The sequence below is a fragment of the Paenibacillus sp. FSL K6-2859 genome (assembly GCF_038008265.1).
Taxonomy (GTDB): Bacteria; Bacillota; Bacilli; order Paenibacillales; family Paenibacillaceae; genus Paenibacillus_AQ; species Paenibacillus_AQ nitricinens.
This window is the reverse complement of sequence record NZ_JBBOYU010000001.1, coordinates 57,672-288,357: the sequence shown is the minus strand read 5'-3', so window position 1 is coordinate 288,357 and position 230,686 is coordinate 57,672. Positions and strand designations below refer to the sequence as shown.

Annotated in this window: 201 protein-coding genes, 13 tRNA genes, 6 rRNA genes, 2 other RNA genes and 2 riboswitches (2 of these 224 only partly in view); of the genes, 50 read left to right on the top strand and 172 right to left on the bottom strand. The window is 44.1% G+C overall.

The window, feature by feature from the left end; translation table 11 throughout:
• Positions 1-155 carry the final stretch of a bifunctional folylpolyglutamate synthase/dihydrofolate synthase gene (locus MHB64_RS01365; protein WP_341133553.1) on the top strand. It extends 1,195 nt beyond the left edge of the window, so the window shows 155 of its 1,350 coding nt (coding positions 1,196-1,350); its start codon lies off the left edge, out of view; its stop codon occupies positions 153-155.
• Here the strand turns inward: MHB64_RS01365 and MHB64_RS01360 are convergent.
• The gene (locus MHB64_RS01360) at positions 150-947 is read right to left on the bottom strand and encodes an ATP-grasp domain-containing protein (protein WP_341133552.1); all 798 of its coding nucleotides are present in this window, start codon (positions 945-947) and stop codon (positions 150-152) included. The two genes, MHB64_RS01365 and MHB64_RS01360, sit on opposite strands and share 6 nt — an antisense overlap.
• Before the next feature lie 361 nt (positions 948-1,308).
• Here MHB64_RS01360 and MHB64_RS01355 point away from each other — a divergent pair, with 361 nt between their 5' ends.
• The 8 genes from MHB64_RS01355 to MHB64_RS01320 all read left to right on the top strand — a co-directional run bounded on the left by MHB64_RS01355 (position 1,309) and on the right by MHB64_RS01320 (position 10,233).
• Complete coding sequence (locus MHB64_RS01355) at positions 1,309-2,202, top strand: carbohydrate ABC transporter permease (RefSeq protein WP_036687229.1); 894 nt, start codon at positions 1,309-1,311, stop codon at positions 2,200-2,202.
• Entirely contained in the window at positions 2,199-3,077 is an 879-nt protein-coding gene (locus tag MHB64_RS01350; protein WP_341133551.1) for a carbohydrate ABC transporter permease, read from the top strand. The genes MHB64_RS01355 and MHB64_RS01350 overlap by 4 nt, the downstream gene beginning before the upstream one ends.
• A gap of 53 nt (positions 3,078-3,130) precedes the next feature.
• A complete protein-coding gene (locus MHB64_RS01345; RefSeq protein ID WP_341133550.1) occupies positions 3,131-4,516 on the top strand; it encodes an ABC transporter substrate-binding protein in 1,386 nt (461 codons plus the stop codon).
• A gap of 133 nt (positions 4,517-4,649) precedes the next feature.
• Positions 4,650-5,639, top strand: coding sequence for a LacI family DNA-binding transcriptional regulator (locus MHB64_RS01340; protein ID WP_094869206.1), 990 nt, complete (start codon positions 4,650-4,652; stop codon positions 5,637-5,639).
• A gap of 30 nt (positions 5,640-5,669) precedes the next feature.
• Complete coding sequence (locus MHB64_RS01335; RefSeq protein ID WP_341133549.1) at positions 5,670-6,683, top strand: N-acetylglucosamine kinase; 1,014 nt, start codon at positions 5,670-5,672, stop codon at positions 6,681-6,683.
• On the top strand, positions 6,631-7,983 hold the full coding sequence (locus MHB64_RS01330) for a 6-phospho-beta-glucosidase (protein ID WP_094869208.1): 1,353 nt from the start codon (positions 6,631-6,633) through the stop codon (positions 7,981-7,983). Before MHB64_RS01335 ends, MHB64_RS01330 begins: the two co-directional genes overlap by 53 nt.
• 15 nt (positions 7,984-7,998) lie before the next feature.
• Positions 7,999-9,096 (top strand): polysaccharide deacetylase family protein, encoded by a 1,098-nt coding sequence (locus MHB64_RS01325; RefSeq protein WP_341133548.1) that lies wholly within the window; start codon positions 7,999-8,001, stop codon positions 9,094-9,096.
• 162 nt (positions 9,097-9,258) lie between these two features.
• Entirely contained in the window at positions 9,259-10,233 is a 975-nt protein-coding gene (locus MHB64_RS01320) for a MerR family transcriptional regulator (protein ID WP_341133547.1), read from the top strand.
• Here the strand turns inward: MHB64_RS01320 and MHB64_RS01315 are convergent.
• Positions 10,215-11,693 carry an alpha/beta hydrolase family protein gene (locus MHB64_RS01315; protein ID WP_341133546.1) on the bottom strand — a complete coding sequence of 493 codons (1,479 nt, stop codon included), beginning with the start codon at positions 11,691-11,693 and terminating at the stop codon, positions 10,215-10,217. The two genes, MHB64_RS01320 and MHB64_RS01315, sit on opposite strands and share 19 nt — an antisense overlap.
• A gap of 171 nt (positions 11,694-11,864) precedes the next feature.
• Positions 11,865-13,208 carry an aminotransferase-like domain-containing protein gene (locus MHB64_RS01310; RefSeq protein WP_341133545.1) on the bottom strand — a complete coding sequence of 448 codons (1,344 nt, stop codon included), beginning with the start codon at positions 13,206-13,208 and terminating at the stop codon, positions 11,865-11,867.
• Positions 13,209-13,348: 140 nt separating this feature from the next.
• On the opposite strand from MHB64_RS01310, the gene MHB64_RS01305 reads away from it, so the two are divergent.
• The gene (locus MHB64_RS01305) at positions 13,349-14,287 is read left to right on the top strand and encodes a DMT family transporter (protein WP_341133544.1); all 939 of its coding nucleotides are present in this window, start codon (positions 13,349-13,351) and stop codon (positions 14,285-14,287) included.
• 135 nt (positions 14,288-14,422) lie between these two features.
• Here the strand turns inward: MHB64_RS01305 and MHB64_RS01300 are convergent, their stop codons facing one another.
• Positions 14,423-15,070: a hypothetical protein gene (locus tag MHB64_RS01300; RefSeq protein ID WP_341133543.1), complete on the bottom strand. Its 648-nt coding sequence runs from the start codon at positions 15,068-15,070 to the stop codon at positions 14,423-14,425.
• A 158-nt stretch (positions 15,071-15,228) separates the two neighbouring features.
• Here MHB64_RS01300 and MHB64_RS01295 point away from each other — a divergent pair, with 158 nt between their 5' ends.
• The 4 genes from MHB64_RS01295 (at position 15,229) to MHB64_RS01280 (ending at position 19,740) form a co-directional block, all read left to right on the top strand.
• Entirely contained in the window at positions 15,229-15,969 is a 741-nt protein-coding gene (locus MHB64_RS01295; protein WP_341133542.1) for a response regulator transcription factor, read from the top strand.
• On the top strand, positions 15,947-17,314 hold the full coding sequence (locus MHB64_RS01290; protein WP_341133541.1) for a sensor histidine kinase: 1,368 nt from the start codon (positions 15,947-15,949) through the stop codon (positions 17,312-17,314). The genes MHB64_RS01295 and MHB64_RS01290 overlap by 23 nt, the downstream gene beginning before the upstream one ends.
• 153 nt (positions 17,315-17,467) lie before the next feature.
• Complete coding sequence (locus tag MHB64_RS01285; RefSeq protein ID WP_094869217.1) at positions 17,468-18,223, top strand: SDR family NAD(P)-dependent oxidoreductase; 756 nt, start codon at positions 17,468-17,470, stop codon at positions 18,221-18,223.
• A 176-nt stretch (positions 18,224-18,399) separates the two neighbouring features.
• A complete protein-coding gene (locus MHB64_RS01280; protein ID WP_341133540.1) occupies positions 18,400-19,740 on the top strand; it encodes an FAD-dependent oxidoreductase in 1,341 nt (446 codons plus the stop codon).
• Between the two features lie 54 nt (positions 19,741-19,794).
• On the opposite strand, the gene MHB64_RS01275 is transcribed toward MHB64_RS01280, so the two are convergent.
• From MHB64_RS01275 to MHB64_RS01260, 4 genes are all read right to left on the bottom strand, one after another.
• The gene (locus MHB64_RS01275; protein ID WP_094869219.1) at positions 19,795-21,189 is read right to left on the bottom strand and encodes an MATE family efflux transporter; all 1,395 of its coding nucleotides are present in this window, start codon (positions 21,187-21,189) and stop codon (positions 19,795-19,797) included.
• 120 nt (positions 21,190-21,309) lie between these two features.
• Positions 21,310-21,393 (bottom strand) — tRNA-Leu (locus tag MHB64_RS01270).
• Between the two features lie 137 nt (positions 21,394-21,530).
• Positions 21,531-25,823 (bottom strand): bifunctional 2',3'-cyclic-nucleotide 2'-phosphodiesterase/3'-nucleotidase, encoded by a 4,293-nt coding sequence (locus MHB64_RS01265; protein WP_341133539.1) that lies wholly within the window; start codon positions 25,821-25,823, stop codon positions 21,531-21,533.
• A 261-nt stretch (positions 25,824-26,084) separates the two neighbouring features.
• A complete protein-coding gene (locus tag MHB64_RS01260) occupies positions 26,085-26,462 on the bottom strand; it encodes a hypothetical protein (RefSeq protein WP_341133538.1) in 378 nt (125 codons plus the stop codon).
• A gap of 153 nt (positions 26,463-26,615) precedes the next feature.
• On the opposite strand from MHB64_RS01260, the gene MHB64_RS01255 reads away from it, so the two are divergent.
• Positions 26,616-27,035, top strand: coding sequence for a hypothetical protein (locus tag MHB64_RS01255; protein WP_094874437.1), 420 nt, complete (start codon positions 26,616-26,618; stop codon positions 27,033-27,035).
• A gap of 37 nt (positions 27,036-27,072) precedes the next feature.
• Here MHB64_RS01255 and MHB64_RS01250 read toward each other — a convergent pair whose 3' ends face one another.
• The 5 genes from MHB64_RS01250 to MHB64_RS01230 all read right to left on the bottom strand — a co-directional run bounded on the left by MHB64_RS01250 (position 27,073) and on the right by MHB64_RS01230 (position 32,653).
• Positions 27,073-27,987, bottom strand: coding sequence for a polysaccharide deacetylase family protein (locus MHB64_RS01250; RefSeq protein WP_341133537.1), 915 nt, complete (start codon positions 27,985-27,987; stop codon positions 27,073-27,075).
• A complete protein-coding gene (locus tag MHB64_RS01245) occupies positions 27,959-29,281 on the bottom strand; it encodes an MFS transporter (RefSeq protein WP_094874439.1) in 1,323 nt (440 codons plus the stop codon). The genes MHB64_RS01250 and MHB64_RS01245 overlap by 29 nt, the downstream gene beginning before the upstream one ends.
• 186 nt (positions 29,282-29,467) lie before the next feature.
• Entirely contained in the window at positions 29,468-30,007 is a 540-nt protein-coding gene (locus MHB64_RS01240; RefSeq protein ID WP_094877755.1) for a DUF1854 domain-containing protein, read from the bottom strand.
• Positions 30,000-32,195: an ABC transporter ATP-binding protein gene (locus MHB64_RS01235; RefSeq protein ID WP_341133536.1), complete on the bottom strand. Its 2,196-nt coding sequence runs from the start codon at positions 32,193-32,195 to the stop codon at positions 30,000-30,002. The genes MHB64_RS01240 and MHB64_RS01235 overlap by 8 nt, the downstream gene beginning before the upstream one ends.
• Positions 32,196-32,464: 269 nt before the next feature.
• Positions 32,465-32,653: a hypothetical protein gene (locus MHB64_RS01230; protein ID WP_094877757.1), complete on the bottom strand. Its 189-nt coding sequence runs from the start codon at positions 32,651-32,653 to the stop codon at positions 32,465-32,467.
• A gap of 302 nt (positions 32,654-32,955) precedes the next feature.
• Here MHB64_RS01230 and guaD point away from each other — a divergent pair, with 302 nt between their 5' ends.
• Positions 32,956-34,320 carry a guanine deaminase gene (gene guaD / locus MHB64_RS01225; RefSeq protein WP_094874442.1) on the top strand — a complete coding sequence of 455 codons (1,365 nt, stop codon included), beginning with the start codon at positions 32,956-32,958 and terminating at the stop codon, positions 34,318-34,320.
• Positions 34,321-34,358: 38 nt separating this feature from the next.
• A complete protein-coding gene (locus MHB64_RS01220) occupies positions 34,359-35,711 on the top strand; it encodes a uracil-xanthine permease family protein (protein ID WP_341133535.1) in 1,353 nt (450 codons plus the stop codon).
• Positions 35,712-35,765: 54 nt separating this feature from the next.
• Here the strand turns inward: MHB64_RS01220 and MHB64_RS01215 are convergent, their stop codons facing one another.
• Positions 35,766-36,107, bottom strand: a complete 342-nt coding sequence (locus MHB64_RS01215) for a nitrous oxide-stimulated promoter family protein (protein ID WP_094874444.1) — start codon at positions 36,105-36,107, stop codon at positions 35,766-35,768.
• 196 nt (positions 36,108-36,303) lie between these two features.
• Between MHB64_RS01215 and MHB64_RS01210 the strand changes: the two genes are divergently transcribed.
• Entirely contained in the window at positions 36,304-36,786 is a 483-nt protein-coding gene (locus MHB64_RS01210; protein WP_094874445.1) for an RNA polymerase sigma factor, read from the top strand.
• The gene (locus MHB64_RS01205) at positions 36,783-37,391 is read left to right on the top strand and encodes a zf-HC2 domain-containing protein (RefSeq protein ID WP_094874446.1); all 609 of its coding nucleotides are present in this window, start codon (positions 36,783-36,785) and stop codon (positions 37,389-37,391) included. Before MHB64_RS01210 ends, MHB64_RS01205 begins: the two co-directional genes overlap by 4 nt.
• A gap of 85 nt (positions 37,392-37,476) precedes the next feature.
• Here MHB64_RS01205 and MHB64_RS01200 read toward each other — a convergent pair whose 3' ends face one another.
• Positions 37,477-38,124: a 2OG-Fe(II) oxygenase gene (locus tag MHB64_RS01200; protein ID WP_094877762.1), complete on the bottom strand. Its 648-nt coding sequence runs from the start codon at positions 38,122-38,124 to the stop codon at positions 37,477-37,479.
• 136 nt (positions 38,125-38,260) lie between these two features.
• Positions 38,261-39,649: an MFS transporter gene (locus MHB64_RS01195; RefSeq protein ID WP_341133534.1), complete on the bottom strand. Its 1,389-nt coding sequence runs from the start codon at positions 39,647-39,649 to the stop codon at positions 38,261-38,263.
• A gap of 161 nt (positions 39,650-39,810) precedes the next feature.
• Between MHB64_RS01195 and MHB64_RS01190 the strand changes: the two genes are divergently transcribed.
• Positions 39,811-40,236 (top strand): MarR family winged helix-turn-helix transcriptional regulator, encoded by a 426-nt coding sequence (locus MHB64_RS01190; protein WP_341133533.1) that lies wholly within the window; start codon positions 39,811-39,813, stop codon positions 40,234-40,236.
• Between the two features lie 122 nt (positions 40,237-40,358).
• Positions 40,359-40,727, top strand: a complete 369-nt coding sequence (locus MHB64_RS01185) for a collagen-like protein (RefSeq protein ID WP_341133532.1) — start codon at positions 40,359-40,361, stop codon at positions 40,725-40,727.
• A gap of 66 nt (positions 40,728-40,793) precedes the next feature.
• Here MHB64_RS01185 and MHB64_RS01180 read toward each other — a convergent pair whose 3' ends face one another.
• From MHB64_RS01180 to MHB64_RS01150, 7 genes are all read right to left on the bottom strand, one after another.
• Positions 40,794-42,614 carry a PrsW family glutamic-type intramembrane protease gene (locus tag MHB64_RS01180; RefSeq protein ID WP_341133531.1) on the bottom strand — a complete coding sequence of 607 codons (1,821 nt, stop codon included), beginning with the start codon at positions 42,612-42,614 and terminating at the stop codon, positions 40,794-40,796.
• A 12-nt stretch (positions 42,615-42,626) separates the two neighbouring features.
• On the bottom strand, positions 42,627-43,253 hold the full coding sequence (locus MHB64_RS01175; protein ID WP_341133530.1) for a hypothetical protein: 627 nt from the start codon (positions 43,251-43,253) through the stop codon (positions 42,627-42,629).
• 144 nt (positions 43,254-43,397) lie between these two features.
• Entirely contained in the window at positions 43,398-44,081 is a 684-nt protein-coding gene (locus tag MHB64_RS01170) for a Crp/Fnr family transcriptional regulator (RefSeq protein ID WP_341133529.1), read from the bottom strand.
• 217 nt (positions 44,082-44,298) lie between these two features.
• Entirely contained in the window at positions 44,299-45,225 is a 927-nt protein-coding gene (locus tag MHB64_RS01165) for an alpha/beta hydrolase (RefSeq protein ID WP_341133528.1), read from the bottom strand.
• Between the two features lie 232 nt (positions 45,226-45,457).
• Positions 45,458-48,043, bottom strand: a complete 2,586-nt coding sequence (locus tag MHB64_RS01160; RefSeq protein ID WP_341133527.1) for a metallophosphoesterase — start codon at positions 48,041-48,043, stop codon at positions 45,458-45,460.
• Positions 48,044-48,046: 3 nt separating this feature from the next.
• Positions 48,047-49,312 carry a class I SAM-dependent methyltransferase gene (locus MHB64_RS01155; protein ID WP_341133526.1) on the bottom strand — a complete coding sequence of 422 codons (1,266 nt, stop codon included), beginning with the start codon at positions 49,310-49,312 and terminating at the stop codon, positions 48,047-48,049.
• Between the two features lie 24 nt (positions 49,313-49,336).
• Entirely contained in the window at positions 49,337-50,128 is a 792-nt protein-coding gene (locus MHB64_RS01150; RefSeq protein ID WP_341133525.1) for a nucleotidyltransferase domain-containing protein, read from the bottom strand.
• A 229-nt stretch (positions 50,129-50,357) separates the two neighbouring features.
• Here MHB64_RS01150 and MHB64_RS01145 point away from each other — a divergent pair, with 229 nt between their 5' ends.
• Both MHB64_RS01145 and MHB64_RS01140 read left to right on the top strand, forming a co-directional pair.
• Positions 50,358-51,671, top strand: a complete 1,314-nt coding sequence (locus tag MHB64_RS01145; protein WP_341133524.1) for a helix-turn-helix transcriptional regulator — start codon at positions 50,358-50,360, stop codon at positions 51,669-51,671.
• A complete protein-coding gene (locus tag MHB64_RS01140; RefSeq protein WP_341133523.1) occupies positions 51,658-52,461 on the top strand; it encodes a WYL domain-containing protein in 804 nt (267 codons plus the stop codon). The genes MHB64_RS01145 and MHB64_RS01140 overlap by 14 nt, the downstream gene beginning before the upstream one ends.
• Before the next feature lie 218 nt (positions 52,462-52,679).
• Here the strand turns inward: MHB64_RS01140 and MHB64_RS01135 are convergent, their stop codons facing one another.
• The 4 genes from MHB64_RS01135 to MHB64_RS01120 form a co-directional block, all read right to left on the bottom strand.
• Positions 52,680-52,853, bottom strand: coding sequence for a hypothetical protein (locus tag MHB64_RS01135; RefSeq protein ID WP_341133522.1), 174 nt, complete (start codon positions 52,851-52,853; stop codon positions 52,680-52,682).
• 9 nt (positions 52,854-52,862) lie between these two features.
• Positions 52,863-53,282, bottom strand: a complete 420-nt coding sequence (locus MHB64_RS01130) for an IS3 family transposase (protein WP_341133521.1) — start codon at positions 53,280-53,282, stop codon at positions 52,863-52,865.
• Positions 53,276-53,449, bottom strand: coding sequence for a hypothetical protein (locus MHB64_RS01125; protein WP_341133520.1), 174 nt, complete (start codon positions 53,447-53,449; stop codon positions 53,276-53,278). The genes MHB64_RS01130 and MHB64_RS01125 overlap by 7 nt, the downstream gene beginning before the upstream one ends.
• A gap of 108 nt (positions 53,450-53,557) precedes the next feature.
• Complete coding sequence (locus MHB64_RS01120; protein ID WP_341133519.1) at positions 53,558-55,687, bottom strand: pectate lyase family protein; 2,130 nt, start codon at positions 55,685-55,687, stop codon at positions 53,558-53,560.
• Between the two features lie 266 nt (positions 55,688-55,953).
• On the opposite strand from MHB64_RS01120, the gene MHB64_RS01115 reads away from it, so the two are divergent.
• Positions 55,954-56,130 carry a hypothetical protein gene (locus MHB64_RS01115; RefSeq protein WP_179085866.1) on the top strand — a complete coding sequence of 59 codons (177 nt, stop codon included), beginning with the start codon at positions 55,954-55,956 and terminating at the stop codon, positions 56,128-56,130.
• Positions 56,131-56,271: 141 nt separating this feature from the next.
• Here the strand turns inward: MHB64_RS01115 and MHB64_RS01110 are convergent, their stop codons facing one another.
• Positions 56,272-57,525 carry a mechanosensitive ion channel family protein gene (locus MHB64_RS01110; protein WP_094874404.1) on the bottom strand — a complete coding sequence of 418 codons (1,254 nt, stop codon included), beginning with the start codon at positions 57,523-57,525 and terminating at the stop codon, positions 56,272-56,274.
• A gap of 95 nt (positions 57,526-57,620) precedes the next feature.
• A complete protein-coding gene (locus MHB64_RS01105; RefSeq protein WP_094874403.1) occupies positions 57,621-58,478 on the bottom strand; it encodes a LysR family transcriptional regulator in 858 nt (285 codons plus the stop codon).
• A gap of 128 nt (positions 58,479-58,606) precedes the next feature.
• On the opposite strand from MHB64_RS01105, the gene MHB64_RS01100 reads away from it, so the two are divergent.
• Entirely contained in the window at positions 58,607-59,596 is a 990-nt protein-coding gene (locus tag MHB64_RS01100; protein ID WP_341133518.1) for a zinc-binding dehydrogenase, read from the top strand.
• Between the two features lie 139 nt (positions 59,597-59,735).
• Here MHB64_RS01100 and MHB64_RS01095 read toward each other — a convergent pair whose 3' ends face one another.
• From MHB64_RS01095 to MHB64_RS01080, 4 genes are all read right to left on the bottom strand, one after another.
• On the bottom strand, positions 59,736-61,052 hold the full coding sequence (locus MHB64_RS01095) for a BaiN/RdsA family NAD(P)/FAD-dependent oxidoreductase (RefSeq protein ID WP_341133517.1): 1,317 nt from the start codon (positions 61,050-61,052) through the stop codon (positions 59,736-59,738).
• 31 nt (positions 61,053-61,083) lie between these two features.
• Entirely contained in the window at positions 61,084-62,400 is a 1,317-nt protein-coding gene (locus MHB64_RS01090) for an aminoacetone oxidase family FAD-binding enzyme (RefSeq protein WP_094874400.1), read from the bottom strand.
• A 438-nt stretch (positions 62,401-62,838) separates the two neighbouring features.
• Positions 62,839-63,204 (bottom strand): hypothetical protein, encoded by a 366-nt coding sequence (locus MHB64_RS01085; protein ID WP_094874399.1) that lies wholly within the window; start codon positions 63,202-63,204, stop codon positions 62,839-62,841.
• 610 nt (positions 63,205-63,814) lie between these two features.
• Positions 63,815-66,070 (bottom strand): hypothetical protein, encoded by a 2,256-nt coding sequence (locus tag MHB64_RS01080; protein ID WP_341133516.1) that lies wholly within the window; start codon positions 66,068-66,070, stop codon positions 63,815-63,817.
• A gap of 241 nt (positions 66,071-66,311) precedes the next feature.
• On the opposite strand from MHB64_RS01080, the gene MHB64_RS01075 reads away from it, so the two are divergent.
• The gene (locus MHB64_RS01075) at positions 66,312-67,193 is read left to right on the top strand and encodes a 5'-methylthioadenosine/S-adenosylhomocysteine nucleosidase family protein (RefSeq protein ID WP_341133515.1); all 882 of its coding nucleotides are present in this window, start codon (positions 66,312-66,314) and stop codon (positions 67,191-67,193) included.
• A 308-nt stretch (positions 67,194-67,501) separates the two neighbouring features.
• Here the strand turns inward: MHB64_RS01075 and MHB64_RS01070 are convergent, their stop codons facing one another.
• From MHB64_RS01070 to MHB64_RS01040, 7 genes are all read right to left on the bottom strand, one after another.
• Positions 67,502-68,125 carry a recombinase family protein gene (locus tag MHB64_RS01070; protein ID WP_341133514.1) on the bottom strand — a complete coding sequence of 208 codons (624 nt, stop codon included), beginning with the start codon at positions 68,123-68,125 and terminating at the stop codon, positions 67,502-67,504.
• Positions 68,126-68,316: 191 nt separating this feature from the next.
• A complete protein-coding gene (locus tag MHB64_RS01065) occupies positions 68,317-69,435 on the bottom strand; it encodes a site-specific integrase (RefSeq protein ID WP_341133513.1) in 1,119 nt (372 codons plus the stop codon).
• 131 nt (positions 69,436-69,566) lie between these two features.
• The gene (locus MHB64_RS01060) at positions 69,567-69,752 is read right to left on the bottom strand and encodes a helix-turn-helix domain-containing protein (protein WP_341133512.1); all 186 of its coding nucleotides are present in this window, start codon (positions 69,750-69,752) and stop codon (positions 69,567-69,569) included.
• Positions 69,736-70,305, bottom strand: a complete 570-nt coding sequence (locus MHB64_RS01055; RefSeq protein ID WP_341133511.1) for a hypothetical protein — start codon at positions 70,303-70,305, stop codon at positions 69,736-69,738. Before MHB64_RS01055 ends, MHB64_RS01060 begins: the two co-directional genes overlap by 17 nt.
• 81 nt (positions 70,306-70,386) lie before the next feature.
• A complete protein-coding gene (locus tag MHB64_RS01050; protein ID WP_341133510.1) occupies positions 70,387-72,294 on the bottom strand; it encodes a hypothetical protein in 1,908 nt (635 codons plus the stop codon).
• A gap of 287 nt (positions 72,295-72,581) precedes the next feature.
• Complete coding sequence (locus tag MHB64_RS01045; protein WP_341133509.1) at positions 72,582-73,895, bottom strand: hypothetical protein; 1,314 nt, start codon at positions 73,893-73,895, stop codon at positions 72,582-72,584.
• Between the two features lie 61 nt (positions 73,896-73,956).
• Positions 73,957-74,157, bottom strand: a complete 201-nt coding sequence (locus tag MHB64_RS01040) for a helix-turn-helix domain-containing protein (RefSeq protein WP_341133508.1) — start codon at positions 74,155-74,157, stop codon at positions 73,957-73,959.
• Between the two features lie 337 nt (positions 74,158-74,494).
• On the opposite strand from MHB64_RS01040, the gene MHB64_RS01035 reads away from it, so the two are divergent.
• Positions 74,495-75,652, top strand: coding sequence for a hypothetical protein (locus MHB64_RS01035; protein ID WP_341133507.1), 1,158 nt, complete (start codon positions 74,495-74,497; stop codon positions 75,650-75,652).
• A gap of 40 nt (positions 75,653-75,692) precedes the next feature.
• Here the strand turns inward: MHB64_RS01035 and MHB64_RS01030 are convergent, their stop codons facing one another.
• The 3 genes from MHB64_RS01030 to MHB64_RS01020 all read right to left on the bottom strand — a co-directional run bounded on the left by MHB64_RS01030 (position 75,693) and on the right by MHB64_RS01020 (position 77,785).
• Positions 75,693-77,051: a copper amine oxidase N-terminal domain-containing protein gene (locus MHB64_RS01030; protein ID WP_341133506.1), complete on the bottom strand. Its 1,359-nt coding sequence runs from the start codon at positions 77,049-77,051 to the stop codon at positions 75,693-75,695.
• A 75-nt stretch (positions 77,052-77,126) separates the two neighbouring features.
• The gene (locus tag MHB64_RS01025) at positions 77,127-77,471 is read right to left on the bottom strand and encodes a hypothetical protein (RefSeq protein ID WP_341133505.1); all 345 of its coding nucleotides are present in this window, start codon (positions 77,469-77,471) and stop codon (positions 77,127-77,129) included.
• 14 nt (positions 77,472-77,485) lie between these two features.
• The gene (locus MHB64_RS01020) at positions 77,486-77,785 is read right to left on the bottom strand and encodes a hypothetical protein (protein ID WP_341133504.1); all 300 of its coding nucleotides are present in this window, start codon (positions 77,783-77,785) and stop codon (positions 77,486-77,488) included.
• Between the two features lie 385 nt (positions 77,786-78,170).
• Between MHB64_RS01020 and MHB64_RS01015 the strand changes: the two genes are divergently transcribed.
• Positions 78,171-78,515 (top strand): helix-turn-helix domain-containing protein, encoded by a 345-nt coding sequence (locus MHB64_RS01015; RefSeq protein ID WP_341133503.1) that lies wholly within the window; start codon positions 78,171-78,173, stop codon positions 78,513-78,515.
• A gap of 7 nt (positions 78,516-78,522) precedes the next feature.
• Here the strand turns inward: MHB64_RS01015 and MHB64_RS01010 are convergent, their stop codons facing one another.
• The 4 genes from MHB64_RS01010 to MHB64_RS00995 all read right to left on the bottom strand — a co-directional run bounded on the left by MHB64_RS01010 (position 78,523) and on the right by MHB64_RS00995 (position 81,950).
• Entirely contained in the window at positions 78,523-78,825 is a 303-nt protein-coding gene (locus MHB64_RS01010; protein ID WP_445671595.1) for a JAB domain-containing protein, read from the bottom strand.
• Between the two features lie 2 nt (positions 78,826-78,827).
• Entirely contained in the window at positions 78,828-79,136 is a 309-nt protein-coding gene (locus tag MHB64_RS01005; RefSeq protein ID WP_341133502.1) for a hypothetical protein, read from the bottom strand.
• Between the two features lie 217 nt (positions 79,137-79,353).
• A complete protein-coding gene (locus MHB64_RS01000; RefSeq protein ID WP_341133501.1) occupies positions 79,354-81,519 on the bottom strand; it encodes a type II restriction endonuclease in 2,166 nt (721 codons plus the stop codon).
• Positions 81,520-81,593: 74 nt separating this feature from the next.
• A complete protein-coding gene (locus MHB64_RS00995) occupies positions 81,594-81,950 on the bottom strand; it encodes a hypothetical protein (protein ID WP_341133500.1) in 357 nt (118 codons plus the stop codon).
• Between MHB64_RS00995 and MHB64_RS33840 the strand changes: the two genes are divergently transcribed.
• The 5 genes from MHB64_RS33840 to MHB64_RS00975 all read left to right on the top strand — a co-directional run bounded on the left by MHB64_RS33840 (position 81,939) and on the right by MHB64_RS00975 (position 87,187).
• Complete coding sequence (locus tag MHB64_RS33840; protein ID WP_445671594.1) at positions 81,939-82,160, top strand: hypothetical protein; 222 nt, start codon at positions 81,939-81,941, stop codon at positions 82,158-82,160. The genes MHB64_RS00995 and MHB64_RS33840 overlap by 12 nt on opposite strands.
• 240 nt (positions 82,161-82,400) lie before the next feature.
• Positions 82,401-84,326, top strand: a complete 1,926-nt coding sequence (locus MHB64_RS00990) for a DEAD/DEAH box helicase (protein ID WP_341133499.1) — start codon at positions 82,401-82,403, stop codon at positions 84,324-84,326.
• Between the two features lie 2 nt (positions 84,327-84,328).
• Positions 84,329-84,760 (top strand): EcoRII N-terminal effector-binding domain-containing protein, encoded by a 432-nt coding sequence (locus MHB64_RS00985; protein WP_341133498.1) that lies wholly within the window; start codon positions 84,329-84,331, stop codon positions 84,758-84,760.
• Positions 84,757-86,358 carry an ATP-binding protein gene (locus MHB64_RS00980; protein ID WP_341133497.1) on the top strand — a complete coding sequence of 534 codons (1,602 nt, stop codon included), beginning with the start codon at positions 84,757-84,759 and terminating at the stop codon, positions 86,356-86,358. Before MHB64_RS00985 ends, MHB64_RS00980 begins: the two co-directional genes overlap by 4 nt.
• Complete coding sequence (locus MHB64_RS00975; protein ID WP_341133496.1) at positions 86,351-87,187, top strand: HNH endonuclease; 837 nt, start codon at positions 86,351-86,353, stop codon at positions 87,185-87,187. The genes MHB64_RS00980 and MHB64_RS00975 overlap by 8 nt, the downstream gene beginning before the upstream one ends.
• 254 nt (positions 87,188-87,441) lie before the next feature.
• Here MHB64_RS00975 and MHB64_RS00970 read toward each other — a convergent pair whose 3' ends face one another.
• The 3 genes from MHB64_RS00970 to smpB all read right to left on the bottom strand — a co-directional run bounded on the left by MHB64_RS00970 (position 87,442) and on the right by smpB (position 89,602).
• Complete coding sequence (locus MHB64_RS00970; protein WP_341133495.1) at positions 87,442-88,269, bottom strand: hypothetical protein; 828 nt, start codon at positions 88,267-88,269, stop codon at positions 87,442-87,444.
• Positions 88,270-88,559: 290 nt separating this feature from the next.
• Positions 88,560-88,924, bottom strand: a transfer-messenger RNA (tmRNA) gene (gene ssrA / locus MHB64_RS00965).
• A 198-nt stretch (positions 88,925-89,122) separates the two neighbouring features.
• Positions 89,123-89,602 (bottom strand): SsrA-binding protein SmpB, encoded by a 480-nt coding sequence (gene smpB, locus MHB64_RS00960; protein ID WP_042123338.1) that lies wholly within the window; start codon positions 89,600-89,602, stop codon positions 89,123-89,125.
• Positions 89,603-89,991: 389 nt separating this feature from the next.
• Between smpB and MHB64_RS00955 the strand changes: the two genes are divergently transcribed.
• Positions 89,992-91,188: an IS256 family transposase gene (locus MHB64_RS00955; RefSeq protein ID WP_341133494.1), complete on the top strand. Its 1,197-nt coding sequence runs from the start codon at positions 89,992-89,994 to the stop codon at positions 91,186-91,188.
• 541 nt (positions 91,189-91,729) lie between these two features.
• On the opposite strand, the gene rnr is transcribed toward MHB64_RS00955, so the two are convergent.
• The 8 genes from rnr to MHB64_RS00915 all read right to left on the bottom strand — a co-directional run bounded on the left by rnr (position 91,730) and on the right by MHB64_RS00915 (position 102,538).
• Entirely contained in the window at positions 91,730-94,603 is a 2,874-nt protein-coding gene (gene rnr / locus MHB64_RS00950; RefSeq protein WP_341136036.1) for a ribonuclease R, read from the bottom strand.
• Positions 94,604-94,946: 343 nt separating this feature from the next.
• Positions 94,947-95,180: a preprotein translocase subunit SecG gene (secG, locus tag MHB64_RS00945; protein ID WP_042123332.1), complete on the bottom strand. Its 234-nt coding sequence runs from the start codon at positions 95,178-95,180 to the stop codon at positions 94,947-94,949.
• 212 nt (positions 95,181-95,392) lie between these two features.
• Positions 95,393-96,679: a phosphopyruvate hydratase gene (gene eno / locus MHB64_RS00940; protein ID WP_042123330.1), complete on the bottom strand. Its 1,287-nt coding sequence runs from the start codon at positions 96,677-96,679 to the stop codon at positions 95,393-95,395.
• A gap of 70 nt (positions 96,680-96,749) precedes the next feature.
• Complete coding sequence (gene gpmI, locus MHB64_RS00935) at positions 96,750-98,294, bottom strand: 2,3-bisphosphoglycerate-independent phosphoglycerate mutase (RefSeq protein WP_094877730.1); 1,545 nt, start codon at positions 98,292-98,294, stop codon at positions 96,750-96,752.
• Position 98,295: 1 nt separating this feature from the next.
• Positions 98,296-99,048 carry a triose-phosphate isomerase gene (gene tpiA, locus MHB64_RS00930; protein WP_060626476.1) on the bottom strand — a complete coding sequence of 251 codons (753 nt, stop codon included), beginning with the start codon at positions 99,046-99,048 and terminating at the stop codon, positions 98,296-98,298.
• A 26-nt stretch (positions 99,049-99,074) separates the two neighbouring features.
• Positions 99,075-100,256 (bottom strand): phosphoglycerate kinase, encoded by a 1,182-nt coding sequence (locus MHB64_RS00925; RefSeq protein ID WP_094873189.1) that lies wholly within the window; start codon positions 100,254-100,256, stop codon positions 99,075-99,077.
• 116 nt (positions 100,257-100,372) lie between these two features.
• Entirely contained in the window at positions 100,373-101,383 is a 1,011-nt protein-coding gene (gap, locus tag MHB64_RS00920; protein WP_036687120.1) for a type I glyceraldehyde-3-phosphate dehydrogenase, read from the bottom strand.
• A 102-nt stretch (positions 101,384-101,485) separates the two neighbouring features.
• Positions 101,486-102,538, bottom strand: a complete 1,053-nt coding sequence (locus MHB64_RS00915; protein ID WP_042123320.1) for a sugar-binding transcriptional regulator — start codon at positions 102,536-102,538, stop codon at positions 101,486-101,488.
• Positions 102,539-102,872: 334 nt separating this feature from the next.
• Here MHB64_RS00915 and MHB64_RS00910 point away from each other — a divergent pair.
• Together MHB64_RS00910 and clpP are read left to right on the top strand one after the other, a co-directional pair.
• Positions 102,873-102,947 (top strand) — tRNA-Arg (locus tag MHB64_RS00910).
• A gap of 193 nt (positions 102,948-103,140) precedes the next feature.
• Positions 103,141-103,737: an ATP-dependent Clp endopeptidase proteolytic subunit ClpP gene (gene clpP, locus MHB64_RS00905; RefSeq protein WP_042184034.1), complete on the top strand. Its 597-nt coding sequence runs from the start codon at positions 103,141-103,143 to the stop codon at positions 103,735-103,737.
• 95 nt (positions 103,738-103,832) lie between these two features.
• Here the strand turns inward: clpP and MHB64_RS00900 are convergent, their stop codons facing one another.
• The 26 genes from MHB64_RS00900 to MHB64_RS00775 form a co-directional block, all read right to left on the bottom strand.
• Positions 103,833-104,471 (bottom strand): GDSL-type esterase/lipase family protein, encoded by a 639-nt coding sequence (locus MHB64_RS00900; protein WP_280787072.1) that lies wholly within the window; start codon positions 104,469-104,471, stop codon positions 103,833-103,835.
• A gap of 109 nt (positions 104,472-104,580) precedes the next feature.
• Positions 104,581-105,681: a PdaC/SigV domain-containing protein gene (locus MHB64_RS00895; protein WP_280787071.1), complete on the bottom strand. Its 1,101-nt coding sequence runs from the start codon at positions 105,679-105,681 to the stop codon at positions 104,581-104,583.
• 122 nt (positions 105,682-105,803) lie between these two features.
• Positions 105,804-106,559: an SIMPL domain-containing protein gene (locus MHB64_RS00890; RefSeq protein ID WP_094873184.1), complete on the bottom strand. Its 756-nt coding sequence runs from the start codon at positions 106,557-106,559 to the stop codon at positions 105,804-105,806.
• Positions 106,560-106,709: 150 nt separating this feature from the next.
• Positions 106,710-106,979 (bottom strand): HPr family phosphocarrier protein, encoded by a 270-nt coding sequence (locus MHB64_RS00885; RefSeq protein ID WP_036687106.1) that lies wholly within the window; start codon positions 106,977-106,979, stop codon positions 106,710-106,712.
• Positions 106,980-107,076: 97 nt separating this feature from the next.
• Complete coding sequence (gene whiA / locus MHB64_RS00880; protein ID WP_042123310.1) at positions 107,077-108,006, bottom strand: DNA-binding protein WhiA; 930 nt, start codon at positions 108,004-108,006, stop codon at positions 107,077-107,079.
• Positions 108,007-108,153: 147 nt separating this feature from the next.
• Positions 108,154-109,101 (bottom strand): gluconeogenesis factor YvcK family protein, encoded by a 948-nt coding sequence (locus MHB64_RS00875; RefSeq protein ID WP_179085868.1) that lies wholly within the window; start codon positions 109,099-109,101, stop codon positions 108,154-108,156.
• Positions 109,102-109,158: 57 nt separating this feature from the next.
• Positions 109,159-110,058: an RNase adapter RapZ gene (gene rapZ, locus MHB64_RS00870; RefSeq protein ID WP_042123306.1), complete on the bottom strand. Its 900-nt coding sequence runs from the start codon at positions 110,056-110,058 to the stop codon at positions 109,159-109,161.
• A 45-nt stretch (positions 110,059-110,103) separates the two neighbouring features.
• On the bottom strand, positions 110,104-111,054 hold the full coding sequence (locus tag MHB64_RS00865; RefSeq protein ID WP_042184026.1) for an ROK family glucokinase: 951 nt from the start codon (positions 111,052-111,054) through the stop codon (positions 110,104-110,106).
• Positions 111,055-111,263: 209 nt separating this feature from the next.
• Complete coding sequence (locus MHB64_RS00860) at positions 111,264-112,526, bottom strand: DUF438 domain-containing protein (RefSeq protein ID WP_341133493.1); 1,263 nt, start codon at positions 112,524-112,526, stop codon at positions 111,264-111,266.
• A gap of 40 nt (positions 112,527-112,566) precedes the next feature.
• The gene (locus tag MHB64_RS00855; RefSeq protein ID WP_341133492.1) at positions 112,567-112,794 is read right to left on the bottom strand and encodes a DUF1858 domain-containing protein; all 228 of its coding nucleotides are present in this window, start codon (positions 112,792-112,794) and stop codon (positions 112,567-112,569) included.
• Between the two features lie 202 nt (positions 112,795-112,996).
• Positions 112,997-114,487, bottom strand: coding sequence for a UxaA family hydrolase (locus MHB64_RS00850; RefSeq protein WP_094877732.1), 1,491 nt, complete (start codon positions 114,485-114,487; stop codon positions 112,997-112,999).
• Positions 114,488-114,521: 34 nt separating this feature from the next.
• Entirely contained in the window at positions 114,522-115,991 is a 1,470-nt protein-coding gene (locus tag MHB64_RS00845; RefSeq protein WP_341133491.1) for a tagaturonate reductase, read from the bottom strand.
• A gap of 163 nt (positions 115,992-116,154) precedes the next feature.
• Positions 116,155-117,159, bottom strand: a complete 1,005-nt coding sequence (locus MHB64_RS00840; protein WP_341133490.1) for a LacI family DNA-binding transcriptional regulator — start codon at positions 117,157-117,159, stop codon at positions 116,155-116,157.
• 57 nt (positions 117,160-117,216) lie between these two features.
• On the bottom strand, positions 117,217-118,644 hold the full coding sequence (uxaC, locus tag MHB64_RS00835; protein ID WP_341133489.1) for a glucuronate isomerase: 1,428 nt from the start codon (positions 118,642-118,644) through the stop codon (positions 117,217-117,219).
• Positions 118,645-118,953: 309 nt separating this feature from the next.
• Complete coding sequence (gene trxB, locus MHB64_RS00830; RefSeq protein WP_094873176.1) at positions 118,954-119,907, bottom strand: thioredoxin-disulfide reductase; 954 nt, start codon at positions 119,905-119,907, stop codon at positions 118,954-118,956.
• 40 nt (positions 119,908-119,947) lie between these two features.
• The gene (locus tag MHB64_RS00825; RefSeq protein WP_280787067.1) at positions 119,948-121,684 is read right to left on the bottom strand and encodes a tetratricopeptide repeat protein; all 1,737 of its coding nucleotides are present in this window, start codon (positions 121,682-121,684) and stop codon (positions 119,948-119,950) included.
• Between the two features lie 234 nt (positions 121,685-121,918).
• Positions 121,919-122,869 (bottom strand): ribose-phosphate diphosphokinase, encoded by a 951-nt coding sequence (locus MHB64_RS00820; protein ID WP_094873173.1) that lies wholly within the window; start codon positions 122,867-122,869, stop codon positions 121,919-121,921.
• A gap of 23 nt (positions 122,870-122,892) precedes the next feature.
• Positions 122,893-123,720 (bottom strand): histidinol-phosphatase HisJ, encoded by an 828-nt coding sequence (gene hisJ, locus MHB64_RS00815; protein WP_094877720.1) that lies wholly within the window; start codon positions 123,718-123,720, stop codon positions 122,893-122,895.
• A gap of 14 nt (positions 123,721-123,734) precedes the next feature.
• A complete protein-coding gene (hisIE, locus tag MHB64_RS00810) occupies positions 123,735-124,448 on the bottom strand; it encodes a bifunctional phosphoribosyl-AMP cyclohydrolase/phosphoribosyl-ATP diphosphatase HisIE (RefSeq protein WP_094877719.1) in 714 nt (237 codons plus the stop codon).
• Entirely contained in the window at positions 124,445-125,203 is a 759-nt protein-coding gene (gene hisF, locus MHB64_RS00805) for an imidazole glycerol phosphate synthase subunit HisF (protein WP_341133488.1), read from the bottom strand. The genes hisIE and hisF overlap by 4 nt, the downstream gene beginning before the upstream one ends.
• Positions 125,204-126,064: 861 nt before the next feature.
• Complete coding sequence (gene hisA, locus MHB64_RS00800) at positions 126,065-126,802, bottom strand: 1-(5-phosphoribosyl)-5-[(5-phosphoribosylamino)methylideneamino]imidazole-4-carboxamide isomerase (protein ID WP_094873169.1); 738 nt, start codon at positions 126,800-126,802, stop codon at positions 126,065-126,067.
• A gap of 42 nt (positions 126,803-126,844) precedes the next feature.
• Positions 126,845-127,468, bottom strand: coding sequence for an imidazole glycerol phosphate synthase subunit HisH (gene hisH, locus MHB64_RS00795; RefSeq protein WP_341133487.1), 624 nt, complete (start codon positions 127,466-127,468; stop codon positions 126,845-126,847).
• A gap of 1 nt (position 127,469) precedes the next feature.
• Entirely contained in the window at positions 127,470-128,078 is a 609-nt protein-coding gene (hisB, locus tag MHB64_RS00790; RefSeq protein WP_094873166.1) for an imidazoleglycerol-phosphate dehydratase HisB, read from the bottom strand.
• Positions 128,065-129,375: a histidinol dehydrogenase gene (gene hisD, locus MHB64_RS00785; protein WP_341133486.1), complete on the bottom strand. Its 1,311-nt coding sequence runs from the start codon at positions 129,373-129,375 to the stop codon at positions 128,065-128,067. Before hisD ends, hisB begins: the two co-directional genes overlap by 14 nt.
• Positions 129,376-129,410: 35 nt before the next feature.
• Positions 129,411-130,049, bottom strand: a complete 639-nt coding sequence (hisG, locus tag MHB64_RS00780; protein WP_094873163.1) for an ATP phosphoribosyltransferase — start codon at positions 130,047-130,049, stop codon at positions 129,411-129,413.
• A 70-nt stretch (positions 130,050-130,119) separates the two neighbouring features.
• On the bottom strand, positions 130,120-131,337 hold the full coding sequence (locus MHB64_RS00775) for an ATP phosphoribosyltransferase regulatory subunit (RefSeq protein ID WP_094873192.1): 1,218 nt from the start codon (positions 131,335-131,337) through the stop codon (positions 130,120-130,122).
• 368 nt (positions 131,338-131,705) lie between these two features.
• Between MHB64_RS00775 and gntK the strand changes: the two genes are divergently transcribed.
• On the top strand, positions 131,706-133,241 hold the full coding sequence (gene gntK, locus MHB64_RS00770; RefSeq protein WP_341133485.1) for a gluconokinase: 1,536 nt from the start codon (positions 131,706-131,708) through the stop codon (positions 133,239-133,241).
• Between the two features lie 77 nt (positions 133,242-133,318).
• Here the strand turns inward: gntK and MHB64_RS00765 are convergent, their stop codons facing one another.
• The 35 genes from MHB64_RS00765 to rpoE form a co-directional block, all read right to left on the bottom strand.
• Complete coding sequence (locus MHB64_RS00765) at positions 133,319-134,473, bottom strand: acyltransferase (protein WP_341133484.1); 1,155 nt, start codon at positions 134,471-134,473, stop codon at positions 133,319-133,321.
• A gap of 43 nt (positions 134,474-134,516) precedes the next feature.
• Positions 134,517-135,713: an acyltransferase gene (locus tag MHB64_RS00760; RefSeq protein WP_341133483.1), complete on the bottom strand. Its 1,197-nt coding sequence runs from the start codon at positions 135,711-135,713 to the stop codon at positions 134,517-134,519.
• 293 nt (positions 135,714-136,006) lie between these two features.
• Entirely contained in the window at positions 136,007-136,516 is a 510-nt protein-coding gene (locus MHB64_RS00755; RefSeq protein ID WP_179281711.1) for an acyltransferase, read from the bottom strand.
• Positions 136,513-137,169: a pyrophosphatase PpaX gene (ppaX, locus tag MHB64_RS00750; RefSeq protein WP_094873155.1), complete on the bottom strand. Its 657-nt coding sequence runs from the start codon at positions 137,167-137,169 to the stop codon at positions 136,513-136,515. The genes MHB64_RS00755 and ppaX overlap by 4 nt, the downstream gene beginning before the upstream one ends.
• 5 nt (positions 137,170-137,174) lie before the next feature.
• Positions 137,175-138,206: a prolipoprotein diacylglyceryl transferase gene (lgt, locus tag MHB64_RS00745; protein ID WP_341133482.1), complete on the bottom strand. Its 1,032-nt coding sequence runs from the start codon at positions 138,204-138,206 to the stop codon at positions 137,175-137,177.
• Positions 138,207-138,218: 12 nt separating this feature from the next.
• Positions 138,219-139,157: an HPr(Ser) kinase/phosphatase gene (hprK, locus tag MHB64_RS00740; RefSeq protein WP_042123257.1), complete on the bottom strand. Its 939-nt coding sequence runs from the start codon at positions 139,155-139,157 to the stop codon at positions 138,219-138,221.
• 210 nt (positions 139,158-139,367) lie between these two features.
• The gene (locus MHB64_RS00735; protein WP_094873152.1) at positions 139,368-140,489 is read right to left on the bottom strand and encodes an ABC transporter ATP-binding protein; all 1,122 of its coding nucleotides are present in this window, start codon (positions 140,487-140,489) and stop codon (positions 139,368-139,370) included.
• A 114-nt stretch (positions 140,490-140,603) separates the two neighbouring features.
• Positions 140,604-141,707: a PucR family transcriptional regulator gene (locus MHB64_RS00730; protein WP_256989977.1), complete on the bottom strand. Its 1,104-nt coding sequence runs from the start codon at positions 141,705-141,707 to the stop codon at positions 140,604-140,606.
• A gap of 140 nt (positions 141,708-141,847) precedes the next feature.
• A tRNA-Lys gene (locus MHB64_RS00725) sits at positions 141,848-141,920 on the bottom strand.
• 5 nt (positions 141,921-141,925) lie between these two features.
• Positions 141,926-142,011: transfer RNA gene (locus MHB64_RS00720), tRNA-Tyr, on the bottom strand.
• Positions 142,012-142,020: 9 nt separating this feature from the next.
• A tRNA-Phe gene (locus MHB64_RS00715) sits at positions 142,021-142,093 on the bottom strand.
• A 66-nt stretch (positions 142,094-142,159) separates the two neighbouring features.
• Positions 142,160-142,237: transfer RNA gene (locus MHB64_RS00710), tRNA-Asp, on the bottom strand.
• A gap of 13 nt (positions 142,238-142,250) precedes the next feature.
• Positions 142,251-142,326 (bottom strand) — tRNA-Thr (locus MHB64_RS00705).
• A 32-nt stretch (positions 142,327-142,358) separates the two neighbouring features.
• Positions 142,359-142,434 (bottom strand) — tRNA-Val (locus tag MHB64_RS00700).
• Positions 142,435-142,442: 8 nt separating this feature from the next.
• A tRNA-Met gene (locus tag MHB64_RS00695) sits at positions 142,443-142,519 on the bottom strand.
• Between the two features lie 30 nt (positions 142,520-142,549).
• Positions 142,550-142,641: transfer RNA gene (locus MHB64_RS00690), tRNA-Ser, on the bottom strand.
• 82 nt (positions 142,642-142,723) lie between these two features.
• Positions 142,724-145,652 (bottom strand): 23S ribosomal RNA (locus MHB64_RS00685).
• Between the two features lie 168 nt (positions 145,653-145,820).
• Positions 145,821-145,896: transfer RNA gene (locus MHB64_RS00680), tRNA-Ala, on the bottom strand.
• An 85-nt stretch (positions 145,897-145,981) separates the two neighbouring features.
• Positions 145,982-146,058, bottom strand: a tRNA-Ile gene (locus tag MHB64_RS00675).
• Positions 146,059-146,103: 45 nt separating this feature from the next.
• A 5S ribosomal RNA gene (rrf, locus tag MHB64_RS00670) occupies positions 146,104-146,220 on the bottom strand.
• Between the two features lie 124 nt (positions 146,221-146,344).
• Positions 146,345-147,902: ribosomal RNA gene (locus MHB64_RS00665) — 16S ribosomal RNA — on the bottom strand.
• Together the 16S, 23S and 5S rRNA genes with 10 tRNA genes alongside form the textbook arrangement of a ribosomal RNA operon.
• Positions 147,903-148,204: 302 nt before the next feature.
• Positions 148,205-148,462, bottom strand: coding sequence for a pro-sigmaK processing inhibitor BofA family protein (locus MHB64_RS00660; protein WP_371915754.1), 258 nt, complete (start codon positions 148,460-148,462; stop codon positions 148,205-148,207).
• A gap of 43 nt (positions 148,463-148,505) precedes the next feature.
• Positions 148,506-148,757 (bottom strand): DUF2508 family protein, encoded by a 252-nt coding sequence (locus MHB64_RS00655; protein ID WP_094873241.1) that lies wholly within the window; start codon positions 148,755-148,757, stop codon positions 148,506-148,508.
• Between the two features lie 136 nt (positions 148,758-148,893).
• Complete coding sequence (gene recR, locus MHB64_RS00650) at positions 148,894-149,493, bottom strand: recombination mediator RecR (RefSeq protein ID WP_042123249.1); 600 nt, start codon at positions 149,491-149,493, stop codon at positions 148,894-148,896.
• A 39-nt stretch (positions 149,494-149,532) separates the two neighbouring features.
• Positions 149,533-149,844 carry a YbaB/EbfC family nucleoid-associated protein gene (locus MHB64_RS00645; protein WP_094873243.1) on the bottom strand — a complete coding sequence of 104 codons (312 nt, stop codon included), beginning with the start codon at positions 149,842-149,844 and terminating at the stop codon, positions 149,533-149,535.
• A 47-nt stretch (positions 149,845-149,891) separates the two neighbouring features.
• Positions 149,892-151,667, bottom strand: coding sequence for a DNA polymerase III subunit gamma/tau (gene dnaX / locus MHB64_RS00640; protein ID WP_341133481.1), 1,776 nt, complete (start codon positions 151,665-151,667; stop codon positions 149,892-149,894).
• 137 nt (positions 151,668-151,804) lie between these two features.
• An RNA gene (gene ffs / locus MHB64_RS00635) (signal recognition particle sRNA large type) lies at positions 151,805-152,073 on the bottom strand.
• Positions 152,074-152,189: 116 nt separating this feature from the next.
• Entirely contained in the window at positions 152,190-152,387 is a 198-nt protein-coding gene (rpmE, locus tag MHB64_RS00630) for a 50S ribosomal protein L31 (protein WP_042123239.1), read from the bottom strand.
• 131 nt (positions 152,388-152,518) lie between these two features.
• Positions 152,519-153,796, bottom strand: a complete 1,278-nt coding sequence (locus MHB64_RS00625) for a radical SAM protein (RefSeq protein WP_280789051.1) — start codon at positions 153,794-153,796, stop codon at positions 152,519-152,521.
• A gap of 25 nt (positions 153,797-153,821) precedes the next feature.
• The gene (gene rho / locus MHB64_RS00620; protein WP_042123234.1) at positions 153,822-155,174 is read right to left on the bottom strand and encodes a transcription termination factor Rho; all 1,353 of its coding nucleotides are present in this window, start codon (positions 155,172-155,174) and stop codon (positions 153,822-153,824) included.
• Between the two features lie 165 nt (positions 155,175-155,339).
• Positions 155,340-156,593 carry a UDP-N-acetylglucosamine 1-carboxyvinyltransferase gene (locus tag MHB64_RS00615; protein WP_060623903.1) on the bottom strand — a complete coding sequence of 418 codons (1,254 nt, stop codon included), beginning with the start codon at positions 156,591-156,593 and terminating at the stop codon, positions 155,340-155,342.
• A gap of 187 nt (positions 156,594-156,780) precedes the next feature.
• The gene (fba, locus tag MHB64_RS00610; protein WP_036679934.1) at positions 156,781-157,635 is read right to left on the bottom strand and encodes a class II fructose-1,6-bisphosphate aldolase; all 855 of its coding nucleotides are present in this window, start codon (positions 157,633-157,635) and stop codon (positions 156,781-156,783) included.
• A 208-nt stretch (positions 157,636-157,843) separates the two neighbouring features.
• Entirely contained in the window at positions 157,844-158,230 is a 387-nt protein-coding gene (locus MHB64_RS00605; protein ID WP_042123230.1) for a response regulator, read from the bottom strand.
• Between the two features lie 370 nt (positions 158,231-158,600).
• On the bottom strand, positions 158,601-160,208 hold the full coding sequence (locus tag MHB64_RS00600) for a CTP synthase (protein WP_094877825.1): 1,608 nt from the start codon (positions 160,206-160,208) through the stop codon (positions 158,601-158,603).
• A gap of 326 nt (positions 160,209-160,534) precedes the next feature.
• On the bottom strand, positions 160,535-161,083 hold the full coding sequence (gene rpoE, locus MHB64_RS00595; protein ID WP_094873249.1) for a DNA-directed RNA polymerase subunit delta: 549 nt from the start codon (positions 161,081-161,083) through the stop codon (positions 160,535-160,537).
• 458 nt (positions 161,084-161,541) lie between these two features.
• On the opposite strand from rpoE, the gene MHB64_RS00590 reads away from it, so the two are divergent.
• Positions 161,542-162,711, top strand: coding sequence for a S8 family peptidase (locus MHB64_RS00590; protein ID WP_341136035.1), 1,170 nt, complete (start codon positions 161,542-161,544; stop codon positions 162,709-162,711).
• Between the two features lie 126 nt (positions 162,712-162,837).
• Here the strand turns inward: MHB64_RS00590 and argS are convergent, their stop codons facing one another.
• From argS to MHB64_RS00575, 3 genes are all read right to left on the bottom strand, one after another.
• On the bottom strand, positions 162,838-164,523 hold the full coding sequence (gene argS, locus MHB64_RS00585; protein WP_076121339.1) for an arginine--tRNA ligase: 1,686 nt from the start codon (positions 164,521-164,523) through the stop codon (positions 162,838-162,840).
• Positions 164,520-164,963 (bottom strand): DUF1934 domain-containing protein, encoded by a 444-nt coding sequence (locus MHB64_RS00580; RefSeq protein ID WP_094873252.1) that lies wholly within the window; start codon positions 164,961-164,963, stop codon positions 164,520-164,522. Before MHB64_RS00580 ends, argS begins: the two co-directional genes overlap by 4 nt.
• Before the next feature lie 325 nt (positions 164,964-165,288).
• Positions 165,289-166,473 carry a WD40/YVTN/BNR-like repeat-containing protein gene (locus MHB64_RS00575; protein WP_341133480.1) on the bottom strand — a complete coding sequence of 395 codons (1,185 nt, stop codon included), beginning with the start codon at positions 166,471-166,473 and terminating at the stop codon, positions 165,289-165,291.
• Positions 166,474-166,684: 211 nt separating this feature from the next.
• On the opposite strand from MHB64_RS00575, the gene MHB64_RS00570 reads away from it, so the two are divergent.
• Positions 166,685-168,745, top strand: coding sequence for a transglycosylase domain-containing protein (locus MHB64_RS00570; RefSeq protein WP_341133479.1), 2,061 nt, complete (start codon positions 166,685-166,687; stop codon positions 168,743-168,745).
• A gap of 203 nt (positions 168,746-168,948) precedes the next feature.
• Positions 168,949-169,422 (top strand): AbrB/MazE/SpoVT family DNA-binding domain-containing protein, encoded by a 474-nt coding sequence (locus MHB64_RS00565; RefSeq protein WP_094873257.1) that lies wholly within the window; start codon positions 168,949-168,951, stop codon positions 169,420-169,422.
• Positions 169,423-169,523: 101 nt separating this feature from the next.
• Here the strand turns inward: MHB64_RS00565 and MHB64_RS00560 are convergent, their stop codons facing one another.
• Positions 169,524-170,030, bottom strand: coding sequence for a YwhD family protein (locus MHB64_RS00560; RefSeq protein WP_094873258.1), 507 nt, complete (start codon positions 170,028-170,030; stop codon positions 169,524-169,526).
• Positions 170,031-170,133: 103 nt separating this feature from the next.
• Between MHB64_RS00560 and MHB64_RS00555 the strand changes: the two genes are divergently transcribed.
• The 6 genes from MHB64_RS00555 (at position 170,134) to MHB64_RS00530 (ending at position 175,985) form a co-directional block, all read left to right on the top strand.
• The gene (locus MHB64_RS00555; RefSeq protein ID WP_341133478.1) at positions 170,134-172,140 is read left to right on the top strand and encodes a M1 family metallopeptidase; all 2,007 of its coding nucleotides are present in this window, start codon (positions 170,134-170,136) and stop codon (positions 172,138-172,140) included.
• An 11-nt stretch (positions 172,141-172,151) separates the two neighbouring features.
• Entirely contained in the window at positions 172,152-172,982 is an 831-nt protein-coding gene (locus tag MHB64_RS00550) for a hypothetical protein (RefSeq protein WP_143812435.1), read from the top strand.
• 213 nt (positions 172,983-173,195) lie between these two features.
• Positions 173,196-173,333, top strand: a riboswitch (cyclic di-AMP (ydaO/yuaA leader).
• Positions 173,334-173,386: 53 nt separating this feature from the next.
• Positions 173,387-173,815, top strand: coding sequence for a C40 family peptidase (locus MHB64_RS00545; RefSeq protein ID WP_042131746.1), 429 nt, complete (start codon positions 173,387-173,389; stop codon positions 173,813-173,815).
• Positions 173,816-174,174: 359 nt separating this feature from the next.
• Positions 174,175-174,316: riboswitch (cyclic di-AMP (ydaO/yuaA leader) on the top strand.
• Between the two features lie 5 nt (positions 174,317-174,321).
• Positions 174,322-174,813, top strand: a complete 492-nt coding sequence (locus MHB64_RS00540) for a C40 family peptidase (RefSeq protein WP_094873263.1) — start codon at positions 174,322-174,324, stop codon at positions 174,811-174,813.
• Between the two features lie 202 nt (positions 174,814-175,015).
• Entirely contained in the window at positions 175,016-175,501 is a 486-nt protein-coding gene (locus tag MHB64_RS00535) for a GNAT family N-acetyltransferase (RefSeq protein WP_094873265.1), read from the top strand.
• A gap of 127 nt (positions 175,502-175,628) precedes the next feature.
• A complete protein-coding gene (locus tag MHB64_RS00530; RefSeq protein ID WP_094873267.1) occupies positions 175,629-175,985 on the top strand; it encodes a c-type cytochrome in 357 nt (118 codons plus the stop codon).
• An 82-nt stretch (positions 175,986-176,067) separates the two neighbouring features.
• Here the strand turns inward: MHB64_RS00530 and MHB64_RS00525 are convergent, their stop codons facing one another.
• Both MHB64_RS00525 and MHB64_RS00520 read right to left on the bottom strand, forming a co-directional pair.
• Positions 176,068-176,355 carry a 4a-hydroxytetrahydrobiopterin dehydratase gene (locus MHB64_RS00525; RefSeq protein WP_042123209.1) on the bottom strand — a complete coding sequence of 96 codons (288 nt, stop codon included), beginning with the start codon at positions 176,353-176,355 and terminating at the stop codon, positions 176,068-176,070.
• Between the two features lie 228 nt (positions 176,356-176,583).
• Positions 176,584-176,877: a hypothetical protein gene (locus MHB64_RS00520; protein ID WP_042131745.1), complete on the bottom strand. Its 294-nt coding sequence runs from the start codon at positions 176,875-176,877 to the stop codon at positions 176,584-176,586.
• Between the two features lie 206 nt (positions 176,878-177,083).
• Here MHB64_RS00520 and motA point away from each other — a divergent pair, with 206 nt between their 5' ends.
• Complete coding sequence (motA, locus tag MHB64_RS00515) at positions 177,084-177,887, top strand: flagellar motor stator protein MotA (RefSeq protein WP_094873268.1); 804 nt, start codon at positions 177,084-177,086, stop codon at positions 177,885-177,887.
• Positions 177,871-178,689, top strand: coding sequence for a flagellar motor protein MotB (gene motB, locus MHB64_RS00510; protein WP_094873270.1), 819 nt, complete (start codon positions 177,871-177,873; stop codon positions 178,687-178,689). The genes motA and motB overlap by 17 nt, the downstream gene beginning before the upstream one ends.
• A 101-nt stretch (positions 178,690-178,790) precedes the next feature.
• Here motB and rluF read toward each other — a convergent pair whose 3' ends face one another.
• Together rluF and MHB64_RS00500 are read right to left on the bottom strand one after the other, a co-directional pair.
• Positions 178,791-179,492 (bottom strand): 23S rRNA pseudouridine(2604) synthase RluF, encoded by a 702-nt coding sequence (gene rluF / locus MHB64_RS00505; RefSeq protein WP_094873285.1) that lies wholly within the window; start codon positions 179,490-179,492, stop codon positions 178,791-178,793.
• Positions 179,482-181,809, bottom strand: a complete 2,328-nt coding sequence (locus MHB64_RS00500) for a sensor histidine kinase (RefSeq protein ID WP_094873271.1) — start codon at positions 181,807-181,809, stop codon at positions 179,482-179,484. The genes rluF and MHB64_RS00500 overlap by 11 nt, the downstream gene beginning before the upstream one ends.
• 387 nt (positions 181,810-182,196) lie before the next feature.
• On the opposite strand from MHB64_RS00500, the gene tadA reads away from it, so the two are divergent.
• The gene (gene tadA, locus MHB64_RS00495) at positions 182,197-182,682 is read left to right on the top strand and encodes a tRNA adenosine(34) deaminase TadA (protein WP_256989982.1); all 486 of its coding nucleotides are present in this window, start codon (positions 182,197-182,199) and stop codon (positions 182,680-182,682) included.
• Position 182,683: 1 nt separating this feature from the next.
• The gene (locus MHB64_RS00490; protein WP_094873274.1) at positions 182,684-183,253 is read left to right on the top strand and encodes a GNAT family N-acetyltransferase; all 570 of its coding nucleotides are present in this window, start codon (positions 182,684-182,686) and stop codon (positions 183,251-183,253) included.
• A gap of 110 nt (positions 183,254-183,363) precedes the next feature.
• On the opposite strand, the gene MHB64_RS00485 is transcribed toward MHB64_RS00490, so the two are convergent.
• From MHB64_RS00485 to MHB64_RS00265, 45 genes are all read right to left on the bottom strand, one after another.
• A complete protein-coding gene (locus MHB64_RS00485; RefSeq protein WP_341133477.1) occupies positions 183,364-184,455 on the bottom strand; it encodes a hypothetical protein in 1,092 nt (363 codons plus the stop codon).
• A gap of 102 nt (positions 184,456-184,557) precedes the next feature.
• Positions 184,558-184,710, bottom strand: coding sequence for a small acid-soluble spore protein P (locus tag MHB64_RS00480; RefSeq protein ID WP_060623882.1), 153 nt, complete (start codon positions 184,708-184,710; stop codon positions 184,558-184,560).
• A gap of 12 nt (positions 184,711-184,722) precedes the next feature.
• Positions 184,723-185,064 (bottom strand): hypothetical protein, encoded by a 342-nt coding sequence (locus tag MHB64_RS00475; protein WP_094873278.1) that lies wholly within the window; start codon positions 185,062-185,064, stop codon positions 184,723-184,725.
• 174 nt (positions 185,065-185,238) lie between these two features.
• Positions 185,239-185,327, bottom strand: a tRNA-Ser gene (locus tag MHB64_RS00470).
• 67 nt (positions 185,328-185,394) lie between these two features.
• Positions 185,395-186,681, bottom strand: coding sequence for a serine--tRNA ligase (serS, locus tag MHB64_RS00465; protein WP_094877834.1), 1,287 nt, complete (start codon positions 186,679-186,681; stop codon positions 185,395-185,397).
• A gap of 73 nt (positions 186,682-186,754) precedes the next feature.
• Positions 186,755-187,351, bottom strand: a complete 597-nt coding sequence (gene pdxT, locus MHB64_RS00460) for a pyridoxal 5'-phosphate synthase glutaminase subunit PdxT (protein WP_341133476.1) — start codon at positions 187,349-187,351, stop codon at positions 186,755-186,757.
• 18 nt (positions 187,352-187,369) lie between these two features.
• The gene (pdxS, locus tag MHB64_RS00455; protein ID WP_280789058.1) at positions 187,370-188,251 is read right to left on the bottom strand and encodes a pyridoxal 5'-phosphate synthase lyase subunit PdxS; all 882 of its coding nucleotides are present in this window, start codon (positions 188,249-188,251) and stop codon (positions 187,370-187,372) included.
• Positions 188,252-188,361: 110 nt separating this feature from the next.
• Positions 188,362-189,708, bottom strand: a complete 1,347-nt coding sequence (locus MHB64_RS00450) for a D-alanyl-D-alanine carboxypeptidase family protein (RefSeq protein ID WP_094873287.1) — start codon at positions 189,706-189,708, stop codon at positions 188,362-188,364.
• Positions 189,709-189,870: 162 nt separating this feature from the next.
• On the bottom strand, positions 189,871-191,328 hold the full coding sequence (gene guaB, locus MHB64_RS00445) for an IMP dehydrogenase (RefSeq protein WP_094873282.1): 1,458 nt from the start codon (positions 191,326-191,328) through the stop codon (positions 189,871-189,873).
• A gap of 430 nt (positions 191,329-191,758) precedes the next feature.
• Positions 191,759-191,875, bottom strand: a 5S ribosomal RNA gene (gene rrf / locus MHB64_RS00440).
• 127 nt (positions 191,876-192,002) lie between these two features.
• Positions 192,003-194,931, bottom strand: a 23S ribosomal RNA gene (locus MHB64_RS00435).
• Between the two features lie 262 nt (positions 194,932-195,193).
• Positions 195,194-196,751: ribosomal RNA gene (locus MHB64_RS00430) — 16S ribosomal RNA — on the bottom strand.
• 410 nt (positions 196,752-197,161) lie between these two features.
• Positions 197,162-198,682: a lysine--tRNA ligase gene (gene lysS / locus MHB64_RS00425; protein ID WP_179085871.1), complete on the bottom strand. Its 1,521-nt coding sequence runs from the start codon at positions 198,680-198,682 to the stop codon at positions 197,162-197,164.
• A gap of 156 nt (positions 198,683-198,838) precedes the next feature.
• Positions 198,839-199,318 carry a transcription elongation factor GreA gene (gene greA, locus MHB64_RS00420; RefSeq protein WP_042183910.1) on the bottom strand — a complete coding sequence of 160 codons (480 nt, stop codon included), beginning with the start codon at positions 199,316-199,318 and terminating at the stop codon, positions 198,839-198,841.
• Between the two features lie 201 nt (positions 199,319-199,519).
• Positions 199,520-200,536, bottom strand: coding sequence for a tRNA dihydrouridine synthase DusB (gene dusB, locus MHB64_RS00415; protein WP_094871973.1), 1,017 nt, complete (start codon positions 200,534-200,536; stop codon positions 199,520-199,522).
• Between the two features lie 40 nt (positions 200,537-200,576).
• Complete coding sequence (locus MHB64_RS00410) at positions 200,577-200,771, bottom strand: helix-turn-helix domain-containing protein (RefSeq protein WP_234540301.1); 195 nt, start codon at positions 200,769-200,771, stop codon at positions 200,577-200,579.
• Positions 200,738-201,289, bottom strand: coding sequence for a 2-amino-4-hydroxy-6-hydroxymethyldihydropteridine diphosphokinase (gene folK / locus MHB64_RS00405; protein ID WP_094871974.1), 552 nt, complete (start codon positions 201,287-201,289; stop codon positions 200,738-200,740). Before folK ends, MHB64_RS00410 begins: the two co-directional genes overlap by 34 nt.
• A gap of 11 nt (positions 201,290-201,300) precedes the next feature.
• Positions 201,301-201,663, bottom strand: a complete 363-nt coding sequence (gene folB, locus MHB64_RS00400) for a dihydroneopterin aldolase (protein WP_042183904.1) — start codon at positions 201,661-201,663, stop codon at positions 201,301-201,303.
• A gap of 30 nt (positions 201,664-201,693) precedes the next feature.
• Complete coding sequence (folP, locus tag MHB64_RS00395) at positions 201,694-202,551, bottom strand: dihydropteroate synthase (protein ID WP_094871976.1); 858 nt, start codon at positions 202,549-202,551, stop codon at positions 201,694-201,696.
• On the bottom strand, positions 202,548-203,429 hold the full coding sequence (locus MHB64_RS00390; protein ID WP_341133475.1) for an aminotransferase class IV: 882 nt from the start codon (positions 203,427-203,429) through the stop codon (positions 202,548-202,550). Before MHB64_RS00390 ends, folP begins: the two co-directional genes overlap by 4 nt.
• Positions 203,426-204,007 carry an aminodeoxychorismate/anthranilate synthase component II gene (gene pabA / locus MHB64_RS00385; protein WP_042123170.1) on the bottom strand — a complete coding sequence of 194 codons (582 nt, stop codon included), beginning with the start codon at positions 204,005-204,007 and terminating at the stop codon, positions 203,426-203,428. Before pabA ends, MHB64_RS00390 begins: the two co-directional genes overlap by 4 nt.
• A complete protein-coding gene (locus tag MHB64_RS00380; RefSeq protein ID WP_341136034.1) occupies positions 204,004-205,548 on the bottom strand; it encodes an anthranilate synthase component I family protein in 1,545 nt (514 codons plus the stop codon). Before MHB64_RS00380 ends, pabA begins: the two co-directional genes overlap by 4 nt.
• A 386-nt stretch (positions 205,549-205,934) precedes the next feature.
• Positions 205,935-206,873, bottom strand: coding sequence for a cysteine synthase A (gene cysK / locus MHB64_RS00375; RefSeq protein WP_042123166.1), 939 nt, complete (start codon positions 206,871-206,873; stop codon positions 205,935-205,937).
• A 173-nt stretch (positions 206,874-207,046) separates the two neighbouring features.
• Positions 207,047-207,991: a peptidylprolyl isomerase gene (locus MHB64_RS00370; RefSeq protein ID WP_094871982.1), complete on the bottom strand. Its 945-nt coding sequence runs from the start codon at positions 207,989-207,991 to the stop codon at positions 207,047-207,049.
• An 8-nt stretch (positions 207,992-207,999) separates the two neighbouring features.
• Positions 208,000-208,884, bottom strand: coding sequence for an Hsp33 family molecular chaperone HslO (gene hslO, locus MHB64_RS00365; RefSeq protein WP_094871984.1), 885 nt, complete (start codon positions 208,882-208,884; stop codon positions 208,000-208,002).
• Positions 208,885-208,931: 47 nt separating this feature from the next.
• Positions 208,932-209,699, bottom strand: coding sequence for a type III pantothenate kinase (locus MHB64_RS00360; RefSeq protein ID WP_094871986.1), 768 nt, complete (start codon positions 209,697-209,699; stop codon positions 208,932-208,934).
• Positions 209,696-210,571, bottom strand: a complete 876-nt coding sequence (nadC, locus tag MHB64_RS00355; RefSeq protein WP_341133474.1) for a carboxylating nicotinate-nucleotide diphosphorylase — start codon at positions 210,569-210,571, stop codon at positions 209,696-209,698. Before nadC ends, MHB64_RS00360 begins: the two co-directional genes overlap by 4 nt.
• On the bottom strand, positions 210,561-212,177 hold the full coding sequence (nadB, locus tag MHB64_RS00350) for an L-aspartate oxidase (protein ID WP_094871989.1): 1,617 nt from the start codon (positions 212,175-212,177) through the stop codon (positions 210,561-210,563). Before nadB ends, nadC begins: the two co-directional genes overlap by 11 nt.
• Positions 212,178-212,216: 39 nt before the next feature.
• Positions 212,217-213,155 carry a quinolinate synthase NadA gene (gene nadA / locus MHB64_RS00345; protein ID WP_042183878.1) on the bottom strand — a complete coding sequence of 313 codons (939 nt, stop codon included), beginning with the start codon at positions 213,153-213,155 and terminating at the stop codon, positions 212,217-212,219.
• Between the two features lie 259 nt (positions 213,156-213,414).
• On the bottom strand, positions 213,415-215,469 hold the full coding sequence (ftsH, locus tag MHB64_RS00340) for an ATP-dependent zinc metalloprotease FtsH (protein WP_280789015.1): 2,055 nt from the start codon (positions 215,467-215,469) through the stop codon (positions 213,415-213,417).
• 108 nt (positions 215,470-215,577) lie between these two features.
• Positions 215,578-216,117, bottom strand: coding sequence for a hypoxanthine phosphoribosyltransferase (hpt, locus tag MHB64_RS00335; protein ID WP_094871993.1), 540 nt, complete (start codon positions 216,115-216,117; stop codon positions 215,578-215,580).
• A 46-nt stretch (positions 216,118-216,163) separates the two neighbouring features.
• A complete protein-coding gene (gene tilS / locus MHB64_RS00330) occupies positions 216,164-217,606 on the bottom strand; it encodes a tRNA lysidine(34) synthetase TilS (protein ID WP_341133473.1) in 1,443 nt (480 codons plus the stop codon).
• A 35-nt stretch (positions 217,607-217,641) separates the two neighbouring features.
• On the bottom strand, positions 217,642-218,580 hold the full coding sequence (locus tag MHB64_RS00325; protein WP_179283689.1) for a serine/threonine protein kinase: 939 nt from the start codon (positions 218,578-218,580) through the stop codon (positions 217,642-217,644).
• The gene (locus MHB64_RS00320; protein ID WP_042183866.1) at positions 218,570-219,316 is read right to left on the bottom strand and encodes a VWA domain-containing protein; all 747 of its coding nucleotides are present in this window, start codon (positions 219,314-219,316) and stop codon (positions 218,570-218,572) included. Before MHB64_RS00320 ends, MHB64_RS00325 begins: the two co-directional genes overlap by 11 nt.
• A 542-nt stretch (positions 219,317-219,858) precedes the next feature.
• On the bottom strand, positions 219,859-222,366 hold the full coding sequence (spoIIE, locus tag MHB64_RS00315) for a stage II sporulation protein E (protein ID WP_094871997.1): 2,508 nt from the start codon (positions 222,364-222,366) through the stop codon (positions 219,859-219,861).
• Between the two features lie 343 nt (positions 222,367-222,709).
• Positions 222,710-223,210 carry a S1 domain-containing RNA-binding protein gene (locus MHB64_RS00310; protein ID WP_036678766.1) on the bottom strand — a complete coding sequence of 167 codons (501 nt, stop codon included), beginning with the start codon at positions 223,208-223,210 and terminating at the stop codon, positions 222,710-222,712.
• 124 nt (positions 223,211-223,334) lie between these two features.
• Entirely contained in the window at positions 223,335-223,670 is a 336-nt protein-coding gene (locus MHB64_RS00305; protein ID WP_094872000.1) for an FtsB family cell division protein, read from the bottom strand.
• A gap of 23 nt (positions 223,671-223,693) precedes the next feature.
• Positions 223,694-224,257: a spore cortex biosynthesis protein YabQ gene (yabQ, locus tag MHB64_RS00300; RefSeq protein ID WP_094877225.1), complete on the bottom strand. Its 564-nt coding sequence runs from the start codon at positions 224,255-224,257 to the stop codon at positions 223,694-223,696.
• Entirely contained in the window at positions 224,254-224,538 is a 285-nt protein-coding gene (yabP, locus tag MHB64_RS00295; RefSeq protein ID WP_042123140.1) for a sporulation protein YabP, read from the bottom strand. Before yabP ends, yabQ begins: the two co-directional genes overlap by 4 nt.
• Positions 224,539-224,674: 136 nt before the next feature.
• The gene (locus tag MHB64_RS00290; protein WP_042183857.1) at positions 224,675-224,953 is read right to left on the bottom strand and encodes an RNA-binding S4 domain-containing protein; all 279 of its coding nucleotides are present in this window, start codon (positions 224,951-224,953) and stop codon (positions 224,675-224,677) included.
• Positions 224,953-225,225, bottom strand: coding sequence for an HU family DNA-binding protein (locus tag MHB64_RS00285; RefSeq protein ID WP_036678778.1), 273 nt, complete (start codon positions 225,223-225,225; stop codon positions 224,953-224,955). Before MHB64_RS00285 ends, MHB64_RS00290 begins: the two co-directional genes overlap by 1 nt.
• A 287-nt stretch (positions 225,226-225,512) precedes the next feature.
• Positions 225,513-227,012, bottom strand: coding sequence for a nucleoside triphosphate pyrophosphohydrolase (mazG, locus tag MHB64_RS00280; protein ID WP_341133472.1), 1,500 nt, complete (start codon positions 227,010-227,012; stop codon positions 225,513-225,515).
• 66 nt (positions 227,013-227,078) lie between these two features.
• Complete coding sequence (locus MHB64_RS00275) at positions 227,079-228,761, bottom strand: putative polysaccharide biosynthesis protein (RefSeq protein ID WP_341133471.1); 1,683 nt, start codon at positions 228,759-228,761, stop codon at positions 227,079-227,081.
• Positions 228,762-228,909: 148 nt separating this feature from the next.
• Positions 228,910-229,452, bottom strand: coding sequence for a stage V sporulation protein T (gene spoVT, locus MHB64_RS00270; protein ID WP_094872006.1), 543 nt, complete (start codon positions 229,450-229,452; stop codon positions 228,910-228,912).
• A 354-nt stretch (positions 229,453-229,806) separates the two neighbouring features.
• Positions 229,807-230,686: the 3' portion of a peptidylprolyl isomerase gene (locus MHB64_RS00265; protein WP_094872010.1), read on the bottom strand. It continues 164 nt past the right edge of the window; only the last 880 of its 1,044 coding nucleotides appear in the window; its start codon lies off the right edge, out of view; its stop codon occupies positions 229,807-229,809.

Genomic DNA, 230,686 nt, shown 5'->3' with positions numbered 1-230,686 from the left:
TCGAAAAAAGCTATGAGTTCCCTTATTTGGAGGATGCTCTCTCACACCTAAAAGCAAGCTCTTCCTCCGAAATTATTGTTATTGTCGGCACGCAAACCTTTATCGGAAACGCCAAACGATTATTCGGGCAATCGCTGCTCGATATCGGATTATAACTGATCCAAGCGCTGGAGAATTACTTCCCTATAAAGATCAGATAGAGCTGGCACCTCACTTGGATTCTGCTTACAATACTCATCTAACATCACCTTATGATTGACTTCAATAACCATGAGGCCTTGATTTGTCTCTAAAATATCTACGGAGCAGAAATCAAGGCCTAGTGCTTTAGAAGCCCGGGAAGCAAGCTCCGCTAGCGCCACTCGTTTGGCATGATCGTTAACTTCAATCGCAAGAGCCCCATTAATCAAATTATGCTTCCAGGAATGCACTCTTTTTTTGCCAAGGAATACACGCGCTTGATGATTAAAAGTTACGATTCTATACTCAATCTCCGCTTCATAATAAGGACCTATCGCCCCATTAAGCTGCAAAGAAAATAATAAATCCAGCTTTTCATGCAGATCGGCTATCTCATTAATTTTATAAACATGATTTCCCTGCGCCCCGTTATCCTGCTTCACAACTACCTGCTTATTGAACTTATAAAAAGAACGCTCGGCTAATTCATAAGGATCTGAATGATTGAATTTTGCGTCGGGATGTGCTAAATAGGTATGTTCTACAGCCGCAACATCCCCTTTGTGCAGAACGTCATAAGTTAGAGATTTACTCATAGCAATAATTGTAGAGGCACTACTATTCAGACCTATTTCAGCGTCTACCATCACAAAGGATTTCAATCCATCCGACGCTCTATATACGAAATTCGGTGTAACTTCCTCAAAGGTAATCCCTGAGGTTGTAACAGAATGCTGGATCATTTTTAAGTAAGGCCTAGTCGTCATTCAGTTTCCTCATTTCCAACAAAATAATACCAAACCTAATCATAGCATGAGAAATATCAATCGAAAACATATTTATATGTTAGCAAAGTTAACAAACATACACTCAAAACCTTGATAAATAGGCTGTTTCTCAGAAAATAAATAGAGTTTATGTTATGTTTTATGACTGATAACGCTTTTACAGAAAAAATAAGTGTTGATTATTTATTAATCATCCTCTATGATAAGCTTATCAAGCGAACCAAAAAGTTAAAGCGATTAAACTTTTGATTTTGAGTTTCTAGTATTATTGCTATTAAATAGTGTTGTCATGATCAAAAGTTAAAGCGCTTATACTTTAAAACTGAAAGGTTGATGTGTCATGATCAATCGCGAGAACAGGCGGCAGACGTTTTATATGTATCTGTTCATTTCTCCTTGGATTATCGGCTTCCTTGTATTCGCCCTTTATCCTATTTTGTCATCGCTTTACTTCAGCTTCACTGATTATGACATCATTCACCCACCTAAGTTCATCGGGCTCGCTAACTACACAGAGATGTTTCACAATGACCTGTTCTGGAAATCAGTGGTTGTCACGCTGAGATATACCTTCATCGGTGTTCCCATCCAGCTTGCACTTGGTCTTGGTTTTGCGCTATTGCTCCACCAGACCATTCCTCTCCGCGGCTTTTTCCGAACAGCAATGTATTTTCCAAGTATGGTATCCGGCGTGGCTATGTCCCTGCTATGGTACTGGATCTTCAACCCGCAAATCGGGCTCTTCAATTACATTCTTTCCTGGTTCGGCATTCATGGACCGGCTTGGCTGATGAACCCCGACACTGCGCTATACGCCTTAATCATCATGACTTTCTGGACAGCAGGCTCAGGAATGATTTTATTCCTCGCAGGACTACAAGGCGTACCGGCCAGTTTGATCGAAGCAGCCAATCTTGACGGTGCTGGACGCTTCAGAATTTTCTTGAACATTACCTTACCAATGATCTCTCCTGTCCTGCTCTTTCAACTAATTATGGGGCTGATTGATTCTTTCCAAGTCTTTACCCAAGCTTTTGTCATGACTCAAGGGGGTCCAAATTACTCAACCTGGTTCTATGTCTATAATCTCTACACCAGTGCTTTCAAAGAATATCGTGCCGGTTATTCCTCAGCCTTGGCCTGGGTACTCCTCATCGTAGTTATGCTGTGCACCGCACTAATTATGAAATTATCTAACCGTTATGTTCACTACGAAGGAGGCGGACGCAAATGAGTACAGTAAGAGCGCTAAGCCCCCAGACTAAAGGAACAAGACGCCGCCGGAAAGTGGAACCTGTTAAGCTTTTCAGCTTTATCACTTTAGTAGTTACAACCTTTCTGATGCTGCTTCCTTTGTTCTTCATGGTCTCCACTTCACTTAAGTCCAAACGCGAGATGCTGAAGTTCCCGCCCACCTTTCTACCGGAGAGCTGGCAGTGGAGCAATTACACAGAAATTTTTGATACCCTGCAGTTCGGTACGCTTTACAAAAACAGTTTAATTATCGCCGGTCTCAGCGTTGTAGGTACATTAATTTCTTCGGCGCTGGTCGCCTATGGATTCGCCAGATTTAGAGGTAAAGGGAATCAGATATGGTTCATTCTATTATTGAGCACAATGATGTTGCCTTATCCAGCCATTATGATTCCGCAATTCGTACTCTTTTCACAAATGAACTGGATCGACACCTTTCTACCCTTGATTGTGCCTGCTTTCTTCGGCTCAGCTTATAACATTTTCCTGCTGCGCCAATTCTTCTCCACGTTGCCTGAAGAGCTGTTTGATGCCGGACGCATTGATGGCTGCGGCGAAATACGGATGTGGGCTACTATAGCACTCCCACTCTCCAAGCCTGCCCTAGCCACTGTAGCTATCTTTGCTTTTATCTACAACTGGAACGATCTGCTTACACCGGTGCTATACCTAAGCTCTTCAGAGAAGTTCACGCTACCCGTCGGGATGGCTTCTCTCACCTCATCGAGATTCCGCATTCCACCATGGCATCTGCTGATGGTCGCTTCAGTTCTGGCTATGGTTCCAATCGTTACGCTGTTCGCTGTAGCACAGAAACAGTTCGTCGAAGGGATTGTACTTACAGGGATTAAGTAATAATCCGCCAACAGGGCGGCCAAATATACTTGAAATCATGGAGGGTTTAGCTAATGAACAAGAACAGGAAAAGTAGTGCGCTTTTACTTGCAACAACCATGCTAGTTGTTCTGGCATTGTCAGGCTGTAGCGGAGGTAAATCGGCTGGTAACACTCTATCCGAAGGAAATGGCGGCTCGACCAATTCAGGAGGCAAGGCAGAAACGGTAACCATCACCCATTACACAATAGATTCAGAGGACCGGACATTTGTTGAGAAATTAATTCCTGATTTCGAAAAGCAGCACCCTAACATTAAAGTGAAAGTGGAAAAAGCACCTTATGAGCAGTTCGACAGCAAGCTGCAAACGCTAATTGCCGGTGGCAAATCACCAGATGTGACAAGTCACTGGGGTTATGGAGGTTTCGCAGAATACTACAACAAGGATATGCTGCTCGATTTGACCGACCTAATTAAAGAGGATGGTTTCAAGCCAGCGGATTACAACATCCCAGAGAACCTCATGAATATCTATAAGGTTAAAGATCACACATATGGTATCCCAGTTAATATGTATGTCACCTTAATGCTCTATAACAAAGACATGTTTGATGCTGCCAAGCTGACTTCCCCAACAAGCGATTATGAAGATAAGAGCTGGACGTTTGAAAAGATGGTCGACCAAGCTAAACAAATGACTCTCGTCTCCGATGATATTGCCAAAACACAATATGGCGTAGACTTTACCTGGTCTGAACGCGATATGCGGCCATTATATTTTGGAGCGCAGCCTTATTCAGAGGATACATGGACTAATGGCGGTGTGCCTTCTGAGACTTATTTTGATTCCCCTGAAGTGATTGCCGCCTATAACAAGCTCTTTGATCTCGTCTTCAAGGATAAGGTCTCCCCTTCCTCTGAGTGGAGCAAAAGCGTAGCCGGACAGAACGGCGATCCCTTCGTTGCAGGTAAAATCGGGATGTCTATCGGTGGCTCATGGAACCTTGCAGGTGCGAATGACTTTCCCTTCAAAATCGGCGTAGCCGCTGTACCATGGGGAGGAAACGATAAGGTGCGCAGCACACTTTACGTCGATCCGCTGCTGATCTTGAAGGACTCCAAACATCCGAAGGAAGCTTTGGAATGGATCAAATATTTGATCACTACCGAAGTGCAGGAGAAATCCATTGAGCTTAGTGGCGGTAACCCACCCGTCAACACCGAAGCTGCTGAAGCTTACTATAAACATTTTGACGGCATCGATCCACAAGATATCAAAAATGTCTACGAGGGTGCTGTGAACTATGGCTTCGAATCCTACAACCATTTGATCACCAACTACTCGCAAATTAATGACATGTTCATTAATGAATTGCAGCCAGTAGAAACTGGACATAAGACGGTGGAAGAGGTGATGACGACGATTCAGAAAAAAGTTACGGAGATCATTCATCGTTAATATTTGGCAAGTATGCCGTCCCTTTAGGGACGGTATGCCTGTTTGAAATCATACGTTCAGCGGACAGTCTGCCAACCCTGTATACTGAAGGTAGAAAACAGGATCGGAAAATCTGCCGCGAGGAGAGCTTGAGATGAAAGTGAGTATTTTTGATGTAGCCAAAAAGTCGGGATTATCCGTTGTAACCGTATCCCGGGTCTTAAACGGGGCCGAATCGGTACGCGAGAATAATCGCCAGAAGGTGCTGGAGGCCATTAAAGAGCTGGATTATCGCCCTAATGCAGCGGCACGCAGTCTGGCAAGCGGTAAGACGGGAATTATCGGTATTATTGTCACCACGCTGCAGGATTCCTTTTTTGACGCAGTGGTCAAAGAGCTGAATGAAGTATTAGCGATGCATGGTTATTTTTCAGCCATATCCATCTCAACAGGCATCGAATCGGATGATAGCCATTATTTGATCCAAGAAGATCGTGTAGATGGTTTGATTCTGCTCTCTCCGATAGAAGAGGACAATTATATTGTGGAAATGAAACGACGAGGCATCCCTTATGTACTAATCGATAACCAAAAGCCTGAGAATGACACCTACTCTATTACGATCGACAACTTCAAAGGCGGATATATGGCTACCCGTCATCTGTTAGCGCTCGGCCATACATCAATCGCTCATCTCTGTGGACAGGAAATGTTCCGTAGCACACGGGAGCGGCGTGCCGGATTCCTACAAGCGCTTGAGGAAAAAGATCTTACCCCATTTGAAATTGTACATGGCGAATTCGAAATTGAAATGGGATACGATACCTGTAAGCGTTGGCTGAACGAAGGACAGTTACCTACTGCAGTATTCGCTGGCGATGACAATATCGCCCTTGGCGTTATCAACGCGCTGATGGAAGCTGGCATTCGGGTACCCGAACAGGTAGCTGTGATTGGCTATGATGATCATTATATCGCTTCACAGCTTCATCCATATTTAACAACGATCCGTCAGCCCTCGGACAAAATTGGATTAGCTGCTGCCGAAATGCTCTTAAAGCGCATCTCCGGAAAGATGAAGCGCGGAGCTGGTGTAAAGATTGACCCAGAGTTAATAGTACGGGAATCTACTACTTCCAAGTAATTAAATAATATAAACAAGGAGTGACAACCATTGACTTACTACTTGGGAATCGATGGTGGAGGCACCAAAACCTATGCTCTGCTATGCGATGAACATGGCAATGTTCTCGGTAAGGGCAGGAGCGGTAACGGCAACCACCAGACAGGCGCCCTTAAGGCAGCCAACAGTATTCGAGAGGCCACATTCGGGGCACTAAATGAGGCCGGACTCCGATTGGAGGACATCCAACATACTTATCTTGGGCTTGCCGGCGCTGACCGCGAGGCCGATTATGCTATTCTCCATCCAATGATTCGCGAGATCGGATTTATCAATTACACCATTAACTGTGACACCATGATCGGATTACGTGCAGGGACGACTCGCCCTTATGGAGTTGCACTAATCTGCGGCACAGGCACCAATTCGGCTGGCAGAAACACGCAAGGAGAGCACTATCAGTGTGGTGGTTTTGACTACATGTATGGTGACTTCGGCGGTGGCGGTGCACTCAACATTGAAGTCTTTCGTTCTGTCATAAGAGCTTGGGATGGACGGGAACAACCTACCCTCTTAACCGGACTTCTACTCAACTTGCTAGGTTATGAGGAAGTTGCAGATATGTTTAATGATTTCCTCAATCATTGGAAAAGGGTCCCTGTTCATGCTGCACGCTTGCTCTTCGAAGCAGCAGCTGAAGGAGATGCTGTAGCCTTAGAGATTCTAAATCGGCAAGGCGTTGAGTTAGGGAAGTCCGCTGCTGCAGTCATCCACAGGCTTGGGATGGAGCAGGATACTTTCGATGTGGTTCTGGCGGGAAGTCTGCTAACCCGTGGGGATCGCGGCTGGATTCGCGGACCTATTGAGAAAGCTGTACAAGCCGCAGCCCCACATGCAACTGTGGTGACTCTTGCCACAGAGCCTGTAGTAGGTGCCGTATGGTCCGCGATGGATCAAGATGGTTTGACCCTTAGTAGTGAAGTGTATGAGAGTATGCGGCAATTTCAAGATTATGAATCGATCCAACAAACAAAAAAGACAGGAGTGGTTGATCTTGGCAACTAATCAAGGATTAAAGATCGCAGTTATCGGTGGCGGTTCTTCGTATACACCCGAATTGGTAGAGGGATTTATTCTTCATTACAAGGAGCTTCCTGTTCGTGAACTATGGCTCGTAGACATCGAACCTGGACTTCGCAAGCTGAACATTGTTGGAAATCTCGCTAAACGTATGGTTGAGAAATCCGGGCTACCGATTGAAGTTCATCTTACAACAGACCGCCGCAAGGCTATCGAAGGCGCAGACTTCGTCAGCACACAGATGCGTGTCGGTATGCTTGATGCCCGCGCACGTGATGAATCGATTCCTCTTAAATATGGTGTCATTGGTCAAGAAACGACAGGTCCTGGCGGAATGATGAAGGCACTGCGTACGATCCCTGTCATTCTGGATGTATGCCGGGATATTGAAGAGCTGGCTCCTAACGCATGGCTGCTCAATTTCACCAATCCTGCAGGAATGGTCACTGAGGCTGTTCTGAAATACTCCAAAGTAAAGAGTATCGGTCTCTGTAATGCACCTATCGGCCTGATCAAGCAAGTATCTTCCAAATATAACGTAGCTGCCGACCGTGTATATGCTGAGTTTGTGGGTCTGAATCACTTGCACTGGATTACTCGAATCGACGTTGATGGTGAAGATAAACTGGATGACATGCTCACAGAGGGCTACAGTGCCAAGAACGTGCCCGCCCGAGAGTGGAATCCAGAATTCCTACAATCTCTTCGCGCCGTGCCTTCCTACTATTTGAAATATTTCTATATGACAGATGCCATGCTCGAAGAGCAGATGGAATCGTTTAAGCAAGGTATCAACCGTGCTGAAGTCGTCAAACGCGTAGAAGAAGAGCTATTTGAGCTATACGCCAACTTAGAGCTGAGCGAGAAACCGAAACAGCTAGAACAACGCGGTGGTGCTTTCTATTCAGAAGCAGCAGTTAATCTCATGAGATCGCTCCATAACGGTTCAAACGATATCCAGACCTTAAATGTTGCTAACCGTGGCATACTGGACTTCTTGCCAGATGATGCAAGTATTGAAGTTAACTGTGTTGTCACCAAGAACGGACCACTACCTTTACCGTTGACTAAGATTCCACCGATGGCCAAAGGGCTTATTCATGCTGTCAAAACCTACGAGCAGCTAGCCATTGATGCCGCTGTAACAGGGGATCGTGCGCTTGCCCTTCAGGCAATGGTACATCATCCACTCGTTCCATCTGTAGATGTGGCGGTTCGGATGCTGGATGAAATGCTGGAAGCCAATAAAGAGTTCTTGCCGAACTTTTTTGGCAAACAATCATAGAAAAGAGGCGTCAATATGTCAGCTAAAGCGGTTTGGAAAGGCGATGTCAACCAAGCATTATGCGCGTTTACATTTGATGATGGGCCTTCCCAGCTTCCCGTTGAATTATGGCTGGATGTTCTAGAGGAGGAAGGGGCGGTTGGTACCTTCTTCTTCACTGGAGAATGGATGGATCAGCATCCAGAGAAGGCGAGATTAATTCTCTCCCGGGGTCATGTGCTTGCTCCGCATACGTATCATCATCGGCGAATGGCCCAAGTACCAAAGACGGTATTCTTAGAGCAATTGAAGCTGACTGAGCTGGCATATCAAGACGCAACAGGTCTTCCGTCTCCCAATTTCATGCGTTTTCCATACTGCTCCTACCGGGATGAGAATCTCGATTGGCTGACAGAATGGGGCGATTATCTGGATATTGAGGGCGTTGATTGCGGAGACTGGGCAGGTATTTCTGCAGAAGAAATCGTTGCCAACGTTGAACCTAAGCTAGAGAATGGAACCATTGTGGTTATGCATAGCAATGATGTTGCAAAGGGTTCACCGGATGCATTAAGAGCACTTATTCGGATCGCCAAGCAAAGAGGCTTGGAGAGTGTCGGCGTACCTGAGATCCTAGGGTCCATTGGCGCAGAAGTAAACTATAGACCTTGGAAAATAGCCGTAGAAGTTCCGGCGGAGTTAGATCATTCCGCGGAAAATTGGGTCCCTTTAGAAAATTGTAAGCAGCTTGCCGATCTCGCGGCCCAGACAACTGAGTGGAACATTCCGCAATATACACTGCATTTCACTTCTGAAAAGGAGTGGCTGGAGCATCTGGAGAGTCCACTAGTAGAGGTTGGAGTGACAGAGGATCGCGAGTTGTTTACCCTACGGCAATTTGACGGCAGCTATTGGGGATATGTACGCGCCGGTGTCGTAGACAATACCCTCATATTATTAGATTATGCGGCTAAAGAAGCGCAAGCCGATACCTTAGTGTACTTACTTCGCTGGGCTGCTGATACTTCGATCAGACTGGGCTTAACCCGGATTGAGGCAAGGCTGAATATCCGCAAGATGAGCGAAATGTGCAGACAGATAGGCTGGCAGTCAGAGATTCTAGAAGATCAATAAGAGACATCATCCATACTGATAAATAGTTGCGCTAAAAAACAGCGGTCCCCCATTATTGGTGGATCGCTGTTTTGCGTTGTGGGAATGGCAAATTGTAAGTTGTCGTTCCTTTCGGTACAATCAATTTTAACATCGTATGATTCCATCAGAAGGGGTGATTTCTTGCGTAAAGACACCAAAACCATCGGCGAGGCGGCTAAGCTGCTGGGCACAACCATTAAAACCATCCGTTATTATGACGACATTGATCTTTTGAAGCCATCGAGTCATAGCGAAGGTGGACATCGGTTATATACGCCCGAAGATATTTCCCGCCTGCGGCTGATCACAACACTGCGTTATTTGAGCTTCGGCATTGACGAGATTCGCCAAGTCATCGCTGGAGAGATTCAGCTCAATACAGCACTCAACTGGCAAATCGAAGCACTGGAGACGCAGGTTAGTACACTGACTAATATGATTTCGATTCTACGCCAAGCTCAAGAGCATCATTCATCAGGCAATTCCATGGATTACATGAATGAGCTGGCTGACTCCTTGTCCATGAATGCTGCTAAACGAAACAAGTTCATCTCCAGCAAAATAGAAGAAATACAGCCGCTCGGTCAATTGCCGTCCGAATGGCAGAATACTTTTTTGTATTTGTTCAATAAATATATTATCAATGAAGTCAAAGTGACGGCCGGGCAAACCGTAGCTTGGAATGAGCTGCAAGCGCTAATGAATGATGCGCAGTACATGGAGGAGCTCGTCCGATTCGAACTACCCTTCTTAAATATGGTCAAGCACCCTCGTGTTCCCGCTGCATCCTGGATCAGAACGCTGGAGAGTATCCGAATCCGGGTGGAAGCAGCCCTGCAACACAAATTATCAGCAGACAGCGCTGTTGTACAGGCAATTGTTGAAGATTTTGTGATGATGTATGCAGGTCCAGAGCAGTTCCGCGATAAGGCTACCTTTTTCCGCCAATATGCTCAATGCATGCAAACTGCTCCTTCCAAACGGATAGAACGCTTTAATAAACTGTGCCTGCTCCTCAACCCCAAATGGGATGTTATTGTAAAAGGAAATGCCTTGCTGATGCAAGGATTACAATGGAAACTCGAGCAGGACAACGCTCATTCGGCGCCTTGTTGAAGTGTGAACTTCGGATGGTCTCCCAGGTTGATGTTCAAATATTGCAAGGGCTGCCCTTTCAAATAATGGTCAAAAAAATCGAGCGTGTACTCATTAATCAGCTCATGCGTTCCACGCACATCCACGCCCTCCATCCATTTAAACAACGGGGTGAGCAGATATAGATCGGAGAAGCTCATATGTGTGCTGTTTTTGAATGTCATCCAATAGTTTCCGCCAACGGTTACCGGCTCATAACGGGCAAACATCTCATTATAGTAGGCTGTAATTTCGTCTCTGTTCGCTCCCAATGCGGCGATTGCTTCATCAGTGGTTTGGTCTACTCCTTTTAACGTTTCATCGGCACTCATGAGCAAAAAAGGCTTCTTTAGGCCGTCTGCAGGAATCCGCTTTTCACCGTAAAGTACCCCATCCATATCGATGCCTGCTTGTATTCTCTGATCATCCAGCAGCATTTGCACCGTCGTAGCTCCCCCAAAGGAATGTCCGAACATGCCCATATGTTCAAGATCGATCCGGTCAGTAAACAGACCGCTAGGGTCGTTCGCAGACAAGGCCTCCATTCGATCAAGCACAAACTTCGCATCTTCTACCCAAACTTCATTACGCCGATCCATAAAAGAATACTTCATTTGCTCATAGCCCATTTTCCCCTCTGAATCAAACTTCACCACAGGCTTATCTGGAAATGCTGAAGCTACACTGCTATAAGCATGTTCAATCCCAACGACAATATAGCCGTGACTTGCCAATTGCTCGACTTGAAACGTGTTCTGATTCTTGTAGCCCATAAATCCATGCGAGAAGAGCAGCACAGGATATTTAGATTCTGTATCGGCTAATCCGGCATTCGCAATAGCATGGGTATTGACTAGCTTAAATCCTGAGAATACCAACTCCGGCAAGTGCAAAAATTCATGCAGTCCTTCTATATACGGAGCAGGATCAGATAAATATGGCGCCTTTTTTCCAGTAGCCTCCGAACCTGCCGGATACCAGATTTGTACCATTAATTCGCGGGAATCACCGGATGTTTTCGTAAATTTCTCTTCTCTTGCAGAATCGGTCCAATGGTAGGTGACGGTCCCTATCGCGTAAGGACCTGTGGGCTCCGCAAAAGAAAATACAGGGAATAGGATCGGCAGCGCAATGGACACAGCAGCATAAACCACTCCAACTCCTCCGAGAATTAGCGCCCTCCAGCGCTGTCGCGGCTTTCTTTCTGCCCTTGCTGTGGATCGGAAGAAAGGCCTTACCCCTCCTACAATCGCCCATAGTGTGACCAGATACATTGGGATCATCGGCCACCGCAAGCCTTCCACGAAAGCGTGGACAAGCAGTAAAGCAGCAGAAATCCCGCCGCCTATCAGCCACCCGCGTTGTGATTTGGGGCATCCTAGCATTAACCCACTCAAAATCAATACATTAAATAAGACAAGCATGATTTCAATCCATCTCATAATCTATAATCCTCCTTGGATTTCTCTACTGGCTGTCGACCTGAACCAAGTATAAAACCTCCTGTTAGAGGAGAATCAAAAAAATTAATTCGAATGGAGGATTGGGGCAGGACTGAGGGAAAGATTGTCCCTGATGATATTGAAGGCTTATAGCATCCATAAGATGCTACTTCAGCGTATTTCTCGAATGACCTGGGCAATGCCAGAAGAAATATCAGGCTCTTTTACACTAGATACATTGAGCTTTAGAATCCTCTCTTTTTTTGCAAAATAGGGAAGGTAACCGCTATCCGCCAATTCCACTCGAATGGACTTTTTTTGCAGCCGTTTGATCATCTGCTCTGCTCTAAGGTTATCCTCCAATTTCAGATAAGTATGAACACCTAGCTGACTGGCTGGAACATAGGAATAATGCTCTTCAGACGCTGCATTTGCCTCCCTCATAATCGAATCGTGGAGGAGCGTTGATCTTTTTCCGTAGCAGGAACGCATTTTTTTTCGGTGGCGCTCGAACATCCCGCTTTTCAAATACAACTCCAGCGCCGCTTGCGACAACATAGAGCTATCTATATCCATCAGTCTTTTGAATCGGTTAAAGGACTCACAGAGCACCTCGGGAAGTACGGCCACACCAACGCGCAGACCTGGGAATATAATCTTGGAGAAGCTTTTTAAATAAATAACATGTGATGTATTATCATAGGCATAGATCGGATCTTGCTTCGCATCCTGCTCCAAATCTGCCATGTAGTCATCCTCTACGATATACACATCGTATTTAGCTGCAAGCTGGGCAATCGCCTTCTTCTGATTTCGTGTAAAGGAAACGCCCAGCGGATTATGGAACCGTGGAACGGTATAAAAGAACTTAAATTCACCAATTTTAAATAACCGCTCTAATTCATCCAAATCCACCCCATCATCCGAACGCCGTATCCCCTCTGCCTCGATTTCATATGTCTTCAAATACTCCATAAACAAAGGATAACTCGGCTGTTCAATCAATACTCGCTCCTTACCATTCGGAAAAGGAATACGGGTCAAGAGTCCAAGGGCCTGCTGCACACCAGAGGTGATAAAAATCTGCTTTGGATCAGCGAATACCTGATAAGAAGCCAGTTGTCGCTGCATTTCACGGATAAGAGACGGCAGCCCCTGCGGTGTTCCATAGATAAACAGATCCTTACGGTACATATCAATCGCTTTATTGATGCAATGTTGAAAATCCAGATATGGAAAAATATCAGGGTCTGGTGCAGATGCCGTAAAATCGATCCAGTGCGAACCTTCCTCTTTCCGCTGTCCACTGCGTTTCATGACATAATATCCGCTCTTTGAAGCTGCGTAGATTAGATGTTTATCTTGAAGGTCCTGGAGTGCACGAATCACCGTGCTCTTATTGCAATCATAACGAAGTGCTAGTTCCCGAATAGAGGGTAGCTTGTCGCCTTCTCGATACGTGTCTTCAACGATTTGTAATTCTAGATCATTGATTATTTCCGAATACTTATACATCCTCTTCACCTTCCTCCGAATCTAATTTGTACCGGTACAGATGAACAATAATTACATTGTAGCATAGCTATTCTAGCCTTAGAATAAAGAGCATAACAGGACCGGTCCTAAATGCGCGCAACACTTTGGAGGTCATACTGATGAATAAATCTTCTACTCAAAAAGCGATCATAGCTGCGGTCTTGAATGCTGTTATTGTCGGATTTTCTTTTATATTTGTAAAAATGGCCTTAACCGTCTCTGACCCATTCGATACATTAGCTCACCGCTTCACATTATCTTTCCTTGCCGCTTCGTTATTTGCATTTCCAGGGTGGCGGCGGGTGAAGTTCGGAATATCCAAGGCAGCAGTGGTAATCCCACTTGCTCTACTATACCCTTCGTTGTATTTTACGCTTCAAGCCTTCGGGCTTCTGCACACAACCTCATCTGTAGCAGGCATTATTCAGGCGACCATGCCTATCTTCACCATCATTTTGGCGACGTTGTTCTTGAAGGAAACTACGAGCGGCTTTCAGAAGATCTCTACACTAATCTCGGTTGCGGGCATTATTCTTATCTTTGCCATTCCGGGTGTCAGTATATCTTCCTCTAGTCTTTGGGGAGTTTTACTCATACTGATCTCAGCATTATCCCTTGCCGGTTATAACGTCGCAGCCCGAAAGCTAACACGTACCTGGAGTCCCAAGGAACTTACCTATATGATCACTTTATTCGGGTTTATATTCTTCAATGGACTTTCCATCATTAAGCATGGTTCGGCAGGAACCTTGAATCAATATTTCACACCTTTTCAGGAGCCTAAATTCATATTCTCCATGATCTATCTTGGGGTACTCTCCTCCCTCGTGACCTCCTTCCTTTCCAACTACGCATTATCTCGAATGGAAGCATCCCGCGTGAGTATCTTCGGCAGTCTTTCGACGGTTGTCTCTATTCTCGGCGGTGTGCTTCTGCTGAATGAACAACTGGAATGGTACCATTGGACCGGCACCGTGATGATTATCGCCGGGGTAATCGGAGTGAATTGGCGCAAAAAGACTAGGCTTCAAGTAAAGAGTGGAATTGAGTTGGATTAGAGGGAACCTGCAGATTTGCAGGAATTATTGCTTAGCCATTCTTCGTATCATGAAAAAAAGACACCCCTCGAGGTGTCTTTTTATACTTTTACCTTTTCTATATCTCAACTTTGTACCCAGCCGCGTTAATTGCTGTTACTTAGCTGTTTCTAGATCCTTGATCTTCTCTTTATAATGGTCCAACAGATTAGCCAGAGCTTCCTTAATTACGGTGGCATCCTTGGATTTAGCTGCACTATTCAGATCTTCTTGAGCTTTGAAAAAGGCTCTATCAGCTTCACTAAGGTCTGCCATGGAAATTGCTATCGAAGTCGCTGCTACAGCTTTAATTGAAGTAGTAGTGAATTCGGTATCCCGCTCCATATCATCAGGCAATACTAATTGAGCACTGTGGCCCGCTTCAATATAACTCACTGGCAGGGTATCGTCGGATAAAATTTCTTTTGTGAATTGAACTCCCTCCACCGGTTGCGCAGGCACAAGCCCGGTAGCTCCGGTCACACTGAATCCAGCATTCTTATAATATTCGTCCAAAGTTTTCTTCCAATCTTCTAGGGTATTAGGTGCATAGGTCTTAGCTAGCTCCAAAGGATCTACCCAATCCATCTTAGTTAAGGTTACAGAAAGTGCTCCACTCGTTGCTGGAGTAACCACCGCTGCTTTTGTTGATTTCGCGCTTTGATCCTTAGCTTCACTAGCTGCGTTCACTGCAGTCGGTGCGGCAACTGCGGACACTAGTAGGGCGGACAACGCTAACTTTTTAAATAACATCTGTTGATTCATAAATACAACACTCCTCGTCGATTTGAATGATCTTACAAGTCCAAGCATACAAAAGGGGTGTGGCATAACATTGGTTAATTTGTGGAAAAACGATGGCAGACCCCTATACCCACCTGCAGATTGATATACTTGTAGAAGAATAATCTGGAGGTAACGAAATGAATACCAACTATCTCATTGCCGTAGTAGACGATGATCAACATATACGTAATCTTGTAGAAGCTTATTTACAAAAAGAAAATTACCGCACGATTGGCCTTGGCAGCGCTGAGGAAGCATGGACCTTATGGCAGACAAGCCCCCCGAATATGTGGGTGCTCGACGTTATGCTGCCCGGCATGGACGGGTACGAATTTTGCCGGCGAATTCGCAATGAAGCCGAAGTACCCATTATTATGATCTCCGCAAGGGATAATGAAGTGGATAAAATATTAGGCTTAGAGCTTGGCAGTGATGATTATCTGGTCAAGCCATTCAGCCCTCGGGAGCTAGTTGCTCGCATTAAACGCCAGTTACAACGGTGGTATAAAATGAGTAATCCAATGGAATCCGCAAGTAGTAGTCCACACACACCGACGCATATTGAAGTTAGCCACCTACAGTTATTATTGGATGAAAGACGAGTGTTCTGGCATGGAAAGGAGATTGAACTCACTAGCAAAGAATTCACCCTTCTAAAAGTGTTCGCAGCTTCTCCGAATCGCGCATTTACAAGAGATGAGCTACTAACCCATGTATGGGGCGATGACTATTTCGGGAGCGACCGTGCCGTAGACCATTTAATTAAACGAATGCGAAAAAAGCTGGATCTGCTGCCGATTGAAGCCGTGTGGGGACATGGCTATCGCATGCGTATTGAGGAAGGAGTGGAAATCAATGAAGCTAGCTCATCAGATTAATTTTGCTTTTAGCATTGTATTGGTGTTACTCCTGTCTATTACCGCTTTCGTGATCCACTTCGTGCTGCTCAATCATTTCGTAGGAACACAAAAGGCGGAATTACGAACCCTTGGTACAGCCATGTCAGCCACTATGATTCAAGAGAGTGCACAAAGGGCCGATATAGAGACTGAAATCCGTACATTGCCAGCGTTCATGTCCTCCTCTGTAGGCGCAGCAAACGTCGAAGCCATTCTTAGCGATGAGACAGGAAAAGTATTGTCCACCTCATCGAATATGAGTTCGATCACGCTAGACTCCACTTCGCAGTTTGTCGCAGGTCAGACCTCTGATCTCCAGAGCATTTGGAATGGAACAGATACCAGATATATAACAGAAGTGAAAGCCACGCCAATAGGCACGCTAACTCTGCTTACACCCATGAGTGCAGTTACAACGATTGAACAAGCGCTGCTCAAAAGACTACTGATCGTTTTCGGTGCAGCAGGTGCATTTATGTTCCTATTTGCTCTATTTATCACAAAAAAACTAATCCAACCTCTAATGAAGCTACAGCAAGAGCTGAAAAAGGTAAAAGAACGCCACTTCTCTGAAGTTAAGCTGATTAAAGCTGGTGGAGAGATTGGCTCTGTTGCTAAATCTGTATATGACATGGCTGGCGAATTGAATCGTTTTAACCACGTGCAGAAGCAATTTTTCCAGAATGCCTCCCATGAATTAAAAACCCCGTTGATGTCTATTTCTGGTTATGCTGAAGGGATCAAGGATGGCATCTTTGAAGGGGAAGGCATCGATAAAGGTCTGGATATTATTATGAGTGAGAGTAGTCGTCTGAAGAAACTCGTTACGGAGATGACCCTACTTGCCAAGCTGGATAGTGAAGAGGATATATTTAGATCTAGCGAGATCTCTCTGGATGATTTAGTCGTAGAAACGATTGAACGTATGAACCCTCTTTTAATAAAAAAAGGGCTGACCCTACATGTAGCCTACGATGATTGTAAGCCACTTACGATCCGGGCTGATAGAGATAAGCTGCTGCAAGCCCTTCTGAATGTAGTTTCCAATGCCACTCGTTATGCCAACAAACATATCTACATTCATGCTTTTATTAAAGATGAACAAGTTCAACTATCCGTTAGTGATGATGGTCCTGGCATTTCAGAAGACCTGCTTCCATACCTGTTCCACCGATTTGTTAAAGGAAAAGATGGTGAATCAGGATTAGGCCTAGCCATATCCCGTGCGATCGTCGAGCGCTCCGGAGGTCTGATCACGGCGGGGAACCGTAGAGATGGTGGAGCGATAATTTCCATAGGCTTCCCTTTATTTATCCATAATTAATTTTAAACTCATGAGGTGGGAATGATATAAATTTCACTTCATAGTAAAGTTAGTTACTAATTTGGGTAAAGTATGGAGAAGAACAATTATCCCTTAATACAGATAAGGGTTTGGACATGCGGCAACATTTTTTTCAAATAAGGAGATGTCAACATGAATAGACTCGAAGGGAAAGTTGCAATCATTACAGGTGGAGCTGGCGGTATCGGTAAAGGAATGGCCATGGCATTTGTTAAAGAAGGCGCCAAGGTAGTTATTATCGATCTCAACGAAGAAGCTGGTAACCAAACCATTAAGCAATTACAAGCATATCAACCTGAATCAATCTTCATTCAAGCCAATCTAATGGAGCACGATAAACTTTCAGGTATTACACAGCAGGTGGCTGAGAAGTTTGGAAAAATAGATGTTTTGGTCAACAATGCACATGCATCTAGAATGAGTTCGATCGAAGAAATGACACAGGAGGATTTGGATTTATCTTTTAACACCGGATTCTATCCTACCTTCTATTTCATGCAAGCCGCACTACCTTATTTAAAAGAAACTAAAGGAAAGATTATAAACTTTTCATCGGGCGCTGGGATTAATGGCGATGTCAATCAAGGTTCCTATGCGGCCGCAAAAGAAGCCATCCGCGGAATTACTCGTGTAGCCGCCAATGAATTTGGCCCATTCGGGATCAATGTAAACCTCATCTCTCCTATCGCTAATTCACCTGGCATGATGGAGTGGGCAGAAGCGAACCCAGAGTACTACCAAAGCATGATTTCGAAGATCCCTTTGAGAAGACTGGGCGAGCTGGAAAGTGATATCGGCCGTGTTGCAGTATTCCTAGCTAGCGAAGATTCCGACTATATTACGGGTCAAACGATCATGGTCGATGGGGGATCGATTAAATTACGATAAATTATACTCTATCCTATGAATGACTAAGAGATTTCCTTTTTTGGAGATCTCTTTTTTGCCTTCAATTCTCCTTATTATTCGTTTAATGACCTTCGGATTTAGGGTAATAATAAAGTAACATGCTATTTATGCATATGCATAATCTAAAACATCCTGTGTGACCCGGAGGTATTAAAATGAACAAGTTTGACGCTATTATTATTGGTTTCGGTAAAGGTGGAAAGACCCTTGCCACAGAACTAGCTAATCGAAAATGGAAAGTAGCCGTGATTGAACGCTCTAAGAAAATGTACGGTGGAACTTGCATTAACATCGCCTGTATCCCTACGAAATCCTTAGCTTATCAAGCCCATCAAGGGGAAGATTATATAGAAGCGGTCCATAATAAAGATCAGCTTATTTCAAGTCTACGCCAAAAAAATTACGATAATCTAAATCAGAACGAGAATATAGAAGTTATCAATGGTGAAGCTTCCTTCTTATCGGATCACGAAGTCCAAGTAAAGGATGCAGGTGAGACGAAAATCTTAACCGCCGATAAAATCTTCATTAATACGGGCGCTGAAACCATTATTCCTACTATTGATGGGATACAAGATAGTAAGTTCGTATATACCAGCACATCTATTATGGATCTTAAGGAGCTCCCAACTAAACTAGCCATCATTGGTGGTGGTTATATTGGATTGGAATTCGCTTCGATCTACAGTCAATTCGGCTCACAGGTTACGGTGCTGGAGGGTTCCTCGAAATTCATTCCTAAAGAAGACCGCGATGTCGCGGACGCCGTCCTCCAAACCTTTACCAAGAAGAACATTGAGGTCAAACTGAATGCAAAGATTATAGGACTGAAGGATGTTAATGACGGAACCATCATCTCCTATACTATAGACGGTACTATTCAAGAGTTGGAAGTCGATGCTGTGTTAGTTGCAACGGGGAGAAAACCAAACATTGAGGGTTTAAATTTAGAAGCCGCCGGTGTTGAAGTGACCGATCGGGGGGCCATTAAGGTAGACCCTTCTCTAAAAACCACTGTTCCCCATATTTGGGCCCTCGGCGATGTCAAAGGCGGTTTACAGTTTACCTACATCTCACTAGATGATTATAGAATTGTAAGAAATGATCTCTTCGGGGATCATTCCCATACCACAAATGACCGTGACGTTGTTCCATATAGCGTATTTATTGATCCCCCACTATCCAGAGTAGGAATAAGTGAAGAAGCCGCCGTGGAACAAGGACTTGAAATCAAAGTCGCTAAGTTACCTTCAGCAGCTATCCCCCGTGCCCGCTTAATCAATGAAACCGAGGGCTTCCTAAAAGCAATTGTAGATGCAAAAACCAATAAAATCCTAGGAGCTACATTGTTCTGTGCGGAATCCAGCGAAGTGATTAATATCGTGAGCATGGCAATACAAACAGGGCAAGATTTTACCTTTCTGAGAGATCATATCTTTACTCACCCTACAATGAGTGAAGCTTTGAATGATTTGTTCTCACAGATCAAAGAATAATACTACATGCATGGCAAATAAAAAGACACCCACACGGGGTGTCTTTTACTTTTACTATATCACACGATGCTGAACCCACTTCTTACCCATGAAGCGCCGTAGAAATATGAATCCTCTAATTCCCCACTCACAGTTCATAGCTAACCAAACCCCAAGTAGACCGAAATCGAGAACAATCCCTAAGAGGTATCCGAGTACTACACGGAACAACCACATACTCAACATAGACACCATAGATGTGAACTTGGAATCCCCCGCTGCTCTAAGCGCTGACGGTGTTATGAAGCTAACAGACCACAGCGGTATTTGTACGATTGTATTAATAAGTACAATTATGAAGATATCCCTCACAATCTCTGCAGGTGGATGGAACATCGACACTAGCGGATGGAAGAAAGGCATAACTAACAATCCCATCACCACAAAGGAAAGGGAAGATGCTACGAGAAACGATTTAATAAATTTCCGGGCATCCTTAACATTATTGCTTCCCATACATTGTCCGACCACTGTAATAATCGTCAAAGACAGCGCATTACCCGGAATTTGCATAATCCCCGCAAAGGAAGAGGCAATAGCGTTTGTAGCAAGCGCGTAAGTACCGAGACTGACGATAAAGACTTGCGTCAGAATCTTACCACCATTAAAGAACATCTGCTCTGCCGCAAAAGGCATACCGATGAACATTATTTTTTTGAGCATAGAGAATTGAACAACCAATAAGTCACGAATTCGAATATGCAATTCATTGTCCATCCGGAACAAATAATAAAGAGCGCATATCGCACCCAAATATCGGGCTATATTTATAGAAATGGTCATCCCAAGAACGCCCATATGCAAAAGGTTAATAAATACGAGATTCAAGAGGACGTAAACTAAATTCATAATGAGCGATAGCGCAAGCGAGGCTCTCGTCCTTCCGATTCCTCGAAGAGCACCACAAACTGCCTCTACCACAGCTATTCCAAGATAGGAGATGCAGCTCCCAATTAAATAGATTCGGGCGTTGTGCATTACCTCTGGCGAGGCCGCTCCAAATAGTAAGTTGAGCAGCGGATTGTGAAAAAGAATGCCAAACATACCAATAACAAAAGCCATAAGGGAAACCGATGAAGTGGCGCCTGCGGTAGCTTTTGATACCATAAGACTATTGCCGCTTCCTTTATACTGCGCTACGACAACCGTACCACCTGTTGATACCGCGATAAACACACTAATGAGAAAAAGATTAAGGGAATCAATCATGTTCACCGCACTGATAGCCGCCACACCGGACGAACTGATCATGGCCGTATTCACTAGATTCAGCCCCACTATAAAGGCCTGATCTACCAAAATAGGGATAAATAAAGCAATCATATGGCGATAATCTAACGATTCTCCTGAAAAATATTTTTCAAGAAACCGCACACTTCGCTTCGTATTGACATTTACAATAGGTTCCATCTTCGCTTCACTTCTTTTACATTAGAGTTATCCAAATTTGAAATATCCTTATAAATAGAAAAAGGCTCTTCAGGTTGAAGAGCAATTCAAAAGTACAGCTAATTTATAAGCACTTAGGTATGCGGTCGAGAGGACTCGAACCTCCACGGGGATTAACCCACACGGACCTGAACCGTGCGCGTCTGCCAATTCCGCCACGACCGCACAAAATATAAAAGAACCATGCAGTGCAGAACTAAATTATCATATATTAGCGCAAAGGGCAATACCTAATGTGAAAAGAAAAAGTGTACCGAGTCCCTATTAGGGATCATCGATACACTTTTAGAAGAACTATCGGATTATGAAGCTTGTTCAAGCATACGGTAGATAATGACTGCCGCTTGAGCGCGGTTAGCTATGCCCTTAGGTGCAAATTTACCACCCTCAACACCGTTAACAATTCCCATTTGGGTCAGTTGTGCTATAGCGTCCTGTGCGTAAGGAGCAATATTGGACTTGTCTGCAAACTTGCCCAGCGCTGCATTCTTATCAATCGGCTGTAGTTTATCCTTCAATGCATTAGCAATCATAATCGCCATCTCTTCACGAGTCACTTCACGACCCGGTTCAAATTTACCATTTCCAGAGCCTTTTACAAGTCCGGCTTTCACCGCAAGGGCGATAGAATCCGTGTACCAAACTCCTTGTTTAACATCGCTGAATGAACTGGTTGTTGCCGAACCCGTCAGATTCAATGCGCGAACCAGCATCGTAATAAACTCTGCTCTAGTCACTGTTTTGGTCGGTGCAAAACTATTTGCATCCAATCCTTTTATAATGCCCTTAGCAGCCAATGCTTGAATAGCTTCCTGTGCCCAAGCTACCTTACCCAGATCTTTGAAGTTTGCTGCTGGAGCAGTAGTTGGCGCTGGTGTTGCTGTTGGTGCTGGTGTTGCTGTTGGTTTCACGGTTGGAGTAGGTGTTGGAGTTACAACATTAGAACTTCCATCGCCACTACCCGATCCCGTATCAGCCTTCTCTTTGTTCGTAATACGACCTTCAATAGCTGCCTTGATCTCTTTGCGATCAAACGTATTCACAATGTAATCGTAGAATACATCCAAATCAATAGGACCAGCCAGTGAATTCTTACCTTCAGTCAGAACCTTGTAATTATCCCCACCCGCAGCCATAAAGTTATTGACTACTGCCGTATATTTCTGCGTAGGATTAATTGGTGTTCCATTAGTTAACGTAAGACTCGTAATACGATCTGCCACTGGCAGATTCATAATTGCTGTATATTTCAGTCCCGAAATTTGTAGCGTCTTGATATCTGGTTTTCCGTCAGCTGTCACATTCCATTGCTGCTGAAGTAACGTTTTGATCTGTGCTCCAGTTAGCGTCAGCTTCACTAGTGTATTACCGAATGGCTGGATTTTAGCGAGATCGCCAAAGGTTACAGGGCCTTTCGGAAGATCTGCACGGATACCACCTGGATTCATAAAGGCAAAATCAGCAGCACCTGCTTTGTCATCGAAGTCAGCAGTACGCATAGCGTCAGCGATCAAATTACCAAGTGCGCTTTCTTTGGTGTAAGCATCGGTACGAGTTATAGTTCCGTCTGTTGTACCGACTGGTTGGGTAAGTTCGGGATGTTTCTTAAGGTAAGCATCAACCAGTGCCACACTTCTCGGATCTGGCGTTACACCATCGTGATTGGTGTACGTTACTACAGCAGACTTGTCCTTCACATCACCTGTTTTAGGATCAATGGTCAGCTTAATATCTTCAAATGCCATACCGTAAGAATACGCTTGTACAATTAGCTTACCGTTTACAGTTCCGTTTGCCAGACCATGGTTGTCACCAGCAACGATAACGTCAACCGGAGAATCAGCAGGAAGTGCTTTGGCCAGATCAGCAGCTTCACCTGTAGTAACTCCATTTTTAGTAGTGGCAGGATCATGTGCAAGCACAACAATCGTCTCTACGCCCTCAGTTTGGAGCTCCTTCGCATATTTTTCAACAGCCGCTACTTCCTCATCAGGTGTGAGGAAATATACACCTTCTGTGCCGGAAGGTGAAACTTTGCTTGGTGTAGCCTTCGTCACAAGTCCAATAAAGCCGATCTTTACACCACCTACTTCTTTGATTACATAAGGTGCAATAATCGGTTCGCGGGTTTCCGCTTTCACTGCATTTGCATTTACATAATCAAAATTCGTACCTTTATGGGTAACGTTCTCGTTCTTAGGGTCCACACCGCCTTTCAATTGTGTCATTAATGCATCGACACCTTGGTCAAATTCATGGTTCCCCAATGATCCAACATCAAATCTCATCATGTTCATCCACTCAATCGTTGGCTCATCACGCTCAAGTGAAGATACTGGAGCTGACGCACCAACAGAATCCCCATTATGAAAGAGCAAGGAGTTGTCATATCTAGCCTGTGCTTCATTCAGATAAGTTGCAAGAATTGCAGCTGTTCCCACATTTTTGTCATTCACAACAGAAACTGTATCCAGTTGACCGTGGAAATCATTGATTCCCAGAAGGTGAACTTCTACATCTTTAAATGGGAGAGCCAGTTTATAAATACTAAATCCCTTAATATCTTTTGCACCAGTGTCCTTAATGTTGGATGGCATAACCGCTGCTGCATCCGGTGACGATGTAAACGTAATATTCACTTCATCTGAAATAGGAGCCAAAGACCAGTTGCCATCTGCAGAAGGGTCTATAGTACCTACTTCTTTAATGTAGTCCATGAGGATCTGGCGATTCTCATCCTGAGAATCGACTACCATCTCTGAACCTTTCACACCCGGGAAGTTCCCACCACCACTTGCGCGGTAATTGTTAGTCACAACAATAAAATCTTGGTTCGGATCCAACGTTTTACCGTTATACGTAATTTGCTTCACACGACTCGATGATGCATCGTTAATTGTTCCGGTAGGGGTATATTTTGCAGGTTTAGTTACATCAATTGTGTATTTAATGCCATCAATGACATCGAAGTTATAAACCGCAAAATCTCCATTGAGCAAACTTTGTGAAGCTATGCTTTTCACATCGATGGTATTAAATGCGCCCGCACTCATTTCAACCCATTCCTTAACAACAGAGCCTTTGACTTTAATAGCTTTCAGCGTGTTGTCATACAGGTACAAGTCACTCGCACTGCGAATAGTCAGCGGACCTTTCTCAATACTCGTATACTCAGAAGGACCGTTGCGTCCAGCCTTGAAAGGAGCACCTACGCTGAGAATTGGAAGATCCTTATACTGTGGAAGGTTAGTATTAATATACTTCTCCACATACCACTTCTGGGCATTGGTAACAATTTGCACGGTTGGATCATCCTGAACCATTGCGAAATAGCTGTTCATCGGAGCGGTAGTAACGCCGAGCTCTTGACCTGTATAGTCAATAGTAGCTTGGTGGTCTGCTGCAACAGCAGCATCAACAGCAGCATCCGGTTTAGCATTGGCTATGGAGCGGGTCGAAGCTTTAGAGTTCTTTTTGTCGACTTTCCATTTGCCGCCTTCCTGCACCAGATTAAGATCAATTAGACCCAAGTAACCCCCACCATAACCTGCTTGTACAGCCGGAGTACTATTAATGTGGCCGTAAACATTATCAACAACGGATTGAGCGTTATTATATGGTAGTTTTGTTAATGGATCTTTAAAAGAAGCATCAAGCGTTGCATTGTCACCTGTTGGGAACACTTTGTGGGTGTGTGAGAAGGTAATCGCATCAATGCCTTCAACTTTGCTTAAAAGATTGATAGCATTTTCTGCATCAGTACCCGCAACTGCAGTTGCATCGAAGCCGGTATGTGCCATTGCTACGATTACATCGGCACCCTCACTCTCCATGATAGGAACAAATTCGGCTGCAGTTTCTGCAATGTCCTTGGCGATGACACGGCCTTCCAGATTAACCTTGTCCCATTCCATAATCTGAGGGGTTACAAGGCCAAGTACGCCGACCTTAATTTCCTGAGGTTGGTTATCGCTATCCATTATCGTCTTGTCGATAATTACATAAGGTTTAAAAGCATTTACGTCATTATCTGGATTACCATCTTTGTCATCAATATATATATTGGCATTTACATATGGGAAATCGGCACCGCTCAATGGATTATTATCATAGCCTTTAATAGTACGATTTAAGAATTCCAGTCCGTAATTAAATTCATGATTACCAAATGTGGCCACATCATATTGCATAATATTCATAGCCGCAATCATAGGGTGTAGCTTGGTCTCTGATTCCATCAGGTTACTTTCGTTCGCAATATAAGTCCCCAGTGGAGTACCTTGAATCAGATCCCCGTTGTCGAGCAAAAGATTATTAACAGGATATTCGCTTCTAGCATAAGTAACCAACGTAGCCGTTCGATCGAGCCCTACTGTTGTAGAGGCTGCATTCTTAAAATAGTCCCAGCCGTAGACATTCGTGTGTACGTCCGTGGTGCTCATCAACCGTAGTTTGGCTGTGGTATCGGATGCGGCTTCGGCTTTGTCCGGACTCCAAACCGTACCCAAAACGACTCCACCTAGTACCTGTGCTGAAAGCACTGCAGTTGCTAGTACAGAAGCGAGAGGCTTGTTCCATCGTGTCTTCCATCCCATAAAGATTTATTCCCCCTAGTATTTTTACATAATTTCGGTGATATTATATCACACAAACATGACGAAAAAGTATAGGATTGTAAAATTAATATAAATTCGTGTCAAATATAATAACGTGTGAAGAAAGACCTAGGTCACATTGTGTTTTTATTAGATCAAGAGTCTCTAGACATACAAAAAACACACCTTATACAGATGCACCCTAAGAAAGCGCATACATAAGGTCTAAAAGCGTCGAATCTTTATCTGACAATAACTCTCTCAAGACCCACTCATGATGGCAGTAAACCCAAAGCAAATTGCCGTGATTAAAGACAAAGGTGTCATCACAAGTCTTTCTTTTTTACTCTTCGATAATATATTCATTACGGTATTGAGAATTAGATAGACTGCGAAAAAATAACATACGCTTCTATCAAAAGGTAATCCTATAGAAATCACGTTTCCTGCCTGCAACAAGTACAAGATTGCAATCGATTGTATAACAACTGAGATCACACACGCAATCCTCATCTGTGAGGGCATGATTCTATGTTTGCCACCCATTGCAAATTCACCATAAGGTAATCCTAAAGACAGTAATATGTAAAGAATCGCCGCTCCCGCAAAAGTAATACTCCCAATCCATGCAGATAACACCCTTCCACCCCCTTCACTAATTGTTATTCAAATCTTATAACCTCTCCTCATCAATTTTTGGACTTTATTTTCATATTAATGATGAACTCGCACAAGCAACACCGGAATATCTGAGTAATATATAATTAAATAGACCAATGAGGTGATCCACAAATGTCAAACAGAGCAAAAATTCGCAAGCGAGCTGAACAGCTCAAGGGTAGACCTGTGTGCGTTACGCTTCATGATGGACGTACGTATGTAGGATGGATAACTGGCCTCGATAAGGATGGATTGACCCTTTCCAAACCACGTAAAAATAAAAATAAAAACAAAAAATCAAAAAAACACACTTCTTCCCGCTCCCGGAAAGCGAACGTATCCGGACTCATGCCATTATTCGGCTCACTCTTCGGAATGGGAGGAGGGGCTGCTGGCGCTGCCGAGGGTGCAAGTTCAGGCGCTTCAGGATTCGGTGGAATTATGGGCTTCGTAGGGATGATCCAAAGAACAATGCCGGTTGTGAAAATGGGCTACAATATGATTAGATCTATTTCCCCATTCTTGAATGGGCTGAAGGGTTTAATGGGATAGTCAAAAGACACCCCGCAAGGTGTCTTTTTATTTTTCCTCATGAACTTATCAGTTTCTTCAAAAGTATCCCCGCAGATCTTACCCGTGGGCGCTTTAGATGCTCCTGTACGTAGCGATAGTCCGTCAATTCAACACTAGCATCACGAATCGCATAGGTAAAATCATCATCAAAGGGTAGACGGTATTCCCAGACTCGCTTCTCCCAATGTGGTATATTTGCAAGCATCCATGGATCGTCGATTCCGGGATGAATATAGGTTTCACTAACACCATCAGGTAGCGAATATAGCTTATCAATAATAGATTTTTTGAAACGATCGTACGTCTCACCCTCCTCTACACCAAAAGGATGCGACAACAAGTAATCAGGAATCGGAACTCCAAGTGTATCGGCCAGCCCGGATCCAAGTGCAACAGGACGTTCAATATTTTTCAGCGATCCTAACAGAGGATCCTCAGGATGGATGTATCGAAAGAACCGTGATGGCAATCCCCAGCGCGAAATTCTCCACAACGTCTGCGGAAGCAAGCTGCGTCCCGTTTCCATGCCATATAAACTTCCCATATGGTTGTCTACATGACTAATCACGATGCCGGATTGTTTCACTCTCTCATACTGCGCAACAATCTCCTTTAGCACAGCTTTTGTCTGCGCCCCCTGTTCAAACTCTTTTACCGTCTTATATTGATACCCGCCATCGTCATGTAGTGAAGAGTCCCCCGTCAGGCTGCTCCAGCGTAAAGCCTCAAACTCACTAGTCATTGTCAAATGAAGGCCCACATTTCGTTGTTGCCTACGGCTACACCATCTAGCTGCCTCCTCGAATCCAGGGGCCACCGCCATTATCGTCGCTGAAGATACTTTTCCTTCTTCTAACAGATGCATAATCGCCTGATTCATGGCAGGGCTTTGCCCAAAATCATCACAATTGATGATTAATCTTTTGCTCATAGTCAGCATCACCTCTCAATTGCCCCGTAAATGTGAATTTAATCGTAAAAGATATGACAACAGATATGGCTAGCAGACATAACGGCACCACGCTTATTAAATACCGGAACGTTGCTTCTGGATCAGACCCTGGATCATCACCACCCTTATAACCAAAGATCATCCCTACAATGAAAAAGGCGAGCGCCGAGATTAATCCGCTCGAACGAGTGATAAATCCACTTACCGCGGTATAGATGCCTTCTCTTCTCAGACCTGTCTTCTCCGCATCCTCATCAATAATTTTGCCACCTACGATTGCCGGGGTTACTAGAAATCCTGCTAGTCCGAAACCGACAACAATACCAGCGGCTACACCACTTACAAGATCATAACCGAACCATAGCGGAATGACAGATAAAGCATATAGGATAAGCGATAGCCGCCATGCCTTGACCCCGTCCATCTTACGAATAATCCAATACCACACGAACACTAATGGAATAACCGAGACAAAGACAGCTGCGAGCATAATAGACACCTGTGTTTCTGAAATATGTAGAACATATTTTGCATAAAAGGGAATCATCGAGCTTACAAGTCCATTCACCGTTTGGGCAAAAGAGTTCGAAATATTAAACACCCAGAACTTCTTATTCCGAATCGTCTCCCGAAACGCCGGAATGAGCTTCAATGGTTCGGTCTTAGTAGTCTCTTTCTTCTCTTGAACGTTCATCATGCATAAGAACATAAACACGCCGAAGACACAGGCATACACAATAGCCATATTAGAGAAGTTAATCGCTGCGAAAAGGATTGGCGTTAGAGCCGTACCGATTAACAGAGCGACCACTTGATACCCTTGCTGAATCGCCGAGGCTTTTGCCCGAATACGATCTCCACGGAAGAGCTCCGGAAGCAGCGCGCCATAGTTCACCCACAAGACCGTAGCCACAGCCTCATAGAAAATAAGCGTCACTAGAAACCAAGTGAAGAGTCCATTCTCGGATAAACCGCCGGGGGGAGAGAACACCAGCACAAACGCCAGCATAAACAAAGGGATCGATCCGAACACCCAGGGTCTACGCCGACCATAGCGGGTATTTGTCCGGTCTGACCAATATCCAAACAACGGATTATTCACCGCATCCCAGATCAGAAAGATTGTTCTGGCCAGTGTAGCAAGTCCAATGCCCAAGCCCAATTTCTCCACATAAAAATAACTGTAAAAAGAACTAAAAGCCTGACTGGGAACCATCATCGCAAACATTCCAAAAGCAAAGGTGTACGGCGAGTTCATCCATTTATGCTTCACTCACATACCTCCATATAGTAAATCATCTAGTTGTAATATATTACCACATATACTGGAAGTTTAGTGACAAATTTGCTCCAATCTAATGCGTTTCCTCCTCATAAATGGAGGGATAACCGCGCATGCTTACACAGATCAAAAAAAAGTGCTCAGTAGTATAAACTACCAAGCACTTTGCTTCTGCCACTATAAAACGTCTTTCAGCTTATTCCGACTCTGAATATCCAAAGTGGAATAATCACGAATTTCGCATCTTTTTCCATTGACGTCAGTCAGAATGATGCGGTTAAGACTCGGGTATTGCATATGCTCATGCAGGTTACGCATAACGATACGAGTCTGCCCCAGATTCGTTTGCAGCTCCCAAATCCACATATCTGCCTTCTGTTTAATGGAATCAATTCGGGTCACAACGGGAAGAAAGTAGCGCAGCTGCAATTCTTTGTCCACTTCCCCCCGACTTTCCTCATCCAGCTGATCAATGTCACGAATGACACCAATCTCCTCACTCTTAGAATTCCTCACAGAAATATACTGGGTGTTGTATTGAAAAGGAAATATACGAAAAAGGATTAGCTCTTCATAAACCTTACCTTCTACTACCCCTTGAAATACCCCACCTTGACTACGGTTAAAGGAAATCAGACCCGGTTCAAAAATGTTAATTTCATAGGGATCTTTATCTTGAGCTTTCAATTCATCACTGACACTGATTGGATCACTCATGCACTTCTACCCCCTTGATCTGGGACATTTCTTTCTGTGCCTCGACCAGTTTGAAGTAAGCCCCTTCTACTGCTAGCAATTCTTCATGCGTACCCACCTCAATAATCTTACCGCGTTCCAGCACGACGAGCCGATTGGCATTTCTTAAAGTGGACAATCGATGAGCAATGGCGAATGTCGTTCTACCTTTGACCAGACGCGAGATGGCTTCTTGGATTTGCCGCTCAGTCACTGTATCCACAGAAGCCGTTGCTTCGTCCAGAATTAGAATCCGCGGATCGTGAATTATTGCTCGGGCAATAGACACTCGCTGCTTCTCCCCTCCGGATAACTTATGCCCACGTTCTCCTACCCTTGTGTCATAGCCATCAGGTAGCTGAACGATGAAGTCATGTGCATTGGCAATTTTAGCAGCACGCATAATTTCTAGCTCTGTAGCATCCGGTTTAGAATAAGCGATATTCTCAGCAATCGTGCCGTCGAACAGGAATGTCTCCTGCAGCACTACACCGATCTGACTCCGGAGGTCAGACTGGCTAATATTTCGGATATCCACTCCGTCGATGGTGATGGTGCCCTCATCTGTGTCATAGAATCGGCAAATCATATTGATGAAGGTCGACTTCCCAGCACCTGAATGTCCGACCAGACCAATCATCTCTCCTGCGCCTACTTTTAAATCCACGTTCTTGAGCACAGGGTGATGCTTTTCGTATCCATAAGTGACCTGTTTAAACTCTACCTCACCATTAACACGACCAATATCAGCTGGGTTCGTCGTATCAGGCACATCCGATGGTGTATCCATTATTTCAAAGACCCGATCTGCTGCTGAAATCGCATGGCTGGCCCAATTGATCATTTGACTTACCCACTGCAAAGGTCCGAGGAGCATCCCCAGGTAAGTAACCAAAGCGATTAGCGTACCAATAGATAATTGTCCGTCAAGCACCGTTCTGCCGCCATAATACCAAATTAAAAGCGTACCAACGCCAGCAACTAACGCAAAAGCGGGAAACATTCCCTGCCACAAGCCTTCAATCCGGATATTGTGCCGCACCAATTCCTTATTAGCGACAGTATAACGGGACAATTCCGTAGTTTCCTGACCAAATGCTTTAACCACACGAATTCCCTGCAAAGAATCGCCCACCAAAGCGTTTAGTCTAAAAATAGATCTCCACTGCTGGTACCACCGTCTGCCAATCATCGGCCATAACACAGTCGATAGAACGACCATAAGCGGCATAGGCAGCATGGCTAGCAGCGTTAGCTTCCAATCCATACTAAACATAATGGCGAAGATTGCGATCACCCTTAATGATTCACCCGAGACCCATATTACGCCATCTGTCATGAATTGCCGCATCGCCTCAGAGTCATTATTTACCCGTCCAATGAATTGCGAAGACTGTCTTCGATCGAAGAAAGATAGCGACAATTTCATCAAGGAATGATATACATCATGACGCAGATCACCCATAATTTTCGAGCCAATCCATACCCCGATAAGTCCACGTACAGTCTGCATTAGAGTAACAACCAGAGAGGTGGCTGCAAGCCCAATTACAATCCATAGTAACGTTGAACCCATGTCCTTTTTTGTTAGCACGTTATCTACAATCATTTTCGTCAAAAAAGGTGGAACAAGCTCTATCAATGTAGTGAAAATCAGCATAATTGCTGCTGCGATCATTTGGATTTTATACGGCTTCGCGTAACCTAACATCCGAAAGAGAACCTTACCGTTACTTTTACACACCGGACAGGTCTGAGAATCGTCTGGTAGCGGATTGCGGCATTTCGGACAATGTCTTGGAAATTCTTTTTCAGAAGCCGTTGGCCGCTCCTCCCCTTTAGCTACAGCAGCAATTAATTTAGACGCATATCCAAATATAGAGGTAAGCGATGCGGTATAACGTATAAGGATAATTGGACCCTCTTTAGTATCGACAAGTAACGAACCGCCACCAATCCCACCTACTACTCGAGCATCGGCTATACTCGAAACAAAAAACTTCGAAACCATTTCCCCGTCCGTTCCCCAAACGGACACTTCCTTCTCTGTCAATACAAGCCATTGCTCACCGAATTGTCCATCATTCATTAAATCAGTTCCAAAGTGGAATAACGGCTGTTCCGTAAGCTGCATTTCTATAGACTTGGGAAGTTTATCAACATATGGCATTCTTTTTCTCCCCTTTCTTTACCCACCTATTTACTCACATATATTTACAGCGGTAAAGATGAAAGAATGACTATAACTGTTTTGTATAGTCACTTGGACAACCCAAAAAAGACACCCTTAAGGGTGTCTTTTTCATTATTTTGTATGATACTGGCCATGTCTTAAAAACAAATCCAGATCGATTCATTTTTATGTATAACGGGTCAACAAATGCTCCTGCGCTAATTTCATATCTTAACCAAATCGATCGGATTCCAGAAATTCTATCGTTATTTTCGACGGCGAATATTCATGCGATTATACATCACTAAACCGGCGACGACCATGCCCAGTGTACCTATACTACTCGCTACTTCAGTCTGCATACCAAACAAAATACATACGTTAGTCACCAGGCTTCTCGTAAGCAACGCGACAATAATTAGCATGATCGGACGCCAAAAGTTATATCTTCTCATTTCAGTAACACTCCTAACCCAATTTTCTTAAGCGCTTAACCTAAATTATCTATGTGTATTATAGCATAAGTAAGTAACCGCATACATTTTACGTAATGCTAATAGCCGAAAAGGACATTATCTTCAAAGTATCTCCGAAGGAGATTGCCGAAGAGCGTATGTAAATTCATACATTTCGATCTAGTTAGAGCATAAATCAGTAACTAACATTCGTTTTCGTTCGACTTTTGGTGTAGACTTATCAGTTTTTACGGATTATAATAACAAACATACACCAAAAGACGAACATTAAGGCGGATAATATGAATAAATATATGCAAATATTCCTAGGGACTTCATTTTCAAGTAAATCACCTAAGGAAATTCAAATTTTAAAAGATCACCTCTTCTGTATAAATAGAGATGGAATGATAGAAAGGATCGTTTCTCCAGAAGCGCCGGACTATCAACCATTACTAGATACTTACCAAGACCAAGGCAACTTCCATCGATTAGGGGACGGTCAGTTTTTCTTGCCCGGCTTTATCGACTTGCATGTTCACGCGCCCCAATGGGCTCAATCTGGAACGGCATTAGATATTCCACTCTATGACTGGTTAAATACTTACACCTTCCCATTGGAATCTAAATTTTCGGACCTGGATTTTGCAAAAAAGGTCTACGATGATGTGGTTGACACTTTACTCGCGAACGGAACGACTACAGCTCTTTATTTTGCAACGGTGCATAAAGAAGCCAGTTTACTGTTAGCCCAAATCTGTGCGGATAAAGGGCAACGCGGACTCGTTGGAAAAGTGGTAATGGATGATCCACAAGGAAATCCAGAAAGCTATCGCGATGCTGACACCCAAACGGCACTAAAAGATACGGAAGAATTTATTTTAGCTGTAAAAGAACTAGCCAAATCGACTAAGCAAGGCGTTTACCCTGTAGTGACACCTAGGTTCATTCCAAGCTGTACAGATAAGGCATTGCAAGGTTTAGGTGAATTAGCCGCTAAATACGATACTTATATTCAATCGCACTGTAGTGAAAGTGATTGGGCGCACGGTTATGTAAAAGAACGATTCCAGAAAAACGATGCTTTTGCCTTGCATGATTTCGGTCTGCTCAGTGATAAATCAGTCATGGCACATTGCAATTTTTTGGATGAGGATGATGTGGATTTATTTGCGGAGACAGGAACGGCTATTGCACATTGTCCGATCTCGAACGCTTATTTTGCCAATAGTGTCATTCCGATCGCACATTTCCATTCCAAGGGTGTGGAGATTGGTTTGGGGTCTGATATTTCCGGAGGTTTCTCACCTAGTCTATTCGATAACATAAGACAAGCTGTAATGTCTTCAAGAATGCTTGAGGATGGCGTTAATCCCTCCCTTCCTGCACAAGAGCGTGGATTACTAGGATCACGAATTACGATTGATGAATCCTTCTATCTTGCTACTGCTGGTGGCGGAGAAAGCTTAAGTTTACCTATCGGCCGGATATTAGAAGGCTATACGTGGGATGTTCAAATCATCGATACAAAAGTACCATCGGCTAGACTGCCTCTCTTTGATGGGAATGAAGATTTATACGACGTGTTTCAAAAAATGATGTATCTAGCTCGACCTGAGAATATCCGCGAGGTCTGGGTACAGGGTGAAAAGGTTTATTCACGTTAAGGACCGAAAAAACTAGAAAAGTTAAGGTGGGTATCTGAGTGGAAACACAAGCAAACGTACAAGATCAAGCACCATTAAAGTCACAACTATTAACCGTTCTACCCGATGAAAAAGTTTCATTCAGTAAATCCATCATCTTAGGCTTTCAACATATATTGGCCATGGACGTTTATGTGGTTCCGTTCCTGATTGCAATGTTAATCGGCTTACAGCCGAATCAGTCAAGCGCGTTAATTCAATCTACCTTTATTGCTGCTGGACTTGCAACGATTGTGCAGACTTATTTCTGTATGAAGCTTCCTATCGCTCAAGGTCCTTCCTATGTTCCGCTTGGTGCGATCGTCAGTATTTATGCCGCTAGTGGCGGCGGCGAGCTGGGCTGGAGTTCCGTGTTAGGTGCCAGCTTAATCGGTGCGATTCTAGTTATTATTTTAGGCTATGTCGGGATCTTTAATAAAATCGTTAAGAACTTTATCCCACCCATTGTAGGTGGTACGATCATATTCATAGTTGGTCTTTCTTTATTACCTGTTGCTATAAGAGACAATATCTATGGAGCTTCAGGCGCTTCAATCAATCAGAACGTTTTGTTAGCCCTTATTTCAGCGGGCACACTCCTTTTATTCGTGATTCTCGGTTCTATGTTCCGTAATAAAGGATCGATCTTCCGAATTATTTCCGTCATGATGGCATTAGTAGTTGGATGTATCTCTGCTAACTTGATGGGTGTGTTAGATTTCTCAGCGATTAGCAAAGCGAACTGGTTTAGCATGCCGCGTATCGCTTTTGTAGATTTCGGATTCTCGTTCAACTTTTCGGCTATTATCACCATGGTTATTATTTATCTCGTACTGCTAGCTGAAACAACAGGTACCTGGTTTGCTGTCAGCAACGTAATCAATAAACCTTTAACAGACGAACATATTAATAAAGGGGTTATCGGTGAGGGGATTGGCTGTCTTATTGCTTCTGCACTCGGTTCAACACCTGTTACAGGCTATTCTACCAATGCGGGCATTATCTCCATCACAGGTGTTGCCTCCCGCCGGGTTTTCCTCGCTGTTGGAGGATGGTTTGTCCTCTTCGGTTGTTCTGGTAAATTAGCTGCTCTGATTTCTTCCATTCCATCCGCTGTAATCGGCGGCGTCTTCGCTATCGTCTGCGGGATCATTGCAATTAATGGTGTGCAGGTGATGAAGAACGTAACGATTGGCGAGAAAGAAATGTACATTATCGCAATACCGATGATTATCACGTTAGCTTTGGTGCTTATTCCTGGCGACTACTTGCATTCCTTACCTTCATTCGTGCAATATTTATTGGGCTCACCTATACTAGCGGCTTCATTAGCAGCGATCTTACTGAATAAACTACTGCCAAGTGGCAAATAGAACGTAAAAATGCTAGATCATAAAACGGACATCCAATGATGTCCGTTTTTTTTCTTATTTTCTCAGCTTATTGGGTAATGGAATATGCCTAATTGACTCAATGGGATGATATAGTAACATCCATGGACCTGAAAAACGCATAACCCCTTTTATTCTTTGACGATACTCCGGTTTATAACAATGAATAGGGCATTTAGCACAAGCCGTTTTCACTTCCCCGAACTTACAATAAGCTAACCTCTTCAGAGCATAATCGTTTAGATCCTGACATTCGTTGCAAAGCCCCTTATGGTGATGTTTTTTCTTACAATATATACGAATCATTTTCGTGACAATATCTTGTTCTTTTTGAATTTTAGGACCTTCGTTTAATTGTCGGGTTACCTTTATTGTCATTTATGAGCCTCCTTGTAACTTGTACAATAAGATCTCATCTAATTATAGAGGAAAAGCAGTCCTTCTTTTTTTACATTTCTAAGGATTTTTATCATACTACACACCCAAGGCGTTATTTCGTTATACTCATAATATTTTTAGAAAGGCTGTAACGTTTATAGCTTTTTACGGATATATAACCTGAGGAGGTGAACGAATGCAGGACAACGAGGAATTATACAGGGAATATTCAACCCAAGTATATAAATTCGTATTTAGTTTTTGTCATAATCATTTACTGGCAGAAGAAATCACCCAAGAAACTTTTTATAGAGCTGTAAAGTCCATACACAAATATGATGGAACCTGCAAAGTATATGTATGGCTTTGTCAGATTGCTAAGCATGTATGGTATCAGGAGCTGGACAAGCAACATAAAAGGAAGTCTTATGAACTAGATGATCCTCCTGTTTCTAGCGCAAATTCAACTGAATCTCAATTCATTCTTGCACAAGACAAAATGGAATTGTTTAAACAGCTTCATTTACTTGATCCCAATACCAAGGAAGTACTGTATCTGCGTTTGACTGGAGAATTCAGCTTTCGGGAAATTGGCGAGATTCTTGGAAGAGATGAGACCTGGGCGAGAGTTACCTTTTACCGTGGAAAACAAAAACTGATGAAAGGAAGATCTACATGAAATGCGAAATCATTCAGGATTTATTACCTTCCTATATTGAAAAGCTCACCTCTTTACATAGTAACGAAGAGATTGAAAAACATCTGCAATCCTGTGAAAAATGCCTTCAATCTTATAATGAAATGACCGCAACAGCAAATCTAAGTCTGCCTATTGTTGATCAAGAGGAGGTTAAGAAACTTAATTATTTTAAAAAGGTAAAAACAAAAAATATAAAGACGCTCGTCTTTTCCCTCTTAACAGTGATCATACTGGCTACAGCCCTTGTTGGACTTTTCGTTATTGGTTTCCCTGTATCCACTAAAGATGTGGCCATTGATTATCAGAAGACAAAAACTCGTCTGGAGGTTCACCTAACTTTGGAAAACGGCAAGGACTTGGTGTTCTCAGGGAAAACTACATTTATCCGTGATGAGAATAATAATGTGATTGGTTCCGAAACTAGGTATAAGCCTAGAGGTTTGCTTCATAACCCCTTTGATAATGTTGGAACAGAGGTGATGTTGGGGACGGAGATTCATAGCGATCTGGATTTTTCGAATACATTTATCCTTGAATTTAAAGACAAAACTATGACGTTCATTAATGGTATTTTGGTGGAATAGACATTGCCGTTAAATTCGAAAAAAGACACCTATTTAGGTGTCTTTGCTGATAATCCATATGGAATCATATTGGAAGATATAGTGTTTAAGAGGAACGAAGGGCTTGCCTTCTCATCCACATCGTTGCAACCCATTTTTCACCTTTGATCACTGGTGTACCTGCATGCAGGGTAGACTCATTTAATTCATGATTATCATAAAAATATTCGAAGTAGACCGCCATACCTTTGTTAGGACTTACGGATAAATTAAGCATAGGGAACGCTGTTTCTCCGCCTTCCTCCACATCATTTAAATACATCACTAGCGTACTAATTCGATTATTGCTACTTGCTCGACTCGTTTCTGCGAAGAAATCATAATGGGGTAGATACTCTTGGCCAGGGATATACAGCAGGACTTGCAAGCCATCACCATGCTCGACAGGAATATTCATAATTTGAGAGAAACGTTTCTCGATTCTAGTAACCGTCTCATTCTCCTCACAGAACACACCACTGCTCGTTCTAATTGGATTGACCACATGGTCTTCGCCTATTTTTGAACGTTGCAATCGTTCCCTAGAATATTCAATTAGCTCATGGCATTCCTCATCGCTAAGCACATTTCCTAGTAAGACAACTAGTGGCTCCTCATACTTGGCAATAATTCGAATCTCTCGATCTTCTGTCTTGATCGTATTTCCAGCATGATCAAATATCGTCCGTTCTTTGTCTGTACTATTCCCTATCATCCTTATGCAGCTCCTAGGTTATAACATCCATCACAAAAAAACATACCATAAAATGGTTTTATTTGCTTGATTACTTCGTGACATCCAGTATCCAGCTTTATAATGTTTTTCTTTGATCCGTAGATGGCATAACCTCTTAAATCTCCATTCCTTTTTTATTCTTCCTCGACCCGGAAGCACCCGTACCAAACTGATAACGGTACAGCACAACTACAGCAATAGTCACCAGGGACATAACGAGAAAAATATTACTATACACATGGGCAGTAACATTAGTATTCAGAGGATTGAACTGCACAGCGGCACTGACCTTGTCTAGCATTTTCCCAACCACGCTCATAGCCATCGCGCCAGAAATGAAATTGATCATGGAGAGTAATCCCATGCCAACTCCTGTCTCCTCTTTTGGCAGCGTCCGCGAAATCGTATTGGACATTGAGATTTGCATGAAGGTCTGACCTACGTTTCCTAATATTAAAATAATGGCAATAAAATATGCCGATACCCCAATAAAAGTAGATAGTAGGGAGAACGCTAGAAATAACAATACCGAAGCCACGAACACAAGTGCCAAATTGCCGCGATCATCAGCCAATCTGCCACCCTTACGTCCCATGATCGCTGAAGCAATTGCTGCTGGCACTAACACAAAACCAATGGTCGAAGGAGTCAAGCCATTCACTGCCGCTAGAAATTGTGGGGTCATGAACGTCATACTAAAGCTCATCGCTGTCGTTGTAAAAGCAAGCAGCAACCCGATCGAATAGGTTTTGTTACGGAACAATACTGGTTTAATAAAAGGCTCCACAGCTTTCCGAATCCGAATGATGAATAAGGCCAGCAAAACAAGCCCTCCAAGGAACAACCACACTTGCATCTGAGTGATGGCAAGTAAGAGGATTGCGACTGCTGCAGCTAATAACCCGCCGCCAAGAACATCAATACTTCCTGTCTTCCCTTTCACATTATCTAAATACTTCCGAAAAAAAGGGAGTGTCAGTAGCGGAAGTAAGGAAAGAACAAACATAAGCCTCCAGCTTCCAAAGCTGGTGATGAGGCCTGCAGCGACCGGTCCCAAAGCATTACCAAGCGCTAACCCAACCGCAGAAGTTCCAAGTGCCCGCCCCCTCTTCTCGGGAACAAAATAACGAATTGGAATGATCATTGCTGTTGCAGGAAGAACGGAAGCACCGGCAGCTTGAATTACACGGCCCAGAATAATAATCCAAAACTCACTAGCAAGCAGACCTATTAATGAACCGAGAGCGAAGATAAGCAGTCCATACGTTAATAAATCCTTCAACCGATATTTATCTGCTAATTTCCCCATGACGATGGAACCTACCGCGTATACCACCATATAACTAGTCATCATCCAACTAACCTGAGAAGGAACAAGATTGAACTCTTTGCCGATCTCAGGAAGAGCTACATTGAACATCGTACCGTTCATAACTGAGAATATTAAGGTAACTACAAGTATTTTTAGCAGCTTATCTGCATTTTCTGTGGATGTATCTGACATAATCTAAACCTCTTTTCTGATTCAGAATGAATTATAAGTAAAAAGATAAATAGTGCACGCTTCACCAAACTACAAACATTCTGTTTCACCGAACTATAGTTGAATACACCTTATAAGAGTATAATTTAAAGAGCACACTCATTAAGAGTATCCACATATTAATGAGATCAACCAACTACATTAAAACAGAGTTTCAATCCCAGTTATTAGCGCTTAATACGCCTTATCATCTCTCCGGCCCTAGATTGCGTCTGCTCTCAGTCGTCGCGGAAGCAGGCAGTATCCGCATGAATGAGTTAGCCGTTAAATTAGGGATCAAAGCACGTACCGTTACCGATTTTATTGATGCGCTTGAGCAGGATAAACTCCTTGTTCGAATTCCTGATCCAACCGACCGACGCGCTACACTGATCCAGCTTACGGAGCTTGCGCAATCCACTATTGAGCAAGTTCTGGCTTTCCAAGATACAGTCGCTGACAACATGCTGGACAATCTCTCGCTAGAGCAAAGAAAGCAATTCTATGACCTTCTATTACAGCTAACCAAAAACAAAGCAATTACTGAGCTATGTGAAGAAGCTAAGTAAGTTAGAGCCACGTCAAGGAACTTCCTCGCTAAATTTATCAATAAAATATCGGATACGCCCATTCACTTATCTCCGCTCCTACATACAATGTTTTAGCCCATTCATTAAGGAGTGACAAGATCATGTCATTTTTCCCATCTCCAAGTTTCCCAGGATTCCCAGGACAGCCTGGGCAACCCGGACCACCAGGAATACCAGGACAACCAGGAATACCAGGGTCACCAGGACAACCGGGACTCACGGCACCCAGCTCACCTCCCCCGCAACTCATCCCTCAACAACCTGCCATTTCGTCTTTTGCTGTCGACCCGGGAGCAATTGCTGGTTGTTTGTTTCGGAATACGTACGTATGGCTCGTAAATAGAAATCAATTCTGGTTTTTCCCGGTTTTCGTAGGACGCACCTCGGTTGCGGGTTTTCAGTGGAACGGAAGGTTTTGGATGTATACAGGCTTGAGCCTGCAGTCCATCCAATCCTTCACCTGTTTCTAAATGAACACACAGAAAAGCTCCGTTCCACGAGGAATGGAGCTTTTGGCTTTACGTTAGAATTGACCATTATTTAATCCGTAATGCCTGGCTACAGCGTGCGCAGTAGCGGGTACCTTGGGGAGACATTGACCCGCAGCCTTCACAGTAAAGCTCCTGTGTCATTGTCTTCACTTGATCGTCATGCAGAATTGCCTCATGCGTGGTTGGATTTAACATATTCAATACGTGGAATTCTTCTCTTCTTCCCCTGCGAAGGAGTGAGAACAATAAATAGAGGCCCATGAACCCGACTAAAGTCATAGCACCCGCCTTTATCAGACCCGATTCAAAGCGATAATTCCAAAGTGCATGCATCACCACTGCTGCCAAGAACATCTCCATTGCATGTCGCCATCTTGTCCATGGCTTGCCATTCCCCAAGTTCGAGTTCTTATGCATGCTGCTTGCATACCATATCCCCACAGTTGCAATTGCAGTCCATGTTCCATGGCCGAAGGGTGATAATAATGCTCTCATCCATAGGACCGCGAGCATCCCAAGTGAAGATGCTTCGTCTAAATGTACCCATCCATAAATAATACTTTCCACTGCTGCAAATCCCATTCCTGCTGCGGCACCAAACACCACTGCATCCATCAGAAATTGGATTTTTCGCGTTCGAACGAGTATCACACAGATTAACAATTTAGCAGTTTCTTCTATTAAAGCCACAGACAAAGGTACATAAAGCTGCGAAAAGTCAAAGGAATTTGCTTTTACTTCAAAAAGCCAAATCCGCTCTAAATACCAAGCCAGAGGGATGGCGACAATCGCGGTAGACACAAAAACTAAACCAACCCTCATCTGACGAAAGCCTACTAACTGCTGACTTCTTACAAAGGCTACGAATGCTACGGGACCCACTACACCTCCAACAATTAAGGCGGCGATCTTCCACCATTGACTATGTAAGAACAATGCCAAGAGGGATAAGACAAGAAATCCGCCTCCCAGCCACAGCAACTGGTCCATCCACTTGTCTTTGGCCTTAGGTAGCGATTCATTATCCTCGACAATAAATTCCTCACCGAAGGCAATTGTAACTTTCTCCATCAGATGGGGTGTTCGTATGTTTAGAACCTTAATGAGTTGTTGACGAACCGGAGCGTAATAATCGAGTATAGTTAAGAACTCTAACTTGCCCATAATCAGTATTTCACTATCTTCTACCGCGATCAACGTATGTGAGGAGACCGTGTCTGTTAGTAACTCTGTCTCTCCATAAAAATCCCCTTCTCGAAGGACAATCTTGCGCCGCTTTCGGCCGCGAAGCTCGATACTCCCGCTGCTAATCATGAGAAATTGATCAATTACTGCACCTTCCGCGATAATTTCTTCGCCCTTCATCACTTTCTTGATCATTGTAATCTCCGCAAGACCCCGAAGTTCAGCATCAGGTATGACCGACCAGATGGTCGCTTTTCGAAGCATACTATGAATCATTCGGATTCGTATGTTCACAAGCACACTTTCATAAAATAACGGACTCAGGTTCGCCAAATATTCGAACGATGGACGGTCTAGACGCAGCGCCCTTACTTGACCGATTGCCGTAACACTAGCCGATCTTTGTAGGTTCCGAATAAGACCGATTTCTCCTACTAATTCTCCCGGTCCAAGTTCAGCCAAGAGCAGTGCCTTCCCAACTAAGTTAACCGAGGTGACCTGCACCTTCCCTTGCCATATAATGAAACAGTCCTTAGAGGTGGACGCTTCCATAAGAAGTCGTTGTCCATCCTCTAAAGACACAAGTTTTATAGCATCAATTACATTTCGTAGCTCATCATCAGGAATGCCTCGCAATAATGGATGATCACGTAGAAAATCAACTGCAGTATTAGGTATCATAGCTTTAACTCATCACCGCATATTTCCTATAATACTACTTCTGGAATCTTGCATTTTTTTAACAAAATTCGTCATTACATCAAAAGCTTCGTTACGTTTATTCGATAAACTTTGCAGGCGCAGCATATCCATTTGCTGACTATTACTTGCACTATCAATCTTTGACTTGATTTGTCCCAACAGATTCTCAAGCTCTCCTTTGGTTTGCGGTATAGCCATACCCATAGCAGTAAACATGGCCCCCTTGTCATCTGCCAGCTTTACAGCAGAGCCGGCCTCAGCACCTGAAGGAAGCTTCCCCAGCTCTTCATTGATCACTCCTAGCAATTGATTCAGTTGTGAGATTGTTTCATTCTTGGCTTGTACAGCTGCGATTTGATCTTTCAGCTGCTCGTCTAACATACTTGCACGACTCGATTGTACAGCCATCATTGCTGTTTCAAGATCCATGTCCTGAATGTTAACCTGTGTCATACCACCCACTCCATTCACACTGCCTACCGAATTTTGCGTGGCATTTCCATTCAGGGCATCTTTAACGGAGTTATAAACCAAATTGTTATATAACAAAGCCCCTCCTACAATGATCCCCAGCACAAAAGTACCGGACATAGATAAAACCAATTTTTTCACACTCATTCCATTTCCTCTTTTCGTTTATGGATGGTCATTGTGTCATCACGATTCATAAAGCCAAACGAACGCGTTCTTTGTTAATAATGTTATATCATTTAGGGTGATTTACAGTCTGTAACCCCAATTACAATTCCCATATATTCAAGCTCAAATAACGTCGAGTATATTTCTAAGTCTATCTGTGTTACACACGAGTATTTTCCTCTGATCAATCCGTATCAACTGCTCATCCTGCAATCCAAGCAATGATTTCGTCACTGTCTCACGTGCCGTTCCTGTCATATCCGCCAGATGTTGATGCGTCAGTTTCAAATCGATAAGAACACCATCATCAGAGGACACTCCATGCTGTTCCGTTAGACGCAACAACACGCGAGCAATGCGCGTACGCACATCGATAACGGTTAAGTCTGTGATTAATTTATTGGCATCACGCAGACGATCTAACGCTGTTTCCAAAATGCCGATTAGTATTTCCGGATTACTTTTTAATAAGGGAATGAAATCGCGTTTTTTCAGAATACATAAGGTGGATTTCTCGATGGTCCTTGCAGAAGCAGAGCGTGCTCTTTCATTTTGTAACAAAGCCATCTCTCCAAAGAAATCACCTTCTCTAAAAATAGAAAGGATTACATCCCTAGAGTGGTTATCTTGATAAATTTGAACAACTCCAGAGATAATAAGATAGAACTCCTCTCCCTCTTCCCCTTCAAAAAAGATGGATTCTCCTTTTATATATGTACGCTCGCTACATAGCTTGGAAATTTCAGCTAAATATTCATCATCCAGATGTTCAAAGAACGGGAAATCGCGCAACAGTTGTGGGTTCACCTTCAAGAGAGACCTCCAGTGTGAGTGACTAATTCTTTTTAGGATAAAAGTTAAAAATTCAGGACTATCCTTTATTGTAATTGTTTTAATTTAAGATAAATAGTGACAGCAGTCATCAAATTATCATGTGACATTTTTACATTTTATGGATATAAAAACAAAAAAGAATCAACCGCGCGGATCATCGAAAAGATACTCACGGCTTGATTCTCCTTTTCTACTTAAAAGCTCCTCGTAAAGCTTCAATTCTTCTCGCTACACTCTGCTGCACAATTTCGCTTTTTTCCGCTATATCGTATCCATGAATGGTTCCTTTGGTGTGATACAATTCAACCTGAACTCCACATTCTTGTAAGGCTTCTGCGTAATGAATTCCTTCGTCTCGCAAACAATCAAACTCCGTAATTTCAACATAAGCATTAGGCAAACCTTTTAATGAAGTTGCTTCCATAGGAGACGCATATTCTCTCTTGCCAGCTGCTACTCCATTCTTGAGATATAGCTTCCACATCTTCTCATTAAGCTTAGAGTTCCACAGAGGTGTGTCTGTAAACTCTTTAATGGATTCCGTAGTCTGTCTTGCATCTGTCACTGGATAGAGTAACATTTGAAAACAAATTGGAGGCGCCTGCCTATCGCGAGCCATTAGAGTCACTGCAGCAGCAAGCGCCCCACCTGCACTATCCCCACCTATAGCAATTCTACTCCTATCAATGCCTAAGGCATCCGCATGATCACTGGCCCATTCAAATGCTGCATAGCAATCTTCAACGCCATATGGGAAAGCGTACTTCGGGGCTAATCTATAATCCACAAATATTACTTTGCAAGGTGTCTTTGAAGCATACTCACAGGCCCAATGGATATGGGAAGGTGCTGCCTTTAGGACAAAGGCTCCTCCATGAATGTAAATAAGGCAGGGAGCGTTTTGGGATATACCCTCAGGTTCAATTATTGTCAGCTGAACGCTTCCGTCTTTATAGCCTGAAATAACTTTTTTCGTTACCTTCACACCTTCAGCAGAGTTGAATTTTTTCAAACTTCTCGCTATGAGATTATTTAAAATTGGCAATAACAATGGATTTAAGGGAAGTGTTCTCTTTTCATAGGGTTCAAAGTCGCTATGGATTTTATATTTACTCATTAGATTCCTCCTATAATCAACTCATTAAGTAAGTACATCTTATCAAATCGTACTAATATGTCCACGTATTCATAACAGAAGCTGCATATAAAAAGACATCTCTATAGGTGAGTCCGCTTCAAATATATTTTCCTTGTTGTGCTTCTCCCCAGACAAAAAAAGACTCCCGGGACCTTCCCGACAGCCTGAACTCATAATTGGCAACCCAAGTTTCTTCACCCAAAACAATCCTCTACAACCTCGGGTCGATCGCTTTCTCTTTCGTTACCTCGAATAACAAGTTTGCCGCAATTTGCTTGTAGACCTCGTTGGCAGACGAAATCTCACCCAGCTTCACTTCTAGCATTTGTCTGCCCAGCCGGTGCTCAATTAAGGACGTACGAAGCTTAGGAGCGATATTCTTCTGCTTCATCAGCTTGGCATACTTATGTGGAAACTTGTAGTCGTACCCGTAGATGATCGACAAGTAGCCCGGATTGCGGACCTTCATATATGGGACTACCCCCTGCTGTTCTTGCTCCGGTTTGATTACAATTCCCTCCATATGTTTCTCTACCGTTATCTTTGTGAAATACGCCTCTGCCCTGATGTAAGCATCGGGCTCATTCATGTCCAGAATCAGAAATTCATCATCATTTAAGAACCGGTATAGTTCGGAGGTTTTGCCGTCAGGTACCCGTTCATCGCCATTCTCCAGCACTTCCTTCAGGATTGCAAAAGGTTTGTATGCTAATTCCGCATCACCCGCATATAGCTCCAGCTGCTGCTTATATACCCGGTAGGCTTCGTCACGCTGGTCAAGATCTACATACGATTCTCTTATGTCACGGACATGCTTAAAAGTCTGGTAAACATGAGACCCATAGTTATTGTTAAGCGCCTCTTTCGACATATGGTGCTGGTCTTGTTCAAACCCGCTTACTTCAAAATCCTGTATCAGTTTACCCAGTGACTCCTCAAATCCATATTGTCTTAGGAAATCCAGCTCTGTCTCCAGCGCCTTGCCAATCGGCTGGAACTGACGCTCAATTAACCCATCCCCAAGCGCTTTCCAAGGTAGCAGCTCGCCATCCAGTAAAAGCACACCAATCCCCTGCTCAGCCATATAGGTTCCGAATTTATGAAGCAGCTGTTCGTAGATGGGCGTTAGATCGACCGCCTGAACCTTATAGCCGTTCCGGCTAATTGCGTAGCACTGCTCTATATCCCGATAAAGGTACACACTACAGCGTGATCCCATATATTTAGGCTGCAGGACGACTTCAGATATACGACGCTCGGCAAAATAATCCAACCCTTTTCGCAGAGACTCAAGCTCACCGGCAGCCACATCCTTATCCGCAGGTGACATCGTCCCGGAGATGAAGTTGACCCGGTTCTGCGAGGAATACTGCAGTCTACGCACAGACTCATAATCAAGCTCTAACAAGGATACGGTTTGCTCAGCCCGGAACAGGATAGGTAGCTCTTCGTGCACCGTAGTCACATGCGATTTTTGACTTTTATAGAAAGGTTTAAACGACATGCGAACAGAAGTTAGTTCATTACCCTGCGCACTCCCTGTGTCGAGGTGGAGTTTGTTTTTGATCCGAAAAGTCTGCTTGGCTGCAATATGTCCGAAGAGATGAAAGGGGTGATTACTAACAGCCTCTTGCTTTAGGAAATCAAGCTGTTCCTCAAAGGAAACCTCACGATCCAGCCGAAAGTTACGCTGATGGCGTAGTGAATTCGTATCCAGCTTACCAATGTACTTATTACGGCAAGGAGCATGGGTAACATAAAAAGAAGGACCTTGCATACCGATATAGCGGTAAAAGGGCTGGGATTGCTCTACTAAAGCCGAAAATTTACTAAAAAGCGCAGCATCCTCCTTAAGCACTTGGGTGGAATCAAAGTACGTTCTTAGCAGTTCGGGATCGGTACCTTGAATCTCACCCTTTACGTACTTGTAAACAAAGTTCTCGTGATTACCCATAACAAATAGGAAATGCTCGCGGTTATCAAATAAGAACTCAATCGTCTCCCGCGTCTGCTTGCCCTTATCAATCCAGTCACCAGCAAGAATAACTCGGGTGTTACTCAGCTTATCTGTAGCGCTTAACTTCCCTTCGTGCACCCGGTAGCCGTAATTAAGTAATAGTCCCCGAAGCTCTTCGACACACTCATGAACATCCCCAACCACAATATACTCTTGTGCTTGTAGAAGTACCGTAGATGCGTAAGTATCCCAATCCTGTATAATCACCCGGTAGTCCGGGTTAGGTATATCTTCGTCCTCGAGAATAAAATCTTTAGCACGCACCTTATGAATCTTGTTGTAGCCTTCCCGTGACAGAACAGGCAGGACTTCTTTTCTCAGCCGGTTTAAATGATTGGAGATCAGCTTCTTCGAGCGCTCCGAGACGTAGTAATCCTCCCGTTTGCGGTAATCAAACAGAATAACCTCCAGATTGTAATTATTTTGCCCGGCGATCTCACGGACTTTACTACGATAATCTTCGGATAGCCCAATGGTATCCATCACCACAAACTCCGCATTAATCGGAAAAGAAGTGACTAACTTCAATCTCTCAAATAATAATTGAAAGGTATGCGAACTCGCCTCCAGCATAACCTGATCATACTTATCATAGTCGTATCCCAATATCTCCTGGCGGATACTATCCGAGGATAAATACTGCACATTCGTACGTAAATCTTTGGAGGCATCCTCTAGTTTTAACTGCGGGATCAGAACTTCTTTAGCAAAAGTCGATTTCCCGCATTCCGTTGCTCCTACAAGCAGAAATATGGTGTGTACACGCGTTTGAATTTCCACTGTCTATTCCTCCTTTCTTCGCACAATAGCGCATTGCGTCGTACGGATCTCGCCAACCCGGTCACCAACCATCAAATATTCGACCTCGACTGCTAAACCTTGAACCGTATCCAAAACCCATTGCCCGAACGCTTGCTGTCCCATTTCCCATTTATGATCTTCATGCCGGAACCCTTCCAGCTCATAATAACGATTGAAATCAGCATTCGGTGTGGTCACAATAAGTTGTTCGAAATTCACATTACCGACAATTTGCTGAATAAGCTCTGCGGCTTCACCTTCACTCATGTGCTCTACAACTTCTGTTAGAATCACATCAACCTGCTCCCCGTTGTACGACTCTAGAAAATGGTCCAGCGAGCCAAAGGTTGCAATGTTATCAATGTCCTTAGCTTTCGCTTTCCGATTCACAACCTCCAGCAACGCCTCGGCTATATCTACCGCATAATAGGTACTCTCTATTTTTCCGGCAAACGGTATCGCATAGAAACCTTCTCCGCAGCCGATGTCCAGAATCGACTTATTGAATGGAAGCACACTTGAAATAAACGTACGCCGCTGCATCGCAGTACCGCCATACTCCAGCCCAATAGAATACTGGTCCGTTTGTTCGATGGAGGCTTTATATCGCTTGAACCGTTCCTTAGAGGTAAGGAAATTCCTTGCAAATAGACTTCTTATATAAAAAGGTGCATCAATGACGTTAAGGCTGCGGATATATTTATCCAAAATAGCATCCGAAATATCTATGTACTCTTCCCCAAATATGGATAAGAACAAGGACAACACACTAACAACATGCAAGAGATGATACAAGCTTTTATGTGTGGTAATTGTCAGTGAATAGCTCTTATGCGCCTGATGCTGCAAGGAGAAGGTATAGCCCTTTAAATGCTTTTGGAAAAATTCAATATAGTGTATCCGCTCAACCTGAACCATATTGATGAAAAAAGAATGCTCATATCCTTTCACATCGCGTTCATCCTGCGCTTTGAAGGGTGTAGAGAAAAACTCATTGACCGCATTAAGCGGAAATAGAGGTGTATTAAACCGGGAGACATTTAAATACTCAAAGCTCTCACTTTCGTTCTGCTTGTAGGATATATCGTTATCTGCATCCTTAAAATAAACGTTATAAGTTCCATCGTCAGAATACCATCCATAAGCCAATCCCTGACGAACCGGACGAAGCTGCATACCTGTCACTGGATTCTTTTTAATTAAAAAAGTGAATTTTGGATTCGTTGATTTCAGTTGTACAATAGCCATACCATCTTCCTCCTATCAATCTTTCTATAAGACCCGTCCCCATACTTCCTGTAAAGCTTCTCGAAATAGAGCATCCAGCTGATGATCTCTTTTGTCCTCCTTAGCATTTAAGGACGCCGCCACCTTATCCAACACTTGGAACTGTTCTTCTAAATAATCGTTAATTGCGGTTAGCTGCGGTTCATAGTCTAGTTCCTCACCAGATTTTTTCCGGGCCAGCAATTGCTGAATCACCTGCCACAGCTCTTCATCCTTCGGAATAAGCCGCTCTACCAGTATATCGAACTCCATCGGCGGCATCTCTCCATATCGGTGAGTCCATTCACAGGCTAGAACGGGACGAAGTACATAAAAGTACTTTTTGATCTTGACCTGCTCGCCTTGCAGATAATCCCGGTAGTTGCCTCTTGCCATGTTTAAGTAATGGTACATACAAGACTTCGGCGAAAAGGTGTACGGGGAGATGCTTCTAAGCTTCTCTGCTATACTGTACTTTTCTGCATATTGAATGGGTGATTGCAGCCACTCCAGCAGGGATGGATTAGACTTCCGAAATAAATTCAGTGCTTTCCGCAAATCCCAGCCATTGATATCAAGCCTATTGTTAATAGGACGCTCGATCACATCCCGCTTATCAAAAATAGATAGGTACCATTCCGGTTTATGCAGATAAATAAACCTCACATCATAATCACTGTCCTGCGATGGGAATCCCCACGCCCGGCTGCCTGATTCACAGGCATACAATATTGTAACTTGCTCCTCCTGTTCAATCTGTTCCAGCTGCTCACGGATAATCTTGTTTATAGGATCCATCTTCACCCCTCCAGATCGGTTACTTCCCTATTCTCTACCCTTGTTACTATTCGAACGCCTCATCAGAATTGCTTCGGCTTCATGGAACTATCTTCGCTCATCTTCCCTGTAACGAACAGGGCGGAAGTATGGCGGTGGCCAAAAACACTTCCATTTTATTCAACTCTGGTGCTTAATATAATGAGTACTACTATTTCTAATGGATTCGCTACAGGCTGGAGGAATATAAATGGCCCGGGAAAGTTTTGACAAGGAGATTCAATTTCTTCGCATGCTCTCTTTAGCAGGGGGAGCTTACAGCAGACAACAATTCGCCGATCGTCTCGGCATTTCTGTACATACCTATGACAAAACGCTGCGCAACCTGAAGGGCATGGTAACCGTCTTACAACAAGACCTGCCTACAGAACAAGGAACAGAACTCTCTGAGTGGCTCCGCTATAACTACTATGAATCTGCCGACCCGCTGCTCCTGTTCTTGTTCCGGGCGAAGTCGCTTAAGGAAACGGAGAGCATCCGGCTTACTCTATTATTAACTGCGCTCCAGACTCAGGAGCTAACGGCTAAAGATCTACAGGATGTCTGCAGTGAGAAAATGCCAACCCATTATCCAATGCCCGATGAGAAGACCATCCGTGGAGATCTGAAATACCTTGAGGAAGTTGGCGTTATTCTTCGTGTAAACGAAGGGCGCCCTTATCGATACAAGGCTGCTAACGATCTGATTGATCAATTATCCGACGATCAGCTCTTGGATCTTTACGACTATGTTGATGTCATCGCCAACACGCAGACTCCGTCTGTGCAAGGTTACCTGCTGCGCGACACCCTAAAAAAGGTCCTGCGGATGCGGGGTTATAACCTCGAAGCTACGGAAACCCATAGATACAAATATAATTATCATTCACGTATTCTTGATGAGGCACACCTATATACGATATTTGCAGCGATTCAGCAGCGAAAAAAAATAAAATTTCTATATTTATCCCCTAAAAAGGGAAAAAACTACGCCTCTCAGAATACCAATCCTCTCTTTGAGCGGGAAACAAGGGGCGTCACAGAAACCGTTCTTCCGCTCCGCGTCATCTATGACCTTCAATATGGGCGCTGGTATTTAATCGGACATAATTCACGTATGGGCATCATGAAATTCCGAATGGAGGGCCTTACTCAGATTGAAGAGGGCGACACTGTGGAAGAAGCAGAGTTTGCTCAGAAACTCAGCAATCTGGAAGAGCAGATGACAAACAGCTGGGTTATAGATACCACCCGTGCGATTAAAGTGGTGGCGAGATTTTATAACCCCAATCGTCCAGGTGTTAATTTCATTCGGGAGCGGGTTGAAGCACAGGGACAGTGGGGAGTAATTACGGAAGAGTCCGATTCTACATTCCTTTATGAGATCACAGTGAATGGTATTTATGAAATTAAGCCGTGGTTACGAAGCTTTGGTTCGAGCTGCGAGGTATTAGAACCCCCTTGGCTGCGTAAGCAATTCATCGCGGAGTGGAAGGAGATTCACAGCTATTATGAATCCATTTGAGAAAATATTTAACTTTCAAATTAATTCCCGCCTCGACGAAGTGGGTTCATTAGCGCTGACCTCCCAGGAACGTTCTTGGCTAAAAACCATGTTAAAGCACCCGGCCTCAGAAGCAGCTTTTACACTAGACACCTTAAGTAAATTGAACTCCATATTGGAGACAGAACCGTCCACAGAAGTGAAGGAAATTATTATGGAGAAAGCCAAAAGCAAAGAGCTGCAGGTCTATCATCCAATGCTACGTACACTCCGCCGTATAATCATGCAGAATCAAGCGATCCTTATTACTTTCCGTATTAAGCATGGAGGGCAACGAACTGACCAAGCCGGGTTCCCTCACAAGCTGGAATATAATTTGTATAAGCGGGAGTGGTATCTGCAATGGTACAGTACCCGGCAGCGTTCTCTTATGTCCACCAAACTAAAAAACATTGTTTCTGTCGAAGCAGCCCCCTTCCCCGCCAAACGGATTGAAGGCTTGAAAGCAAGGATAGCGGGCTTATTAGAGGATCAAAAAGAATGTGCATGTATTCAAGTCATACCAACCTTTAATACTGAGCTGTCACGAATTCTATATGCCTTTTCCTGTTTTGATAAATCCGTGTCCTTTGAAGAAAACTCGGGTATCTATCGCGTCAAAGTCATCTACATGAGAGACGACAGCGAATTTCTGTTGTCCAAAATCCGTTTTCTTGGCCTGCGCGTAAAAATCGTCGAGGGTGAGTATCTTAAACGGCGCATGCTGAAATCCGCAGCTATGGCGATTGATCGGTATGGGGAAGGAAGATGAAGTTAATATTGAATGAACGCTTTGATTATCAATTTCGATAGATTTTGACAATTTTTCTTAATTACTTAAGTCTTATAAAAAACATTCTATCGAACAAATGGAGTTTAAGTCGAATGGTTAGACCTTTTATCGAATAAGCAGACAGAAGACAGACATCCCGCCTTGTTGGAGAGATTGTCGTTCACCACCAATATATCAATATAAAGGGGATTCTCCGTTCATAGGATAAAGCTTGCGCCAGGATGCTTCGCGTAAGCCCTTTTCAACGTATCCATCACGAGGTTATTGTTGTTGGAATGGCTTAATACCCATGAGACAATAGAATTATCATATACATCAATAATGGCACTCCAATAGGCTTTGCGCCCATTCCCGTACTTCAGTTCTGTCACATCTGTACACTATTTTGAATTAGGGGAATTTGCATTAAAGTTACGGTTCATTACATTTTCGGCTACATGGATCTCCGCAGCTTTCACATAACTTGCTCGTTTTCTTCGAATGACCGCTTTGAGCCCAAGTGCGCACATGATTCGGTAATAACGCTTTTTGTTGTACTTCTTTTTGAGCTTTCGGTTCAATTGCGTGCGCATTTGACGATAGCCAAGTATCCCTTTTCGCTTGTCATAACGAAGCTTTATTTCTTTGGCTAACGCATGAATTTCAAGTTCCATGCTAGAGGGTTTCCATTTTAACCACTTGTAATAGGCAGATCGAGCAACTCCAGCTAATGCACACAATTTCGTAATTGCGTGATCTTTTTCTTTGTTCAGTTCTTGAATCGCTTGATACAAGTTCACTTGCCGAACGAGCGTTAGCATGTATTTCGTCGCTTGATTTCCGCCAACTTTTTTGCGAAGTCATTCTCCATCTCTAGGTATTCATTTCGCGCTTCTAGCTCTTTAATCCGTAGCTTCAGACGTTCATGCTCATCTAGTTCTTCTTCAGGCTTTTTGCGACGCGATTGTCCTGAAGATCTTTTAGACATTAGAAAAACTCCCATCATTGTAGCAGTAGAAGTTTTTGTTTTTTCTACTGTCTACTATGATGGGAGCATATCACAATATCGTTAGCAGCTTTTATTTTATAAAACTATCTATTCCAACTTCATATAATACAGATTCGCCGTACTATCCTTCGTTATGATATGTGCGCCCGCCGTAATGGAGACAGTGGCAATGCCATTCGTTATAGGATAACTCGTTCCATCCACTTTGATTTTGGTTCCTTCTGTGTTGAACACTAGGGTTAGGGTTGAAGCTTTAGCAGCTGTGAACTGAATACTGGTTGCACTCTCAATTTTTAGACATTGGGTTAGGGTTGAACCCTGATATGTCACATTTCCCTTACTGGTTGAGAGATTCCCCTGAATATTAAAGAAGCTGCTCGTTGTTCCATCAGTGGTAAAGTTATGCAAGGTTGCTTCCGCTGAAGGCACTGGCGTGCCCGCTGGTGTCGTTGTAGGTACAGGTGTTGGTGTTATTGTTGGAGATGGTGTTGCTGTTTGCACAGGAGTAGCTGTTGGAGTCGGACTTGTTGGGTTTGAATTGCCCCCTACAGAGACAAGCCCCGTTGTGTAGCTTCTGATTGCAGACATCAGCGCTGTATTCAGCGCATACGATGCATCATCCACGGAATCATTAAATGCCCATGTGAAGTCTCCGCCATTCAGACGTCCGGCTTTTGCCGTAACAACCTGTTCTACATTGCTTACGTTATCAATATTCGATACGTTCACTCCGGTTTGGACGCTCGTATCGAAGTTATTATATGCTGTTCCGCCTTTTAATGCTTTGTATGAGCCTGGGACGGATTCATTTCTCGACGAGGCTAAGTAGGCATCAAATGAGGCTGCATTAGCAGGAGCTGTCCCTGTATTGGAGTTAGCGTAGATAAGACTTGAAGCATCAACAATTAGATTGTTATAAGCTTTAATCACACCTCCATTTTCACCCGAGAACGTACCCTCACCTAAAGCATCTGTACCCTGTAAAGAACTAAGCATTGGGTCTTTAGTATTTCTAAAAACATTGGATTCCACAAAAGCCGAAGCTCCGGTTGTAACGCCGACACCATATTTCGAGACTCCATCATAGAAGTTATTATAGATGTGAACAGAGGCCACTCTGATCCGCGGATGACGGGAGTCCGAATGATCGAACCAGTTATGGTGGAAGGTAACAAAGAATTCTGCAGACTCACTAAGTCCGACTAGAGCAGCCTTTCCGGAATCAAAGTAGTGATTATTCGAGATGGTAATGTACGTCGATCCTTTTTTGAGGTCCGTAGATCCGTCACCCTTGGCTTGGTCTGCATCGCTCCCTGCGGATCCATAGAAAATATCATTATTATGCACCCATACATTCGCATTGCCTGTGTCCATTGAAATGCCATCGTCAGGAAATAACATCACACCCAGATTTCTTACTTCCAAATTACCAACATATCTAAGCAGCAACCCCCAACTGTATGCATAAGCATCTTTTCCGATACCTTCGATTGTAATATTCATTTCCGAATAATTATTTTTACCTTTGACTTCAAGATATCCACTGCTGTTAAGTTGTCCGCTCAGGTCAGCAGCTGTAACTTTACCGATAATTCGGATGGCAAGTGGGGTTGTATCATAACCCTTTTGTCTCAGAGCCAAGATACTACCAAGACCAACGCCAGTTTGTACAGCACCTGAGCTGTTGATTTTCACATCAAGTGTTACGGTTTTCGCATTCTGAGATGTTATATAAAGCACTTGAGCACCATTCCTGAGGGTTCCATTCTCATTATAAGCACCCGAACCCGTAGCAAATGGCGAGCTTGCCGAAAAAGAAAATCCAGATCGATCATATGACGTTACGGATAACGTATTTGATACTGCACTTGCCGCTCCTCCCCCCGACAGGGTAGCTTCAACCTTCATTACATAACTTCCAGCTGCAAGCCCTACAGCATCCGCTCTCCAATAGGAAGAATATTTGCGGATCAATTCATTATCAATCTGTTGGTACCCCGAATCTGACGCGCTTGCCTGTTTAACATATACGTTATATCCTGTCGCATTACTTACAGGTGACCATTCCACATATGCCGCTTCATTCCAGCCTCCACTGCCTGTTATCGAAAGACCAGCAGCATGCACTACTGTATTTGTCCATCCACCTGCTATCAAAGAAAGTGCAAGAGAAAACAACACACCAATACTGATTACCTTGGCAATACTTTTTTTCATTTTATTCCCTCCTGAAATATTACATTTTATAGAACTGAAACATCCCCAACATATCAGAACAGAAATCAGTTCCGATACAATCATTTCCTCATATTTTTCACATCTAACAGTATTCTGAGTTAATGATTATAGGACAGAGCATTGATACATCCGTACTCTCGGCAATGTATCCTGGGCTCTTGTGAAAATACAACACGAATAGCCACACAGTAGCCAGCACATAATAAAAATCACAACCATTAGATAATCAAGGGAGGAGCTTTCAATTGAGTGCAAATCAACCAGATAAGAATCTAATCAACACAGTAAAAGAACTGGAAGCCACGCCCGTAAACAGCCTGGAAGCCCAACAGCAGCAGCAAGCCCGTAATGATCGCCGCAAACAAGCTCTGCATGACAGCGATGGCAAATTCTCAGAAAATGAATCTGGGAACTTCCATTAGAGTCTTCAGCTATGCCCGAACCCCAATAAACCGCACGTTTTATGATTCTTTCCAAAATGAAAAAAGCGTAAAAAAGCGACCACGATGGTCGCTTTTTTACTGATATTAAGAAATGCCTTCTCCTGCAAATCATTTTTATCTTCAGTATCCGGATGAATACTCTTTGCTTTCTTTTAAGCGAGCAATATCATGGCCCGTCGGGTTTTGGAAGACACGAAGCCCAAATATCGGTACAACTGCAAAAATGTGATCAAAGATATCAGCTTGAACCGATTCATACACCACCCAGTTAGTATCATTGCTAAACGCGTAGATTTCTAAGGGCAGTCCATTATCCTCTGGCGCTAGCTGTCTGACGATCAGTGTCATATCCTTATGAATTTTAGGATGATTCCTCAGATATTCATGGATATATTCTCTGAATACACCAACATTAGTGAGATGTCTTCCATTTACTTTACTCTCCGTATTGATTTGATGTTCGATATTATAAATGCTAATTTCATTTAATCTTGCCTTTATAAAATCGGAAAGGTAGTGAATCTTCTGGAATTCCTCCATCATTTCTTTTGTACAAAAGCATATGCTGCTTGTATCGATATGAACACTTCGTTTAATCCTTCTGCCGCCAGATACTTGCATGCCCCTCCAGTTTTTGAACGAGTCTGAAATAAGGGCGTAGCTAGGAATCATGGTGATTGTTTTATCGAAATTCATAACCTTTACCGTATTCAATGTAATGTCAATTACATCACCATCCGCATTATATTTTGGCATTTCGATCCAGTCACCTACACGCACCATATCATTCGATGATAATTGAACACCTGCCACCAAGCCCAATATAGAATCTTTGAAAATTAGCATAAAAACAGCTGATAATGCACCTAACCCACTAAGTATAATCAGTGGATTCTGACCAACGAGGTTAGAGATCACCACAATAACACCAATGATAAATAGAATAATCTTTGCAACCTGAATGTACCCTTTAATCGGTCTAATCTTGGAGATCTCAAACGAGCGATAAATAGCATCGATTGCATTAAGTAGTGCATTAAACACTGTGATAGTTACGATAATCATATAAGTTAAGGCGGATTTTTCAATAAAAGCCTGATATAGCGGAAAGATAGACGCAGAATAATAGATGATGAAGGCTGGCGCGAGATGCGACAGCTTGTGAAACACTTTTTTCTCCAAAACGATATTATCCCACGAATACCGATCCTTACTAATGAAATGAATAATTATCTTCAGCACAATCTTTTTGGCTATTAAATTGGCCAATATAGAGAGTAGTGCTATAAATAAGACCATGATTATATTCGAAAGATAAACTGTCATTTGTTCGCTTACACCGTATTCTGCTAGTTGATCTTTAATAAAGTTCATCATTTTCCTCCTGCTGCGTGTTCTTAGATTGTTGTTTGATGAAATAGTCTAGTACTAAACTAACATTCAACACTTCGGTCGTTGCGGGTTAACTATTATTGCCTAGTTTTAACTAGTTGGATTAACCTTGTCAACGCGCTTGAGTAAATCGAGTCATGCCTATGCACAAACCATACCTGCAAATCTCGATACTCTTCAGGCAAACGGTGGGAAGTAATTATGCCCTGTTCTTCAGCCTTGGCTATCGATGACTGTGGCAGCATAGACACACCGAGTCCAGAGGAAACGCCATCTAGAATAACTGCTAATGTTCCAAATTCCATTATCTGATAAGTGGTCAGGCCAGTGCCTCTCAGAAAACTCTCTGCTTTTGCCCGATGCGTACATCCAACGTCAAAGAACAACATCGGTTTCATGAGTAGATCATACATTTCGTTTTGTCCCGGCTCAGAGATCAACACCAACTCCTCTTCAAAGGCCGCAATATGTTCTATATCTGGATCATCAACAGGACCATAGACGAACGCTCCATCAAGCTCGTAATCCAGCACCTTTTGTAAGAGCGTATGTGTCACACCCGTAGTGAGCGATAAATTAACATCCGGATATCGTGATTGATACTCGGCCAATAGCGGAGTCAGATGAATGACTGCTGTCGCTTCAATGGAGCCTATCCGAAGAGGCCCTGCAGGATGGTCCGAATATTGTGTAGTTTTCACAGCCTCATCCATCAGAGCCAGTATCTTATCCGCATATTCCAGTAAATTTTCGCCAGCCAAAGTTAGCGTCATTCCTCGATTGGACCTCCGAAAAAGAGGGGTTTTCAACTGCGCCTCAAGATACTGAATTCGAGTCGTCACATTAGATTGTACATAATTTAACATTTGCGCAGCCTTGGTTATACTACCCTCTTGAGCTACAGCTTGAAATATTCTTAAATCTCCGCTTTCCATTTCTATGTCACCTGCTTGGTATGATCATTTATGATACTCACATTCGGTTTTGTTCATTTTACTGTATGATTCCCACTCTGTACAATTCAGAATAGATTCATTGAAATACGAATTACTGGAGGATTAGGATGAAAGCAATCGTACATGCTGGGATGAACGGCTTGAAGAGCCTGACATATGAAGACGTTGTTGACAAACAGCCGGGCTTCGGCGAAGTAAAAGTAAGGCTTAAAACCGCAGGGTTAAATCATCGAGACTTATTTCTCATGGCGGATCGAACAAATGAGGATTCTCCCCTGATTATGGGCTCTGATGGGGCGGGTATAATTGAAGCGGTAGGTGAAGGCGTAACATCACTTACAGTAGGTACCGATGTAATCATTAATCCGTGTATCGGATGGGAAATCACCCACGATGTCCCGAATGTTCCGGCCATAGTGGGCGGCCCTTCAGATGGTACATTTGCCGAGTCTATCATCATCCCTGTGCAAAATGCCATCAGTAAGCCGGCTTATTTGTCTTGGGAAGAAGCGGGCGTGTTGCCCTTATCTGCCTTGACAGCCTATCGGGCTTTGTTTACGAGAGGCCGCTTACAGCAAGGTGAACATATCCTTATTCCAGGTATTGGTGGCGGTGTGGCTACTTATGCCATGCTTATGGCTTCAGCAGCGGGTGCACGAGTCAGTGTCACATCACGAAGGGAAACAAAAAGACAAGTTGCTCTTGCACATGGAGCAGATCATGCCTTTGACAGTTATAGTGATTGGAAGGAAAGTATGAACGGAGAAACAGTAGATCTCATCCTGGATAGTATCGGGCCAGCGACGTTCCAACAGTACTTTGATATCATTAAGCCAAATGGCCGGATCGTCACGTTTGGGGCAAGCTCAGGAGATCGAATGGAATTAGCAGTACGATCCATATTTTTTCCCCAAATCAGTGTCATCGGAACCTCAATGGGAAGCAGTGAAGAGTTTGTTGCGATGCTTCAATTTATGGAACTCCACTCGATACGTCCTATCATTGATAGTGTGTATCCTTTACAAGATACCTTTCAAGCCTTTCAGCGAATGCAACAGGGCGAGCAGTTTGGGAATATTGGAATAAGAATTGATTGAAAAAAGACACCTCTCAAGGTGTCTTTTACTTACTCCAAACGGAGCAGAGCCGTGGCATGGCAAATCTATTAGCCGCCGTGTGTTCAATGCATGCAAGTATTCCACCGCAACGTTTCAAGAGTCTGCAACCTCTAGCCTCTTATGTGGTGCCGGCACGTCGTTTAGCAAGCGCCATCGCAGCGACATGGCCTGAGCTCCAGGCCCATTGCAGGTTATAGCCGCCGCAATCACCATCGACATCCATCACCTCACCTGCCAAATAAAGCCCAGGTACAATCTTAGATTCCAACGTTCCTTCAACTAGGTCAGTCGTATCGATCCCACCAGCTGTTGTTTGTGCATTCGTGAAGCTATTGGTATCGGCCACTTTAAATTCCCAACGCTTCATGAGTCGATAAAATATTTTCTTAGTTTTCCACGATAAATCCTCACAGAGCAGGTGAACCTGTTGATCAATTCCCGCTTCCTTCAGCAGAACCGGAATCAACTTCTTGCTGATGATGCCGATAAAGGCGTCCGCAACTGTCCGGTGCCCGAAGATCGCCCAGTGTGTTTCCAGAAAATCAATTACCTCTTCTTCCGTACGTTCCGGCATCATATCAACCGACAATGTCACGGACTCTCCTCTTCCGAGATTATACGCAGCCTTCCTGCTTAGCTGAAGTATTGGCGGGCCCGAGATGCCATAGTCCGTGAAAAGAATTTCACCATATTCACTGCGGATGACTTCATTGTTTACGATAATATGACCTAATCCCTCGAATTTGATGCCAGATAGTTCCTTTAAATACGGATAATCTAACTTCAATTGCACAATGCCTGCCACAGGATGAATCATAGTATGTCCCAGCCGTTCGACAAGCGTATAACCGGATCCATCTGTTCCCGTTTTCGGAGCAGTAAGACCCCCCGTACATAGAAAGAGGTATTCGCTGGTATACTCGATTAGCTCCTCTGTCTCCGTTTGGCATTTAATCGTAAAGCGCGGATGTTCCTCCGAAACGATAATATCCAACACTTTATGTTTATAATATACGGGAACATTCCGATCCTCCAGCGCCAGCTTAAATACACCCGGCACCGAAGCCGCCTGCAGCGACATCGGATACATCCGGCCATTCTCCAAGCTTACAAAAGGAAGCCCGAGCGAGGAGAAAAATTCGATCGTTTGGCGGACACCGAATTGCCGCAATACATGTATTGGGAATCCTTCCTGATTACTGTGATACTTGTGTGATAAAGCGGCCGCTTCATCCGTACCGGTGGCGGTGGATTGGTTCGTAATGTTGCAACGCCCGTTACCCGTCGTTATTATTTTCTTCCCAAGCCGGTCATTGCTTTCAATAATTGCTGTATCAATACCTTGATCCCTCGCTGTAACTGCAGCCATTAGACCTGCAGCACCCCCACCGATAATGAACAGCTCGTGGTGCTTAGAAGTCTGATCCTTATACATGTTAATTGATGCATCCCTTTTCCTAATAAATTTATTGAATTGACTTAGCTAGCGCCATGGCGGCCACATATCCGGAACTCCAGGCCCATTGCAGGTTATAGCCGCCGAAATCTCCGTCCACATCCATCACTTCGCCAGCCAAATACAGCCCAGGCACCAGCTTGGATTCCAGCGTTCCCTCGATTAGTTCAGTCGTATCGATGCCACCAGCTGTCACTTGCGCATTCGTAAAGCCATTGGTATCCGTCACTTTAAATTCCCAACGCTTCAAGATTCGATAAAATGTCCTCTTGGTTTTCATCGATAGATCCTGGCAAAGTAGCTGTGGCTGCTGGTCGATGCCTGCCTCCTTCAGCAGGACAGAAACCAACTTCTTGTTGAAGATACCCACAAGAGAATCTGAAACAGTCCGGTGTCCAAAGGTCTCCCAGAGCATTTCCAAAAAATTAACTAGCTCTTCCTCCGTGCGGTCCGGCATCAGATCAACCGATACTGTCACATTCTCTCCTCTTGCGAGATAATAAGAAGCTACCCTGCTTAGCTGGAGAGCTGCCGGACCAGAAATGCCATAATCCGTGAAAGCAATCTCACCAGATGCACTGAGAATGTTTTTACCATTTACAAAGATATGGGCTTGTCCCTGAAATTTGATACTGGTAAGCGCCCTCATATTCGGATACTTTAGCTTCAATTGCACAATGGCTGGCAAAGGCTCGACCAGGGAGTGCCCCAGACGTTCGGCAAGGATATAACCAGGAGGTTCTTTTCCCGCATTTGGACCGGTAAGGCCACCCGCACAGAGAAATAGATATTCACTGGTATAAACAACCTCTTGCACCTCCCCCTCCTCTGTTTCCGTTTGGCATTTTATCGTGAAGCGCGGATGATTCGTCGAAACAGTAACATCCAACACTTTGTTCTTGAGGTATACCGGAACATTCCGATCCTCCAGCGCAAGCTGAAAAATATCCTGCACCGCTGCAGCTTGCAGCGACATCGGATACATCAAGCCCTCCTTCAATCTTGTAAGCGGAAGCCCGAGCAAGGAGAAAAAATCAATGGTTTGACGAATGCCAAATTGCTGTAATACCGCCAATGGAAATCCAGCCTGATTACTGTGGTACTTACGCGACAAAGCGACCGCTTCATCCGTACCCGTCGCAGTGGAATCATTCGTAATGTTGCAGCGGCCATCACCTGTCATTAATATCTTCTTTCCAATCCGGTCGTTGCTCTCCAGAATGGCAGTATCGATACCCATATCACGCGCAGTAACAGCGGCCATTAGTCCGGCAGCACCCGCGCCGATAATTAACAGCTTATGGTGGGTACTTTGAAATTGATTCATGATGATCTCACCCTATTTCTTATTCTAAATAAATATTATAGCATTAAGTAACTATTAAATCCTTTATCTATAGGTATACCGTTCGCGAGGCAATGCTCTATATCCCTATTTTTCCACTATTGTATATACCTTAAACTCAATAATTAATTATATCAAAATAAAAAGACAACGCAGCATATAAAGAAAGAGAGCATGCGTTTAAACAATTCTTTCAGATTCACGTATGAGAATATATTAGTATTAATAATCACCGTACCTTCACCCGTCGTCTTCATACCCCCTAGTAAGTGAGTCATGCTGATATTGCTACTGTATCCACTAACAGCAAGCCCCAGAACAGTCTAAGGATAAGCCGTTTAACCGCCACGTATTGTCCGAAACTTCCGTTAGAATGAAAAAAGACACCCTTCAAGGTGTCTTTCGCTGATACTCCATATACTAATTCCCTGCAGAATTAAGATACGTTTCAGCTTCTTCTATCGATTCATACAAGTTTGCAATATCTTTAAACATACGATACATTTGCGCTTTGTAGAACGAGGTAGGCGCAACATACACCCATTTGTGTTTTGTAGAGATTCCAGCTTTGACAGCTTCTTCACTAGTTGGAGCAAGAATTGCCAACACTTCTTGCTTAAATACCAGGCCACCAGTAATTACAGTCATACCTGTAAACCCTCGCTTAGTTTTCTTCAGTACTTTCGGAAATTGTTCCGCATACGCAAGGGCATCCTCAACATCCATACCGTCCGATGTTACAATAATTCTGTTTTTGTTTTTAACATAATCAATAGTAAAGCTCATGATAGTAATTCCTCCGAATGTTTTTCTTTTTGGATGCTTAATACCATAATTTTATATCAATTCGAGTTCTTATAGATGTAGTTTCGGAAAATGTGCCATTAATTATTAACTTCAAAGTGAATGATCTTATTCAAGATGTAGACAATAGGTCTGCAATAATGAACACATTTAGTTCCCCATAACTCCTTGTCTAGATTCGGTGTACAATCCAAGCACTAAACAGCAAAAAACCCGCTAATTCAGCGGGTTTTTCTTATGGAGCCGAGGGGAGTCGAACTGCTGTCCTTAATACACCATAACACTTTAATGCTTGTTATCTAATCCCACAAAGCCTTATACATTAAGGATTTGTGGAGATTCATTTGGTATATTGTACCCCAATGAATTATCTTGATTTATGCCGCGTTACAACGTTAGTCTATACTCTGTCTACAAAAATCGGACAGGATCTTAGAATAAAATCCGATATTTATTAATTAAGATTGTAGTATATCATTGTGTACACAAGAAATGCTTGACCTAATAGTTTTGAAACACTTTATATTGTGCGTTACGCAGTAACCTAAAATTCTTTATTACTAACTGATGTTCAGAATAGATACATTACTGTCTATTCCAAAACAACGTTAGAACTATATTTATCATTCATGTTTGCAATAACTACTTTAATAACTGATGTAATAAATGATTCAACTAAAACTTTAAATTCTTTATTGTTGCTATTCTTATTAAAAAGAGGCATAGCATTATCGATTATTTCAGAAATATCTTGAGCTCTCAGTGAAGTTGATCCTGGACCACGTCTAATGTAATAAGCCCTCTTCCATCTTTTTAATTGCTCATTATCATCCAGCAATCTTTCCTTACTAAATATAGTTATTAACTCCTCCGCATTCTCCATCGCCTTGGTTCGAAACTGAGCTACCTTTTTTTCATCAATTCTATCATCCCTCATGAAATAATTTGGAATAGAGAAATATTGATATAGACACCCCTTTAAATATTGTACCATATCACCCGCAGGGCTAATATTATTATAAGACAGTCTGTTAAGTTCAGCATATCTTCTGGAAAGCGCTTTAATAGTAGGCCAAGATAGTGAAACGATTTCATCAACTGTTTTTGTACCTAATTGAGCTTTCCATCTATTATTAAACTGCTCTGAAACTTCCAATAAATCTACTGGAAGCACCTGTTTATAGTATACAAAATTAAGATTTTTGAGCTGCAATTCAACCTCTGTCATGTTAAGTGTATCAATAAACTGATGGAGTTCATTTAGGGTTATATCGTCTGCGAGGTTCTCATTAAGATTTTTATCAAGTCCCCCTAAAAAGAACATCTTATTATTAATGCTATCTTGAATATTATTTTTTTTATCATGATCAAGTAAATTAAGCACTTGCTCCATATTTCCAATTACATGATTAGCTTTGTCAGATGCTGTAACTAAGTTATTTCCTTCAACTTCATCAAAGTGAGTAAAAACTAAATGCATTTTTGGAGTATAACCTGATAATTCTAAATTCTCAAAAAACACTTTAGAATTATGTGACATGGTTTCTGATCCATTCTGAACATATATTATTTTATTAGCTCTTCTTAGTTTGTAGTTAACTTCAAGCGGAACGCTGAATGCTTCTTTAAGTACGTGGTCTAATCCTCGACCATCCACAAATGTAAATTTATATTTTTCTTTTTCGACTACCCAATCTGGAAAAAACGGCCCTTGAACTCTTATTGACTCAACTATTGGTGTGAGAATCTCGCCAAATAGTTTTTTCTTGTTGGTAGCGAGTTTTTCAATCAAATTGAGACAATCACTTTTATTAAGTTGCTTGGCATGAATATAACTTATCCAATCATATCTAGTCTTTTCTATAAAAAGGCCTTCAATTGTCAACACTTTATTTATTGTCGTTTCAATTTCTTTCATAATTTGATCAACATAATCTAGAAATATATCTTCTTTGATAAACCCCTCTAAAAAATCAATTTCCGCTTGGTATTTCTCTAGTTCAGTTAAACTAGATAAATCTAAATTGTTATTAACAATATAATTTTTCCATTTTTCTTTTGAAAGATAAATAATATCATCCAATAATGATGACATCAGTTCGTTATAATGTGAATCTTGCTCATTATTCCCTTGGTACTTTGCAAATCTATTAGTTAAAGAATTAGTATCTGAAACTTTAGGTTTGATAGTACCTACAATGTACTGGAGTCTAAATTCTTTATCCGCAGTTTCAGTGAATTTCCTAGTAATGGAGTCATGTTCATTATTACCTATGGCTTCATGACTAGCACGTTGTATTAATTCTCTCACATAGTCTTCAATCTTTTGTTTTTCTTTAAAGGTACATACTAGACTAAAATCATCTGTATTTTTAATAATGAACTCTATATCAGAAACAGTAGTTTTATTGCTAGAGGTTGCTAAGACATTTTCTTTTTTTACGTCAAGACCGAGCAACTGACTTAATAATGAAGTCTTCCCCGCTCCACTGAATCCTTCAATATCAATAATTTGATTATCTTTCTCCATTGGTATCTTTTCGTCACGAAGGTCTTCATGATCTTTTTCCGATTTTATTTGTATATCGTTATAAAAAAGCTCGACTGCTGTTTTATTAAACAAGGTTAGAGCATAAGGTTTTTTGACGATATTATGATATTCTTCGTTATTAATAAGGGTTTCTAAATCATTAACGATTATTGCTAGTTCTTCTTCACAATCAGTAAATGTGCTACGTCTGATTCTAACCTCTTCTCCAGTTTTTTCATTTAAAATAAGTGGATGATAGAAATTCACGTTCCAAGTCTCTCTACCTTTATTCTTACTTTTTGATACTTTGCGATCCATTTTTAGAGCCTCCTTGTTATTTTATATGGTGCTCATATATTTACAATCAATTATATGTTATTGCAACTCAGTTTTCAATGTTGATGCACAAATAAATGTACACGGGTATATTTTCGCTTTTACCCGCTCTTATATTGATGCACAATAAATTGAACACTTGGGTTGACTTTCTAATTCATATGAGTTACATTAACGGTGCACACCAAATTGTACATCTAATTATAGTATTAGGAGGGTTTATATGGGCCACGATTGGAGAAGCAAAGACACAGCATCTAATACATACAATGTCATATCAGATCTTAGCATTATTAAAAACACACCAAAAAGGGATATCATTTCTTCGGAAAAAGCGGCTACATTGACGGAGGATATTTCTTTACTAGTAGTAACAGCTACTGAAATTGAAACCAAGACTTTGTTCCATCATATGAAGCCATTACCAGGTCAAAAATCTCTATTACTAATTTACGATAATCGCCAAACTTATACAGTTGGATTGTTTGGTCTTTACGGTGTAGTCCACGTACAATCTGCTATTGGATCATCACGAAGGGATGGGGCCATCAATACCCTTCGTGATTCTATTAGCTTCTGGAAGCCAAAAGCAGTTCTTGTCGTCGGGATTGGATTTGGAATTGATGACTCTAAACAAAAACTTGGTGATATTTTGATTTCAGAAACTATAGCAAATTATGAGTATGCACGTATCGAGGAAAATCGATCATCTCAGAGGGGAGCTATAGTCGAAAGCGGGGTTACTCTTCTTAACCGAGCAAAAAATCATTGGGATTGGTTTTATACTTTTCCAGATATGACAACACCTAAGGTACAAATAGGACAATTTTTGTCCGGTGAAAAGCTTATTGACTCTCGAAATTTTAAGAACGATTTATTAGATAAATATCCTAGTGCCATTGGCGGCGATATGGAGGGGTATGGAGTGGCGTCTGCTGCAAATGTTGAGAAATTAGAGTGGCTCGTAGTTAAAGCTATTTCTGATTGGGCTAACCAAAAAAGCAACGGATTTCAAGAGCACGCCTCTGATGCAGCAGTATCTTTCTGCCATAGTTTATTTTCTATCCCCTACGCTTTTGACTGCCTACAATTTAAAATTTTATAAACATAGGTTTGTAGTCCCGCCAAGTAGTACGACAAACTAATCATTGTCTATGGGACGTCTACATCACCAATAGAATCATGCTGTATTGCTTTGTATTTTAAACAATTGGAATCGTAAATAAATACCCCGTACTGTCATTTTGCATCCGGTGATTCTATTGTCCCGCATGAATATATTCTGTGCTATTCTTCAGAAATGAGATCATCTACTGATCTGAAATATAAATTGACGATAGATACTATCGACTACGGATTTAGTAGAAGCCTTCCCTTCATCCTATAGGACAGGCTTCTACTTTGAGTAAGCATTTAGTTACTCCCCTTTTTTCCTAGATACTTTTCGTACTCATTTACCCTCCTATAAAACGTTCGATGCTTCATATTTAACTGATTCATGGCGCTTTTCGCTGTTAGCGCCCCAGACTTCCATTCTTTATATACATGAGCGAACACCTCATCAATCTCCTTTTTCGGCCGACCGAACCTAACACCTTTAGCCTTAGCAACCTCAATCCCCTCTGCCTGCCGTTGCCTGTTTTTCTTTCTCTCCTGCTCAGCCACATATGCCAACAAGCTTAAAAACTGATCTTCCATTACCTTTCCGAAATCGCCCATTGTTCTGAACTTTCTCGAATCAAATAACGTTTCATTATCTAAGCAAATAATATCTGCTTTTAACTCACGGGTAATATACTTCCATTCGGCCATAATTCCATCATAGTCACGACCCAGCCGATCCAACGCATCAATGTATATCAAATCACCTTCCCGAATCATTAGACGCATAGCTTGATAACGCGGTCGATTAAAATCCTTTCCGCTTAGTTTATCAACAAATATATATCTTTCATCAATTCCAATCTCCCTAAACTTCACAAGCTGCCTCTCAGGATTTTGATCCTTAGCTGATACTCTCCCATATCCCAATTCCACTTATATTCCTCCTAGTATTCATGCCAAAATGTCCACAGTTTTAATGGCACATGCCAAAAGCTATTTACCGGTGTTTTGGCACACAAAAAAAAGCCCCTTAGAATGGTGTCAAAAAGCATGCTTTATGGCACAGAAAAAAGAAGCAGCTTTAAGAGCCTGCTTCTTCATTTTTAACTTACTCTTATTCCAAGTTAATTTCTGTTCAAGGCCTCACTCATCGCATTAACTGTGTCCTTGTGGGTCTTATCAAATAGATGCGTATATATCTTGTTTGTCGTTCCTATATCCGAATGACCTAAGGCTTCAGATATTGCCTTTAAATCGACACCATATTCATATAATATACTGCTGAATGTATGCCTAAGATCATGCAGTCTCAATTTTGGCAATTGATACTTTACTAAAAAGGCCCCAAACATTTCAGTTACCGAATTAACTCGATAGGGCTTTCCATTGTCATGAGCAAAAACATAATCTGAACTATCATAATTCCCTTCCAATATCACCTTTAATTCATCCTGCCTATCCCTACACTTTTGCAAGACAGCTAATAATTCGTCCGGAATGAAAAGGGTCCTCTCGCTTTTTTCAGATTTAGGTTTCTTAGTTACGACATTTGCTCCTGCACTAGTACGAACTTCTTTTATTTGTAGCAAACGCTTGTCCAGGTCCACGTATTTCCATCTCAATCCAACTATTTCTTCTCTTCTTAATCCTAAATAACCCGCCAAAAACACCGGAACTTCAAGCCTGGTATCGTTAACACAATCGAATAATTTGCGTAATTGTTCGATTGTATAATAGTTTGCTTCAAACTTTACTTTTTTAGGTAAAGATACAGCATCAGCAATATTTCTATACACAAACTGCTGTTTCAATGCGTAGTCTAACGCCTTTCGGATATTTGCGTGATGCTTGTGAACAGAATTTGGAGATAGCTTTTTATCTTCCAATAAGTGTTTATAGTATGATTGCAAATGTTGTGGTAAGAGCTTCTGAAGTTGGACGTTACCCATATAGGGAATTATGTGCTTTGATATGATATTTCTGTACCCATATTGTGTAGTAACCTCACAGTTGTATTTCACATAATTATCCATCCGATGATTTAAAAATTCTCCAAATGTCATCTCCGTATCCTGAAGCGTTAGGTTACGACGTTGATTATACTCGAATTCATTTAATAGTTTTTTTGCTTCTGATTCGGTCATTGCCGTAATATACTTTCTCAGCCGCTTTCCATGACTATCCGTACCCAACTCTAAAGTAACCCTAAACTTACTACCTACCTTACTTATACTTCCTGCCATGATAGACATCCTTTCCAGAAAAATGATGAGGATCATAAAAGACCCTCTCCGGTACTCATGGATATAATGTATAGAAACAATCTTGTACTATACGCTTGGAAATTGAAACAAACGTTCTCTATGAAAATCTACTAATTGATTTGTAATTGCTTCTCTACCCAGGTAATCAGCGCGTTATGAGGTATACGAATTTGCTTCTGCAACTTAATCACGGGAAACCCCGCTTGTTTAGTCAGGGAATACATTGTATTACGTCCCACCCTTAATATCGCTCTAGCCTCATCAATTGTAAGTAATCGATTAATAGTAGTATCCATTTTTATTCCTCACGCTTTCGTTATAAGATTTGACCAAGTCATGTAGATTGTCTCCCTTGCAATGTAAAAAACTTTCTTTATCTTTATAAGCTTTATCTTTTGCAATGGGTTCTATCGCGCCCCAGCGTTTTCCTAGCTCAGCAAAACATACTGCTTCTTCAGGATCTTTTTCTTCTAATAATTCTGACAACATTATAGCCGCCTCAGGAATTTGTGCTTTTACGCATTCCCTTAACAGATTGATTACCTTTTTCTTTTTACTTCTGGAAAAATAATATCTTGCCAGCTTGTACTGAGCAAAGGCGAATCCACGTTCGGCTAACTCCTTCAGCATCTCAACAGCACGTAAAACCTGTGGCTCATGATCCTCTATTGCAGGTATTAGTTCATTTATATAGCACTCTGCAAGTTTTACTATGGCCCACACATTATCTTCTTTAGCTTCAGCTCTTAGTTTCCCTAGGGCCAAAGAATCGTTCGGGTCCAAAATAAGTCTCTGAAAATAAGCTTCTGCTATAATGAATCGTTCGTAAGACGATTGGGTATTTTTCATCCAAAACACTCCTTTATAACAATGATAAGCTGTGTAACTTGGTTAATCCCGTGCTTTAACTCGCCAGGACAAAAGCGCGTTCTAGCTGTATTTAAGCCTTCCTGGCAAGCTGCCAAGCAATTCCTGTGAATCAATTGAATATAACTCTTCACCCCATGCTTCAAATAGTTCACGGTCAATCCTAATAACTGATATTCGATTACCGTTGACCGAAACTCTAATAGTACGAGTCCCATCCTGACTTTTTCCAGGTACAAGAAGCTTGGAGTCACATAAGTACCCCCAGAGTGTTTTATCCTTTACAGGAAAAAGCATCTGACGCTTACTGTAATAAGAACAAATGCTGTTATAAATGGAGTCCGGAAGCAAGTAGAGGTAATTGTTATCTCGATAACCGATAGGCTTCATATCTTTGTTAAACACGGGAACTACTTTTCTTTTATCCTTGAGCTCTATGTCCAGCAAGAATATTGATTTTGTTGCCAATAGTTCTTTCAAAGCAGTTACGAACATTTCAACTTCATTATTTGACTCTGCATCTCGAACCATTTCTTGAATTCTCTCAGACAAAATAGCTTTATTCTCATCTTTCATTAAATTAAACTGATCTTCTTCTATAGCCTGGTTTCTCTTTGCATACCTAAGAAACATATGAAATGATGTTTGTAGCCAAGCTGCACTATGAATCTGTCTCCCGTGAGCTTTTGGATGAGCCTGCATGAAGATTCGTTCATATTTACGAAATAAATGCTCAACTCGCTCTATGAATTGCACACTATCTTGTGATATATACTCGATATAATGATATATGGCTGCTGAATACTTCTCATGATTCCGTTGAGCCAATGTCAGCTTTTCTAAATTGATTGTCTTTTCGTTAATGGGTAGAAGAAACCCTCGGGCTTTAGATGAAACACTCTGTATCACATCTTCTTCCGCTGTAATCACCGCCATTCCTTGCGGTCGTATCTCTATTTTTCTTGTGTTAGAATACATTTTCTGTCGTCCTACTGAGTCACCTGTCGAACGGAAAATCCCCTCTACCTTCATTAGAAGGTTACGTCTTTCTTGTGCATTAAAAGTAGGTGGAACATCATCTATTAACGTAACTGTATCTCGTCTTTCCATCCTTGTTAATTCCATTGCCGGACCCGTACTAGTAAAATTTGTAGGAATGCCTTCCCATTCGTCAAATATGTTAAATATAACCTTAGAAACACTTGTTTTGCGGCTACCCGTCTTGCCATGAATGTATAAAACAAATTCAGGTTTATGTGGAGTTTCATCCAACAAGGATTTATAGCAACTTAATAAGGCGAATGAAATTGCCGGATAGCTAAATTTATGATCACTGATTTCAAGGAATAATTCCATCATTGCATGTATTGAAGAAGCCCTATCAATTCCAGGCTGCTTCAATGCGTAATGGGATAAGCTTTCATGGGGTTGAATGTTATTCCTCTTACTGTTTCCGATTACTCCTGAACCAGTGATGTATACACCAGCATGTTCCTTCGACCAACCGATATAACCCATTTGGTGGACTGTAGTTATATTGGGACATAGTATATCAATATATTTAACAAGCTTATCATAGTTACAACAGTAGTTTGCTCTAAAACCTAAAGAGTTCCTGAGCCAGTCCGGGTTTTTACGCAATGACTTAGGAGTTATAAGAATCTTATGCCATTTCTCGTTATGATAAGCGGCTATCTGTAATAGCCTCTCGCTCCTGTCCAAATAGTGAACAACCATATCCATAACAGGAATAAAGAAGACATTACAGAAATCACTCATAGTATCTCCCGATACTTGCGATATTCCATTTTCTTTATCTACGTAGAACCTGCATGAGTCAGCACCGGAGTGATTCTTTAAATAATCATTTTGCATTTTGAAGAACTCATCGTCGAATACCTCGTAGTCTCCTGATCCACTAAAACTTTTGATTCTTCCTTGGAGTGTATCCATTTGATCTTTAATATACATGAGTATCCCTACCCTTCGTTTAAGTATTAGTGATTAAGTTTTCAAGGAACATTGAAATTTATTTTCTAACTCTATGGCTCAGTATCAAAGGTGCTTTTATTCACTGTTATCACATCCCATTTGCTCTTGTTTCTTCTTGCTTAGAGCTTAACAAATTTAAAAAAACTGGGATGAAATGCTCCATTTCAACATTTTTTTTGAAAATATGATATAATAAAAAGTCAGGGCTGATGAATCGCATTTAAGCGTTCATCAGCCCTGACCTTTTATTACCTATTCCTTCTATGTTATATGCCTAATTTTTCTTTTATAAGCTCGAATCCATAATCTTTATTAGATATCTTTAAAGCTATCTTACTGTATTTATCATCTACTTCCTCTACTAAACCCATCTGCTCTATTAATACTGACTGAATCGAATATTCTGATACGGTTCTTTTTACCGACTGGAAAAGGGTATTCACTTCTTTAAAAAGTCCTATGTCAAATGGTTCTTCAAATACTGAATTAAAAATAATGTCAGTAGTACCTACTCGTATAGAATCGCGGTACAAGAGATAGCAAAAGTATTGTTCCATTACTGGTATTGTAACCAAAGACATATGTAGAAATATATCTTGTAACTCTGATAATTTAAAATCAATATCAGAAGCATTATTATCTTTGTTACAAAAGTCAAAAAAGCTCAAGAATTTCGTTCTACTAATAGCATTGGGCAGAATAGACAGGAGACTAATTGTTTTATTGATCTTAACTCGTAGGATCTCCGCACTAATTTGATTGAAAATTGCCTCCCTACGCTTTAATGTAGAACCGATTAGAAGAATGTTATACTCCCTTTCAAACAAAAAGCTATTAAATAAATAAAACTCATCAAATTTCTCAGTGCTATAATGAACCAGTTTATTGGGCTCCTTCAATATCCAAGTATTTTTAGGATTGTTAAGACTTAAATATTTATCAAATATGAGTTCGAATGATTCATAACCGCTATTGATCTTTGATTGATCCCTTATTGTATTCTCACGCATTGCCTTAGTAAAATCCCAATAACAAACCATATGAAAGATAAATGGAAAAAATTCAAAAGGAACTTTTGGCTCTGAAAAACTTTTACCACTCTCAATTGATATCAAGTCTCTCTCTAACTTTAGGTGTTCAGAAGTATTTTTAAATCCATTTTTATAGGTTTTACTATCTTTATATCCTTTGACTTCTTTCTCTTCTTTCTTTTCTTTCTCTTCTTGTTCTTCTTGTTCTTCCTCTTTTTGCTCTGACCTTTTTTCTACCTTATCTTCATGAAATGAAAAACTATGTAAAAAATCATCACAAAACTTAATATTGTCATCAATTAAATGAGCAGGATTATTATACTCCTGAGAAATTAGTGCATTAAGGATTAGATGCTGCTTTAAATCTTCCTCAAACTCCAATTTACTATATCCATTTCCCCAGTATTCATCAATACTCTCCGGCAAAATATCCTGGCAAGTGTTTATTACATAACCCGCAATTTCGTAGAGAATGCTCTCTTCTAGGGTATTGGTTTGTATTCCCCCTAGATCCTCTTTTTTTAAAGGCAAATTGAATTTTTCTGCCAACCTATTTATTTCATCTCCATCCGGAACTTTGGTAATATACCTCAACCTTGATCAACATCCTTTATAAATTATTTGAAATGTACTTTCGTTTACTCTTTCTAATAATATACTCCATAACTTCGCTACGCTGAATTCGATAGCAGTTCCCAATACGAAATGAACTAATTTCCTCTTTTTTTAAAAGTCGATACACAGTGCTATACCCCACCTGTAATAAATCTGCCAGTTGCTCCACATTAAGAATTTCATTGTCGTTATACATTCAACCATCTCCAATTTTATATTTAGTTATTTGTTTGTTCAATCACATTAAATTACATTATTCTACATTCAGCTTCGTTATCTCTCTCCAAAAATTAAACTTGTAAAAATACATAACTAGGTAAATCGACCTTAAATACCTTTTTATTTGTTCTTATACATTTAGTTAGAACCATTACCCTTACGACATCCAAAAGAATTGGGAGATGATATATATGTATATATCTAATGATTAATCTATTTATAATATCTACGCTCTACAATCCAAATCCCTCTACCTTACAGTCACTTTTAAAAAAACAAAACCTATTTCTAACTGTTAAAGGAGAATGATGATTATGTTTCATACAACTCTATTATTTCAGTCTTTAAAGTCAGTAGACTTCCCCATTGTTTCATCCCATTTAGCTTCTTTATCCAAAGAACATTCTGCCAGACATTATACTGATCCGGATTTCAATGATCTGCACATATATGAACTATACAAAGAGCAGGGAATCATCATTATGCTTAGAAGGACTAGGATTAGCAGAGGTGATAACACTCAGAATATAACGACTGGTGATAGTTCTGAAGGAATCTATTATCACGCAATAGAAATTCGTTTGAATCCTAAGGTGCTTATAAAGAAAAACGAATATGTACAAGTTGCGAAACATAGCGACTATAAAGCCATCTGCCAGAGATTTAAAGCCGTTTCACAGCCGCTTCAGGAAAATTACGAGATTCGCCCTGGTCTATGTTGCTACTGGTTTAACTCAATTAATAGCTACCAAATAAAAAGAATTGATTACTGTGTAAACATTACGACTGAAATGCATGCTACCTACATTGAACTTATAAGGAGAGCCGATGTTCCTCCACATTTCCATTTTGTAAAAGTAATCGACAAGAAGACTGATAAAGAAATACTTTGTAAAAACAGCTTCTACGTGCAGACCAAAAATCATTCTGTCGGGATTAACTTTTATAACAAGGAGTACCAGATGCACAAAGAGTTCCCGCAATATGAAAACTTAAATGATGCAAAGAATATCATTAGGCTTGAAATCCAATGCATGACAGGAAAAACGAACAGTTTAAAGCAAAAATACGGATGGAGGTACAGGGACTTAATTAATTTTATTGATGACGATCTTGCAAGAAAGACGATTTACAGCTACTATGAAAAATCGGTAGGATTTGAAGATTATTATACGCTTGAAGAGGCGAAACACCGTATCCAGCTTTGCAATTATAAAAAAAAGACCATTGAAGATATGACTGAGGTTTTAGAACTTGTAAACAGAAAACGTTCTATTCACCAAGCCCGCTTGGCCTATAATGAAGATCTTCAAGATCCGAAAGAGCTTAAGAAGTTCAACTCTATTGTGAAAAAAATAAGAAAAAGCGACATAAACCCCGTAACCATTCCTGTAAATTGGGGATACAAACATATCCCGAATTTAGTAGTTGAAATGGATAAAGAGCTTATGCCGAAAAGTGAATTTGCTTAATTAGTTGTTCCATCTTTACTATAAAATATAGAGATCACAGTTACTTATTTATTGTTACCTTCTTCGCCTCTATCCATTGCTCATCTAGCCAGTTAATACCAAACATCCGTGCCGTTTCTTCTTCTTTTCCTTTATCAACCAGGAAACTTGCTTGGTTCAAATAGACAAGCACCTTGGTCCCTTTAATTTCTTTCACAACTCCATCAAAGGTTCCTACTCCCACTACATCACCTACATGTATTAAGCGTCCGCTATAATCCAGTGGATCAGTATTGTTATATTGAATTTTTTCGTGCTCTTTCTGAATGTTATCTACCGCATCGGCAAGTGATACATGATTATCCTCACTTTTCTTATAAATATCTAGCATTGCTATCTTATAATCAAAAGTGAACAGATCCGCCTCTTGTTCTTTAGCCCCTCCGTAATAGACCATAACAATTTTCGACTCTCGATTCCAACGTACTATAGCACCGAGGTTCTCTGTAACAAAACGAACTGGCAGCATAGTTCTTCCTTTTACGACTGTCGGAGCAACCGTAAGTGACTTCTCCTTACTATTTACTAAAGCCTTCTTCTGATCTAACCAAAGTTCTATCGTTTGAGTTTCAAGCTTTATCGTAATTTTGCGTTCATTCCCACTCCATTCCACTGTCCCGCCTAATCTCTCGACTATAGGAGCAATCGGAAGTAAAGTAGCTCCTTTAGATACTATAGGAGTCACACTGCCATCATTACTATCAAAAGTCCCACCATCATCTAACGTTAACAACCAAGGGCTATTGATCTTCATTGCCAAGACTATGCCTGGATTGATCTTATCAGATATGTTTCCTTCCTGTAATTTCTTTAAATCCTCTTGAGATCCAAAAACATGACTTTGGTTTCTTTTATTGTCGAAACGGGCAATCGTTATCTGACTTGATGAAATCTCAATATCTTTATCCAGGGTCTCAAGAATGATTTTTTCAAGAAAGGATAACGGAGCAAAAGCACCTTCTGAAGCGTAAGGAAAGATGGAAGGTTTTTCAAGCTGATATGTCTGACCTGTCAGTTCAAAACAGGCACCAGATTCATCAACAACATATTCAGTTACATTAGTATCTCCTTCAGTAAACTTATAGCAAGTACCCCTAAAAGTTACGAAGGATTGAGTTGGTGTTGCGCTTCTGGAAACAGTCTCTCCACCTGAAGTATCAGTAATTTTCAAAATCGGCCCAATAGGGAGCATCTGGACATTATCCGTTACAATAGGTGCCGCCACATCCCCTTCGTTAATCCCCCCTACCAGGACATGAATAGTGTTAGATTCGGCACTTACTAAATGTGCTGATGTGAGAGCAGCAATAATTAAAACGATGGTAAAACAAAACACCTGTATTTTACTTGATAGTCTCATATATGAGATCCTCCCTCATTTAAGCTTACTAACCCTTTTGAAACAAACATATTTAACTACGAATGGCTTTCTATATTAGAAAAAATGGCTACCCTTCTGTATGACTTTAAAAGCCTCCTTGATATCCTCTAGTAACGTTGTATCAGTTGTGAGTTCCTTTGCTGTAGCTAAGGCCTGAAGAGCCTCAGTGTCTCTTCGCATACGTGATAAGTGGATTGCCTTCTGATAGTACTGCCAGTTATATGTAGGCTCTAAAACGATCATATTATCTATAAGCCTTAAAGCAGCTTCGTAGACAGGTATTGCTGCAGTTATTTCTGTAAGATTTTCAATCAACTTTCCTTTTTCTATCAACAAACTCGATTTGGCATCTTGGACGGTAATAAAAGTATTATCACCTTCTTTTAAAGTCCTCTCCATCTCTTTGAGCTTTTTCAGGAATCATCATATAAGTCTATTAGTTGTTGGCAATCGTTTGTCGTCCATAGCTTATTTGCTCTAAAGAGCATTTGTAATAGTTTAAGCTTGTTTATACAAGCTACTTTAAACTCAGGAACACGAAATTGTCTTGTGGATATAGCAATAACCGAATCATAATTAAGTAATGCACCTTGATATTTGCCCTCTTTCCACAAAAGATTAGCTTGATGCAGTTCAGGTTCCCTATACTCATCAAAGGCATCAATGCCTTCAAATCTGATTTTCCCCACACCATAATTGATACCGTCGAACATCTAACCCCATCTCCTATCTCCTCAACGAAATTTCATTTCTAATGCTTATCACATTTCTTGCAAAATTGATTATTGCCACAGCCATAACAATAAAAATGATCACAACGCACACATAGATTTCCTTCAGAGATGGATTTTTGCTTAAAACACACACTACATTTAAACTGACCTTTTTCATTTAACTGATATGAATTCGCCATACTCTACCTCCTTTTTTTGGAATAGACATACTATTTTAGGCTTTCAGACCTATTACATTATTATTTTAGATTATAAGGGAGAGTATGGAAGGTATCAATCACTATAGTCATTAATAAAATTAGTTACTATAACCGTTTGCTGGGTTTTGAGCTAACCTCTATCTTGAGCATAGAGGTGAGTCAAGTTGAGTAAAATTGCTGACGCTGTAGGTTCTCAAATTAGAAACTTACGGCAAGAACGGGGAATTAGCCAGGAGAAGCTTGCTTTAATAGCAGGAATAAACACTTCATACGTCGGACAGATCGAGCGTGGAATAAGAAGCCCCACTATTGATATGCTGGATAAGATTGCTCAGGCACTTGAAGTTGGTGTAGTGGATTTTTTTGGTTCGGAGATTAATCGTGAAATTAATTCAAATCCGGAAACATTAAACAGACTCATGTTTGAGCTTCGAACTCGTTCAGAAGACGAACAAAATGCTATTTATGATATTGTAAAACGCCTTTTAATTTTTAAAGATACCAAATAAAAACTTTTTAATCACGAACCATTAACCCTTGCTCCTTCAAGCTCACATATTTTTGCCCAGCAATAATCAAATGATCCAGCACATCAATGCCAATAATCTGCCCTGCTTCAATTAAGCGGTGAGTAATAATTATATCTTCATTTGATGGAGTAGGGTCACCGCTAGGATGGGAGTGAGAGCAAATGATTGAAGCACAGGAGCGTTTGATGGCAACCTTGAATACTTCAAGTGGATGAACAATAGAAGCGTTAAGAGAGCCGATAGAGATCGTCTCCTTGTGTATTACACGATTCTTGGTGTTGAGGTACAAACCTATAAAATGCTCTTTGGTGTATTTCGATGCTCTGGCTCCAGTAGATGAAATGCATCTTCAGGCTTACAGATAACAGGATGCTCTAAATCGGGTATGATTAGGGTTCGGGCCAGTTTCAGTATTGCAGTGATTTGCCGAGCCTTATGAGTGCCAACACCGCTGATTGAAACCAGCTCCTGTTCTGTAACCTCTATAAGGTCAGAGACAGAAGGAAAGCGATTCATTATTTCTTCAATTAAATAGCTACCTTGTTTTTCGCGTAAAGATTCGGTTAGAAGTGATTTTAGTTCATTTTGTCGTTGTGTCACAGTAAATAAAGCCTCCCTTGTTATTTTTCTTGAAATTTAATTACTATTAAATTAAAGATACCGCCACTCTTGCTTAAAAGAAAAAACGAAAGCCACACAATCAAAAATGTGTGGCCTTCATTTTTTTAGGACTACCTATCGACTAGGTATCCGAATAATAATATATAATTATTTTATAGAAGAATGCTCATTTGGGAGCATCGCACGAATATTGGTCTTAAAACAATACACGTGATGGTTTTTCATTGATTAATCTTTGTCTTACCAGCATACAGAATGCTTCAATGGTAAGAATTCTATCTCTGTACTCTTTTGGATAAAACTCGTGATACCTCTTCGGCACAACTAATGTAACATTTAACCTTTCCATTTCATCCATCTGATCCATACTTATACCTTTTTCCATTGTGGCAAGATATTTAATTTGAGCTCTCTCAGCCTCATGAATTATTTGTCTCCATCTATCCTTGCAAGTTGTTTTGGCTGCAAGAAACATAAGCCGCTCTTCTGGGAATTGAGGATCTGCGTATTCACTGTTTCCTGGAAAAATGAAATCAGGTTTACTGTTATACTCGCTTTTTCCCGGATGAGAAAACGGTAAATTCCATTGTTTAAAGATGAACTCCAAATGATCCTCAAAGGATTGCCCTGCTCTCTTTTTCCGACGATTAAGAGCAGAGTTAGCAAATGCAAGTAAATCATCAACATTCTCAAACGCATTCTTTATTTGTTCTTTGTATATAAATTCTTCCAATGATTTAAATATACTGTATTCAATATCTATCCAATTCAGTAACATTTCATCCGACTCTTCATTCATAAATTTCCCCAACGGTTTTTTCGAGTATTTAAAGTAAATATCTCTAGCTACTTTGGCCATTTGTACCATACTCGGGAAGTTTATCTTACCCTTGGTATACTCCTCAATAAGATCCCCCAGTGTTGCATCATAACCATTACTTTCAATTCCGTAGGTAGCTACGTTGTTCACTGGTGAAATAGCAAAGGTCGCTAAAAATGCTTCTGAGTCATCTCCAGAGAGTACATATCCTAAATATTCATCTGGATTAATCGGAATTAGGATAAACAAATCTCCAACATATTCCTTTGTAAAGAAGGGGAATCCCTTGCCAAATCGTGTAATTCTGTATTCACTTTTGGTCTTACCGTACCACTTAAACATATTGTCAGTATATGCATCCAGTTGCTCCCAGAAAATGCGCACAGGCCTGTCTTTATTTTCACCCTTTTGCCCTGGCTCATCAAACATGAGTGGCCACGCACTTTTGGAAACATAAAAACCGCTCTGGTGTGCTCCATTAGAGCCGGTATCATTTGTAGAAATAAATTTGCAAAAGAATTTCTGATTCTGAGAAGCACGCGCAATAACCTCATCACGTATATTCTCGAAATTAAATTCCCCCCTATAATATTCTTCAGATAGTTTATTTTCGATTAAGGAATCAATCAGACTCGCTGCTATTCTCTCCACTACCGGAACGGAAACAGAATTACCAAACTGTTTATATGCCGCAGTATCAGATACCACAATTCTATAATTTTCCGGAAACCCCTGTATACGCGCACACTCCCTTGGAGTCAACCTTCTGGGATTCTTGCCTTCCTGTGGTATCAGAATTTCAGAGCCATCCTTGTAATATCTAGCTGAAAGCGTCCTTGAAAAACTATCCAGATCAACTAATCCGAACCCAAAGCCATTTCCTGCTGCACGATGTTTATTTGCATAGTTTTGAAGATATTCCCATAGTTTGTCTGACAGGGTATACTTATCGGGGACAGAATCCTCCAAAATTGTTCCTATTCCCGGTCCTTTCCAAGGAAATTCGGGAAATTCGAATTCTAACGGCTCACGAAATCCGACCATATAGATGCGTTCCCTATGTTGGGGGACCAATCCTTTTGCATCGATAATAGAGGCATATAACTTATAGCCAAGTTCCTTTTCCAAAACTCTTCGTATTACCCTGAAAGTTTTCCCTTTATCATGAGATACTAAATTTTTTACATTTTCAAGAAGAAAAGCCTTTGGTTTTTTTTCCTTTATAATTCTGGCCAGTTCAAAAAAGAGCGTGCCTTGTGTCTCATCTTCAAAACCATGTTCACGACCCAAAGAAATTTTTTTGCTAACTCCCGCAAGGCTAAAGGGTTGACAAGGGAAACCCGCCAACAGAATATCATGGTCCGGAATCTCATCTGCAGAAACATTTCTTATATCACCAACAGGTTTCTCCCCAAAATTCTCTTGGTAGGTTATTTGCGCTTTAGGGTCCCACTCACATGAAAAGACACATTCACAACCATGTTTCTCAAATGCAAGACGAAGCCCCCCTATTCCCGCAAAAAGATCTATAAATTTATACATATTTTAAATACCTCTTTCTTTATATATCCGCATCGAAGCTGGGAAGTAATAAAATTATAACATAATATCGCTTACTAGAACTTATGTTCTTTTTTGAAATTTGTTATAATTGTAGGATATGGAAATACTTTTTTTGCAATTATGTTGTTAGATGTATCAAGTAAAAATATTTGAATTGGCTTCCCAAAGATTTCGTTTATTATGATAGCATTTCCTTCAGAATGTAATTCAAAACTTTCCACCCATACATTCGTTTCAGGTCCTTTAATATCAATATATACATTTAGAAAATATCGGGATTTTCCGTCTTTTATTATTTTAAATACTCCAGATATTCTTTTTTGCTGCACAATTCTTTCTGTGATATCTTGACGATACTTTAAATATAAATCAATTTTATCTCCTAAGTAACTATTTTCATGAATTTTCATTGTCTCTCTCCTAGCCTTTTAATTGAGGTGAACAAAATAGCTGATATAGTGGATAAAGAAAGCAGCAGCAAAATTATGAAGAATATAAAATCGATCACGAAACTGGAGGATCGCGTTGCCAAGTCACTTTGGAACCAAGGGATCAGGTTTAGAAGAAATGTGAAAGATTTATATGGCCAAACTGATATATCCATAAAGAAATATAATTAGTTATTTTTTATTGATTCTTGCTTTTGGCACAAATGTGATTAGCATTTACTCTTCAAAAAGCAATATGGAATTTAAGTTTGAAAAGTTAGAAGGGAACCATTAAAGATCTTTTGTGTGAAATTATTACTATAAGAAGAAAAACTGGAAGTATATTGAGAATTTGAGAGCATGAATTTCGCAACAATTTCGAAGACACAGTCAACATAATCGCCCCATTCATTAAGAATACAAAAATGACCCATGATGTTAAAAGGAAAGGTTGATGCAGCAATGGAAAAAGGGCAGTGGACCTTAAGTGAGGATGGAACTGTCTTGATTATTTTAGAGGATGGGACAAATTACACACCCAATTCAATGGAAATTTTTCTTTGTGAGTTCAAAGCTGTCTCGCCTGTCAAAAATGTATATGTCGATAGCCCCTCATCTGATATTCCCATGTTAAGTTTTTCGAAATTCCCAGTACCAGTAAGACTTCTACTAAAGTCTAATAATCAAAATGGTTCTTTCTCTCTTGATTCCAGCTTGGTATGCCAAGTTAAGGGAACAGCAATTCCTCTGAATCAAAAAACCACACATGAATATATAATTTCAGAAAATAAATGGTTTCCATTTGAGCAAGGAGCATTAGAAGAAATTTCACTGTTTCTTAAAGAGACAGGAATCACCTCTTTTGGTAAAGTCACTCTGAAGCAGTATCTTGCAATTAGTAAGTCCAAGCCTCCATTTTTATTGGATGAAACTAACCATTTGTCAGCCAGAACCCCCTTGGTTTTGATAAACAATGAAGAAATACCGCATTTTATTGGAACTTTGTTCCCATATCAACTCCAGGGTTACAATTGGTTAAAAATGATTTCCGAAGAAGATGCCGGTTGTATTTTGGCTGATGAAATGGGACTGGGAAAGACGGCCCAGATAATTGCTCTGTTGGCTAATGAAAAATTTGTCCGTAATAAGCCCTCTATGGTAATCGCCCCTGTAACTCTCATGGAAAATTGGAGGAGAGAAGTCTTAAAGTTTGCGCCTGAGCTAAAAACAATAATCCATCAGGGACAACAAAGGACCGGATATTATAAAAACCTTCTTGAATATGATGTAACAATTACTACCTATGAGACAATTGTTAGGGATCTTTCAATGTTTCAAATGATCGAATGGAATATTGTCATTCTTGACGAGGCCCAAGCAATAAAAAACCCTAGTGCCCAAAGAACCTTGGCCGTCAAGTTACTAAAAACGAGGGTATCAATAGCCGTTACTGGTACTCCTATCGAGAATCGTCTTACAGATATTTGGTCAATTATTGATTTTGCATTTCCAAATTATTTAGGAAGTCTCAAAGAATTCGAGAGTAATTACCAAGGTGATACCTATAGCGCAGGACAAATTGAGCCTTTGATCTCCCCGTTAATTTTGCGAAGACGTGTTTCAGAAGTTGCCAAGGATTTACCAGAAAGATTGGATATCCCCCAAATTCTTAACGTTACTGAACATGAAGCACAAATTTATGAAAAGCTACGCCAAGATGTTATTAATGAATATGGGAAAAATAGTAGCTTAGTCGCCCTAATAAAATTAAGGAAACTCTGTTGTCATCCTCTTTTATACGACAATAATGGTGATAATCCAGCAAAATTTTCGAAGTATCAAAGATTATTGGAAATTATAGAGGAGATTTATTACAGTAAAGAGAAGTTAATTATATTCACTACTTTTTCAGGAATGATAGACTTAATGATAAGGGATCTTCCGAAAAGATTTAATGTTTTCTGTGATTTTATTGATGGAAGAGTAGAGGTATCTGAAAGACAGAGTAAAATAGACGTTTTTAGCAATCAAACTGGATCAGCATTCCTAATATTGAACCCTAGGGCTGCAGGATCAGGCCTCAATATTACCGCAGCCAACCATGTCATCCATTATAATTTGGAATGGAACCCTGCAGTAGAAGACCAAGCCTCTGCTCGTTCGTACAGAAGAGGCCAAACACGCCCTGTTACTATACACAGGTTATACTTAGCCAATACGGTGGAAGAGACAATCAATGACCGAATTGAAATAAAACGTCAGTTGTCAGAAGCCGCAATAATTGGAACGGATGGCCAAACAGATCAACAGGATATACTACAGGCCCTAATGAAATCACCAATGGAAAGGAACAAATAAAGATGCAGAACAAGGAAACTGGAAGTCCCGTCGGGATTGAAAAAACATTAAGCTTAAATGACACAGGTCAAACCGGAGGACATCAAGCCGGAATACTTGTCCCTAAAACAATGCTGTTTTTCTTTCCGGAACTGGGCATTGATACTAAGAATCCCCGAGTTATCTTAAGATTTTCAGATTTAGAAGGGCAGTCATGGAAATTTAACTTTATATATTACAACAACCGTTATTTCGGAGGAACAAGGAATGAGTATCGACTCACTGGAATGACTTCATATATAAGACAAAACAATCTCATCGCAAATGACAAAATAACTCTCGAGAAAACATTTGATAATCGTCGTTTCATAAAATATGAAAGAATAAATGCGCTTGATCAAGTCCCCAACGATATTTTAGTACTAGGATCAGCATGGAAGGTGATAAAACTATGAAAACTAAACATATTCCCCCACGAGCAACAAGAATGATTGAAGGTTTGAGAGACACTGGATACGATTTTAATACAGCGATGGCAGATATAATCGATAATTCCATAGCCGCTGCTGCAACCAATATTGAAATATATATAAACATGGATTTTTCCGGAGATGTAAGCATATATATTGCCGATAACGGATGCGGCATGGACGAAGCACAGTTGGAGAATGCAATGACGTATGGTTCATTAGAGAGACCGAGTCCTGCAAGCCTAGGAAAGTTCGGAATGGGTTTAAAGACAGCCTCTACTGCTTTCTGTAGACAACTTTCTGTTTCAAGCAGACCTGCAGGTGACCGTGGCATTCTCAAGGCTCGTTGGGATTTGGATTATATAGCAGATGATGCAAAAGACTGGATGCTTCAGTATCCTGATTTGGATGAATTCGAACTAGAGTTGTTTGATAAAGTGGCTAAGCGAAGTTCTGGAACTGTTGTTACTTGGCAAGCTGTAGACAGATTAATTAAAGAGTATGCCGATAAAAGGGGAGCTGCTGCACAGCGAGCCCTCCGTAAAACTATAGACAGTCTTCAGGAACATATATCAATGGTATTTCAACGATTTCTTGATTCTAATTATATTGATACTCCCAATGTTTCAATCAGTATTAATGAAGTTTCTGTAGAGGCTTGGGATCCGTTCTATAAAAATAATAGCAAAACCATAGTAGCTGCTGAATTAACACAAGCAGTTCAAGTAAATGACGAAACCTCTACCTCTTTCAAAATCGGGGCTTATATCCTTCCGCGCAAGGAAGAATTTGATTCAGATGAGGATTGGAGAGCCGCCAAGTTAAATAATGATCTTCAAGGTTTTTATATTTATAGAGAAAATAGACTTATTCATTATGGGGGATGGCTTGGTATGTATACAACTGAACCCCATTCCACTTTATTGCGAATAGAATTTTCATTTGATCATACACTCGATGAGGCATTTAATGTCGATATAAAGAAGTCAAGAATTCTTCTTAGTGGCGAATTGTTTAACTGGCTAAAAACAACTTTCCTTCCTGCGCCTAGAAGAGCTGCAAATGAAAGATACAGAAAAGGCATAAATACCAGTATTACCAAAGCTGCCAAAGGGGCACATGATGGCTCTAATGCCGGTCTAAAATCTCATGAGAATGATGTGAAATTGGCCAGTTTTGAAGTTACAAACCCTTTAACAGGTGAAGTAGAAGTCACTAATAGGAAAGGCAGATTTACAATTAAGATTCCTATTGTACAATCCACTAAAGAGGGAGAATTGTTTGTTCAACCAGTAGACTCGATCGATGATGGCGCTCTTTGGGAACCCTGCTTAATCGACCAACATCACGCCATTCGAATTAACACCAAACATCCCTATTATCAGAAAATTTATATTCCAAATATTAATTCCGGTGTAACAATCCAAGGTATGGATTCTCTTCTTTGGGCTTTAGGAGAGGCTGAAAATGGTATAATTAATGATAAAACCAAATTCCACATCAAAGAACTAAGATATGAGGTTTCCAGAATTCTTAGATACCTAATGGAGGATTTACCTGACCCGGAGATAGAAAATGAATAGAATAAATCTAATTAACGTAATAACAAGAATTGAAAATAGATATGGTTTACCTGTAATACTAAATATTATTGACAAAGAAAGTTTAGAAATACGTCCGTTAGATTTGGATAAGGGTACCGGTTTTTGTATTAAAGTTACCTTGGGATGGAGAAATATAGTTGCAGAATTTATACCTGATAATTATTCCAAAAATTTAATCAGTATTATGGGATTGGCTGACGAGAAGCAAAAATTACTTTTTAAAATAATGCTTCTGAGTATTTTGCATAGTGGTAAAGAAATCGAAATGATCATTAATAATGAATCATTCTCTCCTTCAAGACCAGACTCTTGGCCATCGGAGTGGAAAAGCTTATACTTGAAATCCGTAAATTATCCCGTAATTAGTGAACGGCTGTCTTCTATTGATCTTCAAAATAATGTCGTAGATATTGCTTGCAGTATTCTGGCGTTATTGATACCCTTGCTACCGCTGGAAGAAACGGCCACCGGTGATGAAACAACTATAGGCCTACCGGAAGGTGCTTTGACTCGTGTAGAAGTCAATAAATATGAGAGAAGCTCATTAAATCGGGAAGCATGTATTATGGTTCATGGATGTAAGTGTGCTGTATGCAAATTAGAATTTGAAAGTTTTTACGGTCCAATAGGGAGAGACTTTATACATGTGCATCATATCCTCCCCGTCTCAACTGTCGGTTCTGGATATATTATAAACCCATCAACTGACTTGGTCCCGGTTTGTCCAAATTGTCATTCTATGTTGCATAAAAGAAATCCGCCATATATGGTAGAAGAGTTGAAAAGTATAATTGCCAAGAAATCTTAACAAATTAATATAATTGTATTGATTTTAATACTTTTGAGCTAATTATAAATTTTGCAATGCTTTAGAATAAAGAACCCGATACAAAATCGGGTTCTTTATCATTTTCTTTCTATGAGGATTCCGAGTAAATCTAGCAAAGGTTTTTTTCGATAAAGGATTTGCTTAATATACACCTAGGACAATACAACAAAGGTTAGTTAACGAGTTTGATCACAATTCGTCATCTCAATTGCATAACAGCAACTGCTGTTTGACTAACCAAAATTTCCAACAATTTCCCACATTGTAGATTGATGGTCTTCGAATCTCCCACCTATTTCAAGCTTAGCTTTTGTTGCAGCTGCTTTAAGGCCCATATTAACTCCTAAGTCATCCTCATATCTAACAGAAAGCGAAAAATCTTTCATACCGTACTTAAGCCGTCCCTCCGCGATTTGTTGCCATGTTGGTTCATGATAAAACCAAACTAAATTATCCGGTAATGCACTACTGGCATTGCCAATAAAATTGGCGGTAAAAAGTATCTCCGAACCAGACTTGTTTGCTGAAGAAGCCTCAAACCCTCCTCCAACATTTACATGCGGAATAGAAATATCCATTTTTGATGAAAATTCTTTTGACCATCCGTTTATGTGGTGCACTTCAAGAAAATCTGCCCCTAATGACATTAATAAAATAACAGCTTCTGAAAACTTATGTTCAAATGTAAGACGATGAAATTGTGCAAAAGGAAAATAAACATTAGGCGCTGCGGGGTGAGCTATGTAAAGCACACCAAACCTAGGGTGTCCCGGAGGAAACTTAATTCTACTAGCTTCACTCTGTGAAATGGATAAGGTCTTTATTCCTTGTTCTCGCAAATTCAATATCCCTTTATAAATTTCTAATGTTGCTTCAGCTAATGCAATTGGCGAAGGAGCAATAATTGTCGAAATTGTTCTTAATGCTTTAACAAACTTTGATTCCACCTGTTCTTCTGTATATCTTTGTTGTGCTTTTATTTGATCATCGCTTAACACAACAATCAGCTGTCTTTCAGCATATGGGCGTGATAATAACTCTTTTTTCTCAGTACTTTTCATATCAAACCGACATCTAATTATCTAATAAAATTATGAAGTAACATTAAATAAAATTCTATGAATTTTGTTAAAATCCTCTAATTAATGAAACTGAATCTTTATTTTTGTACAGAAGAGAAGTTAATACGTTTATAGAGATATACTAAAAATAAGAGCTAATTTAAGTCATCCTTGTAGTCACGTTGTCTACAAGGATGACCTAGATTAGCACCTTAATAATCTCAAGTCTTCATTCGGTCTACAATCCAACCCATAGACAGCAAAAAAACCGCTATTTCAGCGGGTTTTTTAGATGGAGCCGAGGGGAGTCGAACCCCTGTCCGAAGATAACGGCACATAAGCTTCTACGAGTGTAGTCACAGTTTTGATGTCACCCGAGTATCGCCCCGTAACCGGCTATACGTTGGGTCAGCCTGATTATCTTCTTCCGTTGACCCCAGGCGGAGACCAGACGGCGTATCCCACTACTTGTTAGCCCCTATCCCTGTCACATGGGCGATGCAGGGTAGAAGCACGCGCGCAGTTTCTTAGGCTGCGAAAGCGTAGTTGTTTTGTTGTTTGCCGTTTAATAGGCTTTAGCGTTGATGAAGCGGACGCGTCCCCACTACTCGCTACTCATGCTCGAACTACCCCCGTCGAATCCAAGAACGGCCCCTCATTAAAAAGGGCACTTCGGATCAAGCGGATCTTCCAAGCAAGAGAGATCCAATCCACAGCTTCTTCTTGAAGAAGTCTGTAACGAAGCAATAATCTTACTTACTCAGTATATCACATTTATCAATACTTTAACACGTGGGTTAAAGGAATTGAAGGTGGAAACTGGTACTCATTTGAATCGTCCATTCTTCCTAGATTATCTGGCGATCTTTTGCTTCTCACGCAATACACGCTGGATATCACGCTGAGCATCACGCTTAGCAGCAGAGTCACGTTTATCGTACTCTTTCTTACCTTTACCAAGACCGATTAACAGCTTCGCATAGCCATTTCGCACATAAACCTTGAGTGGCACAATCGTAAATCCATCTCGCTTGGACAAGCCCAGCAGTTTATGAATTTGCTCCTTATGCATCAGCAATTTTCGAGTACGCGTCGGGTCCGTAGGGTTAGCACGATTACCTTGTTCAAACGGGCTGATATGCATGTTGTGAATGTGAATCTCACCGTTACGGATCGTAGCAAAAGCATCTCCAATATTAGCGCGGCCATTACGCAGCGACTTGATCTCTGTACCTGTCAGCACCAAGCCAGCTTCATAAGTATCCTCGATAAAATAATCATGGGAAGCTTTTTTGTTCTGGGCAAGTACTTTCCCGTCTGCTTTTTTACCCATGAGAATCACTCCTTGAATCATATTCATAAGTTAAAGTAACCATGTCTCTCTAATCTTAAACGACATAGTCATCGAACGTCTGATCTATATTGTAACAAATGGAATCGATTGTGCGCAAGGAAGGATCAGGTAATCCTTTCTCGGCCATTTTGACAACTAGTTGTCAGTAAGTTTGCCCAATAGTTAACTTTAATTACATTTGTTTGTAAAAATACGTTTGTGTTTCTTTATTCACACATCCCAGTCAACTCATACCCTTTTCTATTCACTCTTTCCCTCCGACGATGGCGTAAAATAAGTTGTGTACCAAGATTTGGAGCCTAGTCAGGCAACAAAAAAGTAGGGTATTCTCGGGATTGCGAAGTCCACCAAGAAAGGAACCCTACTCGATGACTATTTTACCCGAAAACCAACTTAATAATCTATTTGAAAATCTTGTCACTCAGTTTGTAAAAGATAACATGGAATCCATTATGCGCGCAGAAATCCAAACGTTCATGTCGAGAGATGAAGCAGGTGCACGCAACAGCCGCAACGGATATTACACACGAAAACTGCATACGAAATACGGCAATGTGGAGGATTTAGAGGTTCCCCGAGACCGCCAAGGTCTGTTCCAGACTCAGTTGTTTGAGCCGTACCAGAGACGGGACGGCTGGCTGGAAGAGGCGGTAATTCAGATGTATAAGTCGGGCATGGGCACCCGGGATGTAGCCCGTTTTATTGAAAGTATGTTTGGCAGCCACTACTCCCCCACAACGGTCAGTAATATAACAGCTACGGTACTTGACGACATCCACCAGTGGCAAAAACGTTCGTTAAACAAGCGCTATTCCGTGATCTATCTGGACGGCTTGTACGTCAAGCTTAAACGCGGGACCGTCAAGGGAGAAGTCGTTTATTTCGCGATGGGGATCGACGAAGATGGGCACCGGCAAATTCTTGGCTTCTATGTAGGTGGCCAAGAGAGCGCAAACGGCTGGCGTGAAGTGTTGAAAGACCTCTACAACCGAGGCGCACAGGAAGTACTGCTCGGTATATTTGACGGGCTACCAGGACTCGATGCTGCATTTAAAGAAACCTACCCAAAAGCCGATGTGCAGCACTGTATTGTCCACAAGGTTCGCTCTACCTTCCCTAAAATCCGGATCCAGCACAAAACGGAAGTGATTGAGGATCTAAAGACCATCTACACGGCGCAGGACCACGATCTGGCGCTAGCTGCGTTTGATACGGTAAAGGCAAAATGGGGCAAGCTGTACCCCAAAGAGATGCGGTCTTGGGAGGAGCAACTCTCTACCTTGCTAACGTTTTACAAGTATCCGGCACTCGTGAAAGAAGCAATCTACACCTCCAATCCGATTGAACGAATGAACAAGGAAATCCGAAAGCGCCTAAAGCCGATGAACAGTCTCACGAATATGGATGCGGCAGAGAAAATTGTCTACCTCGACGTGATGGACTACAATGAACGTTTTAGCGAACGAGTGATTCGCGGCTTCGGTGATCTGGAGGTTAAGAAGAAACTGAACAACATGTTTGAAGCGCGGTACCCGGTGCAGGAAGGGCAGGAAGAACCTGCCTAATTTCCCCGCCCCAAAGAACATCCACACCCACTAACAGATACCCGAGAAGCTACTTTCTGTTCTCTTACACAAACTTCTTGACGCTACCCCTCCGACGCTACGCTAAAGCTACATAAATGCACTTTATACATCTATTTAATATATTTAGACGCTCGATGGTTGTTTAGTTGTACTTTCTGCAGTTAAAAACTCGAAAACATGCGGTTTTGAAGATACTGATCAGATTTAGTTGTACAAAGTGCAATTAACTCAATCTCTACTGAAACACCGGAATTTTAACTGCACATTATGCAATCAAAAAATAAGCATCGTTATAACACTGGTTACTTCGCTCCAATCCAAGTGTCAAAGTCACAAAATGACGCTGTCTCATAGCTTCTTCAGGCTATTACTCAACAACTTGTGGAAACCAATAGTCTCGTTCAGAAACGAGACTTTCACACTTGAGCAGCGAAAAAAAATTAAAAAAGCACTGCCCATCAAAGGAGACAGTGCTTAATCTTGCGTCATAGAGCTACGTAACGCAGTCCAATAACGTTATTTATTTCTTCTTTCTCTTACGAGGAGCTCCGTCTGGAGCGCTGCCTGTAGTATCGCTACGTTTAGAAGCGGCTTGTTCCGACGTCTGAACGTTGCCCGGTGTCACGGATTGACCGATGAACACACCGCTTTTGTTCTTCTTTTTCCGGCGACCTTTACCTGTTGGAGCACCGCCACGGCCTTCTCCACCGCCAAAGTTACCACCGCGGTCCTCACGGCTACGGAACTTCGTGCTGCCGTCCAGACCGCGGACTTCGCCGCCGGAAGAGTCAGACGCAGGAGCGCCATATCCGCCTTTGCCGGAGCCAAAGCCGAAGCTAATGCCGCGTCCACCACCGGCACCGCCGTTGTCACCGCCGCGGCCTCGCCCGCCGCTGCGCTCACGCGGCGCGCCTGCGTTGCCGGCTTCGCCTCCGCGCTCTGCACCGGTGCTTCCGCCCGGCGCCGCCACTACCCGGCTCGCATCCTCGCCGGTATCACGCCCGCGCTTCCGCTTTCCGCGTCCGCCCGGTGCAACACCGGCCGCTTCGCGCGGCCCTTCGCCGGCGCGCACACCAGCGCCCGGCTTGCTCTTGCCCGCGCCTACAACAGCGCCGGGCTTGCCTTTACCGCCGCGGCCCTTGCCGCCGCCGGCCTTACCCCCAGCGGCTGGCTTGCCGAAGCCGCCAGCCCCACGGCCGCCCTTGCCACCGCGGCCGCCTCCAAAGCCACCGCCGCGATGTTCACCTGGCGCGCGTGGCTTCATGTCGACCAACTCGAAATCGATCGTGTGGTCATCCATATTTACCTTGGCGACTCGAATCTTCACCTCGTCACCAATGCGGAACACCCGCGATGTGCGCTCGCCAATGAGCGCCATATGCGCTTCGTCGAAGTGATAATAATCGTCGCTCATAGCGCTGAGACGAATAAGGCCTTCGACAGTATTGTCCAGCTCGATGAACATCCCGAAGCTGGTCACACTGCTGACCATTGCCTCGAATTCCTCGCCTACTTTATCCTGCATATATTCAGCTTTCTTCAGCTGCTCTGTATCGCGTTCTGCTTCTACTGCTACACGCTCACGCTCCGAGGACTGCTGAGCAATATCAGGCATCCGGCCGGCCAAATAATCATGCCGTTTCTGGCTCAGCGCCCCTCCATTCTCAATCACTTCACGCATTACACGGTGAATGACCAGATCGGGGTAACGGCGAATCGGCGAAGTGAAGTGGGAATAGTATTCCGCAGCCAGTCCGAAATGGCCTGTGCTCTCCGCATCATATTTCGCCTGCTTCATGGAACGCAACATCATTGTGCTAATAACGGTCTGTTCTTTAGTCCCTTGGATTTGCTCCAACAGATCCTGCAAAGCACGTGGATGAACCGAATTGCCACGTCCCTTCACGTGATATCCGAAATTAGCTGCAAAAGCCATAAAATTCTGCAGCTTCTCTGGATCCGGATCTTCGTGAATCCGGTAAAGGAACGGAACCTTCAACCAGTGAAAATGCTCCGCGACTGTTTCATTCGCCGCGAGCATAAATTCCTCGATAATTTGCTCAGCTACAGAACGCTCACGCTTCACAATATCTACAGCCTTGCCGTTCTCATCTACGATGATTTTGCTCTCTTCAAAGTCAAAATCAACCGCGCCCCGCCGCATCCGCGCATCACGCAGCTTCATCGCCAATTCTTTCATGAGACGGAAATCATCAATTAATGGACTATAGCGCTCCAGCAATTCTGGATCTTCATCCTCTAAAATTTTGCGGACATTGGAATAAGTCATTCTTTCCTTGGTGCGAATCACACTTGTAAAGACATCGTGCTTCACGACCTTCATGTGTTCGTTAAATTCCATCTCACAGGACATCGTTAAGCGGTCTACCTGTGGATTCAAACTGCAAATCCCGTTAGACAAACGATGAGGCAGCATCGGAATGACCCGATCCACCAAGTACACACTACAGCCCCGATCATAGGCTTCTTTATCGAGCTCAGAGCTCTCACGCACGTAATAACCTACATCCGCAATATGCACGCCTAGCTTGTAGTGTCCGTTCTCCAGCCGCTGAACATTAACCGCATCATCCAGGTCCTTAGCATCCTCACCATCAATCGTGACAATGTTTAGTCCGCGCAAGTCGCGACGTCCCTGCTCAGCAATTTCCTCTTCTGTGATGGAGTCCGGAGCGTTGTCCGCTTCGTTCATCACTTCAGCGGGAAAGGCCTCTGGCAGCTGATGTTTACGGATGATAGATAGAATATCAACTCCCGGATCATCCTTATGTCCGAGGATCTCAATAATTTCACCCTCTGCCGCTGATCGGCCTTCTGGATAATTAACAATGCGCACAACGACCTTTTGGCCGTCTACCGCTCCCATGAAGGATTGCTTTGGAATAAAAATATCACGGTTAATCCGTTTATCATCAGGCAGCACAAAACCATAGGTCTCCAAGTTTTGAAATACGCCAACTGTCTGCAATACGCCTCGTTTTACAATACGTTCAACTTCACCTTCCATACGTCCGCCGGACGGACTTTTAGAAGTAATACGGATTAGGACGATATCTCCATTCATAGCTCCCTTAAGATCATTCGCATGGATATATACGTCAGGATGATCACGATCATCCGGGATAAGAAAAGCGAAGCCTTTCGCATGAGCCTGTAACCGGCCTCGCAGTAAATCCATTCGTTCCGGCACGCCATAACGTGCATTTCGAGTTAATACAATTCTTCCGTCCTGCTCTAATTCAATTAGTAGTTCCTCGAACTTTTTAAACCCTGTGCTATCTTCTAGAGCAAAATGGCTCACCAGCTCTTCATAAGTCATTGGTTTATATGCAGTTTCCCGCATGAAATCGAGTAATATTTCTTGTGTTATCATGTTCGTCACCCCAACCCTCCGCGGCTCCAAGCCGCTGGCAAATATGTATGTCTTGTCCTGCTCTGTAGTAATGCCAAGTAAATTTTACCTTTACCTACTTCATACCCTAGTATACACGAAATCAATCCTGCGCATCCCTGTTACTGTCATCCAAAGGTAAACGCAGTACAAAATTTCACTCCACCGAAAAAGAAAGTCTTCTTTATGATGCTTTTCGTACCGAATTCTTTATTCTTACTACTATGAAAAGAAAAGCACCAACAGGTGCTTCTCCTTTTAATTATAACAAAAAAGCCTTCACTCCATTCCATTCAGAACAGAGCGAGGGCTTACTGTAGGTACTTTAGTCAATAAAAACAGCAGCTAGAATTGCCATAATGAAGAATCCTGCAGCAAGTCCAACAGTTACACGTTGTAGTACAAGTTCCATACCACGAGCTTTTGTTTTACCAAAGAGATGCTCAGCACCGCCGGAGATGGCACCGGAAAGACCCGCGCTTTTCCCCTTTTGCAGAAGAACGACCGCAATAAGACCGACGGAAAAAATCAGGAGCACAACTTTCAAAAAGATATCCATTCACTTCCACCTCCTACGCCTAAGCATCACTATCTATGGTAATTGAGGTTATCACGATACATAAACAGTATTCTTATTTTATCATAGCAATGCCGTTAATACAACAGCCTAGGCTGTTAAGTCGTAGCTTTTCTTGAAAGATTAGGATAAACAGCTATTCAAAAAAAGACCCACCATAATGGCGGGTCTTCGTACTCTGCTATAAAAGCAGATTATCTTTTAAGGTTGTAGAAGGATTTCAGGCCGTTGTATTGAGCCAATTCACCCAACTCGTCTTCAATGCGAAGCAATTGGTTGTATTTAGCAACACGGTCTGTACGGGAAGGAGCACCCGTTTTGATTTGACCAGCGTTAGTCGCAACAGCGATGTCAGCGATTGTGCTATCTTCGGATTCGCCGGAACGGTGAGAGATAACAGCTGTGTAACCAGCACGTTTAGCCATTTCGATAGCATCGAAAGTTTCAGTCAATGTACCAATTTGGTTAACTTTAACCAAGATGGAGTTACCGATACCTTTTTCGATACCTGTTGCAAGACGCTCAGTGTTTGTAACGAACAAGTCGTCACCAACCAATTGAACTTTGTCTCCCAATTTTTCAGTAAGCAATTTCCAACCATCCCAGTCGTCTTCGGACATACCGTCTTCGATTGTGATGATTGGGTATTTCTCAACCCATGAAGCAAGAAGGTCAACATACTCAGCGGAAGTGTAAGATTTACCTTCGCCAGCAAGTGTGTATTTACCGTCTTTGTAGAACTCAGTGGAAGCAACGTCCATACCCAAGAATACGTCAACGCCTGGTTTGTAACCAGCTTTTTCGATAGCTTCGATAATTGTAGTGATTGCTTCTTCATTCGAACCAAGGTTTGGTGCGAAACCACCTTCGTCACCCACAGCAGTGTTCAGGCCTTTGGATTGAAGTACGGATTTCAAGTTGTGGAAAATTTCAGCACCTGTACGAAGAGCTTCTTTGAAGCTTGGAGCTCCTACAGGAAGAACCATGAACTCTTGAACATCGATGTTGTTATCCGCATGCTCACCACCATTGATGATGTTCATCATTGGTACTGGAAGAGTTTTAGCGTTGAATCCGCCCAGGTATACATACAAAGGAATATCCAATGCTGCTGCAGCTGCGCGAGCTACGGCCATGGATACTGCTAGGATTGCGTTAGCGCCCAATTTACCTTTGTTATGTGTTCCGTCCAAAGTAATCATCAATTTGTCGATGCCCACTTGATCAAGAGCGTCCATACCGATAACTTCTGGAGCAATGATTTCATTTACGTTCTCAACAGCTTTAAGAACGCCTTTACCCATGTAACGGGATTTATCGCCATCACGAAGCTCTACAGCTTCATGAGCACCAGTGGAAGCGCCGGAAGGAACGATAGCGCGGCCTTTAGCACCGGATTCAAGATAAACGTCAACCTCTACAGTTGGGTTACCGCGGGAGTCAAGGACTTCGCGAGCATATACATCAGAAATAATAGTCATTTTAGTTAATCTCCTTTAAACAATGTTTTGGTTTTTAATTGTTAAAGCTTGAATCTTAGGTATTGTTTCCTTATTTGCGACTAGCAATCATGGATTGACCGGTCATTTCCGCAGGTTGCGGAAGTCCCATCAGATCCAGAATGGTTGGTGCTACATCGGCAAGGATACCGCGATCGCGCAATACAACATTTTCATCCGTAAGGATGAACGGAACCGGGTTAGTGGTATGAGCTGTGAACGGACGACCGTTCTCATCAAACACCATGTCTGCATTACCGTGATCGGCAATAATGATCGCAACGCCACCCTTGGCAACTACTGCGTCCACTACTTTACCTACACACTCATCAGTTACCTCTACAGCCTTGATTGTTGGCTCCAGCATTCCGGAGTGTCCAACCATATCAGGGTTTGCAAAGTTAAGGATAATAGCATCCTGTCTTTCCGCTTCAATTTCTGCTACGCAGGCTGCAGCCACTTCGTAAGCACTCATCTCAGGTTGAAGATCATAGGTTGCTACTTTAGGAGAGTTGATCAAGATACGAGTTTCTCCTGGAAGCTCCTCATCACGTCCACCACTGAAGAAGAACGTTACGTGCGGATATTTCTCAGTTTCCGCGATGCGCAGTTGCTTCTTGTTTTGTTGCACAAGTACTTCACCCAATGTGTTATCCAGGTTCTTCGGTGAATAGGCTACATAACCTTGTACCGTTTCACTGAAAGTAGTCAGGCATACGAAGTGCAAGTCTTGCGGGAACAAAGGACCCCGTTCGAAACCGCGGAAATCTTGATTCGTGAACACTTGTGACAACTGAATAGCACGGTCAGGGCGGAAGTTGAGGAACACGACGGAATCGCCGCTCTCTACTGCCGTTACCGGCTTGCCTTCACTGTCTACAATTACGCTAGGTTCAACGAATTCGTCGAACACGGAATTTGAATAAGATGCAGTGATAGCTTGCAGAGCATCCGTGTATTTCGGTCCTTCGCCATAAACCATAGCACGATAGGCTTTTTCTACACGATCCCAACGTTTGTCACGGTCCATTGCGTAATAACGCCCGGATACCGTAGCAATTGTACCTACTCCAACCTCTTCAATCTTAGCAACCAGATCTTGAACAAACTTCTTACCACTATCTGGAGGTACGTCCCGGCCATCCATGAAAGCGTGGATATACACTTCGTGCATATCTTCTTTCTTAGCCAGGTCAAGCATAGCAAACAGGTGATTAATATGGCTATGTACCCCTCCGTCGGATACAAGCGCGTAAAGATGAAGCTTTTTACCTGTGTTCTTAGCATTTCTAACTGCGGCTACCAGTGTTTCATTATCGAAGAATTCGCCCTCACGGATCGATTTATCGATACGAGTCAAATCCTGGTATACAATCCGTCCTGCACCAATATTTAAGTGCCCTACTTCAGAGTTGCCCATTTGGCCTTCTGGAAGACCAACAGCTTCACCACAAGCAGTAAGGGTAGTATTAGGATATTGTTTCAAGTAACGGTCATAGTTAGGTTTGTTAGCTTGAGCAACGGCGTTACCTTCAGAGGTTCCACGCAAACCGAAACCATCCATGATGATCAAAGCTACAGGTCTTGGAGCTGACATCTTACTTCGCCCCCTCAACCAATTGAACGAAGGAAGCAGGCTGCAAGCTGGCACCGCCAACAAGCGCACCATCGATGTCGCTTTGGCCCATGTACTCAGTTACATTCTCAGGCTTCACGCTGCCGCCGTATTGAATACGAACAGCTTCAGCGGTTGCTGCATCATACAAATCTTTTACAAGACTGCGGATGTAAGCAATAACTTCGTTAGCATCTTGGGAAGTGGAAGATTTACCTGTGCCAATAGCCCAGATAGGTTCGTATGCAATGACAACTTTTGCTGCTTGCTCGGCACTAAGTCCTTGGAATGCAGCTTCAGTTTGTACTTTACATACTGCTTTAGTTTGATCAGCTTCACGCTCTTCGAGCTTTTCGCCAACACATACGATTGGAGTGATACCGTGGCGGAATGCAGCATGCATTTTCTTATTCACGATTTCATCTGTTTCGCCAAAATAAGCACGACGCTCTGAGTGACCAATGATTACATAGTCTACGCCGAGATCGCTAAGCATTACACCACTGATTTCTCCTGTGTAAGCACCGTTATCTTCAAAGTGCAGGTTCTGTGCGCCAATCTTGATGTCTGTACCCTTTGCAGCTGCTACAAGTGCAGGCAGGTTAGTAAATGGGGCGCAGATAACAGTCTCAACGCCTTCTACTTCTGCTTTGCCTTTGATGTCAGCAATAAAGCTTTCTGCTTCAGGAACTGTTTTGAACATCTTCCAGTTTCCTGCGATAATTGGTGTTCTCATGACTTAAGTTGCCTCCTTCTTGGGTCTTACTTATCGTTCAGTGCTTCTACGCCAGGAAGCGCCTTGCCTTCCATGAACTCAAGGGATGCACCGCCACCAGTTGAAATATGATCCATTTGATCAGCCAGGTGGAATTTCTCTGCTGCTGCTGCGGAATCTCCGCCACCAATAACAGTATAACCTTCAGTAGTTGCACAAGCTTTTGCTACTGCAATTGTACCTTCAGCGAATTTATCAATTTCAAATACACCCATAGGTCCATTCCAGACAACTAGCTTGGAGTTTTTGATCACATCTGCATAAAGCTCACGGGTTTTCGGTCCGATATCAAGACCTTCCCAGCCTTCTGGGATTTCATTGAAAGGAACGATTTGCGTGTTGGCATCCGCACCGAATTTATCGGCTACCACGACGTCAACTGGAAGCAAGAAGTTCTTACCAAGCGATTTGGCTTTCTCAATGAATTCAAGAGCAGTTCCCAATTTATCGTTGTCCACTAGGGAAATACCGATTTCAAATCCCAATGCTTTGGTAAAGGTGTAGGACAGACCGCCACCGATCAAGACATTGTCTGCCAAATTCAGCAGGTTGTCGATCACGTCAATTTTGTCCTTCACTTTCGAACCACCGATGATTGCAGTGAAAGGACGCTCAGGGTTAGAAAGAGCTTTACCCAGAACAGACAATTCTTTCTCCATCAAAAGACCGGATACAGCTGGTAGGAAATGAGCGATACCTTCTGTCGATGCATGAGCACGGTGAGCCGCACCAAACGCATCGTTAACGAACAAATCAGCCAGTTCAGCAAATTGTTTAGCCAGTTCAGGATCGTTTTTCTCTTCGCCTGGGTAGAAACGAACATTCTCAAGTACAAGTACGTCGCCTTCTCCTAGCTCAGCAATTTTTGCTTTTACAGCTTCACCAACAGCTTCGTCAGCTTTAGCTACTGGTTTGCCAAGAAGCTCGGACAGACGTTCAGCAGCAGTAGTCAAACGCATGGAATCTACGAATTGGCCTTTAGGACGACCCATGTGACTTGCAAGAATGATCTTTGCACCGTTCTCAATCAAATATTTAATAGTTGGAAGTGTTTCGCGGATACGAGTATCATCAGTAATTTTACCGTCTTCTACAGGCACGTTGAAATCCACGCGTACAAATACGCGTTTACCCTTTACTTCTACATCACGGACGCTCTTTTTGTTCATGATTAATTCCTCCACACCCCATATTGTTTCTAGCAGGAAACAAGAAATACATTTAGAAAGAGCGGAAACAAGGAACTTCTGTTTCCGCTCTATAGATGTTGCTTATATCAAGTCAATTACTTAGCGATTTTAGCGAATTTCTCCAAAGTACGAACCAATTGTGCAGTGTAGGACATTTCATTGTCATACCAAGCAACCGTTTTAACCAGTTGTTTGTCGCCAACAGTCAATACTTTAGTTTGTGTAGCATCGAACAGGGATCCGAAAGTCATACCTTTGATGTCGGAAGATACGATTTCATCTTCAGTGTAACCATAAGTGTCTGGATCGGAAGCTGCTTTCATAGCTGCGTTGATTTCTTCAACAGTAACGCTCTTATCAAGAACAGTTACAAGCTCAGTCAGGGAACCAGTTGCAACTGGAACACGTTGAGCTGCACCATCCAATTTACCTTTAAGTTCTGGAATAACCAGACCGATTGCTTTAGCAGCACCAGTAGTGTTAGGGATGATGTTCTCAGCTGCTGCACGAGCACGTCTGAAGTCACCTTTAGCATGTGGAGCATCCAAAGTGTTTTGGTCGCCAGTGTAAGCGTGAATTGTAGTCATCAAGCCTTCAACGATACCGAACTTGTCGTTCAATACTTTTGCCATTGGAGCTAGGCAGTTAGTAGTGCAAGATGCGCCGGAAATAACAGTCTCAGTACCATCAAGAATGTCATCGTTAACGTTGTAAACGACAGTTTTCATGTCGCCAGTAGCTGGAGCGGAGATAACTACTTTCTTAGCTCCACCTTTCAAGTGTTTTTCAGCTGCTTCTTTAGTTGTGAAGAAACCTGTGCACTCAAGTACGATATCAACGCCTAGGTCGCCCCATGGCAATTCTTCAGGGTTACGGTTAGCAAGAACCTTAACTTCTTTGCCATTGACTTTGAAGAAGCCGTCATGCACTTCAACATCACCTTGGAATTTACCTTGAGTTGTATCATATTTAAGCAAATGAGCAAGCATCTTAGCGTCAGTCAAGTCGTTGATTGCTACCACTTCGATACCTTCTACATTTTGAATACGGCGGAAAGCAAGGCGTCCAATACGTCCAAATCCGTTAATTCCAACTTTTACACTCATTGAATAGTTCCTCCTAGAATTCGTTTTATTTATTCAAAACAGACCGTGAAGCCTGTCATGACAACAATGTTAAGTATAATGCAAGATATATGTTCTAGTAAGTTACGACGATATCTGTAACTGATTGTCAATCTCCTTGCCTATTTCCACAGCAGCAGCCTCGTCCGTGACGAGAATATTCTCCTGCCCGAAACGCAGCATGGCATGAATAGCTTTGGCCTTTGGCTTGCCTCCGGCAATACCGATGACAGTTTCCGTCCGAACAATATCTTCTAGACGTAATCCCATCGTAAGCATCGTATGCACAACCTGACCATCTTCATTAAAATAATATCCAAAGGATTCTGCCACTGCTCCCTCACCCTGGATTTCTGAGACAGTAGCCTCATCCAGCTTGCGGCGGCGAGTCATTTCAATGGCATCCCCAATCCCATGTACAATAATACGCGAACTGCGGATGATTTGTACAATCTCTCCAATATTAGAATCAAGTGCTAATGACTGATAGGCATCCCCACTAAGTAAATCAGGGACATGCAGCAACCGGTAATTCGCTCCAACCCGTTTTGCCATTGTAGAGGCAATCGTATTGGCTTGAATCTCCATACTCTCTCCTAATCCGCCACGCGCTGGAACAAACCAGGCGTTCTTATAGGAAAGGGATAACGGCGGTGTCAGTTGATCAGCCATATCGGCAAGCGTTGATCCACCTGTGACAGCAACAATATCATCTGTACGGAGGACACTGAGCAGCGCTTTTGCACCTGCGCGGCCAAGCTCACGTTTGGTGAATGGTGATGACTCACAATCACCCGGCACCACAATGACTTTATCCAGACCGTATGTTGCCCGAATTTTCTCTTCCAGCTCATCCAGACCAAACAGGCTCTTAACGACCGGCTCTAGCAAATCAAGCAGTCTGCGCCCAGCAGCGCTAATGCGCATACCAACGCTCTCGATCTCAATGAGCCCTTGCGATTTCAGAAGATCCGTCTCGGCACGCAGTACCCGCTCAGTCATATCAAGCGAAGCGGCAAGCGTTCTGCGTCCAATGATATCGGACAGCATGATCTGATGAAGAATCGTGTACCGTCTCTTAAGGGTTTCCATGAGATCAGGCAGAAGCTGCTTTTGGATATCTAATAAATTACGCATGCTTTCACTCCTGCAACTTCGTCTTCCTCTATTCCCTTGTTCATGGTCTCAAAATGTCCCGGGTAAACTTTTTAAGTCCCACTCATATTCTAACCAAATATTGCTCGAAGTGCAAGTCTTCCGAGAGTAGAATTCTCAAGCGCTTGTCTTCTTATACATTTATAAGATTGGGAAAGAGTTAAAGCACCTAAAACCTGTCATTAACTATCCAGATTCTATCTCTGAGTGAAAACGAATATAAGCTTGTCTACCTTTAAGAAAAAGGATAGTGTCCTGCTCTGTATTATTAAATTCATTGCAATTGCTCAGGAATTATATTATAATCATTTTTGTTGCGCCCGTGGTCCAATGGATATGACGTAGGCCTCCGAAGCCTGAGATCCAAGTTCGATTCTTGGCGGGCGCGCCATTAATTTCACTTTTGTACATAATTTAGTAGTGCCTATACTACTACTTAACCAAAGAGCCGCATGTCGGCTCTTTTTTTTGAATATAAGTTTGACTTTCTTTGACTTTTTGTTTGAATTTGTTTATCATGTGGGTAATACGGCAAGAGTAAAAATGAATACATTTGAAGAACCAATATCAAGGAGGTTTTCCACGTGAGTTATATTCCTATGGTAGTAGAACAGAGCAACCGCGGTGAGCGCGCTTATGACATCTATTCCCGCCTGCTGAAGGACCGCATCATTTTCCTTGGAACGGAGGTTAATGACGTGGTAGCCAATTCTATCATCGCACAAATGCTGTTCTTGGCTGCCGAAGATCCTGAGAAGGACATTCACCTTTATGTGAATAGCCCTGGTGGTTCCATCACTGCAGGTATGGCTATTTTTGATACAATGCAGTACATTAAGCCAGACGTTTCCACCATCTGTGTCGGTATGGCAGCTTCCATGGGAGCTTTCCTGCTTAACGCTGGTGCTAAAGGCAAACGCTTCGCACTTCCTAACAGTGAGATCATGATTCACCAACCTCTGGGTGGTGCTCAAGGTCAAGCAACGGATATCGAAATCCGCGCTCGCCGTATCCTCAAATTGCGCGATAAGCTGAATCGCATTCTTGCAGAACGTACGGGTCAACCCCTGGAACGTATTGAGAAGGATACAGATCGTGATTACTTCATGACTGCTGCAGACGCGGCAGCTTACGGTATCGTTGATAAAGTCATCGAGAAAACACTGCCTAGCGGTGTGTAAGCTATAAAACAACACAAAGAGGCTGTACACTATCCACTTGATGGTTAGTGCACAGCCTCTTTGCTTTTCAGCCCCCCATTACAAATGAATCTCAATTAAATCAAACCACCATAACCAAGCGCATTGAGTTTCTCAGCAATCACACGGTAGCCTCGGCCATTAGGATGTAAGTGGTCAAACGATAAAAGGCCTCTCTCATTTCCTGCAAACTCACCATAAATAGAAGCAAATCCAACTACTCGGCTACTATACTGCGATGCATAGCGGTTAAACTGCTTCACCCACTCTGTAGCGCCTACTACCTGAGGATAGGGATTATACAATCCCACAATTCGAATGATATAAGGTCTACGTGCCCCCGCTTTCAATTGGAAAAGAATACTCATAATGACAGCGAAATTTTGTTTGCATTCCTGCAGTGATCTTCCCAGCTCTTTAGATAAATTCCCAGGTTGTCTAGCTGCAGCCTTTGCAGCATGAATTAAATCGTTGCCACCGATGGATAGCGTGATAATGTCGGCTGCTCGAATGGCTTCGCGAGTCATTGCACTCCCCCGTAGCCGCTGTTCCAGTTCAGAAGTAGTCAATCCATTCACGCCCAAATTCGTAGAGGCCACATTAGAACGCAGTCTCCCTTCCGCCATTCTACGGTACACCGGTACAAAACCGTTACCTGGCAGAGCGCCAAATCCAGTCGTCAAGGAATCGCCAATTGCAGTGTATTGATAGCTCATAGCTCTCCCCCGTTCATAAACTAGTTACTCCATTTAGCATATGAATTCGAGGTGATTCTGGTAAGGGGGAGATGTCCAGTGCTGACACCCGCGTTTACGACTTTACTATTTATTTTACAGCAGCAAATGGGCTACCGCCTTCCGGCAACAGTTCTTTGAAAGTAAAGGGGTATTCGGGGAACCCCGCAGCATATGCTGTGTATTCGTACAATTGGAAGAACAGAACGACCTGATCATCCTTCAGATAAAAATACTTTTCCGTATTCAATCCGTTGAATCCTCCCAAATAACTTTCCTCCGCTTTTACCAGCTTGTTCAACTTAGCATTTAACGTTTTTTTGTAGTTTGGGTTAGCACCAAAAAGATCGCCCAGCAATAGACGTTTGCCATCCTTGAGCGAGAAGGTAAACGCCTCCCGGTTGGTCATGCCATGAGCCCCGCCCGTATCGCTATACTGTGACATCAGCAAACTAATCACACCATTCTGATTGTAGGTCACTACATAATCTATATCATAAGTATACTTGGGCTCTGACCCAGAACGATTGGAGATATCCTGCTCTGCCCCTGCGGCGAATCTCATGGCACTTTCTTTCAAGGTATCGTTCATGGCCTTTTGCGCAGCGGATTGACTCAGTCCACTAATTTTCGGATAATCAAGCTGGATTAAAGCCTCTTTTCGATCTTTAGCATAGGTCTCAGTGGTTACTGTCAATGCGTTCTGTGGTCTGTTCATCACGTTCAGCTTACTAGAGCCTAGAGTCCAATCCACTTTATAGCCCAAATAATCATTTAAGAGACCGGATGGAACATAGAGACGATTGTTTATTAGCTTTCCTTCATATTCCCGAATGTAATAGTTGTTCACCCAGATAGAAGTACCAAAACTAGATAGCGTTAACTTGGCTTTAGCCGTCCCTTTTCCAATCGTGTATGCATTTTCTTCTTTATCATAAGTGAGAGGTAATCCCAGCACATCACGCATAAAGGTAATTGGGATCCAGACCTTCCCTTCCTGCACAATACCTGTCTGCTGCGAAATCACCCCGTTCGCCTTTAATACTATACTTGAAGCATTAGCCTTGCTCTTCGCCTGATCAGACGCTGCATAACCCGTATCACTAGGCAGTAATCCTCCACCAAGCAATAACCCCGCCGACATCAAACCTATGCCCCATTTGCGTACGATTTCTTTTGAGATATTCATCATCTTGTTTTCCCTCTCCTTTCCAATTAATTAAACATAATCCCAGAGAGCTTACACAAAAAAGAGGCATCCCCCACTATTAAGCGGAAGATTACCTCTTCTCTCTGTATTCATCTTGTAGGCTACTATTTCAATTCATACATAACGCTTAGTTGTGTTGTAACTTTAACTACTCCCGGTTGTACGGATGTGCTTGCACCAGCATCTGCTGCAGCCATATCCATTTTTAGATTTTGTTCAAAATATACTGGAGTAATATCGCCATCATTTTGACTAACCGTGAGCACTTGGCCTAAGCTACGTTTAGCTGCCTTAGCAATAGCTCCTGCCTTAACATCTGCGTTCGCCATCGCCTTTTCAATCACCTGAGCTTCAAAGGCAGAAGTATCTTCCACAGAAAAACGTGCATTTCCGAGATTGTTTGCCCCTGCTGCAGATGCAGCGTCAAGCAATTCACCAACCTTAGTCAGATCTCTATAAGACACTAACAGCGTATGATTCGCGTTGTATCCTTTTACTTGCTGTCCTTCTTTTTCGCTATAACTATAGTTGGGTTGCACATAGAATTGGGTGCTTTGAATATCTTTATCTGCGATTTTCCAAGTCCCTTTCAATAGGGTAGTGATCTTTTGGATTTTAGCAGCATTTGTTTTTTGTGCTTCTTGCGCAGTTGACGCCGTAGTATCTACTCCGATGGACAAGTATACAATATCCGGCTTGATGGACAATTCGCCTTTACCTACTACACTAACAACATTTTTCTGCACTTCATCTGCGTAAGCCTTTGTAGGACCCTGGGAGACACCACTCATACCAATTCCTCCAATTAACAAACTCCCTACAATCAACACTGAACCAATCTTCTTTACCAAACCTTTCATATTTGCCAGCCCCTTTCATCTTTTGTGATTTGTTATTATCCTCTAGACGAGTCATTCTGGTAAATGTTGCACATCTTAAATCTATTTTTTGGTATTAAAAAAAGCCCCTAGGGGCTTTTTAGTCATGCAATAAAAAGTCATGTCAAAAGATTATTGGTTCTCAAGCTCTTCTTTGCTGACGAGACTCGTCAAAGCGTTTACAGCTTGATCGGCGTCTGCACCATCCGCGCTGATATAGATCTCCGTGCCGGAACTGATCGCTAGGCTCATAATACCCATAATACTTTTGGCGTTTACTTTTTTATCGTCTTTTTCCACGAAAATCTCCGACGAAAACTTGTTAGCTTCTTGCACAAACAATGCTGCCGGTCGAGCGTGTAGCCCTGTCTTCAACCGAACAACTACCGGGTGCTTTGTCATGAAACGCTTACCCCCTAATTGAGTTCTCCCCAAAAATTTCACATTAATTTTATATTATTATATCATTATAACGTAAACCACACTAGAAAAAAAGTGACTAGCCGCCTCGAACCTTGTCCGCCAGTTCATCAATCTTACGAAGTCGATGATTTACTCCGGACTTACTAACCGTACCTTTCAGCATTTCACCAACCTCTTTAAGGTTGATATCTGGATGTGCCATTCGGATTTCTGCAACTTCCCGCAGTTTATCCGGCAAGCTCTCCAGCCCCACTTCTCGCTGCAGCAATTTGATATTCTCAATCTGCCGCACCGCGGCACTTATCGTTTTATTGAGATTCGCGGTCTCGCAGTTCACGATCCGATTCACGGAATTACGCATATCACGCATAATTCTTACATCCTCAAATTTGAACAACGCTTGATGCGCGCCGATCAGACTTAAGAATTCGATAATCTTCTCGCCTTCTTTAATGTATAGAATGAACCCTTTTTTACGTTCAATGCAGCGTGCGTTTAGGTGAAATTCACCAGCCAGATCAACTAGCGCTTTACAGTGCTCCTCATACATCGAGGAAATCTCCAAATGGTAAGAGGAACCCTCCGGATTATTAACCGATCCGCCCGCCAAAAAAGCACCCCGCAAATAAGCACGCTTACAGCAGTTATTCCCAACAATCTCTTTATCAATACCGTCGGTAAAAATAAATCCTTCGGACACAATTCTGAGATCATTTAAGATCTCCTGTACGCGGCTGGGGATTCTAACGATATACACGTTATTTTTCTTCAAACGCATTTTTTTACGCACGAGTAGCTCAATATGGACCTGGTAATATTTCTTAAGCAAAGAATATACCCGCCTTGCAATCGCGGCGTTCTCCGTCGAAATGTCGAGAATCACCTTTTTGCTTGAAAGCTGCACAGATCCATTCATACGGATAAGTGCTGACATTTCCGCCTTCTCACAACAGGGCTCACTCTCCACCATCGTCAGCTCTTTTTTGGTAAGGGCCGCAAAAGACAAGGGTCTCACCTCTTTCTGAAATAAGTACGTCATTCATATATACAAGCATAAAAGCCTTCGGTGTCCTTGTAAGGACGGTAAGCGTTTAAGCGAGAAATATAAACCATAAAGTATAGGTGTAAAACTTATACTCTCTTATATTTTAAGTTATACCCTAGGGTTTCTGTTTATCCAATCTTGCACAAGCTGATAGATATGATGACTAAGCTTATCGGTATCATGCCTTAAATAAGTTCGGAATAACACTAGCTTATCCGCTATAACTTTATATGCACTACCTTCTAGTACATCCTTATCGAGCTGTACCGGACGCGCACCCTTCTCAGCGTACTTCGACTGCACCTGCTCTGGAATTTCACCGTCATTCACAATAATATAATCAAATAAATGAATTCCAATATGATCATAAACAGCTTGTAGATGGTCATTTACAGTATAATTATCCGTTTCGCCAGGCTGAGTCATTACATTGCAGACAAAAATTTTGATTGCATCAGAAGATACAACAGCTTCTGCTAGCTTCGGAACAAGTAGGTTCGGAAGAATGCTCGTATATAGACTCCCTGGACCCAAAAGAATCGCATCTGCATTTCGAATCGCTTCAAGCGCTTCAGGCAACGGTTCCACATCAGCAGGCTCCAAAGAAACCCGTTTAATGATCCCGCCTGCTTCCGGTATTTTAGATTCCCCCGTGATAATCGTGCCGTCCGACATTTCCGCACGCAATACTACGGCATCTCCCGCAGCGGGTAATACCCGTCCGCGAACAGCAAATAATCGGCTAAGCTCACGAACAGCTGTGACAAAATCACCAGATATATCTGTAAGCGCGGCAAGAATTAAATTACCAAGACTATGGCCCGCCAATCCTTCGCCCGTGTTAAAACGATATCTCATAATATCCGCCATGAGCGGCTCTACATCAGCCATAGCTGTTAATACGTTGCGGATGTCCCCAGGAGGCGGCATTTGCAGTTCACTACGCAAAATGCCCGAGCTTCCTCCGTCATCTGCTACGGTAACTATAGCTGTAATATCTAGCGGCTTTTCTTTTAAGCCGCGAAGCATGACAGATAGTCCCGTGCCACCGCCCATAACGACGATACGTGGACGCTGTCTTTGTTCTTCAGCCACTATGGACCCCTTCTCTCATTAGTGCCGATCACGCTCGGAATCCCGATGACTAACAGCTACGGATTCCGTTTCGCTGACGCCCAGCATTTTGCCCAAATATTCAGAAATGGCTACTGAACGGTGTTTCCCGCCGGTACAGCCAATGCCGATAATAATCTGGGATTTACCTTCCCTACGATATTGCGGAATTAAGAAATGAAGCATATCGAGCAGTTTGGTCAGGAACACCTGTGTTTCAGGCCACTTCATTACATAGTCATAGACATCGCTGTCCTGACCTGTTTTGGGCCGCAGGTGATCCACATAATGTGGGTTAGGCAAAAAGCGAACATCGAATACGAGGTCTGCATCAATAGGAATACCATACTTAAATCCGAACGATGTAATGTTGACGGAGAGTGTACTTTTTCCTAAATGCGAGAACCGAGAAACGATCTTCTCCTTGAGCTGCACTGGTTTCATACTGCTAGTATCCAGACATAATGTGGCTGAATTCTTTAATTCCTCAAGCATCTTACGTTCCAGCTTGATACCATCAAGCGGAAGTCCCTTAGGCGCTAGCGGATGATGACGCCGGCTTTCCTTGTAACGCTGCACAAGCACCGAATCCGTAGCATCCAAGAACAAGATTTCACAGCCAATGGTTGACTCATCTTTGATATAGGCTAGAGACTCGGACAAAGCAGTGAAGAATTCCCTACCGCGCAGGTCAATCACAAGCGCTACCTTGGCGATCTTACCCTTCGACTGCTCAATCAGTTCTGCAAACTTAGGGATCAGCACCGGCGGCAAATTATCGACACAGAAGAACCCTAGGTCTTCCAGACTCTGAACAGCAATTGTCTTACCCGCACCTGACATTCCGGTAATAATGATCAGGGTGGCTCCAGCCGTTGGAGTATTGTCCAATTCGGTCATTAAAGCGTCCCCTCCCTAAATTAGTATATGAATACTCCCTATCTTTTAAGAACGAAGCAGAAGACCTGCCGCACCCACAATACCTGCATCATTACCAAGCTCCGCAGGGATAATCGAAACACCAGTCTGAAGCGGAGCCGGTGCGAGCTTAGCAAACACACGACGAACTTCATCAAATAGAATATCTCCAGCCTTAGATACACCACCACCAATGATGAAGACCTCAGGGTTAAGCACGGCTGCAACAGAAGCCATAGATTTACCCAGGTAGTATGCTGCACGGTTTACTATGCGAATCGCTACTTCATCGCCAGCCTTAGCCGCATCAAAGACTTCCTTCGCAGCAATCTTCTCTACCATTGAGAGCGAAGTACGATCACCACGAGCTACTGCATCGTTAGCCATACGAATAATTCCTGTAGCGGAGGAAACGGTTTCCAGACATCCCATATTACCGCAACCACATTGAATGGCTTCCAAATCCGGCACTACAGTGATATGGCCAAGCTCACCTGCTAGACCTGCAAAACCTTGATAAATCTTTCCGTTAATAATAATTCCGCCACCAACACCTGTTCCTAGCGTATAGCAAACACAATTTTCAATCCCGCGTCCTGCACCACTCCAGGCTTCACCCAGTGCAGCCACGTTCGCATCATTGTCTATTTTGACAGGCTTGTTCCAGCGATCTTCCAAAATGGAGCGAATCGGCACATCTTTAAATCCTATGTTAGGCGCAAGTATAATGATTCCTTCACGAATATTTGTGAACCCTGCTACGCCCGCTCCTACACCTGCAAGCTGATCCCAAGAGTACGGGGAATCCTCCACAATTTGGCGAACATACTTCTCGATATTATCGATAACAGTATCGACACCTTCTGCAGTTCCTGTAGGTCCCTCATAAGTATGCAATAGAGTTCCCTCAGCATTGCAGATTCCAACCTTAATTGCAGTTCCACCCAAATCCACGCCAACGTAGATATTCTCAGACATGTAACAAGCCACCTTTTTTTATACTAAAATAGTTAATCCTAAGTACCAACTATAATAGAAGCCCCCTCTGTGGTCAAGGAAAGACAACACACCCGGGAATTCCTTATTTTAATACTATACTCTATTATATTCTAAAAAGACCCCCTTACGACTAAGTAAGAGAGTCTTCTGACTATATTATTATCTGGAAAATAACCTAAATCACCCATTTATTCTGACAAAATACGCTTTTGCCCCTCCAGTGCACGGATAGGTGCGATATTCTGTGTAAACTCCAGCGTACCCATATACCGACCAGTCTCGTCGCGGACAGCGAAATAACGGATATAGATAAATTTATCCTTGATGTTGATCCAGAAGTCCTCAGCATCCTTACGACCTGCCTTAAAGTCTTCCAGAAGCTTCTCTACCACATGAACACTTTGAGGCGGATGACAGTTCTGTACCGTGCGGCCGATAACCGCCTTAGTTCGGGCAAAGATACGTTCCTTCCCGTGTGAAAAATATCGAACGACATCATCCTCATCAATGAATGTCAGATCTACTGGCAGATGATTGAGTACTGTTTCAAGCTGATGCAATGACAACAGCCCTGTCTCAAAACGGATGAACCCTTCTTGCGGAGCGGCTCCCACTGCTTCACCCTGCAATGCTGCACCTTCCGGCTCTGCGGCACGTTCGGGTATCCACTCCTGCTCCGGCGCCGTCAGGCAGAATCCAATCTCATCGCTCTCCCGAGCGATTTTGACCCATTCGTCTTCCGTCAATTTATCCAGCGACATAGGCAATAAAATATTTTCTTCCTTAAAAATCATTTCATTAACTTCCTTGATGATCTCCTTAAGTTGAACACCAATATCTACTGCATTTCCGCTGTAGCTGCTGAGCGCTGCTTTTGCCTCTTTAATCATACGGCGGATATGATCATCCACCCCCCACATTACCTTGGTTGGTCCATAAATGCCGTATTTTTCAAGGTAAGGGAACAACAGATTTTCTTTTCGACTGTAGTGTTTATCTAGATCCAACAGTAAGCTAAGATCCTCCAGTAGCTTAAAGATCAGCTCCTCGCTGTCATTCTTCTGGAATTTAGTAGCATGCAAATCTAACCGGAAGTTCACAAGTCTTTCAATCTCACGGTTTTCTAGCTTGAAGGTGTGGACTGGGTGGCCGGGTTGTTCTTCAGGCTTCGAGGAGCGGTGAATTTGCTCAATAGAGCCTTTGAAAATGGCTGTATGCACCGAACAAAGCCGCTGTACCTCGGATACCGGAATTCCCTCTTCAGTCATTAACGAATGCTCCATTGCAGAGATTTCCGCAACAGTAACATCACCTACAGCTTCCTCGAAGCGTGCCTTAACCTCTTCAACGCTTTTGCCTGCATGCAGTTCTTTAATAATCTCCTTGAGCAGGGCTTGGCGACGAGTTTGCTCCGGTACATCAACCTCGCGGTTATTTATCAATTCACTCATTATTGATCTCTCCTTAATGAAATTTTGATGATAGATTCCTTTATTTCACAATCCCGAAGCCATGTCGTTCAAATGCTAACTTCACAGTGTCGAGATCTATTTTCTTCAACTTGGTTCCTTTGGATAAGGTCATGAAACGTCCAGCGGTCTGCAGCATGCCCGGCTTGGCGATATCCTTAAAGCCCAGATCCACCATAATCTCGATGACCTCTGGATGCCGTGATACAATGTCGAAGATAGACTCATCCATTCGCAGGACTTTTTCCATGCAACTCTTCTCCTTTTTGTGAGAACTATTCTCAACAACAGATTAGCACAGGCTGAATGGGGCCATTGTGATTGCAATCACTAAATTTAGAAGAAAGCAATGACCGTTCTTTTAAAGATGGATTATGTATAATGTGAAATTAAAAAAACTGCCCCTATGCTAAATAGCATAAGGGACAGTCTAATTCGTAATAAATCATTTATTATAGCGTTACGCCTGTTTTGAAGATGGAAATCTCGCGGAAATTATTTTTCTCATTATTTACCCATTCCCCACTAACCACGCTGATAATGTAGTTAATGAAGTCACGCAGAACCTCATCTGGAGAACCATCTTCAACCAACACACCCGCATTAAAATCGATCCAGTGACGTTTGCCTTCATATAATGGGGTATTGGTGGATACCTTCATCGTAGGCACGAATGTTCCAAAAGGCGTTCCCCGCCCGGTCGTAAAGATCACCAATTGGCAGCCAGCAGCAGCCAGAGCCGACGAAGCCACTAGGTCATTGCCCGGCGCGTTAAGAAGATTTAAGCCTTTGTTAGTGATAAGCTCTCCGTACTTGAGTACATCCATTACCGTAGAATTACCGGATTTTTGAGTGCAGCCCAGAGATTTATCCTCAAGCGTAGTAATTCCTCCGGCTTTATTTCCTGGTGAAGGATTTTCATATACCGGCTGTTTATAGTCCATAAAATACTGCTTAAAGTCATTGATGAGATCAACAATTTTGTGGAAAATAGCTTCATCTGCCGCACGTTCCATCAGAATTTTTTCGGCGCCAAACATTTCTGGTACTTCAGTGAGTACAGTTGTGCCGCCTTGGGCAGCCATATAGTCAGACAGACGTCCAAGAAGCGGATTCGCAGTAATCCCGGACAGGCCATCCGAGCCTCCACACTTCAGACCAATCTTCAGCTCAGAGAGTGAGACTTCTTCCCGATGATCACCCTGTACATTATTGTAGAGTTCCTTCAGCAGCTTTACGCCTTCTTCAATCTCGTTTCCAACCTCTTGGGAGACAAGAAAACGCACTCGATCCTCATCGTAACTACCCAGCATGTCTTTAAAAATATGCAAATTGTTATTCTCACAACCTAGTCCGAGCACAAGTACGGCGCCCGCATTTGGATGCTTAACCGCGTTAGCAAGTATTGTACGAGTATTATCATGGTCATCGCCTAGCTGAGAACAACCATAGTTATGTTTAAGCACGAGTACATTATCAAATGGAGCGATATCCCCAACCTCTGCCTTGAAAATATTAATGATCTGCTCCGCCACTCCATTTACACAACCAACCGTAGGGACGATCCATAGCTCATTACGAATACCTACTGATCCGTCAAAACGACGATACCCCTTAAAGGTCAAATTTTCTGTTTTAAAAGGATTGGGTGTCAGCTTCTGCTCAAAAGTATATTCCTCAACCCCTGTTAGGTTTGTCTTCGTATTATGGGTATGCACCCACTGGCCCGGCACGATAGGCGCTTTAGCATGACCGATGGGATAGCCATACTTCAATACATACTCACCTTCGCTAATGCTGGTTAGTGCAATTTTATGACCTCTAGCAATATCTTCCGTAATTTTAATCTCTTTTGAACCTATCACAATGGTGTCGCCTGCTTGATAGTCTTTAAGTGCAACTGCCACGTTATCAGCCTCGTTAATCTGCAGTACCTCTTTCATAGTCTTAATCATGTCGTCATCCACCTCCTGTGTATTAGTTGTGCGCAGGTCTCTTCACGTACGCTTGCAGCGCTTGCTTCATACCTGTTCTCTCAATCGCAATGAGCCCTTCTGTCACCTTATCCGTAAGTCCGGCCACTTCGTTCAGGTCACAGCCCCAGCGATTTGTCGCCGCTAATACCTCGACAGCCAGTGCGCGTAACCCAGTATCTGTGCCATCCCATCCTCCCCATAAGGAAGCGAACCATTCCACAATATCTGCATCATCCGCCAACTGAATCTCTTCTTCCCCTCTGCGTCCTTTATAGAAGGCAATTAATGCACTTAATGAGAAGACAAGCTTCTCAGGCAATTGTCCTTTGGACTCTACATATTGCAGCAACGAAGGTAGATCTCTTGTCTTAAATTTCGAAATAGAATTCAGAGAGATGCTCATCAAGTAATGCTGCACATACGGGTTCAGGAACCTTTCTAATACCGCGTCTGCAAAAGAATTCAATTCCTCTACCGGCAGATCCAGCGTCGGGATGATCTCATCATAGATCAAGGACTTCACGTACGCCCCAACCTCTTCGTGCTCAATCGCCTCAGCCACCGTATCAATTCCGTACAAATACGCTACGGGTGTCATCGCGGTATGCGCTCCGTTTAGAATTCTCACTTTACGAGTCCGGTAAGGGGTCATATCATCTACCACGAGCACATTAAGACCTGCTAGTTCAGCCGGGAACTCCTCTTTCATCCACTGCGGCCCTTCAATTACCCAAAGATGGAACTGCTCGCCGACAACAACCATCTTATCCTCATACCCCAGTTCTTCAGTAATCTCAGCGATGCTGTCTCTTGGATATCCGGGAACAATGCGGTCTACCAGACTGCAGCAGAAGGTATTGGCTTCATTCAGCCATTCAATAAAGCCGTCTCCAAGATTCCACAGTTCAGCATATTTCAAAATAACCTTCTTAAGCTCATCCCCATTTCGGTCAATCAGCTCACACGGAATGATAATAAAACCTTTGGAAGCATCCCCATTAAAAAATTCGAAACGTTTATACAATAAGGCCGTCAGTTTGCCTGGAAAACTGCTTTGCGGAGCATCCGTTAATTTGTCGTCCCCTTCAAAAGCAATTCCCGCCTCCGTGGTATTAGACACGATAAAGCGCAGCTCTGGATTCTCGGCAAGCTTCATATACTCCTCATGCTGGGCAAAAGGATTAAGCGTTCGTGTAATACAATTGATAACCTCATGTTCTTTTACCGCTGCCCCATCTTTGAGCCCTTGGAGATAAAGCGTATACAACCCATCCTGAGCATTTAGCATTTCTGCAAGTCCGTTGCCCAGCGGTTGTACCACAACTACTCCGCCATTAAAATCCGTTTTTTGATTCATGGTATGAATCTGCCAATCTACAAAAGCGCGCATGAAATTCCCTTCACCAAATTGCAGAACCTTCTCGGGATATTGCTTATAAGCTTTCCAGCTATCACTATTTAATCTGTTCATACAAATGCCTCCTAATTTATAATGCACACGATAAACAAAGTTAAATTACCATATAAAACAATATTTATATTATGTTATGTTAAATAATATGCACACGTGAAAATTTTAATTGAAAACCCCTCACAAATTGTAAAGGATTACGTCGCTGGTATGTGCATCATTACTATCTTTGCAGGTTCTTAACCGATTCTCTCGCAATAAACTCCGTGTCGATCGAGATTAGCCCTTCATTCTCCAATGGCTCTTTGATTAAGCTTAGTAGCTTACGGGCACCTTGCTCGCTGATTTTCTCAATCGGACGCTTAACTGTGGTCAACGAAGGATTGGCAAAGAGCGAAAAGCCAATATCATCAAAACCAACAATAGAGACATCATACGGCACCTGCAGCCCATGTTCAAACACAGATTTCATAGCTCCGATCGCCATATCGTCATTAGAGCAAAATACTGCCGTCGGCGCTTTTTCCAGATCCAGCAGCTGGCCCATCGCCTCATATCCACTTTGCAAATCATACTTACCACTGATCATGTAGTCATTACGCACAGGAATGTTATAATCTATCAATGCTTTTATAAAACCATCTCTGCGCTCCTGTGTGGATTTAAAGCCTTCGACGCCTTCAATAATCGCAATGTCTTGATGGCCGGATTCTATCAGGTATTTACCTGCATGATAAGCGCCTTCCCGGTCATTCGAGATGATGTTAATAATGGAGCGATCATCGATCTGTCGATTCAACACAACGATTGGAATGCCTTGCTGGATCACATGGTAAATAAATTTATTGTCTGCTTCACTTTGGCTCATTAGAATAATTCCGTCAAAACGTTTGTGATGAATGGAGGAGTACTCTGCATAATCGTCGATCCCACGTATGAACAAATTATATTCAACATCTATAACGCTGTTCACACCACGGATCGTGTCAGAGAAGAAACCGGATGTTGTGCCCTTGGCAATACTCGTGAAGAACAAGCCAATGGTATATGATCGCTGCATTACAAGGCTTTTAGCATTGTAATTGGGGACGTAACCCACTTGCGCGGCAATCTCAGCAATTTTTTTACGTGTGACCTCTTTAATGAGTGGACTGTTGTTAAGTGCTCTTGATACAGTTGTATGTGAAACATTCGCCAATTTGGCGATATCCTTGATTGTAGGTGCCATGGGTCAACCTTCCTTATCAAACGGGTTTGGCTCTTCCATGTAAGGATATCATAACGATTACCTTGTCACCAATGCCTGTTTCGAGAAATTGAAATATTGATCCGCATTATTGTAACAGATGTTCTCAATCATACCGCCCAGCAGTTCCATATCATCCGGGACTTCTCCAGCCTCTACCCAAGAACCTACAAGATCACATAGAATTCTTCTAAAGTACTCATGTCTGGTATACGATAAAAAGCTTCTGGAGTCTGTTAACATTCCGACAAATTGGCTGAGTACCCCTAGATTAGCGAGCGTCTTCATCTGTTCCAGCATGCCATCCTTATTGTCATTGAACCACCATGCCGTTCCGAATTGAATTTTCCCAGGTATACCTCCCCCTTGGAAGCAGCCCATTAAACCCGCAATGACATGATTATCATTCGGATTCAATGAATACAAAATCGTCTTAGGCAGTGCGTTCTCACGATCCAGCGCATCAAGCAGTCCTGCCAGTGGTTTAGCAAACATGCCATCATTGATCGCATCATAGCCTGTATCCGGACCGAGACGCCCGAACATTACGCTGTTATTATTACGAAGCGCATGGATATGGAATTGCATCGCCCAATCCAGTTCGCTATATAATTTCCCGAGGAATATAAGTGTGAACCCTTTGTACTTTTTCTCTTCACTCTCGCTTACAGTGCCTTCACGAATTGCTTTGGCGAATATTTCTGTAGCTTCCTCCAAGGTAGCTGGCTCAAACATTACTGCATCCAAAGCATGATCGGATACACGGCCCGCTCTAGCATGGAAGTATCTCACCCTGCTCTCCAGCGCTTCAAGAAACTGTCCATAATGCTCAACCGCTATTCCCGAAACTTCACTAAGCTGATCCACCCAAGCCTTGAAGGTAGGACGGTTGATTTCGAGTGATTTATCTGGTCTGAATCCCGGAACTATGCTAGCTTCGAATCCACTTAGAGTACTGATTTTCTCGTGATATTCTAGATCATCTACAGGGTCATCGGTGGTGCATACAACGGTCACCTTCGATTTAATGATCAAGTCTCTTGCTCCAAAGCCCTCGCCTTGCAGTTGCTTGTTCACTTCGTCCCAAATCTTCGGAGCATTAACCTCATTTAGCAAATCATATACTCCAAAGAAACGCTGTAACTCCAGATGTGTCCAATGATAGAGCGGATTACCGATTATCCTTGGAACAGTTCTTGCCCAGGCCAGAAATTTATCGTAGTCACTACCATCACCGGTAATGTACTTCTCTTCTACACCATTTGCCCGCATCACTCTCCATTTGTAATGGTCACCATACAGCCAAGCCTCGGTAATATTGTTAAACGTCTTGTTCTCATAAATCTCTTTCGGACTGAGATGGCAGTGATAGTCGATAATCGGCATGTCTTTCGCATAGTTATGAAACAGCTGAATCGCAGTCTCACTGGACAATAAGAAGTTCTCATCCATAAATTTTCTGCTCATGAGGTTTGCTGCTCTCCTTTATAATCATAATGGGAGTTACAATCAGTTTAACGTAAACATTTTGATGTTTGAACTATTCATTAAATATTAATTAAATCTAAAATAAATGTTTTGCCTAGCGTTGTGTTGAAAATTGTTCACGTTAACATTTATCTACATTGTAAACTTATTTATAAAATGCGCAAGTCTTTTTCGAAGGACATTGTTACAGTTATTTTAATACCGCTATTTCCTATCATAAAAAAACAGGCAATCCTGTAAGATAAGGATCGCCTGCTAGAAGTCATTCCAATTTAAGTTAGCGGGAAATTAACTACCCAGATTTTCGCTCCAATCATGCACCATCGAACCCTCTAAGTATTTCTCAGCATCCATTGCTGCCATGCAGCCAGTGCCTGCTGCAGAAATCGCTTGACGGTAACGGGTATCCTGCACGTCACCACAAGCGAATACACCCGGAATGTTCGTTTCTGTCGTTCCAGGGGTGACCACAATGTAGCCATTGGTATCCGTAGTAATCTGGCCGCCTAAGAACCCGGTATTCGGCGTATGTCCGATCGCGACAAACACCCCATCCGCTTCGATGAGTTCTTCCTGCCCTGTCTCATTGTTGCGAACCGTCAGCCCTTTAACGCCAGACTCGCCGGTTGTTACTTCAAGCGGTGTACGGTTAAGTGCCCACGCAACCTTACTGTTATCGCGTGCGCGATCCTGCATGATCTTCGAAGCTCTGAGCTCATCACGACGATGAACCAGAGTTACGCTGGAAGCAAATCTTGTTAAGAAGCTGGCTTCCTCCATCGCGGAGTCTCCTCCACCGACCACGATAATCTTTTTGTTCCGGAAAAAGAAGCCGTCACAAGTAGCACAAGTGCTGACCCCACGGCCCACATTCTCCTGCTCCCCTGGTATTCCTAAATATCTGGCAGAAGCACCGGTAGAAATAATTACCGACTCTGCCTCTAATACACCCAAACCATCTACTGTCACTTTGAATGGACGCTGTGAAAAATCCACTGAATCCACCCAACCATTCTTAAATTCAGCACCAAAACGTTCAGCCTGCTTCCGCATGTTGTCCATTAAATCCGGACCGAGAATCCCTTCAGGAAAACCTGGAAAGTTCTCTACTTCCGTTGTCGTTGTCAGTTGTCCACCTGGCTGCAAGCCTTCAATTACAAGTGGGTTAAGGTTGGCACGTGCCAGATAAATAGCAGCAGTAAGCCCGGCCGGGCCTGTTCCGATTACAATCGTTTTGTACATAACAGTGGCCTCCTCACAATAGGGTTTAAGCGTCAAGAATTTAGATATTTTCAGTAAACGGGGGAAGACTGTCGCTCACACTTCCCTGAAAGCTACATTCATCATCGATACGCCGAGCATAACGACTGACCATCGACACAGAAACGTCGTAACGCAGAGCTACTTCACGATAGGTAACTGGAAGGTTATGCATTTTTGCGATCAGATATTCTAAGGCTGCACTCCAGCCCCCCGCGTGACGGATAAAAGGAACATCTGGATAGATGCTGCTCACGAATTGCTTCCAGAGTAATTCAGCGTCTTTTTTCTGAACGGCATCAAATCTCCGGTCCATCATACTTACCGTCTGGTCGATGACTTTTTGCCAATCATCTCTCCATTCTGGCAATCCCTTCAGACGCGCAGTAGAAGTTTCTTTAGCTTCCTGAAGCACATTTTCCTCCGGAACACTACCAATCAGTCGTTGCAGGCTGAGAAGCGCAGCTTCTTGCAGCTTTTCTTCCTGCAATGGCTGTTGCTTCAGAAGTCCTTGCAGAATCTCGGACATTTCTTCATCTTCGATCCAGCGCAGAGCTTCCGTCACCTGAAGCTTCGTATTGGCATCTCCGTAGCGAAGCGCCCAGAAGAAGGAGGAACGAAGCAGCGGATTGTTCCGCACCTCTTCGGCAAAGCTGCCTTTATTATCTTTCCACAGCTTCAGCTGCTCTTGAAATGGAAGCTGATAGTTGTAGCTGATTGGAGATAACGCTTTGCCTTCTCCCTGTGCTTGCTGCAGCTGGGCCAGAAAAAATCTCGGCACAGCCGATTCAGGGTCCAGCTTAGTAGCTTTTTGCCAGCAGCGTTGAGCTTCCGTGTACAGTCCACTATTACTTGCTGCTGCCGCACAGTAATGATACAAGCTGGCGTCACCGCCGACTTCCTCATCCTTCAGCAGGCGACGAAAATGACCATAGGCGGTTCTATGCCGTCCAAGAATTCCCATCGTAGTGGCCATTTTGAACAAATGCTCCTGGTGAAAAGGAATAGTCGTCTCTAGCTGACGTAATAATCCTGCCAGTTGCCCGCGGTCACCTTCATACTGCAGAAAGATCGCCAAGTTACAAAGTGCGTGCAAATTGCCAGAGTCCTGTTCAAGCACCCGCATAATACATTCTTTGGCTTTGGTAAAACGACCCATATAGAAATACGCAAGGGCTAGGTTGTTATGCGCCGCCAAGAAGTCTGGCGTATTGCTCACAATCTCTTCAAGCAAAGTAACGGCTTGTGTAAACTTGCCTTCCTCCAACAGCGCCCGGGCCCGCTCATGCTCTATTACCCCTTCCCGGCTTCTAATCCGGATAAGCGGTGCAGGACGATCCAGTTCATATTGCAGAAGTTCCATCAACTCTTCCGATTCGGCCAGAAACTCACCGTTCACATCTTCTTCGAGATAAGTAACGAGTGAGCGTTCTGCCTCCTCATAGCTTTCCATATTGGCAAAGTTGTTAGCCATATAGAAATAACATTCCGTCATTCCAGGATCAATATTCTCCAGCACATGGGTCAAAATATCGTTTGACGCCTCATAATTACCCATTTCTGATAATACACCTGCTACGTTGCAATGATTTACCGGGTTCTCCGGTTCGTACTCTACAGCTTTGCGAAAATTCTTTAATGCCTTATCATATTGAAAGCGATCCAAGGACCGAACGGCTCTTTCAAAGAAAAAATTGGCATTCAGAGTGACGGGAATAACATTACCATTCTCCTCATACTCTGAAGTTCTCTCCATCATGGAAGCAAGGCACCCCCTTATAAGAAGCTTCCTTTTATACTAACGAAAAAATAGGAGGACGGCGCCCAATGGGGTATACCGGAGCTCCAAACTTAATCGCTATTCCGTTCCCTATATGGGTGCGGCTATCTTCACACAGTATACCACATGTGACCGTGAGATTCTCAAGTTGAGAAAGACTCTACCACTCCACATACAACAACTTTTTCAAATAAAAATAAAAAAGACGGGGAATTAAATTCCCGCGTCTCTGAAAAGCTTATCGATCGAACCGCCCTCAAGAATAATACGTGTAGCTTGAGCAAGCATCGGTGCAACCGATAAGACCTTAAACCGACTTGAATGATCATCTGGCAGCGCGATAGAGTCGGTAATGACCACTTCCTCAATTGAGGGATGGTCAAGCCGCTGCAGCGCAGGCCCTGAGAACAATCCATGCGTTGCACAGACGATACTGTCCTTCGCACCTCTCTCTTTCAGACCCTCTACCACATTCACAATGGTAGTCCCTGTATCAATCAGGTCCTCGATAATAATCGGTGTACGTCCCTCGACATCACCAATGACATGAGTGATTACCGATTCATTATGGGCTGGACGCTTCTTGATCATAATGGCAAAAGGTGAATCCAGCTTATTCGCCAGCTTCTCAGCCATAGAGGCACGTCCGGCATCTGGAGAGACAATGACCAAATCAGACATAGCCTTGGCCTTCAAATGGCTGCTGATCAAATCGAGAGCAGTCAGATGATCGACCGGAATGTTGAAAAATCCTTGAATTGCCGCTGCATGCAAATCGATAGTGATTACACGGGTTGCGCCGGCGGTCGTAAGTACATCAGCTACCATCTTAGCCGAAATCGGTTCACGAGGTGCAGACTTACGTTCCTGTCGAGCATATCCATAATACGGCACAATAATGTTAACTGTACGTGCCGATGCCCGTTTAGCAGCATCTATCATCACGAGCAGCTCCACGAACATCTCATTAATGGGATGGGATAGGGATTGCACCAAAAATACGTCGCAGTTCCGGATGCTCTCTTCGTAATGCACGTAAATCTCGCCGCTCATGAAACGGGTCAGCTTAATCTGCCCCAATTCAACACCAAGTCGCTCTGCAATATCTGCCGCCAGCTTTGGATTCGACGAACCGGAAAAAATACGTAATTGTTGATGATGCATAATACCCTCCTGCGGATTATAAATTATAGTTTGAACGGAACAGCGGTACGACGACGACCCTCAAATACAGCCAGTTCACGAAATCCTGTGTGCCAAAGCAGGCTACGAGCCTCTTGTAAGCCGTCACCAAGCTTAGCAGGGTCATGTGCATCCGAGCCGAGCGTAAGAGGTATACCGAGCTTAAAAGCCTCCTGTAGCAGATGTTCCGCTGGGAACATTTCAGCACACGGCTTGGAAAGCCCTGAAGCATTTAGCTCCATGGCGACTCCGCTATCTGCTATAACCTTTAAGGTTTCCAGTTCCAATGCTCTCACTTCTGCTTTACCTTCTGGTGTCTGTGGACCATAGCCGAACCGTTTAATAACATCCATATGTCCTATAATATCATATAATCCCGATAACGCCGACTTCTTTACAGCATCATAATAAAGACGATATACCTCTAGTTCATCCTTACCTTCCCAGCCATGAACCTGTCGATAATCCGTAATATCCCATTCCCCAAGAAAATGCACAGAGCCAATCAGATAATCCCATGGGTAAGGAGATAAAATCTCACGAATTTGATCTTCGTAGCCTTCAATATAATCCGCTTCCAGCCCCACCCGCAGATCTATGGCTCCACGATAACGTTCCTTCAGACTCAGACATTCCTCTACATAACGAGGCAGTTCAGCCATTGGCATCGCCATCTCAGGGTAATAGCTAGCAGGATCGACATGAATGAGCGGCAAGTGGTCCGATAACCCTAGTTGCTCAAGTCCAAGCGCAATCCCGCGCTGCACATACTCCTCAAGCTTGCCCACGGCATGACCGCAGCGCTCATGATGCGTGTGGTAATCGATATGCATCCTTCAGTCCCCCCCTAGTACTGATCCCGGCGTGGGCGCTCGTGGCGGGTACTGAGCTCTTCCATGATCTCATCCAGCGGAAGCTTACGCTCCTGTAGCAGAACTAGTAAGTGGTAGATCAGATCACTAACCTCAAGACGCAGCTCGGCATTGTCTTTATTTTTAGCGGCAATAATCGTTTCAGAGGCTTCTTCGCCTACCTTCTTAAGGATCTTATCGACCCCTTTATCGAACAAATAAGTGGTATATGCGCCTTCCGGGCGTTCTACTTCCCGCTCAGCAATCACGCGCTCTAGCTCGCCAAGAACGGTAAACCGCTCGCCATCCGTAAGACTTGCAGCCGATTTTTGCGCTTCCTTGGTTTGGTTATCCAAAGGGATTTCACGGAAAAAGCACGAAGTAGCTCCAGTATGGCAAGCTGGTCCTTCAGGAACAACCTTCACGAGCAATGTATCACTATCGCAATCATAGGCTATGGAGGTAATCGCTTGTGTGTTGCCGGAGGTTCCACCTTTGTGCCAAAGCTCGCTGCGTGAGCGGCTCCAGAACCAGGTCTGACCACTTTCCAGCGAGAGCTGCAACGATTCCGAATTCATATAAGCAACCATCAAAACTTCAAGTGTGTTGGCATCCTGTACAACCGTAGGCACCAATCCCGCTTCATTCCAGCGAATGCCGGCCAGCGCTTCTTGTTGGCTAATGGATGTATTCTTTTCTGTTTGATTCATCGGATCTCTACCCCTTTTTGCTTCAAATCAGCCTTTAAGTCGTTAATGGCAATCTCTTTATAGTGAAAAATGGTCGCCGCCAGTCCAGCATCGGCTTTCCCTTCCGTAAATACATCGTAAAAATGCTCCTTCTTCCCAGCACCGCCAGAAGCAATCACAGGAATACTAAGTAAGTCGCTTACTGCTGAGGTCAGCTTCAGGTCGAAGCCATCTTTCGTGCCATCTGCATCCATACTTGTGAGTAAAATCTCACCTGCTCCGAGCTTTTCAGCTTCCTTGACCCAGGTCAGAGCACGGATGCCAGTGGGCTTGCGACCACCATGTGTATACACTTCCCATTCACCAAATGCCTCGTTATATTTAGCATCTATGGCTACCACAATACATTGAGAGCCAAAACGGCGTGCACCTTCCAGAATTAACTGTGGATTTGTGATAGCAGCCGTATTAATGCCAATTTTGTCTGCACCTGCACGAAGAATCCGCTTCATATCATCAGGTGTAGAGATCCCGCCGCCCACTGTAAAAGGAATGGCGATTTCACCTGCGGTCTGACGCACAACCTCAATCATGGTCGCTCGGCCTTCTACGGAAGCTGATATATCGAGAAACACAAGCTCATCTGCACCCTCACGGTCATACAACGCCGCGAGCTCAACCGGATCTCCGGCATCACGCAGATTCACAAAGTTAACGCCCTTGACTACCCGTCCGTCCTTAACGTCAAGACAGGGGATGATACGTTTTGCTAACATAATAAATCCCTCCTTTATTGCAAAGGTTTTTCGGTCCCCCTAAACACAAACTTAAGCCCATAACACCTTCGCGTTCTACGTTCTTGCCTCTGTGAGTATGCGGACTTACACAGCCTGCATGCTCAAGCTAGACATACACTCATAATCCCTGTGTCTCCACGATTCATGCTCCTGGCAGGACGACGGACTCGCGACACCCGCAAGACCAAATTCATTAGGCCACCTGTGGGCTCGCGCTCATGAAATAATCGGCTCATTTAGTTGCATCATGTACAGTTATTTCACCGTCCATCCAGCAAACCATGCGTTTAACTGCATTTCGTACAATTAAATCTGGAAATGAGCTTAGAAATAAGATCAACTCTCATTTATAGCTGCACGAAATACAATTAAATTAGCAAACATGCTCTTAATTGGAACAATAGTTGTATGAAGTACTCTTATATCATCCAGCTAAGGCGTAATGCCCATCCCGCCGCCTAATTAGCTTATTACAACAGATTCCACATCAGACTTTAGCTGAAACCACCTTATTCGCTCAATAGCTTAGGGTTTATCAACCTAGTTCGACGTTCTATTGCACTCTGTACAATAGAGTAAACCTCAAACAATCAAATTGTGCCGTCTATTGTATTTCGTGCATTAGATTTCCCAGAAATCCACGAAAACGAAGGTTTATCACTATTTCAACTGTATAAAGTGCAATCAAATAAACTTTCAAGCCCTTTAAGAAGGGTTCTATTGCACAAAATACAACCAAACCTTCTAATAAGATTTTTAGCACAGTAAGAACGAATTAATTAGTCAGTTATTAGTCAGTTATTTGTCAGGTTCGTCAACTAACGCAGCTCATACGCAACACTACTTCTGTGCGAGTGCCTGCAAAGCTTTGGAGAGATCAATATTGCCCGTATACAACGCCTTGCCAACAATAGCTCCGCCCACACCGCTGCCGTTATGCATGCTCAGACGTAACAGATCATCAAGACTGGTGACTCCGCCGGAGGCGATCACCGTTTTACCACTGACCTTCGCCATGGACACAATGCCCTCCACGTTCGGCCCCTGCATCATTCCGTCGCGAGAGATATCGGTGTAAATGAACGTCTCTGCTCCTTTTGCAGCCAATTCCTTAGCCAGATCCTCAGCACGTACCTCAGAGGTATTCAACCAGCCATGTGTGGCAACATAACCGTTGCGTGCATCAATGCCGATAGCTACTTTATCACCGTATTTAGCCAATACCGCTTCGGTAAAAACATGATCATTAATCGCAGCAGTGCCGATAATAACGCGGCTAACACCAAGTCCGAGCAATTTTTCCACGTCCGCAAGAGTACGAAGGCCACCGCCCACCTGAACAGGCACGTTAGCATTAGCAGCAATAGCGCCGATCATCGCATCATTCACAGGATGACCTGCTTTTGCCCCGTCTAAATCCACCAAATGAATGAATTTTCCGCCTTGCTCTTCCCAAGATTTGGCCACCTTCAGTGGACTATCATTGTATATCGTTTCCTGACTGTAATCCCCTTGTTGCAGCCTGACACATTTTCCATCCCGGATATCAATCGCCGGATATACAATAAAAGAAGACATTTGGCGCTCCCCACTTTCGTTACATTATATTTATAGCGCGGCTTACGTCCGCTCTCCCTTTAATTTCAAGAAATTACCCAGCAGCTTCATTCCCAGCTCTCCGCTTTTTTCCGGATGAAACTGCATGCCGAATACATTATCCTGGCCCACGATAGCAGTAACTGGGTAACCATAATCGGTGACTGCCAACAGATCACTCTTATTCGCTACAAGTGCGTGATAGGAGTGGACGAAATACACATGCCCCTCATCGAGACCTGCAAACAGCGGACTTTGAGGTTGTGTGAAGCTCAGCTTATTCCAACCCATATGTGGCACTTTATAGCCAACTCTAGGAGCAAATCGCACCACCAAGCCTGAGAGAATATCAAGACCCTCATGGCTGCCATGCTCTTCACTGCTGCTAAACAGCAGCTGCATGCCGAGACAAATGCCAAGCAGCGGCTGTGTTCCGGCAGCTACCTGTTTAACCACAAGATCCAAGCCACTTTCCCGCAGCTGCTCCATCGCATCGCCAAATGCACCGACACCCGGCAGAATGACACTATCAGCAGCGAGAATTTGCTCGGCTTCCCCCGTCACTACACACTCATAACCGAGGCGTTCTACCGCCTTGCTCACACTGTGCAGGTTGCCCATGCCATAATCGACGATTGCAACAGTCATGCTACAGCACTCCCTTCGTAGAAGGCACACCCTTTACACGTGGATCAATTAGTGTCGCTTCATCGAGTGCCCGTCCGAGCGCCTTGAATACAGCCTCAATCATGTGATGTGTGTTAGAACCGTAGTGTACAATCACATGCAGCGTTATCCGAGCTTCCAGCGCGAACTTCCATAAGAATTCCTGAACAAGCTCCGTCGAAAAGCTGCCCACCTGCTGTGAAGGATACGTTGCGCGATATTCAAAGTGTGGGCGATTGCTGATATCGATCACAACCTGCGCCAACGCCTCATCCATCGGTACAAAAACACTCGCATAACGTTTGATTCCTTTTTTATCACCTAGTGCTTCGTACAGTGCTTGACCTAGGCAGATCCCAATGTCTTCAACCGTGTGGTGATCATCAATTTCGATATCTCCTCGCGCCTGTACTGACAGGTCAAACTGACCGTGCTTTGTGAACAGATCTAGCATATGATTCAAAAAAGGAACATCCGTCTCCAGCTCAGAAACTCCACTTCCATCTACGTTAAGAGACAGCTTAATATCCGTCTCGTTTGTTTTGCGGCTTAGTCCTGCTTGGCGCAAGGCTTGTTCATTATTGTTCTCCATATCCGTCTCCACCTTTCCCTTCGTTCTTGAGTCGAATCTCAATGGCCCGTGCGTGGCCTTCTAACCCTTCGCGACGTGCCAGCTCTATAATGGACTTTCCATCACGCAGGAGGGCTTCCTTGCTGTAATAGATCAGACTTGATTTCTTTATAAAATCATCCACATCCACTGGCGACGAGAACCGTGCCGTACCATTGGTTGGGATAATATGATTCGGTCCGGCAAAATAGTCACCCACAGGCTCTGAGCTATAAGCTCCTAGGAAAATGGCTCCAGCATTCTCAATGCTGCCCACAAGACCCATAGGGTCCTCGACAACAATCTCTAAATGCTCTGGTGCCAATCGATTCACTACGGAGATTCCTTCCTCCATAGATCCCACAACAATGATCGCACCGTAATTTTCTACGGATGAACGGGCGATCGCCTGTCGCGGCAGCTCCTGTAGCTGACGCTCCACTTCAGCAGCCACACTATCCGCCAAGCTCTGCGATGGCGTGACTAGAATCGCCGAGGCCATCTCGTCATGCTCGGCCTGCGAGAGCAGATCCGCTGCGACATAGGCCGGCTCAGCGGTCTCATCTGCGAGCACGACAATTTCGCTTGGTCCCGCGATACTGTCGATGTCCACGGCACCATATACCTCGCGTTTCGCTAGCGCAACGTATATATTGCCGGGCCCACATATCTTATCTACCGGCGCTATGCTCTCCGTCCCAAAAGCCAAAGCAGCTACCGCCTGCGCTCCGCCCACACGGTAGATCTCATTCACACCTGCTTCTGCGGCAGCAACCAGGATGTATGGATCAATCCCTTCTTTGCCGCCGGTGGATGGCGGGGTTACCATAACGATCTCTGGCACGCCTGCGATCTGCGCAGGGATCACGTTCATCAGCACGGAGGAAGGATAAGCTGCCTTACCGCCAGGAACATAAACCCCTACCCGCTTCAGCGGACGAATAATCTGTCCCAGAATCGTGCCATCGGGCTGAAGATCCATCCACGAATTCCGTTTCTGTCTAGCATGAAAGGCCCGGATATTGGCTGCGGCTGCTTGAATAGCGGATACGAAAGATTCTTCTACTCGGCCATATGCTGCCTGAAGCTCTTCTGGAGTTACCCGCAGCTGATTCGACGTAAGCGTGACCCGATCAAATTGCTCCGTGTAGCGAAGAAGTGCCGTGTCTCCTTCTTTTTTAATCGCGGTCACAATTTCCTTTACCGCCTGATTTTGCTCTGGCGTTCCATACTCGACTTCTCGCTCTAGCTTAAAGTCCTTGCTCGATACAACCTTCATCGCTGGTTCCTCCCTTTGCCCCTAAATCTTGTCACCTACCGCAAACTTGGTTCCCCTATAACCGCCTGCAGTCGATCACACAGCTGCTGTATCTCTTCATTTTTCATCCGATAGCTCACACGATTGGCCACAAGGCGGCTCGTAATTTCGAATATGCTCTTCATTTCAATTAATCCGTTATCCCGCAGCGTTTGGCCCGTCTCTACCATATCCACGATACGATCGGCGAGACCAATCAGCGGCGCAAGCTCAATGGAACCATTCAGCTTCACGACCTCAACCTGCTGTCCCTGCTCCCGGAAATATTTTGAAGCCACATTCGGATACTTCGTAGCTACACGTTGCTGAATCCCCGGCTGCCAGTTTGGCAATCCAATGATCGACATCCGGCATCGAGCGATGCCAAGATCAAGCAGCTCATATACATCACGATCTTCCTCAAGCAATACGTCCTTACCCACGATTCCAATGTCGGCTACACCATATTCTACATATGTAGGTACATCTACTGGTTTCGCTAATATAAACTCCATGCCTGCCTCAGGCAGCGGAATAACAAGCTTGCGGGATGCCTCACCATCCGGTGGAATCGGGAGACCTGCCTGGCGGAACAGCTCAGCAGCCTTTTCGTAAATCCGGCCTTTTGGCATAGCGACCTTCAAAATCTGTGCCATTGTTAAGTTTCCTCCTTTTCCATTTACCTACAAAATTTATCTTAACCGCTCATTCTCGTTTATCGATATCTCAGCCATGTTCACTTACAAAAGATACAAAGGTATAGATTTCACCGTACCGCACACCATCTGCTTCGATCGTATCCGTATCTAGACGCTTCACCGTTTCAAGCTCTTCTGGACCTGCTGCCAGTCTAGTTACTACTGCGTGCCCTTCCGACCGCAAGCGTGTTGCCTCTTCCAGACCTTCTTTTCGACGAGTGGCATCATATTGGATTAAGATAGGCAGCTCTTCCTCTTCGCTCGATCCAGTCACACCATCGAGAATACGATTTGTTTTTAAAGAAAAACCTGTGGAAGGGATCGGACGCCCAAACTGCTGAAGGAGATTATCATATCTGCCTCCACTACATACCGGAAACCCTAATTCCGCTGCATAGCCTTCAAAAGTCATCCCTGTATAATAGGAAAAGTCTCCGATCATCGTCAGATCGATCAGCACATGCTGTGATACGCCGTAAGAGACCAGCACCTCCCATACCTTGCATAAATGATCTATCGAATGACGGGCAAGCGGATGATCGCTAAGCTCCAGCGCCTGTCCACAAATCTCCTTGCCTCCACGCAGACGTAACAGTCCATCCAGTTCATTCTTCTGAGCTTCTGTCAGATCCAGCCGGCGTAAGGTCTCCCGAAAAGAGACGTAGTCACGGCCCAATAAATGACTCTTCAGCTCCTCCTGAGCCTCCGGCAATTCCGGAAGCACCTCTTGAAATAAACCATTCAGAAAGCCTACATGCCCCATAGCGATTTTAAAAGATTTCACACCCGCAGCCTGTAGCGATGAAATCGCGAGCGCCACTACTTCAGCATCGGCCTCAGGTGAATCATCACCTACCAGCTCGACTCCTGTCTGGAAGAACTCCGCTTCCCGCCCTGCTTCTTCCTCAATGGCACGGAAAACATTAGCGTGATAGGATAACCGCAACGGTAATGGCTCATCCTTCAAAAGAGATGCAACCACACGGGCGACCGGAGCCGTCATTTCTGACCGAAGCACCAAAGCCTGACCACGGTTATTAAGCAATTTATAGAGCTTCTGGTCGGACGTGGAGCTAGCCACGCCAACTGTATCGTAATATTCTAGCGTCGGAGTCATCATTTGCTGATAACCCCAGCGACTCATGCAATGCAGGACATCATTCTCAATTTTGCGCAATTTCGTTACAGCCCGGGGCAGATAGTCCCGAACGCCAGACGGCTTCTCAAATCCCTTTGGTTTGGACATCTTCATTGTTCACCTCGTCAGTTATCATTAAATAATATCTATATTTACTTTACTATGGTAAAGTGGTAGCAAATTAAAGTGTTTTTAACATCGTATCATGTTCACCACTTTTTCGTCAATCCAACGGGATAAAGCTACAACTTCATTTCAAATGCTTGTATGATTAAGCTTGTCCATCTAGGTTGAATTTCTCGCAAGGAGAATCTGAATCTGAATTAATACTTATGTACTTCGAACGAATACTTGGGAATCCCTTTATTTTGCCTCCACGTTTATCCAATACTATAATGAGCTAATATGATTGTACTTCATAATTCTGTAATTAGTGTTCTAAAAATCTACTTACAACTAGAAAGAAGGGCTAATGCATGACTAAATCCTATATGATTGGCGTTGATATTGGAACTACAAGTACCAAAGCAGTTCTGTTCGAGGAAAAAGGAGCCATAGCTGCACAAGCTAATGTAGGATATCCTTTACATCAGCCCTCACCCTCAATAGCAGAGCAAGACCCAGAGCAAATCCTGAGCGCAGTCTTCCATACTATTTCTGAAGTTATGCGGCAAAGCGGTGTACCTGCGGATAAGATTCTATTTGTCTCCTTCAGTTCCGCCATGCACAGTGTCATTGCCGTCGATAAACTGGGTAAAGCCCTAACTGCCTGCATCACATGGGCTGATAATCGCAGTGCCGAATGCGCAATTCGTTTGAAGGATGAGCTAAACGGCCATGAATTATATCTGCGCACAGGCACACCTATACACCCAATGTCTCCGATCACCAAGCTAATGTGGCTTCGCGAAGAGCAGCCTGACGTGTTCAAGCAAACTTATAAGTTTATTTCCATAAAAGAATACATATTCGCAAGATTGTTTGGCGAATACGTCATCGATCATTCCATTGCCTCTTCCACAGGCATGCTCAATCTGGAGAATCTGGAGTGGGATAAAGAAGCTTTGGAGATTGCTCATATTACAACGGATCAACTCTCGCGGCTTGTTCCCACCACACAAATCATGCAAGGGCTGCTCCCTGGTCTAGCTGAGGAACTTCTGCTGCTCCCTACAACCCCATTTGTTATTGGCGCCAGTGACGGCGTCCTGTCCAATCTCGGCGTAGGTGCCATTGAACCTGGTGTAGTAGCCGCTACGATTGGAACCAGCGGAGCCATTCGTACCGTAGTAGATCACCCGCTTACGGACCCCAAAGGACGGACCTTCTGTTATAACCTTACCCCAAATCATTGGGTAGTCGGAGGACCGGTCAATAATGGCGGTATGCTGTTCCGGTGGGTACGAGACGAATTCGCCGCTTCTGAAGTCGAAACTGCCAAACGTCTTGGCATTGACCCCTATGAGGTACTGACCCGCATTGCGGAGCAAGTTCCTCCAGGCAGCGGCGGACTATTATTTCATCCCTACTTAACTGGTGAACGGGCGCCATTGTGGAATCCGGATGCCCGCGGCTCCTTTTTTGGCCTTACAATGAATCACCATAAAGAACATATGATTCGGTCAGTACTTGAGGGCGTAATCTTCAATATGTACATGGTTCTTCTTGCTATGGAAGAGCAAATCGGGCGCCCAAGCAGAATCCTAGCCACAGGCGGCTTCGCCCGCTCTTCGGTGTGGCGGCAGATGATGGCTGATATCTTTGATCAGGAGGTTGTCATTCCGGAGAGCATTGAAAGCTCCTGCCTTGGAGCCGTCGTGCTTGGCCTTTACGCTACGGGTCGCGTAGATTCCTTTGATGTGGTGTTTGACATGATTGGTTCAACCTATAAACATGATCCAATGGAGGAACATACCAAAATATACAAACAGCTACTACCCATTTATATTTCTGTCTACCGTAGTCTCGAAAGCCAGTATCAAGCCATTGCAGAATTTCAGCGGCAAGCATAAGAATCAAAAAAGCGTCGATCAAGCCACCCTATGGTGGAAGACCGACGCTTTTTTATTGCCATTTGCGCATAAGGAAGTTACACGCCTTTGGATATGGTTTTCGCTTTCTGCGGACCTGATCCGAAGATAATCCAAGCGGGTTTAATATATCGGAAGGCCAAAGCTACAACGAGCCATGAGCCTAATAGCGCAAAGAGCCAGCCGCCAGCAATCGCTGCGGTATATGCAAGAGAACCTCCGTGGAACGGTATTTTTCTATAGAAAAATAGCAGTAACGGATGCAGCAAATAGATTCCGAAAGAGCAGGCTCCGGCAGATAACAACAGTCTTGTGAGCAAGCTTCGGCCCGCTCCGTACAATAAGAAGGAGACTTGTAGCAACACCACACAAGAGAGTAGCGTATGAAGGTTAGAGAATCCCTCATACCATAAACTATTGATGACTGTTTTCTTCGTATAGTTGTTAAACCATAGCTCAACATGAACAACCCCTGCTACGATCCACAACAACCACAATGTAATCCATACCGGACCTTTACCAGCGCGCCAACCTTCACGTGAAGGTACCAGCCATTTTTTCAAAGAAGGATAGTATACTGCAATCCCAGCACCCAGCAAGAAATACGAGAAATAAGTGATTGCCAGACTGCCCTTGGACAACTGCCAATACCCGTTATTAGTCATGTATTTATTCAGCAGCACAAAACCCCATTGTAGAACCAATCCGATTAGCGGTGCCCAAGCCGCCAGGCGACGAACCTTTTGCAGACACCACAAAATGAGCGGAAATAATACGTAAAACTGTATAATGATAATAATATAATACAAATGCGTGTATGCCGTTCCTGTCCATAAATACTTCCAAAGCTTAGAAGCCATCTCCCCTGGAGGTAAGCTCCATGTATGCCCCGCTGTCATTTTTAATGCGAAATACAGCAGCGAGAATAGTACATAAGGCACAATAATATAAAGCAGCCTTCTACTGTAGAATTTCCCCAGCGTCTTTCCGCCCAGTGGACGATCAATATAGTTATAGAACAGCACGAACCCGCTCAAAAATATGAATGAAGGTACAGCGAACTGGCTGAATTTATTAATAAATAAGAACGGATGAAACATGTTGGTACCTAGTGTCTCCGCCAACGTTCTCGAGGTAGCATGAATCGCTAGCACTGCAAAAATAGCAATCGCCCGAAAAATATCCAGCTGCGGAATTCTTTCTTTTTGTCTCATTATCTTTCCTCCTGTTAAGCTCTGCATCGAAATGATGCCTTATTCAAGTATTAACCTTCCTCATCTCCTCCGAGGCATGTCCTGACGTTACCTTGGATTTAGACTCTAGAGACCGAGGAACACTTCCCAAGAAGATCCATGACTGAGGAATTCGGCGAAAAGCAAACTGCACCATGAACCAGCTTCCTCCCAGTGCAACTACAAGTCCTCCATAGATGAAGAAAACATAAGTTAGCGACTCTAGGGGAATATGGTATCGGAACCTGCGATAGATCGCCAGCAATAACGGATGAATCAAATAAATTGCAAATGACAGCTCACCTAAACGAGTCAAGGAAGCAACGATTACATGAGGAGCCTTACGATAAAGCAAAAATGTAGCGTACAACAGAACCAATGCTGATAACATCGTATGGACATTCCATAATAGCTCGTACCACAGCGAATCTGTCCACACCCCAAAATGGCGGGCTACATACCATAGCTGCACATGGATAAAGGCTGCAATCAACCATGAGGATACCAGCAAGGTAGTCCATCCCTTCTGAGCGGCAGATTGTTCCCTCCATGGCTTCATCAGCCATATCTTTACCTTATCAAAGTGAATCGCGATAAAAGCACCCATCATATAATAAGCCAGGTAGGAGATCGCCAAGCTCCCTTTTTCAACAATATGCAGCTCGTACTTATTCCAAAAAATAAAACCCCACTGAAGCGCCAAACCCACCGGTATCGCCCATTTAATTAAGAAGCGGGAACTCTGCATTAGCTTAAGCAGCACTGGAAAAAGTAAATAAAATTGAATGCTAATAAAGACAAAATACAAATGCGCATATGCGGAACCCGAGAATAATGCTCTAGAAAAGCTTAACAAGTTGTCTCCAAAGTTCTGCATCAATCGTCCGTTAACATATAGACTTAGTGCATAATAGCCCATAGAAGCTAGCAAATAAGGCAGCAAGATGTACTTTAATCGCCGACGGTAGAAATTAATGATCAAGCTGCGTGTCACAGGACGACCATAATAATTATAAAACAATACGAAGCTGCTTAGGAAAATAAATGAGGGCGTGCCGAATTTAAAGAAAATGTTAATCCAGTTCAGCCAGTAATAATAAGGAGAATGCAGTGCCTGCTCTCCAGCAGCAAAAGATGACGCATGCACATGCAGTACTCCTAATATAGCTAGGGCTCTGAAAATATCCAGCTGGGGCAGCCTTTCCTGTCTCACAGTATTCATATTAAATTCCTCTTCTCTACTATGATGGTTGTTCATAGAGACGCTAAGCGGAATGTGGAAACTGAACATACCAGGAAGTCTGCACTTGCTGAATTTACATTCTGATATTTGAAGCTGAATGCCTAGCGTGGGATTTACGTGATTACTAAGGCTAATTATACCGTCTACATCCGAATAAAAAACTTAAGAAGATCTTAAAGTTTTCTTAATAAGCTTCTCCAAGACGCAAGAAACCCTGCAGATCCTGCGCTAAAAAAACGCAATATGAAACTGCAGGGTTTACGAAGCATCTTTTATACTTGTTCCGAAGAATCTTCCGATGAAGCTGGGCGTAGCTCTCGCAGTGGATTGCCTCCTACAAAAGAGCCAGCCGCCACGTTCTTGTGTACTACTGATCCAGCGGCAACAACTGCCCAATCACCAATGGTTACACCGGGAAGAATCGTTGTATTCGCGCCAATCAATACATTTTCACCAATCACAACTTCACCCAGGCGATATTCCTTGATTAAATACTCATGCGCCAGAATCGTCGTGTTATAACCGATAATAGAGTTTTCACCCACCGTTATTTTTTCCGGAAAAAATACATCCACCATCGCCATCAGACCGAAGGAGGTATGCTTGCCTACCTTCATCCCGAGAATCCGACGATAGATCCAGTTCTTTAACGGTAGAATCGGGCAATAACGGGCAATCTGAATAAAAATAAAGTTGCGGACACCCTTCCACGGGCTGACCGTACGGTAAATGTACCAAAGTGAGTTATGACCTTCTACAGGATATCGGGTTACGTTTCTCACGATTCACTCGTTCCTCGCTCCACTATTTCTATAATATCCTTCATGTTATGGATAATATAGTCGGGATCATACTTGCGGAGAGTCTCTTCGCCTTTCAATGACCACGATACTCCAGCCGCATATACACCGGCAGCTTTTGCTGACTGAATATCAACCGTACTGTCACCCACCATAAGAGTTTTACGAGGATCAACGCCAAGGTTATTGACTGCTGTCAGAACAGGCTCAGGATGTGGCTTTGGTTCAGTAACATCGTTCACTGTCACAATCGTATCCATGTACTTTAGCAAATCAAACATCTCAAGCGATTTAATCGTTGTTGGACGAATTTTTGTGGTCACAATCCCCATTTTAATTCCACGACGTAAGAGCTCTTCCATTGTCTCATTCACTTGAGGAAAGGGACGTACTAACGCATCGTGATGTTCATAATTATAAGAACGGTAGGATTTCTCAAGCGCACCACTTACATCCTCAAGTCCAGAGAAGACTCTCATCTGTTGCTGAAGGGTTGTGCCCATATGCGGAATAATCTCTTCCCTAGTGAGTGGAGCTAGACCATTGTCCTTCAGCGCGTACATAAACGAACTAATAATTAGCTCATTTGTATCGACAATCGTTCCATCTAGATCAAAAAGAACGCATTCTATCATAAGCTTTACTGCTCCTTCTTATCTCCATCCGCAGGCTGTCCTTGCTCAGGTTGAGCCTCGTGACGAGCTTTCTGCGGTGTATTTACTGCGCTTTCAGGCACTATAGTATCTGCTTTGATCGGTTTAGTACATACAATAGGATCAGAATAATGTGCTTTTGACTCTCCGGTGACCCTACGAATAATGATAAGCAGTACAGCTGCGACGATGATCAGTAGCGCAAGCAGCTGAGAAATGCGGATATTTCCATAGCTTGGGTCCAAGTATCCTTGCTCAAAACCTAGCCATTCCATCGGTTTCCACAATCCATTCATAAAGGATGCCAAGCCTGCGCTTCCATTAAACGCCAAGCTGTCTGTACGTATAGCTTCAATGAAGAAACGACCGATAGAATACCATATAAAGTAAGACATGAAAATCTCACCGGCACGCACAAACTTCTGGCGACGAAGGACCATGAGTAGCGCGATACCCAGTAAGCTCCAAAGAGATTCATACAAGAAGGTCGGATGATGAAAAGCATCCCCTATGTACATTTGATTCACAATGAAGTCAGGTAAATGTAGTTTATCCCGCAAGAATGACTCTTCAACCACGCTGCCGTATGCCTCTTGGTTGACAAAGTTCCCCCAGCGTCCAATCATTTGACCCGCAAGTAGTCCAGGAGCACAAATATCAACGATACGCCAGAAGGGGTACCCTTTATAGCGGAAATAAATAATCCCACAAATAATGGCTCCAATTAAAGCACCGTAGATAGCGATGCCACCGTTCCAGATCTTAAAGACATCTATTAAATTATCCTTATAATCCTCCCATTTAAACGCTACAAAGTAAATCCGTGCTCCAATAATGGCCGAGGGCACACCTAGCAGCAGCATATCCATAAAGAATTCTTGTGGTATACCAAACCGTTTGCCCTCGCGGATCGCAAGAAATAACCCCGCGAGTGCACCGAAACCCAGTATTAATCCGTACCAGTGTACTTGCAGTGATCCAATTGAGAAGACAATAGGATTTAGTGCTAATGGGAACATTCTCTCACACTCCTAATCGAGATCATCCATATCTTCGGATATGGTCGCAGTTAGCTTATTCGTGAACTGCAAGGCTGCATTAAAGCCCATTTGTTTCAGGCGATAGTTCATCGCTGCAACCTCTATAATAACTGCAAGGTTACGTCCCGGGCGTACGGGAATCGTTACAAGCGGAACATCTGTGTCAATAATCCGTGTCGTTTCCTCATCAAGTCCAAGTCGATCATACTGCTTGTCTTGCTGCCAAGCTTCCAATCTAACAACAAGTGTAATCCGTTTATGATTACGAATAGCACCCGCACCAAAAAGTGTCATTACATTAATGATACCTACTCCACGGATCTCCAGTAAATGACGGATTAACTCAGGGGCTGTACCATGCAGCTGGTTATCTGAAGTCTGACGGATTTCCACTGCATCATCAGCAATCAATCGATGACCGCGCTTTACAAGTTCAAGGGCTGTTTCACTTTTACCAATCCCGCTACTACCCGTAATTAGCATACCTACACCATATACATCACAAAGTACGCCATGGATCGTCGCCGTTGGGGCCAATTTCCCTTCTAAGAAGCTAGTCAAACGGCTGGAAAAAATAGTCGTAGCCATCGAGCTGCGAAGCACAGGAAGGGCCTTTTCATTACTGATGTCAATTAACTCCTGAGGCACATCCAAACCACGTGTAATGACAATACAAGGTGTGTTATCATTGCAAATTCCACGAAGTCGACTTTTCCGCTCAGCTTCGGGCAGCATGGAGAAAAAAGCGAGTTCTGTCTTGCCTAGCAATTGAACACGTTCTTCTGGATAATATTCAAAATAACCAGCAATCTCTAGTCCAGGGCGATTCAGGTCATCGACCGTAATGGGTCTCTTTAGACCTTCCTGGCCGGAAATAACCTCTAATTGAAAATGCTGTACCAATTCAGATACTTTTACTTTCTTAGCCATGTAAGTTCGTCCTTTCGTCACCTGCGGTATTTGTCCGCTTACTGCGTCCGGTTGGCAGTGATCTCTTTACATTCCGGAGGTAATTCTCCTGCTATCTTAATTGATAACGCTTATGAATGCAATCTTAGCACCTAACCAAACAGGGTCCATCTAAACAATAAAGCCACCCTTTCGGGTGGCTTTATCAAGAGAGAAAAGATCTTTACAATCTTATCCCAACAAAATGTTAGCTTCGGATTCTTTATCAAAGAAGTGAACTTTGTTCATATCAATAGCCAATTTAGGCTTGCTGCCTTCGCGAGTAGTGGAACGTCCATCTACACGAGCGATTACAGTAGATTTACCAAGGCCGCTCAAGTAAAGGAGCATTTCGTGACCAAGGTTCTCAGTAACATCAACCAATGAAGTGAAAATTGTGTTCGGGGAAGCTTCCAAGAATACTGGCTCTTCATGGATATCTTCTGGACGAACGCCCATGATTACTTCTTTACCGATGTAGCCTTTGTTGCGGATGATTTGAGCTTTTCCGCCTGGTACTTCAACATCAAGGTTCTCAGCACGGAAACGGATAGAACCGCTCACTTCGGACAAAGTACCATTGATAAAGTTCATTGTAGGGGATCCGATAAATCCAGCTACGAACAAGTTTGTAGGTTCATTGTACAACTCTTCAGGGGAAGCTGCTTGTTGAATGATACCATCATACATAACTACGATGCGATCACCCATTGTCATTGCTTCTGTTTGGTCATGCGTTACGTAGATACAAGTAGTTTCAAGGCGCTTAACCAGTTTAGTGATTTCAGCACGCATTTGACCACGAAGTTTAGCATCCAAGTTGGAAAGAGGCTCATCCATCAAGAAGACTTGTGGATCACGTACGATAGCGCGTCCCAAAGCGACACGTTGGCGTTGACCACCGGAAAGCGCTTTTGGTTTACGATCTAGCAAATGCTCGATATCAAGAATTTTAGCAGCTTCGCGAACTTTCTTGTCGATTTCATCCTTCTTCACTTTACGAAGTTTCAAACCGAAAGCCATGTTTTGGTATACGCTCATATGCGGATACAGGGCGTAGGATTGGAATACCATCGCGATATCGCGGTCTTTAGGTGCAACGTCATTAACTACACGATCGCCAATGTACATTTTACCTTCGGAGATTTCTTCCAAACCAGCGATCATACGCAAAGTTGTGGATTTACCGCAACCGGAAGGTCCAACCAATACTAGAAATTCCTTATCTTTAATATCAAGATTGATATCGATTACTGTTGCTTTATCTGAACCCGGGTATTTTTTGAAAATATGCTCTAAACGTACGCCTGCCATTGTATTTCCCCCTCGAGTTAATTATTAATTAGTTAATATAAAAATTCTGCTTCCTTGTACATTTATATTACCCCAGTCGGGACACTATGGCTATTTGTAAGGTTCACAAAAAACCTATTTCCTTTTCGTCACTTTATACAAAAGCATAGTAAGCTTCACAATAGCAGCGTCCCCAAAGCTTCGTACATCTGCTCCGGTCTCTTGTTTTATCTTATCCAGACGGTAGAGCAGCGTATTCCGATGGATATACAACTTTTTGGCGGTTTCACTTACATTACAGTCCATCTCAAAAAAAGTCTCCAAAGTCAGCAGCATTTCTTTATCTGATAGCACAGAGGAATAGTCACCAATTTGTCCAAGCAACTGTTTGCGGCGTACATCAGGAATGCTGTTAACCAGACGTTCCAAATGCAGCTCCCAAGGTAAATGAATATACTCTCCTACTTGAAAAATACGACCCAGTACAATGGTCTCCCTGAGCAGAGCTACAGATCCAGTCAATCCCTTAACAGGGACCATAGCTGGAGCTACTGCCAAATGGAATACCCCTACCCATTCACTAGCTATCAGCTCATGTAACCCCATACTAGTCTGTGCTAGAAGATCATCTACACTCTCTTCTTCATCATCCTTATCATCCCCGCCCGTAAGTAATTCTTTACGAGCTAATATTAACCATTCCTTCTCTTGAAGGGGAATGAGCAGAATTTCGTTCTCAAAATAGCTGCGCAGTAATTTCATCAGTGAACGGTAAGAGATCTGTGGACTATGCGCAATCTCACTACTAAGGAGGAATGGAATCATATCTCCGAACAGACGTCCCTTTAGGGTGATCTCATCGGGAATTTCAGTGTCATTCTTCTCTTGCTCTAGCTCCGTGTTCAACCAAGCGCCAAGCTGCCGCGCCTCCACTTCACCTTCTTCTCTAAGCCCTGTAGCTTTAAGTGCAATAGCAAAATTTCGAACTGCATAGTTGACCAGTTGTACTTCCAGAGAGGTAAGCCCCTCCATCTCTACCCAAACAGCGGTTATACGTCCATCACTCTCATACAAAGGTGCCCAGAGATGACCCTCATGGATTACCAGCTGATCCTGTCCTTCTAATCCCATGCTAAAAAGAGAAGCTGAATGTTGCCTCCCTAACTGCTTGATTCCGGTTCTCTTTCCGGTGAGCTGCTCTAATTTTTTCCGCAATGTCTCACTATCCATAGTCACCATGCTCCACCACTTTTGCTCTTTTCGCCTATTTTAGCATATTCTCTTATATTATGTTAATCGCTTCAGTAGCGCGCTGCTATAATACAACCATAAAACACAAAAAAAGCCACCACCCTAAGGTGATGACTTTCTGTTTGGGATGAGCCATGAAGGACTCGAACCTTCGACACCCTGATTAAAAGTCAGGTGCTCTACCAACTGAGCTAATGGCTCATAAATGGTGGGGGATGATGGATTCGAACCACCGAACACGTACGTGAGCAGATTTACAGTCTGATGCGTTTGGCCACTTCGCTAATCCCCCAGGGAAAAGTGGCTCGAGACGGATTCGAACCGCCGACACGAGGATTTTCAGTCCTCTGCTCTACCGACTGAGCTATCGAGCCATATTAAATTGACATAAAAATAAAGTGGTAGCATTAAACTTCCCACCCTAGTTTTGTGGAAAAAAATGGCGGAACCGACGAGATTCGAACTCGCGATCTCCTGCGTGACAGGCAGGCATGTTAGGCCAACTACACCACGGTTCCGCATTGATAATAATGGTGCCGGCGAGAGGACTTGAACCCCCAACCTACTGATTACAAGTCAGTTGCTCTACCAGTTGAGCTACACCGGCACGGTGTGAAATAGATCCTAAAGAGATAAAAATGGTGGAGGCTGAGGGGATCGAACCCCCGACCCTCTGCTTGTAAGGCAGATGCTCTCCCAGCTGAGCTAAGCCTCCAGGTATTATGGTAGCGGCGAAGGGGATCGAACCCCCGACCTCACGGGTATGAACCGTACGCTCTAGCCAGCTGAGCTACACCGCCACAATAATTAGAAATGCTATGGATTGAAAATGGCGGAGAGAGTGGGATTCGAACCCACGCACCGCTTACGCAGTCTAACCCCTTAGCAGAGGGTCCCCTTATAGCCACTTGGGTATCTCTCCAAACGATATCAGTACCACAGCAATCCAAACAGGAATTTGACTCCCTGAAAACTGAATCCGAATTGAATTTGCGTTTTAAGTATAGGATAAGCCCTCGACCGATTAGTATTGGTCAGCTCCATGCATTACTGCACTTCCACCTCCAACCTATCTACCTCGTCGTCTTCAAGGGGTCTTACTAATTGGGAAATCTCATCTTGAGGGGGGCTTCACGCTTAGATGCTTTCAGCGCTTATCCCGTCCGTACGTAGCTACTCAGCCATGCTCCTGGCGGAACAACTGATGCACCAGCGGTACGTCCATCCCGGTCCTCTCGTACTAAGGACAGCTCCTCTCAAATTTCCTGCGCCCACGACAGATAGGGACCGAACTGTCTCACGACGTTCTGAACCCAGCTCGCGTACCGCTTTAATGGGCGAACAGCCCAACCCTTGGGACCTACTTCAGCCCCAGGATGCGATGAGCCGACATCGAGGTGCCAAACCTCCCCGTCGATGTGGACTCTTGGGGGAGATAAGCCTGTTATCCCCAGGGTAGCTTTTATCCGTTGAGCGATGGCCCTTCCATGCGGTACCACCGGATCACTAAGTCCGACTTTCGTCCCTGCTCGACTTGTAGGTCTCGCAGTCAAGCTCCCTTATGCCTTTGCACTCTTCGAATGATTTCCAACCATTCTGAGGGAACCTTGGAACGCCTCCGTTACTCTTTAGGAGGCGACCGCCCCAGTCAAACTGCCCGCCTGACACGGTCCCCGTACCGGATTACGGTACTAGGTTAGAACCTAGATACGATCAGGGTGGTATCCCAACGGCGCCTCCACCGAAGCTTGCGCTCCGATTTCTACGGCTCCCACCTATCCTGTACAGATCGTACCCAAATTCAATATCAAGCTGCAGTAAAGCTCCATGGGGTCTTTCCGTCTTGTCGCGGGTAACCTGCATCTTCACAGGTATTAAAATTTCACCGGATCTCTCGTTGAGACAGCGCCCAAGTCGTTACGCCATTCGTGCGGGTCAGAATTTACCTGACAAGGAATTTCGCTACCTTAGGACCGTTATAGTTACGGCCGCCGTTTACTGGGGCTTCGGTTCATAGCTTCGGGTTACCCCTAACCACTCCCCTTAACCTTCCAGCACCGGGCAGGCGTCAGCCCGTATACTTCGCCTTGCGGCTTCGCACAGACCTGTGTTTTTGCTAAACAGTCGCTTGGGCCTTTTCACTGCGGCCCCCTCGTGCTATTCACACTACCGGGGCACCCCTTCTCCCGAAGTTACGGGGTCATTTTGCCGAGTTCCTTAACGAGAGTTCTTCCGCGCGCCTTAGAATTCTCTTCTCGCCTACCTGTGTCGGTTTGCGGTACGGGCACCTTCTCCTGGCTAGAGGCTTTTCTTGGCAGTGTGAGATCATGACCTTCGCTACTGTAATTTTCGCTCCCCATCACAGCCCAGCCTTAACGATGTGCGGATTTGCCTACACATCAGCCTCACTGCTTAGACGGACATATCCATCAGTCCGCGTCACTACCCTCCTGCGTCACCCCATCGCTCATAGCGGATTACGGTGGTACAGTAATTTCAAACTGTTGTCCTTCGACTACGCCTTTCGGCCTCGCCTTAGGTCCCGACTTACCCTGAGCGGACGAGCCTTCCTCAGGAAACCTTGGGCTTTCGGCGGATCAGATTCTCACTGATCTTTTCGTTACTCATACCGGCATTCTCACTTGTATGCTGTCCAGCGCTCCTTACGGTACACCTTCAACCCACATACAACGCTCCCCTACCCCAGATACATACGTATCTAGCCATAGCTTCGGTGGTGTGTTTAGCCCCGTTACATTTTCGGCGCAGAGTCACTCGACCAGTGAGCTATTACGCACTCTTTCAATGGTGGCTGCTTCTAAGCCAACATCCTGGTTGTCTGTGCAACTCCACATCCTTTCCCACTTAACACACACTTGGGGACCTTAGCTGATGGTCTGGGCTGTTTCCCTTTTGACAATGGATCTTAGCACTCACTGTCTGACTCCCGGCAATAAGTATATGGCATTCGGAGTTTGACTGAGCTTGGTAATCCTTGCGGACCCCGCACCCAATCAGTGCTCTACCTCCACTACTCTTATACCGAGGCTAGCCCTAAAGCTATTTCGGGGAGAACCAGCTATCTCCGAGTTCGATTGGAATTTCTCCGCTACCCCCACCTCATCCCCGCATTTTTCAACATGCGTGGGTTCGGGCCTCCAGTGCGTGTTACCGCACCTTCACCCTGGACAGGGGTAGATCACACGGTTTCGGGTCTACGTCCACATACTCATTCGCCCTATTCAGACTCGCTTTCGCTGCGGCTCCGTCTTCTCGACTTAACCTTGCATGTTAAACGTAACTCGCCGGTTCATTCTACAAAAGGCACGCCATCACCCATTAATAGGGCTCTGACTTTTTGTAAGCACACGGTTTCAGGTTCTATTTCACTCCCCTTCCGGGGTGCTTTTCACCTTTCCCTCACGGTACTGTTTCACTATCGGTCGCCAGGTAGTATTTAGCCTTAGCAGATGGTCCTGCTGGATTCATACGGGGTTTCACGTGCCCCGCACTACTCGGGATCCGTCTCGGAGAGAACACAGTTTAGGTTACAGGGCTTTTACCTCTATCGCGGGCCTTTCCAGACCTCTTCACCTACCATATTCCTTTGTAACTCCATGTGAGACGTCCCACAACCCCTAAGAGCAAGCTCTTAGGTTTAGGCTGTTCCGCGTTCGCTCGCCGCTACTGACGGAATCACTATTGTTTTCTCTTCCTCAGGGTACTTAGATGTTTCAGTTCCCCTGGTCTGCCTCTACATCTCCTATGTGTTCAGAGATGAGTAACTGCGAATTACCACAGCTGGGTTTCCCCATTCGGACACCCCCGGATCAAAGCTTGCTTACAGCTCCCCGAGGCAGTTTCGTTGTTCGCCACGTCCTTCGTCGGCTCCTGGCGCCTAGGCATCCTCCGTGTGCTCTTATTAGCTTAACCTTGATTTTTCCGTAGGAAAATATCATACAATGACATTTCTCTTGGAATCATCTCACTAATAACATTTACTTGTTTGCACAAGTTGCTAAAAGATGTTCTAAAACGCAAATTCGTTTCGGTATCCAGTTTTCAAGGATCAAGTTTAAAGAAGGTATTGAATTAAAATTATGGTGGAGCCAAGCGGGATCGAACCGCTGACCTCCTGCTTGCAAGGCAGGCGCTCTCCCAGCTGAGCTATGGCCCCATGAAATTCACTCCAAAAAGTGAAGTGTAGCTTCGAAGCTAATTCCGATTACTTTTCGGAGGCCTCGTTACTCTATAATGTCATATGGTGGGCCTTGGTGGACTCGAACCACCGACCTCACCCTTATCAGAGGTGCGCTCTAACCAACTGAGCTAAAAGCCCATATAACATATATAACATTGTGAATCAACCAAATAATGGTTGTCCGCTTGGCGGCGTCCTACTCTCCCAGGACCCTTCGGTCCAAGTACCATCGGCGCTGGAGGGCTTAACGGTCGTGTTCGGGATGGGTACGTGTGGAACCCCTCCGCTATCGCCACCAAACGCATACGAAAGAGACTTGCTCTTTCAAAACTGAACACGAGTGAGTGTTCGAACCCAAAGGTCCTATTTTGGAAGTTTAACTTCCGATTTGAATGTCTTCATTGCAGAAGACGATTCTCCATAGAAAGGAGGTGATCCAGCCGCACCTTCCGATACGGCTACCTTGTTACGACTTCACCCCAATCATCTACCCCACCTTCGGCGGCTGGCTCCCTTGCGGGTTACCCCACCGACTTCGGGTGTTGTAAACTCTCGTGGTGTGACGGGCGGTGTGTACAAGACCCGGGAACGTATTCACCGCGGCATGCTGATCCGCGATTACTAGCAATTCCGACTTCATGCAGGCGAGTTGCAGCCTGCAATCCGAACTGAGACCGGCTTTGATGGGATTGGCTTCACCTCGCGGCTTCGCTTCCCGTTGTACCGGCCATTGTAGTACGTGTGTAGCCCAGGTCATAAGGGGCATGATGATTTGACGTCATCCCCACCTTCCTCCGGTTTGTCACCGGCAGTCACTCTAGAGTGCCCAACTTTACTTGCTGGCAACTAAAGTTAAGGGTTGCGCTCGTTGCGGGACTTAACCCAACATCTCACGACACGAGCTGACGACAACCATGCACCACCTGTCTCCTCTGTCCCGAAGGCCGCCACTATCTCTAGTGGATTCAGAGGGATGTCAAGACCTGGTAAGGTTCTTCGCGTTGCTTCGAATTAAACCACATACTCCACTGCTTGTGCGGGTCCCCGTCAATTCCTTTGAGTTTCAGTCTTGCGACCGTACTCCCCAGGCGGAGTGCTTACTGTGTTAACTTCGGCACCAAGGGTATCGAAACCCCTAACACCTAGCACTCATCGTTTACGGCGTGGACTACCAGGGTATCTAATCCTGTTTGCTCCCCACGCTTTCGCGCCTCAGCGTCAGTTACAGCCCAGAAAGTCGCCTTCGCCACTGGTGTTCCTCCACATATCTACGCATTTCACCGCTACACGTGGAATTCCACTTTCCTCTTCTGTACTCAAGTCACCCAGTTTCCAGTGCGACCTCAGGTTGAGCCCAAGGTTTAAACACCAGACTTAAATGACCGCCTGCGCGCGCTTTACGCCCAATAATTCCGGACAACGCTTGCCCCCTACGTATTACCGCGGCTGCTGGCACGTAGTTAGCCGGGGCTTTCTTCTCAGGTACCGTCACTCCGGTAGCAGTTACTCTACCGGACGTTCTTCCCTGGCAACAGAGCTTTACGATCCGAAAACCTTCATCACTCACGCGGCGTTGCTCCGTCAGACTTTCGTCCATTGCGGAAGATTCCCTACTGCTGCCTCCCGTAGGAGTCTGGGCCGTGTCTCAGTCCCAGTGTGGCCGTTCACCCTCTCAGGTCGGCTACGCATCGTCGCCTTGGTGGGCCGTTACCCCACCAACTAGCTAATGCGCCGCAGGCCCATCCCTCAGTGACAGATTGCTCCGTCTTTCATTCTTTCTTCAGGAGAAAAAAGAAATTATCCGGTATTAGCTACCGTTTCCGGTAGTTATCCCAGTCTAAGGGGCAGGTTGCCTACGTGTTACTCACCCGTCCGCCGCTAAGTTAATTTGAAAGCAAGCTTTCAAATTAACTCCGCTCGACTTGCATGTATTAGGCACGCCGCCAGCGTTCGTCCTGAGCCAGGATCAAACTCTCCAATTAGTATTGAAAAGAGCGATATGCTCACTTTGAAACATCTGACGAGAAAATTAATTCTCTAATTTTGGATTTCACTTTCGTGATTTCCTACTCACTCGTTGTTCAGTTTTCAAAGATCAATGTCTCATCTTTCGTCGTCGTTGCTTGTCAGCAGCGACCTTTATAATATATCACAGCACCTTTGTTTTCGTCAAGCGTTTTTTTAATTTCTTTTTTTCGCTTACTGTTTCAGCAAGTTGTTAATCAACATCTTGTCCAAAGGGGCGAGACTTAATGTATCATATTTTTCAAACTCACGTCAAGCATTAAAACAAAATAATTCTTAATCCTATTAACATTACAACGCCTGGAAGGCCAAGAACCGTTACTGCGCCTATGGTTGCAGGATTCAGGGGAATATGAACTTGTGTGATTAAACCCGAGAAATTCACTACATATATCGCGAGCGCAGCCAGTACCAAATGAGCTCCGAACAGACTAAGCCATCCAAAGCCAAGCTTTTTCCGGAATACAATTACACTTAACAACACAACTGATATGACCAGTACTCCTATAGCTAACATTCTTAGCATGTTGATCCCTCCTATATTTTCATTTGGCTAGCGGCTACATCTGACTGCTATTTAATCCAATGCTCTTTGCATGTTTGAGATGTATCTGATACTTGCGCTCTGCTGCCTCTAAAATATAAATAGCATAATCAATTTGATCTTGACCCAGCGCTTCATCAAACATTAGGTACGCTCTCTCCCACTCGGATTGTGCCTTACGAACTTCCAGCAACGTTTCCCAGCCCTCCGTATCTTTTCTACCCTGTTCTTCATCTGCTCCCCGCCACAATGAGCTCCACCATCCCATTTCCCATTCCTCCTCAGAATAATTTCGATGCAAAATCACATCTCTTTATTCTCATTCATATCGGGATAGGGACAAACTTAGAACAAAAAAAGGAGGCCCAGGGGGCCTCCTTTTAAAAAACACGACTTTAGAGCTACTAGAATAGCTCACGACGACCTTCCAACGCTTTGGACAAGGTAACCTCGTCGGCATACTCAAGATCGCCACCAACAGGCAAGCCATGGGCTATTCTGGTGATTTTAATCTCAAAAGGACGAACTAGACGAGAAATATACATCGCCGTTGCCTCACCCTCAATGTTGGGGTTGGTCGCCATGATAAGCTCACTCACTCTTTCATCACTCAAACGAGTCAATAATTCCTTCAAGCGAATATCATCAGGGCCTATACCTTCCATAGGTGAAATCGCACCCTGAAGAACGTGATAATACCCATTAAACTCTTTGGTTCGTTCTATTGCCACCAAATCCTTGGAGTCTTGGATCACACAGATTACTGAAGGGTCTCTAGTTTTGTCCTGACATATCTTACACGGATCCGTATCCGTAATATTACAGCAGACGGAGCAATAATGAAGATTACGTTTGACACTTACTAGCGCTTTAGCAAAATCAATGACATCGTCCTCTTTCATGTTAAGCACATGAAAGGCTAACCGGGCGGCTGTCTTCGGCCCAATCCCGGGTAAGCGCGTAAAAGCATCGATCAGCTTGGCTAGCGGTTCGGGATAATACAAATTAATAATTCTCCTTTAGACGAAAGTGGAGTGAGTGAATTAGAACAAGCCTGGGATCTTCATTCCACCAGTAAATTTACCCATATCATTGTTCGCAAGCTCTTCAGCTTGAGTCAAAGCATCATTAACTGCAGTGATTACTAAATCCTGTAGCATTTCAACATCTTCCGGATCAACAGCTTCTGGCTTGATTTGAATAGAAAGCAATTTTTTGTGACCATTAACTTGAACTGTAACTACACCGCCACCTGATGTGCCTTCAATAACCTTGCCACCCAATTCTTCTTGAGCTTTAAGCATTTGCTCCTGCATTTTCTTCACTTGCTTCATCATTTGGTTCATATTATTCATACATCATCTCTCCTTTGGAATGCGCTATTTGCGCTAGTATGCTTACATTACTCTTTTATGACAACAAGGTCTTCTCCAAAAAGCTGGATAGCCTCATCAATCCAAGGTTCAGATTTGGCATCTGCAGTATCATGTTCATGCTCTAACCGTAACTCCTCTTTGCTAGGCTGTCCCACCTGCTTCTGTGCGGCTTCGTTCCAATCGCGCTGCATAATAGTTACCAGTCTATAAGGTTTACCAAGACGCGCTGCAAGCACATTCTCAATGACCTGTCTATTTGCCGGTTTCTCCGTTGTATCACGATGAATCGTGTTCTTGAATGCAACAAGCACAGCATCGTCCATTACGGATACAGGTTCTCCGTCTACAAACCACGCATGAACCGTTACCTTCTCCTCTTTTACCCCTTGCAAGACAAGACTCCACTGTTTGTAGATAGCTGCAAAATCAGGACTATCCTTACCAGCAATAAACTTATCAACATTTGGAGGCATTTTGGAGGTAGCAGAGATTCTAGGCGCAGAACTTGGAGTCGGATTCGATTTCGCAGAAGAAGCACCATCTCGCCCACCTCCGGAAATACCACCAGACTGCAATGCTTGTTCCAGCTTTTTCTCCAGCGCAGTAATCTGTCTCTTGAGCAGATCCAGTTCACCAGAGTGAACCGCAGGAGCATTCACCCCTGATCCAGCCTGTAATGCGCCTAACGGAGCAGCTGATGCGGTCTCACTTCCCTCTTGCTGCAAGCTACAAAGCTTCATCAGCGCGACTTCAAACAACGTCTGCGGATGAGTAGCATACTTCATTTCACCTAGGTACTTATTAAGTGTATCTACGATCTGAAACAGACGCTCCCGGGAAAATGCGGTGGCCATATCCTTAAATTCGGCAGGATTAAGTACTCGCTCCGTCAGTTGATCGGCCCCGGGTACCATCTTAATCATCAATAAATCACGAAAATAATACATAAGATTCTCTAGACATTTATCAGCACTTTTACCTTCATGCATAAGCTGTTCAACAAGCTCCAGCAGAAGACCCATATCACCTTCCAATATGGCAGTGGCAAGACGTGCAAATTGCTCAGAGGGTATCCCTCCGGTCATCCCTAGCACTTGTTCGTACGTAACTTTGCCATCTGTAAAAGATGAAATCTGATCCAGCAAGCTTACTGCATCGCGCATACCCCCATCAGAAAGGCGGGCAATATACTGCAATGCGTTAACATCGGCTGTAATCCCTTCCTTCTCACAGATAGCACTTAGATGTGCCGTCTGTTCTTCCAAAGCTACTCTACGGAAGTCAAACCGCTGACAACGAGAGATGATCGTCGCTGGCAATTTATGAGGTTCCGTAGTTGCAAGGATGAACATTGCATGTGACGGTGGTTCTTCCAATGTCTTTAATAGCGCATTAAATGCTTCTGTTGTCAGCATATGCACTTCATCAATAATATACACTTTACGGCGCACCTCGGTAGGTGCATATTTCACCTTGTCCCGGAGGTCGCGAATCTCTTCTACGCCCCGGTTGGATGCCGCGTCTATTTCCTGCACATCCATCACATTACCCGCAGTGATTCGCAAGCAGGAAGGACACTCGTTGCAAGGCTCCGGACCTGGCCCACGTTCACAATTGACCGCTTTCGCTAAGACTTTAGCAGCACTTGTCTTACCAGTTCCCCGCGGACCACTGAACAGATAGGCATGCGAAACCCGCTGTTCACGAATTGCGTTCTGCAGCGTTTGGATAATGTGCTGTTGTCCAACCATGTCTTGAAACGACTGCGGCCGCCAAGCACGGTACAGCGCGATATGTTCCACTATGCATTACCCTCTCTTAGGCTGCCTCTTTCCCGGCATTTGTCGCAAATTTATTATACTATATTCATCGGCTATTGACCAAAAACAAAAAGCATCTTTGCTTGTGGCAAAGATGCTGTTATAAACAGAATTATAAACCGTGCACCTGTTATTGATGACTACGATCCAAGCGGCAACCCTACATGACTGCTCGGGCTAGGCCACCCTCCGGCACAAGAGTAAACTTACTTATGGCTGCTTCCTTCCGGACCTGACCAGGTTCATAAGCACTCATTGCGGAGGACCCAACCGTCAACACAGCCCGTAGGAACCAAGGCCTCACATCGATAGCACCTCTAACAGGAATTCAACCTCGCTACAGCGGATTGCGAGTTACAGGGCACCGCTACCTCCCCGTCTAGCACGGCGAAGATAAGTATAGCTCACGCTCGGATAAAAATCAACTCCAAGACATAAAATGAGCCCCCAGCGAGAAAGCTGGGAGCTCGATCTAACCATTAAGCCGCTAAGCGGCTATTCCAATTAGATACCGTATTTCTTCTTAAATTTATCAACGCGACCGCCGGCATCCAGGAACTTCTGCTTGCCAGTGAAGAAAGGATGGCAGCTGGAGCAAATTTCAACACGAAGCTCTTGTTTAACAGAGCCAGCTTCGAAAGAGTTGCCACATGCGCAGGTTACCTTAGTTAAGTTATACTTTGGTTGAATTGCTGCTTGCATTTTGAATTTCACCTCTCATGCCCTAAGCCTCATGCGGACCCAGAGTTATATGATTACACTGTGGTATTTTAGCACGAAAAATTCAATTGATCAATATGTTTCATTGGTAATTCATTGGTATATTTGCTCTATTAAATGTTAAGTTGCCGTTGCTTTAGCCGAGCCATATTTACTGGCGGTACATGGGTGTAAGAACCAATAACAACATCCGGCAATTCGTCACGGAAAATTTCCAGCATTGTCTTCATACCGAGAATTTCACCCTTAGCAGGAGGAATTAACTCCAGATAACTCTCTGGATCAATGTTCAGGTTACGCATCTGAATAAGCTTCAGATCCGTACGTCTTACAAACTCCACCATCGCCTCAATCTCTTCTTCACGGTCAGTTACTCCAGGGAAAATCAGATAGTTGATCGATGTGTAAACGCCCTGCGAGGCAGCATATTTCAAAGACTTCTCTACATTAGCCAATGTGTAGCCACGTGGTTTGTAATAAGCATTATAATGATCATCTAGAGCACTGATCGTGCTGACACGCATCAAATCCAGCCCAGCATCGACGATTCCACGAATATGATCGCTTAAGCCAGCATTGGTGTTGATATTAATATAGCCCATGTCAGTAATCGAGCGCACTTCACGGATTGCTTCTATAATAAGTTTTGCCTGCGTAGAAGGTTCACCTTCGCAACCTTGTCCAAAACTGATAATCGACTCAGGCGTCTTCAAGTGCTCCAACATAACTTGTGAAATTTCATTGACCGTTGGTCGGAAATTCATCCGAGTCTGCGGAGACACAAAACCACTATCATCAGGTTGCTCAGAAATACAGCCAAAACAACCAGCATTACATGAATAAGAGACAGGCACACCGCCCTCCCAGCGCCCTAAGAAGGTGTTGGAGGAAGTCAAGCATTCATAACCAAGCGCACAGTTAGAAAGATGTTCATAGAGGCGGTTATCAGGATATTTGGCAGTCAACTCGCCAACGCTTACCTCGAGATCCTGTTTATCACAGTTCAGCGGGTTCCATTTCTCCGGATTATCGGTTGGATCCGCCGCAACATAGAACCCGCCATCCTTCCACACTACAGCCGAATACCCAAACAGAGGAAGCTTGTAAGACTTATCTGTCTTTACATACCCAGGAAGACACAAGCGAGTATAGCCCTGAGGCAGCAGCGCGCCTACAGCCTGTGAGCCATCCGGCAACGCCATCATTTCACCTGTCTCTGGATCCATACCCACCGCCCGCGTACTAGGCAAGCCCACAAGAGTGGCGCCTTCAGGCAGCGGAATCAACTCTTCCTCCAACATTTCAACGATCATATCCCCACTACGGGCTAGCCCGTACAGTTCTGGATGATCATATACGTTTCCTTGCCCGTCGGCATATACCAAATACATGTTAGTCTCCTCTTATTATCAATTCTCAAGTTGTAGGTACTGAAGAAGTCTTTGCCCGTGTTGTGCGACGAGCAGCCGTACCACTGTTGGAAGTTCCTCCGCTACTTGCAGTTCCATTTGGCGATTGTTTAGCTCCCGCAACGTCAAATGATGCTAAGAATTCAGCATTAGTCTTTGTATCACGCAGCTTTTTGATGAATCCCTCCACAAAATCGTAGGATTCATTCATATTTTTGCGAATCGCCCAGATCGTATCAAGCTCTTCTTTGCTCAAGAGCACTTCTTCACGACGTGTACCTGAACGACGAATATCAATAGCAGGGAATATACGGCGTTCCGCCAATTTGCGATCCAAATGAAGCTCCATATTACCAGTACCCTTAAACTCTTCATAAATAATATCATCCATACGTGATCCGGTATCAATTAAAGCAGTTGCTAAAATAGTCAGTGAACCGCCCTCTTCTACATTCCGTGCAGAACCAAAAAACCGTTTCGGCCGATGAAAGGCTGCCGGGTCAATCCCCCCGCTAAGTGTGCGTCCAGATGGTGGAACCACAAGATTATACGCACGTGCAAGACGGGTAATGCTATCTAAAAGAATAACTACATCCTTCTTGTGCTCAACTAAACGAAGAGCTCTTTGCAACACAAGTTCGGCCACTTTAATATGATTCTCTGGGAGCTCATCAAACGTCGATGCAACCACTTCGCCTTTTACTGAACGCTGCATATCGGTTACTTCTTCGGGACGCTCATCTATTAGCAATACAAAGAGTTCAATCTCAGGATTATTAGTGGAAATACTATTGGCAATTTCTTTCAAGAGGAGCGTTTTTCCTGCTTTAGGAGGTGCTACAATCAAACCCCGCTGCCCCAAACCTACAGGAGCGAGCAAATCCATTATTCGGGTAGACAAATGAGTAGGGGATGTTTCAAGCGGTAGCTTGTCTTGCGGATAAAGTGGTGTTAATGCTGGAAAATGTAGTCGCTCCGCTGCGCTAGCAGGGTTCTCACCATTAACGGCATTGACTTGAAGCAGGCCAAAATATCGTTCATTTTCTTTCGGCGTCCGGCATTTCCCAGATACAAGATCTCCGCTTCTGAGATCAAACTTCCGAATTTGTGAGGCTGAGATATAAATATCTTCAGCACTAGGCAAATAGTTAATCGGCCTTAGAAATCCATAGCCCTCGGGTAGAATTTCCAGTACGCCTTCCATAAACATAAGACCGCTTTGCTCTGCCTGTGCCCGAAGGATCGCAAAGATCAGTTCCCGTTTCTTCAGCTGTCCGTAATAAGGGATCTGGTATTTCTTGGCCAGCTTATACAACTCGGTCAGCTTCATTTCTTCCAAATCGGAAATTTGAAGATCCATGTAATAACCACCTATTCAATTTTTAAATGAGTTCGCCCTAGTCTATCTACTAGGCAAAATGATGAGTCTATTAAAAAATGCCCATTAAGATATTAATACCCAATTTGGAAGGATATATGCGGTAAGTAAGCAAATAACCCTCCTTCCAAACGGGATATCCTAATTTTATTCGTTCTCACGCCAAACATGAGCACCAAGTTGTCGAAGGTTGCTCACTAAATTATCATAACCACGGTCAATATATTCTACGCCGGTCACCTCGGTGATCCCATCCCCTACCGTCAATCCAGCAATGACAAGAGCAGCGCCTGCCCGTAAATCGGTCGCTTTCACCTTTGCAGCGTTAAGCTTACCACCCTCAATAATTGCAGAACGGCCTTCAACGCGAATTTTCGCGCCCATTCGTACCAATTCTGGCACATGTTTAAAACGGTTGCTGTAGACGAAATCGCTAAGCACACTAACGCCTTCCGCCTGTGTCAACATACTTGTCATAGGAGATTGTAAATCTGTAGGAAAGCCAGGATAGGTCAACGCTTTGACATCTGCGTGCTCATATTTAGCTCTACCTATAACGCGAATACTTTCATCAAGCTCTTCAATATCAACGCCCATCTCTAAAAGCTTGGCCGTTAAAGCTTCCAAATGCTTAGGAATTACGTTATCTATCAACACATTACCACGCGTAGCCGCAGCGGCAATCATATAAGTTCCAGCTTGAATCCGATCGGGAATAATGGAGTGACGGCAACCGTGCATCTCTGATACCCCTTCGATTCTGATGGTTTCTGTACCAGCGCCTTTAATAACAGCGCCCATAGAATTCAATAGGGTTGCAACATCTATAATCTCAGGCTCTTTAGCCGCATTTTCAATAATTGTGGAGCCTTTGGCACGTGAAGCCGCCAGCATGATGTTAATAGTAGCACCTACGCTTGATACGTCTAAATAAATTTTCGCACCGCGTAGTTCTTTAGCATATAAGTGGATAGAACCATGTTCGTTGGTAACTGTCGCTCCCAGTGCCTCAAATCCTTTGATATGCTGATCGATTGGACGAGGTTCGAAGTTACAACCACCAGGAAGACCTATTGTCGCTTCTTTGAATCTTCCAAGTAGAGCTCCCATCATATAGTACGAAGCTCGAAGTTTCTTAACCGGACCATTAGGCATAGGTATAGATACAATACGCGAAGGATCAATTTTCATCTGGTTGCCTGACCAAGATACACTTGCGCCAAGCTCTTGCAAGATTTCGGAGTAAACGGCTACATCACTAAGGGACGGTAAATTATCAAGAACAACTTCAGATTCGGCCAAAATCGCCGCAGGAATAAGTGCAATAGCACTATTCTTTGCTCCACTGATGGTTACAACGCCCTCTAGCGGACGTCCACCGCCAATCATTAATTTTTCCATAGATTTATCAATTTCCCCCTACGTGTATTGCAGCTGTGTGGGCAATACGTGCTGTGGACTTTTAGTGATGAAAATGGAAAGACACCGGCTAAGCGGTGTGCTTTCCTCATCAAACTATTCAACTGGGCAGAGCTACACCCTGCCCTTTACAAATTGCTTGTCCACCAGTGGCGGAAGCTAACAATGATTAGGCTTTGTTGTTGGATCCAAATTCGCGGATTTTACCAATAACGGTTTCTTTGATCGCATCGCGACCTGGTGCGATGAATGTACGTGGATCGTAAGCATCAGGTTTAGCAGCTAGAACTTCGCGAACAACTTTTGCGAACACGATTTGGTTCTCAGTGTTTACGTTGATTTTGGAAGTACCCAAGGAGATAGCTTTCTTGATGTCATGTTCAGGAATACCTGTACCACCATGAAGAACCATTGGGATGTTAGTAGCATCGCGGATTTCTTCCATTTCTTTAAATCCGAGGTTAGGCTCGCCATGGTAAGGTCCATGAACGGAACCTAGTGCAGGAGCCAAAGTGTCGATACCTGTTTCTTTAACAATACGTACGCACTCATCAAGCTTAGCATACATGATGCCGCCGATAACGTCGTCTTCTTGTCCACCAACAGTACCTACTTCTGCTTCTACAGAAACACCTTTAGCGTGAGCATATTCAACGACTTTTTTAGTCATATCAATGTTCTCATCGATTGGGTGGTGGGAACCGTCGATCATTACGGATGTAAATCCAGCATCAATTGCTGCTTTACATTTATCAAAGCTAGATCCATGGTCAAGGTGGATCGCTACAGGAACTGTGATATTCATATCGATAATTAGACCTTCTACCATCTTAACAACAGTAGTGAAGCCGCCCATGTGACGTGCTGCGCCTTCGGATACACCAAGGATTACTGGTGATTTCTCTTGTTCAGCGGCACCAAGAATAGCTTGTGTCCACTCCAAGTTGTTAATGTTGTACTGACCTACTGCGTATTTTCCTTCAAGTGCTTTGTTCAACATGTCTGTCATAGATACTAATGGCATGGTTTCATCCTCCTAAGAATGTTGGTTGGCTATGTTTTTAAACCGACATCACATACAGGCTTATTATAACACAACCTGAGTCAAATACTAAATAGGATAAACAAAAAAATGTCCCGGTGGGACGATTTTTATCCAGCCCGTATAGCAATTACACTCAACCTGTTTATAATCACCATAACCAAATAGAATCGATACAGAAAATATCATTTTAACTGCATTGATCTACAGACTTATTATGAAGATGCATATTGACCGCTACCCGCATTTCATCGATGTCAAATGGCTTTGTGAAATGCATCAATGCGCCTAGCTTGGTTGCTTCCTTAATCATATCCAGCTCCCCATAAGCGGTCATCATTATGACCTTAATGGACGGATTTAGTTCCTTCAGATGCTTCAAAATCTCAAGTCCATCCATTCCCGGTATTTTCATATCGAGCAAAACCAAGTCAGGAGACTCACTGCGAACAATGTCTAAGGCTAATTTTCCGTTAGCTGCTTGAAATGTCGTATATCCTTCGCTATTGAACACTTCCATAAGAAGAATCCGAATCCCGTTCTGATCATCGACAATTAACACTTTCTTTTTTTCCATATAATACCCTCCCAGAGATTAAGCCAGATTGACTATACCGCGCTCTCCACAGCTAACGGCCCCTTCAGAAACTAACCCATACGAAACCTATTATTCGTGCTTCACTGCTCAAATCCTGCTAATTGGATAAAATGGGTAAATAAAGAGTCTGAATTACAGTGATGTCATTTACGGAGCTCTTCAAAATGGACAAACAGGTATAAACACCTTCGGCGTCCTTATAAGGTTGTTAAGCGTTTAAGCGAGAAATTTGGGACATGAAGGACAGGTGAACAACTTATACTTTCGAATAGTTACAAAAAAAGAGCCTCCAATAGGAGGCTCTTCAAGTTTGATATAGAACCCGTAGGTTCCGATTATATTCATAAAATTACTGCTGTTCGGAATGAGTCAAAGAAGCTTTGACGAAATCACGGAACAACGGTTGTGGACGGTTCGGACGTGAAGTGAATTCCGGATGAAATTGAACCGACAAGAACCAAGGATGTCCCGGAAGCTCTACGATCTCAACTAAACGGCCATCTGGGGAGGTTCCGGAAATGACCAGACCTGCTTTTTCAATCTCATCACGGTACGTATTATTGAACTCATAACGGTGACGGTGACGCTCATAAACCAGTTCATCATCGTAGCAAGACATTGCCAGGGAACCCTCAGCAATCTTACAAGGATACAAGCCAAGACGCATAGTACCGCCCATATCTTCAATATCCTTCTGCTCAGGAAGCAGATCGATCAGTGGATATGGTGTGTTTGGATCGATTTCGGAGCTATTTGCACCTTGTAAACCTAGAATAGAACGGCCATATTCGATTACGGAAACTTGCATACCTAAGCAAATTCCGAAGAAAGGTATCAATTTCTCACGGGCATAACGAATTGCAGAGATTTTACCTTCAATTCCCCGATCACCGAAACCACCTGGAACTAGAATACCACCAACACCGCGCAGCATTTCGTCCACGTTCTCATCTGTGATTTCCTCTGCATTTACCCAGCGTACTTTAACTTCTGCATTGGAGGCAAAACCTGCGTGTGATAAAGATTCCACAACACTCAAATAAGCATCATGCAGAGCTACATACTTCCCTACAATCGCAATTTCCACTGTTTTCTCTAGCTTCTGAATCCGCTCAAGCATACTTTCCCATTCACGCATATCTGGCGCAGGAGTTGTAAGCTTCAAATGATTAACAACAATCTCGTCCAATCCTTCATCACGAAGATTCAATGGAACTTCATACAACGTTGAAGCATCACGGCATTCCACAACAGCATTAGCATCAATATCGCAAAAGAGTGCGATCTTCGCTTTCATGTCTTCGGAAAGCTCATATTCCGTACGGCATACGATGACATTCGGTTGAATACCGATGCTGCGCAGCTCTTTAACACTGTGTTGTGTCGGTTTTGTCTTCACTTCTCCAGCAGCCTTGATATAAGGAATCAAGGTTACATGGATATACATTACATTTTCCCGACCAATATCACTCTTGATTTGGCGAATAGCTTCCAGGAACGGAAGACTCTCAATATCACCTACGGTTCCACCAATCTCTGTGATTACAACATCCGAGTTGGTCTCGCGGCCTGCGCGGAACACGCGTTCTTTGATCTCATTCGTAATATGTGGGATAACTTGTACAGTTCCGCCCAAGTACTCTCCACGACGTTCCTTGCTAATTACGGATGAATAGATCTTACCTGTCGTCACATTGTTGTTCTTTGACAGATTAATATCAATAAACCGTTCATAGTGTCCAAGGTCAAGGTCAGTCTCCGCACCGTCATCGGTTACGAATACTTCACCGTGCTGATAAGGACTCATCGTTCCAGGATCTACGTTAAGATACGGATCAAATTTCTGAATCGTTACCTTTAGACCTCTGTTTTTGAGCAGCCTGCCCAGCGAAGCGGCGGTAATGCCCTTGCCCAGGGAAGACACAACGCCACCCGTTACAAAAATATACTTTGTCACTGTAAAACCCTCCTAAATAAAGTCCAGACATAAAAGCGGCGCATGGTGTTTATCGTAACCCGTTTTACTATCATCAAAACAGGGGAAATCAAAAGTTTGATTCACCGGGGAAAACATAAAGCGTCGTCCCGCAAATTACATAAAACTACAGCTACTTTGCATCTAAAAAAACAAAAAAGTGACACCCGTAGAACCGGGGCACTTTTTATTTTAAAAAACGCGTTTATTAACTTACATGATAAGCCCATGCAATAGTTTACTCTGACGTTCCCCCACTGTCAAGGGAGGAATTATACCATCAGCAAGACGCTTTGAAATTATTTATCTTACTTGTCAGCTTCGGCATCTTCATCTGAGTCATCTTCTGCATCGTCTTCATCTGAGTCATCTTCGTCTATGTCATCTTCATCGATCACGACATCTTCGTCGACTTCTTCTTCGCTGTCGTCGTCGGAATAGAGGTCGTCGCGATCTTCATCGATAGCGTCGAAATCCTCTTCTTCAGCAGCGTAGTTTTCTTCTTCTTCAGCAAAGTCGTCATCTTCCAAATCATCGTCTTCATCGTTGATAATACGCACGCGTTTGGTGTTACCAACCGGATCATCAGAGCGCTCTAGAGGATACCAGCGTTTCAATCCCCAAAGGTTGGTTCCGACACAGGCAAAACGCCCATCAATGTTAATCTCGGTATATAACTGGGCAATAGTATCTTGGCTTTGTTGATCGGTCATACCGCGCAACTTGGCTACCTCGACCATCAGATCACGGTAATAATACGGTGTATTGGCTGCCTTAAGCACTAGAAAGGCCAAATCCACCATCGGCATTTCTTTAACTTTCTCAGGGTCTAGCTTTAAATTGAGTGGCGTACTCACTAAAGGACACTTCCTCTCACGCATTGTTCACATTACGGTTTATTTCAATAATATCCATTAACAAAACTAAGTAAAACCTATTTGACAACAAATTGCAAGTCAAAAGCGGTAACAGCGAACAGAAAGAGCCCTCAGGCTGTTATCCTTAGCAGAAACCTGTCTCCATCTTGAAGAAGATTAAACCTAAAACATATGTACCCGTGTGAAACTTATAATTCCTTTTAATTAAAAAAAGGCGGAGGAAACCCTCCGCTCATGACTGTATCCACGCCAAGGATCGGCTCCTTACGTGATGTTACAAAGAGAGTGTTAATCTCTTCTGTCTATTTTATGTAAAGCGCCGTCTTTTGACACGATGGGCAGCCCATTTCGTTAAAAAAGGGCAAGTTCCCATTCGGACCCCCTCTTCCACTCATACAATATGGCAGCAGGGCACCGAGGAGGGGACAGCGAAACCTATGGACTATTACAATTTTTGGAACATGCTTCTTGAAGAAATATCGGTTGCCCCCAACAATGGTGAGCGGCGTATTCTTACCTTCAATGATCCCCGCCAGTATGCCGGAGCATTTACACAATGGAAGGCGCTGAAAGCGAAGCAGCCTGAGCTGCGGCAAGTGCAGGTATCTCCGTTGATTCGGGCCTTTTTTGTGCCTGCTGCCGGAGCCAGAAAACTAATGAACCGCTTTGCAGATCTCCTAAATGTCGAAGAGGATCTACAAATACAAATCCATTCTATAGCTAACGAAAAGAGCGGAACCGCAACACTCCCTTGGGGGGTGAAAGCCATTCATGCTCCTCAGGCATGGTCCAAGTCAACCGGAGTCCACGTCAAAATCGGCGTAATCGACACAGGCGCTGATTACCGCCATCCTGATCTGAAGCATTCCTTAGCCGCTGGGGTAAATCTACTACACCGCGGAATGTTACCGCTGGATGATAATGGACACGGGACTCACATCGCCGGCACCCTAGCTGCGGCAGGAGGAACACGAGGTATGATGGGAGTGGCTCCGCGAGCGCTGCTATATCCAGTAAAGGCCTTTGATCATAGCGGATCCGCCTATGTGTCGGACATTGTACTGGGTATCGATTGGTGCGTACAGAACAAAATTGATATCATCAATATGAGTTTCGGAATGAAAACTCGAAGCAAAGCGCTTCACAATGTGGTGATTAAAGCGTACCGAGCCGGAATCGCTATCATTGCCTCCTCCGGGAATGACGGCAAACGTGGCGGGGACTATCCGGCACGTTATCCTGAGACGATTGCCGTGGGCGCCATCGATAAAAGACATCGTGTTGCCAGCTTCAGCAACCGCGGTTCTTATATCGATGTATACGGCCCCGGCGAAGGTGTGTCCTCCTGCTGGCTGAAGGAGGGCTATAAAGAGATGAGCGGCACCTCCATGGCGACCTCGCATGTCACGGGAGCCGCTGCACTGCTGCTCGCGGTGCGACCGGGGCTCTCCCCAAGGGAGCTGAAGCTGCTCTTGCGCCGCACCGCGTCCCCGGTGCGGCTGCGCAAGGGGCAGCGACGCGCATCTCTTGGCGGCGGCGCTGCCGATGCCCTACGCCTGCTGAAAGCAGGAGTGAGGGCCAAGCGATCGGTCTCCGCGAACGTATAGAACCTGCCCGGGCACCGGGTGGGTCACTCTGACGTGAGCGCAGCTTGTGCCGGTGCGAAGAACGGCACAAAGTAAAATCCGCCCCCGGGGAACCGGAAGGCGGATTTTTTGTCGTTTGATGTTGAATTACATGCGGTCCGGTGCAGAAACACCGACAAGACGCAGGACATTAGCAATCGTGGTACGCGCAGCACCAAGCAGTGCGAGACGTGCCACGGTTTGAGCGGCATCCTCAGTGATTACACGTTCAGCTTTGTAATAACTGTGGAACATCGCAGCCAGCTCATATACATAACGGATGAGGCGATGTGGAGCATAACCTTCAGCGGCAACAGCAATTTCTGCTGGTAGCTCACCAATTTTGCGCAGCAGATCATATTCATGCACTGCTGTCAGCTTGGAGAAGTCAATCTCAGCGTAATCAGGAATGGAGATCCCTTGCTCCTCTGCCTGACGGAAGATGCTGCAGATACGCGCATGCGCATATTGAACGTAGAATACAGGGTTCTCATTAGAAGTAGAGATCGCCAAGTCCATATCGAAATCGAGATGGGAATCCATGCTACGCATGGTGAAGAAATAACGAATCGCATCGATTCCTACTTCCTCCATCAAATCTTCCATCGTGACCGCTTTGCCGGTACGTTTCGACATTTTAACCTTTTCACCATTCTGGAACAGGCTGACCATCTGAGCAATCAGAACCACTAGCTTCTCAGGATCATTGCCAAGTGCTGACATCGCCGCTTTCATCCGCGGAATATAGCCATGATGATCCGCACCCCAAATGTTAATCATTTTATCGTAACCGCGGCCATACTTATCGCTGTGATAAGCAATGTCCGGTGTAAGGTAGGTGTATGTGCCATCGTTCTTAATCAGAACGCGGTCTTTATCATCGCCATACTTAGTCGTTTGCAGCCAGGTTGCCCCATCCTGCTCATAAACTTCTCCACGATCACGAAGCTCGTCCAGTGAGCGCAACACTTCTCCGTTCTCGTACAGCGAAGTCTCACTGAACCAGATATCGAAGTTTACGCGGAATAGTCCTAGATCACGTTTAATTTTATCGAGCTCTTTATTCAGTCCATAAGTCCGGAAAAAAGCTGCGCGGTCACTTGGGCTCATTTCGAGTAGTGTATCACCCTTTTCAGCCACAAGCTCTTTAGCAAATCCCTTAATGTCCTCGCCATGGTAACCGTCTTCAGGCATTTCTGCTTCTTGACCCAGCTCCTGCAGGTAACGAGTTTCAATGGATTTGCACAGGTTGACCACTTGGTTACCGGCATCATTAATATAATATTCCCGTGTCACCTGATAGCCTGCATAATCGAGTACGTTGCAAAGCGCATCGCCGACAGCAGCACCACGTGCATGTCCTAAATGAAGGCTGCCCGTTGGATTGGCGCTGACGAATTCCATTTCAACCTTCTGACCTTGACCGATGTTAATACGGCCATAATCATCCCCCTGCTCGGCAACAAGGCTGATAATTGGGTACAAATAATTCTTGGACAACGTAAAGTTAATAAAGCCTGGTCCGGCAATCTCAGCTTTTTCAATAGAAGCGCTGCTAGTATCCAAATGTTCTATAATTGCCTCGGCAATCTGGCGCGGGTTACGTTTTGCGATTTTGGTCAGCTGCATAGCAGCGTTCGTAGCCAAATCACCGTGTGCCTTATCTCTTGGTACTTCCAGTACGATATCCGGAACCTCTTCCGGTGCAACAATTCCTGCATTCACAATTGCATCGGCAATGGCTTCTTTTACCCGTTCATTCACTAGCTCCAACGGATTCTTTCTCTGTGTCATAATTTCGGTTCCTCCTGTATATGCAAACTAATAGCAAACTTTCCTGACAATTCCTCGTATACGTACAAATCATATTCCCATGAAACCTTTAGGGAGCGCCCTTCGCGCACCACGTCCAGCTTGTTCGTTTCTGTTGAAAGATTAAACTGTGTATATGGCGAACGATAGAATCCCGGCAAACGCCGTCCGGATTGAAAGCTCTGTTCCGACTGTATCCCACCGTGGCGGATTAGTTTTAGCTGATTGCCTGCAATCTTTATGGTTGTACGAACAGAAATTTCCTCTCCTCGAGGGCCTTGCTCTAACTCTTCATATTGAATATATAGATGCGGTCCTTTGGATACTACCTCTCCATTCGCTTTCATAACATTCCGCTGACCATCTTGAAGGCTCACGAGCGTAATAGAGACATCATATTTGTTAGACTGTAGTTCGGGCATCACACGTTCCTCCATTCTGCAAGCCTCTGCATTCTGCATAAGAAAAACGCCTGTCGTAAAACTTAAACATTTTTATATTCATTCAAAGGCCTATTCGCTTTCCCATTGTACACTATATCCAGTCCAAAGAAGCATTTCAATCTCAGAATCCATTAGTTCTAGCTTAGCTCATAAAATTTTACCATATCAATGGATAAAAGCACACTTGGAACATGTAGTAAAACTGTACACAAGTGCAACCAACTTCATAATCACAAAAAAACGGCTCCCTTAGGAACCGTTTAGAAAACTAAAAGCTATGCTCACTACTTTTACTAAACACGGATTACAAGGACAAAATTTTCAACGAAAATCTAAGTTGCCAAGAAGCGCCGCCATCTTTAGTTACATATAATGATGAATAATCGCGTTCGCGAACGGCTAGCCAGCCTTCTTTATTACTAGTGAACGAGATTACCCCTTCATACCCAGCAATCGCCGGAAGATTAGCCCACTGCTTGCCACCGTTATATGTGCGTCCTACCGCTACTTTCTCTGCTGCGTCGGAATAACCCACCAAGAAGGTTGTATTGTTCCCTATCAGCTCCATATTTCCCGGTCTGCCAGCCGCAGGCCCTTTATTCACTACAGCTTTTCCACTACCCGGAGCAGGCCCCCCGCCAGCAGTTTCCTGTGCGATCACTCTATTCCAGCTTTTCCCCTTATTCGTACTTGTATATAGGGAATATGAGGTTTGACTCATTCCTGAGCCGCCAAAAAGAACCACATCAACTTGATCTCCCTTTGCAGTGATTTGCCCATACTCTGGATCGGTAAAGGCTACCTTTAAAGATTGACTCCAAGTTTTCCCACCATCTGTGGTCTTCATTACCCGGTAGCCGGTTGCCGGCATTGTTACAACGGCCCAGCCGGTATTACGATCACTGAAATAAGCACCGCGTGTATTAGATGGGGTTGAAATCTTACTCCAGCTAAGTCCCCCGTCCTTGGTGTAATACGTTGATGCCCTGTTATACCCGAAACCAATCCTACTGTCGATAAAATCGATTCTTTCAAAGCTAACTGGTTTATTCGAAAGTCTTTTCCATTCTGAGCCGCCATTAGAGGTGCTGATTAAATATCGGGCTTGACCGTCTTCTACAGAAGCAAGGGCAAAACCATGCACGTTATCGGGAAAATCAATCTGTTTAAAGCTCCATTGGCCTTCATAAATTTCTTGAAAATTGCAGCCTCCATTAGAAGTGCCAATCATAAATCCATTGCCTGCTGCCCGTCCGATATCTCCATTCAAAAACTGAACATCAGAAAAGGTAAGCGGTGTGGATACGTCTCCTGAGTGCTTGTTTTGCAGAGACTGTAGTAGCCCATGATCTCCAGTGCCGCAGGCCGCAGGCGTGGCCGATGCCGCAGCATGTACAGAAGAAGCTGATGCACCCCACCCTGAAACCATTATTAGCGTCGCCGAAAGGGCGGTTATTGTCGTTCTGTGAATCTTTCTCGTCCAGTTCATAGTGACACCTCCTAATGTATATATACCCTTGCTTTCAATCTCTACTCTTTTATACCTCCTGAAGCACGCATGATCCACCATTGAATAGTCACAAAATGGAAACAGTTTGTCATCTCCTATTTAAATCTCCTCTTTAACAGATCACCTAGTTATACAATGAATATCCTTCCAGTTCCTTTCCCATAATACAAAGAGAAGGGAGTCTGGTACCATGTCACGTGAATCAACGAGTCCACCCAAACGAAAAAGCCGCTTCCGCCGTTTATTCCGGCTGCTGGTAGCCATGATTATATTGTTTCTACTGACTACGGGAGCTCTGCTCGGTTACCTATATCAAAAAGATCTCCCCCCCATTGGTGACGATGTGCGCTCCAAGCTACTCGACTCCAGGGGCAATATTCTTGCCACCTTTACCTCAGACGGGCGTAGCCGTGAACCGGTCAAATTAAGTCAAATTTCTCCCCTGCTCATTGAAGCCACATTAGCCGTCGAGGACCGTAAGTTTTACGAGCATTCCGGATTTGATATGAAGGGAATGGCTCGGGCCGTGCTCGTCAATCTGGAAGAGGGAAACCGAACGCAAGGGGCTAGCACGCTAACTCAGCAGCTCGCGAGAAATCTTTATCTATCCCACGAGAAGACATGGACGCGCAAAGCTAAAGAAGCCTTGTATACGATGCAGCTCGAGATGAAATACAGCAAAGATGAAATCTTGAACATGTATTTAAATAACATCTACTATGGTCATGGTGCCTATGGCATTGAAGCAGCCTCTCAAATGTATTTTGGTAAATCTGCAGCGGATTTAGACTTGGCTGAGAGTACCATGCTAGCTGGAATCCCAAAAGGACCAACCAATTATTCGCCTTACAATCATTTAGACAACGCTAAAAAACGCCAAAAAATTATTTTGACTGTCATGACCAATTTAGGAGAAATCACACAAGAAGAAGCAGGAAAGGCTGTTCAGGAGAACTTGAACTTAAAACCACAAGGCCAGAAGGATACCACTGTGGTTGCACCTTATTTCAGAGATTATATCCGCAATCTGGCCACAGAATCTCTTCACATCAGCAGTGATGAGTTGGAACAAGGGGGGCTAAATGTGTACACTACCCTTGACCCTGACATGCAGCATGCCGCAGAACAAGCAGTCGACAAAGAGATGGATCAAAAGAGTGATCTGGAGACTGCTCTTGTTTCCATTGATCCTCGCACTGGTTACATTAAAGCTATGGTCGGCGGGAAAAATTATCGTACCAACCAATACAATCATGCTCTAGCCACCACACGTCAGCCTGGCTCATCCTTTAAGCCGATCATGTATTTAGCAGCACTCTCTTCTAAAGAGATGACTGGTCTTTCCGTTTTCAAAAGCCAGCCAACGATGTTCCATTATGATAACAATCGCAAAACCTACCAGCCTCGGAACTTCGGGGATAAGTATCTGGGCGAAATCAATATGCGACAAGCCATTGCAGCATCCGACAATATCTATGCTGTGAATACGATCATGAAGATCGGCGCGGATAAGGTGAGCGAGATGGCAGCCAAGATGGGCATTGACAGTCCGCTTCAAAGCGTGCCGTCACTGGCACTCGGTACCTCACCGATCAGTCCGCTAGAAATGGCTGCGGCATTCGCTGTTATTGGAAACAGTGGTCAAAAAATGCCAACCACAGCCATTCTAAAAATAACGGATTCTAATGGAATGGTGCTGTATGAAGCACCACAGCCAAAGGGTGAAGCCATTGTAGAGCCTTCTGCCGCCTATGTATTGACCCGTTTAATGGAGGGGGTATTTGAGACAGGGGGGACAGGAAATCGCGTTGCTTCTATAATCAAACGTCCGGTAGCCGGCAAGACTGGAACTACGGATACAGACGGCTGGATGGTAGGCTTCACCCCCGAGCTATCCACTGCAGTTTGGGTTGGATATGATAAGGGGCGCGATATCACAACTACCGACGGTCGACGGGCAGCTCCAATTTTTGCGGAGTTTACTGAAAAAGCGTTGGAAAATATCCCGCCTAAGATTTTTCCCATTCCAGATGGCGTAGTCAGTGTATACATCAATCCGCAGTCCGGTAAGCTAGCTACAGCAGCCTGTCCCGAAAAAGAACTGGAGACTTTCATTAGCGGAACTGAGCCCACCGAATACTGTGATCAACACGGCAAAGGGCCTGCTGAAGATGATGTACAAAGCAAAGTAGATCCTGCTGAAGAAAGTCGTTCCCTGTGGAACAATATTAAACGCTGGTGGTTGAATTAACCTCTTCATTCATTGAAGAGGTTTTTCTTTTTTTATTACTTATTTATTGTAGAATCCATAGGATGGCCAAACTCGATTTTCACTTCTCCCGCAAAGGATGTAACCGCTTCATTAATTATATTCACCCCATTCTCTTAACTCACAATTACTGCTATAATAGTTAGTAGCAACCAAAATATAAAGATGTAAATGAGGGACATGGGATGAAGGATACAGGCATGATCCGGAGTTTAGACAGTCTTGGGAGAATTGTGGTTCCCGCAGAAATCCGTATGACTCGTAATATCGACATTGGTGATCCTATCGAATTTTTTATACTAAACGATAACACCATCATACTCAGGAAGTACACCTCGACAGAATGTACGTTTTGCAGAAGCCACGACCATGTCACCTACTATAAAGAGCAATTTATTTGCAGTAGCTGTCTAAAAGAAATTGCCGACCCTGAACGCATGTCTCAAGTGCCTGAGACACGCCAAGATTTTGCAAGCGAAGTGTCAGAGCACAGCAGCACGATCCGGAAGACGAAGACAGAGGATATGTGCCAACGCCTGGAGCGGGCCATAGAAGAACATCCATATGCCAATCAGAAAGAGCTTGCTGAAATTCTTGGGATCAGTCAAGCCAGAGTAAGTCAACTCAAACGCAAACTTAGTACGGCAGGCAAATCGTAAACTAATTCATTGTGTTCAATTCAAAAAAGCTTCGACTCTCCTATTTCAGGATGTCGAAGCCTTTTTTCTGTATCAGGTAACCTTGACCGGGTAATTCGTTCCTACTCAGTCAGTGCAGCCTTAAGCTCATCAGAGGACGCAGTCCACCATGTCTCATTATGAGAGATCAAGAGGGATTTTAGGGCGTTTTTTTCAACTGCGCCAAGTCCTCCCACATCGATTTTGCGTTTTAGAGCAGCATCCAACTTATTGACATGCTCGGCGAGAATTTTCCAACCGCGACGCGCTTCCGTATCGATCCACATTTCGCAGGCCGTTATTCCACCATAAAATTGACTATCCTGTGTACGATCCACGGCTACCCATACCACCCAAACCTGTCTACCATTAGGTACATCTTCACGGTTCATGGAGAATTTAATTCCCTTTTCAACCTTACTCTTGGCATGCATGGCACCAATATCAATGACTGCTTCACCGCCATCAATAATGACAGGTGATACGTTATTGAGCTCTATAGAGCCTGCTCCAAAGCCTTTATGTTTACTTTTGGCATTCACAATATTTAAGGCAATCTGTTTCTTGCCCTCCGGTTGTATGTTGTCCACGAGTGCACACCCTTCCTCTTACGAATAATTTAATTTTAGCTAATAATGCGGCGATTGCAAACATATACATCCCGTAGATGCTTGTCACGGGAGGAATCACACTATGAAGTCACTGTCATTAAGGTACATCATCATCTTTGCGACCCTGGCCACCCTCGTGCTTTTAGGAGGCATATGGGTCAATTCGGGGGATAACTCTACATCTTCTGTTACTAGCTTTGTTTCAAAAGAGGCCAAGTCCTCAAGCGGCACAGCTCCTGCAGCTGCACCACAGCAGACACTGCCTGATAGCGCCCCCGTTCCAGCAGAAGAGGCATTAAGTCAACGAGTTGTCGAGTATCACATCGATGTTCAGCTTGTTCCTGATACAGAAACCTTAATTGCTTCTGAGACGGTAACCTGGACACACCCCGGTGTAAAACCGGTAAGTGATCTATATTTTCATATGTATCCTAATGCTTTTTCTTCACCAGATACTACCTTTATGAAGGAGTCCGGAGGAACGCTCCGAAGTGACACCATGCCAGAGAACGGCTTCGGAAATATGACTTTAACCGATTTGCGCACAACAGAAGGAACTTCTCTAATGCAAAGAGTGCAATTTGTACAGCCCGATGATGGTAACGTCAACGATAAGACACTCCTAAAGGTACATCTCCCAAAGCCGGTTAATGGTGGAGAAAGTGTCACGCTTAAACTCCGGTACGAGGTCCAGCTCCCCAAAATATTTGCCCGTATGGGCGCATCAGGCAATTTCGTGATGGCTGGGCAATGGTTCCCTAAACTTAGTGTATACGAGCCTATGGGCACACGTGGGGTTAAGGAGGAAGGCTGGGATTTGCATCAGTATCACGGCACCTCTGAGTTTTACAGCGATTTTGGCATCTTTAATGTAACGATTGCGGTTCCTTCCGACTACACGGTAGCTGCGACCGGATTTCCTGTGAAGAGTGCCAAGCTAAAGCAAGATCAAAAAATATATCAGTTCTACGCTGACGATGTCCATGACTTTGCGTGGGCGGCATCCCCTGATTTTACAGTAGCCGAAGAAGCCTTCTCTACGCCAGAAGTGCCTGGTGTACGGATTAAGGTGTATCTCGATCCATTACACAAAGACTTAAAGGAACGATACCTTCAGGCCGCTAAGGCTGCTCTGACCTACTTCAGCAAATGGTATGGTCCTTATCCCTACTCGACGCTATCTATTGTCGTTCCGCCTAAGGAGGGCAATGGAGCTGGAGGAATGGAGTATCCAACACTCGTTACAGCGTTTGGAGCGACAGACTCTTCTCCTGACACCTCACTTGAAAGAACCGTCGTTCATGAGATTGGCCATCAATACTTCTACGGTATGGTTGCCAGCAATGAATTCGAGGAGGCTTGGTTAGACGAAAGCTTTACTTCTTATGCTGAAGACAGACTCATGGAGCAAGAATATGGCATCAAAACGAATCTCCCTCTTCAGTCCAGCCTGGTGACCAAATCAGAGCCGCTAAATTTAGAGACATGGAAATACGCCGGGGCAGAATCCTATAGCCGGAATGTGTATATTCGCGGAAAGCTAGTACTCAAGGATATTGAACGCCAAGTAGGCACTAAAGCAATGAACAGCATCATGTCCACTTACGCACGTAAATTCCGTTTCCAGCACCCCACTACATCTGATTTTCAAAAAGTCGTTGAGAAGATAACCAAAAAATCATGGCAGCCTTATTTCGAAGATTATATTTATGGTGGTGGTGCTCCTGATTTCTCAGTAGATACGATTACGATTAAAAAGAATGGCAACAGCGATGCTCAGAGCTATGAATCCATAGTAAAGATTACAAACAAAGGGAGCCATTATGTTGACGTTCCCATTAAATTCACATTCGACGATGGCTCTGCGACAGAGCGGGTCTGGAGCGGTGAAGGGGCAGAGACTACATTCCAATTGTTAAGCGATAAGCTTCTCCTCTCTGCTGAGGTTGATCCTGAGCATACCGTTCTTTTAGAAAGCAAACATCTGAACAACTTCAGACTGGCGGAAATAGAGCCCAAAACACTCTCCCGCTGGACATTAAGTGTAACTAAACTAGTTGAAACCGTGCTCGGAACTCTTGTCTGGTGAGGTGAATGATTGTGAGAACATCGATAACCCGCGGCTGGCAAAGCATGAAGGAGCAATTTTATATTCTGATTCTGCTCTTCATCTACCGACTGCTCTGGGGCTACTTTATGTACGGCTTCATCCGGTCTGCTATCGTTCCTATTCTGCTGCGCTATCCAGATAAAGACGCTGGAGGCAGCGGAATGGGCAGACTACTCTATTATGTCGAAGGACAGTTCAGCTTGAACACAGATCCTGCGATACGTACTTGGTTATGGATGTTCCTAGGACTTGTTGTCTTTCGACTTCTGCTCTCCCCCTTCATAAGGTCAGGATTACTGCATGAACTCCATCAGGAGCGAAAAGGAGAGCGTGGCCTGTTCTTTTTTCCCGGTATGAAGCTCTATGGATTTCCTGTGTTTATCTTCAGTCTAATCGAATGGGTGCTCGCACTACTTCCGTTATACTGGCTCGCTCCAAAAATGTACGGGCTATTCTTGTCCTCCTTTCTGAACTACTCTTTGTTACTTCATCTAATTCCATACGTATTGGCATGGCTTATATACATCTTTATCGTACGCCTGTTCCTTCTATATATGCAGTTTGGTTATACCAGCGGCACGGGGATGTTCTCCTCCCTATTCATTTGCTTGAAGTCGCTGATTCCAGCAATAGGCATTTCAATCCTACTTGGTGCAGCAGGTCTGGTCCTTTTGCTAATATGCGGACTAACGGGTCTCTTCTGCCCTGGCCTACCGGCGCTGATTATCCGTCAAATCTCACCCCTGCCTTCTACACTCTTCAAAATGTGGGGAATCTCAGCACAATATCATCTATGGCACAGTAAAGCATTCCCACAATAATTCAAGGTCTTACAGCACATAATATAAGAGTCCCGGTTCCTTAATCTGGAGCCGGGACTCTTTCGCGTTATAGAAAATTATGTCGATTTGCAAAATCATAAAGACTTTGTTACAATAAGTCCTGTTCCATTGGTAACAAGTTTGTAATCATTTGAAACGATTTCTACATAACTTCATGTATTTATCGTAGTTTTGTCGATAAGTCACTATCTGGTGCATAAAACGCCGAATTCCTGGCACCAGGAAGTGGGGGAACCATATTTTGGGTGAATTGATCTCGCTTTGCAGGGATCATAGGGAAACTTCTACCGAATCCTTAAGCTAACCTCACAGGCATTGGAAGGGGTACAATTTTTTTGAAGAATTTAAGAAAAGCATGCGTCGCTGCGGCGCTAGGACTTGTGATGGCGTTCTCTATTGGTGGAGGAAGTGCCTTTGCAGATTCTAAGATGGACAGTGTTATTTCAAAGACAATTGGAGTTGCCTATAAAACCGGAGGCACTAGCACTGCCGGGTTTGACTGTTCTGGATTTACTACGTATGTATTCAAGAAGGTGGGTCTTTCTTTGCCCCGTACTTCAAAAGCTCAATATAATGTTGGAACTCCTGTAGCCAAAAGCAAGTTGCGTTCAGGTGACCTAGTTTTCTTTAACACATTGGGCAACGGCGTATCCCATGTCGGCATTTATGTTGGAAACGGAAAATTCGCACAATCATCATCTTCATATGGCGTAACCATCACTTCACTTAGCCAGTCCTACTGGGCCAATCGCTACGTTGGTGCTAAAAGAGTAATGAGTACTTCCTCATATCAAGCTGTAGCCTACGATTAATACTTCGCCACAACTAAACCACACAATTACATTATATAGGACCTGGGTTTGATTATTGACTTAATCGAATCCAGGTTTTCTTTTGCCTCATTATATTCTTTACACCTCTAGAACAGACTTTAAACACTTTTATTTGATAAAAATTTCAATAAATATAAAAATTAGTTTAATATTATCGCTTACATATGCATTTTTTCTTTAAAAAAACGAATTTTTCTGCATGATTATGTTAAAAACGATTGCCAAGCGGCACTCTGTTTGTTACAATAACTGCAGTAAGATTTTAGTAACATTTTTGTAATCATTAAGTTGTTATTTACAAAGGTTTTGTCATGTATTGATTACAAGCTATTCCTAATCAACAGTATCAGCCGAGTTTCCTGACTATTAGGAAAACGGGGGAACCAACTTTGGGTGAATTGACCTCCATTTTTAGAGGGGTCATAGGGGACCTTCAACCGAACCCTTAAGCTAACCTCGTAGGCATCCGGAAGGGGTATAAACTTTTGAAGAAGAAGCTAGCAGCAGCAGTACTTAGCTTTTCCATTATTTTCACCATTGGAGCAGGAAGCGCTTTCGCGGATTCCAAAATGGATAAAGTGATCGACAAGACCATCGGAACTAAGTACGTATCCGGCGGCATCTCCACAAATGGATTTGATTGCTCCGGATTTACAATGTATGTATTTGATAAAATTGGTATTAACCTACCACACCAATCAGGTTCCCAGTTTCAAATGGGTACTGCTATCTCCCAAGATGATTTAAGATCTGGAGATCTTGTATTCTTCAATACAAGTGGCAAGGGTGTCTCCCATGTCGGTATTTATGTCGGTGAAGGCAAGTTTGCACACGCATCTTCCTCACGCGGTGTAACGATTAGCTCCCTGAGTGATAGCTACTACGTGAAACGCTACATCGGTGCTAAACGCATTATGAGCACGGATGCTTATCATTCTGTTGCTTCTGAGACAGAAGATAATGATGATGTTCAATAAGTAAATCGTACATAGGCTCTTTTCCAAGATGTTGATTCTTGGGGAAGAGCTTGTTTTTTGTCTTATTTAGTATTTACCCCTCTCAGAATTTGTAAAACAATAATTTCATAAATTTCTGAGTCGACCAAGCCTATTTTTGTATATAATTAGTATACTTTCTTATATTTTAAAGTAACCCCCGTGAAAGGAGGTCCTTAACCTTATGATAAATTCCTCTGTTACTTTTCATGTAGCGCCTATGGAGACCAGTCACGCGGAAGAGATTTGCAACTGGGATTACACTGCCCCTTATAATATTTACGGCTGGATGCCATGGGAGCAAATGCAGGCTCTTGGAATCGAGTTCGGTGACCCTCAGCTACGTAATGAGCAATATGTCTCCATATTAAATGGGCAAGGGATTTTGTGTGGATTCGCGCAATTGTTTCCAATGGAAGGTGTTGTTCGCTTGGGGATTGGCATGCGCCCTGATCTATGCGGCCAAGGTCTAGGCAAAACATTCATGGATGCAATCGTGCAAGCAGCCTTAATTCGTTATCCTGAGCGTGAGATTGATCTAGAGGTATTGACCTGGAACCAGCGGGCGATCCGAACTTACCAAAAGTGTGGATTTACGATTACCGATACGTATGAGCGCCTAACCCCCACAGGAAACAAACCTTTTTATTGCATGGTCTATGACAAATAATATTAAATTCCATATTTTTCAATGATTTGATGGCATTGTCGTTCATTTTTTTGTCACAAACCCTATGATAACGCTTCACCTTGAGCTATAATGTAGGGAGCAGCTTACATAGAAGGGACGAACTGGGATGCAGAAATGGATCATGAGCGGTTTGTTTTTTGCCGCCTGTGCCTTTGCGGTAGTACTTATGTTTACACTTCCAGGTAAAGAAGAGGTAGCTGAACAGAATAAGCCGACGATGCCGGAAGTCCAATTGGATGCGGCAAAGGCGGAAGCAACCGTGAAAGCCAGCTGTATTACCTGTCACGGCGATCAGCTTCAAGGTGGAGTTGGACCCAGTCTTCAAAATGAAGGCGGTCAACATGATGCTGAAGCAATCTACAGTATTGTAACTAAAGGACGCGGTCAAATGCCTTCCTTTAAAGAAAAGCTAGCCCCTGAGGAGATTGCAAACGTCGCCCTCTGGCTCGCAGAGAAAAAGTAACTACCAAAGCAACTAAAAACGCCCGTGCCTGAAGATAGTTCACTATCTGCGCACGGGCGTTTATTTATGAGTTTGGGTGACACTAACGATTTTTCTCAAAGGCTTCATTAAATTCATGTGCCTCTCGAATATCTAGAGCTGTAATACCGTCTTCCTCATTTGATTTCAGCCGTAAAGTCACTGTCTTATAATCAATTGTAATATGTGGATGGTGATCAAAGGCTTCTGAAATGGTGGCTACTTCATCAACGAAAGCAATACCCTTCATATATTGACTGAACATATATTTTCGCACCATGGTATTCTCTTCCAGCTTCCAACCTTCCAGCTTGCTGATCTGCTCACGCAGTTCTTCTTCCGTAAATAACAATTCATTTCCTCCCTTACTAAAAATTGCAGTAAAATCCGCAGGTCCCATTACTCGTCTTATTCGTTAAACAAAACATCCCTTAGCTTCTGAGGTCCAAGGGATGTGCCAGGATAAAGGCAATATTTTCGATTAAATGTATTCAAGAATCCCAGCGATTATAACTCGGCTACACCAATTTTAACACGGGCTACTAACTACGGGCAAATTACGCCCCGTCGCCCCCTCTTCTTAAATCAAAACAACAGAGGCTAAATCCTCTTCTCCGACTAAAATATTAATGCGGTGCGTGTCCTTATCATAGATGATAACGCCGCTCCCCACCTCAATCATAGGTTCATTACCCAGCGCGAAGAAAAGATCCTCAGCCAGTGCCTCCCATACCTCCATCTTGGATTCCTGCGGCAATTCTTGCCACTCTTCCGGATCCATTTCAAAAAATAAGTACCCATCGGAAATTCTGCCGACAGCCTCAGTCAAATCCGTTAGGATTTCACCGTAATCTCTACCATGCTTTACACCCACATGTATCACTCCGTTTTCTCCACAGATGAATAATTACTTACCTTATCCATTATAGCCGAAAAAATGACTTCACAAAAAACGGAATGATGTCGATAAATAAGAATATACGTTATTCGGTTTCGCACAGAGTGCCTTGCCGCTGTTTCAAGGATGATATACGCGGCTTTGTCGGAACACATCTTATAATCTCATGGACGAGGTGCATAATGGAAATTTCAACAATACTTGGTTTAATTTTTGGTCTAGTTGCAGTTATTTGGGGTATGATCCTCAAGCACGCTCCTCTTCACGCTTTAGCCACACCTGCTGCTTACGTTATTATCTTAGTGGGTACGGCAGCTTCCATCTTTATGGCCTTTCCGTTCTCAGAGGTCAAGAAGATTCCAAGTCTGTTTAAAATGATTTTTGTCAAAAAGAAATTAATCAGTAAACCCGAATTAATTACTATGTTCATGGAGTGGGCTTCTATTACACGGCGTGAAGGTCTGCTGGCTCTTGAGTCGAAAGTCGATGAAATAGAAGATAACTTCCTCAGAAATGGCATGCGGATGATTATTGATGGAAATGATCAGGATTTTGTCCGCGATGTTCTCATGGAGGACATCCACGCCACAGAGGATAGACATAAAGCAGGCGCACTCATTTTCTCACAAGCAGGTATGTATGCTCCTACACTTGGCGTACTCGGGGCCGTTATCGGACTTATCGCCGCTCTGGCTGATATGAGTGATATGAATAAATTGGCTGCAGCAATCGGGGCTGCCTTCATCGCAACACTACTCGGTATCTTTACAGGTTACGTATTATGGCATCCTATTGCCAATAAGCTAAAACGACTTTCCAAACGTGAAATTGAAGTTCGAATGATGATGGTCGAAGGTCTTTTGTCCATACAATCCGGTGTATCCACTATTGCCATCAATCAGAAGCTTGCTGTCTTCCTAACACCTTCGGAACGAGCTAAGTTAAATGCTGAGAAGGAGAGTGGATCGGGTGAGCAAAAAGACTAGACGACACGAAGAGCATGAAGAACACGCCGATGAATCGTGGCTACTGCCTTATTCTGATCTTATGACCCTTCTGGTAGCCTTGTTCATCGTAATGTATTCTATGAGTGCAACGGATGCCAAAAAATTCGAAGAGATGAGTCAAGCCTTCAGTTCCGCTCTTAATGGCGGTACAGGTATTCTTGAAGAGCGGGCGGCAATGCCATCTAAGACTCAAGAGGATTTAGGAAAAAATGATCAAATGGATAAATCAGTAGCCAAGAAAACCGAACAAACAGAAATGGCTAAGCTGCGGCAAAAGGAACAAGAGGATTTAGAGAAGCTTAAAAAGCAGTTTGATCAATATATCAGCAAGAACGGTCTAACCGATCTTCTCAGTACTAAGCTCAATCAGTCTCAGCTTATGATTACGATAAGCGATAACGCGTTGTTCGCTTCCGGACAGGCTGTAGTTAAAGATGATTCTCGGCAATTAGCAAAGTCCATCTCAACTATGCTGCAGCAATTCCCGGATTATGATGTTGTCGTGCAAGGGCATACTGATAATATCCCTATCTCTAATAGCGACTATTCTTCCAACTGGGACCTGAGCGCCGATCGCGCCCTTCAGTTCATGAAGATCTTGCTAACAAATACGAACCTGAATCCACGGAAATTCAGTGCGATTGGATACGGAGAATACCACCCGATTTCTGAAAATACTACAGCTGTTGGAAGAAGTAAGAACCGCCGGGTTGAAGTATCCATTATTCGTAAATATCAAGAAACCAAAGAGTTCTCAGGTATAGCTCCTACTGATGAATAATGGTTGCCTTAACACAAAGCATAAAGAGCTGCCCCAAGGTCTTAGACCGATGGAGCAGCTCTTTTTTGACAAAATCTTATTCAAATCTAGGATCTTTTAAGCTATAGAAGTTGGTAGTTCAATGTAGCCCCAAGTTCTTGCTTCTCTTCAGCAGACAACTCACGCCATTCTCCTGTTTGTAATGCCCCTAGACGAATATTCATAATCCGAATGCGTTGCAGCTTTCTAACCTCGTAGCCAAAAGCGCTACACATACGGCGGATCTGCCGATTCTTACCCTCCGTCAAAATAATACGGAATACACGCTCTGTAATACGAGTAACCTCACAAGGTAGCGTCTTTTCACCCAATATCTTTACGCCACTGGACATACCGGTAATAAATGATGGCGTGATCGGTCTGTCTACAGTAACAACATACTCTTTTTCATGCCGACCTTCAGCCCGCAAAATCTTATTAACGATATCCCCATCGTTGGTAAGAAGAATTAAGCCTTCTGAATCCTTATCGAGCCGCCCAATCGGGAAGATTCGCTCATGATGACCTACAAAATCAACAATATTACCCTTAATATGCTGTTCTGTAGTTGAAGTGATGCCCACTGGCTTGTTTAACGCAATGTAAACCGTCTGGCTTGATGTTTCAAGCGCAACACCATCTATTCTTACATCATCGCCTGGAACAGCCTGACTGCCAAGCACAGCAGGTTGTCCGTTGATCGTAACTCTACCACCTTCCACCAGCTTATCTGCTTCACGGCGTGAACAGTATCCTGTCTCACTGATGAATTTATTAATTCTCACGTTGTCCTTCACTCCGTTCATCCTTAATATTAAGCCAAGAGGTATCCGTACCAGCTGCAGGCAGCTTGATCATAACAGTTGTCCCTTGACCCACTTCACTTTGTATTTCCAAATGACCCTTATGAGCCTGAATAATACGTTGACTAATCATTAGCCCTAAGCCTGTTCCCGATTCCTTATTGGTGAAGAAGGGCTCACCCAGTTTAGGCAGCATATCCTTAGGAATTCCTTCGCCTTGATCTGAAATAAGAATGAAAACAGAATCCAGGGTATTTCTTAACTCCATTGAAATCACACCACCATCAGGCATGGCTTCAATAGCATTTTTGACGATGTTAATAAACACCTGCTTGAGCTGGTTCACTTCACAATGTACGGTAGATGGGTATTCAGAGAACGTAGTACTAAACTGAATCCCAAACAAATGAGCTTGACTGTCTAAAAGAGAAACCACATCCCCAAGGATATCCCGTACATCTTTTTCCTGAAAATGAACAGCTTGAGGCTTGGCCAAAATCAAAAATTCACTTACGATCAGATTAATCCGCTCGAGCTCAGATAACATTAGTTCAATATGGAGGGGGACCAAAATCTGCTTTTCTTGTTGAAGCTGCAGAAATCCTTTTAGCGTTGTAAGTGGATTTCTGATCTCATGTGCAACTCCAGCGGCTAATTGGCCTACTGTAGTCAGTTTCTCAGAGCGTCTAAGCAGTTCTTCCATACGGTTACGTTCCGTCATATCACGTGAGACGTGAATAAAGGAATGTGGATACCCGTCTTCATCACGAATCACTGAGGTACTAACACTAACTTCAACAATTGTTCCATCCCGTTTAAGTCTTACGGTTTCAATTGGTGGTAGAGCCGCACCACTCTTTAACGCATCAAGCCGCTCTTCCTCCTGCTTAAGCGCTGTCGCAGGCACAAGGTAAGGCTTATTCCCTAGCACCTCTTTGGCACTCCATCCATACAGTTCTTCGAAGGCTCTGTTCGTACTAGTAATTCGGCCGTCCATATCAATTGTATGTATCGCATCAGAGGTCCCATTAATGACGGATTCCAAATGTTCCTTAACTGCTCGGTTCTCTTCCAGTGTCTGTTTGAGCCGATTGGTGCGCTGCATGAGATGAGCTGTCATAGCGTTGATTCGTAGTGCCAATTGCCCTAACTCATCCCGGCTAGTTACCTTGAGTGGAGGCTCGAATTTCCCTTTGGCCACATCGTTCACTTTGGCAAGTATCGCCTGAATCGGACGAGTAACAAATCCAGACAGTATGTAACTGCATAACAAGAATAATGTAAGTAATAACAGAGATGTTGTCAGATTATTAATTAATTGTTCATGAACCACTGATGAAATTACGGAGTAATCCAATACGACTCCAATCACATAAGCCTTCAGTCCAGGAGATTCGATAGGAATATAGCTTTTGAGCACTCTTTCCCCATGTACCTTCATCTCAAGTGTAACCGGCTTCTGCTTCTCTTGAGCTAATAGAATCGCCGCTCTATCCCGCTCCAGATTACCATAAGTATAAGTACCATACTTAATGGGGCGGTTACCAAGATTCTTATTCAATGCGTCACTTCCGTCAGCCTTCATACTCGCCGAACCAAATGTCACTGGGTTAAATCCTGTGAGTTCTAAGATCCCTGGATTAGCTTCTTTGGTCAGCGCTGCAATTTGATCAGGATTGGTAATTTTGACATAGTCGCTGGCTGCATTATTGAGGATAACAGGGTTTATGATGTAGTTACTTGCTTCATCATGATAATATCCCCACTTCTCAATGAAATCGAGATTATAGGTTGAATAATCAAATGGGCCTGACCAAAAATGGTCCAAGGCCTGCCCCTGACCCACGGATACCTCCTGATTATCGAACAACTCCAAAAAGGCCAGGTGCCAGTACCCCCAGTCCTTTGTGGACACCCCAATATCACCAGGCACCGAAGACCTTGCTATTACAATATCGTTATCAGTCTTTACCAGAATTGAAATATTAGACACGCCCACCTTGGAAGTTAGGACCTTAAGTTCTTCATTCGTGATATTCTTATAATCGGGATCCAGCTCCTCGGAGGCAAAGATAGCCGCCATCCTTAAATTATGCGCAATTTGATATTCTACATAGTTAGAGCTATAGTTACTTTGTTCTACAGAAACGGCCATTTGCATAGCGGTTAGTTGCATATTATTAATGCTTTCATTCCGTAGATTGTTTTGGGCGGCATAAAGGTTAAATGTCAGGTTCAGTGCTAAAATTAGCAACACCGCCCCAAAAATAATAGCAGATAGTTTTGTCTTTATGGACAAACTGTTTGTTCACCTCTTATCCACTGGTAAATCCTTGCGGGGCCTACAATAAACATCATACCTTTTGCCCTCACATTTGAAAAGACATTTCAATGAAGCGTTACAATTCAAGAAATATTGAAATTTAAAAGGTCTTTCTCTACAATATACAAATATAAATGCCTTCGGCGTCCTAATAAGAATGGGAAGCGTCTAAGAAACCATCCACAACTTATGCACATATAAACATTTTATTATAAAACGATGTGTACAAAAATGTGCATAAGTAGGCGGTTATCCACAGAGTTATGCACATTTTGTTAAGAACGAATATTTGTTCGTTGTACAATGGATATAAAGGAAGGGAAGATGATCTTGAATATTAAAGCAGGTGAATCGCTAGATGATATGCGAGCGGTTCATGAACATTGGATGAGGCAGGCGATAGCAGAAGCCCGCAAAGCTGAAGCATTAGGGGAGGTTCCCATTGGGGCAGTGATCGTACGGCATGGTGAAATTATCGGACGCGGATACAATTTAAGAGAAACTACAATGGATTCTACAGCGCATGCAGAAATGGTTGCCATTCGTGAGGCCAGCAATGTCATGAACTCGTGGCGTCTATTGGATTGCCAGCTGTATGTTACTTTAGAGCCTTGTCCGATGTGTGCAGGAGCGATTGTACAATCAAGAGTACCACTCACTGTGTATGGCACGCCTGATCCTAAGGCTGGATGTGCTGGGACCCTCATGAATCTGTTAGAAGAACCGCGTTTTAACCATCGCACCGAAGTGATTCAGGGGATTTTACAAGAAGATTGTGCAGACCTACTAACCTCATTCTTTCGCCGTTTACGTCAAAAACCATCGAAGGAAGACAAAGGAGAGACCTGAAATGACCCTTACTTTATATCATACCTCACATGGCATCTATATTTCTCCACTAGAGCTAAAGGATACAGAGGACTTACTGGAGCTGCGTTTGAATAATCGGGTAACGCATGAACCATTTGAACCACAACGCGATGAGCAATTCTACACTTTGGAGAGTCAACAACGGATCATTAATCAGCGTCTGGAGGATGCTCTGGAGGACAGAGCCTATATGTTCGGTGTCTATCTGCTTGATGGACAATTAATAGGTCAAATCACGCTGTCTAATGTCTCAAGAGGTGTAGCACAGTATGCTGATTTAGGCTATCTAATGGATCATCGGATGCAGGCAAAAGGTTACATGACCGCTGCAGTCGGATTAGTTCTAGGCTACGCTTTTCGAGCCTTAGGTCTTCATAGGGTTCAGGCAGCCGTCTTATTGCATAATGAGGCTTCTCGGAGGGTGCTGGAGAAGAGCGGATTTAAACCTGAAGGTATCGCCCGCCAGTATCTCAAAATAAACGGCCATTGGCAGGATCATCAAACCTACGCAATATTAGCCGAAGATATGCTGCCGGATGAACACAAATAACTTTCTACTGACTCGTTCAAGATTAATAATCTTATTGTTCTAATAAAAAAAGACCCGCATGGGCGTAAATCATACGCTGGCATGCGGGTCTTTCTCTCGTAACTTCTTAATTAATAAGTCCCCAAGCTACCGAATTGTTCCTCTAGTTGATCCATTGTAATTACATCATCACCTTGAGGAATGCCAATCTTAAACACTGGCTTCTCGTTAATCTTGTCATATTGACCTGTTCCGTTTATAGAGAAGGCTACGTTCGTACCATCTTCCGGATCATTTACTTTAATGTCCATCAATAAATCCTGATACACAGCAAATCCGTCTTTATTGATCGCCGTATTGTAATGGAACTGATTGATCGTAAGATACTTATCAAGATCAGCCAAGCTCTTATCGAATTCAGTTCTAGTCTCACTCGATGTGATCTCTTCTTTAGCCTTAGCCAGATCCGCATCATTAATTTGCAGCATATCCTTGTACTCTTCCTTGCTCACAATATCAATGATTTTAGGCAGGGCATTATTCACGAAGATAGTGATTGCTTCTTTAACATTATCGTTCGTCACTTGGAACTGAACGACCTGTTTAGCTTCTACACCCTCTGGTAAATTTGCATCCGTTGGACTAAGCTCATTAAAATATTTTCCTTCATCATATTCCGCTAATACAGTGTCCATTACTTCATTAGAGAACTTTTGCATTTTCTGTGTATCAAGAGAGCTGGGATTAAACTCAGCACCCTCTTGCTCTGCCAACGCCTTTAGATCCACTTCTACAAATTTATTGACGATGGTCTCCGGAATCGGAAAGAACGGAATCGATGGAATCTTAACATACAGCTTCTCAGTGGTCATCACCATAGGGACATTGAAGCTCATGCTCATATCTCCCTTAAGATTCAGAACCATAGTTAGCTCTGTCTGCATTGGATCAGCCTGGTAAACACCGTCAATAGTTATATCAGCGTTCTTAAGCATGCTGAGTACCTGTGTGGTCATTGCAGCAGATTCAGCGTCAGCGGTCTCGATGGTTAGATCGTTGATCGAGAATTTACTCTTCATTTCATATGAAGACATCGCAGTCGCTTTTGTAGCGGCTGATTTTAAGGCCTCTTTTGGCGCCTCCTGTTTACTTCCACATCCCGGCAGAATTACCGCTGCTGTAAGCAACAGTGCCGCGGCGGATAAACCCCATTTTTTGTTCATTATTTTTCTCCTCTCCCATGTAAAAAAAATCTCCCCCCCTTATGATAAACTATTTGTAAAAATCAAGAAACACTTCTTTATAATTGTTATTGTTTTTATTTATTATCCTTGCGGATTATGATGGTCAACATGATTAGCCTGCTTCACCTTTTTAGAGCCAGAAAGTGGCTCTGGTGCAGAAGAATTATGCTCCTTTCTGCGCTCGCCATCGTTAGGCTGTGCCCCGGGAACTGGAATACTTTTCGGCTTTGACATTGTTCATTCCTCCTAAGGATTAGTTATACTCTGTAGCGCCTGAGCACACTCGTGAATTTGTCGTGAATACTGTTGTGCTAATAGCTGTACTGCATCATTGTGCTCATCAATATGAATTCCACTCTGCTCCACATCAAGCAGATCAACAGCGACCTCCCTGCTATCTACATATCTGCAGCGAAAATCAAGTGAGTACCCTTGACGTCCCGCAGCATTAAAATGAATAAGCAGACTATTCGGATCACCTTCATCCGCTAGTACATTGAAACTGTCCCCATCCTCCATTAACGCAGGCAGGCGTTCTTGCCAGGCCGAGACAAGATTATGCTGATCTACTTCCAATTGTCTGTCCATAATTATGATCATCCTCCTTCCCTAATACATTGCGGAGAAATCAATCTTTTTATTCTCAATGGAACTAGGTTCATCAAACAATGCCTGAAACTGCACCATTTCAAGCACAACAAAAAAACCGCCTCCAAAGGAGACGGCTTCTATCTGCTTATTTCTTATAGTTTCATAAAGGAATGGCGGAGAGGGTGGGATTCGAACCCACGTGAGCTTGCACTCTAACGGTTTTCAAGACCGCCCCGTTATGACCGCTTCGGTACCTCTCCAAATGCATATAAATTTCACATGCATTAGTAATTGTAACCTAGAGTGCGATTAAAAGCAACTGTTTTCTTAAATATTTTTAGGTTGGATCGATTTCACATTGCGCATATACGGTTGTAGACATTCTGGAATCAGAACACTGCCATCCTCTTGCTGATAATTCTCAAGAATCGCTGCAACAGTACGCCCAACAGCCAAAGCAGATCCGTTCAGTGTATGAACAAATTCAGGTTTAGATTTCGGATCTTTACGGAAACGAATATTTGCCCGACGCGCTTGGAAGTCCTCTGTATTCGAGCAAGAAGAGATTTCACGGTACATTCCACTCTCAGGCAGCCATACTTCCAAATCATACGTCTTAGCCGATGTAAAGCCCATATCAGCTGTACATAGCCCAAGTACGCGATAAGGCAATCCAAGAAGCTGCAGGACGCGCTCAGCATCTGCTGTCATTTTCTCTAACTCCTCATAAGAGGATTCAGGTGTAGTAAGCTTTACCAGCTCTACTTTGTTGAATTGATGCTGACGGATCAGACCGCGAGTATCACGGCCAGCCGAACCCGCCTCAGAACGGAAACAAGAGCTGTATGCTACATGATACTTAGGTAGATCTGCTGCAGTCAAAATCTCTTCGCGATAGTAGTTGGTTACAGGTACTTCCGCTGTCGGAATCAAATAGTATTCAGTGTCACGTAACTTAAACAGATCTTCCTCAAACTTAGGAAGTTGTCCCGTTCCGTACAAGCTGTCTTTATTCACAATGTAAGGCGGCAGCATTTCTTCATAATTATGCTCCCCGCTGTGCAGATCCATCATAAAGTTAATAAGCGCCCGCTCTAAACGTGCTCCCAGTCCTTTATAAAAAACAAACCGTGATCCCGTAACCTTCGCTGCAGCTTCAAAATCAATAATATCGAGCTGCTGCGCAAGCTCCCAATGTGATTTCGGAGTAAATCCGAATTCTTTTGGCTCCGACCAGCGACGCAATTCTACGTTATCATCCTCAGATTTACCAACTGGAACTGAATCATGCGGAATATTCGGAATACTCATAGTAAGTTCAGCAATCTGAACTTCCAATTCACGCACTTCGTCATCAAGCTCTTTAATGCGGTCAGATACCGTACGCATTTCTGCAATTAGGTCATCTGCAGGCTCACCATTCTTTTTCTTCTTAGCTACTTCACCAGACACCGTATTACGACGGTTCTTAAGACCTTCTGTTTCTTGCAGTAATTCACGTCTGCGTAGATCAAGTTGTGGAAAATCAGCAATTAAATCCAGTGATTTACCCCGTTTCTCTAAAGCTTGTTCAACTCGAGCGTAATCACTGCGTAATACTTTTACGTCTAACACAAAGTTTCCCTCCTGAAAACAGCCTAAACTCTTTCAAATTGCTGCTTACAGCTTTGAAAGAGTCAGGATGTTCTTATATGCGATTCTGTTGTTGCACTTGCCTAGTAGCCTCTACCATATCAGCAAAATATTGATGCAGTCTGAAATCATCGGTCAATTCTGGATGAAAGGAAGACACCAGCAGGTTACCCTCCCGTGCAGTTACAATCTCATCATTATAGACTGTAAGTACATCTACACCCGGGCCTACCTCGTTGATAAGCGGTGCACGTATAAAAACAGCACGAACTGGCTCATCAATTCCTTTAACCTTCAGATCACATTCAAAGCTTTCCCGTTGACGACCGAATGCATTCCGAGCCACCGTAATGTCCATTAGCTCCAAATGCCCTGGTTCGCCGCCGGCAATTTGTTTGGCCAGAACAATCATACCCGCGCATGTTCCAAAAATCGGCTTGCCCTGATTGGAGAAATTACGTATGGCTTCGATGAAGCCATATTTTCGCATCAGTTTACCGATCGTTGTACTCTCACCACCAGGAATAATTAGGCCATCAACCTCCTCAAGCTGCTCTACCCGCTTGATAGGTACGCCCACTGCTCCCGTCTTCTCTATACTAACAATATGCTCCGTAACTGCGCCTTGAAGCGCCAGCACTCCTATTTTCATCCGGCAACCTTCTCTCTATTAACGGCCACGCTCCGACATACGTTCAGCCGGGGTTAGAGTTGCAATATCAATCCCCTTCATGGGTGCGCCAAGGTTCTTAGATACTTCTGCAATCAGTTTGTAATCCGTATAGTGTGTAGTGGCTTCAACGATCGCACGGGCAAATTTCTCAGGGTTGTCCGATTTAAAAATACCTGAGCCTACAAACACACCATCCGCACCTAGATGCATCATCAGGGCAGCATCGGCAGGAGTTGCTACACCGCCAGCAGCAAAGTTAACAACCGGCAGCTTACCAAGCTCATGCACTTCAAGCAGTAGCTCGTAAGCAACTCCCAGGTTCTTAGCTTCATTATATAGCTCATCCTTGGACAAATTAGTTACTTTGCGGATTTGACTATTGATAAAGCGCATATGACGCACTGCTTCAACAATGTTGCCTGTTCCTGGTTCACCTTTCGTACGGATCATGGATGCACCTTCATTAATACGTCTCAAGGCTTCACCCAAGTCTTTAGCTCCACATACGAACGGAACAGTGAACTCACGTTTATTAATATGGAAGACTTCATCAGCAGGAGTAAGAACTTCACTCTCATCCAAATAGTCAACACCCAAGGATTCCAAAACCTTTGCTTCTACGTAATGGCCAATACGAGCCTTAGCCATAACAGGGATACTTACCACTTTGATAACTTCTTCTACAATTGTAGGATCGGCCATCCGTGCTACACCGCCAGCTGCGCGAATATCAGAAGGCACGCGTTCCAATGCCATAACAGCTACTGCACCCGCAGCCTCAGCAATTTTTGCTTGTTCTGCATTCATGACGTCCATAATGACGCCGCCTTTTTGCATTTCTGCCATGCCTCTTTTAACGCGCGATGTTCCAGTTTCCATGTCCTAGCCCCCCGAATGATCTATCTTAATCTAACTTGTAATTTTACCCCAATGAAGGGAAATATACAATCCACTTACTCGGATTAACGCAATTTTCAATGCTATATTCATTAGAACAAGTTCTTGATCCCTGTAAATAAATCGCCGAAGAAATCTCCAATGGCTCTAAGGAATAAACTGAACCAACCGGCTTTTTCCGCTTCTTCGGCAGTAATCAGATTAACTGTCTTCTGCTGAACATCAGACATGCCTTCAACTTGGTAGGAATAAGTAACCTTACCCACTTTAGCAGATTGTTCTATAGGAGCAACTAAGGTTGCTGGATCATTGATTTCAACGGTTGTTTTAATTTGAGGGGAGGTTGTTCCCTTAGGGACGATAAACGAAACAGCTTCATCCGTAACTACAGACACCTTTTTATTTTTCCCTTTAAGAACTGGCACGGTTTCGTTGCCGGCTAACACTGCTTTAGGCGCTACAACCTGTTTAATTTCAAAATTATTAAATCCGAAATCAAGTACTTTCTTCGTCTCTGTAAAACGGTGTGGCTCTGTATTAGCCCCCATTACTACACTGATCAGACGCATACCATCACGTTCAGCTGTACCTGCAAAACAATATTTAGCTCTAGCGGTATGGCCTGTTTTCAAACCATCCAGTCCCTCATAAGCATAAGCCTTAAAATTCTGTATATTCTTATTCGATTCCAACATCCAGTTAAAGTTAATCATTGGAGCAGTATCGCGTTCACGGAACTTATAAGACTGAACCGTTGTAAATCTATTAAAATCAGGATGATCAGTAACAATATATTTGGCAAGAATAGCAGCATCCATCGCTGACATTACGTTTTCTTTCTTATCAGTTGAGCGGTACTTCTTAGGCATGTCAGCTTTGTCTAGTCCAGTAGAATTAACAAAATAGGCAGTTTTCATACCCATCTTCTGGGCAGTCTGATTCATTAGCTCTACGAATTCCAATTCTGACCCGGATACTAGTTCTGCCAAAGCGACTGTAGCATCATTTGCAGATCCGACAGCCATTGCTATGTACAGCTCTTCAACCGTATGCTCGTCTTTTTCCGCTAGAAAAATACGTGAGCCAACCTGTTTAGACGCATTTTCCCCTACTATGACTTTTTGATCCCATGAAATCTGTCCAGTCTTCACCGCTTCTGCTACAAGATACTCTGTCATCATCTTAGTCATACTTGCTGGAGGCAAAGCCTCATCTGCATTCATAGATAGAAGAATTTCACCTGTTGTTGGTTCTATTAGAACCGCAGATTTCAAATTTAGTCCCAGTGATTCTACAGAAGGGATCTTTACTGCTTTCTGAGTCGTCTGAGTTGCAGTTCCGGCTTGTATGGTCGTAGTCGTACCTTCCTCTGCGAATGCCGGAAGTGGAGTGGAAACTAACATATTTAAAAGCAGACCTACTGTCGCTGTCTTAATCATAAATTGCTTACCGTTAAATTTCTGTTTGTGCTTCAATGATTACTACTCTCCTTTTAAACCTCATATCAATAGCTTGTTCTATTCTAACACAGGGGTACACGCAAAAAAAGACAGACAGGACGAAATAGTCCTGTCTGTCCAAAAAATAGTACGGTTAGTCCATTATACGGAATAGTTTGGCGCTTCTTTCGTAATTTGCACATCATGTGGGTGGCTTTCACGAAGTCCAGCACTTGTGATGCGAATGAAAGAAGTATCATTGCGAAGTTCTTCCAAAGACTTTGTACCACAATAACCCATACCCGAGCGCAATCCCCCGATCAATTGATGAACTGTATCTGAAAGAGGTCCTTTAAATGCAATACGTCCCTCAATTCCTTCAGGAACAAGCTTTTTATCGTCATCTTGAAAATAACGGTCTTTACTGCCTTGTTTCATGGCGCTCATACTGCCCATACCACGATATACTTTAAATTTACGGCCTTGATAAAGCTCCGATTCTCCTGGGCTCTCTTCTGTACCCGCAAACATACTTCCCATCATTACTGCATGAGCACCAGCGGCAATAGCCTTAGTGATTTCACCGGAGTACTTGATTCCACCGTCAGCGATGACAGGAACTCCGTACTCACGAGCAACCGTTGCACAATCATAAATGGCTGTAACCTGCGGCACACCGATACCAGCGATAACTCGTGTTGTACAGATAGATCCAGGTCCAATACCTACTTTAACTACAGAAGCTCCAGCTTCAATAAGTTCACGGGTTGCTTCACCTGTAGCCACATTACCAGCAACAATCGTAAGATCAGGATACAATTCACGAATTTGGCGAACCGCTTCAATAATATTAATGTGGTGACCATGTGCAGAATCGACGACGATCAAATCGACACCTGATTTCACTAACGCTGCAGTACGCTCGAATGTATCTTTAGAGATACCAACAGCTGCTCCAACTAGTAAGCGACCCTGTGCATCTTTCGCTCCGTTAGGGAACTGAATCGCCTTCTCGATATCTTTAATTGTGATTAGGCCCTTAAGAACGTTATTCTCGTCCACCAGCGGCAATTTCTCAATTTTATGACGTTGTAAGATGCCTTCTGCTTCTTGAAGTGTCGTACCTACAGCAGCAGTCACGAGATTCTCATGTGTCATAACTTCTTTGATTGGAATATTAAAGTCATGAATAAAACGTAAATCTCTATTAGTTAGAATACCGACCAGTTTGTTGTCACTGTCTACAATCGGTACTCCGGAAATACGATATTTACCCATCAGCAGTTCAGCATCGGATACCAGATGTTCTGCTGAAAGAGAGAATGGGTTAGTAATAACTCCGCTCTCGGAACGTTTTACACGATCCACTTCTTCCGCTTGCTGCTCTACAGGCATATTCTTGTGAATAATCCCGATACCACCCTCACGAGCAATAGCAATGGCCATAGCCGCTTCTGTGACTGTGTCCATACCTGCACTCATAAGCGGGATGTTCAACTTCACATTCTTACTTAGAACTGTAGTCAAATCTACTTCCTTCGGCAGTACCTCAGATTTACGCGGAACCAACAGCACATCATCAAAAGTCAGACCTTCTTTACCAAACTTATCTTTCCACACCTGGGTCATTCCTCCTCGGTTGTTTTTAAATTATACCCGCCTACAAACTTTATAAAAGAAGAACCTTCGACTTTAAGTCCATTCACGACAGACAACTCTGTACATCTGGAAGTTGAACAAGTTCATATCTTCAATTTAGGTTTGAGATGCTTATCCAAAAATATATTATTGCCATCTTAGCAAAGGGCATTTGGACTGTCAAGAACATTACATCATCAGAGTAGGTATTCAAAAAACGACTCCCGCGTAAGCGAATTATTGGACTATTGTCCGCACAGAGTGGACATTTAGTGGTGAAATTATACAGTCCACCATACCCATCACCAATGCTTACACCTATCTCTAATGTAGTATCTCAAATAAACCCTAATGAATTCTTCAATAATACAACAAAAAGACCACTGTCGATGACTCAACAGTGGTCTTGCGTGCTTGGCAACGTCCTACTCTCCCAGGACCCTTCGGTCCAAGTACCATCGGCGCTGGAGGGCTTAACGGTCGTGTTCGGGATGGGTACGCGTGGAACCCCTCCGCTATCGCCACCAAACATGCGTCTGTGAAACAGACGCTGTCGCGTGAAATTTGCTTCATCACAGAAGTGTGAATAAATTCCATAGCGTAATCCAGGCTTGATGCCTGAAAACTGAATCCGAATTGAATTTGCGTCTTAAGTATAGGATAAGCCCTCGACCGATTAGTATTGGTCAGCTCCATGCATTACTGCACTTCCACCTCCAACCTATCTACCTCGTCGTCTTCAAGGGGTCTTACTAATTGGGAAATCTCATCTTGAGGGGGGCTTCACGCTTAGATGCTTTCAGCGCTTATCCCGTCCGTACGTAGCTACTCAGCCATGCTCCTGGCGGAACAACTGATGCACCAGCGGTACGTCCATCCCGGTCCTCTCGTACTAAGGACAGCTCCTCTCAAATTTCCTGCGCCCACGACAGATAGGGACCGAACTGTCTCACGACGTTCTGAACCCAGCTCGCGTACCGCTTTAATGGGCGAACAGCCCAACCCTTGGGACCTACTTCAGCCCCAGGATGCGATGAGCCGACATCGAGGTGCCAAACCTCCCCGTCGATGTGGACTCTTGGGGGAGATAAGCCTGTTATCCCCAGGGTAGCTTTTATCCGTTGAGCGATGGCCCTTCCATGCGGTACCACCGGATCACTAAGTCCGACTTTCGTCCCTGCTCGACTTGTAGGTCTCGCAGTCAAGCTCCCTTATGCCTTTGCACTCTTCGAATGATTTCCAACCATTCTGAGGGAACCTTGGAACGCCTCCGTTACTCTTTAGGAGGCGACCGCCCCAGTCAAACTGCCCGCCTGACACGGTCCCCGTACCGGATTACGGTACTAGGTTAGAACCTAGATACGATCAGGGTGGTATCCCAACGGCGCCTCCACCGAAGCTTGCGCTCCGATTTCTACGGCTCCCACCTATCCTGTACAGATCGTACCCAAATTCAATATCAAGCTGCAGTAAAGCTCCATGGGGTCTTTCCGTCTTGTCGCGGGTAACCTGCATCTTCACAGGTATTAAAATTTCACCGGATCTCTCGTTGAGACAGCGCCCAAGTCGTTACGCCATTCGTGCGGGTCAGAATTTACCTGACAAGGAATTTCGCTACCTTAGGACCGTTATAGTTACGGCCGCCGTTTACTGGGGCTTCGGTTCATAGCTTCGGGTTACCCCTAACCACTCCCCTTAACCTTCCAGCACCGGGCAGGCGTCAGCCCGTATACTTCGCCTTGCGGCTTCGCACAGACCTGTGTTTTTGCTAAACAGTCGCTTGGGCCTTTTCACTGCGGCCCCCTCGTGCTATTCACACTACCGGGGCACCCCTTCTCCCGAAGTTACGGGGTCATTTTGCCGAGTTCCTTAACGAGAGTTCTTCCGCGCGCCTTAGAATTCTCTTCTCGCCTACCTGTGTCGGTTTGCGGTACGGGCACCTTCTCCTGGCTAGAGGCTTTTCTTGGCAGTGTGAGATCATGACCTTCGCTACTGTAATTTTCGCTCCCCATCACAGCCCAGCCTTAACGATGTGCGGATTTGCCTACACATCAGCCTCACTGCTTAGACGGACATATCCATCAGTCCGCGTCACTACCCTCCTGCGTCACCCCATCGCTCATAGCGGATTACGGTGGTACAGTAATTTCAAACTGTTGTCCTTCGACTACGCCTTTCGGCCTCGCCTTAGGTCCCGACTTACCCTGAGCGGACGAGCCTTCCTCAGGAAACCTTGGGCTTTCGGCGGATCAGATTCTCACTGATCTTTTCGTTACTCATACCGGCATTCTCACTTGTATGCTGTCCAGCGCTCCTTACGGTACACCTTCAACCCACATACAACGCTCCCCTACCCCAGATACATACGTATCTAGCCATAGCTTCGGTGGTGTGTTTAGCCCCGTTACATTTTCGGCGCAGAGTCACTCGACCAGTGAGCTATTACGCACTCTTTCAATGGTGGCTGCTTCTAAGCCAACATCCTGGTTGTCTGTGCAACTCCACATCCTTTCCCACTTAACACACACTTGGGGACCTTAGCTGATGGTCTGGGCTGTTTCCCTTTTGACAATGGATCTTAGCACTCACTGTCTGACTCCCGGCAATAAGTATATGGCATTCGGAGTTTGACTGAGCTTGGTAATCCTTGCGGACCCCGCACCCAATCAGTGCTCTACCTCCACTACTCTTATACCGAGGCTAGCCCTAAAGCTATTTCGGGGAGAACCAGCTATCTCCGAGTTCGATTGGAATTTCTCCGCTACCCCCACCTCATCCCCGCATTTTTCAACATGCGTGGGTTCGGGCCTCCAGTGCGTGTTACCGCACCTTCACCCTGGACAGGGGTAGATCACACGGTTTCGGGTCTACGTCCACATACTAAATCGCCCTATTCAGACTCGCTTTCGCTGCGGCTCCGTCTTCTCGACTTAACCTTGCATGTTAAACGTAACTCGCCGGTTCATTCTACAAAAGGCACGCCATCACCCATTAATAGGGCTCTGACTTTTTGTAAGCACACGGTTTCAGGTTCTATTTCACTCCCCTTCCGGGGTGCTTTTCACCTTTCCCTCACGGTACTGTTTCACTATCGGTCGCCAGGTAGTATTTAGCCTTAGCAGATGGTCCTGCTGGATTCATACGGGGTTTCACGTGCCCCGCACTACTCGGGATCCGTCTCGGAGAGAACACAGTTTAGGCTACAGGGCTTTTACCTCTATCGCGGGCCTTTCCAGACCTCTTCGCCTACCATATTCCTTTGTAACTCCATGTGAGACGTCCCACAACCCCTAAGAGCAAGCTCTTAGGTTTAGGCTGTTCCGCGTTCGCTCGCCGCTACTGACGGAATCACTATTGTTTTCTCTTCCTCAGGGTACTTAGATGTTTCAGTTCCCCTGGTCTGCCTCTACATCTCCTATGTGTTCAGAGATGAGTAACTGCGAATTACCACAGCTGGGTTTCCCCATTCGGACACCCCCGGATCAAAGCTTGCTTACAGCTCCCCGAGGCAGTTTCGTTGTTCGCCACGTCCTTCGTCGGCTCCTGGCGCCTAGGCATCCTCCGTGTGCTCTTATTAGCTTAACCTTGATTTTTCCGTAGGAAAATATCATACAATGACATTTCTCTTGGAATCATCTCACTAATAACATTTACTTGTTTGCACAAGTTGCTAAAAGATGTTCTAAAACGCAAATTCGTTTCGGTATCCAGTTTTCAAGGATCAAGTCTTACTTGAGAGCTTAAACTCTCAAAACTGAGCAACGAGTGAGTAACAGGCCTAAACCTGAGATTTGGAAGTTTAACTTCCGATTTGAATGTCTTCATTGCAGAAGACGATTCTCCATAGAAAGGAGGTGATCCAGCCGCACCTTCCGATACGGCTACCTTGTTACGACTTCACCCCAATCATCTACCCCACCTTCGGCGGCTGGCTCCCTTGCGGGTTACCCCACCGACTTCGGGTGTTGTAAACTCTCGTGGTGTGACGGGCGGTGTGTACAAGACCCGGGAACGTATTCACCGCGGCATGCTGATCCGCGATTACTAGCAATTCCGACTTCATGCAGGCGAGTTGCAGCCTGCAATCCGAACTGAGACCGGCTTTGATGGGATTGGCTTCACCTCGCGGCTTCGCTTCCCGTTGTACCGGCCATTGTAGTACGTGTGTAGCCCAGGTCATAAGGGGCATGATGATTTGACGTCATCCCCACCTTCCTCCGGTTTGTCACCGGCAGTCACTCTAGAGTGCCCAACATTACTTGCTGGCAACTAAAGTTAAGGGTTGCGCTCGTTGCGGGACTTAACCCAACATCTCACGACACGAGCTGACGACAACCATGCACCACCTGTCTCCTCTGTCCCGAAGGCCGCCACTATCTCTAGTGGATTCAGAGGGATGTCAAGACCTGGTAAGGTTCTTCGCGTTGCTTCGAATTAAACCACATACTCCACTGCTTGTGCGGGTCCCCGTCAATTCCTTTGAGTTTCAGTCTTGCGACCGTACTCCCCAGGCGGAGTGCTTACTGTGTTAACTTCGGCACCAAGGGTATCGAAACCCCTAACACCTAGCACTCATCGTTTACGGCGTGGACTACCAGGGTATCTAATCCTGTTTGCTCCCCACGCTTTCGCGCCTCAGCGTCAGTTACAGCCCAGAAAGTCGCCTTCGCCACTGGTGTTCCTCCACATATCTACGCATTTCACCGCTACACGTGGAATTCCACTTTCCTCTTCTGTACTCAAGTCACCCAGTTTCCAGTGCGACCTCAGGTTGAGCCCAAGGTTTAAACACCAGACTTAAATGACCGCCTGCGCGCGCTTTACGCCCAATAATTCCGGACAACGCTTGCCCCCTACGTATTACCGCGGCTGCTGGCACGTAGTTAGCCGGGGCTTTCTTCTCAGGTACCGTCACTCCGGTAGCAGTTACTCTACCGGACGTTCTTCCCTGGCAACAGAGCTTTACGATCCGAAAACCTTCATCACTCACGCGGCGTTGCTCCGTCAGACTTTCGTCCATTGCGGAAGATTCCCTACTGCTGCCTCCCGTAGGAGTCTGGGCCGTGTCTCAGTCCCAGTGTGGCCGTTCACCCTCTCAGGTCGGCTACGCATCGTCGCCTTGGTGGGCCGTTACCCCACCAACTAGCTAATGCGCCGCAGGCCCATCCCTCAGTGACAGATTGCTCCGTCTTTCATTCTTTCTTCAGGAGAAAAAAGAAATTATCCGGTATTAGCTACCGTTTCCGGTAGTTATCCCAGTCTAAAGGGCAGGTTGCCTACGTGTTACTCACCCGTCCGCCGCTAAGTTATTTTGAAAGCAAGCTTTCAAAATAACTCCGCTCGACTTGCATGTATTAGGCACGCCGCCAGCGTTCGTCCTGAGCCAGGATCAAACTCTCCAATTAGTATTGAAAAGAGCGATATGCTCATTTTGAAACATCTGACGAGAAAATTAATTCTCTAATTTTGGATTTCACTTTCGTGATTTCCTACTCACTCGTTGTTCAGTTTTCAAAGATCAAGTTCTCGTTGTTAGCAGCGATCATCTCGTCACCAGCAACTCTTATACTATATCATGTTCGGCCATTTAATGTCAAGCTCTTTTTTTAACTTCTTTTTCGAGCTCGGCATGTGTATTTCTTGGCCGGACTTAGAATATATCATGTATAGAGATTCATTGCAACACTTTTTTTCAAATAAATAAGTATTAAGCTATATATCCTCAAAACGATACCAGAACCTTTACCTTCTGATCAACAGTAGCCAAGGAGAACCGCCGCTAGACAGCTCCCCTGTGCTCATTGTTGTATAAATACTATTCGTTTGTACGGTTACGCATATGCGGGAACAGCAGTACATCACGAATAGATGCAGAATTGGTAAGCAACATGATCAAACGGTCTACACCGATTCCCAGTCCACCTGTAGGAGGCATACCATATTCCAAAGCACGGATGAAGTCATCGTCCATTTCATGAGCTTCGTCATTACCTTGCTCTTTCTCCTGGATTTGCGCTTCAAAGCGTTGACGCTGGTCGATCGGATCATTCAATTCACTAAAGGCATTCGCATGCTCACGACCCACAATAAACAATTCAAAACGGTCGGTGAAGCGTGGATCCTCATCGTTTTTCTTAGCGAGTGGTGAGATTTCAACCGGATGTCCCATTACAAAGGTAGGCTGAATCAGAGTTTCCTCTACAAATTGCTCGAAGAAGGCATTAAGGATATGACCGAAAGACATGTGCTTCTCGACAGGTACACGATGCTCTTTTGCCAGAGCCTGTGCCTCCTCATCTGTCATATGAACACTGAAATCAACACCGGTTACTTCTTTAACGGCATCAACCATAGTTACACGACGCCATCCTGGTGACAGATCTACTGGCTTACCTTGATAGTCGACCTGTTGAGTTCCTAATACCTCTTGGGCAATATGAGCGATCATATTCTCCGTAAGGTTCATGATGTCCTTGTAATCAGCATAAGCTTCATACAGCTCAATCATAGTAAACTCAGGATTGTGACGAGTCGAAATGCCTTCATTACGGTATACACGACCGATTTCGTATACTTTTTCCAGTCCACCAACAATAAGACGTTTCAAATGAAGCTCAATAGCAATACGCATATAAAGCTGCATTTCAAGCGTGTTGTGGTAAGTGATGAACGGACGCGCAGCAGCTCCACCGGCAATCGCATGAAGTGTAGGTGTTTCAACTTCAAGATAGCCAAGTGAATCCAAATAACGTCGCATCGATTGAATGATTCTTGAACGAGCAATAAAGGTCTGTTGAACTTCTGGATTAATAATCAAATCAACATAGCGCTGACGGTAGCGCAGCTCTACATCTTTAAGGCCATGATATTTCTCAGGAAGTGGCAACAAGGACTTGGACAAGACTTCGAGATTATGCACTTTAATGGAGGTCTCGCCTGTTTTGGTTTTGAATACTGTTCCGCGAACGCCAATGATATCTCCTAGATCGAGAACATTGAACGCTGCGTATTGCGTTTCAGGAATGCTGTCTTGACGAACATAAAGCTGAATTCTTCCACTGAGGTCTTGGATATGCGCAAAACTGGCTTTACCCATAACACGTTTTGCCATAATGCGACCCGCTATGCTGACTTCAACAGACAGCTCGTCCAATTCTTCTTTTGAAAGTCCATCATACTTCGATACTAGGTCGCCAGCGTTAGCTGTACGCTCATACTTTTTGCCGAAAGGATCGATGCCAAGTCCTCTTAGCTCGTCCAATTTGGCACGGCGGATTTGCAAAAGCTCACTTAGTTCGTTCTCTGCATTCTCCACATTATTCATTTCCTCGGTCATGCTATTCATCCCCTTGCAGATATAAATCCCTTATATTTTGAAAAAAAGCTTCCCTAAGGAAGCTTTCCCAAACAATGTTCCCTTATCTGCCTGTATACAACAAAACTACTTATACATTCGGCAGCACATCTATTTACAGACTATAAGATCTGTACACTACTTCATTCTGATATCGAGAATTTTATATTGAATAACGCCTGCAGGTGTATTAACGTCAACAATCGTGCCTATTTTCTTGCCGATGATGGCTTTGCCTACTGGACTTTCGTTGGAGATCTTATTATTCAGTGGATCGGACTCCGCTGTACCTACGATCGTGTATTCCATAGTGTCACCATACTCCAAATCTTCAACACTTACAGTAACACCGATACTTACCACATCAGTAACGATCTCGTCGCTATTAATGATGCGCGCGTTACGAAGCATCTTCTCCAAGGTGATAACGCGTCCTTCGATAAAAGCCTGCTCATTCTTCGCGTCTTCATACTCCGAGTTCTCACTGATATCTCCGTAGCCAATCGCTACCTTAATCCGTTCAGCAACCTCGCGGCGTTTCACAGATTTGAGGAATTCCAGCTCATCTTCCAGACGCTTTAGCCCGTCCGGCGTAAGGATGACTTCTTTATCGCTCATCTCAACCGATTCTCCTGTCGTATACATTTATTGAAAACACCATACTATATGCTAATCTAGGAGGATAAGAACCCTCCCTGCTGCATTGCACTTACTGTAACGGCGATTTTATACTGTGAAATTATATTGGAACCGCTACAAAATGTCAATGACACCACATATAAAGTGGGATGTGTTCAAAAAGCGTTAGGAAAATAACGTTTATATTGCGGAAGCAGACATTACATTACCCTTATTCTCTTCTTCATGCTGTAGTTGAACGACAAAATCATTTAAAATCTTCACCATTCCATCACGTTCTGTCTCTAACATGAGCACATCCTTCACTCGTGCAGCAGATTTCAGGCCTTTTAAATACCAAGCCATATGCTTACGCATCTCCCGAACGGCTACTGCTTCTCCCTTAAGTGCAACCAGCCGATCCATATGAAGAATGGCAACCTTAATCTTCTCATCCAATCCAGGTTCAGGCATCAGTTCCCCGGTGCTTAAATACTGAATCGTACGGAACAGCATCCATGGATTACCTAACGCACCACGCCCGATCATTACGCCATCACAACCGGTCTGATCCAGCATTGCCCGGGCATCTTCAGGTGTGTTGACATCACCATTGCCGATAACCGGAATAGAGACCGCTTCTTTTGCCATCTTGATATAATTCCAATCCGCACGCCCCGTGTAAAGCTGCTCCCGTGTTCGTCCATGTACACTGACAGCTTTGCCACCGGCACGCTCTACTGCACGCGCATTATCCTCGACAAAAATATGCTCGCTATCCCAGCCAATCCGCATTTTCACGGTTACGGGTTTATCGACAACATCGACAACCGCAGAGACCATTTCATAGATTTTGTCGGGATTCAAAAGCCAGCGGGCTCCCGCATCACATTTAGTTACTTTAGGCACTGGGCATCCCATATTGATATCGATAATATCAGCATTGGTTTCTTTATCAACCACTTTAGCTGCTTGCACCAGTGATTCTCTATCCCCGCCAAAAATCTGCAAACTAAGCGGTTTCTCCCGTTCATCTACAAACAACATTTCGCGAGTACGCGTATTCCCGTGAATAATAGCCTTGTCGCTCACCATTTCCGCACAGACTAAACCTGTACCAAACTCTTTAGCGATTAGACGAAAGGCCGGATTGCACACCCCAGCCATAGGTGCCAGAACAACTTGATTTTTCATCTCAATGTCGCCAATCTTCAGCATTCGTATCACTTCCACTATTCCTATTTGAATTGCTTAAAAATTATGAGTCAGGGTTAACCAATTCTTCGGTTGTAACCCCTAGTACATTCGCAATTTTATCTAAAATTTGATCTTCTAAACGCCTATTTCCCCTCTCGACTGCGCCAAGCACAGCCAAGGAAATTCCAGTGAGATCCGCAAGTTCTTGTTGAGTATAACCTTTTAGCTTGCGGAATGCCCTGACCCTCCGTCCCATACGCTTGTTGTCCACAATCGAATTCCTTCCTTCCCGTCTATGTCTTGAAGCGCTGCTGTAATCAACTTGCGGAGTCCGGAAGTCTGTTCATTCTGTGGAACGATATCACTGAGCGGAAGCATTACAAATGCACGCTCAAACATACGCGGATGCGGTAACGTTAAATGCGGAGTATCAAGTGTCTGGCCCTCTACCCACAATAAATCTAGATCTACCGTTCTCGGTCCATAGCGAATATCCCGGATACGACCCAGCTTCGTTTCGATCCCCAGCATTACTTCCAGCAAGGTCTCTGGCGCAAGCGTCGTGCGCAAAGCTGCTGCCATATTAAGAAACTGCGGCTGATCTAAATAACCTACCGGCTCTGTCTCGTAGACTTTGGAGCAGCGAACTACCGATATTTCATCATGATTATTCAGTCTGTTCAAAGCCTCTGACAGCGTGCCTTCACGGTCGCCCAAATTAGCCCCTAAAGCAATATAAGCCTCTGATTCTTCAGAGGTGGAATGTATATTCATGGACTTTGTTCTCACTTTCTAGTTCTGCGCAGCTCCACAGTCACTCCCTGAAAATGAATGTCGAATGGCGGATGCGGTTTAGTTACCTTTACCGTTACTGCATTGATAACAGTATAAGTGTCCAGTACGGAGGATGCAATATATTCTGCCAGAGCTTCAATTAACTTAAAGGACTTTATTTCGACAATGTTTTTGACCAGTTCATGCACTTCAGCATAGTTTACGGTTTGGTTCAAATCATCGTTCTGGCCCGCTCCCTGTAGATCGAGTTCCAGCTCCAAATCAATGTAAAAACGTTGGCCCAGCTTACGCTCTTCTTCAAACACACCATGATATCCGTAATATTCCATTCGATGCAGTGTCATTTTATCCATCTTTAAACCCGCCCTTTTTATAAAATATCTTTATTCACGCACCAATGGAGGTGCAGCATACAACATCGCATCACACATCTTGACTGTTCGTTTTATCAGAGACACATCATGCACTCGTACAATTTGGCAGCCCTGAGCAATACCAAAGGCTACTGTAGCTGCGGTACCTTCCACAACATCATCAGCGGGTAAATCAAGTACGGTACGGATGAATTTTTTGCGTGAAGTCGCCAGTAACAGTGGATAGCCAAACTCAGTCAATCCATCCAAAAGCATCATCGCCTGCAAATTTTCATTACAATCCTTCGCAAAGCCGATCCCTGGATCCAAGATGATATTGGCTGGCTTCACTCCTGCGGCTAAAGCAAGATCAATACTTTCCTTAAGGTCTGCCGACATATCCGCACTTAGATTCGTATAATCACGGTCCTGCCGGTTATGCATCAAAATAATGGGACAGTCTGCAGCAGCTGCCACTGCCGCCATTTCCGGATCAGCCTTACAGCCCCATATATCATTAATGATATGCGCACCAGCAGCAATAGCTTGGCGTGCCACTTCAGCTTTGTAGGTATCTATAGATAACGGAATATGCGGTGCCGCTCGATGAATACTCTCGATGACAGGCAATACACGAGCTAATTCCTCTTCAAGCCCCACTGGTTTATGTCCAGGACGGGTAGATTCTCCACCAATATCTATAATATCAGCACCGTCTGCGGCCATTTGTAGCGCATGTTCTACTGCTTTGTCCGGATCATCCCAAAGTCCTCCATCTGAAAAAGAATCCGGGGTTACATTCAGGATACCCATAATCAGCGTTCGATTTCCCAATTCCAAATCAGTATTTCCACAGCGGTATGTCCGCTTGAATATGGCTGGTCTCATTTCGAAATTCCCGTCCTTTCTCTATAGAATAAAATCAAATCCGAAGTCATTCTGCCGCAAAGGCCATCGCCTACGGTGAATTTTTTATCTTTTTCCCAAAGCGTTGCGACCGGGACAATTTCTTGTACGGAATTGGTAAGAAATACTTCATCGGCTGTTTTCAACTGTTCCCAATGATATGCGCCTTCTTCTACCCTGATTCCAGCACTACGAGCGAGCTCCATTACCATTTCCCGGGTAATTCCCGGAAGAATCCCAGTTGAGATATCTGGAGTGTGGAGAATATTATTTTTTATAAAAAAGATGTTGCTGACAATGCCCTCTGCTATGACCTCTTGTGCAGTCAACATCAGTCCTTCAGCACCATTGGCCGCAGAGACATAACCTCTAAGCTCACGCTTGGCCAAAATATTATTCATATAATGCAGAGACTTGAATCGAACCGCTCCCTCCGGAGTGTTACGCCGTAAAGACAACAGTTGCAGATCTTTGCCATCGCTATATATCTTTTCGGATACATTCGGCAGCGCTTTGATGTACAGCAAATGATTAGGTTCGCAATAATCACCTGCGGGTAATCCGAGAATATCTTCACCAGCGGTCACTGTATAGCGTATATAAGCTTCTTTTAATTCATTTTTATCCATTACATGCTGAATCCACTCCTGCAGCTGATCGACATCCTGCGCAAATGGAATGCCAAGCTCTTTGCACCCCTCTGCCATACGCTTCAAATGACGCTCCAGCAGAAAAGGCACTCCCCTATACGTACGAAAGGTCTCGAACAATCCTATGCCGTATAAAAAACCGTGATCCAGTGCGGAAACCACGGCTTGTCTTGCATCAATGACACCATTGTTAAATCCTATATATTTCATGCCGTTTCTCCGGCTCTCCGTTTCAAGAAATTACGCAGCATCGTATGACCATGATCCGTAATAATCGATTCCGGATGGAATTGCACACCTTCGATAGGGTATTCTTTATGGCGCAGTGCCATAATCTCCCCTTCTTCGGTCTCCGCTGTAATCTCCAGACAATCCGGCAGACTCTCGCGCTCTACAATCAAAGAATGATATCTTGTTGCTGTAAAAGGAGACTCCAGACCTTCAAATACCGACGTGCCCTTATGATGAATCGGGGATGTCTTTCCATGCATCAAACGCTCTGCACGAATAACATTCCCACCAAATGCTTGGCCTATCGCCTGATGCCCTAGGCATACACCGAAGATCGGAATAATACCTTTGAAATGATGTAACAATTCCAAGCTGATCCCCGCTTCATTAGGTGTACATGGTCCTGGTGAAATTAAAATATGATCGGGAGCCATTTTTTCAATTTCTTCAATGGTAATTTCATCGTTGCGGTGTACTTTAACCTCTTCCCCAAGTTCACCTAAATACTGTACGAGGTTATACGTAAAGGAATCATAATTATCGATGACCAAGATCACAGTGTTTCTCCCCCTTCGGCGCCAATGGCAGTTAGCGATTCCTGCTGTAGTTCACTACAGCGTACTGCCTTCACTACCGCTTTGGCTTTATTATGGCATTCACGGTATTCACGGTATGGATCAGAGTCGATCACGATGCCCGCACCTGTCTGAATATATCCGACTCCATCCTTTACAGCCAGTGTTCTAATAATAATATTTAATTCCATATTTCCGTTATAGTCAATAAAGCCCATAGATCCTGTATACGGCCCACGCCGAACCGGCTCCAGCTCTTCAATGATTTCCATTGTTCTTACTTTCGGCGCACCTGTAATCGTTCCCCCTGGGAACAATGCTGAGATTACAGCATAAGCATCCTTATCCGGTGCGACCTGGCCCTCTACCTGTGAAACGAGATGCATCACATGAGAGTAGCGTTCCACCGTCATCAACTCAGGCACGCTGACGGATCCATATGCAGCGACACGCCCGATGTCGTTGCGCTCCAGATCGACAAGCATGATATGCTCGGCGATCTCCTTTTCGCTCCCGCGAAGCTCCGCCTCCATGGCGGCATCCTCCGCGGGAGTCAGGCCCCGGCGCCGGGTGCCGGCGATTGGCCGGGCGCTCACTTTGTCCCCGTGCAGCTTGACGAGCAGCTCCGGTGAAGCGCTGGACAGCGCGAAGCCGGGCGACCGTAAGAGCCCCATGTACGGGGACGGATTGAGCCCTCGCAGCCATTCGTAAACATCCTCCGGCGAGGACTTCAGCTGCGCCTCCTGGCGCAGCGAGAGGTTCACCTGAAATACATCGCCTTGACGGATGTATTCCTGAACGTCCAGCACGGCCTGCTGGAACTTCTCAGGCGAGAAGGCCGAGGTCATACCGGGCCACTCTCCTGAGGAATCTGTGAGGGCCTCCATGCTACTTTTGATCTCTTCGTTCAATCCCGAAGCAGTGGATACCAACTGCCACTGCTCTACCATTCGCCCAGCCTGTTCTATAGCACCGAGATAAAGGTTCTGCAAATCCTCCATCCCACATTCTGCTGGAACCGGGACGTGAACAGCACAATAAAGCACATGCTCTTCGTGATCATAAATCCATACCTCATCCATCCTCATAAAGAGATAATCAGGAAAACCGGGATCATCTTGTGCAAGAGACGGTAACCGCTCCAATGAACGAACCACATCGTACCCTAGAAATCCAATACATCCACCGGTAAAAGGGGGAATACCCTGAACGTTTAGACTTGGCGAGGTGAAGCCTGACATCCATTGCTGTAGCAGTTCTAGCGGCTGACCTAGCAGCGTTGTAGTCTCATGTGAACCCTCATCGGCTGTATGACCCAATGATTCGGGAAAAAGGCTAAACACCTCAGCACCTTCTCCCTTGCCCTCTAATATTGATACAGGATTTAACCCTAAGTACGTATAGCGGCCACCCTTGCCACTCTCCAACACTACGGAGTATTCAGAAGCTAGTTCCCAGGCCTTCTTCCAGGATGCGGGCAATTCCCCCGAGCACTTGGGTGATTTTATAATCAAGGGGAACATGCTCCAGTCTTCAGCTGCCCATTGTTCCCACTCATGCCATGTCGTTATGATTTCCAAAGCCATCCTCCTAAAAGTTTTATGGAGCAATTACATCATAGACATCACTACGCAATAAAACTCACTTCGTAAGCATTCGCTTAGTTTTGTCTAGCAACTACTTATTATTAATCATCAGTAGTATATTGCCTGTCAGTATACTGTACTTAAGGCATTATTGAAAAGCCCCCAGCTATAGGAAATTATTATGGCTTTAACTCTTCAGTAATACCACGTCTAGATCGTCATATATCCACAGAACCTTTTGCCCATTTAATCAACGAAAAGAGTCTCCATCACCACCAGAAAAGTGGTATGAAGACTCTTATAAATTACGTTATTGCAAACAATTACGCTTCGAAATTATAAAGTGGTGTGCTCAGGTAACGTTCACCATTACTTGGGATGATGACAACTACCTTCTTGCCAGGACCGAGGTCTTTAGCAACCTTGAGTGCCGCAAATACTGCTGCACCGGAAGAAATCCCAGACAAGACGCCTTCTTCTTTAGCTACACGGCGTGCAGTTTCAAATGCTTCATCGTTCTCAACATGAATGATCTCATCATAAATGTCCTGGTTCAGGATTTCAGGAATGAAGTTTGCTCCGATACCCTGAATTTTGTGAGGGCCTGGTTTGCCTCCTGCCAAGATTGGAGAAGCAGCAGGTTCCACAGCATAGATCTTCACGTCAGGATATTTACTCTTCAGCACTTCACCTGCACCCGTGATCGTTCCACCTGTTCCGATACCTGCAATAAAAGCATCCAGTGGGCCACCGATGGACTCAATAGCTTCAACGATCTCAGGTCCAGTAGTCTCACGGTGGATCTTCACATTCGCTTTATTCTTGAACTGCTCCGATGGGAAATAGCTTGGGTTTTCTTTCAGAATTTCTTCCGCTTTCTTAACCGCACCATTCATGCCTTCCGATCCTGGAGTCAGAACCAATTCTGCTCCGTATGCACGAAGTAGATTACGGCGTTCCAAGCTCATGGTTTCCGGCATTACGATAACTGCCTTATAACCTTTAGCCGCAGCCACAAGTGCCAAGCCAATACCAGTGTTACCACTAGTTGCTTCTACAATTGTACCTCCAGGTTTCAGCAGACCTTCACGTTCAGCTTCTTCAACGATGCTGATTGCGATACGGTCTTTTACGCTTGATCCTGGATTCTGATATTCTAATTTCAAATAAATATCTGCGGAGCCTTCCTGTGCCAGACGATTCAAACGAACGAGCGGAGTACCTCCGATCAATTCTGTTACGTTGTTAACGACTTTAGCCATGAGCAAAAACCTCCTTAGAATAATAATGCGATATAAGAACGTAAATTGTGACTTTACTCTTCTGTATGTGTGTCCCTATTATGCAATAATAACTGCTATAAAGGGGTATAGATATTAGACTACCGTTAGTTATTTCCGACTAAAACGGTAGGTTTTACATTAATATCATATTATCAATCTTGCAGGCTGTTGTCAATATTTATTGCCACATCATATTTCGTGCGCAAATCACTCTCCACTTGTTGTAAAGAGGGGGCTTGCTCCAAAGCCAGTTCTTGACGTACCAGCGCCCGAATTTCCTTTTGGTCCGGTATATTTTGTGTATGAATACTCTCTAGTCGAATGATAGCGAAGTCGTCCTCTGCCTGAATCGGCCCCGCTATATCACCTTCATCCAAACTAGCAGCGGTCTTAAGCAGTCCCTCCGGCCAAAAAGGGTCATCTTCCTCTACTTTGCCCAAACGTCCTCCTTGCTGCCGACTCTCTGCATCAATGGAAACTTCCCTGGCTAAATCAGCAAAATTCTCGCCCTGCTCCAAGCGATCCATTACTTGCTCGCCTTCATCATAAGATGCAACCTTAATCATGGAGAGTTCCAATTCCCTTTTGGGCGTGAAACGCTCCGTATTTTGGTCTAAATAAGTATCGATATCAGCTTCCTTAATCGTAATACCATCAGTAGCTATTGCTTGTAAGGTTAGACGATAAGCCGTTTCCGCGAACACTTCCTGACGAGATAACCCCAGCTGAGACTGCATTTGAGCATAATACTGTTCTTCCGATCCGTATCCAATCATAGTTCGTGCAAGTTCTTGTTCAACCTCATCGTCGGTCACGGTAATCCCCAGAGCCTTTGCTTCCATCTCCACAACAATATGATTAATCATTCCAACCAGCACTTCGTGCCCATGCTTTTTTTTGAGCTCATCCATCCACTGCTTATCTGTTATCGGTTGTCCGCCTGCAGTCGCTGCATCCGGTGTTTCGTTTTCTGTTGTATCTCCTTTTAGAAGAGCCATTGCACGTAAGCTCCAGAACAATAGACCCCCGAGCATTAAAGTTGCAACAGCCAGAATAACAACCGTATTGCGAAGTGCACGTTCCTGTCTCGTCATCATCCCATGCCCTACGATTTCGCTTGTTCTAAAATGACCTGTAATTCGTCCTTATTAAAAACATAAGCCTCGTTGCAAAAATGACATACAACTTCAGCCTGCTCATCTTCTGCAATTAATCTCTCCAGTTCATCTTGCCCTAAGCTAACCAATGTCTGCTCTACCCGCTCACGCGAACATTGACAAGCAAAGTTAATATCCAGTTCATCCATAACTATCGCATCCGGCAAAAGAATACGCAGCATTTCTTCTGGCTCTAGACCCTGATCAAGAAGTGTTGTCACGGAAGGCATAGCCCCTAGAGCTTTTTCGATCTCCGTAATCTCCGCATCCGTCAGTCCTGGAAGAAGCTGCACGATAAACCCTCCGGCTACAATCACTGACTCATCGGTATCCACTAATACACCTAAGCCAACTGCAGCTGGGGTTTGTTCAGAAACAGCGAAATAATAAGTAAAATCTTCCGCAAGTTCTCCGGAGATGATAGGAATACTACCTCGATAAGGTTCTTTCAAGCCTAAATCCTTTATAATATCAATGAACCCTTCAGTGCCTACGGCTCCAGCAACATCCAATTTCCCCATACTATTGCTAGGTAAGTGAATGTGAGGATGATGTACATAACCGCACACTTCTCCCAACGCATTGGACTCCGCAACGATTTGCCCGATCGGTCCATCCCCTTTAACCATAATGCATAGCTTCTCTCTTCCTTTGAGCATAGCGCCCATCATGGCTGCAGCGGTAACTGTACGTCCAAGTGCGGCTGTAGCCGTTGGATACGTATCATGTCTGCGCCGCAATTCCTCGACCAATTCTGTTGTGCGGACAGCAAACGCTCTCACTTTACCATTCATAGCCGTTCCACGGATAAGTCGATCCTTCTTTTTTTCCATTGGGTGCATAGCCCTCCTATCTCATCGCCCTTTAGGCTTCTTTATCTTTATTGGTTACGGTCATAAATAATTCGTAATCCTTCTAGTGTTAACATAGGGTTTACTTCGTCGATACAATCCGTCTCCCCCGCAATTAGCGAAGCAAGCCCTCCAGTAGAAATAACCTTCAGTTCCGGAGCATTCATCTCGATTTTGATACGCTTTACAATCCCCTCCACTTGGCCTGCATACCCAAAAATAATACCAGCCTGCATAGCGTGAACTGTATTACGTCCGATAACCTTTTTAGGCTTCTCTAACTCAATTCGCGGCAGCTTCGATGCTCGCTGATATAAGGCCTCTGTAGAAATAACAAGACCCGGAACAATCGCTCCTCCGAGATAATTAGCTCCTGCATCGATACAGTCGAAGGTCGTAGCCGTACCAAAATCAACAACAACAAGCGGACATTTATATTGCTCAATCGCAGCAACTGCATTAACAATCCGGTCTGCACCAATCTCACGCGGATTCTCATAACGAAGATTAAGTCCCGTTTTTATCCCTGGCCCCACGAGTAACGGTTCTTTACCTATATATTTTATACACATATCTACGATAGTCTTAACCAGAGGTGGAACTACCGAGGATATAATTACGCCTTCCACATCTTTGACAGAGATCCCTGACATCTGAAAAAGATTGTGTATCAGCACTCCATATTCATCCACGGTGGATTGGCGCGCAGTACTTAGCCGAAAATGATGCAACAATTCGCGCTTTCTGTATACACCGAGAACAATATTGGTATTACCGATATCTACAGCAAGCATCATGATGAGGACCCTTCCTTCTTGGCATTAAGGTCTAGACTAATATCCAGACTGGAGAAGGAGTACGTAAGGCGTCCTACAGAAATCACATCCACACCTGTTTCTGCGATCCCGCGAACCGTTTCTAACGATACATTGCCGGAGGCCTCTGTCTTGACATGTGGAGCTTTAGCTTTAATCCTGGCCACCGCTTGCTTCATCATCTCGTTAGACATATTATCAAGCATAATAATATCAGCACCTGCTGCCAGTGCCTCTTCTACTTGCTCTAAATTCTCAGTCTCCACTTCAATACTCATCGTATGTGGAATGTTCTTCCGAGCACGGCCTACCGCCTGCCTAATCCCACCTGCACCTTTGATATGATTGTCCTTGATCATAACCGCATCATATAGACCAAAGCGATGGTTAAAGCCTCCACCAACACGAACTGCATATTTTTCCAGCATACGATGTCCTGGTGTAGTCTTACGTGTATCGACTAGACGAGTCGGTAATCCAGCGAGCACCTGTACGAAAGATGCGGTACGTGATGCAACACCCGAAAGGCGCTGCATCAAGTTCAGTGCAAGCCGTTCACCTGTAAGAATTGCGTGTGTGCTACCCTCCACCTCGATAATTACAGTCCCTTTTGTCACTGCTTGACCTTCTTCTACAAGGGCTGTAAAGCTAAGCGTAGGATCAACAATTTCAAAAACCAGCTCTGCAATCGGGATACCACAAATGACGCCATCTTCTTTAGCATGAATAATCCCTTTAGATTCATGGCCAACAGGTATCGTCATCTGTGTTGTTACATCCCCGGAGCCAACATCTTCCCGCAGCCAAGCCTTGATGGATTGTACTAGTTCTTCATTGTAACCATTAAACATCATCGCTTAATTCCTCCACTATTCCCAGATCGCGAATTTGAAGCAGGTGCTTGCGCCACTGATCATCACTTCGCTGCGGGTAATCCTCACGGTAATGTGCCCCGCGACTCTCTTCCCGTGCTAGAGCAGACTCTGTCACGAGCAAACAGCAGGTCAGCATATTAGCGAACTCGTATTCCTCGCGTTTAGTCAATACCGATCCAAAGATGGGTAGCTGCCGTTTCAATTCTTCTATTCCCTTAGACAAGGTCTCTTCATTACGTCGTAATCCAGCATATCGAACCATTACCTTTTGTAGCTTCAAACGGCGTTCCACAATAGCTTGCGTTGGCAAATCAACACGCCCTTCGTTACTACTAACTGATAAAACATCACGTCCAAGCGGGGATAATTTGCGAATCCGCTCAATAATACGATGCCCAAAAACAACTGCTTCCGATAATGAATTGCTTGCTAACCGATTAGCACCATGTACGCCTGTGGAAGAAACCTCCCCGCAAGCAAACAAGCGAGGTATCGTACTTTCCCCATTCAGATCGGTCTTAATGCCCCCCATCATATAATGCGCAGCTGGAGCTACTGGAATCCAATCACTTGTAATATCCAGTCCATAGCCCATACATGTCTCATGTATTGTAGGGAAACGATGCTTCACCATTTCCGGGGATTCATGCGTAATATCCAAATAGACAAACGTTGATTTTGTAAGCTCCATTTCACTTACAATAGCCCGAGCTACAATATCTCGTGGAGCTAGCTCAAGTAGCTCATGATAACGCTCCATGAACCGCTCTCCATTAATATTGCGCAATACTGCTCCTTCCCCTCGAACTGCTTCGGAGATTAAGAATCTAGGAGCTCCAGGATAACTTAATGCTGTAGGATGAAATTGAATAAATTCCATATCTCGTATATGAGCGCCGGCACGGTAAGCAATGGCTACCCCGTCGCCTGTAGCTACTTCAGGGTTAGTAGTGTATCTAAATAATTGTCCTGCACCACCAGAGCACAAAATAGTCGCATCCCCTTGCAGGAATAACCGTCCGCCGCCGGGACGCTGCAACAATGCGCCTACACATTCTCCACCTTCAGTGATGAGATCAATGACATAGTGATCATCCCACACCTCAATGTTCTCATGTTCAGCTACCTGTTCAGCCAAAGCACGAACAATCTCGTAACCTGTAGCATCTCCATTAGCATGCAAAATACGACGGTGGCTATGCGCTCCTTCCTGCGTCAAAGCCAGTACCCCATCTTCCTTATCAAAAAGAGTACCTAAACGAATTAGCTCATGAACTCTATCTGGTCCTTCATTAACAAGTGCATCGACAGCTGTGGATGAGCAAAGACCTGCTCCAGCCATTAATGTATCCTGCCGGTGATAAGCAGGGGAATCGTCCTCAGCTATTACAGCTGCGATCCCCCCCTGTGCATAGCGAGTATTACTCTCCATTACTGATTTCTTTGTGATCATAATGACACGCCGATCTTCACTAGCTTTAATAGCCGTGAACAATCCGGCAATCCCTGAACCGATAACAATACAATCTGTTTTTACTTTAGGAATATCCCGAAGATCAAAATCAACCAAATATTGTGGAATCATGACCGCGTTTCACCTGTTTCAACGAAAGAGTAGCGCATACTACCGGACTTGTAGCATGCGCTCTAGGGAAGTTCTGGCTTTGTCGGCGACAGCAGGCGGTACATAGATTTGTGGCTTCATCGTCTCCAGGCATTTCACCAGTTTTTTTAGATTGTTAACTTTCATATTAGGACAAACAAGAAATTTTGTAGCAAAATGGAATTCTTTATCCGGACTATCTTTACGAAGCTGATATCCTGTACCGTCTTCAGTCCCAACAATAAACTGCTTGCGGTCTGATTTCCGGCAATATTCGAGAATGGATGTAGTACTACCCACATAATCACCCATGGCTACTACTTCCGGACGACATTCTGGATGAACTACAAATTCTGCTTCTGGGTATTTCGCTCTCATTTCTACTACATCTTTAACGGTCAACATGTCGTGAGTGTTGCAGTAGCCTTCCCAGATAATCAGTTTTTTACCGGTCTGATCTTGTACATATTGGCCAAGATTCTTATCGGGTACCCAGATAATTTCTTCAGCATCGAGGGATTCGATTACTTTCACGGCATTTGCAGAGGTACAACAGATATCAGTCTCCGCTTTAATCTCTGCAGACGAGTTGATATAAGTAACCACTTTAGCATTTGGATGCTGTGCTTTCAGCTTACGCAAACCGTCTACATTGACCATATCAGCCATTGGACAACCTGCACGTTCATCAGGAATAAGGACGGTTTTATTTGGGGCCAGAATTTTAGCACTCTCCCCCATGAAATGAACACCGCAGAATACAATAACCTCTGCATCTGTCTCCGCAGCCTTCTGAGCGAGTAAGAAAGAGTCGCCCCGGAAATCGGCAACCTCCTGAATTTCATCACGTTGATAATAATGAGCTAAAATAATTGCGTTTCTTTCCTTTTTAAGCTGTTCAAGACGTATCCGAAGTTCTCGATTCTGTTCCTGCTTGCGCTCAAGTGCCAGAGCTTCCACCGATTGTTCTCCCCCTTAAATCTTCGCGGCTTTAAGCCGGCGCGATGTTATCAAATGGCATGAGCCATCATGGTGAAAAAATGAACATACTGATATGAATAGTAAGTAATATTAATCACTAATGTACACAACGTTCCAGTCTCTGTCAATGTAACTGGACAGGCTTTAAGGCTCAAAATCCCTTAAAAATTAAAATAAAAAATCCGGAGAACAGTTACGTTCTCCGGATAAATTTACATCATATGAATCGTGAGACCATTTAGGTAAGGCTAGTGCCGCCACCTTTGTTGTTATCGTCGGAATCATCATTACCCTCAGAATCAGGGTTATTCGGGATATCCTTCGATAGATCAGGGATTGTGGACTGTGCATCCTCAGGTTTGCCTTGAATGCGAACTTTCACATCACCGATATTATCAATGACTGGTTCACCAACTTCAAGTGCAACACCTTCACCATCCTTAGCTTTACCATCTTCGGAAAGGAAGCCTTGTTCAATCAGTTCTTTGATCTGATCAAGCTCAAGTGTTTCCTTCTCAAGTAAGGTATTGGCAATCAAGTGCATTTCTTTAGAGTGTTTGAGCAACAGCTCTTTACAACGCTCGTAGCTCGAAGTAATAAAGTTCTGCATTTCTTGATCAATCTCATAAGCAATGGAATCACTATAATTCTGCTCATGCCCAATATCACGACCCAAGAATACTTGACCTTGAGAAGATCCGAACTGCATAGGTCCAAGCTTATCGCTCATACCGTACTCCATAATCATAGCACGCACGATGCGCGTAGCCTGTTGGAAGTCACTGTATGCACCCGTACCGATCTCGCCAATAAACAATTCTTCGGCAACACGTCCACCAAGTAATCCAGTAACCTTATCCAAAAGCTCCTGCTTCGTAACGATCATCCGATCTTCCTTCGGAAGCATGATAACATATCCGCCTGCACGTCCGCGTGGGATAATAGTAACTTTATGCACCATATCGGCATGCTCTAGGAAGTAACCAGCTATAGTATGACCTGCTTCATGATAAGCCACAATACGTTTCTCGCGGTCACTGATAACACGACTGCGTTTCTCAGTACCTACGATAACACGGTCGATGGCTTCATCGACTTCAATCATGGAAATATCCTTACGGTTACGACGCGCAGCTAGCAACGCCGCCTCATTTAGCAGGTTCTCCAGATCCGCACCAGTGAATCCAGTTGTACGTTTTGCAACAACATCCAGTCTTACATCTTTCGTAAGAGGCTTGTTACGAGCGTGAACCTTAAGTACAGCTTCACGGCCTTTTACGTCAGGGCGGTCAACCGTAATTTGACGGTCAAAACGTCCTGGACGTAGCAATGCAGGATCAAGTATATCAGCGCGGTTAGTTGCCGCAACAATAATAATGCCTTCGTTACCACCGAATCCATCCATCTCAACCAGCAATTGGTTAAGTGTCTGTTCGCGTTCGTCATGTCCGCCACCAAGTCCGGCGCCACGTTGACGACCCACAGCATCAATTTCATCAATGAAGATAATACATGGAGCATTCTTCTTGGCATTCTCGAACAAATCACGTACCCGAGAAGCACCGACACCCACGAACATTTCCACGAAGTCAGAACCGGAAATACTGAAGAAAGGAACGCCAGCTTCACCTGCTACTGCACGTGCAAGCAATGTTTTACCTGTTCCCGGAGGACCCACAAGCAATACACCCTTAGGAATACGTGCACCGACAGCTGCAAATTTGCGTGGATCTTTCAGGAACTCAACAACTTCGACAAGCTCTTGCTTCTCTTCGTCCGCCCCTGCAACATCCTCAAAGCTAATTTTCTTCTTCTCTTCATTATATAACCGAGCCTTGCTCTTGCCGAAATTCATGACTTTACCGCCGCCACCTTGCGCCTGGTTAAACAGGAAGAAGAACAAGATGAACATAATGACTAGCGGGATAATAGAAGAAAGGAATGTCAGCCAAATGCTGGTACCTTCCATTTTCTTCTGAGTTAATTCAATCCCATTAACATCACTGGCTTGAATCAGTTCATCAATAGCAGCATCTGTAGGAGGAATATATGTGGAGAAGCTCTTCGATTTAGTATCGGCAGGCAACTCTCTATATTCGCCTGTAACTAAAAAGGCATTACCCTCAAACTGAACCGTCAAATCCTTCACATTGTTGTTCTTGATCTCCTGCCGTAACTCGTCGTATCTAGGGAAATCGGCGGCTTCATTTCCATTGCTCACAAACTGGACAATACCCACCACGACTAAAAATAAAATCAAATAAAAACCAGAATTCCGGATGAACCGATTCATCCCCTACCTCCTCTCGCAACACTCAAGTTATTGTACCATAGCCTCTTGGGACACCTCAAATAAAGGAAGCCAAGGGTGCCCGATCCGTAGATCAAGGCAATCAATAGTTCAATTGGAATAAATCTCAGGCTTCAGTACTCCAACATATGGGAGGTTCCGATACCGCTCGGCATAATCCAATCCGTAGCCTACTACAAATTCGTCTGGCAACACGAAGCCTGTATAGCTGGCTTCCAGATTAACCGTACGACCTGAGGGCTTATCAAACAAGGTAACCACATTGATAGAAGCAGCATTGCGGTTGCGGAGCAGCTCAATCAAATAGCTGAGCGTAAGGCCACTGTCAATAATATCTTCAACGATCAAGATATCACGGCCTTCTACCGATACATCTAAATCCTTAATAATTTTGACAACACCAGAGGACTTGGTGGAAGCTCCATAGCTAGAAACTGCCATGAAATCCATCTCAACAGGTACTGTAATGGCTTTAACCAGATCTGCCATAAATATAAACGCGCCTTTTAGTACACAAATGACTAAAGGGGTACGTCCTGCGTATTCTTCGCTCAGTTTTTGGCCGAGCTCCTTAATTTTCTGCTGAAGTTCCTCTTCGGTGATCAAGACTTCTTGAATATCATTTTGCAACTTGCGAAACCTCCTAAGTTATACTATGAAAGACTTACATCGACCATTACGTTTCTTCACGGTCATCCAGCTCTGCTAGAGACAATAGAAGTACCGAGGTCGTTTGCCGCCCTACTGCGGCATGCATCGAGCGTCTTACGCCCGGAATCCAGACGATATTGCCCAAACCATCACAAACGAGTGGGATCATTGAGCGTTCAGCAGCAGGTATTTTATCATCAATATAAATATCTTTTACCTTTTTGCTTCCGTTTAATCCCATGACTCTTATGGTATCTCCAGGCAATCGGGAACGAATCGTTAGTGGAAAGACCAGTTCATCACGGTCAAACCAAGCCGACATCTTCCCATAATCCTCCCCCTGTACAAAAAAGTTTTCTCTCTCCAGCACCGCCATCGACATCACCTTACCTATTTCCTCCAGCTTAAGCTCGGAGTCCGGTAAAAACAGACGATATGTATAGCTTGCCTGTTGCTGCGCGGGCTTGGACGAGAACAAGATGATATCGTATTGCCGCACACAAGTCAGGCCTCCACCTAAATCCAAACTCCAGGTGGTGGGATAGCTCTGCAGCGTTCCCCGACGTACAGATTCAATCTTGGAGAAATCAAGGGCAGATAGATCCGCCGACAGATAATTTAATATTAGTTTAATCAAACGCCGTTGTAAAGCGGAGGGTGTGGCCGCAAATGAAGCTCTGTTAAAGGTATATTTCCCTTCCCCTTCCGAAACCAGCTCCTCAAAGCATTTTACCGCAGATGCCTCCATATATTCATCCTCAGCTCCTGCAATTTCCGCAAGCTGCACAAGTGACTGCCTCACTCTGCTGCTATACCTTTCCAGAAAAGGAAGAACCTCCAATCGAACAGCATTCCGCTTGTATTTGGTCAGCAGATTAGTCGCATCCTCGGCATAGGTGAAACCTTCATTCTGACATAACCCAAGAAGAGCCGTTTTGTTAATACGTAGGAATGGACGAATGAGTTCCACCTTTTTTTCTGTTCTTTTCCACTTGATACCCGACAGCCCCGATAAACCGCTTCCTCGCAATAGACGCATAATCACTGTTTCTGCCTGATCATCCGCATGATGAGCCAGAGCAACGGAGCGTGCCCCATAACGGTGTGCGGTATCAATCAGAAATTCGTATCGCTTCTCGCGTGCTGTCCCCTCAGGACCGAGTCCACTCTCTTTGACCAAAGAAGGAATATCAAATTCGGCCAACTCAAAGGGCAGTCCCAATTGTTGAGCCATACCACGTACTAGCTCTGCCTCTTCCTTAGACTCCGGTCTAAATCCGTGATTCACATGAGCGCATATTAGGGTAAGTGGCATAACGTTTAAAGCTATTTCATGCAAAACATGCAAAAGAGCCACAGAATCCGGGCCGCCGGAAACTGCGACTACAATGGTGTCATGGGGCGCCCACAGCTCGTGCTCGGCTGCTGACTCCAATACTGACTCCACCAGTCCATTCATTTGCTCCATATGCGGCCCCCCTTCTCTCTACTATATGTATAAGTTCAAAACCGAAATACCCAATAAATTGTAAAGGCAAGTACGAACAAGGATAACCCAAAAGCATTTTTGAGCCAGCGAGGTGTGTCCATACTATCAGGACGCTTTCTACGCGAATTGTAAATATGGTTTCGCCAGAGCTCTGTAGCATCTGCGGAACCTGAGAAACCTCCTTTTAACGCCAAACAAATCCAAGAGGATAGTTTCTTGTCGGGTAGATTTCTAGCCAGCTTAAACAGCTCATCTACACTTCTTGTCTGCGGCAGCTGTAGCGCAGCTTTCTTGAGCCCCTCTTCATTCAAAAGACGGAGGCACAGTACTGCAAAAGCGAATAGATCATAACCCTCATCACTCGTACGGCTGCCTGCGTTCCAAAAGCCACGGTCATGCCATTCAGTAAACTGCTTCACACTGCGACCCATAGGACTTGTACCCCCAAAGTCGATCAGCTCCACTTCGCCATACTTTGATACCATGACGTTCTCCGGCTTCAAATCCCCGAACACAAAACCGCATTCATGCAGTGTGCGCAGCTTATCAAGCAGACCAAGCCCAACCAGGCCTAACCAGTCGGGACCGTTTTTCGATAAAAAATGATGCAGAGGTTTGCCTTCAACATACCTCATTACATAGAAGGGGACATTATCCCCGTTCGCAAAATCATCCGCTTCCAAAAAATAAGAAGACAATGGATTCTCACGACGAGCACGATGTTCATTCCGCTTTCGCCGTGATTGCAGCGAGGTTAGTACATTGATCTCCGATTGAAGTTCAAGTGTATCGTATCCGATTTTTAGCGCGTACCTTTCCCGTCTGCCTTCTCTTTGCACAAGATATACGGTTCCGTTCGCGCCCCTTCCCAGCATCCGTTCAACGACATAACGGTTACCCCGCCATTTGCCGTTAATTAAGGTACCAGTAGGATAGGACGGATTAGACGACATACCCACCAATCATCCCTTCTCTTTCGTCGTGGTCATCACTTAGTCGGCGTCCACGATGTTCATCCAGTGTATCATAACGATAATGTTCAAGCACCTTGAAAATAGCTGGACCCGTCGGTGTCGCGCCTCTCATGTGTAATTTAGAGAATAACGTACGAATACCTGACATGTCATGGGTCCAATCTAGATCAAGCTTGGCATCTTCACTGCTGTTATTTCCAGGATAATGGAACACAGCGATCTCACTTTTACCTTCCCGTGCTTCCAAACTTAGCGCCAAATCGCGGATAGCATCTTCCACGGCACCCAATTTAGGTTTCATACTAGCACTGGCATCGATAAGAAGTGCAATGCGCAGCGGTGTTGTTTCTGTCAGTTCATCTACAACTGTAACAACCTGTGAACGTTGAACAGGAGGTAACTGATCCAGTGAGCCATCGCCTAGTATCTTTTTTACCTCTTTATTAACCGCCTGCTGGATCGTCTGAACCACGGTCTTGCGTGTCATCATTTGAATCGTCTGCGCCAGTTGTGGCGTTCCGACTATCCGGCTAAGGCCTCCCCCGGCCTTGGCAATGTCGGCAATCTCCCGGCTTCCGAGTTCGCCGATCGTACCATAATCAACTACACCAACCACATTTACGGTGATTCCCTCCTGCAGGGCATGCGCCGCTGCCAACACCGGACTTTCTCCTACATTCGAACAACCGTCAGTAATGAGCATAATTTGCTTCATAACCCTCAACTCCCCCTTTGTTTAAACCTCTGTTTCTAGCATATCCAGAAATGAGAGATTTCAAACGGTCGATATTAAGTGGGGAAATTTAGATCAAAATAGAGGGGTTAGTGAATAGGGGAACTGCGAGAAATGTTTGGGCTTTCGATCGCTGTTATTATTTGATTTCTCTATTAAAACCGCCCTCTGCGGTTGAAATCAAATAATAAAGGCGAACGCTCCGCTTCTACAGCTCCAAACTTTCTCTCCGTTCCGTACCTTCACTAGTAAACAGTTTAGATCTAAAAAATTACGCTCCAAAGTCAGCGAACCTTTGAAACGTAAATAGTAGAGGCCGGCGATTTACACATCACAGACTCGCCTCGACTTCCAAGCACGCACGACGCTTCGCGCGTACTTAAACCTCCTATAGCAGCACGGCGCATTGCGCTCACTGCAAATATATAGGCAACACGACACTTCGTGCGTGCTTAAACATACAAGCAATACGGCGCTTCGCGCGTACCCAACATTAAAACCTACTAAACCTAAACCTAAAATAACTAGCTCACCGTACGCGGACGCTCCATTCGCCCGACACCAGGCATATGCAGGCTGGACCACTCTGGGTGGAAATGATCTACACGACTTACGACAATGGTCATGTCATCATGGATCTCATTGCCCTGATAACGGATTACCTTATCTAACAGATTATCCGCCAAATCTTGAGGATCATCCCCCTCAAGCTCTTGGATCAACCGTTTCATCCATATCTCCTTATTAACGGCATATCCAGGCGCATCATAAATACCATCCGTCATCATAATCAAAATATCACCCGCCCGAAGCTGCATGCTGATCAGATCCACATCGATATCTTTAATGATTCCTATAGGCAGATTGCTAGAGGTTATTGGAATAACCTCACTACCCCTGCGGATAAAGCTCGGTGCGGAAGCAATCTTCATAAAAGTTGTCTGCGCGGAATACTGATCGATTAAAGCCATGTCAACGGTAGCATAGAACTCGTCAGGAGAACGTAATAAGAGAATAGAGTTTACCGACTTTACAGCCAGCTTCTCATCCATACCGGATTGCAGTAGCTTTTCTAACATGCCGAGGGCGGCACTACTCTCCATTCTCGCCCGCTCACCATTTCCCATTCCATCACTAATGGATACTGCAAAGGTGCCGTTTCCAAGCTCTACGGTACTGAAGCTATCGCCAGATAGCATATCTCCGCCTTTAGAAACAACGGCCACCCCTGTGTTTATCTCAAAGGCTTTGGCTGAACCGAAGGTAACCATCGACAATCCCTCCCGGGGATGGACTGCCGTCTCGCTCATGACAGCAATATTCTCATCTAGTATGTCAGAAAGGAGCGGAGCGATCATTTTACGGCATTCATCAAAACCACGAGTATAGGCATGTACCACCTCTATTTCTACACGCCCAGGATCTAAACTTAGGATTTCGATGCTATGAATAGACAACCCTAACTTCTCCAATGTCTCACGGATTTGAGCTTCCTGACGATACATAGCCTGTCCCTCGCGTTTTATTTCACGCGCTAGGTCCTCCATAACCTGTGACACGCCCGATAACTGCTCGGCAACAAATTGACGACTATCGTATATTTGTCTTTTCCATCGCATATCATGTTGGTAAAGATCATATTGTCCTTTCATGACTTCAAGCACTTCGCCAGTTTTACCGCAAATCCGGCTCCATTCCGGAGGCAGCTGAGCTGCCGTAATATCAGGGCATTCCTCAACAGTAGTCATCATATCTGTCATGTATCTATACGTCTGATAGAATTTTGCATCCCAGCAGTGGGAACGCCGAATGCATCCTGCACAGGCGCCCTCTGTCACCGTACTCATGAAATCCTCCATCTCACGGTCAGACTTCCCTACTTCTCCGGCACGTGGAATCTGCCCAAAGCTGCTCGACAGCTGCTGGAATACCTGTGAGAATTGCGTCACCCGTTCTGCTGTTAAATCTCTGACCCTTCGCGCATATTCGTGTTGAGTTCGGCTATGATCTGACGTGCCCGGAACATATTTAGCAATGGCAGATATCATCGCCTTAGGCGTTATAAGAAATAGCACTACAGCTACGCAGGTTTCCCATGTCGAGGCCATCATATCACCCGGACCCGTAAAATAGACGGAAAGGATCGTGGATCCTAGCAACATCCCGATGGATACTGCACCTTTTCTACCCCCCTGCATCATTCCCGCTAGCATTCCAGAAAAAGCAAGCAGGCTCATCTGATAAATAGCACTGATATCCGCCAAACTGAGAATCAACCCAGTCACAACCCCGACAGCCGCACCAAGTGGAGCCCCCCCTGCCATAGCGAACAGTAGAATCAAATATCGTGACAATATATGTTCTAAAGACAAACCATTAAGGGTCCAACCCACAAGACCAGTCATTACAGAGGCAAGCAAGATAATAAGGCATAGAACCTCTTCGTTCCTGAGCGCTCTACTCTTTTGCTTATAGGTTAGTAGAGGAAGCGCTTGAATGAAGACCAGTGTAAGTACAAAGCCTAATAAAGCATCTAGTGTTATCATCATAAGCGGATACCAGGAAAGAGACGGTCCAATAACGATCTGGAACAGACCAACCATAAACGAAGACACGAACACCATCAGTGGTGCATAGGACAAATCTATTCGTTCATAACTTTCCAGCCCTTTGTAGACTAGATAGAAAATAATCAGTTCAGCAGTAGTAACTAAAGCTCCGGGGAATGGAGTGAAGAGACTTCCAGCTATAATCGCTGCAGCCACAGGTAAAATGGAGTCACGACGCATAAACACAATGACGGCGAAATATGCGACAGCAAAAGGGGATAGCTCGTCCAAGATCATGGCTCTACCCAGCAAAAATCCCATGAAACTGAGCAAAACCATCCATTTCTTCGCGGCTATAAGCTGCATATACCGCTGTTTCTGAACCCAAGCTGTAATGCGCGTACGTAAGGCTTGTCTTTGTTTCTTATCTTCACTTCCCACTCTTGTCCACTCTGGCAAATTTACCACATTGCTTTTACTCATTCCCCTACACCACCCGTTTAAGAATTTATGCTACTCATTATATAACCGGAGATTTGAGAAAGTTTGTCAAAAATGGAGGGACACACATAAGAAATTTCCGACAAAAAAGCCTTCATTCATGATCTGTAAAAAAGTGGTTCTATCCCTTGCGGGACGGTAGGTTGATTGGTTTCAAGATTGTTTGCAACGTAATTTCACGCGCTAACGCGGCGGTCATTCGTCAGCGATTGCCCTAGAGTTATGTGAGAATGACATGGATGCTGTCGGCAATTTTATATGACATGACAAAAAAACCGCAAGGGCGAAATGCCCCTGCGGTTATTTATGATGTACAGGTATTGGATTATACGCGTTTAGCTCCACGGCCTCCGCGCTTTCCTTCTGTGTTCTTCTTAATCGAAGATATCCGTTCTTCGCTGTCTTTCAGGAATCGCGACATTTTATCCTCGAATGAAGGTTTACCGGCTGCAGGCTTAAATGGACGCCCACCCCGTTCACGATTGAATCCACCGCCGCCTCCACCACTGCCGCCACCGCCGCCGAAACGGTCTCCGCCGCTAGGACGTTCTGGTCTTGGAGCTCTAGGCGGACGTACTTCCGATGCTGGCTTGTCAACAGCCTGCTTAATGGAAAGTCCGATCTTGCCGTCCTTATCGACGTTGATCACCTTGACTGTTACTACATCACTAATCTTCAGATGATCGTTAACATCCTTGACATAATTATCGGCGATTTCCGAGATGTGAACGAGACCTGTGACACCTCCTGACAGATCCACAAATGCTCCGAAATGCGTGATGCCTGTCACTTTGCCTTCTAACTTGGTGCCCACTTCAATTGCCATAGAATAAAATGATCCTCCCTTAAAAATATACAGACGAATATTAAGGTCATCCTGTCTGCGGTGATTTGATTATACAGTAAAGAGCAAAGCAAGGCAACAGAGTAAAAGCCTCTTTTAGCCGCTATTATTGCTCTGATTGCTCTGTTCGAATAGGAGTTTCCCCTTGAGGATAGATATTGTACCATTTACGTGCTAATTGGCCAATATACTCGTCATCATTAAGTCTGGATAATTCATATTTTAATTGAGTTAAAGATGCCATGACATCCTCACTAGTCTCCTGTTTCTTTGCAAGCTCCTTGCCCTTGTCCGCAATGACCGCGCTTTGATCGAAGTAAGTATAACCCGCCCAACCAAAAAATATTGCCACAAAGACGATCCACATAAATCTTCTTCTCTTCGCGCCTGCGGCCGAATTTTTGCTATGATTACTCTTCTCTTCCGCAGTAAATCTGTTCATGTAACGTACCCCCTAATTCAAGGTCAGCGTTTCCGCCATTTGGTAATCCATCCAGTGATCTTCACAATCCAGGCGCTATGTGTCAGCCGAGATAACTGTGGAGAGATCCACCTAACAGGTAATACCCAAATTGGTTTGGTCAGACGCAGCAGAAGCTTAAAGATGAACCGCAGAATACGACCTAGTAGCTTTAGCAGTCCTAAAACAAATCGCCAAAGCCAGCGAAGAGGTGTACCTATCAGGATCTCCACAAGTCTCCAAAGCAGCCTGCACATATACTGAACCGATTGAATTAACCTTAACACAAAACGCCGCACCGTAACACTGAAGATTAAAAAATAGATCCATACTCCTAGAAACAAACCTAGAAAGACATAAAACCGCAATTGTCCTTGATTTCCGGCATAAAGCATACGAAAAACGAGCAAGGCGGCCCAAAGCCAATACAGTAGATCTAGCATGGCATTCAGCCATTTGGGAAAATTGAACTTCAGCGACAGCACCCGGTAGCTGTCATAGGCCAGTCCCATTGCCAACCCGGCCATGATCATGTAGAACAGCGTCACCCACTGGACTGCAGGATTCATTTAAATAGCTTACCGAGCAGACCTTTGTTTTTGCCCTGCGATCCGGGATCGAGATAAATCAGGGAATGTACATTGCCCTCTAAGGACAACATTCCGTTCTCCAGACTTAAATTTTTGATATGTAAATGATTCCCGCGAATGGTGAGATGGCCGAGTTCTGTACGAAGCAAAAATTCCTCGCTGTCGAAGCTCTCCACATTTTGCACGCCCGTCAACTCTAACTGCTTCCGACTGCGCATGTGCAGATCATGCTGTTTGTTTACCTTTCCTGGCTCGATCATAGCATGTACCCCTCCTTCTTACCTCTAATCTATGGCAGAAGTAGAAGTTATAGAACATCCCGTCCCTCTAAAATAAGAGAGAAAAAAAGAAGGCACAACTCTACAAAATGTAAAGTTATGCCTTCTTCTATTACTCTTACCAGTCCAGTCCGCTGCTTTTGGCAACAGGCTCTTCCCGAACTAGAGTATACATACCAGCGGCCTCGTCCTTGCGAGTCGTTTCGACCAGCTTTTCTACTTTGACCGTTACAAGCTTTTGTCCAAATTGTACAGTAATCTCGTCACCGATCTTAACTGCACTACTAGGTTTAGATTCCCGCCCGTTAATCAGTACCCGGCCTTGTTCGGACACATCCTTGGCCACTGTACGGCGCTTAATTAAACGGGACACTTTCAGGAATTTGTCAAGACGCATTAGTTAACGGCTTCTTTAAGCTTGTTACCAGCTTTGAAAGCCGGTACAGTCGATTCTGGAATTTCAATCGTTGTGCCCGTTTGCGGGTTGCGACCAGTACGTCCTGCACGTTTGCGAGTTTCAAAAGTTCCGAAACCGATCAGTTGGACTTTATCACCTTTTGCCAAAGCTTCTGTAATCTCACCCAAGAATCCGTTCAATACTGCTTCTACATCTTTTTTTGCCAATCCGTTTTTCTCGGAAATGTTGTTTACCAAATCTGTCTTGTTCATAATTTAAAGTTCCTCCTAGGATACGAAAAAATAAATGAAACGAGAATCACCGCCATAATATGGGGCGAATCGCATTTCGTCTTTATGTTATTCTTGATGTCACCTTAAAATCCTGCCACGATTCGTCGTTTTTTTAAAAAAGAAGCAGTTATTTCTCAGAAATCGTCGCAGAATCTATTCTATAGCACTATTAAACTACTGGCCACATTCTAAATCAGAAAATAAAAGCTACATCCACAGCATTGCCTCATTGTGGAGTCCATATACCGCAAAGGGGTTGTGAAATACTAGACTTTACGCTCCTCAGCCTTAGCCTCTTGCCACAGTTCTTCCATCTCTTCCAAACTACTATCCTTTACGCTCGTTCCCTTGCGCTGCAAGCTTTGCTCAATATATTGAAACCGGCGCACAAATTTGCGGTTAGTCCGGGTTAATGCCTCTTCCGGATCTGCACCGATAAAACGAGCGACATTCGTAACTGCAAACAACAAATCCCCAAGTTCCAGAATTTGCTCATCTGTCGCCGCATCTGTGTCAATCGCCTCCTGCAGCTCATCGATCTCCTCACGAATCTTGGCTATGCAATCCGTAGCATTGTCCCAGTCAAAGCCCACCTTGGATGCTTTTTTCTGAAGCTTATATGCCTTCATAAGGGCAGGCAGGTCACGCGGAACACCACTAAGAACGGATAATTCCTCTGGCTTCACACCTTTACGCCGCTTCTCTTCTGCCTTCATGCCTTCCCAGTTCTTCAGCGCTTCTTCGGCATCATTCGCATGGGTATCCCCAAATACGTGGGGGTGACGGAAGATAAGCTTATCATTCAGCCCTTCAATGACGTCATACACGTTAAATGTGCCTAGCTCCTCCTCCATTTGAGAGTGAAGCATAATTTGCAGCAAAAGGTCGCCCAGCTCCTCTTTCATATGATCGGGGTCATCCTCATCTATCGTTTCAAGGACTTCATAGGTTTCTTCGATTAAATTTTTGCGCAGGGATTCATGTGTCTGCTCCCGGTCCCATGGACAACCTTCCGGGCTTCGAAGAATATCAACAATTTCATGCAGACGGGCAAAGGTACGATTTCTTAGCTTCTCATCACGATTCGCAGGTACATAAACTAATGACAGGTTACCATAACCGTCGAGTCGATCCAGTTCGTACAGTGGCACTCTTACAATACTTTCTTCGTTCTCGACACCGAGTGCATGCCCCACAACAACTTCATATTCAGGCGGGTACAGCTCCATCAGACATAATTTTGTTTCCGAGGCTGTAAAGCTATCGTACACCTGACCAATCAGGGTGTGAAGTTCAGGCTGAAGCTGAGCACTGCGAATGCCTGAAGCATCTAGTAACTGAAACCCTTCAATGGGGTCAAACCCCAGTCGAACAAACGCCTCGTCGAGAAAGCTCTCTCCACCCAATATTTGCAGTTCAATGCCTTCCTCAGGACACCGCTCGCGCAGCTGGGAAACCGCTGATTCCGCAACCATAGGATGACCCGGAACCGCGTAAACAATATCTGTACCGTCTGCTGCTGCCTGAGCCTCTTCAATCAGTTTTGAAGTAATCGCTGCATACACCTCTGGAAACGAGGATAATGATTCATACAATCCATCAAAGGACTGTGAAGTTATTTCAAGCTCGGAGAGGGCAGCCATGACTGGATGCTCTTTTGTGCGGACATAGACAACGGATGCTGCCTTCAGCTTCTTTATAATTCCTAGCGTCAATCGATCAGGGTTACCTGAACCCAGACCGACGACCGTTAATGTTGCACTCATGTCTGTTCCTCCTCTTAAGCGGCTGTCTCAGCAGACCGCATTTTTATATTGTGATGTTGAAGTTGATTAAGGGAATAAGCGCAGCTTCTTCAGCTTGTCTGCCAGGGACGGGCCGAAGCCCGGAAGCTGGCGCAGCTGGCTCTCGCTAAGGAGCCGCAGGACTATAGCCCCTACGGCAAAGACAGCGCAGCCTGCGAGCACTCCGAGCAGGCTCTGCACCAAGCTGGCAGTGCGCCCGCCGCCGATGCCAGCGGCCGTAGCCACAGCGCCCACGCCCCAGCTGGCGGCTGCGGCGGCAAGAGCCAGGCCCGCTGTAAGCAGCGCGGGCCGTGCCAGGGCATCTGCGAGGCGAACCCGCAGATGGCCCTGGCGGTACAGCAGCAGCACGTTAAGCGCTGCTGCGAACGAATGCGCGGCCACGCCAGCGATGGCTGCGCCGGTAATGCCCTGCTGCGGAACCAGCAGCAGGTTCAGGGCCGCCTTGAGCAGCGCGGCGGCCAAAAGGTGCAGGGCCGGGGCGCGCACGTAGCCGAGGCCCTGCAAAAGCGCAGCTGAGATGATGCTGACCGTACCGCCAACAGCGGTTAAGGCCAGCCATGTCATAGTGCTGCTGCCGGCCGTATCGCCGTAAAGAGCCATATTAATCGGCTCAGCAAGCACCGCTAGGCCCGCCGAGGCTGCTAGCCCTAGAAGCCAGAACCAACGCAGCGATAAGCTGCAATGGTTCTCAATCAGCTTCGTATCTCCCTTGTACTTCGCCTCTGCCAAGGCTGGAATGAACACGACGGACAATGAAGTGGCAATCATCGTTACAATTTGCACTAGTGGTAAACCACGATTGTACACTCCAAACTGTATCATCGCCTCCACTTCGCTTCCTACAGAGGATAGCAAACGAGGTACGGTGAATACATCTACAAGCCCGATAAGGGGCATTGCCAACGCGCCAAGCATCACAGGAATGCCATAAGCCAGCAAGGCACCTGCTTTAACGCCCATAAACCGTTGATTGGCTCGCCCCTTAATTTCCGCGTTAGGCGGCTTTAAATCCTGGCTTTCGACAGAAGCAGCAGCATCTACAGAGGTGCCCTGTCTTAACCTCCGCTGATGACGTCGCAGGAACAACAGCATAACCACAAGACCTGCTGCCCCTCCCCCGGCTGATCCGAGCAATGCGCCAGCAGCAATGCTCTCAGCGCCTGCACCCAGTGAGGTCAGGTATAAGAGCAGTACAATCATTACCGTAACACGTACGGACTGCTCTACAATTTGTGACACAGCCGTCGGAACCATATTATGAAGACCCTGAAAATAACCGCGAAGAGCTGACATGATTGGAACAACCGCAAGTCCCCAAGCACTTGTCCGCAAAGCGGGCATCACATGCGAGTTACCGACCCACCCAGCTATAATGGGCGCACCTGCATAGGTGATTACTCCGATAACCAAACCGCTTATGGCTGTTATAATTGCAGTTAACCGCAGAATCCTTCGACCCTCGTCATCCCGCCTTCCTGCAGAGGCTTCAGCGACAAATTTGGATATGGCCGCTGGCAGACCTAGCATCGCTACCGTCAACAACATCGTGTATAAAGGATAAACTGTGTTGTATATACCAAATACTGCATCTCCGCCTAGATTTTGCAGCGGGATTTTTTGGAGTGTACCTATAAGCTTTGAAATAATTGCCGCGGCACTTAGAATAAATGCCCCTTGCAAGAGCCGTGATGTTTGTGTGTTAGATTTCATAAAATACCTGCTTCTACAACTTTAATGGGATGAATTTCTATATTATAACGTATGTATACCCACAAGTAGAAACGGTTTTGTAAGAACGACAAAACCCCGTTTACCCTTTGTATATCTTACCAAAAGGAAAGCGGGGTCTACATTACGGTTATTGCTCCATTTGCTTGCCAAGGAATGCGGCGGCGGTTTCGGACATTTTCACTTCCATTGACGACATTTTCACTGAATCATCCTTACTTACCATCACTACACAACCAATAGGATCTCCACCGGAAATGATCGGTGAGGCTACATATGAGGACACCAAATCCGGATGATCTTTAGCGATTTCATAACTGCCTTCGTTGGTTTCCAGTACAGTCTTACGACTATCCATGACCTTCTCCAAAAGAATTCCTACTTGTTTTTCCAAATAGTCCTTCTTGGAGCCTCCAGCCAGTGCAATAAAGGTATCACGATCAGCAATCATCGTAATATGTCCAGTACCTTCGAACAAGGACTCCGCGTACTCTTTTGCAAAGTCACCAAGCTCGCCAATCGGGGAATATTTCTTGAGTATGACTTCACCGTCCCGATCGACGAAAATTTCCAGTGGGTCGCCTTCTCTAATCCGTAGAGTACGTCTAATTTCTTTGGGAATAACCACTCGTCCGAGATCATCAATACGCCGAACAATTCCAGTAGCTTTCATTTCACATGTGCCCCGCTTTCTTAAGAAGTATGGTCTTACTACTGTCCATTATGGGAAAGGATAATCCCAGTGATTTATCGTAATATCTGACCATAGTATTCATCTCTTCCCAGATCCTTATACATAAGCTGACATGTATTAATATCTGCATCAAGATAAAGGCCGTTCTGAAGATGTTTCTTCGAACAAGCATAAGCGCCTTCGGCGTCCTCAATAAGGACGGTATGCGCTTAAGCGAGAAATATAAGGAAAAAGTATAGCGTGAAACTTATACTCCTTATATTTATAAAAAGCCATCTTCACATTAAGTGAGGATGGCTTTTCTAAGGTAAGCTTGTCCATTTTTACCGATGTTTATTCAGCAGCTTTTGTAGCACTTGGGGATGCGCTTGGCGCTGTAGTGGCTTCTGTTCCGCTATTTTTTGTTCCGGATTCGTCTGCAGCAGCAGAGCTCTTCGGCAGATTGATGCTCTCAATAATGCCTTCCAGATCTTTCTCCATGAACGCTTCCAGGTTCTTGGACACAATGGAGCTCTTAATGCCTTCTTTTTGTTCATCCGTTAACTGGTCAAAGGTTTTGTCGGTGCGGGACTCCACCTTGATAATGTGGTAACCATAAGAAGTCTCTACAGGATCACTAATGGTATTCAAAGGCAGGGTTTGAGCAGCCTTCTTAAACTCATCTACATATGTTCCAACAGCTTTATCTTTATATTCTCCGCCCGTTTCCTTAGAGCTTGTATCGTCAGTGTATTCTTTAGCGATGGCTGCAAAATCAGCTCCGCCGTCCAGCTTTGCCTTAACTTCCTTCGCGATTTTCAGTGCTTCTTCACTAGTGCGCTCTTTGTTGTTAGCATCTGTCAGACCGATTAGCACATGACGCAAAGTCGCTACCGTAAAGTCACCTTTTGTAGCTTCAAATTCCTTGACAACCTGATCGTCTGTCACTTTAAGCAGCATATCCTGATAAACCGTCAGCACACGCTCCATATAACTATGGATATCGCCTTCTGTAACGTCAGCGTCTTTAAGTGTTTTCTTATAATTGTCGCCCAGGGCTTTCTTCAAGTCAGCAATTTGGCTATCTGCCTCTTTCTTCGCCTGCTTCTTCGCTTCATCCGTTGCTTTGGAAGCCAAATATTCAAAGCCCACTTCCTGCTTCAAAATAGACTCCTTAAACGCCTCAATCTCTAAATATTGCGCTTGCTGTGGGGAGAGGAATTTCATGATTTTT

Coding starts and splice junctions, on each gene's coding strand:
- hisF (WP_341133488.1), bottom strand. CDS start 125,203: ATGTTAGCAAAACGTATCATCCCCTGTCTTGACGTTAAGGACGGACGG.
- MHB64_RS00535 (WP_094873265.1), top strand. CDS start 175,016: ATGATAAATTCCTCTGTTACTTTTCATGTAGCGCCTATGGAGACCAGT.
- MHB64_RS01025 (WP_341133505.1), bottom strand. CDS start 77,471: ATGGAGAGGACTTTAAAAGAAGGTGATAATACTTTTATTACCGTCCAA.
- MHB64_RS00305 (WP_094872000.1), bottom strand. CDS start 223,670: ATGAACAGATTTACTGCGGAAGAGAAGAGTAATCATAGCAAAAATTCG.
- MHB64_RS01130 (WP_341133521.1), bottom strand. CDS start 53,282: ATGCTAACGCTCGTTCGGCAAGTGAACTTGTATCAAGCGATTCAAGAA.
- MHB64_RS00900 (WP_280787072.1), bottom strand. CDS start 104,471: ATGAGCTATCAATACACTGCAATTGGCGATTCCTTGACGACTGGATTT.
- hisD (WP_341133486.1), bottom strand. CDS start 129,375: ATGAAGGTTGTATCGAGCAAGGACTTTAAGCTAGAGCGAGAAGTCGAG.
- MHB64_RS00325 (WP_179283689.1), bottom strand. CDS start 218,580: ATGTCGTCTAATCCGTCCTATCCTACTGGTACCTTAATTAACGGCAAA.
- MHB64_RS00475 (WP_094873278.1), bottom strand. CDS start 185,064: ATGGACAGACAATTGGAAGTAGATCAGCATAATCTTGTCTCGGCCTGG.
- MHB64_RS01235 (WP_341133536.1), bottom strand. CDS start 32,195: ATGCCATATGTTGATAAACTTCCCAAGTCTATAGAAATGCAGCTTACG.
- tadA (WP_256989982.1), top strand. CDS start 182,197: ATGCGAGCGGTTCATGAACATTGGATGAGGCAGGCGATAGCAGAAGCC.
- MHB64_RS01240 (WP_094877755.1), bottom strand. CDS start 30,007: ATGAGTGATCCAATCAGTGTCAGTGATGAATTGAAAGCTCAAGATAAA.
- MHB64_RS01325 (WP_341133548.1), top strand. CDS start 7,999: ATGTCAGCTAAAGCGGTTTGGAAAGGCGATGTCAACCAAGCATTATGC.
- MHB64_RS00825 (WP_280787067.1), bottom strand. CDS start 121,684: ATGATGGAGAGAACTTCAGAGTATGAGGAGAATGGTAATGTTATTCCC.
- folB (WP_042183904.1), bottom strand. CDS start 201,663: ATGGATAAAATGACACTGCATCGAATGGAATATTACGGATATCATGGT.
- MHB64_RS00845 (WP_341133491.1), bottom strand. CDS start 115,991: ATGAACAGATTAAATAGTGATAGCTGGAAAGCTTATAAGCAATATCCC.
- hisB (WP_094873166.1), bottom strand. CDS start 128,078: ATGGAGAACAATAATGAACAAGCCTTGCGCCAAGCAGGACTAAGCCGC.
- MHB64_RS00765 (WP_341133484.1), bottom strand. CDS start 134,473: ATGAGACAAAAAGAAAGAATTCCGCAGCTGGATATTTTTCGGGCGATT.
- MHB64_RS00855 (WP_341133492.1), bottom strand. CDS start 112,794: ATGGAAAAAGTCCTGCGAATGGATGAGTCTATCTTCGACATTGTATCA.
- MHB64_RS00850 (WP_094877732.1), bottom strand. CDS start 114,487: ATGAAAGAGGTACTGCAGATTAACGAGGCTGATAACGTGGCAGTTGCA.
- MHB64_RS00865 (WP_042184026.1), bottom strand. CDS start 111,054: ATGTCTGAGAATATCTACGTTGGCGTGGATTTGGGTGGAACTGCAATT.
- ppaX (WP_094873155.1), bottom strand. CDS start 137,169: ATGATAGAATGCGTTCTTTTTGATCTAGATGGAACGATTGTCGATACA.
- MHB64_RS01035 (WP_341133507.1), top strand. CDS start 74,495: ATGTTTCATACAACTCTATTATTTCAGTCTTTAAAGTCAGTAGACTTC.
- MHB64_RS00615 (WP_060623903.1), bottom strand. CDS start 156,593: ATGGAAAAATTAATGATTGGCGGTGGACGTCCGCTAGAGGGCGTTGTA.
- MHB64_RS00885 (WP_036687106.1), bottom strand. CDS start 106,979: ATGACAAAGCACCCGGTAGTTGTTCGGTTGAAGACAGGGCTACACGCT.
- MHB64_RS01110 (WP_094874404.1), bottom strand. CDS start 57,525: ATGAACTTTATTAAAGATCAACTAGCAGAATACGGTGTAAGCGAACAA.
- hisJ (WP_094877720.1), bottom strand. CDS start 123,720: ATGCATATCGATTACCACACGCATCATGAGCGCTGCGGTCATGCCGTG.
- MHB64_RS00360 (WP_094871986.1), bottom strand. CDS start 209,699: ATGATGCTTGCTGTAGATATCGGTAATACCAATATTGTTCTCGGTGTA.
- uxaC (WP_341133489.1), bottom strand. CDS start 118,644: ATGAGCAGAAAATTTATGGATGAGAACTTCTTATTGTCCAGTGAGACT.
- MHB64_RS00285 (WP_036678778.1), bottom strand. CDS start 225,225: ATGAACAAGACAGATTTGGTAAACAACATTTCCGAGAAAAACGGATTG.
- MHB64_RS01360 (WP_341133552.1), bottom strand. CDS start 947: ATGACGACTAGGCCTTACTTAAAAATGATCCAGCATTCTGTTACAACC.
- MHB64_RS00975 (WP_341133496.1), top strand. CDS start 86,351: ATGAATAGAATAAATCTAATTAACGTAATAACAAGAATTGAAAATAGA.
- tilS (WP_341133473.1), bottom strand. CDS start 217,606: ATGGAGCAAATGAATGGACTGGTGGAGTCAGTATTGGAGTCAGCAGCC.
- MHB64_RS00645 (WP_094873243.1), bottom strand. CDS start 149,844: ATGAATAATATGAACCAAATGATGAAGCAAGTGAAGAAAATGCAGGAG.
- MHB64_RS01340 (WP_094869206.1), top strand. CDS start 4,650: ATGAAAGTGAGTATTTTTGATGTAGCCAAAAAGTCGGGATTATCCGTT.
- MHB64_RS01090 (WP_094874400.1), bottom strand. CDS start 62,400: ATGAATCAATTTCAAAGTACCCACCATAAGCTGTTAATTATCGGCGCG.
- MHB64_RS01185 (WP_341133532.1), top strand. CDS start 40,359: ATGTCATTTTTCCCATCTCCAAGTTTCCCAGGATTCCCAGGACAGCCT.
- MHB64_RS01175 (WP_341133530.1), bottom strand. CDS start 43,253: ATGAGTGTGAAAAAATTGGTTTTATCTATGTCCGGTACTTTTGTGCTG.
- MHB64_RS01060 (WP_341133512.1), bottom strand. CDS start 69,752: ATGGATACTACTATTAATCGATTACTTACAATTGATGAGGCTAGAGCG.
- MHB64_RS00310 (WP_036678766.1), bottom strand. CDS start 223,210: ATGGCAATTGAAGTGGGCACCAAGTTAGAAGGCAAAGTGACAGGCATC.
- tpiA (WP_060626476.1), bottom strand. CDS start 99,048: ATGAGAACACCAATTATCGCAGGAAACTGGAAGATGTTCAAAACAGTT.
- hslO (WP_094871984.1), bottom strand. CDS start 208,884: ATGGAAAAAAAGAAGGATCGACTTATCCGTGGAACGGCTATGAATGGT.
- MHB64_RS00490 (WP_094873274.1), top strand. CDS start 182,684: ATGACCCTTACTTTATATCATACCTCACATGGCATCTATATTTCTCCA.
- spoIIE (WP_094871997.1), bottom strand. CDS start 222,366: ATGAGTAAAAGCAATGTGGTAAATTTGCCAGAGTGGACAAGAGTGGGA.
- motA (WP_094873268.1), top strand. CDS start 177,084: ATGGAAATTTCAACAATACTTGGTTTAATTTTTGGTCTAGTTGCAGTT.
- MHB64_RS00275 (WP_341133471.1), bottom strand. CDS start 228,761: ATGAAATCTAACACACAAACATCACGGCTCTTGCAAGGGGCATTTATT.
- MHB64_RS00955 (WP_341133494.1), top strand. CDS start 89,992: ATGACTATTTTACCCGAAAACCAACTTAATAATCTATTTGAAAATCTT.
- MHB64_RS00730 (WP_256989977.1), bottom strand. CDS start 141,707: ATGGTGACTATGGATAGTGAGACATTGCGGAAAAAATTAGAGCAGCTC.
- fba (WP_036679934.1), bottom strand. CDS start 157,635: ATGCCATTAGTATCTATGACAGACATGTTGAACAAAGCACTTGAAGGA.
- MHB64_RS00625 (WP_280789051.1), bottom strand. CDS start 153,796: ATGTATTTGGTATATGCCGACGGGCAAGGAAACGTATATGATCATCCA.
- MHB64_RS01210 (WP_094874445.1), top strand. CDS start 36,304: ATGCAGGACAACGAGGAATTATACAGGGAATATTCAACCCAAGTATAT.
- MHB64_RS01020 (WP_341133504.1), bottom strand. CDS start 77,785: ATGTTCGACGGTATCAATTATGGTGTGGGGAAAATCAGATTTGAAGGC.
- MHB64_RS01215 (WP_094874444.1), bottom strand. CDS start 36,107: ATGACAATAAAGGTAACCCGACAATTAAACGAAGGTCCTAAAATTCAA.
- yabQ (WP_094877225.1), bottom strand. CDS start 224,257: ATGAATCCTGCAGTCCAGTGGGTGACGCTGTTCTACATGATCATGGCC.
- ftsH (WP_280789015.1), bottom strand. CDS start 215,469: ATGAATCGGTTCATCCGGAATTCTGGTTTTTATTTGATTTTATTTTTA.
- gpmI (WP_094877730.1), bottom strand. CDS start 98,294: ATGTCAGCTCCAAGACCTGTAGCTTTGATCATCATGGATGGTTTCGGT.
- MHB64_RS00370 (WP_094871982.1), bottom strand. CDS start 207,991: ATGATGACGAGACAGGAACGTGCACTTCGCAATACGGTTGTTATTCTG.
- folK (WP_094871974.1), bottom strand. CDS start 201,289: ATGAATATACATTCCACCTCTGAAGAATCAGAGGCTTATATTGCTTTA.
- MHB64_RS01205 (WP_094874446.1), top strand. CDS start 36,783: ATGAAATGCGAAATCATTCAGGATTTATTACCTTCCTATATTGAAAAG.
- MHB64_RS00590 (WP_341136035.1), top strand. CDS start 161,542: ATGGACTATTACAATTTTTGGAACATGCTTCTTGAAGAAATATCGGTT.
- MHB64_RS00995 (WP_341133500.1), bottom strand. CDS start 81,950: ATGAAAATTCATGAAAATAGTTACTTAGGAGATAAAATTGATTTATAT.
- pdxT (WP_341133476.1), bottom strand. CDS start 187,351: ATGAAAATAGGAGTGCTGGCGCTTCAAGGCGCAGTTACGGAGCATATT.
- MHB64_RS01100 (WP_341133518.1), top strand. CDS start 58,607: ATGAAAGCAATCGTACATGCTGGGATGAACGGCTTGAAGAGCCTGACA.
- MHB64_RS00915 (WP_042123320.1), bottom strand. CDS start 102,538: ATGCGTAATTTATTAGATATCCAAAAGCAGCTTCTGCCTGATCTCATG.
- MHB64_RS01155 (WP_341133526.1), bottom strand. CDS start 49,312: ATGGCTATTGTACAACTGAAATCAACGAATCCAAAATTCACTTTTTTA.
- MHB64_RS00485 (WP_341133477.1), bottom strand. CDS start 184,455: ATGAACAAAAAATGGGGTTTATCCGCCGCGGCACTGTTGCTTACAGCA.
- MHB64_RS01000 (WP_341133501.1), bottom strand. CDS start 81,519: ATGTATAAATTTATAGATCTTTTTGCGGGAATAGGGGGGCTTCGTCTT.
- MHB64_RS00450 (WP_094873287.1), bottom strand. CDS start 189,708: ATGATTAAGACAGCGACAGTAGGTCTGCTTTTAAATATGTTAGTTTCC.
- MHB64_RS00390 (WP_341133475.1), bottom strand. CDS start 203,429: ATGAAATATATAGGATTTAACAATGGTGTCATTGATGCAAGACAAGCC.
- MHB64_RS00605 (WP_042123230.1), bottom strand. CDS start 158,230: ATGGAAAAAAAGAAAGTGTTAATTGTCGATGATCAGAACGGGATTCGG.
- MHB64_RS00985 (WP_341133498.1), top strand. CDS start 84,329: ATGCAGAACAAGGAAACTGGAAGTCCCGTCGGGATTGAAAAAACATTA.
- MHB64_RS01095 (WP_341133517.1), bottom strand. CDS start 61,052: ATGTATAAGGATCAGACTTCTAAGCACCACGAGCTGTTCATTATCGGT.
- MHB64_RS01180 (WP_341133531.1), bottom strand. CDS start 42,614: ATGATACCTAATACTGCAGTTGATTTTCTACGTGATCATCCATTATTG.
- MHB64_RS01355 (WP_036687229.1), top strand. CDS start 1,309: ATGATCAATCGCGAGAACAGGCGGCAGACGTTTTATATGTATCTGTTC.
- lgt (WP_341133482.1), bottom strand. CDS start 138,206: ATGTTCCCATTAGCACTAAATCCTATTGTCTTCTCAATTGGATCACTG.
- MHB64_RS00735 (WP_094873152.1), bottom strand. CDS start 140,489: ATGGCAGGCGTACGTTTAGAGCATATTTTCAAAAAATACCCGGGTTCA.
- MHB64_RS00875 (WP_179085868.1), bottom strand. CDS start 109,101: ATGGGCGGTGGCACGGGACTATCTGTCATGCTTCGCGGCTTAAAAGAA.
- rpmE (WP_042123239.1), bottom strand. CDS start 152,387: ATGCAAGCAGCAATTCAACCAAAGTATAACTTAACTAAGGTAACCTGC.
- MHB64_RS00925 (WP_094873189.1), bottom strand. CDS start 100,256: ATGAACAAAAAGAGCGTCCGTGATGTAGAAGTAAAGGGTAAACGCGTA.
- smpB (WP_042123338.1), bottom strand. CDS start 89,602: ATGGGTAAAAAAGCAGACGGGAAAGTACTTGCCCAGAACAAAAAAGCT.
- MHB64_RS00290 (WP_042183857.1), bottom strand. CDS start 224,953: ATGCGTCTTGACAAATTCCTGAAAGTGTCCCGTTTAATTAAGCGCCGT.
- MHB64_RS01290 (WP_341133541.1), top strand. CDS start 15,947: ATGAAGCTAGCTCATCAGATTAATTTTGCTTTTAGCATTGTATTGGTG.
- yabP (WP_042123140.1), bottom strand. CDS start 224,538: ATGATCGAGCCAGGAAAGGTAAACAAACAGCATGATCTGCACATGCGC.
- MHB64_RS01150 (WP_341133525.1), bottom strand. CDS start 50,128: ATGGATCCTATAAACAAGATTATCCGTGAGCAGCTGGAACAGATTGAA.
- pdxS (WP_280789058.1), bottom strand. CDS start 188,251: ATGGAAACTGGAACATCGCGCGTTAAAAGAGGCATGGCAGAAATGCAA.
- MHB64_RS00775 (WP_094873192.1), bottom strand. CDS start 131,337: ATGTCCAAACCAAAGGGATTTGAGAAGCCGTCTGGCGTTCGGGACTAT.
- gntK (WP_341133485.1), top strand. CDS start 131,706: ATGACTAAATCCTATATGATTGGCGTTGATATTGGAACTACAAGTACC.
- eno (WP_042123330.1), bottom strand. CDS start 96,679: ATGACTATTATTTCTGATGTATATGCTCGCGAAGTCCTTGACTCCCGC.
- MHB64_RS01305 (WP_341133544.1), top strand. CDS start 13,349: ATGAATAAATCTTCTACTCAAAAAGCGATCATAGCTGCGGTCTTGAAT.
- MHB64_RS01120 (WP_341133519.1), bottom strand. CDS start 55,687: ATGAAAAAAAGTATTGCCAAGGTAATCAGTATTGGTGTGTTGTTTTCT.
- MHB64_RS01230 (WP_094877757.1), bottom strand. CDS start 32,653: ATGAGAAGATATAACTTTTGGCGTCCGATCATGCTAATTATTGTCGCG.
- hisA (WP_094873169.1), bottom strand. CDS start 126,802: ATGTCTTCTTTTATTGTATATCCGGCGATTGATATCCGGGATGGAAAA.
- greA (WP_042183910.1), bottom strand. CDS start 199,318: ATGAGCGATAAAGAAGTCATCCTTACGCCGGACGGGCTAAAGCGTCTG.
- MHB64_RS01330 (WP_094869208.1), top strand. CDS start 6,631: ATGAATCGATCCAACAAACAAAAAAGACAGGAGTGGTTGATCTTGGCA.
- MHB64_RS00575 (WP_341133480.1), bottom strand. CDS start 166,473: ATGAACTGGACGAGAAAGATTCACAGAACGACAATAACCGCCCTTTCG.
- cysK (WP_042123166.1), bottom strand. CDS start 206,873: ATGGCTAAAGTCGTTAACAACGTAACAGAATTGATCGGAGGTACTCCG.
- MHB64_RS01140 (WP_341133523.1), top strand. CDS start 51,658: ATGAATCCATTTGAGAAAATATTTAACTTTCAAATTAATTCCCGCCTC.
- MHB64_RS01065 (WP_341133513.1), bottom strand. CDS start 69,435: ATGGCAGGAAGTATAAGTAAGGTAGGTAGTAAGTTTAGGGTTACTTTA.
- MHB64_RS01300 (WP_341133543.1), bottom strand. CDS start 15,070: ATGAATCAACAGATGTTATTTAAAAAGTTAGCGTTGTCCGCCCTACTA.
- dusB (WP_094871973.1), bottom strand. CDS start 200,536: ATGCTGAAGATTGGCGACATTGAGATGAAAAATCAAGTTGTTCTGGCA.
- MHB64_RS00320 (WP_042183866.1), bottom strand. CDS start 219,316: ATGAAGCAAATTATGCTCATTACTGACGGTTGTTCGAATGTAGGAGAA.
- rnr (WP_341136036.1), bottom strand. CDS start 94,603: ATGATAACACAAGAAATATTACTCGATTTCATGCGGGAAACTGCATAT.
- rapZ (WP_042123306.1), bottom strand. CDS start 110,058: ATGACCGAATTGGACAATACTCCAACGGCTGGAGCCACCCTGATCATT.
- hisG (WP_094873163.1), bottom strand. CDS start 130,049: ATGGCACAGATTTTGAAGGTCGCTATGCCAAAAGGCCGGATTTACGAA.
- MHB64_RS00990 (WP_341133499.1), top strand. CDS start 82,401: ATGATGTTAAAAGGAAAGGTTGATGCAGCAATGGAAAAAGGGCAGTGG.
- MHB64_RS00545 (WP_042131746.1), top strand. CDS start 173,387: ATGGCGTTCTCTATTGGTGGAGGAAGTGCCTTTGCAGATTCTAAGATG.
- MHB64_RS00530 (WP_094873267.1), top strand. CDS start 175,629: ATGCAGAAATGGATCATGAGCGGTTTGTTTTTTGCCGCCTGTGCCTTT.
- MHB64_RS00580 (WP_094873252.1), bottom strand. CDS start 164,963: ATGCCCGAACTACAGTCTAACAAATATGATGTCTCTATTACGCTCGTG.
- MHB64_RS00760 (WP_341133483.1), bottom strand. CDS start 135,713: ATGAATACTGTGAGACAGGAAAGGCTGCCCCAGCTGGATATTTTCAGA.
- MHB64_RS00860 (WP_341133493.1), bottom strand. CDS start 112,526: ATGAGTGAATTGATAAATAACCGCGAGGTTGATGTACCGGAGCAAACT.
- hisIE (WP_094877719.1), bottom strand. CDS start 124,448: ATGAATCAAACAGAAAAGAATACATCCATTAGCCAACAAGAAGCGCTG.
- mazG (WP_341133472.1), bottom strand. CDS start 227,012: ATGAGTGCAACATTAACGGTCGTCGGTCTGGGTTCAGGTAACCCTGAT.
- MHB64_RS00570 (WP_341133479.1), top strand. CDS start 166,685: ATGTCACGTGAATCAACGAGTCCACCCAAACGAAAAAGCCGCTTCCGC.
- MHB64_RS01105 (WP_094874403.1), bottom strand. CDS start 58,478: ATGGAAAGCGGAGATTTAAGAATATTTCAAGCTGTAGCTCAAGAGGGT.
- secG (WP_042123332.1), bottom strand. CDS start 95,180: ATGGATATCTTTTTGAAAGTTGTGCTCCTGATTTTTTCCGTCGGTCTT.
- spoVT (WP_094872006.1), bottom strand. CDS start 229,452: ATGAAAGCTACTGGAATTGTTCGGCGTATTGATGATCTCGGACGAGTG.
- MHB64_RS00980 (WP_341133497.1), top strand. CDS start 84,757: ATGAAAACTAAACATATTCCCCCACGAGCAACAAGAATGATTGAAGGT.
- gap (WP_036687120.1), bottom strand. CDS start 101,383: ATGAGTGTAAAAGTTGGAATTAACGGATTTGGACGTATTGGACGCCTT.
- MHB64_RS01280 (WP_341133540.1), top strand. CDS start 18,400: ATGAACAAGTTTGACGCTATTATTATTGGTTTCGGTAAAGGTGGAAAG.
- folP (WP_094871976.1), bottom strand. CDS start 202,551: ATGAGACCAGCCATATTCAAGCGGACATACCGCTGTGGAAATACTGAT.
- MHB64_RS01125 (WP_341133520.1), bottom strand. CDS start 53,449: ATGTCTAAAAGATCTTCAGGACAATCGCGTCGCAAAAAGCCTGAAGAA.
- MHB64_RS01200 (WP_094877762.1), bottom strand. CDS start 38,124: ATGATAGGGAATAGTACAGACAAAGAACGGACGATATTTGATCATGCT.
- MHB64_RS01350 (WP_341133551.1), top strand. CDS start 2,199: ATGAGTACAGTAAGAGCGCTAAGCCCCCAGACTAAAGGAACAAGACGC.
- MHB64_RS01315 (WP_341133546.1), bottom strand. CDS start 11,693: ATGAGATGGATTGAAATCATGCTTGTCTTATTTAATGTATTGATTTTG.
- MHB64_RS01050 (WP_341133510.1), bottom strand. CDS start 72,294: ATGTATATTAAAGATCAAATGGATACACTCCAAGGAAGAATCAAAAGT.
- hprK (WP_042123257.1), bottom strand. CDS start 139,157: ATGGCTAAGAAAGTAAAAGTATCTGAATTGGTACAGCATTTTCAATTA.
- guaD (WP_094874442.1), top strand. CDS start 32,956: ATGAATAAATATATGCAAATATTCCTAGGGACTTCATTTTCAAGTAAA.
- MHB64_RS33840 (WP_445671594.1), top strand. CDS start 81,939: ATGAATTTTCATTGTCTCTCTCCTAGCCTTTTAATTGAGGTGAACAAA.
- MHB64_RS00565 (WP_094873257.1), top strand. CDS start 168,949: ATGAAGGATACAGGCATGATCCGGAGTTTAGACAGTCTTGGGAGAATT.
- MHB64_RS00655 (WP_094873241.1), bottom strand. CDS start 148,757: ATGGGATGGTGGAGCTCATTGTGGCGGGGAGCAGATGAAGAACAGGGT.
- MHB64_RS00660 (WP_371915754.1), bottom strand. CDS start 148,462: ATGTTAGCTATAGGAGTACTGGTCATATCAGTTGTGTTGTTAAGTGTA.
- trxB (WP_094873176.1), bottom strand. CDS start 119,907: ATGTACAAAACGATTGTAATCGGAACAGGCCCGGCCGGGCTTACTGCT.
- MHB64_RS00840 (WP_341133490.1), bottom strand. CDS start 117,159: ATGGCACCTACAATCAAGGATATCGCCAAATTGGCGAATGTTTCACAT.
- MHB64_RS01085 (WP_094874399.1), bottom strand. CDS start 63,204: ATGAGCTTTACTATTGATTATGTTAAAAACAAAAACAGAATTATTGTA.
- MHB64_RS01040 (WP_341133508.1), bottom strand. CDS start 74,157: ATGTATAACGACAATGAAATTCTTAATGTGGAGCAACTGGCAGATTTA.
- MHB64_RS01080 (WP_341133516.1), bottom strand. CDS start 66,070: ATGGATCGCAAAGTATCAAAAAGTAAGAATAAAGGTAGAGAGACTTGG.
- MHB64_RS01075 (WP_341133515.1), top strand. CDS start 66,312: ATGGGCCACGATTGGAGAAGCAAAGACACAGCATCTAATACATACAAT.
- MHB64_RS01275 (WP_094869219.1), bottom strand. CDS start 21,189: ATGGAACCTATTGTAAATGTCAATACGAAGCGAAGTGTGCGGTTTCTT.
- MHB64_RS01145 (WP_341133524.1), top strand. CDS start 50,358: ATGGCCCGGGAAAGTTTTGACAAGGAGATTCAATTTCTTCGCATGCTC.
- MHB64_RS01345 (WP_341133550.1), top strand. CDS start 3,131: ATGAACAAGAACAGGAAAAGTAGTGCGCTTTTACTTGCAACAACCATG.
- MHB64_RS01310 (WP_341133545.1), bottom strand. CDS start 13,208: ATGTATAAGTATTCGGAAATAATCAATGATCTAGAATTACAAATCGTT.
- nadC (WP_341133474.1), bottom strand. CDS start 210,571: ATGATGTTTAATGGTTACAATGAAGAACTAGTACAATCCATCAAGGCT.
- MHB64_RS01250 (WP_341133537.1), bottom strand. CDS start 27,987: ATGAGCAAAAGATTAATCATCAATTGTGATGATTTTGGGCAAAGCCCT.
- MHB64_RS00890 (WP_094873184.1), bottom strand. CDS start 106,559: ATGAAAGGTTTGGTAAAGAAGATTGGTTCAGTGTTGATTGTAGGGAGT.
- MHB64_RS01030 (WP_341133506.1), bottom strand. CDS start 77,051: ATGAGACTATCAAGTAAAATACAGGTGTTTTGTTTTACCATCGTTTTA.
- MHB64_RS01165 (WP_341133528.1), bottom strand. CDS start 45,225: ATGAGTAAATATAAAATCCATAGCGACTTTGAACCCTATGAAAAGAGA.
- MHB64_RS01195 (WP_341133534.1), bottom strand. CDS start 39,649: ATGTCAGATACATCCACAGAAAATGCAGATAAGCTGCTAAAAATACTT.
- MHB64_RS01295 (WP_341133542.1), top strand. CDS start 15,229: ATGAATACCAACTATCTCATTGCCGTAGTAGACGATGATCAACATATA.
- MHB64_RS00410 (WP_234540301.1), bottom strand. CDS start 200,771: ATGGGACGGAGGGTCAGGGCATTCCGCAAGCTAAAAGGTTATACTCAA.
- lysS (WP_179085871.1), bottom strand. CDS start 198,682: ATGACCGAGGAAATGAATAATGTGGAGAATGCAGAGAACGAACTAAGT.
- MHB64_RS00970 (WP_341133495.1), bottom strand. CDS start 88,269: ATGAAAAGTACTGAGAAAAAAGAGTTATTATCACGCCCATATGCTGAA.
- argS (WP_076121339.1), bottom strand. CDS start 164,523: ATGACACAGAGAAAGAATCCGTTGGAGCTAGTGAATGAACGGGTAAAA.
- MHB64_RS00480 (WP_060623882.1), bottom strand. CDS start 184,710: ATGTCAAAGCCGAAAAGTATTCCAGTTCCCGGGGCACAGCCTAACGAT.
- hisH (WP_341133487.1), bottom strand. CDS start 127,468: ATGACTGTTGCAATCGTCGATTATGGCATGGGCAACCTGCACAGTGTG.
- MHB64_RS00895 (WP_280787071.1), bottom strand. CDS start 105,681: ATGATGAATATCTCAAAAGAAATCGTACGCAAATGGGGCATAGGTTTG.
- rho (WP_042123234.1), bottom strand. CDS start 155,174: ATGGATCTTCAAATTTCCGATTTGGAAGAAATGAAGCTGACCGAGTTG.
- nadB (WP_094871989.1), bottom strand. CDS start 212,177: ATGATTCCACAATATTTGGTTGATTTTGATCTTCGGGATATTCCTAAA.
- MHB64_RS01265 (WP_341133539.1), bottom strand. CDS start 25,823: ATGGGATGGAAGACACGATGGAACAAGCCTCTCGCTTCTGTACTAGCA.
- MHB64_RS00380 (WP_341136034.1), bottom strand. CDS start 205,548: ATGTTCCCCTTGATTATAAAATCACCCAAGTGCTCGGGGGAATTGCCC.
- MHB64_RS01055 (WP_341133511.1), bottom strand. CDS start 70,305: ATGAAAAATACCCAATCGTCTTACGAACGATTCATTATAGCAGAAGCT.
- MHB64_RS00820 (WP_094873173.1), bottom strand. CDS start 122,869: ATGCATCATCAACAATTACGTATTTTTTCCGGTTCGTCGAATCCAAAG.
- MHB64_RS01255 (WP_094874437.1), top strand. CDS start 26,616: ATGTCAAACAGAGCAAAAATTCGCAAGCGAGCTGAACAGCTCAAGGGT.
- MHB64_RS01190 (WP_341133533.1), top strand. CDS start 39,811: ATGAGATCAACCAACTACATTAAAACAGAGTTTCAATCCCAGTTATTA.
- MHB64_RS01285 (WP_094869217.1), top strand. CDS start 17,468: ATGAATAGACTCGAAGGGAAAGTTGCAATCATTACAGGTGGAGCTGGC.
- MHB64_RS00555 (WP_341133478.1), top strand. CDS start 170,134: ATGAAGTCACTGTCATTAAGGTACATCATCATCTTTGCGACCCTGGCC.